The following is a 186,197-nucleotide window of genomic DNA, read 5'->3' as shown; positions in this document are numbered from 1 at the left end:
AGAGTATATTGAGTATTACAATACTCAAAGAATTAAGGTAAAACTAAAAGGCCTGACACCGATAGAGTATCGATATCAGGCCTTACAAGCAGCTTAACAAAGCGTCCAACTTTATGGGGTCACTTCAAAGCTCGCTTTTTTTATGATCAAATTAATTACACTACAGCAATCAATTCAACATCAAATACCAACACAGAGTGAGGCTTGATCATAGCGCCAGCGCCTTGAGCACCGTAAGCTAATTCAGCTGGGATAGTAAGACGGTATTTAGAACCTTCTTTCATCAACTGAAGCGCTTCAGTCCAACCAGCAATTACGCCAGTTACTGGGAATTCAATTGGCTCGCCACGTGCGATAGAGCTATCGAAAACCTGACCGTCAACTAGACGACCTTCATAATGAACACGTACAGTAGACTCAGTTGTAGGAGTCGCGCCTGTACCTTCTTCAACAACATGGTACTGAAGACCGCTTTCAGTGATTTGAACGCCTTCTTTCGCTTTGTTTTCTTCTAGGAAAGCAGCGCCTGCAGCAATCGTTTCTTCAGAAGCAGCTAATGTTTTAGCTTCCATTTCTTCTTGTAGGCTAGCAAAAGCAGCTTCTAGATCTTCACCAGAAACGCGCATTTCTGCACCTTTTAGGGAATCTTCAATTGCAGCAAAAAGGTGAGGTAGAGAAATATCACCTAGATCACTTCCACCTAATTGATCACCGATTTGACGACCAATACCATAGCCAATTTTAGCTTCTTTTGAGTCGAACGATAGTTCAGACATAATTTCTCACTCTCTTCATTAAATAAATAAAGCGGGCATCATATCACAGTCATTTAATAGAACCGAAGCGCAAAAACATGCAAGTTTGTTAAAAAAATATTGAATGATATTGATTATCATTTATAATTTATTTATTCAATTAGGACGATCAAAATGAAACTCTCTGACTTTAATCAAATTTCAAATCATCCACAAAAAATTAAGCCTAGCAGCCCAGCTTGGGATATTGCTTTTGTCTGTGCAATTTTTATCATAGCAAGCAGCAGCTTCTTCTATGATAGCTACCAAGAAGCGAATCCAAACCCATCTTTAAAGAGTGCTCAATTAAATCTCAAATAAGACCTGCTTATGATGTAAGTCAGCACTTTTAACTCCCCTAGGCATACACTATAACCAAGATAGTCAAACGGAGTTAAGCCATGTTACCTCAAGTTAAAACCATTCTATTTGCCTGTGATTTAGAAGATAAAACACAAGAATCTTTATCCCTTGTGATGTCGATAGCAGCCAGCCAAAAAGCCAAAATCATTTTCATGCATGCCATAGAACCTATGAACCACCAGGCTCAAAGCATGATAAATAACTACTTGCCAATTGAAGAGTTACAATCACTTAGACGAGAGGCACTCAATAGCGTTAAAGATGCAATGGAGACTCAAATCACCATCTTTTATGAAAACCATGCTAATAATAACGAGCTTCCAGAAAAGCCTGAATATTTAATTATTCAAGAAGATGCAAGCAGCGCTATTAAACATGCCGTTGAAGATCATAAAGTGGATCTTGTTGTTATGAACAGCCGAACCCACAGTAAAATTGGCCAAATGATCATTGGCTCAACTGCAAACAAAGTCATTCATCAAAGCCAAGTGCCTGTTATGGTTATCCCACTAAGATAATTACTGGCCTTTAAATTACTTCTTAGATAGACTGCTACTGTATAAAAACACAGTAGCAGTCTTACATGATTCTCTATATTGCCGAAAAACCCAGTCTAGCCCGTGCTATCGCCTCAGCCTTTCCTAAGCCGCAAAAGAAAGAAGATGGCTGTATCTGGCTCCCTAATGGCGATTGTGTGAGCTGGTGTATTGGCCACCTTCTAGAACAAGCCGAGCCTGATGCATACAACCCTGTCTATAAAAGTTGGCAATTGGATCATTTACCCATTGTGCCAGAGACTTGGCAATGGCAAGAAAAAAGCAAAACTCGAAAGCAGCTTAATGTACTTAAAAAGCTCATCAAGAAATCTAGCCAATTAGTCCATGCAGGAGATCCTGACCGAGAAGGACAGCTTCTAGTTGATGAAGTTATACACTATCTAAAAGTATCAAAAGCAAAACAAGATAATATCCAGCGCCTACTCATTAGTGACCTTACCCCTTCTGCTGTAAAAAAATCACTGGGTCAATTACGACCAAATAAAGAGTTTTCAGCGCTTTCAAGATCTGCCTTAGCCAGAGCCAGAGCAGATTGGTTACACGGTATTAATTTAACCCGTGCTTATACCATTAAAGGTAAACAAGGTGGTTATCAAGGCGTACTATCAATAGGGAGAGTACAAACTCCTATTTTAGGTTTAGTCGTAAAACGAGACGCAGAAAGAGAAAACTTTACCCCTAAAGACTTCTTCCAAGTCTTAGCCAATATAGAAACACCTAAAAATGAAGCCTTTAAAGCGAAGTGGATTCCGAGTGAAGCTTGCGCGCCTCATATGGACAGTGAAGGTAGAGTGTTAAATAAAGCGTTAGCTGAAAATGTGATAAAGCGCATTCAAGGACAAGACGCTAAAGTGCATCAAGCGCAATATAAGAATAAGCGTCAAGCACCTCCTTTACCCTATAGCCTTTCCAGTTTACAGATAGATGCTGCTAAAGCCTTTTCTATGTCAGCTCAACAAGTACTAGATACCTGTCAGGCTCTCTATGAAAGACATCAACTGATTACTTACCCAAGATCCGACAGTCGTTATTTACCGAACGAACAATTTAAAGATGCACCAGGTGTTATTAAAAGCTTGAGAAATAACTTGCCACAATGGCAAGATAAGTTAAATAAAGCCAATACCAGCCAACGCTCTAAGGCTTGGAACGATAAAGAAGTACAAGCACACCACGCGATTATCCCAACAGCTAAACAAGCGAATATTGACGGCTTATCGCAATCAGAGAAAAAACTGTATGAGCTGATCGCTCGACAATACTTGATGCAGTTTTATCCTCACTATGAGTACCTAGATTCAATTATTGAACTTATTATTGCGGGAGGTCTATTTCGCAGTAAAGGCCATACTAGCCTTTCGCAAGGATGGAAAGCACTGTTACCAGAGAAAAAGAAAGATGAGGAAGAAGGCAATATCTTGCCTAAAGTTGCCATAGGTGATGTCTTGTTTTGTCATAAAGGAGAGCTTATTTCTAAGGTGACAACACCGCCACCGGCCTTTACTGATGCGAGCTTACTTGCTGCCATGACAGGTATTAGCCGCTATGTAAAGCAAGCAGACATTAAAGCTATTTTAAAAGAAACCGATGGCCTGGGAACAGAAGCAACACGAGCAGGGATTATTGAATTACTCTTTCGTCGAAACTTCCTAAAACGACAGGGCAAAAACATTATTTCCACTGAAACAGGTAGAGCCCTTATTCATAGTTTACCAGAGAGCTTAATCACACCCGATATGACAGCGAAATGGGAAGCGGGCCTAAATGATATTTGCCAAGGCAGTGGCTCCTACTTAAATTTCATGGATGAGCTACAAACAAATTTACTTCAGCTCATTGAGCAAGCTAAAACAACTAATGTTGAAGTGTTTGCCACACTGCCTAGCCCAAGTAAAAAACCTTATAAAAAGAAATCCACTTACCGTAAAAAAGCAGGGGCAAAGTACACAAAAAAGCCTAAAACAAGTTAACTGTCTTAGGCTTTTAATTTCGTGTGTTTACGATATTTATGAGTCAGCGTTATGCCTAGCTACCAAGGCCTAGCCAAGCTCCTACTCCTACCATCAAGCTACCAGAAAAACGATTCATAGCCCTTACATTGCTAGATTGAAGTAGCAAGGTTCGTAATGTTCTGCCGCCACTTGCATAGATCATGAGGCAAATAAACTCTAAGGTTAGAATCACACTAATCAGTGTAATCAACTGAGATGTGAGTGCTTGCTCTGGATTTAAAAATGGTGGTAACAGCGCAACAAAGAATGCCCAACCTTTAGGGTTGGCAATGGCTGTAACAAAACCTTGTAGAGCAAGCTCCCTTCGACTCGCTTGCTCTTTTTCTTGTTCAAGTTGTATTGCCATCTTGCCTTTTGAGCGCCACATTTGCACACCAATATAAGCAAGATAAAGTCCACCAAGAATTTTGAAAGCCAAGAAGAAATTAGGATAATTTAATAATAGCGCTGCTACACCAACCGCAGCTAATGCCGCCACTAATCCCACACCAATAAGCTCGCCAAGCATCATCCATAAAGCACGCTTAACACCAATAGTCATGCCCATTGTCATGGCAAGTGTCATACACATACCAGGTGTTAGAGAAACAAAAAAAAAGGTGGGAATAAAGACTGTTAGTAGTGCAATTTCCATATTAGCCTCATAGGTAAATTAACAAGGCTAAGGTCTCATGCAAGTCCTGAAAAATCAATACTAGTTAGTTAGGGAAACTAAATAATTTTAGGCTGTTGTACTTAAAGAAACATACAGAGTTAGAAGGTTTTTTTCTTAGTAAACTCCCCCTCTTCGATGAACTTGTTCCACTCATCATCAAGGCCGTCTTCTTCCTCTTGATCTTCAGCCGCAGCTTCAGCTTCTTGTTGCTGTAACTTAAGATCACTTTCTATTTCATCCGCCGCTGAATTGTATTTATTCATGGCCTCTTTTGCTTCTGGTGTTTCTTCAATTTCTTCTAACTCACCTGCGGCAGTACGATACATATCAACGGCTTCTTGTAACTTACCCGTTAAAAAAAATTGGCGAGCTTGGTAGGCCTTGTGATCTGCATTCAACTTATAACGATAAAAACCAATAAGTTGTCCATATTTATGGAAGGAATCTGGATCGAGTTTTTTATCTTCTTTAGATTGCTGAATAAAGGTAAAGAAAGAGTCCAACAAACGACGAATATTAATAATCAATAACTCATCATTGATGGGCTTTGCCTTGCGCCTTTGCTTGCTAGTTTGAAACTTTTCCATTTCTTCAACCACATGCCCTCTACGTTTAGCAAGTTTCTCATCTGGAGCGAGTTTCATTAACTCATCATGGATGCCCACTAAACGAGAGTAGAGCCAAAGTCGCATATCTTTTGGTTGATACTGAGGAGGTAAGTCATCAAGATAATGACGCACTTGTCGTGTTTGATTATTCAGCATAGCGACTTTTCTTAACTTCTCTAACCTAGCTTGCTCCTTCATCTGCAAGGTTACGACAAAGCCTATAAAGCCAATACCAACAACTAATAATCCAATGATAATAAATGAAGACATTAGAAGCCTCTGACGATTGACAGTAACAATAGCATAATCTTAAATCTCACCATTTTTGTTATCAGTTCCTAAGTTAAGCCTTTAGTTTGACCTAGTCGCTGTATGTTCTTGTTTTTGAGCTTTCATCATAGTATGCAATTTTTGATCCAATCGACTTATTTTATATTGCAACTTTTCAATTTCCTCTTTTGAACTTTCAACTGATACAAATTTTTCTAAACCAGCCAAAGCACTCAAATACCTCTCCCTAGCTTGGCTTAACCTATCTGCATCCAAATCCTGCTGAGCAATGTGAGATAAAAAATCAGTTGTCGCTAACTGCCTCATAAAGCGGATTTGTTCAACTTGTTTAAGGGCAATCCCTTTATCAAGCTGTCCTTGCGTCGTTAAACCTTTTAAAAAAGTGGGTAGCACGGTCAAGCCTTCATTGACCTTATCTAGATGAGCCTTAGAAGACACTCTTTCTAGGTTAAGCGTATATTTCCCTGCTTTCATTAAACTGGCTACGTGAGTCATTTCATTCAGCGTCGCTTCATGGCTCTCTTTTTTGTTCATCTTCTGTAAGTGAGTCAAACCACTTATCAGAAACTCTGTCAGAATCATCTTAGTTTGAATCGGCATATAACGATCAGAAATTAAATGTAAAATGCCAGCAATACGATCACAGCGTTTCTGCAATAAATTATCCGCTAATAATTGCGCTCTTCTGCGTGCACCGATAATACGAGCTAATTGTGAACCAATAATTAGAATTGACACAAAGAGTACAAAGGTGACTATGATTAGCAGATTATCCATAAATGACTTAACTCAAAATCGTAAAAACAAGAAAACTGAGTGTAACTTTGTTTACACTACCCTTCAGTTTATATCATTCCGCTAAACTTAGTTACAAAAAAGGCCAGCATAAGCTGGCCTTTCAATGACTACTTGGAAAAATTAACCATTAATATGGTTAAAACCAACAAGCATGTAGAACAATATAGCTGCTAGACAGCCTGATGCAGGAACAGTGATAACCCATGCTGCTGCGATTTTAAATAGAGCAGAACGTTTAACTAGTTCTTGTTTAGTTGCTTTCTTCAGACCTTTACGCTCTTTCTTAGAGATAGGTGAATCATCTCTAAGTTGCTTAAGTTCACGTAAGATTGCACGTTTACCTTCCACATCAGCCGCTTCAAAGCGCGTAACAAAGCTATTCGTTTCATCTTTGTCATGACCAGCATCTTCTGAGTGTTCAATGATTTCAGCCAGTTTTTTCTCATATGACTTTTTAAGGTATTCACGTAGGAAGCCCACACCAAAGATACCACCAACCGCAATATGAGTAGAACTCACAGGTAAGCCAAGCTGAGAAGCAATGATTACAGTGATAGCAGCAGCCATCGCGATACAGAAAGCACGAGTTTTATCTAGTTCAGTAATTTCCGAGCCAACAGTACGAATCAGTTTAGGGCCATAAAGCGCTAGACCAAACGCAATACCAATACCACCCACTAACATGATCCATAATGGAATCGTTGCCTTACTAGAAATACCACCAGACATTAGTGCATCGTTAATCGCAGCCAGCGGCCCAATTGCGTTAGCAACATCGTTAGCACCGTGTGCAAAACTTAGTAGTGCAGCAGAAATAATCAGAGGAATAGTAAATAAACTGTTAACACTGTCTTTATGATTCTTCAGGCTGGCAGACGCTTTCGCTACGATCGGACGAACAAATAAATAAGCACCTGTTGCAATCGCAAAACCAAGCATTGCAGCAGTAACAATATCTGTTTTCCAAATTTTCTTAAGGCCTTTCATGATTAGGTAAGTAGAGAAAGCCCAAACCATCAAAGCAACCAATAGAGGCACGACCTTGCGAGCAGCAGCAATCATGTCGTTTTGATATGTAACAGATCGTTTTATATAAATAAGGAATGAAGCTGCAATAAGTCCGCCTAATACAGGTGAAATAACCCAACTAGCAGCAATCATAGACATTTGCCCCCAGTTAGCAATTCCCCAACCACCAGCAGCAATACCAGCACCTAACACACCACCCACAATAGAGTGAGTCGTAGAAACAGGTGCTCCTAGATAAGTTGCTAGGTTAAGCCAAGTTGCGCCAGCTAATAAAGCGGCCATCATTACCCAAATAAAGGTTGCACTATCAGCAATGGCATTCGGGTTAATAATTCCTTTTTTGATGGTACTAACAACACTACCACCAGCAATCAAAGCACCAGATGCTTCAAATATAGCGGCGATCAAAATAGCGCCTGTCATGCTTAGAGCTTGTGAGCCTACCGCTGGGCCAACATTGTTCGCTACATCATTAGCACCAATGTTCAGTGCCATATAGGCACCAATTGCAGCAGCAATTGCTAGAATAGAAACGTTTGAGATACTCTCGCCATTCATTGAGGCATAGAAACCTGTTGCTACCACAAAGGCAACAGCAATAATTAGACGAACAAGATCACTTCCAAGAAGTGACGAGTTAGTTGTTACAGAATTTGATTTTGCACGATCCATTCTGGGTCTTCTCTATTTAAATTAAATGGTACCAAAGTCATTATTCTCAATATCAGTTTCGACCTTGGCTTATTAAGGTCGCAATCCATGCAATCGATATTGAATCTTTGGCATTTATATTGGGCTGAAACAAATTCGTCATGAAATTGTAACGGCGGCAATTCTACACTGAGCAAAAACAGATAAAAAGCGTTAGAACCTTTGTTTACTACATGTTTATGACATAAAAAAAGAGGCCAATTTAGGCCTCTTTTGAAGTCTGATCATAAAATTTACATTATAATCAATCACATAATATTAGACGCAATTTTAAATGCTTCAAAAGTGTGACTAATATATGAATCTTTTGTTACAGTTTAATGACAAGTCCGAATTCTTGGCTTGAATCTTCAATCCAACGCCACACATAGTCAGAAAAACTACGACGAACCACTAACATAAAACACTTCTCATCAAGTCGATTCATCACCACACTAGCTTTAGCAAAATGTGTCGTTACTGTTTTACCCACTGGTAATTCAGCTTCAACATCATAACCACAGCTCTTTTTCATCAAGGTGATCACATCATCGCCTGAAAGCTCAAACACAGTTTGACCTCCAGAAACATCCACGACAGAGAAGTGGCCTGTTAACTTAGCGCGTAAGTTAGCTTCTAATTCAGCTTCATCACCTTTAGCACTGATAATTAGCCACTCATTTGGACTGATCCAATGAATAGAAACATCCGCATTGCTCGCTGAACTTAGCGCTTTCACTGGCAGGCTTAAGCCTAAAATCTCTTCGACAGATGAAACAAAACCAGCATCACCACTATTACCACGTAGCGTTAGGTGGCCATAAAACCCACGCTCTTGAAAAGTAACACCACCTTGCTTTGCAGACGGAAAACTAATATGAGCCAGTGGTGTATCAGGCCTAACTTTAACATTGACATTAGACATGCTGTTTCTCCCCTTTGGCATCATAGAAAACATAGTCAGTAATTTCAGCTTCAATGGTGCGACCATCTGCTAACGGGAAGTAAACAGACTCGCCTTTACGGTTATGACCATCTTTAATTACAGCCAACGCAAAACTATGGCCTAATACCGCACTGTAATAACTTGAAGTCACATGCCCTACCATTGTCATAGGGATACTCTCATTCGGATTACGAACAGCTTGAGCACCTTCTGGCAAAATAACGTTAGCATCTTTCGGCTTAAGGCCAACAAATTGCTTACGATCTGTACGTGACGTATCAGGTCGAGTAAAGGAGCGCTTACCAATAAAGCTGAACTCTTTATTCTTACCAATACACCAGCTCATATCCATATCTTGTGGCGTAACAGACCCATCTGTGTCTTGACCGACAATGATAAAGCCTTTTTCAGCACGTAATACGTGCATTGTCTCAGTACCGTAAGGGGTAATATCAAACTCTTTACCCGCTTCCATGATAGCTTCCCAAACGTGCAAACCATGATTTGCTTGAACGTTAATCTCGTAAGAAAGCTCACCAGTGAAACTGATACGGAAGACACGAGATTTAACACCCGCCACGGTACCGCTACGCCAATCCATGAACTTAAAGCTATCTTTATCAAGATCAATATCATCACATACTTTCGCTAATACTTTGCGAGAGTTAGGACCAGAAATAGTCATGGTTGACCAGTGGTCTGTCACTGATGTCATATAAACTTCTAGTTCAGGCCACTCTGTTTGATGCCAGAGTTCTAGCCACTCAAGTACATTAGCCGCACCACCCGTTGTGGTGGTTAGAATGAAATGATCATCGGCAATACAAGAGGTCACACCGTCATCCATGATCATGCCATCTTCTTTCAGCATAAGACCATAACGACATTTACCGACTGCTAACTTGCTCCAAGCATTGGTATAAACACGGTTTAAGAATTCACGCGCATCTTTACCTTGGATATCAATCTTACCAAGTGTAGAGGCATCTAATATGCCCACACTGTTACGCGTTGCTAAACATTCACGATCCAATGTTTGTTGCATGGTTTCACCAGGCTTAGGGAAATACCAAGGACGTTTCCATTGGCCCACATCCTCAAACAAGGCGCCGTTAGCTTCATGCCAAGACTGCATTGCTGTATAACGAATAGGATCAAACAAACTGTCTGTATCACGTCCAGCAATCGCACCAAAAGTTGTTGGTGTATAAGATGGACGAAAAATCGTTGTCCCTGTTTCTGCGATGGTCTTATTCAAAGACTGAGCAGCAACAGCCATACCATTAATGTTACCCAACTTACCTTGGTCAGTACCAAAGCCTAACGCTGTATAACGTTTAACATGTTCAATCGACTCAAAGCCTTCACGTGTCGCCAGCTCAATACCCGCCGCAGTTACATCGTTTTGCATATCAACAAACTGCTTAGGTGCGCGACTCACTGACTTAGAGTGCGGTACTAAGAATAGCGCCTGAGCTTGTCCTGTTTTAACAAGATCAACACTCGGTACTTTAATTGAGTTAGAACCATCACCAAAACCGGCTTCACATGCCGCTTGTGCACCGGTTGCTAGGCCTTGCTCAAAAGTGTCGTGTAGTTGATGTTGTCCCATTAGGGAGCCTACACAATGTTGCTTCTGTACCGTTTTACCAGGTAAGAATCCGATAATGTCATCGTTCCATACTGGGCGAGCTCCTGTGTGGCAACTCAGATGTACAACAGGGCTCCAACCACCAGACGTTGCAATAATATCGCAATCATAATTCTGGCTAGCGCCGGTTACTTGTGTACCTTCCGCATTAATTGGTGCCACAGTCGCAGCATAAACACGACGGCTACCTTTTGCTTCAATAACAGCATGTGAGAACCAGATCTTAAGACCTAACTTTTTAGCTTCTTCAACCAGTTCGCCATTTGATTCAGCGCGGCTATCAGCAATACCGATTACTTTACGGCCGGCTTTATGCCAATCAATTGCAGCTTGATAGCCGGAGTCGTTTGCTGTCGATACTACTAAAGCATTACCAGGAGCGACTGCATAACGATTTAGGTAAACACTAATAGACGAAGCTAGCATCACCCCAGGAATATCATTGTTAGCAAAGATCAAAGGTCGCTCTTGTGCGCCTGGTGCCAAGATAACTTGTTTCGCACGGACACGATGCATACGCTGACGAGCCCCTCTTGGAGAAATCTCACCAAGATGGTCTGTACGACGCTCAATCACAACCAAGAAGTTATGATCGTAATATCCCATAACCGTACTGCGAGGCAGTACAATCACATTTGAATAGTCTTCTAGTGTTTCAATTGTATCTTGCAGCCATTGGCTTGCAGGAGCACCATCAATTGTTTGGGTCGTGCTAAGTAGGCTACCACCCATTTCGTTTTGTTCATCAGCAATGATAACTCGCGCGCCTGTTTTTGCAGCAGCAAGTGCCGCAGAAAGGCCAGCCGGACCTGCACCAACAATCATCACATCACAATGATGATTAATTTTGTCGTAAGTATCTGGATCTGGTGCTGTCGGGGCTTTACCTAAACCTGCCGCTTTACGAATAAAGTGCTCGTATGTCATCCACAATTTTTGCGGGTACATAAAGGTTTTGTAGTAAAAACCAGGAGGCATCATGGCACCTGCTTTTCCAAGCGTAGCCATCAAATCAAAGTTAACACTTGGCCAACCTGCAACTGGGTTTGCGACAAGGCCTGCATACAACTCCTGTTGAGTTGCTCTAACATTGGGAATGGTAGATGCGCCAGTGCCTAACTGAATAACCCCATTTGGCTCTTCGCTACCATGCCCTGTGATACCACGAGGACGAGAATATTTAAAACTACGGGCAATAATATCGACACCGTTAGCTAACAAGGCTGAAGCAAGTGTATCCCCTTCAAAACCCTTATATGATTTTCCGTCAAAACTAAAGTTAATGACTTTTTTACGATCAATACGACCGCCACTGGCTAAGCGTTTGTTCTGACTCATGTTACGTCGCCCTCACTTTTCACTGCAGGCTCTTCACCTATTTTATAACTTTCATGAATTTTGTAAGTTACCGTGTCACGGGTAACATTAAAAAATTGACGACATCCGGTGGTGTGATACCAAAGTTCGTGATGAATGCCCTTCGGGTTCTTTCTAAAAAATAAGTAACTTCCCCACTCTTCATCCGTTAACGCTTCTGGATCTTTAGGACGCACAATATGCGCCTGTCCACGGTAATGAAATTCATCTTCCTCACGATATTCCTGACAATGAGGACAAAAGATATGCAACATAAGAATACCTCCTAGTGGGCAACGCCGGCAGCGCCGTGTTCGTCAATTAAGAAACCAGAATTAAAGCGATCAATAGAGAAAGCTTTTGCCAGTGGATGTGGGTCATCATGCGCAATCGTGTGCGCAAAAACGTTACCTGAGCCAGGTGTCGCTTTGAAGCCACCTGTGCCCCAGCCACAGTTAAAATACAAACCAGGTACAGATGTTTTACTAATGATTGGGCAAGCATCAGGTGTCGTATCAACGATACCACCCCAAGCGCGGTTCATACGTACACGTCGAACATCAGGGAAAAGCTCACAAATGGCAGCTAAAGTATGCTCAATACCTTGGAATGATCCACGTTGACCATAACCATTATAAGAGTCGATACCAGCACCAATAACCAAATCACCTTTGTCTGATTGACTCATGTAGCCATGTACCGCATTCGACATTACAACCGTATCAATAATCGGTTTAATCGGTTCAGATACACAGGCTTGTAGAGGGTGACTTTCTAGAGGAAGCTCTAAACCAACCATACGAGCAAGTTCAGAAGAGTTACCAGAAGCAACACAGGCCACTTTTTTCGCAGCGATAAAACCATTGTTGGTTTCAACACCACAAACTGCGCCTTCATGGCGGCGAATACCCGTCACTTCTGTCTGTTGAATTAGATCAACACCTAGCGCATCAGCAGCACGAGCAAAACCCCAAGCAACGGCATCATGACGAGCAACACCAGCTCTTGGCTGCCAAGATGCCCCTAACACTGGGTAACGCGCATTGTCTGAACAGTCCAGTAACGGACAAATTTCTTTTACTTGGGCAGCATTAAGAACACTACCATCGATACCATTTAAGCGGTTAGCATTAACACGTCGCTCGATATCACGCATATCTTGTAGGTTATGCCCAAGATTTAATACGCCGCGTTGCGAGAACATAACGTTGTAGTTAAGGTCTTGGCTAAGACCTTCCCACAACTTCATTGCATGTTCATACAAGTTTGCAGCTTCATCCCATAAGTAGTTAGAGCGAACAATGGTGGTATTACGCGCGGTATTACCGCCACCTAGGTAGCCCTTCTCAATTACAGCAACATTGGTAATACCATGTTCTTTTGCTAGGTAATAAGCAGTTGCCAAACCATGACCACCACCACCAACAATGACAACATCATAAACCTGTTTTGGTTTAGGATTACGCCAAACTCTTTGCCAATTTTCATGATGACTTAGAGCATGCTTAAAAAGACTAAACACTGAATAACGTTTCATATCACCACCCTAGAAATTGCTGCCATATTGTTCACTGCCATCAACTGCTAAATAACTACTTTATTAGGAATAAAGGGTAACGCCCGTCAACATTCAATAACGTTAACAGCCAATCCCCCTCGCGAAGTTTCTTTATATTTATCATTCATATCACGCCCTGTATCTCGCATGGTTTTTATTACCTTATCCAGAGATACATAGTGTGTTCCATCACCACGAAGTGCCATTGACGCCGAGTTAATCGCTTTAACCGAAGCCATTGCATTACGTTCGATACAAGGAACCTGCACCAGACCACCAATGGGGTCACATGTCAGTCCCAAGTTATGTTCCATACCAATTTCCGCCGCATTTTCAATTTGCTCAGGTGAACCACCTGTTGCTGCGGCTAAACCTGCTGCTGCCATAGCGCACGCTGAACCTACTTCCCCTTGGCAACCCACTTCAGCGCCAGAGATAGAAGCATTCTCTTTGAATAGCAGGCCAATTGCGGCAGCCGTTAAAAAGAAATCAATAATGCCTTCTTCATTTGAACGAGGGCAGAAATCCCAGTAATAATGAAGTACAGCTGGAATAATGCCAGCAGCACCATTTGTCGGCGCAGTCACAATACGACCACCACCTGCGTTTTCTTCATTTACCGCTAGGGCATACAAGTTAACCCAATCCATTGCCCCTAAAGATGGTGTAATCATATCCATCTTATTTTTCTTCGTGAGGTCTTGGTAAAGGCTTGCTGCACGACGTTTAACTTTTAAGCCGCCAGGCAAAATACCTTCGGTTTGAATCCCCTTATCTATGCAAGATTTCATCACCTGCCAGATAGAAAGAATATTAGCTTTTACTTCTTCTTCACTGCGCCATGCTTTCTCATTTTCTAGCATGATTTGAGCAATGCTAAGATCGTGCTCTTTACACAACTTTAAAAGCTCTTCGCTGCTATGAAATTCATAAGCTAGCTGAGTATCATCTTCAACTAACTCAACTTCACCTTGATCATTTTGATTAACAATGAAACCACCACCAATCGAGTAGTAGGTTTTTTCACAAATCAAAGTTTGTGTTTCATCATAGGCACGTAATGTCATACCGTTAGCATGAAAATCAAGACGATCTATTCTGTGATAAATCAAATCTGTAGCGGGTTCAAAAGCGACGCTATGCTTAGCATTCAAACTAATTTGTTTAGTTGATTCAATTGCTTCTACTCTAGGATCAACCGTATCTGGGTCAATAGAATCAGGAAGCTCACCTTCTAAGCCCATTAGTACCGCTTTACCTGTACCATGGCCTTTACCTGTTGCCCCAAGGGATCCATAAAGTTCACACATAACGCGTGTCACTTTAGGTGTGAGTTTCTCATCGTCAAGAAAGTGGACAAATTGATTAGCCGCAACCATAGGACCCACAGTGTGTGAACTAGATGGACCGATACCAACTTTAAATAAATCAAATAAGCTAATAGCCATAACAACGCCTCATGTGATTATGCCTGCCAGTTAATTAAAATTAACCGGCATGCGAAAAGGATTAATCTTTCCCCTATTAGAACACAAAGTTTCCAATAGGAAACATGGTTTTTGATTAAACCTCGATTTCGACGTCTGTTTTTGGCTTAGAACAGCATGAAAGTATGTAGCCATCAGCCACATCATCATCTGTAATACCGCCGTTATGCTCCATTTCAACTTCTCCGGAGACTTTAAGAACACGACAGGTACCACAAATACCCATACCACATGCTTTAGGAATGCGAATACCTAGCTGGGTAGCAGCCGAATGAACAGTTTCTTCTGCTTTAACCTTGATACCTTTACCAATATTAGTGAAAGAAACCATGGCACCTTCAGATCTATCTTCCAGAGCTTCTTCTTCAGCTTCTGTCAGAATATCTAGATCTTCATCAGCAGGTGGCTCGCCGAAGCTTTCTTCAAAGTAATTTTCCATTGGAAAATCAGCATCTTGAAGCATACGCTTAACTGCAGCCATATAAGGTGCTGGACCACAACAAAAAACCGTTCTTTCTTTAAAGTCAGGTGCCATGAGCTGCAGTTTAAATAAATCTAAATAGCCTCTATAACCTGACCAAGTTTCACCTATGCCATGGGTTTCACAGATAAAGTTAACTTGTAAATTAGGCACACGTGAATCCATCAACTCTAATTCACGTCTAAAAATAATGTCTGATGGTGATCTGGCACTATGGCAGAAAACCATATCAACACCTGTATTGGTATCATAGAACCAACGTGCCATAGACATAGTTGGTGTAATACCACTACCACCAGAAAGAAGAAGTACTTTTTCAGCTGGGTAATCAATACAGTTAAAGATCCCCATTGGTCCATGAACGGCTAATTCATCACCTTCAGACAAGTTGTCATGTAACCAGTTTGAAACAAGACCACCAGGTACACGCTTTACGGTAATAGAAAAGCTATAAGGAACAGAAGGTGACGATGCAATAGTATAACTACGCATGATCTGTTCACCTTCAATCATTAATTCAAGCGTGACAAACTGACCAGGTTTGAAGAAGAACATGATTGGCTGCTCTGCCATAAAGCAGAAAGTTGTCACATCAGGTGTTTCCCAAATGCGGTTTACACATCTGACTTGGTGACGGCCATTAGCCCATGTTTGCGTATTTACTGTGCTTAAAAAAGTATCATTCATCGACTTTACTCTTCTTATCTTCTTCTTATGCTTTTCTTATTAATGTAGCCATAAATAATAGGCTGAGTCTGAATAAAACGGAGTATGTGATTAGCGGCCTTCACTCGTTTATTCAAAAACGACATTTTTATACTCTAACCATCCAAATTTAAAAAAACCCTCTTAGATAAAACATAGGAATTGCTTTTTAGACCTGCTTACAAGCCCTAATAGGAATGATTATCAAGCTAATAAGCAGGTAACTGGCGAGTTCTCCCCCCTTTTTAGCGATAAACCAAAGGCGGCAAGCATGTCGCACAAAGAATAAAGATAGAAAAGCAATTGATCTTAGACACGTAAAAGCGTCAATTTTTTGCTAAAAATAGACCTAACTTATTAAAAATTAAGCCTTTTGAAAAATTAACCATGTCCTAAACTCACTTTCCTCGGCTTTTAAGCCCCAAAAAAATTAATAAAAACATAGGTTATGACGCTTTTAAATGAGATATTGTCGTTATTAGAACACCCTTACCCCTAACCGACATGGCACAGTACGAATCGGGGACTAAAATAAAAATATGGCCGCTATTAAAGCCTTAAATCAGCATGACAGAAGAAAAATTCAACAAAGATTAATCTTAATCATAAAGTTGACCTGCCACCCCTGATCAAAAACTTTAAATAAGCACCCACTCAACATTCAGAGGTAGTCGTAATGACAACAACCGCACCAACCAAAAAGTATCGTTATGGTTTTGTTCTGGTAGAGGACTTTTCCATGCTGCCTATGACATCAGCGATAGAAGTTATGCGTATGGCAAACTATTTGTTGGGCCATGATGTGTATGAGTGGTTTACCATTACTCAAGATGGACAACCGGCCAAAGCCAGTGACAATATTATGATTGCCGCTGACCTCGACTTTAGACAGGATCTATCTAATTTTGACGGTATCATTGTTTGCTCAGGTGTTAATGTAGAAAAACACTGTGACCCTCAACTATTACATTGGTTAAGAGAGCAAGAAAAGAAAGGGACTGCAATGGGAGCCATTTGCACCGGTGCCTTTATTCTTGCCGCTGCAGGCTTGATGGACGGCTACCGCTGTACGGTTCATTGGGAATACATGACGACTTTCTGCGAGCGCTTTCCAAATGCTTATACAGATTTAAAACTCTTTTCATTCGATAGAGACCGCTTCACTTGTGCCGGCGGTACAGCACCATTGGATATGTTTTTAAACCTAGTACGTAAGCACTTTAGTCATGAACTCAGCGCAGCCATAGGTGAAGAGTTTATGTCTGAGCGCATTCGAACAGAAAGTGACTTACAACGAATCCCATTACGAACCTATTTAGGCCCTAGCCATTCTAAATTAATGGAAGTTGTGTCTCTGATGGAAGCTAACTTAGAAGAGCCGATTTCTTTAGATGAGTTGGCCAGCTTTGTGAGCATGTCTAGAAGACAACTAGAGCGACAGTTCCAAAAGCATTTAAACTGCACACCATCACGCTATTACTTAAAACTTCGCCTCGTTAGAGCCAGAAAACTTCTAACTCAAACAAATATGTCTATTACCGACATAGGTATAGCCTGTGGTTTTGTTTCGACCCCTCATTTTAGTAAGTGTTATCGTGAATATTTTGGTATTCCTCCTCGTAATGAGCGCATTACACCTCACACTCAAGTTCCTTTCATGGGTATTCAAGGTGCCGCTTTTAGCGCTTAATAAACCCAGTCTAAAAGCGACAATTCATAATAAAAAAGAGTCTTTATAGGCTCTTTTTTTATCGCTTTCTCAATTACCTCTATAAATATTTAACCCAGGCATAAAAATTATCTTTCGCTTTTAAAAAAGATGGATACAATAGCCGCACTCAAATTTCAGCAAGCAGAATACTTGCTAAGAGGTCCCATAAATTAAAGGTAAACTTACCTGAGTTTGTTTGATTAAAGCACCGTTTTAATCACATTTCAGGGCGAACTAGTATTAAGAGGATTGTCCTATGTTCTTTGAAGGTTCAGAGAAAAAAGTTGAGCTTGTCATGTCTCATGATGCGGTCTCATTAAGAAGCCTAGGCATAGATTTTTGGGCCAGCATAGTGGCTCAATGTGAAGCAGAGATTCTTTCAAGCATTTCTAATGAGCATTGTGATGCTTACCTCTTATCTGAATCTAGTTTGTTTGTGTGGGATCATCATTTTTTGATGCTAACATGCGGCACCACAACCTTAGTCAATTCACTTCAAGCCTTTCTTGATCATCTAGAGAGTCAATTTGAAGGTCAACTTGAATTAATTCAGTCTGTTATTTTTCAGCGTAAAAATGAGTACCAGTCTCACCTGCAAAAGACCTCATTTGAACAAGATATTGCTCAGCTACAAAAAAGACTCAAAGGTGTCGCATTTCAACTAGGTAACCTTGATAGTCACCACAATTACATTTACCACCTAGATAAACCCTATTCACCAAACGAGTCTGATAAAACCTTTGAACTCTTGATGTATCATATTGAGGGCAAAGCGGCTGATTATTTAAGGCAAGAGGGACAAGATACCAAGACAATTCGCACACTACTTAGCCTTGAAACACTACTACCTGACTTTAAGATTGATGAGTATGTTTTTGAACCCTTTGGCTATTCTATGAATGCGATATTGGGAGATAAATATGCGACCATGCATATCACCCCACAAGAAAAAAGCTCCTATGTTAGCTTTGAAACAAACCTTGATATCAAGCATCACAGCGTCAATATTTTTAATCAGTTAATTCATCTACTTCAGCCAAGCTGTTTTGACATTATTAGCTTTAACGATGAAGCTGAAATTCACACAGAACACACCTTAATGAATCAAGTTGAGCAAAGCCTAAGCTGTGGTTATACCATGCGATTTAAAGAATATATGAAGCAGCAAAAAATCAGTGCAGCAAGCTTAATTGAGATTTAAGAAGCATAGATCCTAATAAAAAAGCCCCAAGATAAAACACGCTATCTTGGGGCTTCCTATTGTTGAAAGAAAAGATTATTGTTTTTTGAAAACAATATTCGCCTCTTCTAAATCTGCCAAAATGGCATCTCCGGAAACAAAATTCCCCGCTAACAATTCATTCGCTAATGGGTTTTCGAGCCAATTTTGAATCGCTCTTTTAAGTGGTCTTGCCCCGTACACTGGGTCATACCCCACTTCAGCAAGACGATCCAACGCCTTCTCAGATAAAGTGAGTGTCATCCCCATTTCTTGTAGTCTGGCATTTAAGTGGGTCATTTGAATACGCGCAATACCATGGATTTGACTCTGCATAAGCGGATGGAAAACCACAGTTTCATCAATTCGGTTAATAAATTCTGGTCTAAAGTGATTACCTACAACACCAAGTACTTCTTGTTTGATTTCTTCGTACTGCTCATTAGTACGATAGTTTTGAATCAGGTCAGATCCTAAATTTGAGGTCATCACTATCACAGTATTTCTAAAGTCAACCGTGCGTCCTTGTCCGTCAGTTAAACGGCCATCATCAAGTACCTGCAGCAAAATGTTAAACACATCAGGATGTGCTTTTTCAATTTCATCTAGCAAAAGTACAGAATAAGGTCGACGTCTAACAGCTTCTGTTAAGTAGCCACCTTCTTCATAACCCACATAACCTGGAGGAGAGCCTATCAAACGAGCAACTGAGTGTTTTTCCATAAACTCAGACATATCCACTCTGACCATAGACGCTTCAGTATCAAACAAAAAGGTCGCTAAAGATTTACACAGCTCAGTTTTACCAACACCAGTTGGCCCTAAAAATAGGAAAGACCCATTAGGTCGATTTGGATCAGCTAAGCCAGAACGAGAACGTCTTACAGCATTAGCAACCGCAGTCACAGCTTCTTCTTGACCTATAACTGAATTGTGTAACTCATTTTCCATGGTCAATAGCTTTTCACGTTCTCCTTGTAGCATTTTATCCACAGGAATTCCGGTCCAACGAGAAACAACTGTCGCCACTTCTTCTTCTGAGACGCGATTTCTAAGTAGTTGGGCTTGATCAAGTTCTTCAGCCATACTGGCTTTTTCTATTTCAGCTTCTAGCATAGGGATCACCCCATACTGTAGCTCAGACATCTTAGCTAGGTTGCCATCACGTCTGGCTTCTTCCATTTCTTGACGTACAGATTCAAGCTCTTCTTTTAGCTTTTGTGCCCCTTGTAACTGAGCTTTCTCTGCATTCCAAATTTCTTCAAGGTCACTAAACTGCTTTTCAGCAATGGCTATATCTGATTCGAGTTTTGAAAGCCTCTGTTTAGAAGCTCTGTCTTTCTCTTTCTTCAGAGCTTCTTTCTCAATTTTTAATTGAATAAGGCGACGCTCAAGCCTATCCATGTCTTCAGGCTTAGAGTCCATTTCCATGCGAATACGGCTTCCTGCTTCATCAATTAGATCAATCGCCTTATCAGGTAGCTGTCTATCGGTAATATAGCGTTGTGATAGCTTGGCCGCTGCAATGATTGCAGAATCCGTAATATCCACGCCATGGTGAATCTCATAACGCTCTTTTAGACCACGTAAAATTGCTATGGTATCGGCCACACTCGGCTCTTCAACTAGCACCTTTTGGAAACGACGCTCTAGAGCAGCATCCTTCTCAATAAACTGGCGATACTCATCTAGCGTTGTCGCCCCCACGCAATGAAGTTCACCACGAGACAGAGCAGGTTTTAACATATTACCCGCATCCATTGAGCCTTCAGATTTACCCGCACCAACCATGGTGTGTATTTCATCAATGAAAAGAATCACCTGACCTTCCTGTTTAGCAAGCTCAGTTAATAAGGATTTCAGCCTTTCTTCGAATTCTCCACGGTATTTTGCACCCGCAATCAGAGCCGCCATATCGAGAGATAAAACGCGTTTATTCTTTAACCCTTCAGGCACTTCACCATTTACAATCCTCTGAGCTAATCCTTCTGCGATAGCCGTTTTACCGACCCCAGGCTCACCAATTAAAACAGGATTATTTTTACGACGGCGCTGTAACACTTGAATAGTACGACGAATTTCGTCATCCCTGCCTATTACAGGGTCTAGCTGGCCTTCCGCTGCACGTGCAGTCAAATCTACCGTAAACTTATCTAACGCTTGACGGCTTTCTTCTGCGTTCGGGTCATTCACCCCTTCCCCACCACGCACCTGATCAATAACAGCAACAATATCTGCTTTGCTTACACCGGTTTTTTTAAGCGCTTTGGCAAGTTCATCTTTACCGTCAAACATGGCTAATAAAATTAGCTCAGAGGAGATATATTGATCTTTACGTTTCTGTGCTTCTTTATCTGCTAAATTTAGTAGGCGACCCAACTCTGGCGACATTTGAATGTTACCATCGTGATCCTGCATTTCAGGCAAGCCATCCAGAATATGATTTAAGGTTTCGCGAAATTTCGCCACCTGAATACCAGCTTGCTGAAGAATAGGTCGAATGCCGCTGCCTTGCTGGTCAAATAAAGCAACTAATAAATGGACGGCATCTATGTAGGCGTGATCTCTGCCTAAAGCAACAGACTGAGCATCAGAAAGTGCGATTTGTAATTTACTGGTTAATCGGTCGATTCTCATATTAAAGTCCTAATTATCCGAAAAATACCTTAGATACCTTTCTAGATAGGTCCCACTTTTTAAAATTCAATTGTTGAGTGTCATTTTTTTGACACCTATAAAAAAAGAGCCTCTCGGCTCTTCTTTCAACTTTCTGCGTCAATCCAGATTACGCTGGCTAATCGACCTGTTTGTTTATCTCGTCGATAAGAAAAAAATTGAGACTCATCTTCATAAGTACAATAATCACCACCATAAATTTGATTTACACCCAAGGCCTTCAGCCTTTGCTTAGCTAATAGGTAAATATCTGCAAGCCATTTACCATCATTTCTTGATGCCTTAAAAGCGCTTTCTGCTTGTTTATCTTGCAGCACAAACGCCTCTTTAACCTCACCACCCACTTCAAAAGCACTGACCCCAATGGCAGGCCCAAGCCAAACCATCAGATCGCTAGCATCCTCAAACTTTGCAATGCTTGACTCGATTACGCCGTCACATAATCCACGCCAGCCAGCATGACATGCGGCAACTTGAGTTCCCTTGTTATTACAAATCAACAAAGGTAAGCAATCAGCTGTCATTACAGCACACACCTGACCTTTAGTTTGTGTAAAAGAGGCATCGGCTTCTAAATCACCCAAGGCTTTTGAAGGCAAGGTGACCGTTTTAGTACCATGAACCTGATTAAGCCAACGTAAACTTGTTGGCATATTAATATGATCTGCAAAACGTTGTCGGTTCTCAGTCACGTCTGTAATCTGATCACCAACATGAGCACCTAGATTTAACGAACCATAAGGCATTTCACTCACACCGCCTTGGCGAGTTGATGAAAAAGCCTTTATCTGTTTAGGCGCTGGCCATTGAGGACAGATGTATGAATCATTTGAATGTGTTGAGGTCACTTTTTCTCCAAATAAACCAAGAAAAATAAAAGCTTAGAAGTCACCTTCTACACTATCTGTTTCTGCTAGGTCTTCGTTAAGAAGCTCAATCAGCTGCTTCATATCGTCAGGTAGATCGACTTCCCATTCCATAAACTCACCGCTAATAGGGTGTGATAGTTCTAATCTTTTTGCATGTAGGGCTTGTCGTCTAAAGTTTTGCAGCTCTTCTCTCAATTCAGGAATGCAAGCTTTAGGCATTTTCATCCGTCCAGCATATTGAGGGTCGCCTAATAACGGGAATTGAATATGAGACATATGCACACGAATTTGGTGTGTACGCCCAGTTTCCAGTTTAAGTCGGATATGTGTGTGGTTTTTAAAACGTTGCAATAAACGGTAATGCGTCACAGCATCTTTACCATTTAAAGGCTCTACCGCCATTTTTTGACGGTTCTGAGGATGACGACCAATTGGCTCATTTACTGTACCACCGCCAGTCATTATGCCTATAGTCACAGCTTCATATTCACGCCCCATACTTCTATCTTGCAGCTGAGCAACCAACTCAGTTTGTGCTGCTAATGTTTTAGCAACAACCATCAAGCCAGTTGTTTCTTTATCAAGACGGTGAACAATACCTGCCCTTGGGATATGGGCCGATTCAGGACAATGGAATAAAATAGCATTCATCAAGGTACCTGTGCGGTGCCCTACCGCAGGGTGAACAACCAAGCCTGCTGGCTTGTTGATCACAATAATATCGTCGTCTTCAAAAACGATATCTAAAGGGATATCTTCGGGTTGATGATCATCAATATCTTCAACTAAGGTTTCTAGACTTATTACTTCACCTACAAAGAGTTTTTCTTTCGCTTTTGACTTCTTGCCATCAACTAATAAAACCCCTTCTTTAATCCAAGTCTGGATACGTGACCTTGAATAATCACTAAAGAGTTCTGTTGCGACTAAATCAAACCTTTGCCCATTTAATTCAAATGGAACTTGGGCTTCTTTTACTATGCGCTCTGCCATACAATGTACTTAAATTCGAGTTGATCTTAATTTGCGTAATTTTTACGTATTATCGATCAAGTTACAAAGAAAAAAGGTGTATCTAACTGCCATTGGAAACTTTATGACTATTTTAGAGTCAATCAAGGCAGGATTACATTTAACTATTCAAGGTTTGATTATACATGGGATTACGCAAGTCTTTGCTGCAATTATCTGGTTTCGTTGGAATTTCTTTATTACTAGGAGCCTGCTCCAATACACCGGTTCAAGAACCAGACCTACCTGAGCGAGAATATTACCAGAATGCTCAAGAAGCATTTGATCAAGGCCGACCACTTGTCGCTGTTAAAAACCTGAAGGACCTTGATAGTCGCTACCCTTTTGGTGAGTTTAGCCAAAGAGCAGAACTTGAGTTAATTTATGCCTATTTTTTAGCAAGTGACTATATTTCAGCACACGCTAATGCTGAGCGCTTTATTAAAAAATACCCAGACTTTGAAACCATAGATTATGTCTTTTACTATCGTGCCCTTTCCACATTTAAAGGCGGCCAAACCCTTAGTGCTCGCTTCTTAAATCAAGATCCAAGCCAAAGAGATACGAGTGAGTTTGTTAAAGCATTCCGCGAGTTTGCAGATCTCCTTAAACGTTACCCTGAAAGTGAATATGCCAATGATGCGAAAGCTCGCATGATTTATTTACGCAACACTATTGCAAAACACGAGCTACAAGTTGCTAAGTATTACTTTAAACGTAACGCTCCTTTAGCGGCTCTCCACAGAAGCCAAACAGTTCTCAACCAATATCCTAGTTCTGACTCAATAGAAGAGGCACTCGCCATTAGTGTCCAAGCTTATATTGAATTAGAACAAGAAGAGTTGGCAGACAGAAACCTAGCTATCTTAGTAGAAAACTATCCTAGCTCAGTGCATCTTGATGAAAATGGACAACTGATTATTCCTGCAAGACCAAAAGATGCCGATCCTGATTTTTGGTATTGGGTAACGCTAGGTTGGATGGACTAATATCCACTAAGCCTTAAAACTAAAAAAGCCGACATTATGTCGGCTTTTTTAGTTTTAAGGGAAATACCTAGGCTCATCACCCTCTTGCCAAGGCGGAAGCTTAATCATGACTTTCTCAAAAGCTTCGTCTTCAATAATTTGTTTCAGCCAAGATCTGACATTTAGATATTGAGACTGGTCAAACCATGCATTATCGACACCACGGAATTGGCGTATAAAAGGAAAAACAAGCACATCAGCCATGCTCATCTCGTCGCCCAGTAAAAACGCTTGTTTGCTTAGTTTGCTTTCTAGCCTGCGTAAAAACCTTTCAGCTTGAGAACGATAATATGCTTGAGAATAAGCTGGATGACGATCTGCATATTTATACTTATCTAGCCAAACCTTAAACCTGTAGTCAGTCTGAAATAACCAAGCAGCGATCTCATTTTCTTGTTGCTCAGAATAGATGTTAGCATTTTGCTTCTTGCTCATCGCCCAACGAATAATATCCATACTTTCTGGATAGCGAGTACCTTGTTCGCAAATCATCTGAGGGACACTTGAACGGCCACCTAATGCAAGTAATGCTTCTGGCTTGTTTCTTAAAACCACTTCTCTAATTTCAACTTTAATATTAAGAAGTGACAAGGTGTAGCGGGCTCTAATTGCGTAAGGACAGCGCCTAAAAGAATATAAAATAGGAAACACAGAACATCTCTAGATAAAAACTGATTAAGACGTGATTAAAGCAAAAAAGCAGGCATAAAAAAACCGCTCTTAATTAAGAGCGGTTTTTTAAAAGATCAAACAGATTAAACGACTGAAACGTTTTCTGCTTGTGGACCTTTTTGACCTTGAGTAACTTCAAAAGTTACTTTTTGGCCTTCTTGTAGTGTACGACGACCAGTACCATTGATAGCACGGAAGTGAACAAAAACATCTGGACCGCCTTCGCGCTCGATGAAACCAAATCCTTTTTCGTCGTTAAACCATTTAACGATACCGGAAACTAATTGACCTGACATACAAACCTCATCTTTTCTATCTACTGCATATATACAGTTTAGTTTTATCATTGAAAGCATTAGAACTTTCAACATTATCCATAATGGTCAAGTTATTTATCAGAAGGTGGTCCAAATCAAAATACTTAACTATATCGATAATATGACGATCAAAAAAAAATAGGAAGGCGCAAAAAATAAACTTAGTTAAATTATGTAAAACAAATTAAATTAAATGTAACTTTATGAAACAGACTTCATAAATTATAAACAAGTTCAAGATAACATTAGCAATTCTTATTTTTACTAATAAACATTTAATAAAAAACTATTATTTTTCAAAATATAAAGTTTAGGCGTTTTAATAACTTAGGATTATCTTAATAAGCACAAGATTAAATAGGCAGAAAAAATTATAAATTTTAACTTAAGTGTAATAAAGGTTAAGTATTGAGCTTGATTCAAATTGAGCTAAATGTTTTTTATTTTTTTTGCGCTTTTCTCTTTCCGTATTGTGAATAATTTGGCTTTTATTCTTACTCAACCTGGCTTAACCATAAAAAGTGAGCCTCTTAGGCTCATTGTGCTAGTATCATTGCTAACTCATTTTACAGTCGATCTCTTCCATTTTACCCATGCACTTTATTCTTCTTACTCACTCTCGCGAATTAAGCAAGCAAACAGCAACAGGCCCTCTCGTTAAGCAAGCACTTGAAAATCAGTGTGATATCATTGAATGGTCACGCACGATTCCAGATAGCCGTTTAACAACAGAATTAGATACTTCAAAAACACTACTAATATACCCAGATACCCATTCCCCTGAACTTGTCATAAAAGACACTAAAGCACTGATTGAATTTGATACATTTATCATTTTGGATGGCACTTGGCAGGAGGCAAAAAAGATGTATAACCGCAGCCCTTATTTACACTCTTTAGCTCACTATCAATTAGAAGTTAGTTACCTTTCTAGCTATCAGCTTAGGCGAAATCAAAAAAGCATTGGGTTATGTACGGCTGAAGTCGCAATTGAGCTACTTAAGCAAAAGTCAGAATTAGCTCAGGCAAGCAAATTAGAAGACTTATATAATAAGTTTAATTCGGGAATAAAAGTAGAAGAAAAAACTAACTAGTATTTTTCGCTCACTCTATAGAAGATTTGGTAATAATATTTTAAGTTATTATTACCAAATACTAAAAATGACCAATTTTACATAAAAGAATAGCGTATCTTTCTATATTTAAGTTATCTACTTGAAAGTCATGTGTTCTAAACCAGACGCCTTCATTTAACAGATTATTGTTATAACTTAAATCACCCTCAAGCATCAGAAACTCTATAGAATTGGTTTCTTTACTATTCTCATATAAGCGTAATAAATCAGATATTTGCGTCAACTTAATCCAATAAACACTTTCTTCTTCATGTTCATGTAAAAGATGAAAACCAGCGTCTTCATTTACAAATACGCTGGTATCAATAAATACCTGCTCTGTGTCATTCACTTTAAACTGATGTAATTTAACGAAGAGTTCACAGCCGTTTTTACTATGGGGCGCATGAGATGTCCCAGGAGGGTTTCTAAAATAGGCACCGGCATGATAATCCCCAGATTCATCCGAAAAGGTTCCTTTGATTACAAAAATTTCCTCTCCACCTGGATGGGGGTGTGTACGGAAAAAAGAGCCCGCTTCATATTTAACGATACTGGTTGCATGCCCCCTTTCAGCCTCTTCTCTTGCTAATGGTTTACGCCAAACTCCAGCCATTGGACTTGCTTGCCAATCTAACGCTTTACTATCGATAAGAACTTCTTTTAGAAAGTCCATATTTAACATGACAAGGCCTCCAAAACCGCTTCAGCTCCCCTTTCTAATTCGTTCAAATAAGCAAGGGATAAGCCATACAATCGTTATAATTTAATTCTTATTCTTGGCTTTATGACTTAAATCAACAAAGCGATTAAATGCAAACAACTCATCAAGAAGATAAGGTAGAGTTATACCTACTCTAAAAACCATCAGCTAATAAGGTCGATTAATCTAGTTAAATTATCGAATATCAAACCGAATCAGCGCCCAACTTAAACCATTGACTAGTTTTCGACGAGTGAAGAATGACGCTACTTCCCCCTTCTCAAATTCCTTTAAAGCAAACCTTTGCAGTACTCTTTGTGGTTATCAGCACCATGTCTTGCATTATGGGTTACCTAATTATTAGAGAAGGTAATATTAGTGAAGAGCAAAGAACAAAATTAGTTGATCAATTCATCACCCAGCAAGAGCAAAAAATACATTCTGATGGTTTAAAAATTGTTGAAAATTTAAACAACTTCAGTTTGCAAACAATACCCTATCTTAAGGCAGAATCAAAACTTCAAGTAGATACTGCACATGCCATCGCAAACTCTCTTCATCAAAACCTTAAGCCTTTATTAGCCGAGAATGAAATTAAACTTGCCATTAGAGAAGCACTAAGAGACATTCGCTTCTTTTCAGGTAGAGGTTACCTTTTTATCGATGAGATGGATGGCTCCTCTATTTTGCTGCCAACCTTTCCTTCTCTAGAAGGAAAGTCTCTTTATAATCTAGTTGATGATAAGGGCGTGATTCACATAAAAAACATTGTCAAAGCAGTCCAAAACGAAAGTAAGCAGGGCTACTATCAATATCGTTGGTACGCTCCCAACAACAAGCAAGAGATGCAGGATAAAATCAGCTTTATGCGCCAGTTTGAGCCTTACAACTGGATAATAGGCACAGGTGATTACATCCAACAAGTTGAGAAAGACTTCCAGCAAAAAGCAATCAATCAACTCTCTTCATTAGAAATTCAGAAAAACAGCTTTTTTATTATTTTCGACAAAGATGGGAAGTTTATTTACCAAGCTCAAGGCATTTCAGAAAAGTTTGCCGAGAAGTTACAAGAAACGAGCTCTGCAAAACGCTTTATTACTCAAATAGAAAACAGAGCAAAAGCCAATTCAGCAAACGATGAGTTGAAGATAACTAAGGGCAACAATACCTTCTCCTTTACTAGCAATATCAATAAGTGGGGCTGGACGATAGTCGGCGGCTACAACAACGAAAATATTCTCTTTGCTGCTGAATCCCAGCTAGATATGCTAAAAGAAAGCCAGCAAGAGAGTATGCAAAGTCTCTTATTTGAATTTTCACTGCTCACGAGTCTCTCTCTGATAATTGCTTTGGGAGTTGCCTTTTGGCTGAGAAATGCTTTCGTAAACTACCATAACCATAGCCAAAAGCAGCATGAACTCTTATTAAAAAACAAGTCTGAATTAGAGCTTGCTGCACGGGTGTTTGACAGCACTTCTGAAGGCATAATGATTACGAATGAGTTTAATCAAATCATTACCTGTAACTCATCTTTTTGTCGCATAACAGGCTATGAAAAAGAAGAAATTATAGGGCTCACACCAAATACTTTTGCCTCAGGACTCACTGACCCTGAAATTTACAGCGATATGTGGCACTCAATCACTACGAAAGGTTTATGGCAAGGCGAAGTCATTAATCAGCATAAAAAAGGTCACCTGTTTCCTGAATGGCTTTCTATCAATGTTTATAAAGACCAATCAGGAAAAACCATTAATTATATAGGTAGCATAGTGGATATCAGCAAGCGCAAGCAGGCAGAGAATACACTACAACACCTTGCAGATTATGACTTTTTAACAGACCTACCTAATAGGCGCTTCTTCAAAGAGCAAATTGACCACATCATTGATGTTGATAAAAAAAGAAAGCCAACTGAGCCGATTAATAAGTTTGCTCTACTCTTTTTGGATCTTGATTACTTTAAGTTTATCAATGATAGCCTTGGTCACAGTGCAGGAGATAAAGTACTTAAAATCATCGCGGAAAGGTTACTTGAGCATAAGGATGAAAATACAATCGTCAGTCGGTTGGGTGGAGATGAGTTTGTCATAGTATTGCAAGATATCTCTTCAGAACAAGCCGTGAGACACTTCTGCAAAGAGTTAATGTTAAGCATTGAAAAGCCTATGGATGTACTGGGTCGTTCTCTTATTGTGACCCCTAGTATTGGTGCGACGCTTTACCCCAAAGATGGAAACCGTACCAATATTTTACTTAAAAATGCCGATGCAGCCCTCTATCGCGCAAAAGAGCAAGGCCGTAATAATGTGCAATTCTTTACGACAAACTTAAATAGAGATGCACTTAAAAGACTATCGTTAGAAAATGATTTACGCCGTGCTTTAAAGAAAAAGCAATTTGAGATTTACTACCAACCACAAGTCGATTTAAACAATAAACAGGTAATTGGCTGTGAAGCTCTAATCCGCTGGCATCACCCGACTAAAGGCTTTGTATCTCCTATTGATTTCATCCCATTGGCGGAAGAAACCGGCATGATCAATGAAATAGGTGAATGGGTACTTTTTGAAGCCTGTAAACAAGCGGCTAGATGGAGCGAGGAATATAATCGTCCTATCGATATGGCGATCAACTTATCGGCTAGGCAGTTTAACGATAAGCTAGTTGCAACTGTTGTAAAGGCATTAAAACAAAGCCAGCTACCTAGCCACAGCTTAACCCTAGAGATAACTGAAAGCATATTAGTTCAAGATCCTGAGCAAGTCATAGGTACTCTGTCTCAATTACGCCAGCTAGGCATCAAGATTGCGCTTGATGACTTTGGCACAGGTTTCTCGAGCCTATCTTATTTAAAACGCTTCCCTCTAGATAAGCTTAAAATTGACCGAGCATTTGTTAAAGATCTACCGAATGATAGTGACGATAGCGCAATCATTGCGTCAGTCTTAGCTGTTGCTGAGCACTTTAACCTGACAACCATTGCAGAAGGGATTGAAAATACAGACCAAGAAAGCCTACTGGAAGAACTTAACTGCTCACAAGGACAAGGTTTTTATTATGATAAGCCTCTTACCGCTCACGCCATGGCACAAAGATTCAAGCATGGACAACACGGTAAGCCAGCTCTTATTAACGGCTATGAGATGGTTTGAATACAGATATAAGCACTTTAAGCATCGCCACAAGCCTAAAGAGAAATAATCCAACTTCCTAGGAAGTTGGATTAACACACTCTCATGATACCCTGCATCAAACAATAAATTGCTCGTAAAAAATGAAAAATCGTCCTTTAAAATACAACTAAATATAAATAAAAACGTAATTTAGTTTGGTATTTGCTCGCACGAGAAAGTAAGTTACGTAAGCAATCTCGTATTTGTTTTAGAATAAAAAAAGCGCCTAAACCTGACGGCTTAGACGCAAATGTTCCAATCGATCTAAAAGACAAAATGGAACCTTGAATGATAGGGACTTTGGCTGGTTAGCTAAAGTTATGCTTGGACTCTCGCAAGCAAGAGCCCAATGATAACGTCAGATAATCAATTTTATCAGGCTATCAAGTTACACTTAGAAAGCGTAAACAGCACCTAGTGCAGTGAAAGAATCTTCTGCAGTACCTTGTTGACCAGCTTCAACATAAACATAAACGTCACCGTCGTAGTCTAGGTTGTAAGTTACACCAACTGCGTATTCGTCATAGTCGGAACCTGTTTCAAGATCAACAGTTTGAACTGAACCATAAAGAAGACCGTCAGCATGATCAGCATTGAAACCAAGACCGATGTTTGTACCTTCATCAGAATTGTCTTCATATTTAGCCATAACATTTGCAACACCTAGGTCATAAGCAACAGCTAAACCAATAGTGTCATCTTTATTGATAGCATTTTCTAGAGAGTCATAACCTACAGCTAGCTCTAAATCACCAGCAGAATATTTAACAACTGCAGTTAAAGCAGTGCCATCTTCTACAGTATTGTTACCAACTTCAGTTTCAGCATCGCCTTTAACTTGAGCTGAAACTTGTACTTCAAAACCATTCATTTCTGGTGAGAAGTAAGCAATTGTATCGCCTTCAGTTGTCGTTGAAGAACCAGTTAGACCAGCATACTCATAAGAATCGATACCGTCTTGGATTGCATTGTTATAGATGCTATCGAAAGTACCAACTTGTACTTTACCGAAATCACCTTTCAAACCAACATAAGCTTGGTCTAGGTTAACGTCAACATCAGATGTTTTTTCGTCAGCGTCAGCTTCTAGTTCATACTTGAAGAAACCTGTCAGACCATGCTTAAGTTCTTTCTCGCCTTTAAAGCCAAAAGTAGAACCGTTATCAGTTAGTTCAGCTGTATCTTCACCATCAGCATAAACTAATTGGATGTTACCGTAAGTGTCGATATCAGCAGCTTGTGCAGTAACAGCCGTAAAGGCAGCAGTAGTAACAGCAACTGCAACTAGTGTTTTTTTCATTTCAAGATCCCCGTTTTATTTATTTCAATCATTATTCAGTTTCACTGTTTGTTAGTAGAAACAGAAAACAACAACAATTTAACCTCAGGGAGAATTAACTCAATAAGCAGGGTATTGGTTTCTTCCTTCTTCACAGTTAGTTGCTAACTAATTGAAATTTCACAGGAAATAAGGATTAATAAAAAATGACTGCGTTGTATTTTTTTATCTTTTAAAACAATAAGATAACTTTAAGAAGAGAATTAATCCCATTGAAAACAAGTACTTATTTCTTGCTAATTTCAAGCCAACTTAAACTCTGCCATTTATCAATTTTTGAACCAATTAAAGTTAAGCCTAGAAAAAAGCAAAAAAAAATGGCCATTAAAAATGGCCGTTTTTAGTAGATTTAAACGCTTACCACATCAAATCATCAGGAATTTTAAAATCAGCATAAGGATCATCTTCATCAACAACCTCTTCTGACCTGTCGTTACACACTAGAATGAATGACTCATCTCTTTGCGCAATTTTAGCAGCTACCTGTTCGGGGATAATCTCATACCCTTCATCAAGTTTAACTATTGCTAATCGACCTACAGAAAGGTCCTTATGTATACCTTCATTAACATAGATTTTCTTAACTTTTTTCTCGTCTTTGAAGTTATAAGCAACTTCGCCATCTTTATGGGTTAGCCTATTAAGTTCGATCATTTGGCGAATTTGAGCTTGCACAGCTTTTAACTGCATCGCTTCTTCTTTGGCTTTATTTAACGCCTTGTCTCGCTCAATTTTTTTATCACGTTGTTTCTTTAGTTCAGCTTGTTTCGCTGAGTCATCTTCTGCGACAGCTTTTCCTGTTTTAATCTTCTGCTTTTTTTGCAGTTTTTCAGCTTTTAATTTATTTGCTTTCTTTTTATCTACTAAGCCAGCTTTTAGTAATTGATCTTGTAGAGATTTTGCGGCCATAAATGCTCCTTTATGTTATTGTCACGCCCACCAATAAAATACTATTTCAGCATCAGTTTTGAGACCGATAAAATACGGTTTCAATTCACCACCTCTTATATAAAGGATTAGCTTTAATGGACATTAGCTTTTTTACAATCAGCCTATTAATCGGTACAGGCTTTATAGCAGGCATTATAAACACTTTAGCTGGCGGTGGCTCGAATTTAACGCTACCAGCGCTTATGGTAATGGGAATGCCTGCAGATATTGCTAATGCAACCAACCGTGTTGGCGTCATCATGCAATCTATTGTTGGGGTTGCAGGCTTTAAAAAAGCAAAAAAGCTTGATACGAATGACATTACACCCGTTTTAATACCGACCTTAGTTGGTGGGCTAGTCGGTAGCTTGCTAGCTTCCTATGTTGACCCTCAATATCTAAAACCTTTACTACTGATTGCTATGGTGAGTATGACCTTAATCATGCTAATAAAGCCTAGTGTTATTTCACCACCAGAAGGGACCATACCTCATAAAATAAGGGAGAAGCCAAGCGCTTGGTTAGCACTTTTTGCGGCGGGTATTTATGGCGGTTTTGTTCAAGCAGGTGTTGGCTTTATTTTGATAGCAGCCCTAGCCGGTACATTGAGATATGATTTAATTCGAACCAACGCATTAAAAATGCTGTGTACTATTGCTTTTACAGTTATTTCGTTAGCTGTTTTTATCTGGAATGATCAGATTATGTGGATACCAGGCTTAATCTTAGCTGTTGGTACCATGTTTGGTTCGCACTTAGCTGTCAAATTTGCATTAAAAGCGAACCCAAAAACGCTAAAGTGGTTCCTCTTCATCATGACTGTATGCGGAAGTATTGCCGCACTTTTAACCTAAATAAAGCAAGTTAATAACTGTTTTAAGGCAGCTAAGGCTGTCTTAAAAGCAAAGTTTTGAATCATTCAAGTTAGACACTCTGTGCTTTTAAGCATCTCGCCAGCAGATAAAATTTCTGATTTCACTAAATTATAAGCATAAAAAAAGACGACATATGTCGTCTTTTTTAAAAGTCTACACTCGAGATTTTCTCGAACGTTACTTCCTTTATCTCAAAAAAGAGATCTTATAAAGGAGTTACGTTTTGTGCTTCAGGACCTTTTTTGCCGTCTGCTACTTGAAACTCAACCTTTTGGCCTTCAGCAAGAGTTTTGAAACCGCTAGAGTTGATTGCAGAGAAATGAACAAAAACGTCTGGACCTTTGTCCTGAGTGATGAAACCGAAACCTTTAGTTTCGTTAAAGAATTTTACTGTACCTGTTACTACTTCAGACATAACGTTATCCTGTATTAAATAAATTAACTCATCCACATATCCAAAATAGATTATGCGTAAATAAGAGATTGCTGAAAAACTCGGAATTACTTATGACGAACAGGACGCGAAATTACTTGTAGGTAACATCGTAACTCTGGACATAAATACATTGCCAACTCTTTTCTAACGCGGACATTGTATCCCCCTAAAAATCATGGGTCAATGAAATGTCACGCTTATTTTTTATAAACGATTGGTCAAAGTCTAATCTAAAATGCTAGAAAAGCGTCTAATCAGACTAGGAATACAAATATCATAACGTTTTATTTATCTGATGAGCCTGATAGTCATAAATAATAAAACTTATTGAAATAATTTCTTCTTATAATTCAATCTTATTCGTACTTAATTTTCTGAATATTTATCACAAAAATTACGCTATAACTGACTTTTATTCATTACCTAAAATACGCTTGCTAATATAATTCTGTGCTTCACTATTGAACCAGAATAGATAACTCAGGAAGAGGTTTTTATGAAAGTTGCTGTTTTCTCTTGTAAACCATATGACCAACGAACATTAGACGAAGCCAACAAAAATACGAATATTCAACTTCACTATTTTGAAAGCAGATTAAGCGAAGAAACCGTCAGCCTAGCCCAAGGTTTTGATGCCGTCTCATGCTTTGTCAACGATCAGCTTAATAAGCAAGTCATTTCTAAACTCGCCGCTTATCAAATTAAGTGTATCGCTCTAAGGTGTGCAGGCTTTAATAATGTAGATCTAGAAGCAGCAAGTGCTCTTGGTGTACAGGTATTTCATGTGCCTGACTATAGTCCAACCTCTGTTGCAGAACATGCCGTTGCACTCATACTAAGCTTGAATAGAAAAACTCATAAGGCTTATCAGAGAGTAAAAGAAGGTAACTTTGCACTAGAAGGTTTAATGGGCTTCAACCTATCAGGAAAAACCCTTGCGTGTATTGGGACAGGTCGTATTGGACGTGCCTTTGTTAGAATAATGCAAGGCTTTGGCTGCCATGTTATCTGTCATGATCCTTATCCTAATGAGAGTTTATTGAAACAAGGAGTGGAATATTCATCATTAGATAAAATCTACCAAGAAGCAGACATTATTAGCCTACACTGCCCATTAAACGCCCACACGCAACATATGATAAATAAAAATAGTCTGGCAAAAATGAAAGATGGTGTAATGATAATTAATACAAGTAGAGGTGGTTTAGTTAATGTGCAAGATGCACTTGATGGACTCTACCAAAAGAAAATAGGTTACCTTGGACTAGATGTTTATGAGCAAGAGGGCTCTCTCTTTTTTGAGGATATGTCTGATACCATCATTCAAGACAGTGTATTTCAGTTGCTTTTAACCTTTCCAAACGTGATGGTTACAGGACATCAAGGCTACTTTACAGACATAGCGTTAGAGCATATCGCTCAAACCAGCATTGAAAACTTAACCAGTTTTCAATTAGGCAAAACAAATAATCGGCAACTTACTTCTCAAAGCGTGTAGAATTCATCTCTTATAGTCAGTCTAGCTTAAGGGCATCATGAAGATAACACTACGCCAATTACAAATTTTCGAAGCGGTTGTACATACAGGGTCAGTGACTGCAGCCGCCGATTTAGTTGCTATCAGCCAACCTGCTGCTAGCCAAGCACTTAGAGAACTTGAAGCGCTGTTAGGCCGCCCTCTATTTAGACGCCATGGAAAAAGGCTACAAATAACACCTCAAGCTAGAAACTTGCTACCACAAGCAAGGGCTGTTCTATCCCAGATAGATCAAATTGAAAGTATGGGATCATCTGACGAGTTGAGTGGCTCGCTTCACTTGGCAACCAGCGTCAGTATTGGCAACTATTTATTACCAAAGCAAATGGCAAGCTTTAGCCAACAGCACCCTCAAATACGCTTTAATTTAGATATAGGCAACACCCAAAGCGTTATTCAACAATTGTTAACAGGTAAAGCTGAAGTAGGTTTTATCGAAGGCTATTGTCAGCATGCAGAGTTAACAGTCGAGCCCTGGTTACAAGATGAGCTAGTCGTTTTTGGGTCAGCGAAAGAAGAAAGAAGCAGCGAACTCAGTTGGGAAGAACTTGCTGAATCTAACTGGGTAATGCGAGAAGGTGGATCAGGTACAAGAACGATTCTCGAACAAGCTATTTCTGAACAGCTGACTCAATTAAAGGTCTCCCTCTCATTAACCCATATGGAAGCAGTAAAACAGGCTGTTATTCACCAAATGGGGCTAGGTTGCCTTTCTCGAATGGCGGTGTCTCAAGAATTAGAAGCAGGCCATATTCGCCTATATAAAACCCCTTTAAAACTTAATCGTAACCTTCTTATTGTGACACCTAAGGGCTCTGCACTGACTCAAAACGCTCAATGTTTTGTCGACCAATGTCGAAGTTTAAGCAGTGAAGAAATAAGCAACAACAAACATATTAATAGCTAGCAGCATGCTGAGGAAGATCATCTAGAATAGGCTCCCAGGCAGCTTTAGAGTCCACATAAATATGACACTGAGGAGTAATACTAGGCTCAGTGTCTAAGATAGCTAACGGAATATCCAAATGATTTGGGCAGTCTTTATTGTAGAAGTAGATATTAGTCCCACAGTCTTTACAGAAACCTCGCCTAACTCTCTCTGAAGAAGCAAACTTTCTGACTCTTTTTTTTCCTGAAATCCATTCGACATCAGATTTAAGAGCTACGCCATAAGCGGCATTTGCAGCACCATGAGATTTTTGGCATTGCTGACAATGGCAAATACTCGAACTAATAAATGCTGTTTTAATTTCTAGTTTGACCTGCCCACACAAACAAGATGCCTTCATATTAAGCCTCTGCTAACGTCGATTTTGTCGACTAAATGCATGCACTAAATTAAGCGCTTAAGTTAAGACGGCATTATGCCAGAGCTTCTGCTTCGCTCCAAGTTGTACAACAATACCTCCACATTGCTTTCAAACTCTAATCAAGCAGACTCTTTCTATAGTAACCAACATTTAGTTAAGCCATTTCTGTAAAAATATGATCTACTTAATAAAATATTTTAACTAAGCTTGAACAGTCGTTTACAATAGAACGACTTTTTATCTATAAACTCAAATAGCAAAGTAGTATTACTGGCTATTCGACTCATCACTCTTTTGGAAGTTAACTGCATAACGATAATGAATATAAATAAAATTGACCTGAATCTGCTTATTTATCTCGACGTGCTACTACGTGAATGCAATGTTACTCGTTCGGCTAACAAGCTAAACATCACTCAACCTGCCATGAGTAACGGCCTTAAAAGATTGAGAGACTTACTTGGTGACCCTTTACTAGTACGAACTAGTGAAGGAATGAAACCAACAGAAAAAGCGCTTAGACTTCAACCAATCGTTCGTAAAGTATTATTAGAGCTTGAAGAAGCATTACAGCCTGAAGCCGACTTTAATGAAAAAACAAGTAAGCGCGTATTTCGTATCATGGCCAGTGATTACGCTGCGTCTACTGTGATTCCTGGCTTATTAAACCGTTTAAGAGAAAATGCACCAGGCATTACTCTCGATATCATGACCCCAAGTGATGTTACCTTTCATGATGTCGAAGCGGGTAAGATTGATATGGCCATCAACAGATTTGAAGAGTTACCTCAGTCATTCCATGAGAAAAGTGTTTGGCATGATACTTTTGTCTGCATGATGAGCTCGGACAACCCTCTAAAAAATAATTTCAACCTTGATGCTTATTTAGAAGCTCAGCACATATGGGTAAGTAAGACGGGGTTTGGTGTTGGCGTTGGTATGGACCCAAATGACGTGCAAAAGTTAGGCTGGGTTGATGAAGCACTTCAAACAATAGGCAGAAAACGTAGTATACGCGTATTTACTCGAAGCTATCACACAGCAATGCATTTGGCTCATGAGCAAGATCTGATCGCAACGCTACCTCGTAAGGTTGCTATGGTGAATAAAAACAATCCAGATGTTGTCATTCTTGAGCCGCCTTTTACCATCCCTCCTATCGAATTAAAGATGATTTGGAGCCCACTATTACATCATGATGCCAGTCATAATTGGTTCCGTAAGCAAGTCATTGCCTTAGCTAACGAGCTTCAAGCTCAAGCAAAGCGCTAAAAATCATTAACAATAAACACAAAAAAGCCGACATTAATGTCGGCTTTTTTAATGCTTGAGCAAGGACTAATTATAGGCCTTCGCTGCTCTCAGCTAGGTAAGAAGCAACACCCTCTGGTGTATTTACCATGCCTTTGTCACCTTTGTTCCAACCAGCAGGACAAACTTGACCATTTTCTTCGAAGAACTGAAGAGCGTCAACAATACGTACAAGCTCGTCCATGTTACGACCGATAGGCTCGTCATTTACGATTTGTGAACGTACGAAACCTTTTTGGTCAATAACAAAAGAAGCACGCATAGCAACACCAGCTGGGTAGTAAGAATCGCCACCTTCAGATTCAATGCCGTATGCTTGAGCAATTGCGTGGTCCATATCAGCAGCAAGTGTATATTCAACTTGACCAATACCACCTTCGTTTACTGGAGTGTTTCTCCAAGCATTGTGAGTGAAGTGAGAATCAATAGAGATACCTACAACTTCAACACCCATTTTACGGAATTCTTCCATGCGGTTAGACATAGCAATGATTTCAGAAGGGCATACGAAAGTGAAGTCCAAAGGATAGAAGAATACAACAGCGTATTTACCCTTGATTGTTTCTGCTAGGTTGAAAGAATCAACAATAGAGCCATCAGCAAGTACTGCTGGAGTAGTGAAATCAGGTGCTTTTTTACCAACTAAGATAGACATCTTAATAGTTCTCCATTTATGTAGTTAAAGTAATTAACGTAAAAATTTGGCTTAGGTTTTAACAACTCAATATGATTTAACATTATACCGATTTATTTATGACAGACTGATTGAAACAATTTATTAACCTGATAAATAAAGGCTATAACCATTTTAACAAATCAGTTTTTGCTAAATATAAGTTGGTAAAATTTACTCAGCAGACTCGTCAGATTCACCTGCAGCAGCTTTAACAATAGGTGTTAACTCACCGTTGTTAGCCATTTCTACCACTATGTCACAACCACCAATTAGCTCACCGTTAACCCAAAGTTGTGGGAAAGTTGGCCAGTTAGCATATTTAGGTAGCTCTGCACGAATCTCAGGGTTTTCTAAAATATTAACAAAAGCGAAACGTTCACCGCATGACATCAAGGCCTGAACAGTTTGCGCAGAAAAACCACACTGAGGCATACGAGGTGTACCTTTCATGTATAACAGTACCGAGTTATTCTCGATTTGCTCTTTAATCGTATCTAAAGTACTCACAATAAAACCTCATTTAAGTATCTAATTAACCGGATTAGCCTTGACTCATATTGTATATTTTCTATACCAACAAAAATTTCAGGCGATTGATAGCAGATTATGGGGTGCCTTTTTACGATTACAAGGTTAATTTTTCATAACTATAAACAAAACCTGCTTTACTAGCGGTTTTGACTGTATTACATTCGCCGATTCACTTTTAAAAACTCAAGGAGACTATCGTGTCGCCAAGACATTTTCTTACGCTTACAGACCTTACTTCTGACGAGCTAAAGCAGCTACTTTCACGCGCAATTGAACTAAAAAAACTGCACCGTGACGGTACCCAATACCAGCCGCTTAAGAATCGCGTTATGGCAATGATTTTTGAAAAGTCATCAACACGAACACGAGTCTCTTTTGAAGCTGGTATGGCCCAATTTGGAGGTCACGCACTTTTCCTATCTCCCCGTGATTCACAACTAGGTCGTGGCGAACCTATCGAAGACAGCGCTCGCGTGATTTCAAGTATGGTAGATGTTGTGATGATACGAACCTTTGAGCATGAAAAAGTTGCGAGATTCGCAGAGTATTCATCTGTTCCTGTTATTAACGCCCTGACTGATGATTTTCATCCTTGCCAACTACTAGCAGACATGCAAACTTATCTCGAACATAGAGGTTCAATAGAAGGTAAGAAAGTCGTCTGGGTTGGCGATGGTAATAATATGTGTCACTCCTATATGAATGCGGCCCACCTTTTAGACTTCCAACTTGTTGTTGCTTGCCCTAAAGGCTATGAACCGAATGCAGAGTTAACTGCTAAATACGCCGATCGAATTACCATTACTCAAGATGTACAAGCAGCTGCAACGGATGCAGATCTCATAGTGACCGACGTGTTTGCATCTATGGGCCAAGAAGATGAACAAGATGCTCGTATGAAAGATTTTGACGGTTTCCAAGTCAACAAAGCGCTCATGTCTCTAGCCAATGATGATGCTTTATTCATGCATTGTTTACCGGCACACAGAGGTGAAGAAGTAACTGCTGAAGTTATTGATGCTGACGACTCTGTGGTTTGGGATGAAGCCGAAAATAGACTACATGCACAAAAAGCGCTGCTTGAGTTCTTATTATGTAGCTAACCTATGATAAGGGCTGTAACATTAGCTCAGCCCTTACCATCACCTTTTGAGCCAGATCCAGTTCAAACATGAGTATCATTGAAGTTCGTCACCTTAAAACCCTCACCGCATTACGCGAAACAGGTAGTTTAGTTGAAGCTGCAGAGCGCGTTCACCTAACTCAATCAGCACTTTCTCATCAATTAAAAGACCTAGAAGAAAAGTTAGGCTGTCCTTTATTTATCCGGAAAACTAAACCTGTACGTTTCACTAGTTCAGGCTTACGTTTATTACAGCTTGCAGATGATGTGTTGCTCTCTTTTCGTACAGCACAAAGAGATATACAACGCTTTGCAGAAGGGGAAAGTGGCCGACTTCATATCGCTATAGAGTGCCATTCTTGTTATGAGTGGTTGATGCCAACCATAGATCATTTCCGCGAGCATTGGCCAGATGTAGAATTAGACTTATCCAATGCTTTCAGCTTTATGCCCTTGCCGGCTCTGGCACGCGGTGATTTAGACCTTGTTGTTACGTCAGATCCGACTGACTTACCTAATATAGATTATATCCCTTTATTTCAATATGAATCCCAGGTTGCGTTATCACGTCATCATCCTTTAGCAAAAAAAGATTTTTTTGAACCGAGTGATTTTGCTGAAGAAACGCTAATTAGTTACCCAGTTGAATCAGAACGATTAGATTTGTTTAAACACTTCTTAGAACCTGCAGGAGTTTCTCCTAAAAAAGTTCGACACAGTGAATTAACTCTTATGATGATGCAGCTAGTTGCTAGTGGAAGAGGTGTATGCTGTTTACCTAACTGGGCATTAACTGAGTATACCAACCGCCAATATGTGATTACCAAGTCACTAGGTGAAGAAGGCGTTTGGTGTAAACTTTACCTTGCGGTAAGAAAAGATCAAAGGCATAACGCCTACATGGAAGACTTAATCAATACAGCGAAAAACACCTGCTTTAAAAACCTAAAGGGCATTTTAGCTGCAGACCTTTGATTGAAAACCTAGATTAACCATAAAAAAACCGCCCTCTGGCGGTTTTTTTATGACTAGTAACACTATGACAGTGTGTTCTTATGCTGATTACGAGACCAGATAAAACTAAACTTAGCCCCTCCAAGCTCTGATTCATCCACCAGCACAGCGCCTCCATGCCAAAAAGCTATACGCTGTACGATAGCAAGACCTAAGCCATATCCACCAGATGCTCGTGTGCGACTATTATCTAAACGTTGAAATGGGATAAATACTTTATCTCTATCTTCTAGTGGGATGCCTGAGCCATCATCTTCGATATCAACTTGCCAACGCTCTGCATCTTGATGAAAAACAACACTCACCTTGGTGTTAGCATATTTAGCAGCATTCAGAATTAAGTTTTGCAATGCCCTGTGCATGTGGTGTGCATCTGCTAAGACACCGGACTCATCTTCACTAAAGGCAACCTCAACTTTAAGGTGAGAAAGAAGTAATGAATTATGCTGTAACACACCATCAACAAGCTGACGTATGTTCGTATCTTCAAAATGAAGATTTAAAGACCCCTGCTCTAACTTACCATAAGTAAGCACCTCATCAACCAGAGTATTAAGCTCTTCAACATCACCTTCTAATGCTTCTATTGTCATCAGGTTATCTTGATCTACTTCGTCCTTTATTACTTCTAAACCAAAGCGTAATCTGGCGATAGGTGTTCTAAGTTCATGAGAAATAGCGTTTATCATTTCCCTCTGAACTTTAAGCAGCCTTTGTATATGGGATGACATAGAATCAAAAGAATAGGCTAACTCCTTTAAAGCACCACTACCATCTGGAATCTCATCTGGGATTCGACCATTACCTTGCGCAATTTTTCGGGTAAAGTTCTCAAAACTCTTACGGCGATTTTCGAGCGAAGAAAACTCTTTCCAAACAAAAACCAGCATAATCAACATAGCAATTGACACTATCGTAATAATAATCGCAGTTTGGTAATAGCGCTTATATACAATAGAGACTTGGAAGACACGTTTATCAGCTAATTGCCACAAATAAGCAAAACCCTCACCTTGAATAAAAACGTGAGCAAAATTACTCGCTAGTGGCGGCTTGGCCTGTTCAAAAGGGCTAATTTGCACACATTCCATCCAATCAATCATACTCAGTTTTTTAGCTTCACTAATATGAGGCGTTTGTAAGAACTGAGAGAACAAACGAGTAATTGGAAGAATATTATCATCTCTGGTGCTTTTTATTTCAGCTGTCTGCGCAAGATCAGGTAAGACTAGACTCGAAATACCAAGGGAAGAGGTAATGATTTTTTTGTTTTGAATAATTTCTTTAATATCTTCATCTGAGAATGTTTTATCACTCAAAGAACTGAGATCAAATTGAGAGTCATTAGGAGTTTGTAAAGGAATGCCATGTAACCCCATGGCCAAGCTAATTTCAGCATCAGCACATACATTACTTTGAGCTAACAATGTATTACGCTGAACACTCGAAAAAAGCAAAAAAAGTATACTAGTAAGAATTACCAGTATACTTCCAAAGATTAAATGGCGGTATAAGCGCCAGAACTCAGGACGCATAAGCCTCTAGACTTCTTTAACAAATAAGTAGCCCTTGCTACGAATTGTTTTAATCCTTCTAGGATGAACAGGGTCATCACCAATTTTAGATCGAATACGTGAGATTCTCACATCAACAGAACGATCTTGTCCGTCGTATTCAATACCACGTAATTCGCCAAAAATTTCTTCACGGCTTAAAATACGTCCAGCATTGCTTGCCAACAACCATAACAGGTCGAACTCAGCACTGGTTAGTTCAATTTCTTCACCGTGCACCCAAGCTTCACGACGTGTGTTGTCTATGACAAGTGGCCCAAAGGTTAGATTCTGCTCACCTTGGCTTCCACCTGTTTGCTTGCCGACATCCATTACACTGCGACGTAGTAATGATTGAACCCTAGCAAGCAGTACTCTCGGTTTTACCGGTTTAGACACGTAATCATCAGCACCAATTTCTAAACCTAGAATTTGGTCCACATCGTCACTACGCGCTGTCAGCATAAGAATAGGTGATTTATAACCTTCTCTTACACTACGACATACAGTAAAACCATCAGCTCCAGGAAGCATTAAATCTAAGATCACTAAGGATGGCTGGGTTTCAATAATTCGAGTGATTGCTCGACTTCCGTCAGCTTCCACATCGACTTGATAACCATTCTTTTGTAAATATTCCTTGGTGAGTAACGCTAATCTCTCATCATCTTCTACGATTAGAATTGATTGACTTTCTTCGGCGCTCATTGCCAGCCCTCATCCACAATATTTTAATGACTCAAACCTAAGTTAAGTCCATGTTTAACATACCAAATTACTTTACAAGAGCCGCGCTGATTTGTCTAACTCGGTTTCGATTAACATCGAAATCAGAAAAACCAACACGAGATGCAGATCTAATATGAATAATATTTTCGTCTTTAGGTAAATAAAACTCAATATCATCAATAAAACCAATTAAATCACTTTCCACTTCCGTATGCAGGTAACCTAATTCACTTTTTACAATACGATACTTAGAAGTTGAAAGTAGGTACTTTTCTAGCGCTAGCTGCATTTTCGGACGGCTCATTTGATAGCTAATCGCTTCAATAAAATGTTGCTCGTCACTTATATCAGACAAACTAGATACGCAGTTGGGGGACTCGGGACAAACTTTTAATTGTCCATTAGTCACACCTAGTTCTTCAGGAGTACCATTATTCATATTGATATAAACAATAGCTGCAACCACTAAACTAATTAATAATATAACCAACCAACGCATCATAAAATTCCTATTCCATTATCTAAAAGTACGCTTACCTGATTTTTTAGGTTTAAATTCAGGCTTATCTGAAGACTGCCAATCAAAGCCTTTAGGCTTACGAGCTCCCATAGACTTACCTTTAAGGCGCTTCGCATCAGACTTTTGCTGCTGAGTTTTAGGCTTCACAGCACCATGAGACAAACCAACAAGATCACAAAGGCCGTTTACTTCTGCCTCATCCATCTCAACACTGCGGCCCATTTTGGCTTTTGATGGCAAGAAAACAGGCCCAAAACGAACACGCTTCAATCGGTTTACCTTAACCCCTTGTGATTCCCATAAGCGTCTTACCTCACGGTTACGGCCTTCCATAACACAGACGTAGAACCAACGGTTAATACCTTCACCACCACCATCAACAATATCAGTAAATTTCGCCATGCCATCATCAAGCAAAACCCCTTTCTTCAAGGTTTCAATATGATCATCATTGATTTCACCCATAACGCGCACTAGGTATTCACGATCAATTTCTGTTGATGGATGCATCAATTTGTTTGCTAATTCACCATCTGTCGTAAATAACAACAATCCAGACGTATTAATATCAAGACGACCAACAGCAATCCAACGTTCACCTTTCAATTTAGGCAACTTATCAAATACTGTCGGGCGCCCCTCTGGGTCTTTACGAGTACAGACTTCACCTTCTGGCTTGTTATAGATAATAACTCTACGACTAGCACCGGCTTCAGTGACTTTTACTTCATAACCATCAAGCTTGATGTTATCAGTCACCTTTACTCTGTCGCCTAAAGTGGCAACTTCACCATTAACTAGAACACGACCTTCTCGAATACGCGTTTCCATTTCACGGCGTGAGCCTTGTCCAGCACGTGCTAATACTTTTTGTAACTTCTCGTCCATTACGACCTCTTTTTGGAATGCTTCTCAGCAACCTTCTTACTAAAATTCAAATTCTGTGTGTCATGCAAAACCAATGCAATTGGGCGCATTATAAGCGGCAAGCCCTTTAATACCAAGTGATCAAATGTAATTAAATAAAAGCGCTTGCATCTCCTGCCCCTTGGCGCAGCACTGCCATATCATCAACATCCATTTTAATCACGGTTGTTGGCTCCATTCCACAGTATCCGCCATCAATTACTAGATCTAATTGATGCTGTAAAGTATCGCGAATGTCATAAGGATCCATCATTGGCATGGTTTCATTAGGCAGGATAAGAGACGAGCTCATAATAGGCTCACCTAATTCATCTAATAAAGCCTGTACAATTTTGTTTTCAGGGATTCGGATACCTATTGTCTTACGCTTAGGATGCAATAGACGTCTTGGTACTTCAGAAGTCGCCCCAAAGATAAAGGTATAAGGCCCTGGCGTGTGATGCTTTAATAAACGATAAAGCCTATTGTCGAAACGTGCATAGGTTGAAATTTCAGATAAGTCTTTACAAACAAGCGTAAAATTGTGCTTATCATCTAAACGCCTAATTTGACGAATTCGATCCAAAGCGGCTTTGTCACCTATATGGCAACCCAAGGAATAACCACAATCAGTAGGATAAACAATGACCCCGCCATTACGAATAATGTCCGTCGCTTGACGAATCAATCTCGCTTGCGGGTTATCAGGGTGGATCTGAAAAAATTGACTCATGATTTAATCTCTCCCGCCTCATTCCTTGAGAAAATATTTAGACATCAATTAGATACTAGCCTAATAATGAAGCAAAATCCGATTTAAATCATCAGACTAATATTTAAAGCCATTTATGCCAAAGAGGATTTAGGCTAGCTTCTTGAATTGAAGTGAACTTTCCAACCTCACACCAAGGCCCATATGGTCCATGAAAGTCGCTACCAACCGAGACAGACAAGCCTAGGTCTCGACTAATGGTCTCTAGGAGACGCACACTTTGTGGGTTTTCATTACCAGAAGACACTTCCATTGCATTCCCTCCAAGTTCAGAAAAGAGAGTCATTAAGCGTCTTAGCTTAGTTAATGTAAGAGGGTAGCGTTTAGGATGAGCCATCACCAGATCACAGGATGTTTTAGCTAAATCAGGAACGACTTCTTCAAGGGCTGGCCAAACATCGCGTAATTTACCTAAACGCTTGTTACCTAAATATTGATCAAAGGCTTTATTCTCATCTTTCACCAGCCCCTCTCTGACCATCACCCTAGCAAAATGAGGCCTGCCGATTTGACTGGGACCAGCTTCTAGCACAGCCTTTTCATATAAATCTGGTAAGCCTTGTTTAACCAATAATTGAGCAATACGTTTCGCTCTTTCTAATCGCGTTTCTTGGTTTTTCTCAACAATAGAGGTTAAAACATCATTTTCTTTATCAAATCCAAGAACCACCATATGCAACGGAATCCCTGACCACTGGACAGAGAGTTCTACACCTGGAACAAGTTTAATCCCAAGCTTATCCGCGGCGGTTTGCGCCTCTTGTAGCCCAGTTAAAGTGTCATGATCGGTTAATGAGAAGACTTCTATATTCTGTTCTTTCGCTTTAGTTAAAAGCTCAGTAGGTGTTAACATTCCATCCGAACAGGTTGAATGGGTATGTAAATCGATTCGACGATGTAATAAAGACTCTTGCATGTCTCTCTTGTTCTTTGGGTCTATAGATAGGTATTATGCTTCCAGCATACATAATTTGGTTTTTATATGAAAATTTTATTCGACTTTTTACCCATCATTATCTTCTTCGCTGTGTACAAGTACACAGGAGATTTAATCATGGCGACAGCCGTTCTTATTCCTGCGACAATTATTCAAGTTGGTTACAACTGGGTTAAACATAAAACTGTTGAAAAAATGCACCTGGTGTCACTTGTTCTCGTGATTTTATTAGGTGGCGCGACAATTTTGTTTGGTGACGGCGACTTTATCAAATGGAAACCAACCATAGTTAATTGGTTATTCGCTGTTGTATTTTTTGGTAGCCAATTTGTTGGCCAGAAAAACATTATGCAACGTATGATGGGAGAAAAGATCCAACTTCCTTTTAAAGTTTGGCGTACCCTAAACCTTGCTTGGGTTGGCTTCTTTCTTGTGTCTGGCACATTAAACTTATATGTCGCCTTCCAATTCAGCGAAGAAATTTGGGTTAACTTCAAACTATTTGGTCTACTAGGTTTAACCTTTGTTTTTGTTATTATTCAAGGTATTTACCTGTCCTCACACATTCAAAATAAGGATTAAACATGCTTTACGCTGTTATTAGCCAAGACGTTGAAAATAGCCTAGCAGGAAGGCAAGCAGCAAGACCTGCCCACCTTGAACGCTTACAAACGCTTCGTAATGAAGGCCGCTTAGTTCTTGCTGGACCTCATCCTGCAATTGATAGTAACGATCCTGGCGATGCTGGCTTTAGTGGCAGTTTAGTGGTTGCTGAATTTGACAGCCTTGCAAGTGCACAAAACTGGGCAGATGCAGACCCCTACCTAGAAGCAGGCGTTTATCAATCTGTCGCAGTAAAACCCTTTAAACAGGTTTTCTAAAAGCTTCTAACTAAATAAAAAAGCCTAACTAAAGCCTAACTATTGTTGGGCTTTTTTATGTTTGTCTAGATGACCAAGATCCCTTTCTGGGTCAATTAAATCCCTTAACCTCTGCTTCAATGCTTTTGCATCAGGAAACCCATCTTCTTGCTTGCGGCACCAGATTTCTTCACCATTGGCTCTAACTTTGAATATCCCACCTTGAACAGGAATCAGCTTCACACTTTTTATGTCCTCATCAAAAGTCGACAACAATTCTTGTGATAACCATGCTGCACGTAACATCCAACGACACAAGGTACAGTACTCAATTTCTACTTCGACATTTCGCATGCATCACCATTTACATCAAAATTCATCATTAATTCTTTTAAATTCAACTTAAGCTATTGGCTCAAGAGAGCCGAATCACTAGTATAAAGCAAATTTTATAAGGAAGATTCTATCTATGAAACAGCTTATTTGCTTCTTGTTCATCACTCTATCAAGCTTGTCTGCCTTTGCAACACAAGTAAATATCTCGACTAATTTAGGCAACATTGAAGTAGAGTTGTACGACAATGAGTCCCCTATTACAGTGCAAAACTTCCTAGCCTATGTTGATGAAGGTTATTACTCAGGCACTATTTTTCATCGTGTTATGTCAGGCTTTATGATTCAAGGCGGTGGCTTCACTAAAGATTTAGCACAAAAGAAAAGTAAAAAGCCGATTCCATACGAAGGTCAAAACGGTCTATTTAATGATAGAGGCACTCTTGCAATGGCAAGAACATCAAATCCAAACAGTGCAACCTCTCAATTCTTCATTAACCATGTATCCAACCCTTTTCTTAACCATGGGGTAAATGGCTATGGTTATACCGTATTTGGCAAGGTACTTAATGGCATGGATGTTGTTGATAAAATTGCAGCCCAGCGAACTGGAAATGTTGGGCCATATCAGAATGTGCCGCAAACCCCAGTCATTATTGAAAGCATTACTCGTAACTAACAGATAAAAGGTTAACTCGGCTTGAAAAGCTATAAAATTGAAGCACCTCAACTTTCTTGGGGTGCTGATGGTGTTCCCCGCTCAAACCAATTTGACGATATCTATTTTGACCAAAAATCAGGTCTAGATGAAACTAATTATGTTTTTCTACAACACAATCAGCTAAAAGAAAGGTGGCTGGAGCTCGCTCTATCACCAAATCCAAACAGCTTTACAATTGCGGAAACTGGTTTTGGTACAGGCTTGAACTTCCTGTGCGCTTGGTTACTCTGGCAAGAGCTTTACCAGCAAGACAAAATCGGCTTTGAGCATAAACGCCTACATTTTATTTCAGTCGAAAAGTACCCTCTGACAAAAGAAATGCTAACAAATGCTTTAAGCATTTGGCCAACATTAAGCCACTTATCAGAAGAGCTAATCACCAAATATCCAACCTTGTGCAAAGGTCTACACAGAATAGAACTTGATCAAGGTCGAGTGCAATTAAGCTTATATTTTGGTGAAGCCGCCGATGGCTTTGCCAGCATGAATGCTGATGTTGATGCTTGGTTTTTAGATGGCTTTGCACCTAGCAAGAATCCCGAAATGTGGAATGAAGCCCTTTTCCAGCAAATAAAGCGGCTCAGTAAAACAGGCTCTACTTTTTCTACCTTTACCGCTGCAGGCATAGTCCGTCGAGGACTTAAGTCTATTGGTTTTGAGGTTAACAAAGTAAAAGGCTTTGGTCACAAACGAGAGATGGCAATCGGAAAACTAGACCAGCAGACACTGAACTATGCTCAACGCCAAACTGAAGGGCTTGCTTGGTTTAGCAACAGACCTGTCAAAGCTCCCTCTGAAAAAATACTCATTATTGGAGCGGGGCTTGCTGGCTGCCATACAGCAAGAGCACTGGCAAATAAGGGATTGCATGTGGAGGTGTGGGATTCACACAAAAATGTTGCAGAAGAAGCCTCAGGCAATGCTCAAGGCATGCTATACCCCAAACTAGCCAGTCAAGATACTGGCATCAATCGTTTTTACCTCAGCTCTTACTTATATGCTAATAGAGAACTTAACCAGCTTGGAACAGATAACAAAGGTATTTGGCAACAAACAGGCCTAGAACAAAGACCGACCAATGATAATGAAGCAGCTAAATTCGATAAGCTTATTCATCAAGGTCTATACCCTAAAAGTATCGTCGAACCGGCGAAAAACAGAGCAATTTACTTACCTCTTTCTGGCTGGGTATGCCCTAAAAAATGGTGCCAACAACTGATTCAACATGAAAACATTCAATTCCGTGGTAATCATGAATTAACAGATCTAAAACAAACTAATGGTGGTTGGGAAGTCAGAGCTAAGCTCTCTCAAGAGGGTGGCACCAAAACACAAAGAGCAAATACTCTAATTTTATGCACAGCAAACCATAAAGAAATAGTTGATCGCTTTATCTCTCTGCCCACAAAAGCAATAAGAGGCCAAGTATCTGCACTTTCTCTAACGGAGCCTTTAAACCTAGAAAAAGTGCTTTGTCAGACAGGTTATGTCTCTCCTGCAATAAATAATGTGCTCAATTTTGGTTCTTCTTACGGGTTGAGCGATACCAGCACAGACGTCACTTTAGCTGACCATCAAAGCAACCTTAAAAAGCTCTCTGAGCTTTTACCTGAGCATGATTGGCTAGCAAGAGACACTGATTGCAGCGGAAGAGTATCCTTTCGTTGTACGGTTGCTGATTATGCACCAATCGTTGGCCCTATTCCTGACCAAGAAGCATTTAAACAAGCATATAAAGCACTATCAAAAAATGCTAAATGGAAAACAGATCAGATTGTTGAAAACCTGTCAGGCTTATACATTAATATGGGCCACGGATCTCGCGGGCTCATCTCAACCCCTCTATCGGGAGAGTATTTAGCTAATTTAATTCTTGGTGAAACTTCGGTATATGAGAGGCAAATTGAAAATGTCATTCATCCCGCTAGATTCCTTACAAGAAGCTTAAAAAAAGGCCAATAATAAAAAAAGCGCTTATGTTAATAACATAAGCGCTTTTATATGATCAGCTGACTATCTTTTAATTAACTTTGCTTTCAAATAGCTCACAAGCTAAAGGAATCAACCTTTCTAAATTATTTAAAGTTTCTGTTCTAAACACAACAGTATCTAGTTTAGGCAAAAGTTTTCTCAGTTTAACACTTAGATTCAGTACAACTGGGTTAATTACTTCATATGGATACTCATGATCCTGCATGCTTAGTTTATGCAATTCATCAAGTTCATCTTGCAACATGCATTTCATTGCAAAAAACATATCCTTATTATTGATTTCATTCATTTCCCAATAAGCATTAGAAAACTCACTGTTTAATTCGTAAAACACATGCAAAGCATCTGCAACAGTCTTAATAGTCATATTCTCTCCAACTTAGGTGAAGCAGCAATCATTGCACTCCCCCTTGTTTTGTTACATTCTACCCATATTAAGCTTCATTCTAGCTTCAAATTCAAATAGGTAGACAGATCTTGAGCCATTCAACAACATCCTCTGTGACATCAAGCAATTTATGGTCATCTTTAAAAGATGAGGCCAAACAATTAGCACAGGGTGAACCGATTCTAGCCAGTTTATTTAACACTACCATACTAAGGCATGATTCTTTAAGCTGTGCTTTGAGTTTTTTACTCGCCAGCAAATTGGATAGTATCTCAGTACCAGCTCTGGTGTTAAGGGAAGTTATTCAAGAAGCCTTCTCAGATCCAGAGTCGGGCATAGTCAAAGATATTGAAAATGACATTTTAGCCATACCGGATCGAGATGCGGCGTGCGAGTCATTGACGACACCTTTACTCTTTTTCAAAGGCTTTCATGCACTTCAAACTTACCGTGTTGCCCATTGGCTGTGGAATAATGGCAGAGAAAGTTTAGCACTGTATTTACAAGGCCAGATGTCGATTGCGTTTGGAGTTGATATCCATCCAGCAGCAAAAATTGGTTCAGGTATCATGCTTGATCATGCCACAGGCTTAGTGGTCGGTGAAACCTGTGTGATAGAAAATAATGTTTCTATCCTTCAGTCTGTCACCTTAGGTGGAACAGGTAAACAACATGGTGATCGCCATCCAAAAATTAGACGAGGTGTACTCATTGGCGCTGGCGCTAAAATTTTGGGTAATATTGAAGTTGGCGAAGGCGCGAAAGTCGGAGCAGGTAGCGTTGTTCTTGAAGCAGTAAGAGCACACACAACGGTTGCAGGCGTTCCAGCGAAAGAAGTTGGCCGTAATACAGAAGCGGAGCCAGCATTAGGAATGGACCACAATATTAACCATTGTGTTCGTACACCTTCAGGTGAATGTAAATAGTTTATCTAGATAAGTTGATTTAACTACTTTGTATTCAAAAAATTATTTGAATCATATGACGGAAGTAAATACTTACTTCCGTCATAACAGCTAATCCATATCATATTGTGACATCTGATCACGACTCACAAGCTTAATCGTTTCACTCTCTGTATCAAAGACTAAAAAGGCTTGCTGGTTTTTGAGCATCAAATGAGCTTGCTGGCATTTTTGCTCTAATGACACATCGTAATTACCATAGTCAGTACCATCTCGTGTCACCACTTCAACCAGAATATTGTTAAGTGTTTCAGTTTCTAATGAATCAAAAGGAATGAGAGTATCCATTAAGCTACCCCATGCTCTTCAAGCAAAGCCAACATACCAGCTTCATCAAGAATTTGTATCCCTAGGTCTTGAGCTTTCGTTAACTTAGAACCCGCTTTTTCACCAGCAATCAAGCAATGTGTTTTAGCTGAAACAGACCCACTTACCTTAGCGCCTAATGAAATAAGTTTATCTTTAACTTCATCTCTTTTCAGTGCTGTGAGAGTACCCGTAACGACATAAGTAAGACCTGCTAAAGGTTGTGAACCTGTATCAGATGACACTTCCTTCTCTTGCCAATAAACGCCAACATCAAGTAAGGAATTAACCATCTCTCGATTAGATTCTTTATAAAAGAAGCGCCTTAAATGCTGAGCAACAATTGGGCCTACATCATCTACTTTTACTAGACTGTCTGTATTTGCTTCGATAATTTTATCTAACGTTTTAAAGTGGTTAGTTAATGTTCTCGCCGTCGCCTCACCGACTTCTCGAATACCTAATGCATAGATAAAGCGATGAAATTCTGTTTGTTTTGATGTTTCAATAGAGGTTAATAGCTTTTCAACAGACTTCTCCCCCATGCGCTCAAGTGCTAACAATTGCTCTTTTTTCTCTGATAATGTGTAAATATCAACAGGGGTTTTAATAAACGCTAAATCAACTAACTGCTCAATTAGTTTGTCTCCTAAGCCATCAATATCCATCGCTTTACGGGATACAAAATGCTTTAACGCTTCCTTTCGCTGAGCCGCACATACAAGGCCACCGGTACAACGAATAACCGCTTCGCCTGTCACTTGCTCTAGTTCAGATTGACAAATAGGACACACTTCAGGAAACACAACATCAAGAGTATGCTCATCTCGCTTCTCATGAATGACTTTCACTACTTGAGGTATAACATCTCCTGCACGTCGGATACTGACGAAGTCTTTCACCTTAACACCAAGACGATTAATTTCGTCCTTATTATGCAAGGTTGCATTGGATACTGTTACACCACCGACAAACACTGGATCCAAACGCGCAACAGGTGTAATGGCGCCAGTTCTGCCAACTTGAAAATCAACCTCTAAAATTTGAGTAATTGCCTCTTCCGCTGGAAACTTTCTGGCAATTGCCCAGCGAGGGGCCCTAGCAATAAAACCTAACTCTTGCTGTAGGCTTAGAGAATCTACTTTATAAACAATACCATCAATATCGTAAGTAAGATCTGGACGTAACACGGAAAGACGTTGATAGTATTCCATGCAGCCCTTAATGCTGCTCACCTTCTCCATTAAAGGGTTGGTTTTAAACCCCCACTCAGACATCAAGGTCAAAGAATCATAGTGACTATCAGGCTGGGTCCAGCCTTCGGTATGGCCAATTGAGTAAGCACATAAAACCAAAGGTCGTTTAGCTGTAATACTTGGGTCAAGCTGCCTCAAGCTACCTGCTGCTGCGTTTCTTGGGTTAACAAAGGCTTTCTCACCCTTTTCTTCTGCTTGCTTATTCAGGGCTTCGAAACCAGCCTTAGGCATATATATTTCACCACGAACTTCTAATACGGGCGGTGGTGTTTGAGTTCTAAGTTTAAGTGGTATAGAGCCTATGGTCTTAATGTTTGAGGTTATATCTTCACCTGAAACACCATCACCTCGTGTTAAGCCTCTTACCAGAACACCCTCTTCATATCTAAGGCTTATCGCCAATCCGTCAAGCTTAGGCTCACAACAATAACTGATTGTTTGAGTACCTATTAGTTTAAATAATCTTTGCTCAAACTCATCAAGCTGCTCATCACTAAAGGCGTTATCAAGAGAAAGCATTGGAACGGTATGAGCAACTGTTTGAAAGCCACTGTCAGGCTTTTCACCCACTCTTTGTGTAGGTGAGTCAGCTTGTATCAACTCAGGAGATTGCTTTTCTAGGGCGACTAAAGCTTGATAATCAAGATCATACTCAGCATCAGATACTTTAGGCTCATCTTTAACATGATAAGCATAGCTGTAGTCATTTAAACGGGTTACAAGCTCGCTAATTTGAACGGCAATAGGATCTGACATTATGGGTAACTCTTTTTAGAAGTGAGATAAGGGTAAAGCTGAAAGGTTATTATGGCCCTTATCACAAGATAAGGGCCATAAAAGAGGCTAATTACTTTTTACACGCATTAAGCGGCGACGTTCAAAATCACGAATACGCTGACGGCAATGCTCGATACTTTGCTCGCTCATGATAGTGCGTCTTTCATCACGCAACTCACCATCAAGGTTACGTACCAAGGTTTGCGCAGTTTCTAGCATAAAGTCAAACGCTCTCATGCTATTTTTAGGGCCAGGCAGCCCCATAAAGAAGCTTACACCTGGGGATGTATTATCACCCATGGTATCCAAATTAAAGGTTCCAGGCTCAACAGCATTAGCCATACTGAACTGAACCTTTCCTTGATCAAAACCATCTTCATGACGGTGGAAAATGTCCATATCGCCGTAACGCATGCCGCAATTAAGTACCAGCTGTAATAGCTCCATGCCAATGAATGGTTTATCCTCTGCAGCAAAAACATTAATGACAATCACTTCTTCAATTTCAGCATCGAATTCGTCATCTTCAAGCGCATCAGCTGTGCCATGTGGCGTTACTTGGCTAACATCAACATTTGAATATTGACGCTCGAAACTGTCTTCAGAATAATCACTTTCTTGAGCGAAAGATTCAGCTTCATCAGGTATGTCTGAGTAGTCTTTTTGACTATCAGCTTCGGAGTTCATTCTTTCTGGAACCAAAGAAGCTAACTCATCAAACTGTAAATCATCCGCTTTATCTATTTCAGGCCCAGCGTCAACCTTGTGGGGTAGATCCGTTAAAGGAGCATTCACTGTTTGTTTGGCATTTTGAAAAGCATTTTTAACAGGATCAGAAGAAGCACGAGCACCACCATTAGGCAGCTCCCGTCTTAACATAGCTTCTTTCAGAAGCATGTCCTGATCAACATAATCTTCGTCATCTGCTTCATCAAATTTTTGCGATTTTTTATATCTTCGAAATCCATCAACTAAGATCACTACAATAATGATCACACCGATTAAGATTAGCCATTCGCGTAAGCTAAATTCCATTATTTATTCCGACTTACATCAATAAAGTTAATGATATTATCAAGCTAAGTCCCATCAGTTGCAATTACAACTCGATAGAGATATGAAAAACTTTGTTCTGATTTACTAAAACATCCTTTAATTTAGCAATTTCTAAGCCTTTAGTCAGATCTTGATCACTAGAACTCGCTAATTTTACAACTAAATCAACCTTTTGAGCTTCGGCCAGTGTCATACCTGGCATAAGGTTATCTAGATTAGTCAGCTCAACTTGTGATAACAAAGCGTCTTGCCTCAAGCGTTTTATTGCTATTGGCATAGGTCTCAAAGGCAACTTAGCATATACAAGAAAAACAGCATCTGCGGTTAATTTCTCAGGATTTTCTATGCTAAAACTTAGTTTAATCTTATGACTAATCAAGCTAGGTACTTGCTCTTGTGTAATACCACCGATTTCTCGCGCTTGCTGTATCCCTTGAAGAAGACCTTCTCTCTCGGCAATGCTAGCACCAAATTTTATTGCTTGCTGCCAGACCAATACCGCTTCTCTATAAGCTCCACGATCAAACTCAATAATCCCCTGTAGACCTAGAGCAGTAGAATTATTCGCATCAATTGCGAGTATCTGAGCAATCACAGACTCAAGTTTAGGGTCGACCTTTCTTTGATTAGCAAAGAAAATACTCTGAGCATATTCAGTTAGAATCACCATCACATCATTTGGGTCTTCTGGCGGGTTCTTTAGAGCTTGCTCAAAAGCAAATTGAGCCCCTAAATAATCCTGCTGACTTACCTTGTCTTGAGCAACAAAAAACCAGTCTTGAGGTCTTTGATTCTTTTCTGCACGATAAAGTAAAAAATCACTCATCCCCTCTTGGGTAATGCTACCCTGCTGCATTCTTTCAGTAAAAATCACTTCTTTTGAAAAACCTAGATACTGATATAGAGCAACCGATCCAAGTGTTGCCGTAACAAGTATGAGAGCAAACATTTGGCTAGGTAATCGCCCTGAATCTTGGGTGAATTTTCTACCTAGATTATTAGCAGGTTCAGAAGCTAGACTTATTTCTGTTGCTAAATCCGCTTTTAATACACTGGCTTCCGCATCACTAATTCGACCTGACTGACACTCTTCATCTATCTCAGCAGCCCTTACTTTGGAGAAGTTAACCAAGTCAGATTCTGCATCTTCAGACATGGTTTGTTTAACATAATAGGCAACATAAGTAAGTGACAATACTAAAATTGCCCCCATCAAAATCCAACTAAGCATTAGCCTTTCGTCCTCTGTTTTCTTCGTTTAGCATTTCTACGAATGACCAAAATAAACCCAATTAAACCAACCCCTAAAATAATAAAGGGTCCATACCAGAGAATAAAATTAACACCTTTTTTTTGCGGGCTGTATAAAACAAACTCACCATACCTTGCCACCATATAAGCTAGGATTTCAGTGTCGCTGGTACCATCGTTAACCATGTCATAAACATGGGTACGTAAATCAATAGCAATTTGTGCATTAGAGTCTGCTAAGTTCTGATTTTGGCATTTAGGACAGCGTAGTTCACTGATCAGATCATGGTATCGAACTTGATCAACTTCAGATTTAAAATTCAATACTTTTTCAGCTTCAGCACTTACAGAAAAGCTAAATAAAGCCAATAGAACAATGCTTAAAAAACGTAAACTTATCATTTCAAATAGCCCTTCATTTCTTGCCACACTTGCTCATTAACAATACCTTGATGACGATATGTCACTATGCCCTCGGCATTAACCACAAAAGTTTCAGGTGCTCCTGTCACTCCCATATCAATGCCAAAATTTCCTAATTCATCAAGCAAAACGACAGAATAGGGATCTCCCTTTTCATCCAGCCACTTTATTGCAGCAGTGGTTTCATCTTTATAGTCAATACCGACGATATCTATGCCTTCGGAAGCAAGCTTCATCAGATAATCATGCTCAAAACTACAAGCAGGGCACCAAGTCCCCCAAAAGTTAATTAAAAAACCTTGCTCACCAAGGTCCTTCTTATTCATTACCTCGTTCGTTTCAAGACTCACTAATGAGAAATCGGGCAAGGTTTTACCAATTAATGCAGAAGGCATATATTGAGTGTCTTTACCTAGCTGAGAAAAGAAAACACCAGCTAATAAAGCAAAAACTAAAAAAGGTAAAAATAACGCTACTTTTTTCATTTTACTGTTTTTACCCTCACTCATATTGTCGCTCCTGCTACTTTTCTATAACGCTTATCCATTGCTGATAGGAAACCACCTATCATCATTAAGATACCACCTAACCAAATCCAACGAACAAAAGGTTTTACATGAACCCTTAAACCCCAAGTATCACCCTCTAATTGCTCACCTAAAGAAAGGTAAAGGTCACGAAATAAGCCCGCATCAATTGAAGCTTCTGTCATCATTTGAGTTCGCGCTTGATAAACACGCTTTTCGGGTGCTAATGAAGCAACTTGCTGACCATCTTTAAAGATTGAAATATTAGCCCTATCTGCAACATAGTTAGGACCTTGTACCTGAGAAACACCATTAAAAACAAACTCATAACCAGATAGGGTCACACTGTCATTTGGCGCCATACGAACCATTTCTTCTTGGCTTTGTACACTCACAAATAAAATACCAATTAAACTTACTGCCATCCCTAAATGCGCAATCAACATTCCATAATAGTTACGAGGTAATTTTTTCGCTCTTTGCCACCAACTTGAGCCTACATTGCCAAGCTTTGACGCCCAATCAATCAGGGTTAATAAAAGCACCCAATAAGCAACAAACAAACTAACCAGTGTAATCCATTCAAATTTCTGCCAGATTAAGGTAATACCAGTAAGCACACATGCCAAAATACAAGGGAATATAAGTTGCTTAATTAAGATATCCAACTTAGTACGATTCCATTTCAGCAAAGGTCCAATTGCCATAACCAGCATTAAAACTAGAGCGATAGGAGAAAACACACTGTTAAAGTAAGGCGCGCCAACCGATACCTTCCCCATATCAAGAGCATCAAACAATAGAGGGAATAAAGTACCTAGCAATACAGTTAAAGTTAAAGTTACCAATACTATGTTGTTGATTAAAAGCCCAGCTTCTCTTCCTGTAATACCAAAGGATACATCCGATTTAACATCTGCAGCGCGCATTGCATATAAAAGCAGACTTCCACCGACAAATAAGAAAAGCAAGACAAGAATAAATACACCACGAGTAGGGTCTGCAGCAAATGCGTGCACTGATGTTAAAACACCAGATCGTACTAAGAATGTTCCTAATAAACTTAAGCTAAAGGTAAAGATAGCAAGTAGCACAGTCCAGCTTTTAAATACACCCCGTTTCTCTGTCACGGCAAGAGAGTGAATCAATGCAGTACCCGCAAGCCAAGGCATGAAAGACGCATTTTCAACAGGGTCCCAGAACCACCAGCCGCCCCAGCCAAGCTCATAATAAGCCCACCAGCTACCCAGACCTATACCTAGAGTTAAAAACGCCCAAGATACTGAAGTCCAAGGTCTTGCCCACCTAGCCCAAGAAGAGTTTAAGTTACCAGAGATAAGCGCTGCGATAGCAAAAGCAAAAGCGACAGAGAAACCCACATACCCCATGTACAACATAGGTGGATGAATGATCAAGCCGACATCTTGTAAAAGAGGGTTTAAGTCGGCACCTTCTGCCGGCATATCAGGTAAAAGGCGTACAAAAGGAGATGAAGTAAACAATAGAAAAGCAAGGAAGCCTGTGGTTACTATACCTAGTGTCGCTAAAACTAAGGCTCTAATATCTTCAGGTAACGTTTTACCTTTATAAGCAACAGCAGATGACCAGCCACAAAGAATCAAAACCCATAAGAGTAAAGACCCCTCATGTCCCCCCCAAACCGCACTTAGTTTAAAAACGAAAGGGAGCAAGCTGTTCGAATGCTGACTAACATAAAGAACAGAGAAATCATCAACAGCAAAGCTATATGAAAGAATAATAAAGCTGAACAACACCAACAAACTCGTCACGTGAGTCAAGGGTGTCGAATAAGCCATTAAAACCTTATGCTTTTTGATATATCCCAATATAGGAACAAAAGATAAAGCTAATGCAAAGAATAGCGAAAGAATTAACGCAAAGTGACCAATTTCAGGCAACATGAAAGATACAACTCACTATAAATTAAAATTCATTAGGTTAGATTGAACAAGGGTCAATCTTCTTTTTTCTTGGCATTCTCAAGCGCTTCTGTAATTTCTGGAGGCATATACTTTTCATCATGCTTTGCCAATACTTCTTGAGCGATCAATACCTTATCTTGGTTCAATTTACCTTGTGCGACTATCCCCTGACCTTCTCTAAATAAGTCAGGTAAAATGCCTTTGTATTCTATTGTCACTTTATGGGCAAAGTCGGTCACTTGAAATTGAACTGCTAGACTTTTTGGATCACGTTTTACACTACCGTCAACAACCATGCCTCCAACTCGTAGCATCACATTATTAGGAGCTTCACCTTCAGCCACCTGACTTGGGGAATAAAATAAGTTGATATTCTGCTGTAGTGCATAAAGCATCAATCCGACAGCAGCACCAATAATCACTAAGATAGCGCTTATCGTGACTAAGCGTTTTTTTCTAACTGGATGCATTAACTTTTCTGCTCCCTTAAGTACCTTTGTTTAAGCCTTTTTATCTGATTTTTTTTCGCTTTTACGCTGGCGAAATAACTTCCTAAAAGTAAAATCAGAGAAATGCCATATACTGACCACACGTATGGTCCATGAGTTCCCATAGAAATGAACTCATTTATTGATTCAAATGCCATTATCTAAAATTTCCTTTTTTACCCAATTGGATCTGTGCTCACGAACAAGCACTTCTGTTTGCATCCGCCACATAGCAATTGCAGCAATAAAACCATACATGCCTAGGGTTGATAACAATAACGGCAGCCACATCTCCATAGGCATTGCAGGTTTAGCAGTAATGGTAAAAGTCGCAGGTTGATGAAGTGTATTCCACCACTCAACAGAATATTTTATGATAGGTAAATTAATGAGGCCTACTACACTGATAACAGCAACCGCTTTGTCTGCTAACTGCATATCATCCAAGCTATTTTGAATAGCAATTACACCCATATAAAGTAAAAAGAGAATAAGCACGGATGTTAATCTTGCATCCCAAACCCACCAAGCGCCCCAGGTTGGTTTGCCCCAAATAGCACCTGAGATTAGTGCAATCACAGCCATAACAGCACCTAAAGGCGCTACAGCTTTAATAAAGACTGGCGCCATTTTCATTCGCCAAACCAATGAGACTAGTCCAGCAACACCTAATCCTAGGTAGCAAGATTGAGCTAAAATTGCACTTGGAACATGTATGTAAATAATACGAAAACTATTCCCTTGCTGATAATCTGCAGGAGCAAAACCCAACCCCCAAGCGATACCAACAACAAGCATCACAAGACCGATGACAAACGCGAACTTACTCCACTTATTCGCCCATTGAAAAAACCACTTGGGTGATCCCAGTTTATGAAACCATATCCAATTCATTAATTTACACTCGCTTTTATAGAGACCGCAGCCATAATGGGCGACAAGGTCAAAGTCATTAAAGAAATAGCTCCTAGGATAGCCAATTGACCATTATATGGCTGACCTACCTGCGCCGCAGCTATTGCTCCGGTTGAGAAAATAATTACCGGTAAATAAAAAGGTAAAATGATAAGCAACATTAATACTGCACCTCGTCTTAGGGAAACAGTTAAAGCTGCACCTATTGTACCAATCAAAAACAGTGCTGGGCTGCCTAAAATCAGAGTTAAAATTAAAACCCACAATATTTCCCAATTTATGAACAACATCTGAGACAAAATGGGGGTTAAAACCAGTAAGGGAAGCATTATTGCAAACCAATGCACTGCAAGTTTTAATAAGACTAAAACAGGTAAATACAAACCGCTGACGACAAGCTGTTCAAGTGAACCGTCGTTATAATCTTCTTTAAACATGCCTTCAACAGACATGAGTACCGCTAAAGCAACAGCACACCAAATAATGCCACCGGCGGCTGGCTGCAAAAATTCTTTTGACGGGCTCACTCCAAGCGGAAATAGCGTTATAACCAATAAAAAAAACACAAGCGCGTTAACCGCATCCTGCTTACGTCGAAAAATGGCTAGAATTTCAGAGTAGAAAAAGGATGAATAAGTCATTAAACCAACTTTATTTCTTTAACTGACAAGGAGTCATCTAGAGCTTGGTGAGTAGTCAGTATCACTAAACCGCCAGCATCTGTATGTTGTTTTATTTTGGCTTCTAAAACAGCTACTCCTTTTACATCTAGAGCAGTAAAAGGCTCGTCTAGCAACCAAACTTTCTTGTCAGTTAACCATAAACGAGCCAAGGCAATACGTCTTTGCTGACCCGCAGATAACTGATGCGCTGGCGTATCCGAGTACCCAGCTAAGCCAACAACGTCTAATGCTAATTCGATCGCATCAGAAGTTTGATTAGGACAATACCAGTTCAAGTTTTCTGCAACACTAAATACAGCTTTGATTCCTGCATGGTGACCAAGATACAAAAGCTCTCTATGAAGCATATCTCTGTGATAACTAATATCTTCTCCAGAGAAAAAAATTTGCCCTTCAAGTGGCTGAAGTATTCCTGCAATTACTTTTAATAATGTGCTCTTACCTGCACCGTTTTCTCCCATAATTCGTGCCACCTCCCCAGCTTTCACCACACAAGAGAAGTTGTCACACAGGATTCTTTCTGATCGCTCTATCACTAAACCAGAAATGGATAAATCAAGATTTGAGTGCAAAGGTTTACCTAAATCAGCCGATATCATGAGAGTAAGACGCTAAACTGTCTTACATACCTACACTTGATTTAGCTTAAATTGCTAGAAACAGACATATTGCTAAATCAAAAAGCGACTTATTATAAAAGAAAGCTATCTAAATAACGACTTTATTGGAACTCGTGAATGGCCAACCTCATTAACTCAATGACAAATGACAAGCTTAGCCAATTAAATGGCAGTTCAGTTTCGACAAAAGAGCTTGGAAAACTAACGAAATTAGTCAATGAAATTAAGTTAATTGAGGGCTTCCAGCCCATTAAATTAACAGGTAACAGGCAAATTTTTATTGATAATAAACCTGCTCAGTTATTAGAGGCGAGAACATTAGATAACAAAAGCTTTTCCATGATTAGCGAGCAATTACAACCAACTATTGATAAGTTAAAGCAGGTTGGTTTAACGGTAGATAGCAAAAACAAACAGTTTACTTTGAGCTTTAATGATGGAACAGATCTAAGAGAAGCGAAATTTAACAAAAAACCAACTCAAGGAATAGAAGGTATAATTTATAAAAACAATAACTTAGAAGCATCCTCTCAAGCAAGAAGCGTTAATAAACACTATCAAAATCAAGCCACTGTAGCATCTGCCCCTAGGCCTAATGTAGAACAAAGCAAACAATATCAGAGTAAGGAAATACCTGTTCGCTTAGCCTCTAAAGTCGAGTTTATTAATGTCATAGCAAAACTCCCATCACAAGACCCCCCTAGAACAACTCCTCCTAATCAGAACAGCTCTCAAATAGGAGCTCAATTAGGGGCTCAATCTCAAGTGCAAAAAACAGACATTTCAGTAAATAGTTATTCCCAAATCACACCGAAAACAAGTCCCCAAGCACTAACTCAAAGAGAGTCTACAGCCTCTATTAATAGCAACAATACGCCAATACAATCATTAGTGGCAGACACTAAAACACCACAATCCGAAACCGAAATTCAGCAAAGGCAATCTACTCAAAGCCAAAACATCACAACTCAACAGGATAAAAGCCAAGCATACATAAGTAAGCCTCATCTGACAGATTTTATCCCTAAACAAGTAACAAAACCTATTTCATCAACACAAACGGGAATACCGCAGGAACAGAGCCAGCTTAATGCAAAGCCAATACAAACGCTTTCAAGCAATCAAGTAAAAAGCAGTCAAGGCACAAGCTCCCAATTAACAGGCGCACCTAATCTTAATTTCAAACCCAGCTATGCTTTAATCGGCAATCATCAAGAAAAGCCCGAAAACCGCATAACTCAAGAGCAAGTATTAAGAACTGAACTAACAAACAAATCTAATCAGTATAAAGTCAGTCAGTCATCTCAAAACTTCATAATTGAATCGCTTAAACCCTTAAGTGTAGGGGATACGATCCCTGTTATAAGAGATGAAAATGGTAAGCTTCAACTATTGCCAATTACACAAGAAATGACGAGTAAAACTCTAGACTCAGGTTTAGCTAAAAGCCTCCCTCAACAACTAACAAAAGGCGAACTAAGTCAGCTTATTCAGACTTTCAATCAACTTCAGAACAACCCAGAAACAAGTAAGGATACTCAGAGATTAATACAGCAAATTTTAACAAGCATCCCTCAAAGCCAGAATATTGAGTCTCCTAAAGAGTTAAAACAGGCCTTATCAAATAGCGGTCTATTTCTTGAGAATAAACTACTTAAAAGTTCTGATAATTTAAATCATGACTTCAAGGCTAATTTATTAAAACTGCAAACCAACATAGCTCAATCTGAATCAACAAGTACCCAAACCTACATAAAGGACAATCTCGATCAGAGGACAGGTCAAACTATTTCCCAGGCCATAGAACGTATCACCTCTTCACAAATTAGAAATTTGTTAGAAACTAATAAAGTTGAAGGTCTGAACTTACCTTTAACAATAGAGTTTCCTATTCAAGATAAGGGTGCCACCTCTATATTTCAGCTTCAAGTTGATAGAGACAGTGATAGCGACACAACCTCTACCAATAAACGTCGCTGGTTAGCCAAGCTATTATTCGACTTTCCAGAGACAGGGAAATTTGAGGCTAGACTCAATGTTGAAGGTAATAAATTAGCTGTCATCTTTGTTGCTGAAGAAAAAGAAACAGCAAACAAGATTCATCAATATACTCAAAATTTGACAAAACAATTAACCAACAAAGGGCTAGAGGTTACTCAAGTAGATAGTTTCTGCAAACCTGTTGAAGACAAAGTTCAAACCAAAGTTAAGCGTAACCTAATTGATGTGAGGACCTAATGAATAAAAAAGCTGTTGCACTTCATTATGATTATCATGGGGCCCCTAAAGTTAGTGCAAAAGGTAGTGGGCTAATTGCGGAAAGAATAATGCAGGTTGCCGAAGAGAATGACATTGTCATTCATAAGAGTCCTGAATTAGTTGAAGTACTCAGTAGCCTTGAGCTTGGAGATGAAATACCTGAAGCTCTGTATCTTGCCGTTGCAGAGATAATTGCCTTTGCCCACTCTCTCAAGTAATTCCATATTAGCAATAAACTCATCAGACAATAAAAAAGGCCCTTAGGCCTTTATTCATATTTATGATTAGCACTTCGCTTAGATTCTTTAAAAAGTAAATCTATTAACTCTGCTTCGGCACGAATCAAACCACATTTTGCAACAAGGTCATCAACAGTTGCGCCCATCTCTAATAGTTCCATGGCTCTATTATATGAAACACCACCTTCCTTGGAGAGAATTTCTGTTTGCCTTTCAACCGCAATATTAAGTTTCTTCTCTATTGCTACTAAGCGTCTACCCATGCCAATCGAACCTGAGGCCAATACTTGCACTTGTTTCTTTTGATTACTTTCACTTTCAGCTTGAAAAAGTAATGCTTTTTTCAATTTTTTAGAAATCACCAATATCCAAATTGATAAAGCAACAACCAAAATAAAAGACAAGACTAACAGCAGATTAAATAGCCATTGTGATTCCATTTAACACTCATACTCAACTTACATGGAAGAAATATCAGACCATTCATCTTCAGATAGCAATCGATCTAAATCAACTAAAATCAATAAGGTTTCGCTTTTATTACAAACACCTTGGATGAACTTCGACGATTCATCATTACCAACATTTGGTGATGGTTCAATTTCAGACTGACGAAGATAAACCACTTCTGAAACAGCATCAACTAAAATACCAATAACATGACCATCCACTTCTAAAATCATTATTCGTGTAGAGTCTGAGATCTCACCTGTTTGAATACCAAACCTTTGGCAAGTATCGATCACTGTCACAACACTGCCACGCAGGTTAATAATGCCAAGAACAAAAGACGGTGCGCCAGGTACTGGAGCAATCTCTGAGTAACGTAATACTTCCTTCACTTGCATTACATTAACACCATAAATTTCATCATCTAATCGAAAGGTCACCCATTGTAATACTGGATCATCTACTTCCTGTACCGCTCTACCTGTCGTCATATTATTTCTCCAAATGTGGAAAGTCTGCGTTTACCTGCATTGTTATTTAAGATGAGCCTTAAATCCATTTTTAGGGTCATCAAGTAGCTCTATAAAACCTTGTACATCTAAAATAGCACACATATGATCAATTACAGTGCCTGCTAACCAAGGCCTTTTACTTCTATCTGATCGCCACTTTACTTCAGAAGGCTCTAACGAAATTGCTTCTGCAACATCTTCGCATGCTAGCCCCCAATTGGAGCGATCTAATTGAATTATAAACTTAAATGAGTCATGCAACTCACCCTTATAATGATTTGGCATTACCCATTGAGCAGTATCTACCGTTCGAATCCTTAGATCATTTACACTGGATACCCCAATAAACCAATTTGGCTGACCAAAGATCTTAGTAACTTTTTCATAATCAGCTTTTTGGATGCCACCTAATTCAACTAAAGGGACGGCCATTTTCAAACCACCAACATTAAACAAAAGACATTCAAAGCGACTTTCGGCCCAAGGTAAAGGCTTGGTTTTATCTGATACAACTTCAGGCTCTAAATCTGCAGCATCTTCTTGCGTTGGTTCTACAGCGATTGTCTCTTGAGTACCTTTATCTAATTTAGCCTCTGATTCGGTTTCTTGCTCGACAGTTTCAACAAGCGCAGGGGGCTCAACACCTTTTTCATCAGTTTCTGCTTGTATAATCTCACTTTCTACAACTGGCTCATTGTTTACAACTACCTCAGGCTCAGAAGCCAGTTCACTCTCAACGGCTTCAGTTTCATTCTCTAGGGCTGCAACAGCAAACTCAAAAGCGGCAAAGGCATCTTCTTCATTTTCTATTTCGTGTAAAACAAATTCATCTTGCTGATCATGCTTAATTTCAGCATCCGTTTTATCGTGTGTTGTTAACTCTTCAGCTTGTTTTTCATCAGCTAGCTCTTCACTAACTGAGTCGTCCTCAACGTCAGGTACAGCTTCAACATTCACAGTTGCATCTTGGAGTAACTCATCCAAATAGCGTTGAACTGCAAGTTGAGGCGCAATTAACACCTCTGTTGATGGTTTTTCATCTTTCATTTAACTCATTGGCTCCAATAACGTCGTCACCAAACTAGTATAAGCCTTAACGCCTCTCGCGTTATTGTCTAAAGCAGATGGAGCAATACCTGCCGTACTTGCATCTCTTAACTTAGTATCTATAGGAATAACAGAGTGCCAGACAGCTTCATCATAGGCTTCTTTTAAGCTTCTCAAGCTTTTATTTGAAGCTTGAGTTCTTCTATCAAATAAAGTCGGCACGATTAAATAAGGAACAGGTCTTTTTCTAGCTCTATTTATCATGGTTAACGTTCTAACCATTCTTTCCAAGCCTTTGATTGCTAAAAACTCAGTTTGAACCGGTATAATAAGCTGCTGACAAGCTGCAAGCGCATTAATCATTAATACCCCCAAGACAGGTGGACTATCAATCAAAACATAGTCGTAGTCATCCCATAAAATGGCCAATGTCTTAGAAATGACAAGCCCCATACCACCTTGCGCTTGAGCATGTCGCTCTAACGTTGCTAAGGCAGTAGAAGATGGTAGTAAGGATAAATTTGGATGCCCAGTTTCTAAAATAAGCTCTTTCGGTAAGCTTTCTTGTATTTTTCCATTACCTAAGAACAAATCATAAGCACTATGCTCAATTGAATCAGGATCAAAACGAAAATAGCTAGTTAAAGAACCATGAGGATCAAGGTCAACCATCAAGACACGATGACCTGCATCTGCGAGCAACCCTGACAGGGTTACCACACTAGTTGTTTTACCTACTCCACCTTTTTGGTTAGCTACCGCCCAAATGTGCACCTTTTATCCCCTAATAATGCCTATACTATTATTTTACTTACAGTTTCTATGATTATCTTATTGAAGTATATAACTATTCAAACAAGTAGTCGTATAGGTTTTCTGCTTCAATCTTACCAATTTTCAATGTCACTCGTCTGTTTCTTGCCCGTGAAAAGTCGCTGTTGTTTCTGACTTTAGGTTTCTCACTGCTCAACCCCATCACAGCAATGAGCTTAGGATTAACGCCTCCGCTAATTAACTCATCTACAACAGACGATGCCCTAGCACTTGATAGCTGCCAATTTGAGGTATAAAAGTTGTTAACTGGCAAATCATCTGTATGCCCTTCTACAACAACAGGGTAACTATATCGATTCAGAACCTGACTAATCGAAATAAGCACAGCGACAGCTTCATTAGTCAACTCAAACTCTCCTGACGAAAAAAGCAAACCTGCTTTTAACTCAATCTCGATCCAAAGCTCACTCTCATTTATTGATATCAAACCATTCTGTTGATACTCCCCCATATGGGTCAGAATCATTTGATTTAACTCTTGAACCACCTTGAGTTCTTTTTTTACGATCGTTTCTTGATTCTGTTTTGGACTAGGAATTGGGTTACTATCTCTATCTGGTGTTAACTCTTGGAAAACATCATCCTCAGCTTCACCTGTAGTTACTTGACCGATATTAATAGGCTTTACTGACAATTGAACAGCGTCCAAAACCCCCTCAAGAGTCTCTGTTAGTAACTTAGAATCGCCCTGATTTTTCAAAGAGATAGAGTATAGCGCGACGAAGAAAGCAAAAAGCAATGTTATAAAATCAGCATAAGATAAAATCCAACGATCTTTATTCTGATTAGTGTCATTACGAACACCTAAGTGCCGACGACGTTTAGCACGATATCTTGAACCAAGCTTATCATTGCTCATAACCACTCAACTCAATATCAAGACGGTGAGGGTTTTTACCTGTCGCTATACCATAAATACCATCAACTATAAGCTGATAATAAAGAGCTTCTTTATCAACATAGTTTGTTAGCTTTTTTGTAATTGGAAAGATAATTAAGTTAGCAAAACCTTGCCCATACAAGGTGGAAACAAAAGCAACTGCGATACCATGCCCTAATGCTTCAGGGCTATCTAGGTTTGCCATTGCTTGAATTAGGCCAAGTACTGACCCCATAATTCCTAATGTTGGCGCATATCCACCAATCGACTCAAGAAAGTCGACACTAGCCATTCTTTTATCCCTAAACCTAAGCACTTCATCATGCAATAGCTCAGAGAAGCTATCAGGATCAGCACCATCGATCGCCATCTGTAACGCTCTTTCAGAAAACCCATCATTTAATGAATTTAATTCTGACTCTAAACTCACAACAGATTGACGTCTGGCTTGATTTGCTAATTTATAAATCAGCTCTCGAGCATTATTAAATTCAAAAACAGGAGGGAATAACGACCATTTTAATAGAGATAGGGATCTAGTAGCTTCTAAAATATTACTCTGGACAAGCGCTGCCCCAAGACTACCAAAAATAACAATAATTGCTGAAGGGAGGTTAATCAGTAGTACCATCTCCCCTCCACCAAGAAGGTTAGATAGCACTACTGAAGAAAAGGCAATAACAAGGCCGGCTAAGGTCAATAGATCCATTAACCAACCTCTTTAACAATACGCTCGCCTATTTGTTCTAGATGAATTACGTCATCAGATAAATTAGCTTTTTCTACTGCCATTGGCATACCGTAGATAACACAAGTTTCTTCACTTTGTGACCAAACTCGAGAACCCGTATCTTTTAGCATCCTAGCACCTTCTCGTCCATCAACACCCATTCCAGTCATAACAACTGAAAGCACCCTTCCTGGGTAGCATTTAGATGCAGAGCCGAAAGTTACATCAACGGAAGGCTTATAGTTTAAGCGCTCATCACCATCTAGAATTCTGACACATCCACCATTTCTTGGATCAACCATCATCTGCTTGCCACCAGGCGCTAACAAAGCAACACCAGCTTCAAGTTTATCTCCGTCTTTGGCTTCTTTAACGGTGATTTCACAAATCTGATTTAAACGCTCAGCAAAAGCACCTGTAAAAGCTGCAGGCATATGCTGAATCAAAACAAGCGGTGCAGATAAATTTTTAGGCAATTTAGTTAACACTGTCTGCAATGCCATAGGGCCACCTGTTGATGTTCCTATTGCAATTAAACTGACATTCTTGCGCCTACGAGGAATAATCACCCCTTGCTCTAACACAATAGGCGCAGGAGCTGCTTTCTTCTCAGCAGGAGCAGCAATTTTTGTTTGCCCCATAAAACGAGTTCGTGCTACAGCTAAAACACGCTCAATTAAGGTTTTCTTTACCACTGCAGAATCACGCGAAATATCTTCAAAGTTTTTTGGCATGAAATCAACTGCACCAGCTTCTAGCGCATCAAGTGTAACCCTAGCACCTTCATGAGTTAATGAAGAGAACATTAAAACAGGTGTTGGGCGTGATTTCATAATGCTAGCAACTGCCGCAATGCCATCTAAAACAGGCATTTCGTAGTCCATAGTCACTACATCAGGTTTTAGGGACTGCACCTTATCAACGGCTTCTTGTCCGTTAGAAGCAGTACCTATAACCTTTAAGCGTGGATCAGCATCAAAAATTTCAACCAGACGTCTTCGAAAAAAACCAGAATCGTCTACCACCAGTACATTTACTGGCATAAAGCGTCTCCTAAAAATCCAATTAACCTATCGCGATGCATAACTCTTAAGCATGCTAGGAACATCTAAAATTAATGCAATTCGTCCGTCTCCGGTAATAGTTGCACCAGCCATACCGGATGTACCTTGCAACATTTTACCAAGAGGCTTAATCACAACCTCTTCTTGACCGACCAACTGATCAACAACAAAGCCAACTTCATTCATCCCAACCTGAACAACAACAACATGAGCTTCTTCAGGGTTAAGATCAGCAGCTTGACCTTTAACTAACCAGTGTTTCAAATGGAAGATAGGTAGTGTTTTACCACGAATTACCACCACTTGTTGACCATCCACTATGTTTGTCTTTTTAAGATTCAAATGGAAGATTTCATTTACACTCACTAGAGGGAATGCAAATGCTTGATCTTCTAGCATCACCATCAGCGTAGGCATAATAGCTAAGGTTAAAGGCACCTTAATAGAGAATCGTGACCCCTTACCTAAAACAGATTTGATGTCTAATGTTCCGTTAAGTTGCGAAATTTTCGTCTTAACTACGTCCATACCTACACCGCGGCCGGACACATCAGTAATTTCAACCTTAGTAGAAAAACCTGGAGCAAAGATCAAATTAAAGGCTTCATCATCAGATAAGCGCTCTGCAGCATCAGTATCCATTAAGCCTTTTTCAACTGCTTTTTGACGCAACTTATCTGCATCCATACCAGCACCATCGTCTTCGATGGATAGAAGTATATGATCACCTTCTTGCTCAGCTGACAGTATTACCTTACCACCACGAGGCTTACCATTTGCCTCACGAACATCTGGTGCTTCAACACCATGGTCTACAGAGTTTCTCACTAAGTGAACAAGAGGATCTGCAAGCGCTTCAACCAAGTTTTTATCTAAATCGGTTTCTTCACCTCTAAGCTCTAAATTAACTTCTTTCTTAAGGTTTCTAGCTAAGTCACGAACAACTCGAGGAAAACGTCCAAATACTTTCTTAATTGGCTGCATTCGAGTTTTCATAACAGCATTCTGAAGATCGCCAGTAACAACATCAAGGTTAGCTACAGCTTTCCCCATTGACTCATCTTCACTTTGTAAACCCAGACGAACTAGACGGTTTCGAACTAAAACTAGCTCTCCCACCATATTCATAATATCGTCTAAACGCTTTGTATCTACCCTTACTGTCGTTTCCTGAACAACTGGCGCATTCGGCTTATCATCTTTAGATTTCGCAGGTTCTTTCGCTACAACCTCAGCTTTTTTCGGTTTGGGCTTAGCCTCTGCTTTTGGCTTGGGTTTAGCTTTCGCCTCTGCTTTAGGTTTAGCTTTCGCCTCTGCCTTTGATTTATTTTCAGACGTTGATGCTTGAGGAGCTTGTTGCTTCTCAGCATGCAAGGTATCTAATAAAGATTCAAACTCATCTTCTGTAATTAAATCAGAATCTTGACCAGCAGCATTTGCCACTTTATCGTCTTTCTTATCTGTTACCTTTTCTGCTTCTGGTTGCTCACTTTCTTTAGCTGAATCCTGTCCAGGAGCACCTTCACCGTGAAGTTGATTTAATAATTTCTCAAACTCATCTTCAGTAATTTCATCAGAAGCTGTGTCAGCTGCTTGAGTTTCTGTTGCTGGTTCAGCTTGCTCTGGAGCCGCATCATTTGTTGCACCAGGCACTCCTTCACCGTGCAGTTGATCTAGAAGTGCATCAAACTCACTCTCAGTAATATCATCGCTATTAGCCGGAGCGGCATTGTCAGGCCGAGAAGTCTCTGCTTGTACTGCAGCTGGGGTACTTTCATTATCACCCAAAGCATTTAAAAGCGATTCAAACTCATCATCTGAGATATCAACATTCTCGTCTTGAGCAGCAGAATCTACTTCTTCAACCTGAGCCTCCTCTACTTCTTCTACTGTCTCTTCAACTTCTGCTTCAGACTCATCTTCTCCCTCTTCATCTTCAGAGGCAGGACAAGCGTACTTACTTAAAGCTTCAATTATTTCAGGGTCAGCAGGCTCTGGCTCCCCGCCAGAACGAACCACCTCAAACATCTCATTAACGGCATCAAGAGCTTGTAAAACGACATCCATAAGCTCTGCGGTAACGTTTCTTTGACCGTTACGCAAAATATCAAATACGTTTTCAGCATAATGGCAACAGTTAACCAATGCATTTAACTGTAAAAATCCGGCGCCGCCTTTAACTGTATGGAAACCTCTAAAGATTGCATTCAGTAAGGCAATATCGTTTGGGTTTTGTTCTAAATCAACCAGTTGTTCAGATAGCTGTTCAAGGATTTCACCTGCTTCAACTAAAAAATCCTGTAGGATCTCTTCATCAACTTCGAAACTCATCCTCAGCTCCTCTAGAAACCAAGACTGGATAGCAAGTCATCAACTTCGTCTTGGCTATTCAATACTTCAGGGTTGTTATCACTATTGATGGCTGGACCATGACCTTTTGTGTCATCAACTTCATTTTCTATGTCTTCATGTTCCATACCAGAAATGCTATCAACACGCCCAGCAACAGCAACAAGGTGAACAAGTTTTTCTTCAACATCACGAATTAGTTCTGTTACGCGTGTAATAACTTGTCCAGTTAAATCTTGATAACCTTGTTCCAAAAGAATGGCATTCAGATTTGAATGCAGAGTTGTTGCACTTTCATCTGCTGTTTGCAGAAATACATCAATTCGTTTGTAAAGCTCACGAAATTCAGCTGGAGTTAAATCACGCTGAATAAGTCGGCCCCAATCTTTTCTTAGGTCTCTTGCTTGATCTTGTAGTTGGCTAGCAACTGGAACGCTACTATCGACCATATCCATAGTAGTGTTTGCAGCGCTGTTGGTCATATCAATGACATAGTTCAAGCGGTCAGTCGCATCGGTAATTTTTGATGCACCATCAACTTGATCAACAATTTGATCAACAGAATCAACTTTGAAATCTCGGATAGCATCGTGAAGGCTGCGAGTCAGATAGCCAACTTCGTTATAGAAGTTGTTATGACGCGCTTCACTAAGATCTTGAATAATTTTAATCGCACCAGCGAAGTCGCCAGTTTCAATACGATTAATTAAATCTACTGCACCATCTTTCACCTGAGTCTCAAATTCACCAAGCCGCAACTTAGAATTATCAGACATTCTCAGCCCCTATTTTCCGGCATCAATTCGTTCAAAAATCTTCTCGATTTTTTCTTTTAACGCCACTGCAGTAAATGGTTTTACAACATAACCATTAACCCCTGCTTGTGCAGCGGAAATAATTTGGTCTCGCTTAGCCTCAGCAGTAACCATCAAAACTGGAATTGTTTTGAGTTTTTCATCCGCCCTCACAGAGCGAAGCAACTCAATTCCAGTCATACCTGGCATATTCCAGTCAGTTACCAAGAAATCTATGGTTCCTGTCTGCAATATAGGTAATGCAGTTGTCCCATCATCAGCTTCAACTGTATTGGTAAATCCCAAATCCCTTAGTAAATTTTTGATGATACGCCTCATTGTTGAGAAATCATCAACGATTAGGATCTTCATGTTTTTATCCAATGCAACCTCCACAACCCAAAGGTAGTCTATCAAAGCTCATATTTAATCTCGCCAATCACTTAATCTAGCTTTAAGACGCATAGCTGCTTGACTATGTATCTGACTCACTCGCGATTCACTCACACCTAACACAGAACCGATTTCTTTAAGGTTAAGTTCATCATTGTAATACAAGGATAGAACTAACTTTTCTCGTTCTGGTAAAGAATCTATTTCTTGCGCCAATTGTTTTTGAAAACCTAAGTCTTCAACAAAAGAGTATGGCGCACTATCCTCTTCATTATCTGTCTCAATATTTAACCCTTCAGAGTCAAGCAACTCTTCAAAACTAAATAACTGAGTAGACATACTTGATTGCAACATCTCATGATATTCATTTAGCCCAATATCCATTGCTTGAGATATTTCAAAATCACTAGCTTCACGACCAAGCTTAGCTTCTAATTCTTTAATCGCACTAGCTATTGCTCGCCCATTTCGACGTACTGACCTAGGAGCCCAGTCACTTTTACGGACCTCATCCATGATAGAGCCACGAATACGGATTCCGGCATAAGTTTCAAAACTAGCACCTTTTGTTGACTCAAAGCGTTTAAACGCCTCAATCAATCCCATCATCCCCGCTTGAATTAAATCATCCAGCTCAACACTGCTTGGTAACCTCGCAAGCAGATGATAGGCAATTTTTTTAACCAAGAAACCGTATTCATCAATAATTTGATTAACTGATGGTGCCGGTTTTTGATTATAGGCATTTAGACCTGTTCTGGACTGCATAATCAAAGATGAACGTAACCTTATATTTGTTAAACCAATACTCTTGAAATAACTGTACTATATTGTTCTATAACTTACTGGTTGAAATAACATAAAGTTACTAACTACCGTATTTCAATGAGCTGTATATATGACTATATTGCTCCGCAGTATAAACTGCTCGGCTTATTATATTGTGTGCTCTTGCAGGTTGAATATCATCTGGAATGCGCTGCCCATCTGCGATGTAGACGACTGGCAACCTCTCTTCAATAACAACACTAACCGCCTCACCTAGTGAAGCAGATTCATCTAGCTTACTTAACACACAACCATCTAATTGCACCTGAGCATACACATCAACAACAGTTTTTAATACTTGTCTTTGACTTGTACAGGGTAATACTAGCAATTTTTTTAAATCTGAATGAGCCCTTTTCATCATAAGCAATTGACGTTCTAGGTTTCTATCCCTTGGATTCATACCTGCAGTATCAACTAAAACGAGTGAAAAGTTAGAATATTTATCAAGTACTTCATTCAAATCTGAATATTCATTAACAACAACAACAGGAACATTCAATATACGACCAAATGTACGAAGTTGTTCATGCGCTGCAATTCTATATGTATCAGTTGTCACTAAAACAACACTGTCTGAGCCATGCTTTAAAACATGTTGCGCAGCAATCTTGCCAATTGTTGTTGTTTTACCAACGCCTGTTGGCCCCATAAACGCATAACAACCATGCATTTCAGAACCTTGTTTCTTAACTGGTATATGTTCAGCCAAATGAGATAACACTCGATTCCAATCGTCTTCACGTCCCAGTAACTCGACATCATCCAGAATACCAGAGACAATACTTGACGATAATCCGAGGGAGGTCAATCTCTCTTTTACTTTTGCTTGTGCAGGGTCAAGGTCATTTTTCTTGGTATCACCCAGCTTACGCTGCTGCTCAAGCAACTCCTTTACCTTTTGCAGTTCAGCTTCCATCTCTTTTAATTGAGCACTTTCCTCTTGCTGCTTAATAGATAAAGACTCTTCGATAACAGGATCTTCATCTACCATGGAAACATATTTATTAGCAGGTACCGACGACATTTTCTGAGCAAGATCAGCTTGATGATTTACTTGTGAAATTTCAGGCTGCTTAGCTTGTTCAATTCGCTCTTGATAGCTTTGTTGAGGCGCTGTTTTAGCAGTAACAGGAGGAGGCTCAGGTTTAGGCTGACTTGAGTAGTTTGAAGGCATGCTACCGTCATAATCTAGAGCGGCAACTATTTCGATCTCTCCGCTTGCAAGGCGTTGATTAGACAGAATTACGGCATCAGGGCCTACAGCGTCGCGTACTTTGCGAATCGCTTGGCGCATATCTGCTGCTCGAAACCGCCTTATCTGCATTAAAGACCTATCCTTTAAAGTTAATTTCTCTTACAAATCCATAGCTTACCCGAAAGAATTTGATAAATATAGAAAGATATCAGGGCAAGTACAGCAATTTTACTGACCAATAACGCCTACGACTGTAATTCGCTTATGATCTGGAACCTCTTGGTACGACAAAACAGCCATATTTATACCACCATAACGCATAAATCTTGCCAACATAGGCCTAATAGGTGCAGATACAATCAATATAGGTGTATTACCATTACTTTCTTGCTGTTCAGAAGACTGCCTTAATGAAGTTTGTAGCTGCTCAGCCATTGAAGGTTCTAAGATCAAAGCCTCTTCATTCTTAACACCCGCTTGTTGACTTTGCTGGACCGTTTGCATCAGCATTTTTTCTAGCTCAGGGTCTAAGGTTAATACAGGAATCTCATCAACCCCTTCAGCTAGAGTTTGTACGATTAAACGTGACAAAGAGGTCCTCACTGCAGCAGTAAGCACCATAGGGTCTTGAGACTTAGGAACAACTCCCATAATAGCTTCTGCAATTGTTCTCATATCGCGTAAAGGCACTCCTTCAACTAAAAGATTTTGCAGTATTTTCAACAACACACTTACAGGCACAGTGTTAGGTACCAATTCTTCTGCCAACTTAGGGTTATGCTGTTTTAATAACTCTAGCAGTTGCTGCACTTCATCATGACCAATCAACTCATGAGCATGCTTATGCATAATCTGATTAATATGTGTTGCAACAACGGTACTTACATCAACAACGGTATAGCCATAAGTTTGTGCTTGATCTCTTTTTTTAGGATCAATCCATACAGCATCTAGGCCAAAAGAAGGGTCTTTATCAGGTATTCCATCTAATTTTCCAAATACTTGTCCAGGGTCGATTGCCAGCTCTTTGTCCGAATGAACCTCGGCATCCGCTAAACTAACACCCATGAGCGTCACTCTATAGGCATTAGGCAGAAGGTCTAAGTTATCCCTAATATGAACACTGGGCACTAAAAAACCCAAATCTTGAGATAATTTACGCCTTACACCCTTAATCCTTGCTAACAATTCACCACCTTGAGACTTATCAACAAGAGGAATAAGTCGGTAGCCCACTTCTAGACCTAAGATATCAACAGGAGCAACATCATCCCAGCTTAAGTCTTTTGACTCTGGTGTCTGAGGAGCATCTGAACCATCAGCTGATGTGGCACGTGTTTTTGTCTTCGCTTGGCTTTTCTGTTTTTCTCTATATTCAAAGAAGTAAGCTAAACCAGCCATCAAAGCAGCAAGTGACAAGAAGGATAAGTGTGGCATACCTGGCACTATCCCCATGATCCCCATCACAGCCGCCGCCACATAAAGCGCTTTAGAGCTGGAGAACATCTGTCTGACAACCTGACTCCCCATATCACCTGACTCATTTACTCGGGTAACCATAATGGCAGCAGATGTAGACAACATTAGAGAAGGTATTTGTGCAACTAAACCATCACCGATTGTAAGCAATGAATATTTAGTAATAGCATCGTTAAAAGTCAATCCATGCTGCGCCATACCGATAGCAAAGCCACCTATGATGTTGATACCCAAAATCATTAAACCGGCAACAGCATCACCCTTAACAAACTTACTCGCACCATCCATGGAGCCATAAAACTCAGCTTCAGAGGCAATTTCTGCTCGTCGTATTTTTGCTTCATCAGGGTTTATCATGCCCGCATTCAAATCAGCATCGATTGCCATTTGCTTACCAGGCATAGCGTCAAGCGTAAAGCGAGCACTTACTTCAGATATTCGTCCAGCACCCTTTGTGATTACAGCAAAGTTAATTATCATTAAGATGGCGAAGACAACAAAACCAACAACATAATTACCACCGACTACCACTTCGCCAAAAGCCTCAATAACCTTACCGGCAGCATCTCCTCCTTCGTGGCCATACAAAAGTACAACCCTAGTGGAAGCAACATTTAGCGCTAATCGTAATAAGGTGGCAACTAAGAGAACAGTGGGGAATACAGCAAAATCTAGAGGTCGTAAAGAATAAATAGAAACAAGCAATACAACGATGGCGAGCGCAATATTAAAGGTAAAAAGTACATCCAATAGAAATGCTGGAATTGGCAATATCATCATAGCCAAAAGAGACAAAAGCAGGAATGGCACTCCTAAGTTACCATTTGCTAGCCCCTTGGCTTGGCCAAGTACTTGTTGACGATCAAACTTCAATATTAAATCCTAAAACTACACTATGTCTTTTAACAAAAAATAACAGTCAATTTAATATTCACCGTCCCAATGAAACTCCTGAGGCACATCCACATTTGGAACCCCATCGGGTGCTTTGGCACCAAACATGCGAGATTGCTTTAACTGATAAACGTAAGCCAAAATTTGCGCGACCGACTGAAATAAACCTGTCGGTATTTCTTCACCAATGTCAGTATGATGGTAAATAGAACGCGCTAAAACAGGGGATTGTATCACAGGGATATTATGGAAAGCCCCTATCTCTCTAATTTTAAGGGCGACAAAATCGTTACCTTTTGCAAGTAGCTTTGGCGCTCCCTTAGCACCAGCCTCATACTTTAATGCAACAGAGAAGTGTGTTGGGTTGGTAATAATAACATCGGCATTAGGAACATCCTCCATCATACGCCGCATAGATGCTTGACGCTGAGTTTGCCTTATCCTTGCTTTAATTTGAGGGTCACCTTCAGCATTTTTATATTCATCCTTTGTCTCTTGCTTGGTCATCTTTAGTTTATCTTTATGCGTCCAGGCTTGATAGGGGACATCTACAGCAGCAATGAGCAACACAGCAAGAGAAACATAAACAAACGCCCAAATTACGACATCGATAGCGTGCTCTAAAGCTAGCTCTATAGATTGGAAAGGAACTAGAAGCATCTCTGGCAAATATATTTTGAGAACAAAAAAAGCCACAATCAAGACAAGCGACACTTTTGCAATCGATTTCAATAACTCAACTAATGAGTTCAATGAAAACATGCGCTTAAGACCGGAGATAGGGTTCATTTTACTTAACTTAGGAATAACTGGTTCCCAAGAGAAATTAAAGCCACCAAGCGCAACACTCCCGACTATGCCAGCTATTGCAAGCACTATCATCATAACGATTAGGGAGTCCATCATAGCAATAGAGGAGTCTGACAAATGGATTACCATTTTCGAGACATCAAACATATCCGCACGAGTTAATACGAAATTAAACTCAAAAACATTAGACATATCTTGAGCCAACAAAGTGCCTGTTGCGTAAAGGCTTGCAGCGGCGATTAGGAGAAGTAACGCTGAACTAAGGTCTTTCGATCTAGGTAAATTACCTTTATTTCGGGCCTCGTCCAGCTTTTTACTACTGGCGTCCTCCGTTTTTTCTGCGCCATCTTCGTTTTCAGCCATCTAGCCTCAACCCCCACTTATCTTTCATCCAAGTTGTTAACTCACTAAAGAAAAGACGATAAATTTCTAAAAAGTCTTCTAACATAATCCAAAAGAAGAACAAGGAGAAAAGCATTATCACCGGAAACCCTAATGCAAAAATATTTAATTGAGGCGAGGCTTTAGCCACTACACCAAAAGATAAATTCATTACCAACACAGCAATAGATAAAGGCAAAACCATAAGTAATGCTTTCTCAAACATCCAACCACCAAGAAGCACTATGTCATAATAAAACTCAGAATTAAATCCTTGCCCTATTGGCCAGTACTCAAAACTCTCCACTAGATACTCAAGCATCACATGGTGGCCATCTGTCATAAGAAAAGCCAAACCAACCATAGTTAAATAGTACTGACCTAAGGTTGCAACAGAAATACCGTTTGCAGGGTCATTCGACATAGCAAAACCAAGGCCTGCCTTCATAGCAGCAAGCTGCCCAGCCAAAGAGAAGACTTGAAAAAGAATACTGACAATGAAACCAAGCACTACGCCAATAATCATTTGCTCAACAATTAAAACAACAAAATAAGGAGAAACGGGATCATAGGCAGGTACAGCAACAACAGGCGTAACAATAATGGCTATAACAAAGGCAAAAGCTATTCGAATACGAGTACTAACAAGCTGAGTACCGAATAGTGGTAAGGCCATCAGAAAAGCCCCTATTCGAAAAAAAGGTAGTAAGAAACTTACCGTAAGCCCCAAGAGCTCATCCGGATAAATCTGTAACATCAGCCAATAATCAGTGGAATATCAATAAAGAGCTGAGAGGTGAAGTCGACTAACTTCTGCAAGAGCCAAGGCCCTAAGTAGATGATTACGAGAATAGTAACAATAAGACGAGGTAAAAATGTTAAGGTCTGTTCGTTAATTTGGGTCGCCGCCTGAAACACACTCACAATTAGACCTACAATTAAGCTTGGCACCATCACAGCTCCTACCATAATAACGATAAGAAGAAATGCCTGCCCATATAAATCTAATACTACCTGTGGATCCACGTCAGACTCCAAAGCTAGCGGCTAAAGTACCCATTATCATCGCCCAGCCATCAACCATTACAAACAACATAATTTTAAAAGGCAAAGAAATAATAATCGGCGATAGCATCATCATACCCATCGCCATTAATACACTTGCCACCACCATATCTAATACTAGAAAAGGAATAAAAATCATAAAGCCAATCTGAAACGCTGTTTTAAGTTCACTTGCAACAAAAGCAGGCATCAAAATAGTAAAAGGTAAGGTTTCTAAAGACTCTATTTGCCCTTCTTTGCCTGCTAATTTAACAAACAAAGCAATATCACTCTCTCGGGTCTGGGCCAACATGAAATCACGAATAGGCACAGAAGCCGCTTCAACAGCTTGAATAGAAGTCATTTCCTCCTTTAAATAAGGCTGTAAAGCAACAGCATTAATTTTATCCAAGGTGGGAGTCATTATGAAAAGCGTTAGAAAAAGTGCCATGCCTACCATAATTTGATTGGAAGGCGTTTGTTGCAACCCTATCGCTTGTCGCAATATAGCCAGCACTACCACAATTCGAGTAAATGCGGTCATCATGGTGAGCGCTGCAGGCAAAAGTGTCAGCGCAGTCATTATGAATAAAATTTGCAAAGACACACTATAGTCTTGCGTGCCATCATCATTCGTCGTCACAGTTAACGCAGGTAAACCGACTTCAGCGATCGCATTAGTAGAAAATAGAAGAGATATCAGAGGAATTAAAATAAAGGAAAAGCGAGTCATTCAGCCTCGTCCTTACTCTCAGATGCGGACTGAACATTATTAGGAATATAATCAGAAAAAGCGATGTTTTTTTCCGATAAGGTTTTAATTAAAGAAATGGATTGCCCAGTTACACCTAGCAATAATTTCTGTTGATCAACCTCAATCACCACAAGCTTTTCTTTTGCCCCCAGAGCCTGAACGTTCAGAATCTGAATTGGCGTATTGCCAAACTTCCCCTGTACCTTCTGAATTTTTTTCATTGCCCAAATAGACAGGGGAATAAGCGCAATTACAAACGCCAAAGACAGCAACATCTTCCAAATAGAAGATGCTGACATCAAATCATTAATACCTGAGGCAAAAAGATAACCCGGAAGCATTAAGACTAAAAAACTAACACTAAGAGTAAAGTACTTCACTTAATACGCTTAATTCGTTCGCTCGGACTCACTACATCAGTCAAGCGAATCCCATATTTATCATTTACTACAACAACTTCACCATGAGCAATCAAGGTGCCATTTACCAACACATCCAAAGGCTCGCCTGCATAGCGATCTAACTCTACAACAGAGCCCTGTGTTAATTGCAATAAGTTTCGAATTGCTATGGATGTACTCCCCAACTCCATCGATAAAGTAACAGGAATATCCATGATAAGATCCATACCAGCTGGCGTTTCTTGCCCACCAACCGCTGGCGTTAGCTCTTCAAGTTCAACTGGTTGAGCATCTTGTTCGGACATGGCCGCAGCCCATTCATCCTCGACACCATCCCCACCAGTTTCACCAGCCTCGGCCATAGCTTCAGCCCACTCATCGGCTAAACCTTCATCCATTCCTGCTTGATCTGGGGATTCTTCAGACATCTATCTAATCTCGTTACTTTGGTAGTTTATAATTTTCAACAACTTGAACCGAATACTTCTCATTACTCACTCCTAACTTACCTTTTATTGTTGGTAAGCCATTTGCTTTGACAGTAATAAATTCGGGAATTTCAACAGGAATAATATCACCTGCTTTAAACTTCAACACATCTTGCAGAGGAACATCAACATGAGCAACTGCTGCAGACAACTCAACTTTTAAATCTTTGACATCTTGCTGTAAAGATTTCCCCCACCTATCATCTTTCTCGTCCACATCACTCTGCACACCTGCATCTAACAGCTCACGTACAGGTTCTATCATAGAGTATGGCAAGGTGATATGAAGCTCTCCACCACCTCCATCAAGCTCAATATGGAAGGTTGAAACAACTACAACTTCACTAGGACTCACTATGTTTGCCATAGCTGGGTTCACTTCTGAACTAATGTAATCTAGCTCTACTGTTAATACAGGCGCCCAAGCTTCTGTCAAATCGACAAAAACTTGCTCCAACATTAGCTGAACAATACGTATTTCAGTAGGAGTAAATTCTCGACCCTCAATTTTAGCATGTCGACCATCACCACCAAAAAAGTTGTCAACTAATTTAAAGACTAATTTAGCATCTAAAATAAAAAGAGCGGTACTTCTTAAAGGTCTAAATTTAACCAAGTTCAAACTTGTTGGGACGTACAGAGTATGTACATACTCACCAAACTTCATGATTTGCAAACCGCCCGAAGAAACATCAGCGGTTCTTCGAAGCAAATTAAACAAACTAATACGAGTATAACGGGCAAAACGCTCATTAATCATTTCAAGCGTTGGCATTCTGCCACGAACGATTCTTTCCTGACTTGTTATATCGTAGGAGGCAACACCTCCTTCATCCGAATTATCATCCTCTTCGGGTTTTTCATCTGCACCATGTAAGAGAGCATCAATCTCATCTTGGGATAATAGATCTTGAGCAGACATAAATTCTTACTGCATCACAAAGTTAGTAAATAAAACATCTTCAACACCTGCGGCACCCGTTTCCTGCTGCAAAATTGTATTGATAGACTCTACCGAAGCAGCCTTAAGCGCTAGCTTACCTTCTGTTGATTGCAGCTCACTAAAGACCTGGCTAGAAAACAATAGGACAAGGCTATTTCGAATTAATGGCATGTGTATCTTTATCGCATCAATTTGTGCTTGATCACGAGATTTAACTGTTAGGTTTAGCTGTAAATATCTTTGCTTTCCATCCACAATAAAATCCACGACAAATGCGGGGTCAAGTTTTAAATAAATCGCAGGACCAGTTGCCGCTGCGCCAACATCTTGACTCGTCTCAGCACTGTCAGCCGCTGCAGCATCGTCTTCACTACTATCACTTAATAAAAAGAAAGCTGCACCACCACCTATAGCCAATACAAGAACAGCAGCTACGATAATGATAATTAACTTACCCTTACCACCTTTAGCACCTTCTTCAGCAGTTACATCTAAATCTTCATCAGCCATGTAATACCCTTAATCTCTCATTAAAAAGTGTTGTATTATCATATTGATACAATACAAACATTACTATCTGTCATTCTACTAGGTTTTGATGCTAGTACCATAGCTTTTAGGTAATCTTGCTATATCATGCATAAAAATCGACTTTTGAACGAGACACATTCGCTTCATTCATCATCAAACTTGAATCAACCTCTTCTGAATCTGTATCTAAATCATGCTGAGCAAACTGGTTATCAGCATCCTCTCCTGATTGTTGTGAGCCAGATCCTTGCTGAGAAACATTAACGTCTACTTCGGCTAACTCCACACCTTGCTGCGCCATCATTTCACGCAGCCTTTGAACCTGACCTTCAAGCAAATCTTTAACTTGAGTTGATGCTGCAACAAAACTTACAGTAGCAACATCAGAATCAACAGACACTTTAACTGTTAAGCTTCCTAACTCTGGAGGATCCAAATGAATTTCAGCTTGCTGTATGCCTTGCCTATTCATCCACATCATCTTTTCTCCCATCTCTGAAGACCAGTTAGGATGATTTGGAGGAACTTGCATTGTCATATTTGCAGGATTACTTGTGTTAGTCACTGCTGTCGCCAGACCAAGCTTTGTCTCAACAGCTGCAGTTGGGGCCGTACTGATTGTATTTGTTCCCAAACTACTATCCCCTAGCCCAGAGCGAGTCGAGCTAGACGTATCTAGTTGTCGACCTAACTCTGGCTCAATTTTATTGGCATTATTATTTTTAAACTCAGTTTCAATTAACATTTCAGATTCAGGACCTGCCTCTAACAAGCCTGACTCACCAGCAGCCAAGCCTAAGGACAAAGGTGCAGCTACTTTTGTCATTTGATCTGTATTTTGTGCCAAAGCGGGACTTACTGGAGCAGTTGATTTAATCAACTCAGCCCCCATTCCCAACTCCGCTGTTACTTGTTGCTCCCTTGGCATTTGCTGCATTATCCAATCAAGGTCAGCATTTTCGGCTAATTCTGATGACACAAGACCAGAGCTAGGCGTAATCGATTTAGCGCTTTCAGCTACTACTTGCGACTTAGTATCACGCGATAACGCACCTACACCTAACAAAGCTAAACCAGCAGATACATCAAGCGAATCACTTTCTGGAACAAGACTTTGAGTTGCTTTATTAGCATCACTCTTAGCAAGATTTTCAAGCTGTTCATTGAGTAATCCGGATACCTCACTATCAGAAGTGGTTGCTTTAGAACTTGATGCAAGATTCGTAGTCGCAGCACTAGCTGCCAACCCAGTAGCTAGGCTAGTAGAAGCATTCGCGACTTTTGAATTTGCCTCTACATGCCCCTCAACAGAGCTGGTTAAATCATGAGTAGGATTTGTATCACTTTTAGCTAAACCTGCAGTTGCAGCCAAAGATCCTGAAACAAGTGTATTAGTGGTTAATTCTGCATTTTGATTATTTACCAACTTATTTTCTTCAACAGAGTTAAGCTGAATCTCTCCTTGATTGGCAACTTTTACCCCCTGACTTTGCAAAGAGTTGCCACCTAAGTTTGATTTTTCCCCTTGACCAGCTAATACACTTGAGGGGGGCTGAGTATTTTCAATGAGACCGTCTTTACCCAATTCATGTTCAACAGAAACATTGTGCGCTGAATTAATCGAATTAAAAGTCCCTGATGCAACCCCTTCGTTAGAAACTAGGCTGGCATCAAGACTTTTAGGGTCCAAGCTATCAGGCATATCATTGTCAGATAAACTCCCTCTTCCCTCTAAAGCAAGGTCAGTCTGAGCTGAAACTAGCTCTGTATTTACTATGTCTTCCTGAGAGATATTTGTCGAAGCACCTTGAATAGAAGAACCCTGAACAGAAGAACCCTCAGCAGTTAAATTAGATATATTATCTTGCTCAATTGCGACCAAACCAGCACCAACACTAGCCTCAACGGGAGTTGAGTCAGAGACTAGCTCTTTACTCTCATCCAAATTAGCTTCATCACCAACAAGTACATCAGTCTCAACGCTATCCTCTTTTATAGAGTTACCCGAAGGAGGAACTGTTTGAGAGGGTGAATCAGTAGATAATTCACCACTAACTTGCTGAAAGACGCTATCAAATGAATCGGTTGAAGTGGAAGGCTCGCTTCCAGCACTTGAAGAATTGACGTTAGATTTTGGGGTAATTACAGATAAATTTGAATTTGCTAACATAGAGCCCTCCGATTCACAGATAACCTATGCAAATCAAGGGCCAATTAAAATTTACTTATTTATCCCACTGATACTGAACACCTACCTGATTGCCTTTATCAGAGAAGGTGATGGATTGGCAAAGCTGACCAAGCAAAGGTAAACCTCGATTATAAAGCTCATCAGAGTCTTCTAGTTTCAAGCCAACTTTTGAGGTATCAAAACCATCGCCACTATCTTCAAGCTCAATACTCAATAAACCGCCAACTTCATTAGAAGAAATAGAGACTTTAATTCTAATAAAACCAGTTTCAAGTGTACTTAAGCGCGTTTCACGCTCCATATAATAAAGTACGAAACCATCGTTAGTTGCCTTAAGCTCTGAATTTAATTGCAACACTCCATGCTCTAAAGCATTTGAATAAAGCTCAGACAACATCATAAACACCTGTCCCGAATAACGCTTAAGCCCAGACACTGTCATAATAATTTGCAAGATATAAGGCAAAGGGTCTGTGTTTTTTAAAGAGTCTGCATTTAAGGTATATTCGAAAGAAAAGTCAGATGGCATGTCAAGCTCAGCGGCTTTATCTTGACTCGATTCTTGCTCAACCCCAATAGCATCATGCAACTCTATTTTTAAGCAAGATATATCATCGTGAGAAGAGTCTAGTACACCTTCGGTTTCAAGCTTACGCCTTAACCATGGCATAATATCACCGACCTCAACTCTCCCCTCAATCAAAGAGTTAAGCTGATACTCAGAAAACATCAACCCCTTAGAATCAATAGCTTCATAAATACCATCAGACCAGGCTAAAAACGAATCACCATTTTCAAAACTTACTATCTCTGTTGAATAAGTAAACTCTGACTCCGCAACTATTCCTAACGGCAAGTTATGGGAAACTAAAGGTTGAGGTTTCTTTTGCCTCTGAGAAAAGAAAAGCGCATCAGGTAAACCGCCATTCCAAACCTCTAGTGTTTTATCAGTAATGTTGATGTCAACAAATAAGGCACTACAAAACATATCAGCAGGTAAAATTGCTTTTAACCTACGATTAATTTCTGGCACTATCTGCCTCATTAAGAAGCCTTTACGGGTCCACTCAAAGAAAATATCAGCTAAAGGTAATGCACCAATTGCCGCTGAAAGGCCATGACCAGTAAAATCTCCGATAAGAAGGTGCATTCCGCCATTTGGCTTATAGGCAGCGAGTATCACATCACCATTAAACAAATGATGACCATAATAAAAGGTATTTAAACAAGGGTCAGACAGGCAATTGGAATGGGTAATATTTTCATAGACAACTTTTGCCACTTCTTGCTCATGAATAAGCTGCTCATTATAAGATGAAAGCTTGTCCCTTTGAGACTCTAATGTTTTCTGCAAAGAAAGAATGCGAATAATGGCATCCAATTTAGCAGCGATTAACACTAGATTAAAAGGTTTAGAAATAAAATCACTACCGCCAACCTTGAGACAGTTTACTAAAGAAGATGTATCAGAAAGGCCAGACAAAAAAACAATTGGAATAAAACGTCCACGACTCATCTCTTGTATTTTAATAGCTGCCTCTAGCCCATCACACTCAGGCATAACAACATCAAGACAAACCAATTGCGTTGAATCTGGATCAAACTTTTCTATTGCCTCTAACCCATCCTCTGCAACTTCTACGTTATGCCCAAGACCACTAAGCATAGCTTTTAGTAACAACCTATCAGATGGGTTATCGTCAGCAATTAATATATTAAGAGAAACTAAAGACATGGATTAATGCAGTGAAAACAACCTATCAAAGTTAGCAATACGAAGGATTTTTTCTACTGCGTCATTACAGTGACTCAAGACTATTTCGCCCTGATCTCCACCAGCATAATCCCTAAGAAGCAAAAGCATACCTAAAGCTGAGCTATCAACATAAGTGACTTTCGTCATATCTAACTCAAACTTACAATTACTTTCTACAGAGCTGTAAGCATCTTTAAACGCCTTATGACAACTAAAATCAAACCGTCCTTCAATTTGAATTACTAAGGCATGTTTTTTTTCATCGTATTGTGTCTGCATGATCATACAACTAAATCCTATAAAGTCTTCATGAAGTAATGACAACTTCATCTTTAATAATTTGCCTTCCTTGACACTTAAAGCAAATTGGAAAATAAGAGAATTGAATAACAAATTTTATCTTGTTACCAGATAAAGTTTCTCGCCATTACATTTAAGTACATTAACAAACTAAGGCTTACTCTTTTCTATTAAACGTTCCAATACATCGTCCAAACTGAAAACATCCTTCATCATATTTTCAGAGTGCGAAGTTAATTCATCTTCCTGATTGTTCAAGCTAAACTCCTGTATTGCATTTTTTGCTTTAACCGATCTCTCCTGACAAGACTCTATGTCACTTTCTAATATAGCTAAACTTTCTTTCTCTTGCGCTAATGAATCTTGTAACATTTGTGAAACCGTGTCTATGTCATGACTTAAATCGACAGCAATACTTTGCAAAGCGTCCAATTCAATATCACTTTCATCTTTATTAACTATGGCATTCAACACAGCCACTTTAACCTCAGACATACAATCAGAACTATCTTGCAAGGCATTAACACTCGCCTCAACACCTTTATGAACAATCGTTAGGCTTTGATTCAAGTTCTCATAACCAAGTAACAAATTAGATTCCAACCCCTGCAATGAGTCAGTATTCTTTTTACCTAATTGGGAGGCAAAGAATATGCTATTTTCAACTTTTTGTCTCAGCTCTAAAACAGCACCTTTTAATGGCTCAAAGTCCAACTCATCCTGTGATTCAAATTCACTTTCAGACTCGTCTTCAATAAACGTCACTTCTTGTTTTGTTAATTTATCATTTGCATCAGTTAAAGACTCAGAGAGCATAATAACCAACTCACCAACTTCTTTTAAAGATGTTACTTTCTGCTTTTCTTCTGCAACAGTCATCCCATCAAATAAGTTAATTAGACTTGTTACTGATAGACGTATTTTCTCTAATTGGACAGCTAAAGCAGCAACCTTTGACTCCTCTCTCATCACTCTAACTGGCGCATTCCAAACATCATTAGACATTAATGAAACAAGCTTAGTGACAGCTTCGTACTCTAGCTCATCAAACACTGGAGTAAAGGTTAATAGATAACCAATCAAACGTCCTTCTTCAAAGATTTCTTCTTCATTAAAAGTATAGGCCAAACCGTTAAAACGGAATAATGACGGCAAATTATCATTATTTTTAGTTTCAGCAATTTTAATATCAACCAACTCAAGCGAAGGCTCATCTAAATCACACAAGCTTGATTCAATTTCAACCTGATATTCAGACCATATCAACTCAAACAACTGATTACAGAACACATAGCGCCTGTCACTATTCAAGGCTAAACAAGGCTCCTGAATATTTTGAAAATAATGCTCTAATAAGCTTTTATCCCGCTCAATCACATGCGCATTAACTAGATTAGATTCCTTAAGTTGTTGCAAGTGAAAGAAGATATCCCTAAATTCATCATTATGATGCCAATCTGGTGAATAAGAATATTGTTTATGATGGAATTTTTTTACTAAATTCAGAACACTTTCCAAACCAACTAAAAGCCTCTTTCGCATCAAAGCATAAGTAAAAAGTAAGCCCAGCAAAGTTACTAGAGCGAAGCCAATCACCAAATTTTGAAAAAGCTGAAAGCTGATAAGGTATTCTTGTTTCTTTAATAACTTAAATTCATGTAAAACAGATCTCGCTAAAATAAGGCTTTCCTGAAACCTTTCAATTATCAGCATCTTTTGCTCTACATCTTGAACTTCTAATAGCCTTTCTAAATCTAGCTCTATCACCGGAAAATTATCGATTTCACGATAAATTCGAATCATTTCTTCAAGTTCTGCCGCTACCCTAGCTTGTAAAACTTGCTCTTTATTTGATAATTCTTCAACGCTAGCTGGATCATGTGGAATAATATTCGTCGAATAGATAAATAACTCTAAAGCTTCTAACTGAAGCTCATTCAATTGCTCAAGCATCAAATCAACCCGCTGCTCAGCCACCATGGATTTATTATTTTCTTCAGTGATAAAGAAAAATAGCCCAGACATAACAAGGCAAACCCATAGCATTAAGACGAGCACAGAGCGCGTTAAAAATGTCACTACATTATTACGTCGAGCATTTAAGTTAATTTCTGTCATCTAACGTCCTGAAGCCAAGGTTTAAACATAAAATCTAATCATATAAAAAATACTTATTAAAGAAAAACTATCCAAAGCTATTAGAATCAATTACATATAATAAGTTAGCATCATAATTTGATGAAAGCAGGCTAAACTCTCTTAAATCCAGCCGATCTATACCTTCAATGCTTTGCAACTTATTACTCATATCTGCTTCGTAATAAATTGCCTCCACAGGAAGGCATATATATTTATCCTGAGACGTCAATAAAACTAAAGATATAGCCAGTTCCTTTTCAATATCTAAGTAGGGGTAACACCCCCCCTCAAGCTTAGCTAAAGGAAGGCTTATCCCAGGTAAATTCACCACATTTTCAAGAGTGACAGGTAAATGTTTTTCAACTATATCTGCACCTATAAAACAAGGAATACCTGCAACCTTAGCGAGCCAACCACTCTTATCTACTCTGATATCATCTTGTTTCACTATTAGGTTTATACTAGTTTCTTCATAGGCACATGGATTTATCTCTGGCACCACATTTTCACCACCTAAGCACCAAAGCATATTTACTTTAGCATTCACCCCTTTTGAAGCAACTTTATAGGCGCGCCTTTGAAGCCGCATATCTGTCACCAATATGCCATAGGTTCGCCCAATTTCCTCAATCAATACAACTCTAGTATCTCCTTCTAGCTGGCTTTGCTCATGAGGCGCAACAAAAACATCAATGGCACCTATGGAGTCAAATGTCATCTGAATGATGGAAAAGTTATCACATGATTCAAAATCTCTAACTTCAAATATTTGTATTGAATGTATTTTGTGATCTGGAACACAAATAACTTCATTAGCAAAGTTCATCTGCCACACAGAATGTTCGAGCACATCTAAATCAACAGAGACAGATAAACTGAGCTTATTAAGCTCAACATCAATTTGATTAGGCCCTCCTATTAAGCCTACTTCTGATTCACTCTGTAGTCCTAATTCATTCACCTCTTCAAGAGACAGATATGAGCAACCTGCACAATCCTTCAAAGACAAATAATACTGAAAGCTATGGTCACAAGAGTTTAAGTTAATCGCCTTAGCAAGGCTCTGCTTCAACTTATCAAAAGCATCAAGATCTACATACAGCGAACTCTGATATGCCATCACCTCTATATCTAATTTCAAAGTGGATGAAAGTTGCTGAGCGGCCTGTTTTAGGGTTAGAGATTGAGAAGCAAGATAAACACTTTCAAGCTCTTTATAGTAATTCGAATATTTAAATCGTTTCTTCTCTCGCCAACCTAACAATTCATTTGCATGCCTGAAACCTTTAAATAAAGATGCTAGATTCAGTGGTGATACCAGCTTAGAGTCTTGCCTTTTATTCCATCTAAATTTATTAAAATTATGCTTCATCCAAGCTAGAGATTGTGAGGTTTTTACACCTAAAACCAAAGAGGATGAAGTGTTATTCAAAATCAGCTTTACGTCCTCATTCATTAGCCCTTCAGGCTTGAAGTTGAGTCCGCCCTCAAAGTAGTAAGCACCAACGCGAGAAAACCTTTCAATGAAGTCTATTAGATCATTCAGCCAATAATCATTATCTTGATTAACGTCTGACTCATAAACATTCACTGCTAAATTAGAGCCAGTTGTTAGCTCATTACCAAGTAAGTCAATTTTGTTTGAAATTAAAGTTATTTGATGTGATTTAGTTGCTAGATTAGGTTCAAAAGATAAATAGAAATCTTGCTCTAAAATAAGCTGTCGCGCCAAGTCAATAAACTCAAGCAACAGGTCTCGAAACTTAAAATTAAAAGGTGAAAGTTCGTGCTGCAAACCTGCAACCAAACGTAAGAATGAATCCAACAATTCATTTAATGACATTAACTCAAACTGTTGAGCCGCATTTGCACTCAGCCAATCTAAGCCTTCTCTAATATCTATTAAACTTTCAACGGGAGAAAAGTCATAGGAAAGACTATAGCTTTCTAATTCATAAAGGCGATAACTGAGTTTACTCAATAGCACTTCCATGATGGCAAATTAACATACCAAACTTAATAACCAGATTTCATAAACCTGAGCATAGCAAATTCATCTGTTTGCCTTTGCTCCAGCTTATCTTCTAATTTTTGCTCTTGCTGAGCATGTTTATCTCTTACAATATCCATGCTCTTAGTTTTAGCCCTGGCAGCCAACCATTGTTGCTGAGCCTGATCAGCCTGGTGTTCTGACTGAGAAATAGCACCTTTTTGCTGCTGCACGGCCTGCTCTAATCGCGTAACAAAGTGCTGATAGTTAGTGACTAAATAAGGGCTCATACCTAATAAATTTCGCTCAGACTCATATTGAGAAGCGTACTCTTGCAATTGCTCTAGCTTCTGTTTTTCTTGCTCTACTTTCGCTTTTTGTCGAGCAAGCAAGCGGGCAACTGTATCTTCTTTTTTCTGAGATAGTTCAACGAGCTTTTGAATACGCTGGGACCGCTTCATCACATCTTCCAATAGACAGGTTAATAAGCATAATGCCCATTATAGCTCAAAAGGTCTAGGTCATTGCTTTAACTAGGGCTTCCAAGCTTGCATCAATATTAAATTGCTCACCCAGACCCTGCTGTAGAAAAGCTTTTATCTCTGGCATAAGAGCTATTGCTTGGTCTGTATCTGGATCTGCACCTTTCGTATAAGCACCAACAGATATCAAATCTTGATTTTGCTGATATTTAGAATATAGCTGCTTAACCCTTAACGCTCCTTTTAGGTGAGCATCACTAACAATATGAGGCATAGCTCGAGAAATGGAGGCTTCAATATCAATTGCAGGATAATGACCTTCCTCAGCCAACCGACGCGACAATACGAAATGACCATCCAATATTGCTCTAGAAGCATCAGCAATTGGGTCTTGCTGATCATCACCTTCAGTAAGCACAGTATAAAAAGCCGTAATAGATCCACCACCAGCAGCACCATTTCCAGCTCTTTCAACTAACTGAGGGATTTTAGAAAATACAGAAGGCGGATAACCCTTAGTGGCAGGAGGCTCCCCAACCGATAATGCAATCTCCCTTTGAGCTTGGGCATAACGGGTTAGTGAATCCATTAGAAGTAAAACATTCTTCCCCTGATCACGGTAGTACTCTGCAATACGGGTGGTCAAAGTAGCCGCCCTTAATCTCATCAACGCAGAGTCATCAGCAGGAGAAGCAATAACAACAGAGCGAGCAAGCCCTTCAGGCCCAAGAATCTGCTCAATAAATTCTTTAACCTCTCGTCCCCGCTCACCAATTAAACCGACTATCGTAATGTCTGCCTCAGTAAAGCGAGTCATCATGCCGAGCAACATACTTTTACCCACACCACTACCAGCAAACAAACCTAGTCGTTGCCCTTTTCCTACCGTTAGGAGGCTATTAATAGACTTAATACCAACATCCAGAGGCTCGGTGATAGGTTTACGTTGCAATGGGTTAATAATATCGCCTTGCATTCCTATTCTGTGCTGAGCTTTAATCGGCCCTTTGCCATCTAATGGATAACCCAAACCATTAACAACTCGGCCAAGTAACTCAGGGCCAACCATCATCATTCCTTCACCGGATAATGGCTTCACACGAGCACCTGGAGCAATACCATTGATAGCTTCAGTTGGCATTAAATAAGTTAAGTTGCCAGTAAATCCAACAACTTCAGATTCAACCCATCTATCTTCTCTAACCTGAACAGAGCACCTATCCCCTAAAGCGACTTTACAGCCAACCGCCTCCATAGTTAGACCAACCATACGGGTGACTTTCCCCTCTAGCACTGGATGAAGGTGATCTGAAGAAAATTGCTTTAATTTATTGAGCCGGGAAACTAGATCAGATTCCATCAGAATCTGGCTCTGGATGAGGATGCAGCTTAACGAGGTCAGCTAGGATTAATTCTATTTTATGCTCAATCGAAGCATCAACAAAAGCACCTTTTGAGTCTAGTACAAAGCCACCAGGCAATAAGCTTTCATCTTGCTCGACTTTGATATCAACCCGATCAAACACAGAAAAAGTTTGTATTAAATCAGCACTTTCAGGGTGCAAACGAATTCTCAAAGGTTGCTCCAACTCCTCAAGTTCACGCGTTAAAAATGCGACCTGAGATGATAAAAGGTTTTCAGATACTTCTGTTAATTGTGATTGAGTAATACTCTGGACCATATTCGCTACAGATAGATAAAGAATCGATTCAACCTGATCTTTACAAGCTTTAATAGGGCGACTCAAATCATCACTAAGTTGCCTTAATAACGTCTCAACTTCAGCTAGCTTAGCAGTTGCATCTTCAACAGATTGAGCAAAGCCCTTTTCATAACCTTCCTCATAACCTTTTTCTAGGCCTGCAGCATGCCCTTCTTCATGACCTTGAGTTTCACCTTTTTCAAATCCAGTTTGATGACCTTCCTCAAGTCCTTCAACATAACCTTCATCATAAGCGGCAAGGCGAATTTCTTCTAATTGAGAAGCGGTTAACGGCTCATAGACTAAAGAGTCCTCATCGATTTCTTCGACAACGACAGCTTCGTTTTTGCGGATCAATAAAGAGGTACCCGTGTCTTCTTTCGGAGCGACATCCTCCAAATGAGGCAGCTCCCAACGCTCATAAGCGGTTAACTTACGCTCATTTCCTTTTGCACTTTCAGACATAGGTTAAACCATTTGTTCACCACCACCGCCCAACATAATCTCACCGGCGTCGGCAAGTCGTCTAGCAATGGCAAGTATTTCTTTTTGTGCAACTTCAACTTCACTAACTCGAACAGGCCCTTTGGCCTCCAAGTCATCTTTAAGCATATCTGCAGCACGAGAAGACATGTTTTTATATATCTTCTCTTGCATATCTGGGTCAGCTCCTTTCAAAGCCAAAATAAGGGTTTCAGACTCAACCTCACGTAAGATTGCTTGAATACCTCTATCATCTACATCAATCAAGTTATCAAAGACAAACATCATATCTTGAATAGTGTTTGCTAGATCCTCATCAACATCACGGATAGATTCCATGAGATCAGCTTCTACAGAACTATCAATAAAGTTCATGATATTTGCAGCGGTTCTCACACCACCGATAGAAGTAGATTGCGAACCTTGACTACCAGAGAACTGTCGCTCAAGAATCGAGTTAAGCTCTTGTAGGGCAGCAGGTTGAACGGTTTCAAGTGATGCTACACGCAAAACGATATCTAACCTTACTCGTTCATCAAAGTTGGAGAGAATGTCCGCCGCCTGATCTGAGTCTAAGTAAGAAATAACAATGGCTTGAATCTGAGGGTGTTCATAACGAATCACATCGGCAACAGCCCTTGGTTCCATCCATTTTAAGGTATCCAAACCTGTGGTATTGCCACCTAAAAGAATTCGGTCGATGAGACTACCCGCTTTTTCTTCACCTAAAGCTTCTTTAAGCATGTTTCGGATATAACCATCAGCGCCTAGCCCTAGACCTGTCTGATCACCAACCAAAACTAAAAAATCATCTAACACCTTTTCAACTTGGTGTCTTTGCACATTGGCAAGTTGCGCCATGGACTGACCGATTCGCTGAACTTCTTTCGGGCCCATATGCTTTAGAATCTGGGCCGCATCCGACTCACCTAAAGACATCAATAGCACAGCCGCTTTTTGTAAAGATGATAAGTCGTCACCACCTTGTTCCGTATCACTCATTTAACCGTCCATCACCCATTGTTTAACCACTTGTGCAACCCGCTCAGGCTCTTCTGCTATTAGGCCACGAATTGCATTAAGTTGCCTTTCAATTTTCTCAGGTGAACCTGGCACCATAATATCTTCTGCACTAACAAGTGATACTTGATCATCTGAAATTTCATCTGTTTCATCAGCAAATATTGACGCCTCTGCATCTTCTGCGACAGCAATCTTATTTTGCTCACCCAAGGCTTTAAGTATGGGCCTGACGACAACCATAAGAAGAATAAGTACAAAGAACCCAACTAAAGTAGGTTGAATTAAACTAATAAACCAAGGCTGTTGATAAAAAGGTACTTCTTCTGGCTCAGGTAATGGTTCAGGCACAGCAAAAGGTGAATTGATAACACTCACACTGTCCCCACGTCCTGAGTCATAACCCACAGCATCACGGACTAAAAGCGTTAAACGACTTAACTCATCATCACTCCATGGGGTTCTAACTAATTCAGACGTTTCTGGATCAATACTAACAAGATCATCAACAACAACAGCCACAGACAAACGTCTAATCGTCCCTTGTTGTCTACGGGTATAACTAATACTTCTATCTAACTCAAAGTTACGAGTCGTTTCTTGACGTGACTCACCATTACTTCCTGTTGTTGCTCCTGCACTATTAGCAACTTCTGGCGCGGTAATCGCGCCAGGAGGCTGGTTCGTTAAAGAACCAGGAATACCAGAGTTAGTCGTTCCATTTCGGCTTTCATTAAGCGTTTGCTCACTCCGCAAAGCTAACAAATCAGGGTTATACTGTTCGTCGGTTTGCTCGACCGAAGTAAAATCTACATCTGTAGAAACTTCAGCCTTGAACCTATCAGCACCCACAACAGGCTCTAGAATGTTGTTGACCCTACTAAGCAGTACATCTTCTACTTTTCGAGTATATTCAAATTGTTTCCCTGCGACAGAAAGTTCAGAGCTGGTCTCTTTTTCACTAAGCAAGGTTCCTCTTTGATCAACAACGGTGACACTTTTTGCATTTAGTTGAGAAATACTAGATGAAACAAGATTTACAATCGCCTCTACTTGGCTTCTATCAAGACGACGACCAGGATACATTTCTAAGAAGACTGACGCGGAAGGTTTACGTGTATCTCTGACAAATACAGACTCTTTAGGAATAGCAAGGTGTACTCGCGCGGATTTAATACTTTGCAGGCTAGAAATGGTTCGACTTAATTCGCCTTCAAGACCTCGACGATAACGAGTTCCCTCAACAAATTGAGATGTTCCAAGACCTTGCTCTTGGTCCATTATCTCCATGCCTACCACGGTATCATTAACAATACCTGAACCGGCAAGTTTTAGCCTAGCCTGATGATAATAGTCAGATTCAACTAATAAAGCCCCAGTATTCTCATCGAGTTTAAAGGGAATATTGTTAATGCTTAACACTTCAACTATTTGATCAGCGTTGTAATCAGTAATGCTACTAAGTACAGGCTTATACTCAGGCCCATCTGTCCACAGAATAGCAGCCAAGCCAATAGCTATAGACGCAGCTAAACCGACCATCAAAGCTAACTGTCTAATAACAGTAAGTTTATTGAAGCCGGTTAATAACTCTACATAGAGTTTTTGATCTGACTGTTGTACTGGAACATTATCCATTTAGGATCGCCAAAATTTTATACATCACACCTAAATTGGCATATTCATAATTTTTTCATATGCATCTACAAGTTTATTTCTTACTTGAGTCATAGCCTCAAAAGATACGCTCGACTTTTGTAAACCTATCATAACTTGAGGTAGGTCTACGTTTTCATCGCCTCTCTCGTAAGCCTGTGCCATCGACTTGGCATCCTGCTGCAAATCATTAACGTTATCAACGGCATCTTTCAACATTTGCGCAAAATCAGCCCGTTCAATTGTTCCATCTCCTTCAACTTTCTGGGTTTCAGAAAGGGGAGTAGGTCCAACACCAGGCTGCTGCACTTGTGTTTTCATTTCTCTCATTTGAGACAAAACTTGATTTATATCTGGTCTATTGCTGACCATTTTAATCACCTACGAATTCGTTATCCAATCTAGCTTAGCATAATGCAACCAAAAACAAGATAGATAAATCAATCAACTTCTAAGCCACACTCACGCATTTTAGCTATTTTATAGCGTAAAGTTCGCGGACTAATGCCTAATTTCTCAGCAACATCTTTGCGCTTTCCATTTGCATCAATCAAAGCTTGAGCAATAATTCTAAACTCATGCTGCTGAACACCCTGACCTAAAATAGAAGCAGCGTTATCATTTTCTTCCTCATCTTCTTCTGGCTCAGCCATAGCTGACATCATATCAAACGCAATATGAGAGTCCTGAATTACACCATTAGGGCTAAGTATTAACGCTCTTTGAATGACATTTTCTAGTTCGCGTATATTTCCAGGCCAAGGGTGAGATTCCAATTGGCTTTGAGCAGAAGGTGTTAAAGAACTGCTACTAAGCCTCATTTTTTCTGTGTACTTAGCCAATAAGCTTTGCGCAATAGGAATTATATCGCCCTTACGCTCACGTATAGGTAACCACCTCAATGGGAAAACATTAAGTCGATAGTATAAGTCTTCTCTGAAACCACCATTACGAACATAATCAGCCAAATCTCTGTTGGTTGTCGCTATAATTCGAACATTAAGAGGGATCGGCTTTTTACCACCTAATCTTTCAACTTCCTGTTCTTGCAGTACTCGTAAAAGTTTGGCCTGTAAGCCAACATCCATTTCAGAAATTTCGTCTAGTAAAAGCGTGCCGCCATTTGCTTGCTCAAATTTACCTGCCTGAGATGAAATAGCGCCTGTATATGCACCTTTTTCATAACCAAACAAAATGGCTTCCAACATATTTTCGGGAATGGCTGCACAGTTAATGGCAACAAATGGCCCTTGATGACGATCTGAGTGCTGATGAATATAGTTTGCAAGCACCTCTTTACCTGTACCGCTTTCACCACTAATTAGAACGGTTGAATCAGTTGCTGCAACACGCTTCGCTAATTCAAGTAACTCAAGACTTGCTTTATCTTTAACGACAGGACCAGCATCTTCTACCTGTGAATGGTGTCTAGCATGCTTAGCAATAGTGCTTAAAAGCTCATCAGCTTGAAACGGCTTCAATAAGTAATCTACCGCACCTTCTCGCATTGCATCAACAGCATGTGCAATATCACCAAATGCTGTCATCAACATAATAGGAAGATCAGGGTACTTTTCAATCACATGAGAAAGTAAACCATAGCCATCCATACCTGGTAAGTTGACATCCGAAACCACCATATCAAATGCTTGATTACGCAATGCCAACACAGCATCTTCTGCGCTATAAGCTAAAACACAATGATAGTTTGCCAACATCAGGGTATCTTCAAGCGCTTCTGCAAGCTCTTTATCATCTTCAACTATCAATAAATTCACTTCAGACATACTAACCCTTAATTATTGGTATAAGCACTTGTGCTCGAGTACCATGATTCTTCACACTGCGTAATTCTAATAATCCATGATGAGCTCTAGCAACTGCTTTTACTACCATTAAACCTAAGCCTGTACCATGTTGTTTTGTTGTAATAAAGCCTTCATGCACCTTGTCTAATTCATCATTAGTCATTCCTGGCCCAAAATCAATATAGGTGATGCTCAAATGGTCATTTTGTAAGTCCATTTCTAGCTTTATTTTAGGGTTCGTTTCCTGCGCATCAATTCCGTTATTCAATAAATTCAATAAAGCACCCGTTAAAGTATCTTTATTACATTGGATAACGGCAGTACCCGTAATTAAATTCTCAAACTCTAACCTTGCTTTTTTCTGCTCACATATATCCTGAGATAACCCAACCAATTCTTCGAAGAAATCATCGGAACTTAGCTTTTGATCAAGCCTGATATCACTTTTTGAAAATATCAGCATATCTCGGATTTGACGCTCAATATTCTCTAAACGCCCCATCAGTTTAGAGGAGAACTTATCCCGCATTGGCAAAGAGAGTTCCGGATTTTGTAAGTGACCAGCATATAAGGTAGCGCTTGCTAAAGGCGTTCTGATTTGATGCGCAAGTGCTGCTACCATTTTTCCCATATTTGAAAGTCTTTCATGATGAGAAAGCTGTTGCTGCAATTTAAATGTCTCAGTCAGGTCAATCAAAATAATCAGTTGCCCTGGCACATTCCCTAAAGAGGAGGTTTCCACCCTAACTCGACGCCCTGACACCATAGTCACTTCATGACCATCATCTTTTTGCGGAGCAAAACTTTTAGGTACAATCGCTCCCCAAGGGTTGCCAACCAACTCAACGTCAAAGAGATTAATCGCAACTTTATTTGCCATTATCACTAGACCATTTGAATTAAGCATTAACACGCCAACAGGCATAGATTGAAACAACTGTTGAAACTGAGCTAACAGCATTTCATTCTTGCGCACTTCATCTTGCTTTTCTTGTTCAGATTGAGCGAGTTTTTGCGCAAGCTCAGCAACTTGATTTTGTAGCTCGTTATAGGAGTTAGCTAAAATTTGGGAGGTTTGCGTAAATTCTTCGAATGCAGCCTTTAGCGCCCTAATTTCCTCATCCTTCGTCACTAGAACTCCGATTTATCAATTTTATAACGACGCATTTTTTCAATCAGCGTGGTTCTCTGAATTTGTAAGCTCGCAGCAGCCTTAGAGACAACGCCCCTCGAAGAAACGAGCGCCTGTCGAATTAATAAAGACTCTAGGTGCCTAACATGTAAATTAAGATCGAGTGCATGGCGCCTTGGTAATTTTCGTGACGCATCAATCTCTTTTAAAACCTTCTGCATCGTCTCTTGCCGCCAAGGCAGAGGACTATACCAATAAAGACCAGAGGTATATAGCTTAAACTCTTGATTTAACGAAATAATTGGCACCTCAACAGGATGGTTAATCAAACCAGCCTGAGACCCAACAACGATAAAAACAGGCGCTTTTGTAGCTAAATCGGGATCATCAACATCTATCCCTATATAGTTAAGAATCGCTTCAACCTGCCATCTTTCTTCAAGACTTAAACCGTACAACCAGCAATTCAAATTAACTCCTTCGCGCTAATTATTGATTTTGTATCACATCGAAAAAATCATCCGCTGGCAAAGGCTTATAAAAGTAATAGCCCTGAATAAAGTCAACGTTTGATTGATTAACCAACTTCACCTGTTCTTCATCTTCAACACCTTCGACCACAACCTCTAAGTTTAGATCGTGAGCAAGGCTAACTACATGTTTAAATACACTACGAGACCTTTCGTCCTGCACAAGATTATCAACAAACATCTTATCTATCTTGAGTTGATCCAAGGGTAATTCAAGTAAATACGATAAAGAAGAAAAGCCAGTCCCAAAATCATCTAAAGAAATCTTTAAACCTGTACTCTGTATTGCATTTAATACAGTGCGTGTACCTGATTCATCTTCGACCAATGCAGACTCAGTTAATTCAACTTTTAACATAGAGGTCGCTAAGTTATGTTGCTCTAACAGGCCAGCAATATAATCTACCAGCTCTGGTTGAGCCACATGCTGAGCTGATACATTTACACTGATAGGAAACGACCAAGTACCGTCATAGCTTGCACGCCAATCTTCAATTTGCTTCGTCGCCTTACGTATCACACTCTTACCTAACTCGACTATCATGCCACTTTCTTCTGCGATTGGAATAAAGTGGAATGGCGATATCATTCCCTTTTCAGGATGCTGCCAGCGAACCAAAGCCTCTGCGGCACAGACCTTACCTGATTTCGCATGCACTTGAGGTTGGTAGTGTAAGGTAAGCTCATCATTCAATATAGCTTTACGTAAATCCGCTTCTAACTTCAGCTTATCCACAACAGATGAACTCATCGCATCATCGTAAAATGATAAAGGCATGAACTGATTCGTTTGTAAGCGGGCTACATTCGCCTTGTGCAAAACTTTTTCTAGCCCTTGCTCTAAATTTGATTCTACACTTACCCCAATCTTTGCCTCTTCAGCAACACTAACACCCTTCATATCTATGTTTGATTGCAGTAAATGAAGCAGTTCTTGTAGTCGCGAGATCAAGCCATCGACAGACTCTAACTGAAAGACTGCAAACACAAAGCGCCCAGGCGAAATCGCATAGAAAGCACCAAAGTCTTCAAACTCTGACTGCATGCGAGCAATTTGGATTTTGAGATACTCATCTGCACTTACCTTACCCAAACTTGATGCTAACACTTCGTATTTTTCAAAAAATATTTCAACAAAAGCCATATCACCCAGCTCACTTTGTTGCTCAAAGTCAGTCAAGGTGGATGATTTAAGTAAATAGGCTTCGTTTAGCAAGCCGGTTTGAGTATCTGTGAATGTAAGTTCATTTATCTGAGCAAGAGAACGAGAACGTTTTTCTAATGCAGATTTGACCCTAGCTTTCAAAATAATGGGATTAAAAGGTTTAGGTAGATAATCTTCAGCACCTAAAGATATACCCTTAGCAATTTTTTCCAAATCATCTGCCGCCGAAATCATAATCACGGGCAAATGACTATATTCAGCTTTAAGACGCATTTTCTCTAACACTTCAAAGCCATCCATGATAGGCATCATAAGATCCAACAGCACTAAGTCGTACTGTTTTTGAGCAAGCATCTCTAAAGCAATTTGACCATTTTCAGCTTCATCGCATTCTTTATAGCCATCTCTCTTTAAACGTCGTTTCAAGGTATATCGATTATCTTCATAATCATCAACAATAAGAATTTTTACAGACATAATCGCACCTATATAAAACTTTCTATTTTTAGTATTAGACGCTTAAGGTCCACAGGCTTTGTATCAAAATCATTCGCCCCAGCGGCTGTTGATTCGTTCATATAAGAATCCATCGCATGGGCTGACAACACAATAATAGGAAGACTCGTATTTGTCAGCCGTATCTGTTCAATTGCCTCAAAACCACTAATACCAGGTAAGGTTAAATCCATTAAAATAAGATCCAACTCTAACTCTTTAACCTTTTGCACACCTTCCTCGCCAGTGTAGGCGATATGCATTTGATAACCTTTACGCTCTAATCTTCTCTTGAGCATATAAATATTATCTTCATTATCTTCTACATAAAGTATCTGTTTTGCCGCCATGATTAACTACCTAACAATCTCTTAATTTGATTAATCACTACATCCTTTGATATTTCATCTTCCAACATCACTTTATCCACCCTTTGATCAAGTAGGTGCTTTTCTTCTTCATCAAGATCATTCGATGTTATGGCTAAAATAAAAGTATCAGACCAATTTGGGTCTTGCTCTATTTGCCCCAATAAAGAAAAAGCATCTGTTTTGGGTATCATCAAATCAACAACAACTAAATCTGGCGGTGTTGACGACATGCTCTCAAGCGCTTCATTTCCATTTTCCACCTGATTAATCTGCCAGCCTTCGCCTTCAAATACCTTAACTAAACCAGACACGTCATTTTCATGGGTATTAATCAACAAAATATTGTCAGGTTCACCATTAAATTTAGATTTAAACCTATCAGCCACCTGTATAATTGCACTTTCATTAATCGGTTTAACTAAATAATCATTGGCACCAAGCGCTATACCTTTTTTCCTTTCATCATCCACTGAAACCATCACAACAGGAATATGAGACAAATCCACATGCGCCTTAAGCTCTGCTAATGTTTCCCAACCATCCATTCCTGGCATTTGAATATCTAAAGTAATTAAATCTGGCTTAAGCTCTAGGGCCATTTCCAATGCCTCTTTGCCGTCTTTGGTAAAGAAAAGCTCAAACCTATCATCCGATAGATACCTTGCCATTAAGGTATGCATATCTGGATCATCATCAACCACTAATACAGAGGTAACACCTTCATCTTGATCAGGATTTAATTCGCCATTTCGCACCTGCTCATCTTCACTTAATTCTAGTGCAACCTCATCTTGCGCAAGTGGAATAGTTAACGTAAACACTGAGCCTTTACCAACTTCACTGGTCACTAAAATATCGCCCCCCATCATACGAGCGAATTTACGACTGATTGCCAAGCCTAAACCCGTTCCCTGATGCTTTCTTACGCTGGAGGAGTCAACCTGAACAAAGTCTTGGAATAAATTGTCACATTGCTCCTGATTCATCCCTATACCAGAATCAGAAACAGCGATATGAAGATTAGTTTCATCAGCAAAGGCAGATAATTTCACAGAACCTTCGTCAGTAAATTTCACCGCATTACTCATGAGGTTTAGCAAGATTTGCTTCAGGCGCGTCTGATCATTAAAGTGATCACCTAGCCCCTCAAATTCACCAACCAAAGGAATCGATTTCTTATCTGACAAAGGTTTAATTGAAGCTAAAACATCTTCTAACGCCATTTCTAAGTCAAATGCTTCTCGGTGAAGCTCCATCTTCCCAGCTTCAATTTTTGAAATATCCAAAATATCATTAATAAGGTTCAATAGATGCTTAGCAGCTCTTAGAACTCTGTCCAATGGCTCAACATAATCTTCATCATCAAATTCCAATGCATCCTCATGCATCATCTCTGACAAACCAATAATGGCATTTAGAGGCGTTCTTAATTCATGACTCATTTTCGCTAAAAATTCTGATTTAACCTCATTTGCCTTAACAGCTTCGGCTCGTGCATTTTCAGCCTCTCTCCTCTCTTGCTCAGCATCATCCCGACTTACTTCCGCTTCTTGGCGATGAAGCTCAGCTTCATCACGGCTTTGTTCTGCCTGTAATTTAAGCTCCTCAGCTTCAAGTTTCTTCTGTTCAGCTTCCTGCCTATGCTTCTCAGCCTTATCATTTGCCAACAAAAGCTTGCTTTCACTTTGATTAATTTGGCTTTCAATACGCCCTAATAACACGTAAAAAAAGCCACATAATAGAAGCACTATGACACTAACCAGCGCCCCCGTTAACACTAAAGTAAACTTCAGATCTTGTTTTACCTTTGTCGTATCCTGAGCAATTAATAAATGAGCGAAAAGATCACCAGAAACATTCGAAATAGGGATGATACCAACATCAAAAATACGTTTATCAACAGCAACATCTGTTGCGTAGTAGATCTCATTACCTCTATTGTCGTCATAATAATCACTTAGAAGACTAGAGAAAGCACTTTGATTAAGGAGGCTATTATTGTTGTTAACAGATAAAAATTGACCAAATTGATTAAATGATAAATCCCTACTGTAAATACGATAACGTCTCTTTACAGACTCAATATCCAACCCTTCTTTATTAACCAACATAGATAAGTAAATGTTTTGGCCTATTGCTAAATTTTTTACCAACCTATCAAGCGGTTTATCCATTACTAAATAGCCATTAAGGCGATCTTCCATAATCACAGGCATTACAGCCCGCAACAGAAGCTCGCCATTATCCAACAGGACGAGATCAACGACTGGCTTCCGCTCTTCTACGGCCATGGTTACAGCCGAGCTCTCAACTTGAGAAATCGCTTGTTCATCCCACACCTCTCCTAATATTTTTAATTTCGGAGAAACATACATAATGCGACTAATATCAATTGAATCCCTAGAAGCTCGAAAGAGTTCCTGCAAGTGCTCATCAATTAAACGGCTATCTGTCTCTCTCATGCTTGTGAAGCGATCGGTTATCCAACGCAAGTTATGTAGCATCAACTTACCTTGCTGCTGTGACACTTGATAAGTTTGCTCATCAAAACGTGTTACGGCACTGATTAAGTTATCTTCTTGATGATCATCAGATAAATTTGATACAACTAGATAAAAAGCAGTACATAAAACACTTAGAGCAATTGCGAGGGGAACTAAGACAGGAACTTTAACACGCGATAAATTCTTACTTTCTGGAGCAACCTTTACCGTCATAACTTAACCTTTTCATTGGACAATTAAATGACTACTGGCACCTAACATCTATCTATACAAGTTTCATAAATTTTTTCATCGCTAAAAATATGACAGGTAATTGCATCTTGGCGAGATAGCAAAATGTCATAGGAGAAAAATAGGCACTGTCTCTACATAAGTTAAGACCAAATAGTCATTAAAGTCACTTAATTTAGAGTTGGGACAAGATGTTATCAAACTCTAAAAATGAGTCTTCAACATTTTGGTATTGAGTTAACTTAGCAAGTAAAGGTGCAGTAATTATGGAGTTTATAGCAGCAACATTCTCTTCATAATAGGGCATAGAGTCTCCCATATTTGCAACCCACCCAACTAAATTCAACCCATCTCTTTGAATCGCCTCTGCCGACAAAGTGGCATGATTTATACAGCCTAGCTTCATATTAACGACAAGAATAACAGGGAAATTTAACGACTTTGCAAGATCCGATAACATCTCACGAGAATTAAGCGGCACCCGCCACCCACCAGCACCTTCTACAAGAGCAAAGTCATGCGGTGTTAATAGCGCCCCTTTAATCACACCTTCAAGCCTTGCAACTGACATACTAACACCTGCATTCTCAGCAGCAATGTGAGGCGCTATCGCTTCTTTGAGTAACACTGGATTAATTTGTTCATAAGTTAGCTTAACACTGGTTTGCGCCATTAATGCTAAAGCATCATCATTACGCAAGACGCCATCAACTAATTCAGCACCAGCAGCAACAGGTTTCAGCCCCATAGTAGCAAGACCTGCACGCTTTGCCGCAGCCAAAATACCTGCAGCCACAAAAGTTTTACCTGCATCAGTGTCTGTTGCCGTTATAAAAAAACGTTTTTTAGCTGCCATTTAATTCTCTCTTTGTTCTTTTTTAAGATGTAGATAAACAAGCTGATAAGTTAAAGGAATACCTTTTTCGGTACGAAGCTTCTCATACTCACTAAGAAAGGCTCGCCAAGATGCTGGCGTTACAACTTGCCTTTCATCTTCTTCCACCAACACGCTCGCCCCTACTTTTTTAAGGGAATCAATTGCTTCTTTGGGGGAGTCGAACCACATAGTCATTGGCTCGCATACAAGCTGCTTAACCACAAGCCCAGTGGAGCTTATTTGGGCAACCAAGTCATCATAACTTGGGTAGTGATTTATATGTGTATGGCCGTCAACCTGACGCCAACAATGAGCAATCTCTGGCATTGAGCCTTGCGCTAAAGTAGAAACCAGAAAATCACCATTAGGCAGCAAAACCCTTGAGACCTCACTTCCAATCAATTTTAAATTTTCACACCACTGTATTGATAAGCTTGAGAAAATAAAATCAAAGCAATTATCTTGAAAAGGCAATGCCTCTGCATCACCACACACAGCAAAGCTACCAGGTGATTTTTGCTGGTTTTTTTGCAGCATATTGACAGATAAGTCAAAGCTAACAAGATAGTCTGAGTTGGAATCTAAAAAGCTAGCAGCATTCCCAGTGCCACAACCTAAATCCAAACTTAGTTTAAATCTATCCTGTGGACACATACCTTTTAAATGCATCAACACATTAGCTTGAAATTGAGAGAAATCATCGTAAGTCGAAGCCGCTTTATTAAAAGATTTTGCGACTTCTTGCTTATAACAGGGAATAATGTTTTTAGTGGGCATTCAAAAAGTTTTCTATATGTGGGTATAACAAGTTCAAGTCTTCTAAAAATGGCTGATGAGCGCATCCTTCAAGTATTTTATATTCGATAGGTACGCACTCATTTTTGATCATTCTTGGCCAACTAGTGTCCACTAAAGCATCATGTTCACCCAAAATATGCAAACTTGGCATATCCAGAATTTCCAGTTCTCGTCTCACGTCCAAATCCTTTAAAAGGCGTAAGCCTCCTTCTAAAGCCAAAGACATATAAACGCCAGGTTCAACCCAACTAGCCAATTGCTTACGTACACGAGACGCCTCTAAGCCACCTTTGGTTTGTAATGCAATAAAGCGTTTTAAACCCATTGCAGCATCCTTGGCAATGAGCTGCTCAAAAGCTTCAAAATCTTGTAAAGGCATAGCGAGCTGCCAATCATGGGTTTGAACGAAAGCGGGGCTCGTTGCAATAGTGATCAAGCCCTTTACACAGCTAGCCCTATGAGCCGCAACGTAACTTGAAATCATGCCCCCTAAAGACCAGCCAATCCACCATGCATCTTTAGGCGCAGCAGCAACTAACTGCTCAGTTAAGGCATCAATGTCATAATTAGGCCCAATAACGGCATCTTGAATCAAGTCAGCATCTCTTGAAATGCCAGGCAAATTCACTAAAACAACATAATGATTAGCACTTAACTTTTGAGCCAACTCATGTAAACACTCTTTTGGCATAGCCCAACCAGGCAAAATAAAAATCGCTTGATTCTCAGGGTTACCAAAATATTCTTGTTCTAATCGATAACGCATATACCTTTAATTCCTTGTCGCCAATGCTAACGTCAAGCTATTAACCAAGTGTGAGATTTGATCAAAACTATGTTGTGAAGAGAGAGTGATACGCAATCTTGCACTCCCCTGAGGTACAGTTGGAGGGCGAATGGCAGTACACCAAATACCACTTTTCTTCAAAGATTCACTCAAACTTAATGCCAGCTCACTATCACCAACCAAAATAGGCTGAATCGCAGTTTCCGATTCACATAAGGTTATAGGTAGTTGCTCAACAGCTTGTCTAAAAAAAGCTATATTAGCAGCCAATTTTTGCCTAAGCATTAGACCTTCATCACTTTTTATTATGCTTAAACTTGCCCTTGTCGCTCCAACAATAGCAGGAGACATAGCTGTCGTATAAATATATGGACGAGAAAACTGAGTAAGATAGTCTGCAAAGTCATGAGAACAAGCCACAAAAGCCCCAGCAGTACCAAACGCTTTACCAAATGTTCCCACTAATAGCGGAACGTCATCTGGCGTAACACCTTCAAGCTCCATGGAGCCACGCCCAGTTTCCCCACAACAAGCTAAGCCATGTGCATCATCCACCATTAAAAGCGCATTTTCTTGTTCACACAAAGAGGCAAGCCCAGCTAATGGAGCCCTGTCACCATCCATACTAAAAATACCATCTGTTGCTAAAATGGTGGATTTTGTTTGATCTTGGGTAAAGCGAGATAGCGTTTTTTGAGCAGATACCAGGTCTGAATGAAGATAGCGCCTCATTTTAGCCCCAGCTAACTGAGCACCATCAATAAGGGATGCATGATTAAGTTTATCTTGTACTACGCCATTATCTTTACCAGCGAACGCCGCAATCACACCTAAGTTAGCCATATAACCTGTGCTAAAAAGCATCACCCTGTCATAACCTAACCAATCAGCTAACTCTTCTTCAAGGCTTTGGTGTTCGCGATTATGGCCATTAACTAAGTGTGATGCCCCACTTCCAACACCATAGCGCTGTGCGGATTCATACATGGCTTTCACCATGTTAGGATGATTAGATAAACCTAGGTAATCATTAGAACAAAATGCCAGATAGGCATTTTTATTAATTTCTATGGAAGGCACTTGAGCACCTTCCATAATAACAGTATGACGAAATAAGGCCTGTTTTCTTCGCTCTTCTAATGCTGCAAGCACCCAATCAGGACTAGTCGACATAAGCTCACTCTACTTTGCAGCATCATAGAATACTTTTGATTCTTGATGTGCTTGCACATCCGCTAGAATCGCTTCCGTCTGCTCTTCATCAGAGTGCTCTTCGCGAGTCTCCGCGTTGATACCCAGCTTATTAAATAGCTGCATATCTTTATGGGCTTCTGGGTTAGGTGTTGTTAATAACTTCTCACCATAAAAGATAGAGTTTGCGCCAGCCATGAAACACAAAGCTTGCATCTGCTCATTCATACCTTCACGACCCGCAGATAAACGCACATGTGATTTTGGCATCATGATGCGTGCAATCGCTATCGTTCGAATAAACTCAAAGTTATCTAAATCTTCTACATTTTCCATAGGTGTACCTTCTACTTTAACAAGCATATTAATCGGTACACTCTCTGGGTGTGGCTTCATTTCAGATAGTTGGCGCAATAGGCTAATACGATCATTTTGTTCTTCGCCCATTCCCATAATACCGCCACAACATAGTTTGATTCCCGAATCGCGAACACGATCCAAAGTGTCTAAACGGTCTTGATACGAGCGTGTTGTAATAATGCTGTTGTAATACTCAGCTGAGGTGTCTAAGTTATGGTTATAATAATCAAGGCCGACTTCAGATAACATAGCCGCTTGTTTATCGTTCAACGTTCCTAACGTTACGCAAGATTCAAGGCCTAACTTTTTAACACCTTTAATCATTTCCAATACATATGGAAAATCTTTTTCAGAAGGGTGCTTCCACGCAGCCCCCATACAAAAACGTGTTGCGCCTTTTTCTTTAGCCAGGTTTGCTTCTTGCAATACCTTTTCCACTTCCATTAGCTTTTCTTTTTCAAGCTCAGTATTGTAGTGACCACTTTGAGGGCAATATTTACAATCTTCAGGGCACGCACCTGTTTTAATAGATAGCAAGGTACTAACTTGTACCTCATTATGTTTGAAGTTCTGCCTATGAACAGTTTGCGCTTGAAATAATAGATCCATAAAAGGAAGATCAAATAAGGCTTGCACCTCAGCATGAGTCCAATTATGTTTCGCTTCGAAAAGGTTTGTGGCAGACATGGTTTCCCCAAATAAATGATTGCAAGGATAGCAATACTAATGGACTGGTCTTTTCTGTCAACCCAAAAAATATCACAAGTTTACTACCGACATTTTTTAGATCGCTGTTTCTTCTGCCAAATTAAATCAACTCAACTCATTTGCAAAAATTGTTTGAATGGTTTTTTCTTCAACGAGCAACACTGTCAAACTTGTAAACTGCCAACATCTAAGCCCATAAACTTATGTGGAGAATGCCAGAAAAAGCCACCTCAATATAACCAGCTGCTTAGCCCGCTCGTTTATCAAGGACACACAAAAACCCTGATAACTGGACTCAAGTTTTCAAGTAAATATCAAAACACTCAGGTTTTATGCCACTTCTTAGCTCAAACACTACAAGACCATTATCAAGCAAACAGCAAACCATGGCCTCAAGCACTTATCCCAGTTCCTAGCCATATAAACAGAGTGCGCCAAAGAGGCTTCTGTCATATGACACTACTAAGTCGCAACCTATTAGCTCAGCTCGCCATAGACCTTCCTTTATCAAACAAACTGCTAGAAAAAACGCTGGACACCGCACCTCAACACGATCTAAACAAGTCGCAAAGGCACAAACTCAAACCTAAAAGCTTTCACTGCCCAAGTGAAGTTCCTTCCCATGTAGCTTTATTTGATGATGTCATCACCACAGGCTCAACCATAGATGCGTGCATCACAAAATTAAAAGAGGCAGGCGCAACAAAAGTCGATGTATGGAGCCTAGCGAGAACACCTGCAAAGGGAGACGAAAGCAACTAATAGATTTTTGTGACTAGCTCAGTCAAAAGAGTTTCGCTAAGATTGCCCAGATAAAATCAGCATGAGAAGGCGCACACTAATGACAGCTCCCATCCAAACAGCAAACAAAGATCAGCACTCAGAGCTAGTCGAACTTGATAAACAGCTGCTATGGCACCCCTACACCTCAATGAGCACACCCATTGCCCATTACCTAGTTGAAAAAGCCCAAGGCATGCAAATTCAACTAGCAGATGGTCGATACTTAATTGACGGCACGGCATCATGGTGGAGTGTTATTCACGGTTATAACCACCCTAGAATAAGCCAAGCAATGAAAACTCAAATCGACAACTTCTCTCATGTCATGTTTGGCGGTTTAACTCATCAACCCGCCATCGAGCTTGGTCAAAAGTTAATACATCTAAGCCCAGAAGGACTGGAGCGGGTATTCTTTAGCGACTCAGGTTCAGTCTCTGTCGAAGTTGCTTTGAAAATGGCAATTCAGTATTGGCACACTCAAGGCAAACCGAATAAACAAAAATTCGCTACCCCAAGAAGCGGCTACCATGGAGACACTTTTGCCGCCATGTCTGTGTGTGATCCCGTCAATGGTATGCACGGCCTATTTAATCAAGCCCTCACACCACAACACTTCGTGAGCCCACCACCTGCAGGTTTAGAGAAAGAAGTTGACCCTACTTACCTAAATGAGATACGCACTCTCTTTAAAGAATCAGGTGAAAAAATTGCAGGTTTCATTCTTGAACCCGTTGTACAAAACGCAGGAGGAATGCGTTTTTACAACCCTGCATACCTCACCGAAATACAAGCCCTTTGTGAAGAGTTTGAGATTCTTTTTATTCTGGATGAAATAGCAACTGGCTTTGGTCGCACAGGTAAGATGTTCGCTTGCGACCACGCCAATGTTAGCCCAGATATCATGTGTGTCGGCAAAGCACTAACGGGTGGTAACTGCTCGCTGGCAGCCACTCTAACCAACGACAAGGTTGCTCTTGGCATAAGCGATAATGATGGTGTTTTCATGCATGGCCCAACCTTTATGGGTAACGCCCTTGCATGCAGTGCAGCCAATGCAAGCCTTGAGCTTTTGATGGAGTACGACCTTGAAGCCTTAATTGGCAATGTAGAAAGCAACTTACATTCTGCCCTAGAAGCTTGCAGAGAGCTTGATAATGTCGCTGACGTTCGTTGCCTTGGTGCCATTGGCGTGGTTGAACTAAAAGAAGCCGTCAATCAAAAAATCATCCAACCTATGTTGGTTGACGAAGGGGTTTGGGTAAGACCTTTTGGAAAGCTCGTTTACCTAATGCCTCCTTTTGTTGCCCAAAAAGCAGATCTAGACAAACTAGGATCAGCAATCTTCAATGTACTAGCAAAACTCAATAAATAATTCCCTCTCGATAATTTTCGAGTAATTCATTTAATCAAAAAAGCCCTGAGCCAAAAATTAGCTCAGGGCTTTTTTATCAATCTTATGACAGGTTAAATTAGCCTTTAAAACGCTCAGCTAGGTTCACTTGCTCATAAACTTCTTCTTCAATAGCTGTAATAGCAGCAACCGAGTTTTCAGCTCGTCCGATACTCTTACTGTTTAATTCAGTTACTTCACCCATTTGTAGATTCAAGCTTTCTGCCACTTGCTCCTGCTGATGAGCAGCTACATTAATTTGAGAAGTCATATCAACTATTTTCATAATAGCTTCTTCAATTGATGTCATATTCAAGGCCACTTGCTCAATACGATCAACACCTTGCTTAGCAACCTCTGTCCCTTGATCAATTGTCTTTAACACAGCTTCTGTATTTCGCTTAAGCTCTTCAGTCATTTGATTGATATTCTGAGTCGCTTGCTGAGTTCGAGTTGCCAATGCTCGCACCTCATCAGCGACGACAGCAAAACCACGACCCGCTTCACCTGCACGTGCCGCTTCAATTGCAGCATTCAAAGCAAGTAAGTTGGTTTGTTCTGCAATATCACTGATAGAGTTCACCACCTCATTAATGGTATCACTCTCTTTCGCCAAAACATCGACTACTTTTTTAGCGTCATTAATTTCACTATAAACCTGACGTATTGTACTACCAGTCTCTTCTGCCAATGTCTGACTACTTCGTGTTTCTGCACATACTGACTCTGTTGCTTCAGCTGCAGCATTAACATTTTGTGCTACCTCTTGAATACTGGATAGCATTTGTGCGCCACCAGCAGCAACCGCATCGAATTTACTATTTTGCAGAGCAAACCCTTTAAGGTTCACTGACACACCATTTTTAACTGTACTAGCACGCACAGTAAGGTTTTTCGAACTTTCTAACAATCTATGGCGGAAGGTATTTCTTGCAGCTTCCTGGTGTAGCTGAGCAAAACTTAAAGCCGCTTTCGCACCTACCCTTTTACAATATAAATACTGCCCAACCACATTATGAGACTCTACTGGAATTGCCTTTAAACTTTCATCCAAACCTGTGCGCTGTTGAAGTACAGCAAATAAACCAATTGCACCAGCAATCACACCAGCAACCTGCGCCCAAACAACACCAGTCCCAAGACTGATCAAAATGAGGACAAGCAAAGATAAAATTGAAGGAATAAAACTTGATTGGAAAAAAGAGGCTAATTTAACAGAGTTAGGAACAATAGGTTTCCCTTTATTTACTCTGTCGTAAAGACCTTGAGCATGCAGGGCTTCTGCTGCTGTCGCTTTACGACGCACAGATTCATAACCAATAACACTACCATTATCAATCAAAGGGCTTACATGAGCACTCACCCAATAATGGTCACCGTTTTTTGAACGGTTCTTAACAATACCAAGCCAGCAGTTTCCTTTCTTTAGATTAGCCCACATATCGGCAAAAACAGCCGGAGGCACATCAGGATGACGAATCAAGTTATGTGGCTGATCCATCAACTCTTCTCTAGAGTAACCTGCTATTTCACAGAATTCGTCATTTACGAAGGTGATTTTTCCCTTAATATCTGTACTAGAAACAAGCACATAATCAGCAGGGAAAGCCGTTTCTTTGTTTGTCGCTGACATCTTACGCATAAGTTTTCTCGATATTATTTTATTATGATCACCCATATTTAAAAGGGCGTTATTCTCTTCACATTAAAATAATTCTAAACCATTAACTAAGCTAGATAAATCAATATCGCTTTACTAAAAAAAACGTATATTGCCAATCTTTTTCCTTATTCATCATCAAAATCTTGATATGCATCGGGAGATAGATCTTCGAAACGGGTGAACTTACCAACAAATGACAAACGACATGTACCAATCGGACCGTTACGCTGTTTACCAATAATGATTTCAGCAACCCCTTTATAAGGCGTGTCTTCGTTATAAACCTCATCACGATATACAAATGAAATAATGTCCGCATCCTGCTCGATCGCTCCAGACTCACGCAAGTCCGAGTTAACTGGGCGCTTATTTGGTCTATTCTCCAAGCTTCGGTTAAGCTGAGAAAGCGCTATCACAGGGCACTCCATTTCTTTCGCAATGGCTTTTAAGGAACGAGAAATCTCAGAGATCTCATTGGTACGCCCTTCGCTATAGCCAGGAATCTGCATCAATTGAAGGTAATCGATCATGATCAGGGCCACCTTACCATCACCATGTTCACGTGCGATTCGCCTAACCCGAGAACGCATCTCCGTCGGACTAATGCCGGCGGTATCATCAATAAATAACTTTCTGTCTTTTAACATTTTTACTGCAGACATAAGCTTATCCCAATCTTCTTGCAACAACTGACCAGAACGCATGCGCGTTTGATCAATTCGCCCCAAAGAAGAAAGCATACGCATCATCAGCTGTTCGGAGGGCATCTCCAAACTAAATACAATAACAGGCATATCAGTAATCATGGCGGCATTTTCAACCAAATTCATCGCAAAGGTTGTTTTACCCATGGAAGGACGACCCGCCACGATAACCAAATCCGACTTTTGTAGCCCTGACGTCATATCATCGAGATCGGTAAAACCAGTACTCAATCCCGTAATTGCACCCTCTTGATGGTAAAGCTCATCAATCTTATCCACGGTAGCACTTAAGATATCTGACGCAATTCGCGGCCCACCCTTCTTATCACCACCCTCAGCAATTTGGAAGATTTTACGCTCAGCTTCATCTAACACTTCTGCAGCAGTTAAACCTTCAGGATGAAAGGCTCGGGTAGAAATCTCATTCGTTGTGGTAATCAAACGTCTTAATACTGAGCGCTCACGTACAATATCCGCGTAGCTTGCAATGTTAGCCGAACTAGGTGTCGCCTCAGCCATCTCGATGAGATAAGTCATCCCACCGACATCTTCAAGCTCACCACGCTTATCTAGCTTTTCGCCTATGGTAACAACATCAATAGGCTCAGATTCATCAGCAAGCTTTGCGATAACGGCAAAAATTTGTTTATGCTCTGGACGATAAAAGTCATCAGATACAACCAATTCAGATACTTTATCCCATGCATTTGGGTCAAGCATTAAGCCACCCACAACAGAACGCTCAGCCTCAACCGAATAAGGCGGCAACTTTATTGCACTCACATCTGAATTTTCCAAATCTACACCATTAAGTAATAATCAGCTTAATCACAAAACAACTCACCTTATATTAAAAGTAAATTGCTCTTCATATAAAAACACCATAAAAAAGGGCAACTGACGAAACGTCAGCTGCCCTATTTTGCAGTCTGTTATTCAGAATCTCAACGATTACTGAGCAACAACTTCCAAAGTAACAGTTGCAACTACTTCAGAGTGTAGTTGAACGTCAACTTCAAAAGAACCAGTGTGGCGAATAGCGCCTTCTGGTAGACGTACTTCTGACTTAGATACTTCTGCAGTAGCAGAGATCACGTCAGCGATATCGCGAGTACCGATAGAACCGAATAGTTTACCTTCATCACCAGCATTTGCTTCGATTGTGAAAGTTTTACCATTCAATTGTTCAGCACGTGCTTGCGCAGCAGCAGTACGTTCTGCAGCTTGAGCTTCTAGCTCAGCACGACGCTCTTCAAAAGTTGCAATGTTAGCTTTCGTTGCCATTACAGCTTTTTTGTTCGGAATCAAAAAGTTACGAGCATAGCCTGGTTTTACGACAACTTGGTCACCGATACCACCTAGCTTAGTTACTTTGTCGAGTAGAATCACATTCATCTCGATCACCTCTAAATAATCATTAGCTTTAGTCAGAAGTGGGCGCTGCACCAGAAATACGACTGCGAATATCAACAAAACTATCAACAATAACCAATACAATCAGTATATTGACGATATAAGCGTTTAATATAAACAATCCTACTAGGTAAAAAGCAATCAACCCAACTTTCCCAATATTCTTTTTCGCAAACACACCATGTACTAACGCTAGCCCTACAAGGACAAAAATAGGAATAACTATGTGAGCAAGAAACTGAAATGATTCACCCAAGCTTTCGCCTAAAAGAACCATCACTGCAAATGTTAATGTTAATGGCAAAGCCAACCTTAACTGCAAAAATTCTTTTGCCAAACCACCTGGGTTATATAACTTTGACTGCCAACTCCTAGCAAGGAAAACAGCCGCAATTGATATACACATTTGTGCCACAGACATAGAAACGACAAGTTCTTGATACAAGCTCTCATCACTTACACCTGTCACCTTCATCTGGGAAAACAACTCTTTCATCATCTCAAGAAGAAGATCGAGCACACCAGACATGAGCAAAGGGAGCGCAAAAACGTTAACAACAGCAATTACCACTGCTATTACAAACAAAGCCCCCCAGGACACGGTAGTTCTTAACACATAACTAAATAAGGCAGCTTGAACCAATATTAAAATGGTCGTCGCATCACCTTGAAAGACCCACAGCAATAAGGCTGTTAGACCTCCCCACGCAAATACAGATATGCCTTCTGCAACACCTTTTCTAAGTACCACCAAGCCTTGAATTGCACCGGCTATAAAAACAAGTAAAGGAATGGCACTAAACGCCGCGACGCCAATAATGGCATTCATTCGGCGATTCATTACCCATTGCGCTAATTTACTCATTAGGTACTTAAAACCACATTCTTAGTTGAAGTGGCTATCAGTGTATGGCAATAGTGCGATGTAGCGAGCGCGTTTGATAGCGGTCGCTAGCTGACGCTGGTAACGTGCCTTAGTGCCAGTAATACGGCTAGGTACAATTTTACCAGTTTCAGTAACATAACCTTTAAGTGTGTCTAGATCTTTGTAATCGATCTCAACGGTACCTTCTGCTGTAAAACGGCAGAACTTACGACGACGGAAAAAACGAGCCATGAGGATCTCCTAAATTAATAAATTACTCTGCAGATTTTTCTTCAGCAGGTGTTTCAACAGCTTCTGTACGTTCTTGACGCTCTTCGCGTGGTGCGCGACGGTCTTCACGGCTTTCAGCAGCTTTAATTGGAGAAACTTCAGTTACCGCACCTTTACGACGGATCACCAAGTTACGGATGATTGCATCGTTGTAGCGGAAAGTGTCGTTTAATTCAGACATAACAGCTTCAGAAGCTTCGATGTTCATAAGAACATAGTGAGCTTTGTGAATTTTGTTAATTGGGTAAGCTAATTGGCGGCGACCCCAATCTTCTAGACGGTGTACTTGACCACCATCTTCAGTGATTAGGTTAGTGTAACGCTCAACCATCGCTGGAACTTGTTCGCTTTGATCTGGATGAACCAGAAAGACGATTTCATAATGACGCATTGAAGCTCCTTATGGGTTCTTAGTCTCCGAAGCTCCCCCGTTAAAAGCTGTGAGACAAGGAGTGTATGATTTACGGGGTGGCGCATTATATAACACAGATCTTAAAAAACCTAGCCAGAATCTTGGGTAATGCCTGCTTATTATGAAATCTGTGAGATTTGATTGAAAGATTGCTTATTTTTTGACAGTTTAAGCCTATATTAATGAGCGATTTTCTGGGACTATGCTCAAAATTTTTAAAACAGCCTAAACATACTGAAGAAAAGGATCTTTTCATGAGATATCTACCCAAGCTTGCCTTAATCAGTCTAGTTGCGTCATCTTCAGCTATGGCACAGACAATTCCCCCTTGGACTCTTGGCGCAATTGCAACGACTAGCTCATCAGTTCACCTTGATACTGATGAAGAAACACAAGTTTGGCCATTAGTTGTGTATCAAGGAGAGCACGTTTATTTTCAAGGGATAGAATTGGGATATCGACTTCTCCCTTTACAATCATTCCAAAATATTAGTTTTGGCCTAAGTCTTGAGAATGAAAATTATGACCCTGATGACTCAGACAATGCCGATGTACAAAAACTAGATGATAGAGATTTAACCCTTATGACAGTTGCCGCATACAGAATTGGCCCAGTCACATTTAAAGCAGGGCAAGATGTATTAGGTGAACATGATGGTTTTTTTGGGGAAGTCACAGCAAAACTAAGATTAAAAGTAAATGAAATTGGTGTTTCTCCCGCTATTTCATACCGTTACTTAGACAAAAAGCTCAGCAACCATATCTATGGCATAAGCCAAGCAGAATCTGATAGAACAGGCGGAAATATCGCTGCATATAATTCAGGCAGCACTCAAAAAGTTAGCTTTTCTCTAGCGATGAACTTCCCAATGACAAAAACAGCCTTCTTAAACCTTAAACTAACGCACAACCGCTACAATGACATTACCGACAGCCCTATCGTCGAAGATGACACTAGCAACGCAATCAGTTTAGGGGCTTTTGCTCGTTTTTAACTGATTTTTACAACCATTTAGCCAACTCAACGTTTTGAACTTATGCCTGTACAAAATAACAACCAAAAGGCCGTAATATACGGCCTTATTTCTGTCTTCTTTTGGTCAACCGTTGCAACGGCCTTTAGCATTTCTTTAAAACATTTAGAGCCAGCTCAGCTTCTTTTAATTGCGAGCATCACCTCGTTCATTTTTTTACTGACATTGGTTCTAATCAAAAAACAAGCTCATCTATTAATTCATGAAGCTCAAAAAAGCTACAAGAGCTCACTTTTTTTTGGCGCGATTAATCCATTTATTTACTATCTAATCTTACTGGCCGCTTATGATTTACTGCCGGCTCAAGAAGCTCAAGCAATTAATTACACTTGGGCAATCATGCTTAGCCTTCTGGCCGTCCCCATAATGAAACAAAGGCTAACGTCAAACGACATAGTTGCTGCCCTTTGTTGCTATTTTGGCGTTCTTGTTATTGCAACTCAAGGACACCCTCTAAGCTTAAACTTTGGTAACTTAACTGGCGTTTTACTAGCCTTACTGAGCACCATTATCTGGGCTCTGTACTGGCTATTTAACACCAAGGATACTCGACCTAGTTTAATCGGGCTTACGCTAAACTTTGCCTTCGCCATTCCTATGATTTTCATTTATTGCTGGGCAAACGGAAACCTCACAAACTGGCCTATAGAGGGGATTTTAGGCGCTTTTTATATAGGTTTATTTGAAATGGGGATTACTTTTGTCCTTTGGAACCAAGCGCTTAAACTGACAGATAAAGCCAGTCGTATTGCCAACTTTATTTTCCTGTCCCCCATACTTTCTATTTTCTGGTTGTCACAATTTGCGGGCGAAACCATTCAAAGCTCAACAATAATAGGGTTAGTTTGTATTCTTCTCGGACTTAGTGCTCAAAACCTTCGCAGAGCAAAATCTCAAACATAGTAATGAACGAACACTAAACTTAACGACTTGATAAATAAGTCGTCAAAAGGACGCTCGAAAAAATCAACAACATGCCTGAAATAGCAAACAGATCAGGCACATGCCCCCAAATTAACATTCCCCATAAACCGCTAAACACCACTCCAATATAGCTTACTGGCGACACTATACTGGCAGGTGCAAACCCATAAGCCAGAGTGTAAAGATACATAGCAAAATACAAGGTTAGGCCAACTATCATGACATGCGGAATGAGATGAAGCGGCAAAGTTAAACTTACACCATCATACAGAGACAAAAGCAAAGATAGGCAAGCCGAAATCAGGAAGTATATTGTCATGGTTTCTTTTGGCCTAACATTTTTAGACAACATACGAGTTGTTACCATGGAAAGCGCTAAACCAATAGCAGAAAGAAAACCAACAAGTTGCCAAGGGTCAAACTGATTAGGTGTCGGCTTTATAATCAAAGCCACCCCTATAAAGCCCAATAATAAAGGCAGCCAGCGAGAACTAGGCACTCTTATTTTATGAATTAATAAGACAACAATAGGAACACATAAGGGAGCACATGCCCTCAGCATAGAAGCTTCGACTAGAGGAATGTGATTTATCGCAAGATAAAAAAAGTAAAAACCTAAAAAGCCAGAAATACTCCGAAAGAAGTGTGTCTTCCATATATTGATCGGATGTCGCTTCCAATATCCTTTTTGTTGAGGCAACAATAGCAGAACACAAATTACACTTTGCCAGAAAACCAATACAGAAACTGCCACCTCTTCTTGTACCAGCTTAGCTACCAAGCTGGTAACAGACATAATAAAGGCATAAGCCAAGGTAGCCAGTACCCCTTTAGCTAAAAGGCTCTGTTTCAAAAGTTAACTCCAAACTAGGATAAAAGGCTCATATAAAATATCAATAATTTAAATAACGCATTAACACAGGCTGCTCATCAAGTTGCTCCAATACCTCTACTCCTTGATGCAGTACCACCTTACCCTTTTCTATCAGTAAAAGTCGCCCTCCCACTAATTTAGCCTCTTCAGGCAGGTGAGAAACAATTATGCTCGTTAAGCCTAATTGCTCAGTAAGTTCTGCAACTAAAGCTAACATTTGGCTACGCAAGCTTGGGTCAAGTGCACTAAAAGGTTCGTCCAGTAACAGGATAGATTTTTTTCTTTCCTCTTGAGCAACAACAGCACGAGCAACCGCCCTTGCAATAGCCACTCTCTGAGCTTGACCACCTGATAGCGCCTCAGGTAGTTTTGATTGCATCTGCGTTAGCTGAGTACGCTCAAGAGCCCAGATCACTGCTTCTTTTTGAATCAAATTAAGCTTTAAATTAGTCGCTAACCCAATCGCAACATTTTGCCAAACACTTAACTGCGGAAATAGATTATCACTCTGAAAAAGCGTAGTTATTGGCCTTTTCTCAGGCGATAAATCAACTAAGCTCTGACCTTGATAGTCAATACTTCCGTCCCCTTCAAGAAAGCCACCAATCAGATGTAATAAGGTACTTTTACCTTCTCCGCTTCTACCAAGTAGAGTTGTAACACCAGTATTCAGGCAAGCTTTATAATCTGCGTTAAAGCCCTCTCCATTTTGATTAAGCCACTGATATTGAACATCGAACTCAAGCATGAGATTTTCCGCCTATTAATCTGGTAGATATTGAAAAAAGAGCAAAACATAACAACACCAGAATCACAGCAATACATGCGCCCTGCTCAATACGGTAGGAACCTATTAACTGAAAAAGATAAAGCGGTAAAGAAAGCAACCCTTGGGAGCCAAACAGAGCAATAACACTCATATCCCCTAAACTTAACAACAAAGCATAAGCTGTCGCTTGAGCAACAGAATTTCGAACCATGGGCCACTCTATCTTAAGCCTCGCCCAGCCTCTTATACCTAGGCTCTGATACAGCTTGCGGTAACGCTTTTCTTGCTGATAAAAAGTAGGTAGTACAACCCTTAAGACAAAAGGCAAAGCCATTACGGCATTAACCCAAACGACCACCCAGTACGCTTGATCAAATGCTGCTATGCCAAGGTTACGCAATAATAAAAACAAACCTGTAGCCATCACCAGACTGGGCAATATTAAAATCATACCACCTAGATACTCAAGCTTATTTGGAAGCCATGACCAACCTGGTCGATCCATAGATGCCCTAGCCAAAGAAACGAAACCTACCGCTAATAACAAGCTCAAAGCAGCACTTGGAAAAGCTATCTTGATTGAAACCCACACAGCCTGCCAAGTTGCTTCCTGCCATAGCATATCTATAAACAACGGTGTAAAGATAGGTGACAAGATAGCAATAAAAGGAGGCAATAGAATCAACAAGGCCAAGGCTAAAACCCCCCAATCAAAACATTTAGCTTGAAGGCTATCCTTCACCGGAAAACTATCTAATTGCTTTAAACTAAAATCCTGTTGGTAAGCACTAGCAAACCGATAAACTAGAACAGCAATTAAGGTACAAACAAATACTTGAAGCAAAGATAAAACACTCGCCTTAGCTATATCAAATTCAAATTTAAGCGCTTGATAAATTGCCACCTCTAGAGTGCTAGATTTAGGCCCTCCCCCCAAACTTAAAACAACAGCAAAGCTTGTAAAACAAAGCATAAATATAAGTAGAAAAGCACCGGGTAAAGCTTTACGTAAATAGGGCCATTCCACCCATCTAAATAAGTTCCATCGAGAGAAACCAAGCTGATAAGATAAACGCCACTGACCTGAAGGGATCAAACTATGGGATTGAATAAGAATACGTACAGCCAAAGGCATATTAAAAAAGACATGGGCTAGCAAGATACCAAACAAACCATACAAGGGTAATTCAATGTCAGTTACAGATGTTATCCAGCCACTACGGCCATAAACCACAACTATCCCTAAGATAGCAACTATGGTTGGAACCACTAAAGAAATAGAGAAAAGTTGTAGCAAAAAATCTCGCCCCATAAAGCGCCTATGCATAAGAGCACTTGTTACAGGGATAGCAATAACAAGGCTCAATAGACTACTTAATAAAGCCTGCCAAATAGAAAATTCAAGTAATCGCCAGATATAGCGACTTGAAAGAGTTTGATGCCAATTTGAAAGGTCTTGAAAAGCAAGTAAAGCAATAAAGCTTGCAACACCAATAACGCAGAAAAAACCAATGATTAAGATAGCAGGAAGCAAACTTATAGTAAGCTTGCTTCCAAATGAACCCAATCTCATTGAGTAACTGAATCTAGCCACTCATTAATCCATTGCTTACGCTTAGCGGCAACTTGCTCGGCTGGCAAAGTCAGCACTTTAGCTGGCTGCTCAAGATCAGTAAAAGCTTTCGGTAAAGCATCACCTAGCTCAATCACAGGAAACATCCAGTTACCCGTTGCAACTTCACCTTGGAAGCCTTGAGTCAAAATAAACTGCATAAACTTATCCGCTAAGGCTTTATTCGGTGCATTTTTTAACTGAGCTGCGACCTCAACCTGAGGATAGAAACCTTCAGATGCAGGTACTGCTTTATATTTAGACTCACTCTCTACCACCATATGATAGGCTGGTGATGTGGTATAGCTTAAAACAAGATCCGCTTCACCTTTTAGGAACATGCTGTAGCCGTCGTACCAACCCTTGGTGACTGTCTTGGTATGACTTGCTAGCGTTTGCCAAGCTTTTCCAGCATCGTCACCGTAAACAGACTTCATCCATAACATTAAACCTAAGCCTGGCGTACTGGTTCTTGGGTCTTGATAAATAACAGATAAATCTTGATTTTCGACCACTTCTTTTAATGATTTAGGCACCTCGTTCAAGGTCTCGGTATTGTAGATAAAAGCGAAATACCCTTGATCAAAAGGCACAAAGTAAGAATCACTCCATCCGCCTGGTGTTGTTACCTTACTAGTATCCACATTATGCTCCGACACTAACCCGCTCGCTTTTGCCGCTTGCATTAGGTTTAAATCTAAACCTAAAAGCACATCTGCTTTTGAAGAACTCCCTTCAAGCTGCACTCTAGATAGGATTCCAACAGAAGAGTCCAAGGTGACATAATTTAAGGTACAAGCGCATTCTTTTTCAAAATTGGCCTTAATTTTAGGGCCTGGCCCCCAGTCTGATGCAAATGAATCATAGGTATAAACATTCAACGTCTTAGCTTCGTCAGCCTGTACAACTGTAGCCGATAAAGACAAACTGGCTAGGGTAGCTAGCGCTATAGAAGTAATATAAGGTGTTCGCATTGTGTCGCTCCTAAAAACAAGCCGTATCTGGCATTGTGAGCGGCGAGGCTTGAAGGCTCTCTATTTTTTGGCTTATAAAATTAAGCGCTAAAAAATATTATAAATAGAGGATCTCAATCCCTACGCCAGCATAATCTGGATCAGGTTCATTGGGTTAGCCTTTGCTTCTCAGCCCTGCATCAAAAAATAGCAGTGCACCCCATGAGATAAAAAATCGAAGCGGATTGTAACGATATTTTGAACTTAAGGCCAGTTTAGACCTCTTAATTAAGACAAGGCCATTGCCATGAAAGGCAGAATAAAAATTAAAGGAAACGATTTGATACACTCAACCCCCTCACCCAAAATCCCCAAAACATACCTAGCTTATTTATTTGACCTAGACGGCACTTTGGTAAATTCAGAGCCACTTAAAGGAAAAGCACTCGCGCTAGCTTGCCAAGACCATGGCAGCACTACGGATTACACGATTTATCAGGATGTAATGGGTCAAGATTGGCCAACTGTCACGCAACATTTCTTTGCTGCTGCGAATATAAAACCAGATTTAAATGAGTTTAATCAGCATTTCAGATTACATTACCAAACCCTTTTAAAAGAGCAACTTAGCCTTAGTAAAAACCTTTTGCCTTACCTCGAGCATTTAGCAAAATTGAATTGTAAAATTGCAGTAGTAAGTAGTGCCGCAAATTGGATGATTGAGCAAGTTTTAACTCAACTGAAACTTGAACACTTTTTTGATCTCGTCATAAGCCAAGAAGACGTTAGCCAGCATAAACCTCATCCAGAAGCGTATCTGACCGCTCTAAAAAAGCTCAATATAAAAGCAAAAGACGCCTTGGTATTTGAAGATTCATTTGCTGGAATTAGCGCAGCTCAAAAAGCAGGCTGTGATGTTATTGCCATTAAGCATGAATTTAATATTAAGAATGATATGAGCGCAGCAAAAACCTGCTTATCAGACTTTAAAGAGTTACTAGATTAGAAAATAAGAAAGAAAACCAGTAAGAGAGGCAAATTAAAGCCTCTCTTCATAACCGATAAAAGCACACTAGGGAAATACGATTAGATTAAGAGTCAGTTGCATCCAACACTCTTTCAACCGCTCCTTGATTATTCAATGCATACTCATAAGCTGCTATACCCGTTTCTGCAACTAAAGCTTTATCTTTCGCAAAAGCGAGTAATAGGCTTCCGACTAACTCACTATTCTTGCAACGCAAACCACCACCAGACAAGACTAAACTTTCAGTAATGTCTTTAAAGTTAAAAGTGTGATCTCCCACCAATACAGGCTTAAACAAAAGAGCGGGCTCTATAGGGTTATGCCCCCCTCTCTCAATCAGGCTACCTCCAACAAAAGCAAGGTCGGACGCCTGGAAGTAATGCATCATCTCCCCCATGCTATCTCCCACAAGCACATCAAGGTTATGCCATTCTTCAAATGGGGTTTCAGAGCGTAACCCGACATTTTCAAATTTAGCACAAGCTTGCTGGAAAACCTGTTCAAACCTTTGAGGGTGTCTTGGTACAATAATAAGCACTGCACTTGGATGCTGAGCCTTTAAAATTTGATGCTCTTCAAGCAAAGGCACATCTTCACCTTCATGAGTACTAGCAGCAATCCATACAAATTCGTTATTAGCAAAGTACTGCTGCCAATTATCCTTTATAACTTGAGGATTAACCTTTAGATCAAACTTGATATTGCCTGTTACTAGCACTTGCGATGCACCTAGTGCCTTAAAGCGTTTTGCATCAGCGTCTGCATGCGCACAAAAACTATCAGGCAAAGCCATCAACTTTCGTGAAAAATCTGAAAACTTAGCATACTTTTTAAAGGACCTTTCACTTAGTCTCGCATTAACAATGTGGAGCGACATTCCCTTTTTTTTCACCTGAGAAAGCAAATTAGGCCACAACTCAGTTTCTATAATAAGCAGCTTTGGGCAATCGACCATTTTTAAAAATCGTTTTACCGAGCTGCACCAGTCAACGGGAATATATCTATGAACAACAGATTCACCAAAGCTTTTAGTAACTTGTTCGGCACCGGTTGGCGTCATAGTTGTAATAAGTATTTTTTTATCAGGGTTTCTGTTTTGCCATGATTGAATTAAAGGCCTTGCCGCTAACACCTCACCCACAGAGGCACAGTGAATCCAAACATCAGCCTTTACAGCCTCTCTGTTAAAGCCTAATACCTTTCTAATAGAATAATCAGGGTAACCCTTCCCTAATTTAAAAAGTTTCATCAGAATAAAAGGGCTAATCAACCCCATTAAAATTCGATACACCAACATTAGTGGCTTTCTTCCTCATTAAACTGCTGACCATGAAGCTTGGCATAAGCGCCACCTTTTGCTAACAGTTCATCATGACTTCCCTGCTCTATAATTTGCCCTTGATCAATTACAGCAATAATATCTGCCTTCTCTATCGTTGATAATCGATGAGCAATCGCTATTGTCGTTCTATTTTTCATCAATGAGTTTAATGCTTGCTGAATTGCTCGTTCAGATTCTGAATCTAACGCTGAGGTTGCTTCATCCAAAATTAAGATGGAGGCATCTTTTAAAATAGCTCGTGCAATTGCAATTCGCTGCCGTTGACCACCAGAGAAAAGTGTACCGTCTTCCCCGACCTGGGTATCTAAACCATGCTCTAATTTTTCAATAAAGTCCCAAGCATTAGCCGCTTTGGCAGCGGCGATAATATCTTCATCAGAAGCATCAGCCAGGTGACCATAAGCAATATTTTCACGAACACTTGCATTGAAAAGTACTATTTTTTGATTAACTAAAGCCACATTTCGGCGCAAGTCGTTTAGGGCGTACTCTTTAACATTAATACCGTCAACTAACAGCTCACCATCATTAATGTCATAAAATCTAGGGACCAAGTTAGCCACAGTAGACTTACCACCGCCAGAGCGACCAACTAAGGCTAAGGTTTTACCGGCAGGCAAAGTTAAATCAATTTTATTTAATATCTTTTTATCTGTATTAGGGTAAACAAAGCTAACCTGCTTAAGTTCAAGTTTACCTTTTAGCGTGTCGACTTTGGTTTTCCCCGTATCTTTTTCACTTTCTTCATCTAAGAATTCAAAAATACTTTGCGCTGCTGCTAAACCTTTTTGCAAAATAGAATTAATTTCGGTCAGCTGGCGAAGGGGTTTACTCAACATTCCTGCCGCACCAATAAAGGCAACAAAGTGGCCTGCGGTCATGTTTTCACTGATTTCAGGAGCAAGTGCCAACCAGATAATCATAGCCAGAGCTGTAGCCACAATGAACTGAACAATAGGCACGTTTAAAGACTTGGTTAGCTCCATTTTGAGCTGAGAGCGCTTGTTATGGTAGGCCGCATGATAAAATCGTTCTTTTTCATACTCTTTACCACCAAATATCTTAACAACCTCCTGACCTTTAATCGCTTCCGAGGCTACATCAGTAATTCCCCCCATCGCATTTTGAATACGCTTACTCAGCTTACGAAAACGCTTAGAAGCATAACTCACAATAACCGCAATAAAGGGGATAATCAGAATAAAAAAGAGAGACAAACGCCAGTTGGTATATAACATAAAACCAAACAAGCCAATAACAGTTAAACCCTCTCTTAAGATCACCCTCAATGCCTGAGTCACAGAACCAATTACCTGCTCTGTATTAAAGGTGAGTTTTGATAAAATTCGACCACTTGATTCACCATGAAAATAGCTTGATGGCAAGTCACTTAGCTTATTAAACATATCAACTCTAAGATCAAAAACGAGCTTGGTCCCGATAACAGCCATAAAGTAGCTACCAAAGAAGGTTCCTGTTCCTCGAATAATGAAAATCCCCAGAATAAATAAAGGAAGAAATAGCCTATCGTCAGCTAAATTCGTTCTAGCGCCTTCTGCTTCTGGATTACCTAAGGTATCAACAATTAACTGTAGTAAATAAGCTAACGTAGGCTCCATCGCACCATATAACAGATACCCAAAAAAACTTAATACAAAATAAGGCCACGAGCTTTTCGTATAATTAAGCAAACGTAAGTAAATACTCACATCCGATACGGGTTTACTAACTTTAGTTTCCAATTAAATTCTTCCGTTATATGTTGCGAGAGAGCTTCAGCTGACTTTTATTAAAGTCTCTATAAATTCGCTTTTTCAATGATTGATGTAGTTGAATATCCGTCAACAAAGGTTAATACCTTTACTTCGCCACCTTGGCTAAGGACATGCTCAGCACCTACTATGGTTTCAATACTATAGTCACCGCCTTTTACCAAAACATCAGGCGATAAAGCTTCAATAATTTCCTTTGGCGTATCTTCATCAAAGCTGGTCACCCAATCAATCGCACCTATTCCTTCTAATACAGCCATTCTATGCTCTAAAGAATTAATAGGACGTTTATCACCTTTTAGGCGTTTAACAGAAGCATCCGTATTCACTGCAACAATAAGCCTGTCGCCCAAAGCTTTAGCTTGTTTCATATAGGTCACATGACCTGGATGTAGAATATCGAAACAGCCATTAGTGAAAACAATTTTTTCTCCGTTCATTTGAGCAAGCTGAATTTGTTCTAATAACTCTGAAGGAGCGAGTACACCAAAATTTGTGGTTCTTGTTCTGGCAAACATAATGGCATCAAGTTGTTTTGATGTAATAGAAGCTGTGCCTAACTTACTGATAACATAAGCCGCCGCTTGGTTTGCATACTCAACTGCATCAGTTAAACGCTTACTAGTTACAAAAACCGCAGTTAAAACAGAGACAACAGTATCGCCAGCGCCGGTCACATCAAATACTTCTTTTGCTGCAGTCGCTAAGGAGAAAGCCGGCTGCCCTTCTTCAAATAGCACCAACCCATCCTCACCACGAGTAACCAATAAAGCTTTCCAACCATATTTCAGCCTTAAAGCTTCACCACGCTCTAATACCTCATCATTTGATTCACATGCCCCAACAATGATTTCAAACTCTAATAAGTTAGGTTTTACCAAGGTTGCACCTTGGTAAATTGAAAAATCTTTGCCTTTAGGGTCAACAAAAGAAGGAACACTCGCTTGATTAGCGATACGAATAAGCTCTGGTACACCCGCTAATGTGCCTTTAGCATAATCAGAAAAAATAACCGCATCTTTATTTAATATTTGCTCTTTTACTACACTAGCTAAAGCTTGCTGCAACTCTTCAGCAGCAAAGCTTTCTTCAAAGTCCATACGAATTAATTGTTGATGACGACTCATTAGACGTAGTTTAGTTATGGTGGGAGCACTTGCAGTACGGACGAAATGGCAATTCACTCCCGCATTATTTAAACAAGCCTCCAATGCATCTGCATTTTCATCATCTCCGACGATACCAATTAGGGTTACTGTCATACCTAATTGAGCAAGGCCTAGCGCAACATTAGCAGCGCCTCCTGGCCTATCTTCATTTTGAGATACCTTAACAACCTGAACAGGTGCCTCAGGTGAAATTCGAGAAGTGCCACCATGCCAGTATCTATCTAGCATGACATCACCAACAACTAGAATATGTTTATCTTGAAAATTTAAATATGAAGAGTCCATGGCGTAATAATAATCGATTTTTTGGGACGCCCATCTTATCATATGAAACACCCAAGTTGGATATCGTCACAAAGATAAGGTTTTATTCCACAATGACAGTCACAATTCCAGAATGTAAGCGAGATTTCCTTACACCTTGCCACTCATATTTATATGAAAATCTACTTACGAAGTGGTCACTAAAAGGCATCAATAAAGCCAACGGCATGAGTGCAGAGTGCCTCGATCAAAACTGGCAATTAAAACCGATGGGCCGTGTTCGACTGCTTAGTCAATGCAGACAACTCTACACATTCTCACACGCCTATTTAGAAACAAAAGACCCTGAGTGGCTTACTCTTATTAAGCCTTTATATAAGTTTATCGTTAACAACTATTTATTTAATGAAAATGGAATTGAACGCTGGCGATTTTCTCTAAACGACAAGCTTATCCCTCTTGATAATACAAGCGATGCCTACGCATTAGCCTTTGTATTACTCTCTTTTAGTTTTTATTTTAATGCGACAAAAGATAAATCAGCGTTAGAACTCATGAAGAAAACCGACGACTTTCTCATTCAACATATGAGTGCAGAGAGTGGTGGTTTTTATGAGAGCTACCCTATTGATAAAACACAACAAAGACGTCAAAACCCTCATATGCATTTATTAGAGGGTTATATTGCTGCGTTTAATGCAACACAAGAAGCTTGCTATAGAACACAAATTATCTCTCTGTTAGAGTTGGCTGAAGCGCATTTCTATGATGAAAAAAGCAGAAGTTTGCTAGAATTTTTTGAGTTAGATTGGCAAGCAGACAAAAACGATGGCCAGATTACTGAACCTGGCCATCATTTTGAGTGGGTTTGGTTATTACATCAAGCCTATAAGATACACCCTAAAAAATCTTATCTCACCATGGCAACTAATCTATGGGAGAAGGCCTGTCAATATGGCTTTGATCCTAAAGGTGGCATTTATAATCAAATAGATGCAAAAACAGGTAAGCCATTAGACACATCAAAACGCATTTGGCCTATCACTGAGTTTTTAAAAGCGGCCTGCGTGCAAGTTGAGTCAAATCAAGATCAAGCACAAACAATTCATACTGGGCTGAACTTCACCTTCAACCATTATCTAAAAGTGGACGGTCGTTGGAATGAATACCTAGATGGTGAAAATAATCCAATAGACGCTAATTTATCAGGAACAACCAGTTATCACATTTTTCTAGGGCTTACCGAAGTGATAAACTGGATGCAAAGAAACCCATAGAGGGAATAGGATAAAGAATATGTATATAGTAACAGGCGGCGCCGGTTTTATCGGCAGCAACATTATTAAAGCCCTAAATGATCGCGGTATTAGCGATATTTTACTGGTAGATGACCTTACAGACGGCAAGAAATGTATTAACTTAGCAGATCTAAATATTGCTGATTACATGGATATGTATGACTTCTTAGATGCCTTAAAAAACAAAACGCTATCTATAAAAGTCGATGCTATTTTCCATGAAGGTGCTTGCTCTGCAACAACAGAGTGGAATGGCAAATACGTCATGGATGTTAACTATCAATATTCAAAAGCAGTTCTTGATTACTGCCTTGAGCATAAAGTCCCATTCTCTTACGCCTCTTCTGCATCAGTTTATGGCGCCGGTCCTATTTTCAAAGAAGAAAGAAGCCATGAAAAACCATTAAATATGTATGCTTTTTCTAAGTTTCAGTTCGATCAATATATTCGCAATATTTTACCTAATGCAGAATCTCAAATTGTAGGCTTTAGATACTTTAATGTTTACGGCCCAAGAGAACAGCACAAAGGCAGTATGGCAAGTGTTGCATTCCACTTACGTAATCAAGTGCTTTCAGGCGAAAACCCGAAACTTTTTGGTGCTTACGATGGTTATGAAGCTGGCGGACAAAGCCGCGATTTCATCTATGTTGAAGACTTGGTAAAAACGAAACTATGGTTCCTAGATAATCCTCAAGCTTCAGGCATTTACAACTTAGGTACTGGCCAAGCAGAGCCTTTTAAAACCATAGCGACAACTGTTATTTCTCACTATGAAAAAGGTGAAATTGAGTATATAAATTTCCCAGATCACCTAAAAGGTGCTTATCAAAGCTTCACTCAAGCAGATATTAGCAAACTAAGAGAAGCGGGTTATCAAGGTGATTTTAGGGATCTGGCAACAGGTGTAAAAGATTATATGACATGGCTAGATGCTAATGGCTAAATTTTTAATAGTCGGCCCTTCTTGGGTCGGCGATATGGTTATGGCGAATAGTCTTTTTCGCCAAATCAAACAAAACCATCCTGATGCCATTATTGATGTGATAGGTCCAGCGTGGTCTGCCCCCATCTTGGCACGTATGCCAGATGTAAGAAACGCTATCACTTTACCCACTAGCCATGGTGAATGGGGAATTAGTACACGAAAAAAACTAGGGAGCTCTTTACGTAGTGAAAAGTACGATCAAGCCATCGTTCTTCCTAGATCTTGGAAATCTGCTTTAGTTCCTTTTTTTGCTAACATTCCAAAACGAGTTGGCTTTCATGGAGAGCAAAGATACTTCCTTCTAAATGAAAGAAGAAAGCTTGATAAAGCTAGCTTAGACCAAACAGTCAAACGCTTTACTTCTCTTGGGCTGGAAAAACTTGAAGCTTACCCCCCTACTCCTAAAAACATACCCAACCCAGAGCTTAAAGTTGACGAGAAAAACCAAGAAAAGCTATTTCAAGATCTTAAGTTGCATCCGAAAAGGCCTGCTATCTGCCTTATGGCTGGTGCAGAGTTTGGCCCGTCAAAGCAATGGCCTATCCCCCATTTTAATGAAACTGCAAAGCACTTTATAAAAGAGGGCTATCAAATTTGGGTTCTTGGTGGACCTAAGGATAAGGAAGATGGCAATGACATTATTGATGGATTAGGCGAATATGCTTTCAACTTGTGTGGTGAGACTAAGCTTGTTGATGCAATCGACCTATTAGCCAAAGCTGAGTTTGCAATCAGTAACGATTCCGGTTTAATGCATGTAGCCGCTGCCGTTGGCACTTATGTCCATGGTATTTATGGTTCTACCAGTGAACTTTATACACCACCACTCACAGATAAAAAGACCATTCATAACCTGCATTTAGACTGCTCACCTTGCTTTAAGCGCCAATGCCCTTTAGGGCATACAAACTGTCAAAACAATTTAAAACCAAAGCAAGTTATATCTAATATTAATTTATAAAAATACCTAGTAATCGGAGAAATCGATGGATCAGAACAAAAGGTTTGAAGGTATAAATATTATTTACCATACCGTCAAACACGCAGGCGGAATGGAACGTTATGTACTAGACCTGATTAATGGTTTTTCTGCAAAAGGAATGAAGGTTAGAGTTATTACTCGAAAGCTAGATAATTCTTTAGTTTTTAATAGAAATGTTGAAGTCATTCAAATTAAAGATCTATCTCCTATATCAAAACTTAATAAGCTTTTATTTGACTATAGATCAACGAATAAAACTATAACGTCTTGGCCAACCATAAGCTGCACAAGAACACCAACTACAGTAGATATTGCAATAGTCGGCGGCACACACATAGGTCATAATTTAGCAATCAAAAAAAACAAATTAAGCATTTTTGATAAACTAACAAACAAGAGAGAGCAAACCTTTTTTGAGAATGCTAAAGTTATTGTCGCTCATTCCAAACTTGTTGGACAAGAAGTCAGCAATCATTACGACATTAATGACAATAAACTAAAAGTTATTTATCCACCTATTGATTTTGAAAACTTCTCATTAGAAGCTAAAAATCAAAGAGAAAGAATAAGAAAGGAATTAGGCGTCAATGAGAAACAAGTTTTACTTGTTTTTCCTTCCAACAATCATCATAGAAAAGGTTTAGACATTATACTTGAAGCATTGAATCAGTCTGACCCCAGATTTATTTTAGCGATAGCAAGTAAAAAGCCAGTTGACCACCCTAAAGTTATAAACCTAGGCTTTAGAAAAGATATGGACTCGCTGTATGCTGCCAGCGATGCAGCTATTTTAGCGTCTTTATACGAGCCCTTTGGTTTAGTAGGCCCAGAATCAATTTTATGCGGAACACCTGTTATTCTTTCTGATGCAGTTGGTGCAACTGAAGTCATTGAATCAAATGCATGTTTAAAGTTTAAACTAAATGCATTAAGTTTGGCTGAGACATTGGATAGGTTTCTAACCCTGCATGATAATAAAGAAATCATATTAAACGACCCAAGTAAGCTTATGCCAAAAGTTAAAAATGTTAGCAAACATTGCGATGACTTAATTGAAGTTATAAACAAATAGTTCAATTATTAAAAGAGTATTCAAGCTAAAACCTAGTTTCTAGTTTGAATACTTATCTAAACCATCGTCACACCTTACTAAATTTTTTGTGATTGTCTCAGTTAATAACAAATCGTTTTTAGCTAGGCTTGCTCGTTCATTTTCTTGATGATGAAGGTGATACCCAACAGCAGCAAATTTTAAATATTTTCTGTTTAAGTTGGCGTTTAACATTCTAATTACAAGTTCGCTATCTTCTCGCCCCCACCCCTCAAAGCCCTCATTAAAGCCATTCACCTTAAATAAGTCAGACTTCCAGGCAGCAAAATTACAGGTCCTTGTAGATTTATCTGAGTTCCATGTACGTGTAAAAAGTTTAGATAAAAATGTACTTTCGATAGTGTTTTTTCTATTTTTTACGCCGTTAGAAAATAGATTTGGTAGCTTAAAGTTTTTAAACTGTTCAACCGTATTAGCTTTAGTTAAGCTAACCCTCCCACCTTGCACAAAGTAGCCTTCTTGTGCAGCAGCTATATGGTTTCTAATGAAATTTGGATGCAATACAATATCACCATCTATCATGACGATATAATCTGAACTAGACTTGAAAATTGCTTTATTTCTGCTTTTAGCGGCTCTAAAACCTTTATCTTCTTGCCAACTATGCAAAAGTTTAGTTGGATAATTTCGGGAAAATTCAGCAACTAATTTTTTAGTATCATCACGAGAACCATCATCAGCGACAATAACTTCATCAGGCATAGCTGTTTGGCTTTTTACACTAGTTAAAACTAGCTCGAGTGCTTCTTTCCAATTATAAGTCGTAATTATTAAAGTAACTTTCATTTATCCTTCTTAGAGTTTTCTCTCAACCAAAGATCTATATATTTAACAAAAGTTGAATGCATGCCTAACCAAGCAAGAATGAACCCATGTCTTCCATCTAAAAAGCCTAACTTTATAAAATACATACGAATAAAACACCCCCAAGCATGAACTAAGGCAGTCGTTAAACCAGACTTCTTTCTCCCTTCTCGCTGATCAGACCAAGCTTTGATATAACCCGTGGTTTTAGCTATATAGTGATGAAGATTATCATAAGTATCATGAAGCAGCTTTCCTTTTGAAATCTTAGCTATACGAACACCAGCATCCATAACTACCTTTTCGTGTACCAACGCATCATTATAACCAGCAACATTTCTTGGATAAAAACGCACAATCCAATCAGGACTCCATCCTGAAAACCGAATATATTTACCAAAAGCTTTGCTATATCGGTTTATTTGGTAGCATATATTTTGATCGCGGTTACTAGCTGCCTGCAAAAGAGATAATTTTAGTTCTTCTGTTACTATCTCATCCGCATCAAGCACTAATACCCAATCAGTACTTAGATAAGACTGTGCAACTTGTCTTTGCTTTCCAAATCCTTCCCAATCCAGTTTTTCATAAACTTTATCCGTATAAACTTTCGCTATATTTAAGGTATGATCTGTGCTGCCAGAATCTAAGATCACAATTTGATCAACCCAGCCACTTATTGACTCTAATGATGCTTTTAAGTGCTTTTCTTCATTTTTGACTATCATCATGACGCCAATCGTGAACTTACCTTCAGACATATCTTTACTTACCACTTAGTTTGTTAACCTAATAATTGTCCAGACAATTTGAAATATTTTTCAGCTACTAGCAAGGCAATAACTTTCTCTCTTTCATCATCTAGAAACTGACTTACGAATTCATTCGCATTTTTAATAATTTCCAAAGCAGCCTCTGGATTAGCTTCATAAAACATAATCTTTTCAGCTAGATCACTAAAGTCATCATTTAATTCAACATAATGAAAACCAGCCTGGAGGCGCCCTTCCATAAACCAAGTTTCATACCGAGGTTTTGGCATAAAACAAAGAGAGTTTGACGACATAATCCATTTTAGGTTAGTAGCAACATCATAACCTTCAACACTGATAATGTATTTATAATCAAGTTGCTCTTCAACTGACATAAAGCCTTTATACGCAGGGACATCTAAGCGCTTAGTATCACAATGACCAACATCTATGTATGGATGCTCTGCGAACTCTCGAACCAAAAGTTCCCTTTGTTCTTGGTAAATATACCCGCGCCAAACAGCCATACTCTTTTTATTAAAAAATAAAACCTTATCATTCAAAAACTGATAATGTCTTATCGCATTAAGCTTAAGAAGAATCGAGTTTTGATTAATATCGGATATAGGACGACTTTTTAAAAAGCTAGGAAATTCTGGGACATGAATAATGTCACCAAACAAATAATCAAATTTAAAACTTTTTGAAAAATAGCGAACAACTTTTTTAGTGTCTGCATAGTATGCAAAACTCTTAGTTTTTTTAAATTTTGCTACTTGAGTAGCTTCATTAGAAATTAAATATACATTTTGATCTTTGCAATAATAGTTAACTCTTTCAAGTATATAACTATCCTTCCTAAATTTTAAAAAGTCAGACGAATTAACCTTTTTTACAGGTAAATTTATTATTATCGTTTCACTTAAATAATAATAAATTTTTTTAATCCTTTGCTTAAGATAAGCTAATTTTTTCATACTCTCTCTTAATACTAACTATCTATACCAAATAGGTCCCGAGTATAAACTTTGCTATCCACATCAGAGATATCATCTGTTACACGGTTTGCCACAATAACATCACTCAGCTCCTTAAATGCATTCAAGTCATTTATAACCTTTGAATTGTAAAAGCTAATTTCTGTGAGAGCAGGTTCATAAATCACTACCTCAATTCCTTTTGCCTTAATTCGTTTCATAACTCCTTGAATAGCAGACGCCCTAAAATTATCTGAATCCACCTTCATCACAAGTCGATAAATACCAACAACTTTAGGTTGACGCTTTAAAATAGCATCAGCAACAAAATCTTTTCTTGTACTGTTGGCATCTACAATCGCACTTATAATGTTATTAGGCACTTGCTTGTAATTCGCAAGTAGCTGCTTCGTATCTTTCGGCAAACAATATCCACCATAACCAAAAGATGGATTATTATAATGTGTGCCAATCCTTGGATCTAAACCTACGCCATCAATAATTTGTTTTGAGTCCAAGTCATGTGTTTCTGCATAGCTGTCAAGTTCATTAAAAAAAGCAACTCGCATAGCAAGATACGTATTGGCAAATAATTTAATCGCTTCTGCTTCTGTCGAGTCCGTAGTTAATATATCGATATTTTCTTTAACTGCACCTTTAGCTAAAAGACTTGCAAATATTTCAGCCCTACCTGACTTTTCCCCAACAATAATACGAGATGGATAAAGGTTATCATGCAGTGCCTTGCCTTCTCTTAAGAACTCTGGAGAGAAGATAATATTGTTTGTTTTAAATTTTTCCTTCATTGAAGCTGTAAAACCAACTGGTACGGTAGATTTAATCACCATACAAGTATCAGGATTAATGGTAAGAACATCTTGGATTACAGACTCAACATGAGAGGTATTAAAATAGTTAGTCTCAGGGTCATAGTCTGTCGGGGTTGCAATAATAACGAAATCAGCCTCTTCATATGCTAACTCTTTATCAAGTGTTGCTTTAAAATTAAGTTGCTCTTCCTGTAAAAATCGCTCTATATCCTGATCAGAGATAGGCGATAACTTGTTATTTAGCATCTCAACTTTTGCAGGAATAATGTCTAACGCCACCACTTCATTATGCTGGGCAAGTAAAAGTGCGTTTGAAATACCAACATACCCTGTGCCCGCTACCGCTATTTTCATTTAACCTTCCTTCACGTACTTAAATGCACTGCACCTAATAGCTAAAATTATTTTATTAATAAACAAATTATAAGCATTCTAAGCGCTTCATTCTATCTAATTCTCAACCTCCTGAACCTTTGATCTAAATAAATAAAAATAAACATACTTGCAAAAAAACACGAGCCAAATTGTTAACTTAGGAGTAGTCTTTAATTAAGTCTACACAGGAGATCCTATATGAAATTTGAACTTGTTGATCGTCAAGGCTACATTCCAGATTTAAACTACGGAGACCAAGGAAGAGAGCTGTCTTGCTTTGTTCCAACTGACTACAAATGGGAGCAAGTATCGTTTGATAATGGAGAGGGAGAAGTCTGCATTGAAGGCCATATCTGGCACTTCTTCTTTACTCAAGAAGGTATTGGTATTCAGTTAGTAGACGGCATAGTCACCGCCAAAGAAGCTGATTTATTCCTTCATTTGGTAAAAGAGCATATTTTTGGAGAAAAAACTCAAGAAGTCCAAATATTTATTGCTGGCGTTACACCCAAATAGATACAGAGACAAAAGCACCTAGGGAATTATTAGGTGCTTTCCTATTCTTTTTTCCTGTCCAACTAACCTTGTTGTTCAGTCATTAATCTCAACATTCTCTTTGACCATTGGCTCCATGACCCAATAAATACGCGCTTATTATCACCAGCAGCGGACAAATTAGCCAATACATTATGACAAGCAGTCACTCCAGAACCACAGTAATGTACAATTTCCAAATCCGTCTCAATTTGCTTAAAATCTTGAGCCAAAGATTCAGATGATAAAAAAGTACCTTGGCTATCTAAATTAGTCGGAAAAGGACGATTTAAAGCTCCAGGGATATGGCCAGCCAATGGATCCATTGTTTCATTTTGACCTTCAAATCTATCACTTGCTCTAGCATCAAGCAGCTGGAAACTTTCTGTTTCCATATTTTCCAACACATCTTCTTCACTCACAGCCCAAGGGAAAGATATATTCAACGACTGATCAGTGATTCTTAGAGTAGGTGCCACAGTTTCTAACTCACCTTCTATAGCCAACCAAGCATTAATACCGCCATCAAGAACTCTCACATCTATATTGTTTTGAGCTAACATCCACCAAGCTCTAGCAGCAATAGCACCTGACATATCATCATAAACAACAACTTTAGAGTTAAGCTTAATTCCCTTTTTCTGAAGATAAAGACTAAAATCATCTGGTGCTGGCAGAGGGTGTCTGCCACTAAACTCATTCTCAGGAGAGGCTAAATCATGATGAAGGTCTACAAATAGCGCACCTGGAATATGCCCTTTATTGTACTCAAGCAGGCCTTTATCTAAATCTGTTAGATAGAACCTTGAGTCCAAAATAATCAAATCTGGATTAGCTAATTCACTTTTTAACGCTTGTGCTGATATCAATGTACGCATCTTACTTCCTCAACTGCAGCATCATTCAATAATTAATTTAGTAGTTCATCTAAGCCTGAAATTTCAACAAAAATACTATCTAGATGGCATTCCATCGTTTCATGATTTAATCCGACATTATTAGCAACATCGTATGGAAAACTCGCCATTATGGTATCAAAATCACTACTCTTCAATTTTTCTCGCGCTAGATACTGAGCTAGATTTAATAAAGAAGCCAAAGCATTGTCCTTCGCTAAAAGCAAAGGCTTTTGATAAGCAAAAATAGCATCTCCTAAAATATGAGGGAAACGCCATTTTTCTATCAAATTAGAAGCTAAATTCCCACTTGAGAAACCCAACACTTCAAGCTCTGCTTCATATCCACCCATTCCAGCGTCTTGCTTATCTTTAATTACAATTGACTGAGAGGGGACACCCATCACTATCAATAAGTTACCAATCGTTGATAACAAACCTGCCGTAAAAGCAGCATCTGGGTCTGACTCATCAGCAAGGATAGCCAACTCTTTAGCGATACCAGCAATATAAATCGACTCTTGCCAAAACTTCTTCATATCCATCCCAACAACATGATGAACACTTGAAGTTAAGCCAGATGCAACAACAATATTTTTCAGTTTAGCCATACCTAACATAACAACAGCTTCATCAATGGATGAAATCTTTCGACTCAAACCAAAATGCGCTGAGTTAACAATTTTTAATACCTTTAGAGAGATAACCTGATCTTTTGCAACATCTGCCGCTACTGAATTTAAATCAATATCAGGGTCATTTAACTGCATAATCAAGGTGCGCACTACTTCAGGCACCATAGGTAACTGTTCTATTTGATCAAACAACTCTGAAATTTGCATAACATACCCTATTTTCATCCATAAACTTGCTATATTTTATGCCTTGCTGAATAAGTTTGTAAGCCTATAGTTGCTATTACTTATTTGCTAAAATAGCCCCTTATTTCATAATCACTAAGCCTAGAAAATGATACGTATAGACCAGCTACTTACGCAAAAAAACCTTTGTAAATCCCGCGCTCAAGCACAAACCTACATTTCTGAGAATAAAGTTACCATTTTCATCAAGGGCCAGTGGCAAAAAGTACAAAAACCAAGTCTTAAAGTAGAACAAGATGTCGAGATAAAGCTATTACTTGATGATACAGATAAATATGTATCGCGAGGCGCACTCAAATTAGCTGGGGCACTTGAATACACAAAACTCAATATTAGTGGTTTTACCGTTTTGGATGTTGGTCAATCAACAGGTGGCTTTAGTGATTGCGCTATCCAAGAGGGAGCCAAAAAAGTAATAGGTATAGAAGTAGGTCATGATCAACTGGATCAAAACTTAAGACAAAACCCTAATATCATTTGTCTTGAGGGGATTAACGCACGTAATCTAAGCAAACAAGATATCAGTGATCACTTCCCACCTGAAGGTTTTGACCTAATCGTAATGGATGTGTCATTTATATCTCAAACAAAAATCCTACCAAACTTCCCACACCTACTAAAACCTAATGGACACCTTATCACATTAGTCAAACCTCAATTTGAAGTGGGTAAACAAGCAATCGGAAAAGGAGGCATAGTTAAAGATAAGACAGCTGTCGCTCGGCTAGAAACTGAAATGACAAAACTCATTGAGAACTTAGGGTTTAATGTTCATTGCTATATTAAAAGCAAAATCAAAGGCGGTGATGGTAATCAGGAGTATCTCATTTGGGCAAGCTTAAGTACCAACACAGAGAAAGCTCAGTAAGTTCTTTTTTAGTTCGTTTTGACTTCTAGCTCAGCGATATAGCGCCTTGCTAGTGTGAAAGCAATACAGCCAAAAATAATAGAACCAAGCGCCTGACCAATAAAAATTCCTTTTGCATCAAAGAACCAGCCAAAAAACACGATCAAAGGCCAAGTACCCAAGGTAGCCCTACCAAAGTTTAACCAAGCAGATGTTTTAGGACTTCCTAAATTATTAAAAGTCGCGATACCAATAAAAAGTAAACTCTGAAAAAAGAAACTAAAAGAAATATATGTCGCGAAGAATGAAATTAAAGCGGCAGTCTCTTTGCCAGCACTAAATACATCAATGAGCCAAAATTGTAACTCGTACAAACTTAGACAAAGCAATACGCAGTAGCTCAAACTATAAATAACAGCACTTGTCAGAGTTTGCTGCATTCGTAAAAAGTTGCCCGCCCCATAGTTCTGCCCCAATATCGGACCTACCGCACCAGATAAGGCAAAAAGACCACCAAAAACAACAGGTATTACACGCCCAATAATGGAGTAAGCCGCAACAGCATCATCGCCAAAGGTAGCCATGTGCTCAGTAACTATGGCATTCGCAAGTGGCGACGACATGTTGGTTAACATGGCGGGAAAAGCGATAAAGGAAATTTGTTTAAAATCTTGGGCAAAATACAGCCAATCAAAGCGTGATAAAATTTGATGTACGTTTACCAAGCCGTAATACGCAATTGCCAGCATAGAGCAGCGAGCAATTAGGGATGCTATTGCAGCACCATCTAGGCCTAACCCTAGTCCAAAAATTAACAATGGATCTAGTACAGCATTAACTAAACCACTAATTAAAGTAGCGTACATAGCGCGCTTGGCATCGCCCAGAGCACGCATTATACCAGAGCCAATCATACCCACCATAATAGCCGGCATACCTAAAATAGAGATCTGTAAATAACTCGTCGCTAAATCCAGAGTAATTCCATTCGCCCCTAAGAAATAGAGTAAATGAGGGATTCTTGGCATTAAAAAATAAATAATAAGAAATGAAAACAAAACACCAAACACAAGGACATTAGTCGCTCGTCGTTTTGCTTGCACTCTATCCCCCTGTCCTACAGCCTTAGATACTAAAGCCGTAGCAGATATAGACACGGCTATGCTCAAGGAGATAGTAAAAAACATGATGGAACTTGCAAAACCAACAGCCGCTACGACCTCTTTTTGGTCAAGCATGGAGAGAAATAAAATATCAATCAAATCAACCATAAACATGGACATAAGTCCAAAAGCACCGGTTGCTGACATAACAACAACATGACGCAAGGTTGATCCAGAAGTAAAGGTTGCCTTTAACGGCATTCAACATGCTCCATCGAATTGATACATTTGAAAGTGAAGGTTTTAGAAATAAGTATTCGAGATTAAGCTAAATTAATCTCGTCAAAACACGATAAAAGGCACTACCAAAATGATAGTGCCTCTCTGAAACAAGATTTTCTCATGAAATGGCATCAAGAAGAAGCCAAGGGAAAAATTTAAGTGTCGAATTAATGAACTGAGCCTTTTGCTTTAACAAAAACAACCTTCTCAACATCTGAGAAGCGTTGGGCAAAATGTACTGTCATGCCGCTTTTTATTGAATCAGGCAACTCATCAAAATCACGTCTATTAGGCTCAGGCAAAATAACCTCAAAGATCTTACTGCGTTTCGCTGCAATAATCTTTTCTTTAACGCCACCTATAGCGAGGACCTGCCCAGTTAAGGTTAGCTCCCCTGTCATAGCCAGACCTTTTTTTATTGGCTCATTTCTCGCTAAAGACATAAGCGCAGTAGCCATAGTCACACCAGCACTTGGCCCATCTTTGGGAGTCGCACCTTCTGGGACATGAAGATGTATCGTACTTTTATCAAAGTAATCTGGTTGCAAATTAAAGGTTTTAGAATGTGAAGCGACATAAGAGTGCGCAATTTCAGCAGACTCCTTCATAACATCCCCAAGTTTACCCGTTAATTTCAAGCCACGGCTCAACTCATGCACTCGATTTGCTTCAACAGGTAAGGTTGCACCTCCCATAGAAGTCCAAGCTAGGCCAGTTACAACACCAACCCCTCTAATTGAAGAGTCAGCTTTAAAATAAGGAGCACCTAACAAAGCCTCAATATCTTTAATACCGACATTGATACTTTCAGCACTTTCAGTCATCAATTGCACAACACATTTTCGTAGTACTTTCTGCAATAGTTTATCTAAACCACGCACTCCAGCTTCACGGGCATAATTCTCAATGAGATGCTTCAACGCTGCGTCAGTAATGTTTAATTGCTTTTTAAGCAGCTTATTTTTTTTCAGTAACTTGGGCCATAAATGCTGCTTAGCAATTGCTAACTTCTCTTCAGCAATATAGCCAGATAGACGAATCACATCCATACGGTCTAACAGTGCACTAGGAATCGTATCTAGTTGGTTAGCAGTACAAACAAATAATGCCTTAGATAAATCCACTCTCATATCTAAGTAATGATCGAGGAATTCAGCGTTCTGCTCAGGATCTAATGCCTCTAATAAAGCAGAAGCAGGATCGCCTTGATGAGAAGCCCCTATTTTATCTATTTCATCTAACATGATGACAGGATTTTCGACCTTCACATCTTTTAAAGCTTGTACGAATTTACCGGGTAAAGCACCAATATAGGTACGTCTATGCCCCTTAATTTCTGCTTCATCTCGCATACCACCCAAGCTAAAACGGTAAAATTCACGATCTAAAGATGCTGCAATAGATTTGCCAATTGATGTTTTACCAACACCTGGAGGTCCAACTAAAAGCATGATAGATCCTCCCATCTCACCACGATGCGCACCCAAAGCAAGAAACTCAATAATACGGTCTTTCACATCATCCAAACTAGTATGGTGATCTTCTAACACTTGGCGCGCCTTGATTATGTCCATATTATCCTGTGAGCAAACGCCCCAAGGTAAGGCTGTAGCCCATTCAAGATAGTTGCGAGTCACACCATACTCAGGCGAACCAGACTCAAGAATGCCCAACTTCTCTAGCTCTTCATCTATTTTTTCTTGCTGTTTTTCCGTTAGTTGCTTGCCTTCAAGCCGTTGTCTAAATTTATCAATATCTGAGGTTTTATCGTCTTTTGATAAGCCAAGTTCTTTTTGAATAACCTTAAGCTGCTCCTTTAAAAAGAACTCTCTTTGATGAGTGCTAATTTTATCATTCACCTCAGCACTGATTTCATTTTGCAAACGGGCTATTTCTAACTCTCGTTTTAGCAATAAAAGAGATAAGTGCATGCGTTTATGAACAGGTCTTGTTTCTAATACATGATACAGTTCATCCGCCTCTGCTGATGTAATCGAGGCGGCAAAGTCAGCTAACAAGCCAGGTTGATTAAATGAAAAGCGCGCTAAATACTGCCTTAAATCTTCACTGAATAAAGGATTAACACGAATTAGCTCCTTAATAGAATCCAAAATAGAGATGGAATACGCTTTAGATTCATCATCATTTACTTTTGTGTCCGTTAAGTACTTAACACGCGCGCGATATGGAGCTTCTTCATCTAGCCATTCAACCACTTCAAAACGCTTTAAGCCTTGAGCTAAGAAAGTCATCTTGCCTGATTCTGGTGTTGCTTTGTGTACCTTTACCACACAACCAATTTGCTTAAACTCATTTACAGAAGGCGCACCATCTGTCGCACTTTCGCTGAAAAGCAAACCAACACTTGATTGTGAGTCCAAAGAGATTCTTTCGAGAGTTTCTTCCCAAGGGTCAAGGTCTACTGCGACAGGCTGAACTTGAGCGGGAAAGAAAGGCCTACTCGATAGAGGTAAAATATAAATAACATCAGGCAGAACGTCTTCAGGCAAAGCTAAAGCTTTTGGATCACTTAGAACAACGTCATCCCCTTCTAGCTCATCAATCACAACATCTTGTTTCGTTAATGTGTCTGTATCATCTGAAAAATTGTCTTCGTTGCTCATTCTCTTCTCAATTTGTCTATTATTGAGATGCTACAGGTAAGCTGCCTGAATACACTACCAAGCAAATGAAGTTCTAAACCTACCTATTTTTCTCATTCTGTTTATGTTCGATAGTTCTTTATGTAATGTCGAATCATATAAATACAAGCGAGAATGAAGAATCAAGCCGTATAACTGATATCAAAACAAATTGAATAAAACAGATTTAAGCCTCTCCAATTGGCCTAGATCTATCTATTAGGTCAGGATTAATTCATAATCCAGCCCCAGAGTAGACGCAGTTTTATCAAAGCCTAAATAAGCTTAAACACTTAATTTTGAGTCTAAAAAGAATAAGGACCCAGTTATGACAACTAATAACATTCTCGAGACTTACTCAGACATTCATCTAATTGACCACCCATTTGTTCAACATAAACTCACCAGTTTAAGAGATGTAAATACAGGTACACGTGAATTCAGAATGCTAGTGGAAGAGCTAGGTACTCTAATTGGTTATGAAGCAACAAGAGACCTTGAGACAGAAGAGGTTGAAGTAGAAACACCACTTGAAAAAGCCATGAGCCCAGTATTAAAGGGTAAAAAGCTTTGTATAGTTACTATTATGCGTGCAGGTAACGGTTTAGCAGAAGGCGTTTTAAAACTTTCGCCCTCTGCACGTGTTGGTCATATTGGCATGTATCGTGACCCTGAGACTAAGCACCCTGTTGATTACTACTTAAAAATGCCTCATTCCTTAGATCAAAGAACCATAATAGTTGTCGACCCAATGCTAGCAACAGGTAATTCAGCCGCTGCTGCTATTCAAAAAATGAAAGACTTAGGCGCTAAAAACATTCGTTTTATTTGCTTGTTTGCAGCCCCTGAAGGCATCAAAGCATTTAAAGAAGAACACCCAGATGTGCCTATGTATATTGGTGTTATTGATCGCTGCCTAGATGAGAATGCCTACATTCGCCCAGGAGTAGGTGATGCTGGCGACCGTATCTACGGCACTCGTTAATAGCTTTTACTTAGCTAAAGAAACAAACTAAAAAAGCCGCTAAAAAATAATGTTTTAGCGGCTTTTTACTATCTTAAAACCTAACTGTTAAAGCTAGCCTTTCAAACCTACATATAAACCTGCTGTTGCCATAATTGACCCAGCAGTACGATTAACAAGCTTTAAAGATTTAGGAGAATTTAAATGCTTTCTTGCCTGTGCTGCCATTAGCGCAATTAATGTAAGACCTGACATCAAAGCAACAAAAGTCAGTAAACTCGCAATGACAATGTCTTGTGTACCTAACTGAGTTACATCCATAAAGGTCGGTAAAAATGCAATATAAAATAAAATCACTTTAGGGTTAGAGGCAGAAATCATAAAGCCCTGAATAAATGATGACAACTTATCCTGCTGCTTAACTTTTAAGTCTGGATTAGATAACTCCTGCGCTAGTGCAGGAACAGAAGTCCACATTTTCCAACCTAAATATACGAGATAGGCACCACCCAAGACCCTAATAATTAAAAACACCTCTTCCCAAGCATACGCGAGGCTTGCTAAGCCAAAACATGCCATTACCAAATAACAGATATCACTGATAACCATGCCTACACTTAGCCAAGTACATGACTTAGCACCTTGCGTCATACTCTTTGCCAATATGGCAAAAATACCAGGTCCGGGTGTGATGCCAAAAATAAATATCGCAATGAAAAATGTGATGCCACTTTCAAGTGTCATAATTTTCTACCTTTAAAGTCCGCTGATTCTTAGTCAGAAATACCACAACTACTTAAGATCATGTTGGTGACAAATTCTTTTGCCTGCTCATAATCATCTTCTTCTAATTCCGTCTTATTCAGCACAATTTTAATTTGCGCATCAAAATCAGCGTAGGTCTGAGTTAAAGCCCATAAACTAATAAACAAATGCTCAGCAGAAATCGATTTCATTTTACCTTGATCAATCCATGCCTGAATCGTTTGTTTCTCTCTAGCTAATTCACTGACAAAATGCTTATTTAGATACTCTAAAACGAATGGCTCTTCTCCAATTAAAGCCATCGCAAAAACTTTCGAAGCATTAGTATTAATTCGAGACTGATCAATTTTTTCGCTTATATAACGAGTTAAACAGGCTTTTGGCCCATCTTCTAATACAAAGCAACTAACAGACTCTAACCAAAGTTGAAGAATGTTACCCAGCACAGCCTCTAACAAATCCTTTTTAGAGCGATAATAATAGTGAATATTCGCCTTAGGTAACCCTGCTTCATTCGCTATCATCTGAGTTGTTGTTTTAGCCAGACCTTGACGAGCAAAAACTCTCTCTGCAGTTGATAAAATTAACGCTTGGTTTTGAGCTCGTATATGAGCTTTTAGCTGATCTTTTGCACGTTTTTCTTCCACAGGGAGTTGTCCTCAGTCAGATATTACAGGCAATCATTTAAATGAGTCTAATTAAAGCAAGTTTTACAATAACACGTTTTATTAGGAGCAAGAATACACAAGCAAAAGATAGACTTAGAAAGATATAGCATGGTTCAGTCTCAACCATTTTACAGGCATAAAAAAAGGGGAAGCTTGGCTGCCCCCCCCTTTTACCCCTACAACAAAATCAAGCAATAACTATAGGCATTCGTTATTGAATATTTTGTTGCACCACGTTGGCTCTTATAGTTTTACACGGCTTAATCACAGCATAAAATATTCTGTTCGGTCACTCAGATTTGACCCAGTCTCAGACGTTTCTAAAACTGCTAAAATTCTTTAATCATTACTTAGTTTCAAAAAATAAAACTTAGAAACGTTTTTTTCAATTTTGGGATTATATGCTTAAGATTTACACAGATCAAGAAAAATGAACCACATGGTCAAGTTTTATTTTCCATATTATGAAATAGGACTGGATAAAAAAAGGAAGCTTGACCCTTAAAGAATTACTCTATGATCACGCAATTACGGCCTTTTTTCTTAGCTTTGTATAAAAGCTGATCCGCATGTTTAATCACATCTTGTGCATGCCGCTCAGAATTTGATAAAGCTGCGCCTATACTTATAGTGACAGACACACCTTTATAGACATCTTTTTTACTATCATAGATATCGACCATTTGTGAGGCGATAGACTCTCTTACCCCTTCTAATGCAGATAATATGTCCTCTTTCTTTTTATGGGCAAAAACGATAGCAAATTCTTCTCCACCGTATCTAAAGGCTTTACCTCCAGACGTGACTTTATCCATATTATTCGCCACACTTTTTAACACGAGATCTCCCATGTCATGACCATAGGTATCATTAAACTTCTTAAAGTGATCAACATCTAACATAGCGATAACATAGTGTTTTGATAAACCTAATAATTTTTCATTCAATGCTCTTCGACCAGGTAACTGAGTTAACTCGTCAACATAAGCCATTTTGTGGCTATCAATTAATAAATAAATACACCAGATAACAAATACCCCCGTATGCATTAGGGCTGCTTGCTTACTATTAAGTGATAAAAAATGCATCAAAGCGATAAGGAGTAAGGACACTAAAATAGCGCCACTGAAGGTATCTGATTTAAGCCACCATTTACTTGCTAAAAAAGCCAGACTAATCAAAAAAGTCAAAGTAAAAAAGGCTAATGCAAAACTAAAACTTTCTATATTAATTAGGTAGAGCGAGATTCCAGGGATTTTTATCCATGCTTCTGCCAATGCCATACACCACAATAGTTGCATAGCAACAAAGATAATGCGGTTTACAGCAAAACGGTTAAAAAAACCTCTCTCTTGTAATTGGCTAACAAGAGCTAAATTTAAACTCGTCAAGAGGAGATAGACTGATACATTATTTTTATTGCCTAAATTATCAATAGGCAATAGAGGCAACATAAGGATCAAGCACACTATAAGGACTAAACCCTTATTAAAATGCCATGCCAGTAATATAACAAGACTAGAAAAAATATAAGGAAGCCATTCCAACAAGGCTAACCAAACCGCGGGGATCTTATCCACATAAACGCTCAGGTACAAACTCAATAGAGCAATCACTGAAGGGATAAATAGACTTGTAAATCGTGATGTCATAGATACTCTTATAACCTACTTTTACCCTTTAAAGGCTAAAACAAGTTTCGAACGTCAAGCTTAAAATAAATTGAATTTAACCACACCCACTCTTGATAAGCACTCTAGAGACCCCCATTGTGCGATTAAAATCGGTTAAAAATTGTGAAGCTTAGGTTTTATCTTCATGCTTTGAAGCAAATTTCCAGAAAATTACAATAAATAAAGCATTACATAAGGATGCTTTGAAGCTTTTTTATATTGATTAAGAAACCTACGGATAAGCCCCCTACCTTAGCGGGTGAATAGCAGACTCTAGATGTATAGCGAAGGGCGCTACTTAAAAGCGACGCTAATGATAAGATCTTCAACTTAAAGGTAGGACTTTTATACCACGTATTTCGGGCCCTAGAAGAACACCTATACGGCATTTCAGCACTCATCCACTACATACATTCCCCTACTCAAAAGGGGTCTAAATTACGTCAAATTGACACCTTGCTTGATACATTTTTATCGCAAACCTGACAAGAACAAACTAAGAAAAAGAAACTTAACCGCAGGCACCTAATGTGGACTTTTTAATCTTGGCACCAACAAGGTCTATAAAATGTCATGAATTTTGGCGATAATATGTACTCAGGTTCAGCATGATTGATCTTTCGATCAATATATTTGTTTACTCTTGCTCAAAATAGGTTTGTTATCTTTATGGACAGAAAAATTCTTTGGCTAATTTCTATTGCTGTCGTACTAGTTCTTTGGTTCAAGTTGGGCGATAAGCCCGCCCCTGACGAACAAGAAGTCACTCAGTCCCAAGAGGCTGAACCATTACTTGAGAACCAACTTGTGATTAACAAGGCAACACCTTTTCAGCCGATGCCTGTGAAACCTGATTTTGCAAAGATTCAAGATATTAAACAAAGAAAAGAAACCTTCTTTCAATTTTTAGTGCCCTTTGCCGCAGAAAAGAATGCTTTATTGATTCGAGATAGAAATGAATTAACACGCATCATTCACAATGCGGAACCCCCAACACGAGAAGAAAAAAGATGGCTTGCGGCACTAAGAAAAATATTCAAGCTAAAAAAAGTCGGTGTTTATACGCCAGAAAACCTAGCTGAGTTATATCCTCACCTAGATGTCATTCCTGAATCCCTTGTTTTAGCTCAAGCGGCAAATGAGTCAGCTTGGGGTACTTCACGTTTCGCACTAAAAGGTAATAATTATTTTGGGCAATGGTGCTTTAAAATAGGCTGTGGCTTAGTACCTGAATCTCGTGATGAAGATGCGGACCATGAAGTCCAAAAGTTTAAAAGTGCCAGAGAATCGGTTTATGCTTATATCGATAACTTAAATTCAAATGCAGCCTACAGAGCACTGAGAAAAGAACGCGCTAAACTTAGAGAAGAAAACAAAAACATTACTGGAGTAGACTTGGTATCAGGTTTATTACCTTATTCACAACGCGGCCACGCTTATGTTGAGGAAATAAAATCTCTCATTAGCTATAACAAATTAGCGCGCTTTGATCAGGAAATTGAAAAGGTAAGCACAACCAAATAACCTCAAAACATATCAAGCAAAAAGATAAATGCAGGTGAATTATAAACCATTAAATTCATTAACTTATTTTTGAATTCAAGGTGGCTAAGCATTATCGGCTTTATTACAATGACACCACTTTAATTCATATTTGAATCGAGGAAATTGAATTGGCACGTTTACCTGTTATTGTTGGATTTGGCGGAATTAACCCGGCTGGTCGCACATCTTCACACCAAGCATACCGCCGTATTGTTTTTGACTTATTACCTAAATCAATCCAGCAAGAGGTATTATTAGATCTAGCTACGCTTACTAATACTGCTCATTTCCATCATGGTCATTGGTATAAAGGTGATGTTCAAACGAATACGCCTGAAGAACTATTAGATATCATCAGTGATGAGGTTTTAACAAAAACCTTAATAAGAAGAATTCATCCTTCTTTATTTGATGTCGACAAAGTCAATATTCATAAAAGCACTTCTTTATTACCTAACACAGAAGGTGAAAGCATTAGCTTCACTATTAAAACTCGCTCTATCCCTGATGACCTTCCTTCACAATGGCAGGTTAAAGCACTGTCAGATAATCTTAGTGAAGTCGTTATAAATGGTAATTTGGAAGCCTTTGTTAAGGACAGTAAATCATTAAGTGTCAAAGCAGCAGGTCAGTTGCCAACAGGCTTTGATCCGGCCAAGCTATATCAATCTCGTAACCATCCACGTGGCTTGCAAATGACGGTTTACGGCGCTTCAGATGCCTTGTCTAGTAGCGGTATTCCATGGCAAACAATTAGAGATACTGTTGCGCCTGACCAGGTCGCTGTTTATGCAGCTAACTCTATTGGTCAAATGGATGATTTAGGCTTTGGTGGTATGCTGAAATCTGCCCTTATAGGTAAGCGCACTACCTCTAAGCATTTACCATTAGGTTATGCGCAAATGCCTGCAGATTTCGTAAACGCTTATGTATTAGGCAGTGTGGGTTCAATAGGAACCTCTATTGGAGCCTGTGCTACTTATTTTTTCAACTTAGAAAAAGCGGTTGAAGGCATCAAGTCAGGTAAAACACGCGTTGCTATTGTCGGTGGCAGTGACGCACCTATCACGCCAGAAGTCATTGAAGGCTTTAGGACTATGGGAGCATTAGCTGAAGACAGTGCTCTCCTAGCGCTTGATGCAATCAAAGATCAGAAAGAACCAGATCATACTCGCAGCTGTCGTCCTTTTGGTAATAATGTTGGCTTCACTATCGGTGAATCTAGCCAGTGGACACTTCTAATGGATGATGCCCTAGCAATAGAGCTTGGAGCACAAATATTTGGTTCAGTGCCAGCCGTTTACGCTTATGCAGATGGCCATAAAAAGTCCATCTCAGCACCAGGTATTGGTAACTATCTGACCATGGGCAAAGCCATGGCGTATTTACAAAAAATCATTGGCGAAGATGGTTTGAAAAACCATACTTTCATTCAAGCTCATGGTACAAGTACACCTCAAAACAGAATCACCGAATCCCATGTCTTAAGCCAAGTAGCAACAAGCTTTAACGCAGAGAATATACCAGTAACCGCAATGAAAGCTTTTATTGGGCATTCTCAAGGGACAGCAGGTGGTGACCAACTTCATTTATCATTAGGTGTTTGGGAACATGGTATTTTACCAGGCTTCACAACCACTCAAAGTATCGCAGATGATGTTTATACTGATGGGCTGAAGTTCCAGCTTAAACATGAAGTTTATGGCAAAGACCACTTCCAAGGTGCATTATTAAACTCAAAAGGCTTTGGTGGTAATAATGGCACTGCCGTACTTCTATCACCGAAGAAAACCATGGAAATGCTTGAGAAACGCTATGACAAGGCAAGCCTAGAGAGTTATCAATCAAAGCTTGTTAAAACTAAAGAAGCGGCCCAAGATTATCATCAAGCAGCAATTCACGGAGAAAGCCAACCCATTTATCATTTTGGTAAAGATGTGCTCTCTGGATATGACCTGAAAATGAGCGCTGACGCAATTAAGATGCCTGGGTATCTCAACCCAGTTGATTTAGATGTCGATAATGAATTTTCAGATCTGGTTTAGCTTCTTACTAAACTTTAAACATAAAAAAACCAGCTTTTAGCTGGTTTTTTTATGTTTGCCCTCAGGATCAACCTTTAAAAATTGACCGAGATGAACGCGAAAAGGGAAGTATAATAGCATTCAACAAAGTCGCAATAGCACTAAAAGCTAGAGTATAAATTTGCACATCTAATGTTAAATCAAACAACAAATGAGTAATTACAACATTGGGAAATACGCAAAAAAGCCATAATGAAATAGCAATAGCTCCCATCTCCCAACGAGAGCTTGAACGTAACCTACTGATTAACCAAGCATAAAAATAAACAAATGACACAACACAAGCTAAAGCAGTTAATGCTAGGCTAATATCAGGTTGAATCGAAATAAGTGGAGTAGGTGCAGCAGTTAACCAGAAAAAACCAAATGCCATCTGGGTTAATATACTAATAAATATCATTTTATGATTTATTTTATACACCTTTAACGCCCCGTTATTCGTTCTTAATGGTTCAGTTTCAGTCTGCCAGAACTAATTCATTTGATAAAGATCTTTCACTAAGTTCCTTAAGCTTGCTCGCCAAGGTCGCTGCTTTACCCCAAAATGGTTAAAAATTTTACGACAAGAAAGAGATTGCTTTCTTAATAGCGTTAAATCTGTGACTTCAGCTTCACTAGAATTCGTTGCTTGTAAGCTTGCTTGAAATTGAATATTAAATTGAGATGCATTAGTTAATACTGCTTCCCCAAAACCAAACCAACTAATGTCTTCAGCACAAGCATAGTGGTAAACGCCTGAGTTTTTAGCTCCAAAATGCCTTTGCTTAATCAAAGAGAATGCAACCCTCACTAAATCTGAGATAGGAGTTGGATTACCAAGCAAATCATCCTCAAGTAAGACAGGTTCGCCAAGTTTTAATTTAGCTAATGTACTGGCAACAAAGTCTTGCTGTTTACAACCAAACAGCCAACCACTCCTAAGCACAATATTATTACTATCACTTAAAACCAGTTGTTCAATTTCAGCAAGCTGCTGTCCTTTAGTAGATTTTGCGTCGGGTTCCTCATTCTCGTCATACGCTGTCCCCTTATCGCCAGAAAAGACTTCAACACTACTTAGCATAAACATGCTAACGTCAGCATCTTGCAGCATATCGTTACAGGCTTTTATTTGAGCGAAGTCGTCTGTATTTGCACCTATACTTAACGCATCAAGTACAACATCATACTTATTAAAACTATCAACTGAGAATTGAGTCTGATAGAAGCTTTCTTGAGTTAAAGAAGTCAAAGAAAACTCAGCAAGTTCTTCGGAAAAGCTTATAAGCTCTTCACCAATATTAGTATCGCTACCTAGCAATAAGATCTTAATTGGGGCATTGATGTCTTTTTCGTTAGGCAAGTCTACTTTCCTCTAATTCCAGTTTTTAAACAATTTCATAATATTAACAGATGTATAATCTGCTATCTCACTCACTTCTTGTTCTCTCAGTTCAGCAATAACATGAGCAACTTTAGTAATATTGACAGGTTCATTTCGCAAGCCTTGCAAACCAGACAGTGGCATATCCGGAGAGTCAGTTTCTAAAACAAATTGCTGATCCGATAGACCCTTTAACATACGTCTAGTCTTTTGAGCTCTTGGGTAAGTTACACTACCACCAATACCTAATAACAAACCTTGCTCTATAAAACGTTTCGCTTGCACTTCACTGCCAGTAAAAGCATGAAGAATGCCACCAACTAATGAGTAGTTTTTCAATATAAGTAATAATTCATCATAGCTTTTTCTCGCATGAAGAATCACAGGCAAATGTAAATTTTGCGCGATGTCTAACTGCCTCAGTAAAAAGCGCTTTTGGATCTCATGATTGACACTTCCAGGCCAATAATCAAGTCCTATCTCACCAATCGCAATGGCACCATTTTCAGCTGCAAACGCTTCTAAAAAATCTAAGTTTGCAAACTTTTCCTGAGCCAAAAAATAAGGGTGAATACCATATGCAGCTCGGATAGAAGAACGAGCAGTCTTTAACTCACAGACTCTCTGCCAACTTTGGTAACTTGTTGATGGCACAACAAAGGCTTGTACATTTTCGGCATAAGCTCGCGCAATGACAAGATCAAGGTCTGGTTCAAAATCAATAAAGTCTAAATGGCAATGGCTATCAATAAACATCAATCTAGACTAACTCAAGCAGGTGACGACCACTAGACCATTTAGCGCGATTAATAACGAAAAAAGCCGCAAAAGCGGCTTTTTTCGTTAATCATTGAACTGATTAAGCATAAAACGTCATTAACGAGTCGGTCCAGCAGCAAGAATGCTGTCAGAAATGCCTTCAAACTTAGTAAAGTTATCAACAAACTGGCCAATCAAATCTTGTGCTTGTGCGTCATAGGCAGCTTTATCTTCCCAAGTGTTTCTCGGGTTTAATAATACAGAGTCAACGCCTTCAACCTGCTTAGGGACAGCAAGATTCAACTTATCAAGTTGCTCTAATTCAGCATTTTCTAGAGCGCCAGTTTGAATCGCGGAGATAACAGCACGTGTCGTTGGAATGCTAAAACGCTTACCACCTTTACCATGAGCACCACCGGTCCAACCTGTATTTACTAGGTAAACTTTACTGCCGAACTCTTCAATACGCTTAATTAATAGCTCAGCATATACGTGAGCAGCACGAGGGAAGAAAGGTGCACCAAAACAAGTAGAGAAAGTCGATTTAATGCCGCTACCTGCACCCATTTCTGTTGAACCAACTAAAGCTGTATAACCGCTAAGGAAATGATATGCCGCAGCTTCTTTTGTCAAAACAGATACTGGAGGTAATACACCTGTCAAATCACATGTTAAAAAGATAATCGCATTTGGCTCACCGGCACGGTTACCAGCAGCACGTTTATCAATATGTTCACGAGGGTATCCAGCACGGCTATTTTGGGTAAGAGAAGTATCAGCGTAATCTGCCACACGAGACTCTTTATCTAATACAACATTCTCTACTATGGTGCCAAACTTAATTGCTTTCCAAATAAGAGGTTCATTTTTCTCAGAAAGGTCAATACATTTTGCGTAGCAACCGCCTTCAATATTGAAAACAGTATCTTTACCCCAACCATGCTCATCATCACCTATCAAAAAGCGCTCAGGATCAGCTGATAAGGTTGTTTTACCTGTGCCAGATAAACCAAAAAATAGAGTAACATCGTCATCAGCACCTACGTTAGCAGCACAATGCATAGGTAATACATCTTTTGCTGGTAACAAATAGTTTTGCACAGAGAACATCGCTTTTTTCATTTCACCGGCATAACGCATACCAGCTATCAAAACTTTTTTTGCTGCAAAGTTCAGGATAACGCAACCATCAGAGTTAGTACCATCACGCTCAGGCTCACATACAAAACCTGGTGCATTAATAATTTGCCACTCACCTTTAGACGCTGGGTTATAAGTCTCCGGACGAATAAATAGATTACGTCCAAACAAATGATGCCATGCAGTTTCGGTACGCATAATTACGGGTAAATAATGCTCATCACCAGCACCAACATGAATATTGGATTCATAAGAGTTTTTAGCATTTAAATAAGTTTCTACACGTTCCCACAATGGAGCAAACTTTGCTTCAGGGAAAGGGCGGTTTACAGGTCCCCAATGTATGGAATCTTTACTAGACGCTTCTTCAACAATAAAACGATCCATCGGAGAACGACCAGTACGAGCACCAGTTTCAACGACTACAGCGCCATTATCTGCTAGTTGCCCTTCTCCATTTGCCAATGCTTGCTCAACAAGCGCCGGCGTATTTAGGTTTTTTTGAATCTTTGGAAGCTCAGTTGCCGAACTCATTTTTAGTTTTCCTCTATGAACTTAACGAATCTTAGTTCGTCTTTTTAATGTGCTGATGCCTATTGATTTTTATAGTAACAAATCAATATAAAAAAAAATATTGTTAGATCAATTTGTTATTTTATTTCAGCACCTACAAGAAAAATGTAATTCAAATATAACTATATGATTTATATAGATTTATAATATCAATATAAGAATTTAGCAATTATCTAAAGATCAATATATTTATCAAAAATATTTTTTATAACTTATATTCTTTACGTTTTTGTTGTTTTATTACTTTTGTGGCTTGGTTTATATGATTTTTATACTTTTGATGTTTTATTACCTTTTTTCTGACCAAAAAGTCAGCATTTAGTTACTAAAATCGCTTAAATTCTTAAAATTTAACTTAAATTAAGTTTTTTTCATTTCATGCCCTGATATATGACGTATATCACCACATCTTCGTGGTAAAATTTGCACCTGAATCCCCCTCCCCCCACACAAAGTAGATCAAAATTTATGGTTAATATGATTCAGGACTGCAATATAGGATTTATTGGATTAGGTGTTATGGGCAAAAATCTTGCCCTCAATTTAGCCGATCATGGCTATCGTGTTGCAGGCTTCGATCTAGACACTAAGAAAGTAGAGGATGTACTTTCAAGTGAAATTGCTGAACGTCCAGCAGATGTAGAAAAAGCAAGAATCATTGGCTGTGATTCTCTTAAAGAAATGCTTGGTCATCTAGTCACACCAAGAGTGATAGTTCTTTTGGTTCCAGCAGGCCAACCTGTTGATGATGTTTGTCAAAACTTAATTCAAGCAGGACTAGAACCAAATGATATCGTTGTTGACTGTGGCAATAGTCAGTGGACGGATACCATTCGTCGTGAAGCAGAATATAAACATCAGCTAAAGTTTTTCGGAACAGCAGTATCAGGTGGTGAAGTTGGAGCACGTTTCGGCCCATCTTTAATGCCAGGTGGTGACGCGGAATCTTGGCAATACTTAAAGCCTATGTGGGAAGCTGTATCCGCTAAGGTGGATGAAGACGGTAAACCAATCGAAACCAGAACACCTGGCAAGCCGATTTTTGATGGGGAGCCTTGTACCGCATACCTTGGGCCGAATGGTGCGGGACACTATGTAAAAATGGTTCATAATGGTATCGAGTATGCCGATATGCAGCTTATATGTGAAGCCTACCATCTTCTACGCTCCATCTTAGGCTATAGCCCGAAACAAATAGGCAAACTATTTGAAAAGTGGAACCAAGGGGTTTTAAACAGTTACCTAGTAGAGATTACGGCAGATATCTTGCAACAGGATGATATCAAAACAGGAGAACCTCTGGTTGACCTGATATTAGATAGCGCTGGTCAAAAAGGAACAGGGCGTTGGACAGCCATTAGTGCAACTCAAATGGGTGTACCAGCGGGCATTATCAGTGAAGCCGTTTACTCAAGAGCTTTGAGTACATTAACAAGCCAGAGATACCAAGCAGCAAGTACTCTTGTAGGTATAACAGACCTTGCGGACGTTAATACTGAACATGTTGAAGCCAGTATTCATGATGCACTCTACAGTGCAAAAATTTGCGCTTACGCTCAAGGTTTTCAAATTATGCGCGCAGCTCAAGCTGAGTATGATTGGAAGCTCAATTTTGTCGATATTGCAAAGATTTGGCGTGGCGGCTGTATTATTCGCGCTTCTTTCTTGCAGAAAATTGCAGACGCTTTTACTGAAGAGCCTGAACTGGATAACCTGTTACTGTCTGATTACTTCGCAGATCAATTAGAAGAAAGACAAGTAGGTTTAAGAAACTCAGTTGTATTAGCTGCACAGTCGGGGATTCCAGCACCAACTTTCTTTTCTGCGCTTGCTTATTTTGATGGTTATCGCTCTGAAGTATTGCCAGCAAATCTCTTACAGGCACAAAGAGATTACTTCGGCGCTCATACCTATGAAAGAGCAGACTCGTCAAGAGGTGAAAAGTTTCACACTCATTGGCAACAAGAAGGTCGCCCTGAAACGAAAGTAAAATAAGTACTCATTCTTTGTAAATGATTAAAAAAGGCGCTTTGAGCGCCTTTTTTAATCATTAATTTAGAGTGCAAAGTTTATTCTTCATCACGCACTTAGTTTTTCTTTTCGTCTAGTTTATCTACTGAAGTTAATACACCTCTTAACATACCCACCTCTTGTTGATCCAACTGAGCACGCTGAAATAGACGCCTAAAACGCGTCATAACTTGTCGCGGTGCTTTAGGATCTAAAAATTCGGTTTTAGATAATACGGATTCCAAATGAGTTAACATATGATCAAGTTGCTCACTTGTTGCTGCTGGTACATCCCATTTAGAAGCAACAATAGGTGCATCCTTCTGTGCAAGAAGGCGCATTCGAAGTTCGTAAGCAATCACTTGTACCGCAGCCCCTAAATTTAAAGAACTAAAACTTTCTACAGAAGGGATATGAACATGATAATGACAGCGTTGTAACTCCTCATTTGTTAGCCCCCTGTCCTCACGACCAAATACAAATGCGGACTCTAAACTTTCTTCATGAACCATATCTGCTGCTTGTCTAGGATCAACTAAAGGCCAAGGGATATGCCTTTCTCTAGCACTTGTACCGACTACTAACTGGCAGTCTGCAATAGCTTCTTCCAATGTATCTACAACAACAGCATTTTCTAAAATGTCAGTCGCACCTGACGCTCGACTATTAGCTTCATCACTTGGAAAAACTTTCGGTGCAACAAGATACAGTCTAGCTAGCCCCATATTTTTCATTGCTCTAGCTGCTGCGCCAATATTACCTGGATGGGAAGTGTTAACTAATACAATACGTACCTTATTCATTTAGAAATATGCTCTTTTCACTGGATGACTTTCAATCAATTAAATTTGATGACATTTTGCAGGGAAGCTTAGATTAAGTCACCTCTTCTCAGTCTTCTCAGAAAAAGTGTCGAACAAGGCGTCACTTTGACGTAATGTAGGCCCCTTCCAAGAAGGGACAACACAGGAAGACATTTTTTCTGAAAGACCCGAAGGACGTGCCCTAAAAGCCTTATCTAGTAAGTTGAGAGCCTTATCAATATAGTAACTATTAAGTTGTAACTCTCGCCTTAAATCTCAGGCGTTTTATCCACACGCTGAGACGGGAGGATTTATTCTCAGCTTCCCTAGGCATAATAGCAGATCATCTTACTTGAGTAAGCAATGACTAAATGAAATTAAACCTCGTATTGTTTAATTTTTAAACAAAACACCCTAGTCATAGACGCCATAATCGGATAAAATCCGCGCCATCTTTCTGCCTTTCACTTTGAGCTTATTTAACTCACAAAATTCGGCTGAAACGCTCTTTAACACTTTTCCGATAGCTTATTGACTTCAGGTCTTCTGACGTCTCTTTTAAATGTAATGGTATTGTATGCAACCTCGAATTAATGTCGCTCTAAAAGCAGCTCGCGCTGCAGTTGATTTTATCCTCCACGTACAAGAAAAAATCTTGTTTGATAAAGAACAGGGACAAAACCCTGAACAAGCATACAAAGATATTTGTATTGGCGCTGAAAAAACAATCGTTCACACTTTAGCAAAAGCATACCCAACAGAGACCATTACAACTCGTTTGCAAGGTGAAGTGCAAACAGGCGAAAAAGGTGAGTGGATTATTGATGCCATTCAAGGTCAACACCTATTTTCTCGCAACCTTTCAGGCCACGCACTAACAATAAGCTATGTTGAAAATGGAAAAGTTGAGCATGCACTTCTGATCAATTCATCAACCCGTGATGAGTTTTACGCCAGTAAAGGTCGTGGTGCTTATTTAAACAACTCACGTATTCGCACATCATCAATTGGTTCTATTGAGAACAGTACACTTGGTAGCCAATTCCCAGGTACTGATAAACTTTCTAGCCAAATTACTAGCCAGTTCAATGCACTAAAAGAAGTTGCTGAAAAAGGCGCACGCGTTATGATGCAAGACTGCCCAGCGCTTATGCTTGCTAACGTTGCGGCTGGTAAACTTGATGCAGTATGGGCGATGAAATTATATGATTGGGAAACACAAGCGCCACTATTCATCGCGAAAGAAGCTGGCTGCCTATTTTCTGATTTCCAAGGCTCACCAAGTGTGAATGATACTGTTTTATGCGCAAACCCACGTTTATTCAAGAGCCTATTACCTGTTCTTAATAAACACTTCTAATGGGTTACAAGCCTTATTAGAAAGCAAAAAAACCAGCTAAATGCTGGTTTTTTTTATTCTAAACTTATTTGCGCTTATAGAGGTTTTCATAACAATAGTTAGTGGCTTCAACAAAGCCATCCACACTACCGCAATCAAAACGTCGACCTTTAAATTTATAAGCCATCACACAGCCTTCTTTGGCCTGCTGCATAAGTGCATCTGTAATTTGCACTTCACCATTACGCCCTGGTGGTGTCGTTTTTAGCTTTTCAAAAATATCTGGCGTTAAGATATATCGCCCAATAATAGCCAGATTAGAAGGAGCTTCATCAATTGCAGGCTTTTCAACCATATCAGTGACTCGGTATAAACCGTCACCCATACTCTCTCCGGCGATCACACCATATTTATTAACTTCGTCAGCAGGTACTTCTTCAATTGCCACAATCGAACAGCGAAATTGATTATAGAGCTTAACCATCTGCTCTAAAACACCCTCTTGACTCTCTTCATCCATAATACAAAGGTCATCAGCAAGCACAACACCAAAGGCTTCCTCACCAATAAGAGGTTCTCCCGTTAAAATTGCGTGGCCTAAACCTAGCATTTGGTTCTGACGAATATATGAGAAATTTACATTATTAATCAGATGACGAATATCCACTAGATATTCTTCTTTACTAGTTCCAGCTATCTGATGCTCTAATTCATAACTCGTATCAAAGTGGTCAGCAATAGCTCGTTTACCACGCCCCGTGACAAAGGTCACATTATTAAGTCCTGCTTGAGCAGCTTCCTCAACACCATATTGCACCAAAGGCTTATTAACAATTGGTAGCATTTCTTTGGGCATAGATTTAGTTGCTGGTAAAAAACGAGTGCCATAACCCGCAACAGGAAATAAGCATTTACGAATCATATTGAATCCTTTTGTTTGATTGCAGGAAGTCTAACAAAATTCACTTTAAAATAAATACGAAAAATTTGCTTTCATGAGACTAACCTAGAATAAAGCGCATTAAATTAGAGACATACCTGCTTGCTTAACAACGGTATCTGTTAATTCATTTATAATATCTGAATCAAGTCCACACCAATGCCAATAAAGTGGCACTTTTAACACCTTATTAGGAAACAGCTCAACTAAGCTCTTATCTTTCAATTCCTGCTTAACCTGTATTCTTGGCACTAAAGCACATACAGAATGGCTTAGTAGCATATGCACAAACCCTTGAGTAGAAGGTAGCCAATGACTTGGACCGGCATGCTCCTTCAGGCCTAGTACTTCATGTTGATAGCTTGACCAAAGCTGATCACTTTCATCAAAAATGAGTGCGGGAACATGATGTATATCCTTAGGACTATATTTTTCCCCCAAATATTGATGAACAAATTCAGGGCTAGCCGCCAAAATATACTCCATAGTCCCAAGATAAAGAGATTGCCCACCAGCAACACAAGAGCCGACATCACTCAATGCTGCTACAACTTCCCCTTTTTTTAACAGATCTCGCGTTTGGCTTTGATCAGCAACCTTCGTTTGTAGGCGTCGGCTCTTCTCTTTAGAAAAGTCACTAATTACTTCAATAAACCAAGTTGCCAAACTGTCATTATTAATCGCTATTGGCAGGCATTGCAGACTTTTATCACCATAGGATTCTTGAATAAGTGCCTGCTCCATTAACTGCACTTTAATAAAATGCATATTTAGCTTCTTACCTAGATCAGTCAACCTAAGTGGCTTTTCCCTGATTAATAAAACACTATTATAAGATTGTTCTAAACGTTTAATTTTTTGTGATACAGCTGACTGAGTTAAACCTAAAGCCTCACCAGCTTTCTCAAATCCTTGTGACTCAACAACCTGCCTTAAACACTCAATTGCCTTGTAATCCATAAGCTCCCAACATTATTTTTATTACTTAATCATTATTTATATTAATTACATTTATATATCGCCTATTGTTATTCTTCCAGCGGTTTTTAGCCTTATGGCATTTGACATTAGCTAATGGAGCAAACAAATGAGCGCAGCTTTTCTCAGTGGTTTTATTACAGGTGGAGGCTTAATTATTGCAGTTGGAGCCCAGAACGCATTCTTATTAGAGCAGGCTTTAAAGCGACATTGGGCTCTAAGTATTGCTATCCTTTTTATGATAAGTGATACCCTATCTATCTCTCTGGGTGCTTTGGGAATTGGTGCACTAATCAAGTCTTATCCTATTTTACTCGAGGTAACTCGAATTGCAGGTGTTCTCTTTTTAACCTATTTTGGTCTCTCAAGAATTAAAGCATCTTTTGCAAACGAAGCACTCTTGCTGAGTAAAGCAAAAGCTAAGCTACCTTTAGGGTTATTATTAACAACAGCAATGGCTGTGACTTGGCTAAACCCTCACTTTTACCTAGATACTTTAATCTTAATGGGCAGCTTAGCGAATCAATGGCAGGACAACACTTACCAATTTATTATGGGTGGAGTGAGTGCATCAGTATTATGGTTTTTAACTCTAACTTTAATTGGTAGATTATTAGCACCATATTTAGAGAAAGCCAGCTTCTGGCGCTGGTTAAATAGATTTAACGGCACACTCGTTATCTTCATAGCCATCCAAATAACTTTAATGTCCTTTCCTGAATAGGGCCATTTAACCTCTTCAATTAAATTTCCCCATAAAAAAAGCATAAACCTTGTCGTAAAGTTTATGCTTTTTCAGAATCATTAAAATGACCTAATGGAAATTAACTATCATTAGATGAAAAGTGCTTACCTAATAGCGCATGGTAAAAATCGTGATCTCCAAGTACACCGACTACAAAACCTTCCTTTTGCAATAAAAGAGGTTGTTGTGTTTGGTATCTCACTTCTACCGCATCACGCATATTAATATCTGACGGCGCTAGCACGACACTTCCTAAAGCAAGTTTATTAATCTCTAGTCCTTGAGCCCAATCAACAACAAGATGAGAGCCTTCAGTGCTATCAACAGATTCGAGCTTTCCTTCTGCTGACAACGCAAAGTTAAGCCCTTTTTCCGCTTGATAAGTACCACTTTCATTTTGAAGTTTCTCAATCGGTGTCATCAAAGAGTCACCTTTAAGTACATTCAGCGGGTTTGTATGTGCGACAAACTTTTCAACATAAGGAGTCGCCGGGTTCAGCACTATCTGCTCTGGAATATCTTCTTGAATGATATTGGCAGATTCCATAATCGCGATTTTCGTGCCAATTTTTAGCGCTTCATCCAAGTCATGACTTACAAAAACAATGGTTTTATTTAGCGTTTTTTGCAGTTCGATCAACTCATCTTGTAACTGTGTACGAATGAGAGGATCAAGTGCTGAAAAAGGCTCATCCATTAAAAGTACATCTGTATCCATAGCAAAAGCACGAGCAAGGCCAACACGTTGGCGCATGCCGCCCGATAGTTCATCAGGTTTTTTATCTGCCCATTGATCCAAACTCACCATTTTTAGCTGTTGCATGGCTTTTTCTAAACGTTCAGCCTTTGCCATGCCTTGCATTTCTAGACCAAAGGCAACATTTTCAAGTACCGTTAACCATGGCATCAAAGCAAAGCTTTGAAATACCATAGATACCCTATGAGTACGCATATGTCGCATGGTTGCTTCATTACAAGTCGCCATATCGACCATCTCATCACCATCACGAACAAGACACTTACCACGAGCCACTTTATTTAAGCCGTTTAATGTTCTCAGCAAGGTTGATTTACCTGATCCAGATAACCCCATGAGGACACAAATTTCACCCTCATTTACCTCAATCGTTGCATTCTGAACACCAACAACATCGCCGGTTTCACCTAAAATCTGCTCTCGATTTTTACCTTGATCCATTAAGCTTAAAGTAGCAGCTTGATTATCACCAAAGACAACATCTAAGTTTTGAATACTGATAACAGCCATGCTTATTCCTCTTTACCACGAGATGGAGATTTACAAATTCGATCAAGCATAATTGCTACTAATACGATCGCAATACCCGCTTCAAAACCTTGTGAAATATTTACTGTATTCAAGGCACGAATAACTGGTTTACCAAGCCCATCAGCACCAACAAGAGCAGCGATTACCACCATAGAGAGCGACAACATAATGCACTGAGTAATGCCTGCCATTATGTTAGGCATAGCGGCTGGCAACTCGACTTTATAAAGTAGCTTAGATTTAGTACAACCAAAGGCTAAACCTGCTTCAATTAACTCACTTGGAACCTTACTAATCCCTAAATATGTCAAACGAATAGGCGCTGCGACAGCAAAAATAATGGTTGAAATCAGGCCAGGAACATAACCTAAACCAAATAAAATTAGCGTTGGAATCAAATACACAAAAGTCGGGATAGTTTGCATCAAGTCAAGGATCGGTCTCATTATGGTATATAACCAAGGTCTATGAGCTGCTGCAATTCCTAAAGGCACACCAATTAATACACTAATAAAGGTTGCTGATACCACAAGCACCAAGGTTTGAATTGTTTCGACCCAATAGCCTAAGTTCAAAATCAGTAACAAAGCCAAACTAATAAAAACTAATAAGCCAATACTCCTATGCAGGAACCAAGCTCCAACAAGAACAACGGCAATGACGGCAAGTGGGTGCATCCATTCAATTGCACCTACCAAGGTTAAAATTAGGGTTTCTAGTACCTCTGATAAAAAGTCAAAAAATACCCCTGCCACATCGATCAACCAATCGACAAAGGATTCCATCCAGCTTCCGAGTGGTATTTTATTATCCGTAAGCCAGTTCATAATCTTACCTCTGCCAAATTCATTCTCTTACCCTCTGTAAAACTTGGCCCAACCTAAAGTCACTAAGTTGGGCCATTTTTATATTATTATTCTAATGCTTAATTAAAGACCTAAATGGCTTTTAACAGCACTGATGCCGTTACCACCAGATTGGGTTTTAACCCCATCTAACCATGCATCTAAAGCACCTGGGTTTTTCGCCAACCACTCTTTAGCTGCTAGGCTTGGTTTCTTACCATCATCAAGAATCGCACCCATGATTTCATTCTCCATTGCTAGAGAGAACTCAAGGTTAGTTAGCAACTTGCCTACATTTGGACATTCTGTGGTATAAGACTTACGAACATTAGTATGTACATCTGCGCCACCATAGTTAGGGCCAAAGTAATCATCTCCACCCGCTAAATATTCCATTTCGAAATTGGCATTCATTGGGTGCGGAGCCCAACCTAGGAAAGCGATCCACTTATTACGACGTGTATTACGCGAAACTTGAGAAAGCATGCCAGCTTCACTTGACTCGACTAACTGAAAGTCACTCAATTCGAACGCATTTGAGTTAATCATGTCTTGGATTATGCGGTTACCGTCATTACCTGGTTCGATACCATAGATACGGCCATTGAATTTTTTCTTGAACTTAGCAAGATCGGCAAAGGTTTTAACGCCAGCATCGTAAGCATTTTTACTTACTGCAAGTGTATATTTTGCGCCTTTTAAGTTAGCTCTTAAATCTTCAACTGTGCCCGCTTTTAAATAAGGCGCAATATCCGCTTCCATAGTTGGCATCCAGTTACCTAGAAAGACATCAATATCACCATTGGCTAAAGATGTATAAGTAACAGGAACAGACAAGAGTTGAGTTTTGGTTTTATAACCTAGGCCCTGAAGAACTTCAGAGGCAACAGCAGTGGTTGCTGTGATATCTGTCCAACCTACGTCTGAGAAACGAACTGTTGAACATTCAGCCGCGATACCTGCACTTGATACAGCTACGGCTGAGGTTATAAATAGAGACTTACTAACTTTAGATAACATAATTTCCCCTCTTTATTTATGCCCATTGGGCTTAGATAGTATTTCAATCGAGATAAGTCTCGCTTAAAAAATACAACCGAATTTATTGAGTAGTATTTATATGTACTTCTAACGTGTTAACGCTTTTACTAACTAATCCTTCATTTAAAAACAGTTTCTAAATACTCTTCAATCAAACTTTCCGAAGAGTGCTTTTCATCACCAGCTAAACAGCTTCTTAACCACATGCCATCTATTAAAGCAGCCAAAGTAGCAGCAATATGACGCGCTTCTTCAATTGCAAAATGCTGTCTTAAAGTGACAACCAAGATGCTATTAAGGCGGCGCGCATAAACTTTTTGTAACCGGGCCAAGTTTTGCGTATGCATGGCAGAAGCCCAAAAGCCTATCCAAGCCTTCATTGCTTGCGCGCTGGTTTGCGATTGGCTAAAGCAAGTATTCGCTATTGCTATTACTTGTTCTTTACATGAAAAAGATTTTTTCGCTTCTAATTGATCATTTAAAATATCAAAAAACTCACGAATTAAACTTTTCATCGTTTCTTCTAAAAGGCCATTCTTACCGCCAAAGTAATGATTGATAATAGCAGGAGATACACCTGCTTTTTTACCAATCACACTCACGGTCGCTCCGGCAAAGCCTAATTCATCAATCGCTTCTATCGCAGCCTTGATTAATTGAGGCTTTCTAATCTCTGGCATTCCTACTTTAGGCATCAAATTACCTTTTTATTAAATGCGCGTTCAATAACCGCATACTAGGACGTAATGATTAAAAGGGTCAAGCTAATGACTCTTTGATGAAAAATAGATAAATAAAATATCTATTTGTTTTTATTAATTATTTTTATAATAACACATTTTTTATGAAGGGATTTTTTGTATTGGTCCATGTCGGTTTAGGATAAGTTGCTTAAATGTTCAACAAACTTCTTTTTTAGTGTGTGGTTCATTTACAACAAGGCATCACCTTTATTTCAAGGTTAAATGAATTTATAACACTTGCTCAGAAACAAACAAGCCAGTAAATTGAATGACACTCTTCGCCATAAAACGAGGACCTATTATCCACACATTGTGGCGAGAGAAGTTATTCACTGCTTCCTCAAAAATAAATTAACAAATCAAACTTTAACATGCACCTAGGAAACTAATCTTTAACGATTGAACGCATCAACTTTCCGCGTACTAAATTTGTAAGGAAACCATCAATGTCAGACTTCCACTTGCAGGAAAATACCCTGATTAAAGCCAAAGATAGACACAATACCCATAGTATCAAGTGGGATAAATTCCCCGATGATGTTATTCCTATGTGGGTAGCGGATATGGACTTTGCTTCACCAGAACCTATTATCAAAGCCATTCAAGACCGAGTCAGCGATGGCGTCTTCGGCTATACAAGAGCGGACGCAGAGCTTGACCAAGCAATTATTGATAATGCAAAAAATAACTATCACTGGGATATTAAGGCGAATCAAATTGATTATCTACCAGGTCTAGTGTGCGCTCTACATGTGGCGGTTCGTGCTTTCACTCAAGAAGATGAAGGCGTTATTATTCCTGGTCCCGTTTATTTTCACTTAACTAAAGCTGCTGAGTTAGCTAATAGAAAAATACATTCTATTCCCATGCAGCTGCTAAATGATCGTTGGCTTCCTGATATGCAGGCGTTTGCTGACGCTTGTGCTGACTCTAATTCCAAACTTATATTGCTCTGTAACCCACATAACCCAGGCGGCACAGTATTTAGCCGTGATGAATTACTACAAATTCACGCCTTAGCAGAACAATATGACCTTACTGTTGTATCTGATGAAATTCATTGTGATTTGATTTTAGACGAAGGCCTTACCCACATTCCTTTTGCTAGCCTCAATCAAGATGCCGCTAGCAGAACCGTTACACTTATGGCTCCAAGCAAAACATACAATGTGGCAGGCCTTGGGCTTGCGTATTCCGTGACACAAAATTTAACGTTAAAAAATAAATTTAATCTCGCCCGTTCAGGGATAATGCCTGATCCAAATTTATTAGCTTTTAATGCAACTAAAGCAGCCTATACTCAGTGCCAAAATTGGCATCAGGACCTAATAAAATACCTAAGAAAAAACAGAGCCTTAATCCAACAAAGGCTAGCACCTACTCAATGTAAAATGGGCAAAATTGAAGCCACCTATTTAGCTTGGATAGATGTGTCACACCTTAGTTTAGATAATGCTGAGGCATACTTTTTGAAGGCTGGAGTAGCTATTTCTGATGGTAAACAGTTTGGCAATCCGAACTTTATTCGCCTAAACTTTGGATGTTCCTATCAACAACTCGACCAAGCACTAACTAGGCTGCTGAAGGTAATGTAGATTCATAACATTACTTCTCTCTATCACATAATTTTGAGCTAGGCCCTTAATTTAAAAGGCTTAGCGCCTATTATTTGAGGCCTTTAGCTGTGTTATGTCGATAGAGAGGTTAGTATGCAAGCGCTCACATCCAGTTTAATGCTACAGGACTATCTCGAAAAACTGCCCATTCATGTAAAGGATGACTTTGAAGAAATCGTCTCATTGATGAGCTTAATCGCTCCTGATGCAACATTAAGTTTAAAATCAGGCATGCCTTTATTTGAAATTGACCACGAAGGGCTATTCGGATTAGCAGCAAGATCAGGTTATTTAAGCCTATACATCCCAGATTCAGAATTATTGAGTCACTTTGAAGAAAGGTTACAGCCCGCTCAAATGGGTAGCGACTGTTTCCATTTTGAAAACCTTGATAAGATGAATCTTAATGTAATTGCGGAACTTTTAAGTAGAGTAAAAAGTGATTTAGTTCATAAGATCCAGCATAAAAAAATTGATCTACATTAAATAATTACAAGAATTAGATAGTAATTATTTCAATTTCTTAATTTAAGAAGCCGACTTAAGGTTTGATGTAAACACCATGACAGATTACGACTTTCGAGTACTGATTTTCCTATTGTGCTTTGCAAGTTTTTTATCCTGGCAAAGCATCAAACCTAAAGTCAAACTAGAGCAAATTGGGCGTCGCTGGCGTCATAATTTGTCTCTTTTTTTTATCGATATTTTTGTCGTAAGGTTAGCACAACCTATCCTTCTAGCGACTCTTGCCTTGTCCATAAATGACACTTCCTTTTTACGACTAGAGTTTTTTGCTGACAAGCCTATTGCCAGCCTTATTCTAGCCATATTACTTCTCGACCTAGCCATATATTGGCAGCATAGAGCCAGCCATACATTTCCATTACTCTGGCGAATTCATCAAGTACATCATACCGATCCACAAATAGATTTAACGACAGCCGTTCGCTTTCACCCAGCAGAAATTTTACTATCACTTGCTTATAAAGCTGCCATTATTTTTGTTTTCTCTATCCCTTTCGAAGCCGTCATTATTTTTGACGTTTTACTTAACTCTAGCGCTTTGTTCAACCACGCCAATGGCTATCTACCGAAAAAACTCGATAAAGTCATCAGGTTTATTCTTGTTACGCCGGATATGCACCGTATTCATCACTCTCAATTGGCTAAAGAAGCAAACTCCAATTACAGTTTCTTCTTAAGTTTTTGGGACCGTCTCTTTAATTCCTATACGTCAGGTGATGAAAATACAGACCTCAACCTAAAAACGGGACACCCGCAATACGCTAGAAATTTCGAAAAGAACCCAGAAAAACTCACCTTATTGTTCTTAATAAAAATGCCTTTTTCATTAAAAAACAATAAAATAGAGAGACAAGAAACCAATTCATAAGGATGAAGTATGAGTATCGTTATGCTGGATGATATGCAAAGTAGAATTCTTGGTAGCCTAATGGAAAAACAGGTTACTACTCCTGATCAATATCCTTTATCTTTAAATGCCCTGACCAATGCTTGTAATCAAAAGTCTAATCGTGACCCTGTTGTAAGCTACTCACAAGGTGAAGTTCAAACAGCTATAGACGCTTTAATAGAAGAAGCCTTAGTTGTCGATACGTCAGACTTCAATAGTCGAACAGCTAAGTTTCAACACAGGTTCTGTAATACTGAGTTCTCGGATAGACAATTTAGCGAACAAGAGTTTGCCATCATTTGTTTATTATTATTACGAGGTCCTCAGACACCTGGAGAGTTAAAATCACGAAGTGGACGTCTTTGCCAATTTTCTAACTCAGCAGAAGTTGAAAGCTGTTTACATACTTTATCAGATAAAAATGGTGTGACTTATGTTCAACAGTTAGCAAGAGAGCCAGGCAAACGTGAATCACGTTTCATCCATTGTTTTAGTGAATATAAGCAAAGCACTAATACAGCTTATGTAAATGAAGCAAGTTCACAAGCACAAACAATGGATGCAGAAAAGCAAACCGGACTTGAAGAAAAAGTTCGCTACCTTGAAGACAAGGTTCTAGATTTAGAAAGTCGACTCGAGATACTTGAACAAGCCTTAAATTAATTCGAACAGCAGTAACAAATCGCATCACTCTTTATAAAGGTGTGTTGCGATATCGCATTAGGAGAAACTTATGAAAAATTTCCGTTGGGGCATTTTAGGTACTGGTAAAATCGCTCACCACTTTGCTAGGGATTTCTCCTTCACTAAATCAGGAGAACTAAGAGCAGTGGCTTCTCGCAATAAGGATACTGCTGATGCGTTTGCGACAGAGTTTGATATCGAATTAGCCTTGCAAGATTACTATTCTTTAATTAATAGTGACGAAGTCGATGTTATCTATATTGCTGTGCCCCATGTTCATCATTACGAACTAACTAAGGCCTGTATTCTTGCCGGTAAAGCTGTACTGTGTGAAAAGCCTTTTGCTATGAATGATTACCAAGCTCAAGAGCTATATGCCCTAGCCCAGAAGCACAAAGTGTTTGTAATGGAGGCTATGTGGACTCGCTTTAACCCTGTTATTGAACAAGTAATTGACTGGGTTGCTGATGAAGAGATTGGTCAGTTAAACAGCATTCAAGCAAGCCTATGCTTTGTTGCTCCAACAGACCCAGAACATAGGGTTAATAACCTAAAACTCGGTGGTGGTGCCTTACTCGATGTGGGAATTTACCCAGTCTTTTTAGCTCAACTATTCTGGGGTAAACCAGATTTTGTTCAAAACCAAGCCATCTTAAATGAAACCGATGTAGACGTGCTTAACCAAATGCTACTAGGTTGGGATAATGGTGCACTCGCCTCTCTAGAGTCTTCTATTATTTCCCACTCTCCGAATAGAGCGGTTCTATCAGGTAGTAAAGGCTATATTGAAATCGATACAGAGTGGCATAAAGCCAAGTCCTGCCGTTTGATTTCAAAAGACAATAATGAAAGAGCGGTGGCTTTTGATTTCCCAGGTATGGGCTATCAATTTGAAGTTGATGAAGTCAATCGCTGTTTAGAAGAAGAGCTCATTCAAAGCCCTAATTTCACTTGGCAGCATAGTCTAGACTTGGTTCAAACCTTGGATGAAATACGACAAGATATGGGAGTAAGGTACGAACAAGACCCTGAAATCCATGATGAAAATATTGAGGAACATCATCACGAACACCACCACCATAAACATTAATAGTGCAAACTTTTAATCTAGATACGATTTAAGCCCAGTTTTCCTGGGCTTTTTTATTTACAATAAATTAACGATCTAAGTTGAGTCGATATTGGGTACAAGCAAGATAACGCCTGTTAAAGCAATAATGATTCTGTATGGTTTCTTGCTCAATAAACCCTTGCTTTTCCAGCACTCTAGCTGAAGCTGGATTATTACTCATTACCCAAGCGGTTAAGCTTTTAAGCCCTAACTGAGTCTTAGCAAGTTCAATCAAACTGGCTAGCGCAAAACTGGCAACACCTTTACCTATTGCAGACTCGGCCACACGATAGCCAACTTCTGCTGTCGAAACCTCATCATCAATGTCTTTGATATTCGCCCTAGCAATCACCTCATCATCTTGAACTACTAAACACGATAATTTTTCTCCTGCATCATAGTCAGATAGTAGGTCTCTAATATGAGCAAGCACCACAGGCCGTCGATAAAAATCATTGCCTCGCGAGGCAATCATACTTTCAAAATAAAGACGATTCTCAAGCTCAAAATCCATCAAGGCTGTCAGGTGCTTCTCATTTAGCAACTCTAACTTCATTCTACCGCTCCTGCATAAATACCTTGATAGTGTTCAACCACAGGAAAAGGGTCATAAAAGTGATGTAATAGTGACTTCCATTCTTGATACTCGGGAGACTCACGAAAACCTACTTGGTGATCTTCAAGGGTCTGCCAATTAACTAATAAAAGGTATCGATTAGGGTTTTCAATACATCGCTGTAATTGGTGAGAAAGATAACCAGGCATGCCAATAATAATGGTCTGAGCTTTAGCAAAAGCCAGTTCAAAACTTTCACTTTGATCCGGTTTCACATCTAATATAGCCACTTCTAAAACTGGATTTTCTGACATTTTAGGCCCTCCTTGAGCAATAAGTAGAAATTTTATTCCCCAACAAACTTGAGATCACACTATGATTAAATGAGTGACTCAGCTTGCTCTTTAGCTAATACCAATTTTTGATTCTGCTTAATCTCGGCCCACGTCTTACCTGATTCTAAGCCAGAAATGCGCTCTTCATATTTATGGCAGGCTCGTGCCAATACTGAATCAATGCTAATACCTCTTTCTTGTTCGATCGCCTGTAAAACATTCAGATAATCCCATAGCACATCAGCTAATTCATCTTCCAAATAACAGTCTCGCTGCTTAGGCATTTCTTCAATAACTTCATCGACTTCTTTTTTAATTTCTTCTAAATAGGTCGAAGAGCCATTTGACCAAGTATTCCCCTGATCTAAAGCACTCTTTCGTTTTACTATTTTTATTAGTTTTTCAAAATCTTGCATTGTGTCCTCATTAAGTCATAAGGCGAAATACTGCCTAGTATTCGCTTATCCATTCAGACAAAGAGTGAATACAGTTAACGGCAGACTTACTCACCCCAGAGAGTTGGAAGAAACCATGAATAACACCGGGATAGGTTTCACTTTTTACTTCCACACCCGAGACTTTTAAACGTTCAGATAAAAGCAAACCTTCATCCAATAAAGGGTCATATTCTGCAGTCACAATATAAGTAGGAGGCAAGCCTTCAAACTTAGCACTCATTAAAACATTTAATTCAGAGTCTTGTTCATCATAATCAGCATCCCCCAAATAAAGCTCAAAACCAGAAAGCAACATTTTGCTCGTAATTATGTAATCAGAGCCATTTGCAGAATAACTAGGAGATAATCCTTTTGGGTCTAGCATAGGATAAATTAACGCTAATTTATTCGGTAACCAATCGGTTTTATTTTTCAAACGAAGCGCTGTAATAAGAGCAAGATGACCACCAGCACTATCACCCATAAAACTAATTTCATTTGCGTTTCCACCAATTCTTCGAGCATGCTCTTTAATCGCTAGAGAACCGAAATAAGCATCATCATGGGCTGCTGGATAGATATGTTCCGGAGCTAAGCGATACTCAATGCAAACAAAAATACAGCCAGACTGATGCGCTAACTCCCTTAATTGCGGGTCGTGCGTTAAAAAACCACCGCTAACAAAACAGCCGCCATGAAAATAGATGCAAAGCGGTAGATCCGTCCCATCTAGTGGCTGATAGATCTTCATATTGATCCCATTTAGCCTTATTTCATATTCAGCAAATAGCTGTGGCGCGGTATCAGCAAGAGAAGTACTCGCTATATACCCAGTTCGCCTGTCTTCAATACTAAGCTCACTGGAGCAAGGCTTACCAGCACTAATAAAATCTTCAACCAAAGGGCGTATACCCTCTTCTAACCTATCTAACACATCCCTTCCTTTAATTCTTACAAGTTTAACCTTTTCATTTTTTATTCGATAAGCTTGCTCACTGGCTAGGGTTTAAAATCAGGGCGAATTCTTGCCATTATCAAGAGGCTGGATAACCTACCATCTTTAAAAATACTAAAACGCTTTTCACCTTCTATTTCAAAGCCAAGCTTTTGATAAAGCGCAATGGCTACAGCATTATCTGCATGTACTTCTAACTCAATTCGCACTAGGTTAAGCCAGTTATCCGCTTGATTGAGTATCTCAACCAACATGGCTTTACCAATCCCTTTACCATGAGCATCAGGGTGCACCGCTATCATCAAAACACCAGAATGCTTCATGCGCATTTTATGTGACGTCATAATTGACACATGGCCTAGTATTTTTGCTGTAACTTCATCAGAGCCCAGTTCTGCAACTAGGTTGTAGCAATTCGGGCGCTCAAATAAACCATCAATTGTTTCAGAATTCAAATAAGGTAGTTGGGAGGTATTTTCCGTCACGCTGGTATGGCGATAGATGTCTCTTAATGCGGGTGCATCGACTTTTTCTAAATGTCGTATTTTGATATCCAAGTGATTTCCTTATGCTTAAAGTTAGTTCTCATATCCTTAACTAAGAATTCTACAGGCTTTTCTCTTCACCTCAATCATTAGCAAGGTGTCACATTCATTAGGCTAGGCTTCTTTAAATTCAGGTTGTGTAAAAGTGATCCCTTTGCGCTCGACACTCGTATAAAGATTAAAACCTATTAAAGTGTCAAATTACTTATGCTAACACCACAGTTAACCAACTCTTCTGTACCAATTACAGATATGCCGATTTTTCCTTTGCATGTCTTCCTATTACCAAAAGGAAGACAAAAGTTAAGAATCTTCGAGGCTAAGTACCTCACCATGGTAATGGCTTCGTTAGAAAGTCGTGGCTTTGTGATTGCGTTTCCTAACCCTGTAAAAAATGACACAGAAGCACAAGAATCAAATACCCCAGTTTCTCATTGGGGGACCTTGGTAAAAATAGTGGACTTTGATCAAGGAGATGATGGCGTTCTCTTGATTGATGTTGAAGGAGAGTTTTTAGTGAGCTTACAAAGCTTTCACTATCAAGATGATGGACTACTTTTAAGCGATTGCTTACCAAGACCACATTGGCCTACAAGCTCAATTTCAGAACCTGTGCCGCCGAAGCCGATATTAGTCGCCACACTGAAGGAGCTGTTTTATCAATATCAGGATTTAAACCTACTTTACCCAATTCCACACTTTGAAAGTGCTCACTGGGTTAATGCAAGACTGCTTGAAGTTTTACCTGTACCACATAAGGTGAAGGCACATTTTATACAACCAGACAGCTTGTCATCATTGACTACTTTTTTGACAACCTATATTCAAGGAAATAATTCATAAGAAAGTGAACCTTATTTTCATTGATTACGTATTAGACTATAAATGATCACTATGGCTGATTTAATATGCACACTAGCATAAAGACTTTTGGGAAATATAAGGATGATAGCATCGCTACCCCACCCCAATTATCAACAGAACTTTGTTGCTGGCTAAACTCAGTTGCAAAGCAAAGGGATAAAAAAGCCTTCACTGAGCTATTTAATTTCTTTGCGCCAAAAATAAAGCGATTTGGCATCAGTAAACTAAATAATGAAGCAATGGCGAATGAACTCGTTCAAGACACCATGTCATTAGTTTGGAAGAAAGCCCACCTTTTTGAAGCAAGTAAGGGCGCAGCCACTACATGGGTTTATACCCTAATGCGTAACACTTGCTTTGACACTCTCAGAAAAATGAAACACAAGGATAATATTTCCCTTTCAGATGATATATGGCCATCTGACTTAACAGAAGAGCTATCCGATGACTCTGAATTTAAAGATCATCTGCTTAATGAAAAAGTCTTGAGATGTATTGACTCTTTACCTCTTGCTCAACAGTCCATCATTAAAGGGGTTTATTACCAAGAACTCACCCAAGAACAACTAGCCAAACAATTAGGTATTCCTTTAGGCACGGTAAAATCACGCCTGCGACTTGCACTTTCAAAATTAAAACAGCAAATGGGAGATAGAGACCATGATTAAACAACACCCGACTCAAGCTGTTTTACGCGCCTTTATCCAAGGGGATCTTGACCCATCTGTTGCCATCATAGTGTCTAGCCACATTGAAATGTGTGAACAGTGCCAAAAAGAGGTTAATCAACTAACAGAAATAGCCGCTGAAAAAGCCTTTGAGCAAGACATAATGGACAGTTTTGATCCATGCACTCATCAAGCATTCGACTCTAGCTTATCTAAAAATATGATTGATGAAATAATGTCGCTACCTCTCGATGAGAGCATGATTGAAGAAAGCGTCCCGAACCAAGAAATGTATGAAGATATAGAGCCAGCTCATTCCGAACAAAATCAAAAGATCATTAGCCACAAAGACGGTCATTTACCTCTTCCCAGAGCGCTAAGTTCTTTAGATGCAGCACCGTGGCAGGGGGTTGGTAAAGTTTCACGAGCTCGCTTTCAATTCAATGATGATGAAAGGCGTTTAAGTCTTCTCAAAATAGATAAAGGCGGGCAAATTCCCCAGCATACTCATACTGGTATAGAAATCACTCTCTTATTAGAAGGTAGTTTTGAAGACGATATGGGCACATATCAAAAGGGAGATTTCATCTGGTTAGATAAAGCGCATACCCATTCACCTATTACGCAAGATGGCTGCATATGTTTAACCCTAGTCAGTGATGCTCTTCACTTTACTCAGGGCTTTTCTAAATTGCTTAACCCCCTAGGGAAACTCATTTACTAGCTTTTCATGCATTTCTAATAAAATTAACTAACCTTAATTAAAACAAGGTATTAAAAGCAAAATAAACAAAAGAGAAGAATGAAAGCTTCTCTTTTTTTATGCCTGAGTATCAGCTTTCTTCGATATTAATCAGGCTTTCTCATCACCAATACTAAAAACTAATTTTAAACAATTGTGATCTAAAACCCATTCACTAGCGTATTGGTAATTAATGAGTTTATAAGCGTAAACATTAAAAGGCATAAATCATGGCAAACACCTTATGGTTAGATAACTTTATTACAACCTACAGCAAGTTAGGTGTAGATAATTTACATCTACTTAAAGAGATCTATCACCAAGATGTTCAATTTGTTGACCCTATGCACAAGCTAAAAGGTCTAGACACTTTGCTTAATTATTTTGATGAACTCTATACCCAAGTGAGCCATTGTCAGTTTGTTGTCGAAGAAGTATTAGAGGCTGACAGTGAAGCGGCTATTTATTGGACCATGACCTTTTGTCATAAAAAATTAAATAAACAGCAGCCAATTAAAGTGCAAGGACATTCCCACATAAAAAGCCAAGATGACAAGGTTATCTTCCATCGTGACTATCTAGATCTTGGTGCCATGCTTTATGAACAAATTCCGCTTTTAGGTGCACTTATTAAAAGTATTAAGTCTAGAGCGAGCCAAGCATGAAAATCATGATAACAGGCGCCACTTCAGGTATTGGATACCAATTGGCTATGGCCTATGCAGAAAAAGGGCACCAAGTGATTGCTTGCGGTCGCAATCAAGCCAGATTAGAAGAGTTAGTATCGCAAAGTGTCAATATCACCAGTCTTTGTTTTGACCTAACTCAGTATCAGGATTACCCAGATTTAAAAGAGTCATTAGATATGCTTATTTTTAATGCGGGTGATTGTGAATACATAGACGACAGCCTAAATTTTGATGCAAAAATGTTTGAGAGAGTCATTAAAATCAATCTAATTTCTGTCGCATACGGCTTAGAGAAATGGCTTAAACATATCAATAAAAAAGGACGATTGGTCCTCGTTAGTTCAAGTGCCGCACTTTTACCTCTACCAAGAGCAGAAGCCTATGGCACATCTAAAGCAGGGTTAACCTATTTAGGTAAAACACTGGCTATATCTTTAAAAGAGCATGAGATTAATGTCACCACAGTACACCCAGGTTTTGTAGATACTCCTCTGACTCAAAAAAATAATTTCCCCATGCCAATGCTTATTAATAGTAAAGATGCTGCGAGCAAAATCATACGAGGAATTGATAAAGAGAAATCAGAAATCAACTTCCCTACTGTCTTCGTACTCTTAATGAAGTGCTTTAGCTTTCTACCTCTTTCAATTTGGCAACGGCTCGCCTCAAGGATGGTTTAAAAATGAAGAATATTGCCATTATAGGTTCAGGTATATCAGGACTAACTTGTGCTCACTTACTCGACCCAGAGCACAATGTCACAGTGTATGAAAAAAACCATTATGTAGGTGGTCACACGGCAACAATAGACATAGAACATAAGGGTGAAAAGCTAGCGATTGATACAGGTTTTATTGTGTTCAATAACAGAACCTACCCCAATTTCATAAGGTTGCTCGACAAACTGGGCGTTAATAAAAAAGAAACTGAAATGAGCTTTAGCGTTCATAACCCGAAATCAGGTTTTGAATACAATGGACACACTATTAATACCCTGTTCGCTCAAAGAAGAAACCTATTAAAACCTAGATTTTGGAAACTCATTTTTGAAATTGTTAAATTCAATAGGCTTTGTAAAAAAGCCTTTCATGAAAATGATTTTAGCCAAGCCAAGACTTTAGGCGATTTCCTAGCTAAACAAGGTTTCTCTAGCTTCTTTGCTGAACATTACATTTTACCCATGGGAGCTGCAATCTGGTCCACAAGCTTACAAGAGATGGAGGCGTTCGAGCTTAAATTCTTTATTCAGTTTTTCTTCCATCATGGATTACTCAATATTGTCGATCGTCCCCAATGGTATGTTGTTGAAGGTGGGTCACGGAGTTATGTAAGTAAAATCACAGATAAGCTTACCCAAGCAATTCAGCTAAACACGGACATTAGACAAGTCACACGTCAAGCTGATGGCGTACATCTATTATTTGCTAATGGTGATGAAAAAATCTTTGATGAGGTCATTTTTTCCTGCCATTCAGACCAAGCCTTACAATTACTCGGCGATGCAAGCCTCGATGAAAAGGCAATTTTAGCGGGTATTCCTTATAGCCCCAACCAAGTCACACTACATACAGACACTAAACTTCTACCTAAACGGAAACTTGCTTGGGCAAGTTGGAATTACAGATTAGATAAAGCATCGGATCACCCAGCTTGTGTGACTTATATTATGAACATTTTGCAAGGTATCAAAAATGATTCAACCTTTTGTGTAACCCTCAATCAAGATGCGGCAATAGACCCAGATAAGATTATTCAGTCCTTTACTTATCATCATCCAGTTTTAAATACCCAAAGCGTGAGTGCACAAAACAAAAGGCATCTTATTTGCGGTAAAAACAACACTCACTTTGTTGGCGCCTATTGGTACAACGGCTTTCATGAGGATGGTGTAAAAAGCGCTCTTGACGTAACAAAACGATTTGGAGCAGGGTTATGACAGGTTTAAGTGCTCCGCAATCCCCGATTTCACTCAAGAGTGGCATCTACTCTGGCAGCGTTAGGCACAGACGTTACGCCAAGGTGTTTCACCAATTTAGCTATCGTATTTATATGATGGGCCTAGATTTAGATGAGCTAGAGCACACGAATAAATTAAGTAAACTCTTTGGCAGTCGTTGGTTTAATCCGATTCGCTTTCAACAAGCTGATTATATCAAATCTGAAAGCGGAGACTTAAAGCAAAGAGTCCAAAGTAAAATCATCAAACTTGGTGGTCATTGGAAGCACACTAACCGTGTCATGATGCTAGCCCAATGTCGCTGTCTTGGGCTCTATTTCAGTCCAATTAACTTCTACTTTTGCTATAACGAAGACGGTGAATGCCAATACATGTTAGCCGAGGTTAGCAATACCCCATGGCGAGAAAGACACTATTACCTCATCCCCATAGGACAAGAAGTAAAAGTTAAAAAAGACTTTCATGTGTCTCCCTTTATGGAAATGGATATGGATTACCATTGGCAAATTACCCCACCTGAACACAAAGCCATAGTACATATAGAGAACCATCAAGCTAGCAAGGTTTTTGATGCGACTCTTACCTTAAAAAAACAAACGTTGGATGCAAAACAACTAAGAGCAACCTTAGTGTCATTACCTTCTATGACACTCAAAATTCTGCTCGGCATTTATTGGCAGGCCCTAAAACTCTTAGTTAAACGTGTGCCTTTTGTCTCTCACCCAGACTCCAGCTCTAACACCTAATTTATTGATTATGATGAGAGGTTTTCCATGGAAAATATTGTGAAACAAAGACAGCAGTTTAAGCAAAATAACATCAATTCGACTGACGTTGGCGGTAAAGTTTCTCAAAGTCGTCGCATTATTTTTGCTCTACTCAGCCAACTTAAAGATGCTCAACTTGAGCTGATTGAAGCGCATGAGAGTTATTTTTTTGGTGATGAAAGTACGGATCTCAAAGGGCAAATAGTCATTCATGATTTAAGCTTTTATATAGATGTTTTAGCAAATGGCAGCATAGGTGCAGCGGAGGCTTTTCTTGACTCTAAATGGACCAGCCCAGATCTGACTAAAGTCATACAAGTCATGGCAAGAAACTCTATAGAGCTAGATAAGATCGAAAGAAATATGAGATGGTTATCTAAGTTAAAAAACCTCTTTTTAAGACGTAAAAACATCAACTCAGAGCAAGGCTCTAAACGTAATATTCTTGCCCACTACGATATTGGTAATGATTTATACCAAGGCTTTCTAGATACTTCTATGCAGTATTCTTCTGCTATCTATAATGATAAAGCGCAAAGCCTAAGCCAAGCTCAAATAAACAAAATGAAAACAATTTGCGAGCGGCTTAGCTTGACCGCGAATGACCATGTTATAGAAGTTGGTACTGGCTGGGGCGGTTTAGCGATTTATATGGCTCAAAATTATGGCTGCAAGGTCACAACCACGACTATTTCAGATGCTCAGTTTGACTATGCGCAAAAACAAGTTAATGAACTTGACCTAGAAGATAAAATCACCCTTCTCAAACAAGATTATAGAAAGCTTTCGGGCCAGTATGACAAGTTAGTATCTATAGAGATGATTGAAGCCGTAGGACATGAGTTTCTTCCTACTTTCTTTTCTACCTGCTCAAACCTACTTAAGCCAAGCGGCAAAATGCTCATTCAGTCCATCACCATTGCCGATACTCGATATGAACAATACCGCAAGGGTGTGGACTTTATTCAAAAGTATATTTTCCCTGGTGGTTGCTTACCTTCCATTGCAGAAATGTCCCGTCATTTTGAAAAAAGTACCGATATGGTGATACATCAAATTAATGATATTGGCTTGCACTATGCTCGTACCTTGGACGACTGGAAACAGGCTTTCGAGAAGGAATGGGAGCAACTTAAACAGTTAGGTTATAACGAAGAGTTTAAACGCCTTTGGTTATTTTACTTTAGCTATTGTGAAGGCGCTTTTTTAGAACGTGTTATCAGCACGCACCATATAGTTGCAAGAAAGCCAAGATATCAAGGTGCAGAAGATGAAGTGGTTTTGGCTTATTAATTTAGGGCTCTTTCAAGCAAGTTGGCTAGTGGCAGCTTTTTTTACTCAATATGCTGCCCCTATTATCTTCGCTTTTATTTGTTTGAATTTTTACTTATCACCGAGTACCAAAGCCGATTTTAAACTGCTTGCTCTCATTGGCGTTGGGATTTGTATTGATAGCTTGCACTTTTATCTTGGCACCTTTAAAGCCGATACTCGCTTTTTTCCTATTTGGTTAATCATGCTATGGGCCATGTTCAGTATCAGCTTTAACCACAGTTTCAATTGGTTTACTAAGCAAACTTATTGGCTTCTAGCCTTAGTTGGTGCAGTTGGAGGCACTTTAAGTTATTGGGGAGGCATAAAGGCTGGAGCATTAAGCAATAGCGATTTATCAACCAGCACAAGTTTAATCTATTTAGCTTTAAGTTGGGCCATCGTCTTTCCTCTGCTAGTTAAAGTGTATAGGCAGCTTGTCCCCTCTGATTTCTATCAAGTTAGGTGATATATGAAATACTGGTTAATGATTTTTTTCGTCAGTTCACAGGCATGTGCCACCCCCATAGAGCACCTAACAAAATTAGGTGAAGGAGAGATGAGTTACTTATTTTGGACCTTGTATCAAGCAGAGCTCTATGGCACGAACCAGCAAGTGGACTTAAACAATCAAGATGAGCTCGCCCTGAAAATTATCTATCAAAAGACAATTTCAAGTAAGGCGTTAGTCGATGCCACCAAGGATCAATGGCAGAAGCTTAACTACACCAATGAAGAGATAGACAAATGGCTAAAGCATTTAACAAGTTTTTTTCCAGACGTACAGAAAAAAGACAGTTTACTGCTTAAGCTAGATTCACAAGGACAAAGTCAGTTTTATTTTAACCTTGAGCCACTTGGAGTGATTCAAGACCCAACATTTGGTCCTGCCTTTTTGGCTATTTGGTTATCAGAAAACACCTCAGAACCCAAATTAAGAAAACAGCTATTAGGGCTCTCACAATGACTTCTCATTCGATAAATGCTTAAAAAGGCGAATAACTAACCCATGACAAAATTAATCAAAATAATCACGCTTTTTTTTATCAGCCTATCCATCATGGCTTGTAGTTCACCTAGTTTAGATAAGCATTTAGGAAGTACACCTGAACTCAAACTAGAAACATTTTTTCAAGGTGAGCTTGTTGCCTATGGCATGGTATTAGATCGCTCAGGCAACTTGCTAAGGCGTTTCAACGTAAAAATGATGGCTGATTGGCAAGGCAATAAAGGAGAAATTAAAGAATGGTTTGAATTCGATGATGGAGAGAAGTCCATTAGAATATGGCAACTAGAAAAAGTAGGAAACAATAACTACATAGGACAAGCTGCAGATGTTATTGGTATAGCAAAAGGCCGAACTCAAGGCTCTGCATTATATTGGCAGTATGATCTTGAGATTGAGGTAGAAGGCGAAAACTATACTGTCACACTTGATGATTGGATGTTTTTACTGGATCAAGATCGACTCTTTAATAAGACAGACATGACTAAATTTGGTTTCAAGGTGGGAGAAATCATTATCTACATTGAAAAGCTTTAGTTGTGAAAGTGAATGACTCTGAAGCTTACTCACCTAATCTAGCACAAAGATAAAAGCCCGCCTTCTGAGTTAGGCCTTTATTATCTCGCATTATTTTTTGAAATGACTAAGCAAAAAATCCTCGCGCTAAATGTTTCAAACCACTTTTTTGTATGAGGTAACATATTTCTAACCTTATTAAATAAGACAGTTTTAGCAGAGTAGAAATATGATGACCAAAGTAACAACAGATAATACCCCAATAGATTTTCAAAAAGTCAGTAATGCATTAGATAAAGCCAAAATTCCCTCTCTTGCTAAAGCATCTATTCGAGAACTCGTTGCATTAGTTAATACAATTGAGTCAGATACAGGTGAAAAGTACATTCGTATGGAAATGGGAGTACCAGGATTACCAGCACCTAGCATAGGGATTGAAGGAGAGATTAAAGCACTGGAATCTGGTGTGGCCTCAAAATACCCCATGCTTGAAGGCATACCTCAACTCAAGCAGGAAATCAGTCGCTTCTGTGAGTTGTTTATGAATATCAAAGTAAGCTCTATTGGTTGCTTTCCCACTGTTGGTGCAGCACAAGGCGCACTAGCCTCTTTCCTAGTAGGTAATCGAACTAAAGAAAAAGGCGCGACCCTCTTTATTGATCCAGGATTTCCTAATCAAAAGCGTCAACTAGAAATGATAGGACAAACATGGGGGAGCTTCGATGTTTACAACCACAGAGGAGATGCACTTGGAACAGAACTAGAAAGGCACTTAGCCAGTGGCCAATACACAACACTTCTTTACTCTAATCCTAATAACCCTGCTTGGATTTGCTTTAACGAAGAAGAGCTAAAGACGATAGCAACTTTAGCTAAAAAGTATGATGTGATTGTAATAGAAGATCTTGCTTATTTTGGTATGGACTACAGAGAAGATTATAGCATTCCAGGTGAGGGGCCTTATCAGCCAAGTATTGCTCATTATACGGATGAATACATCTTACTGATTTCAAGTTCAAAGGTATTTAGCTATGCCGGACAAAGAATCGCTAACCTTGTTATTTCTGATGCGCTGTTTGAACGCCAGTATCCAGCACTCAATACAAACTTCACCCATGATCAATTTGGTAAAGCCATAATTTTTGGAGCCTTAGCGGGCTTATCTGCAGGTGTAACGCACTCAACACAATATGGCTTAAGTGCTATGTTAAAAGCATCAAACGATGGCCAGCTACCTTTTTTAAACCTAACTAAGGTATATCAAGATAGAGCAGCGAAAATGAAAGCCTTATTCATTAAATATGGTTTTGAAATTGTCTACGCTGAAGACAATGGGACACCACTCAGTGATGGTTTCTACTTCACCTTCTTTCATCCAAATCTAGATGGTGACGCCCTATTAACTAACCTGCTTTATCATGGTATCAGTGCTATCTCTTTGAATAACACAGGTTCAGAACAGATAAAGGGTGCAAGAGCTTGTGTCTCACAAGTACAGGATGAACAGCTAGAGGACCTTGAGGCACGCCTAAAAGCTTTCCATACTAGATTTAAATAGCTCATCAAGCTGCTCAAAGATACAGATTAAGATGAGTCTCTTAATCTGTATCTCTCAAGATTAGAAGCGGTATCCAAGTGAAAGAGAGGTATTAATTACCTCGTGATCCGCAGTTAAATTGGAAGGTTCAATCCCCATTTTGATATAAGAAAGATCCAGCCCTAAGCTAACCTTATCATCTAGAATATATTCAAGACCTAAACCATAATAAGGGTCCATACCATCATCATCAAAAGTCCAGATATTAGTTGAAGAAGTAAAAGCTTCTACTGTGTCAAACTCCCAAAAAGAAATACCACCTCTTGCTGATAGCTTTAACTTCTCATTGATAGGAAGAAGACCTTGTATACCAATACTCTTAACAGAAGATTTTGTCCTAACTGATACAGATGATGTTTTATAACTGGCACTTCCGTAATTAACATAAGATACATCTAATGAAAAGTTATCATTCATAAAATAAGAGAATCTAATGCCTTTTGAGGTACTATCTCCTTCTTTAGTATCTTCACCTACTACATTTATAGCTTGGTTAGCACGACCAAGAAGAGCTTCTATACTAAAGTTTTCTGACGCATAAGTAGGAAAAACATAGGCATTGGCTAATAAAATTACACTTACTAATTTCTTTTTCATCTTCTAGCTCATTTACGAATAAACTGAAGATACTAACCAAGTCACTCAGATAGAAAAACTAGCATAAATGAAAAACAAAGTTTCATTTATGCAAACAAATTCAAAGCGATAAATCCTCCATTTACGTTTCAAAATAGGAAGCGGGATGGAATCATTAACAACCCAGTGGTTATCAAGAAACGCTAACCACGAGATCTACTCTAGTATTAAAATGTCGTTTAGAGGGGCACCTTAGTTCTAACGCCAGCAGAGCTGACGAGTATACATTCCCACGGAGGAGAAGCTGTGAAAGAATTAACGTCAATGACTTTTTATGAATCAAAAAGCTTTTCTGTAGTTTAAGAACCCTTTATGAAGATTACAGAGAGCATCTTTTTTTAAAGGCTTTGAGGCTCCTCTGAGGAGGTTAAAGAATACTTTTTCTACTGGCAGTAAGCTTTAAAACCCTTCATACCAATAATATTTAGCACACGGGTAAAATTGTAGGCTAGATTCATTAATGACCACTCTCCTTTGACCTTTTTAAACCCTCTAACAAGGA

At 39.4% G+C, this 186,197-nt stretch carries 183 protein-coding genes and 1 riboswitch; of the genes, 56 read left to right on the top strand and 127 right to left on the bottom strand.

Going from position 1 to position 186,197, the window contains the following annotated elements; all coding sequences use genetic code 11:
* Positions 1-97, top strand: a 97-nt coding sequence (locus OA91_RS24090) for an IS3 family transposase (protein ID WP_157203854.1), incomplete at its 5' end; no start/stop codon positions are given.
* 58 nt (positions 98-155) lie between these two features.
* Here the strand turns inward: OA91_RS24090 and OA91_RS17965 are convergent.
* On the bottom strand, positions 156-776 hold the full coding sequence (locus OA91_RS17965; protein ID WP_046019230.1) for an FKBP-type peptidyl-prolyl cis-trans isomerase: 621 nt from the start codon (positions 774-776) through the stop codon (positions 156-158).
* Between the two features lie 153 nt (positions 777-929).
* Between OA91_RS17965 and OA91_RS17960 the strand changes: the two genes are divergently transcribed.
* From OA91_RS17960 to OA91_RS17950, 3 genes are all read left to right on the top strand, one after another.
* Positions 930-1,115, top strand: coding sequence for a hypothetical protein (locus OA91_RS17960; RefSeq protein ID WP_063339350.1), 186 nt, complete (start codon positions 930-932; stop codon positions 1,113-1,115).
* Positions 1,116-1,195: 80 nt separating this feature from the next.
* The gene (locus OA91_RS17955) at positions 1,196-1,675 is read left to right on the top strand and encodes a universal stress protein (RefSeq protein WP_063339349.1); all 480 of its coding nucleotides are present in this window, start codon (positions 1,196-1,198) and stop codon (positions 1,673-1,675) included.
* Positions 1,676-1,740: 65 nt separating this feature from the next.
* Positions 1,741-3,684 carry a DNA topoisomerase III gene (locus OA91_RS17950; RefSeq protein WP_063339348.1) on the top strand — a complete coding sequence of 648 codons (1,944 nt, stop codon included), beginning with the start codon at positions 1,741-1,743 and terminating at the stop codon, positions 3,682-3,684.
* A gap of 55 nt (positions 3,685-3,739) precedes the next feature.
* Here OA91_RS17950 and OA91_RS17945 read toward each other — a convergent pair whose 3' ends face one another.
* The 10 genes from OA91_RS17945 to OA91_RS17900 form a co-directional block, all read right to left on the bottom strand.
* On the bottom strand, positions 3,740-4,360 hold the full coding sequence (locus tag OA91_RS17945) for a LysE family translocator (protein ID WP_046019226.1): 621 nt from the start codon (positions 4,358-4,360) through the stop codon (positions 3,740-3,742).
* Positions 4,361-4,479: 119 nt separating this feature from the next.
* Complete coding sequence (locus OA91_RS17940) at positions 4,480-5,259, bottom strand: hypothetical protein (protein ID WP_063339347.1); 780 nt, start codon at positions 5,257-5,259, stop codon at positions 4,480-4,482.
* An 81-nt stretch (positions 5,260-5,340) separates the two neighbouring features.
* On the bottom strand, positions 5,341-6,057 hold the full coding sequence (locus tag OA91_RS17935) for a hypothetical protein (RefSeq protein ID WP_063339346.1): 717 nt from the start codon (positions 6,055-6,057) through the stop codon (positions 5,341-5,343).
* 141 nt (positions 6,058-6,198) lie between these two features.
* Positions 6,199-7,779 (bottom strand): inorganic phosphate transporter, encoded by a 1,581-nt coding sequence (locus tag OA91_RS17930; RefSeq protein ID WP_046019223.1) that lies wholly within the window; start codon positions 7,777-7,779, stop codon positions 6,199-6,201.
* Positions 7,780-8,128: 349 nt separating this feature from the next.
* Positions 8,129-8,722, bottom strand: coding sequence for a sarcosine oxidase subunit gamma (locus OA91_RS17925; protein WP_063339345.1), 594 nt, complete (start codon positions 8,720-8,722; stop codon positions 8,129-8,131).
* The gene (locus OA91_RS17920; RefSeq protein ID WP_063339344.1) at positions 8,715-11,732 is read right to left on the bottom strand and encodes a sarcosine oxidase subunit alpha; all 3,018 of its coding nucleotides are present in this window, start codon (positions 11,730-11,732) and stop codon (positions 8,715-8,717) included. Before OA91_RS17920 ends, OA91_RS17925 begins: the two co-directional genes overlap by 8 nt.
* The gene (locus tag OA91_RS17915; RefSeq protein ID WP_046019220.1) at positions 11,729-12,025 is read right to left on the bottom strand and encodes a sarcosine oxidase subunit delta; all 297 of its coding nucleotides are present in this window, start codon (positions 12,023-12,025) and stop codon (positions 11,729-11,731) included. Before OA91_RS17915 ends, OA91_RS17920 begins: the two co-directional genes overlap by 4 nt.
* An 11-nt stretch (positions 12,026-12,036) precedes the next feature.
* Entirely contained in the window at positions 12,037-13,287 is a 1,251-nt protein-coding gene (locus OA91_RS17910; protein WP_046019219.1) for a sarcosine oxidase subunit beta family protein, read from the bottom strand.
* 86 nt (positions 13,288-13,373) lie between these two features.
* Positions 13,374-14,756 carry an L-serine ammonia-lyase gene (locus tag OA91_RS17905; protein ID WP_063339343.1) on the bottom strand — a complete coding sequence of 461 codons (1,383 nt, stop codon included), beginning with the start codon at positions 14,754-14,756 and terminating at the stop codon, positions 13,374-13,376.
* Between the two features lie 115 nt (positions 14,757-14,871).
* Positions 14,872-15,963: a hybrid-cluster NAD(P)-dependent oxidoreductase gene (locus OA91_RS17900; RefSeq protein WP_063339342.1), complete on the bottom strand. Its 1,092-nt coding sequence runs from the start codon at positions 15,961-15,963 to the stop codon at positions 14,872-14,874.
* Between the two features lie 694 nt (positions 15,964-16,657).
* Between OA91_RS17900 and OA91_RS17895 the strand changes: the two genes are divergently transcribed.
* Together OA91_RS17895 and OA91_RS17890 are read left to right on the top strand one after the other, a co-directional pair.
* The gene (locus OA91_RS17895) at positions 16,658-17,671 is read left to right on the top strand and encodes a GlxA family transcriptional regulator (protein WP_046019216.1); all 1,014 of its coding nucleotides are present in this window, start codon (positions 16,658-16,660) and stop codon (positions 17,669-17,671) included.
* A gap of 277 nt (positions 17,672-17,948) precedes the next feature.
* Positions 17,949-18,893 carry an adenosylmethionine decarboxylase gene (locus OA91_RS17890; protein ID WP_063339341.1) on the top strand — a complete coding sequence of 315 codons (945 nt, stop codon included), beginning with the start codon at positions 17,949-17,951 and terminating at the stop codon, positions 18,891-18,893.
* A gap of 75 nt (positions 18,894-18,968) precedes the next feature.
* Here the strand turns inward: OA91_RS17890 and clpB are convergent, their stop codons facing one another.
* The 3 genes from clpB to rluD all read right to left on the bottom strand — a co-directional run bounded on the left by clpB (position 18,969) and on the right by rluD (position 23,449).
* Positions 18,969-21,548 carry an ATP-dependent chaperone ClpB gene (gene clpB / locus OA91_RS17885; protein ID WP_063339340.1) on the bottom strand — a complete coding sequence of 860 codons (2,580 nt, stop codon included), beginning with the start codon at positions 21,546-21,548 and terminating at the stop codon, positions 18,969-18,971.
* A gap of 125 nt (positions 21,549-21,673) precedes the next feature.
* A complete protein-coding gene (pgeF, locus tag OA91_RS17880; RefSeq protein WP_063339339.1) occupies positions 21,674-22,435 on the bottom strand; it encodes a peptidoglycan editing factor PgeF in 762 nt (253 codons plus the stop codon).
* A gap of 33 nt (positions 22,436-22,468) precedes the next feature.
* The gene (gene rluD, locus OA91_RS17875) at positions 22,469-23,449 is read right to left on the bottom strand and encodes a 23S rRNA pseudouridine(1911/1915/1917) synthase RluD (RefSeq protein WP_063339338.1); all 981 of its coding nucleotides are present in this window, start codon (positions 23,447-23,449) and stop codon (positions 22,469-22,471) included.
* A 164-nt stretch (positions 23,450-23,613) separates the two neighbouring features.
* On the opposite strand from rluD, the gene OA91_RS17870 reads away from it, so the two are divergent.
* On the top strand, positions 23,614-24,456 hold the full coding sequence (locus OA91_RS17870) for an outer membrane protein assembly factor BamD (RefSeq protein WP_063339337.1): 843 nt from the start codon (positions 23,614-23,616) through the stop codon (positions 24,454-24,456).
* A 54-nt stretch (positions 24,457-24,510) separates the two neighbouring features.
* Here OA91_RS17870 and OA91_RS17865 read toward each other — a convergent pair whose 3' ends face one another.
* Entirely contained in the window at positions 24,511-25,146 is a 636-nt protein-coding gene (locus OA91_RS17865; RefSeq protein ID WP_063339336.1) for a glutathione S-transferase, read from the bottom strand.
* 104 nt (positions 25,147-25,250) lie between these two features.
* Positions 25,251-25,463, bottom strand: coding sequence for a cold-shock protein (locus OA91_RS17860; RefSeq protein ID WP_046015243.1), 213 nt, complete (start codon positions 25,461-25,463; stop codon positions 25,251-25,253).
* 614 nt (positions 25,464-26,077) lie between these two features.
* Between OA91_RS17860 and OA91_RS17855 the strand changes: the two genes are divergently transcribed.
* Positions 26,078-26,578: a DTW domain-containing protein gene (locus tag OA91_RS17855; RefSeq protein WP_063339335.1), complete on the top strand. Its 501-nt coding sequence runs from the start codon at positions 26,078-26,080 to the stop codon at positions 26,576-26,578.
* A gap of 61 nt (positions 26,579-26,639) precedes the next feature.
* On the opposite strand, the gene OA91_RS17850 is transcribed toward OA91_RS17855, so the two are convergent.
* Positions 26,640-27,284 (bottom strand): cupin domain-containing protein, encoded by a 645-nt coding sequence (locus OA91_RS17850; RefSeq protein ID WP_063339334.1) that lies wholly within the window; start codon positions 27,282-27,284, stop codon positions 26,640-26,642.
* A gap of 278 nt (positions 27,285-27,562) precedes the next feature.
* Here OA91_RS17850 and OA91_RS17845 point away from each other — a divergent pair, with 278 nt between their 5' ends.
* On the top strand, positions 27,563-30,457 hold the full coding sequence (locus OA91_RS17845) for a bifunctional diguanylate cyclase/phosphodiesterase (RefSeq protein WP_063339333.1): 2,895 nt from the start codon (positions 27,563-27,565) through the stop codon (positions 30,455-30,457).
* A 415-nt stretch (positions 30,458-30,872) separates the two neighbouring features.
* Here the strand turns inward: OA91_RS17845 and OA91_RS17840 are convergent, their stop codons facing one another.
* Entirely contained in the window at positions 30,873-31,778 is a 906-nt protein-coding gene (locus OA91_RS17840) for a porin (RefSeq protein ID WP_063339332.1), read from the bottom strand.
* Positions 31,779-32,174: 396 nt separating this feature from the next.
* Entirely contained in the window at positions 32,175-32,726 is a 552-nt protein-coding gene (locus OA91_RS17835; protein WP_063339331.1) for a DUF2058 domain-containing protein, read from the bottom strand.
* Between the two features lie 116 nt (positions 32,727-32,842).
* Here OA91_RS17835 and OA91_RS17830 point away from each other — a divergent pair, with 116 nt between their 5' ends.
* Positions 32,843-33,601: a sulfite exporter TauE/SafE family protein gene (locus OA91_RS17830; protein WP_046015215.1), complete on the top strand. Its 759-nt coding sequence runs from the start codon at positions 32,843-32,845 to the stop codon at positions 33,599-33,601.
* Between the two features lie 226 nt (positions 33,602-33,827).
* Here the strand turns inward: OA91_RS17830 and OA91_RS17825 are convergent, their stop codons facing one another.
* Positions 33,828-34,037, bottom strand: a complete 210-nt coding sequence (locus OA91_RS17825; protein ID WP_009835384.1) for a cold-shock protein — start codon at positions 34,035-34,037, stop codon at positions 33,828-33,830.
* A 517-nt stretch (positions 34,038-34,554) separates the two neighbouring features.
* Here OA91_RS17825 and OA91_RS17820 point away from each other — a divergent pair.
* Together OA91_RS17820 and OA91_RS17815 are read left to right on the top strand one after the other, a co-directional pair.
* Complete coding sequence (locus OA91_RS17820; protein WP_063339330.1) at positions 34,555-35,556, top strand: 2-hydroxyacid dehydrogenase; 1,002 nt, start codon at positions 34,555-34,557, stop codon at positions 35,554-35,556.
* A gap of 37 nt (positions 35,557-35,593) precedes the next feature.
* Positions 35,594-36,502, top strand: a complete 909-nt coding sequence (locus OA91_RS17815; RefSeq protein WP_063339329.1) for a LysR substrate-binding domain-containing protein — start codon at positions 35,594-35,596, stop codon at positions 36,500-36,502.
* Here OA91_RS17815 and OA91_RS17810 read toward each other — a convergent pair.
* Positions 36,492-36,884, bottom strand: coding sequence for a GFA family protein (locus OA91_RS17810; RefSeq protein WP_046015212.1), 393 nt, complete (start codon positions 36,882-36,884; stop codon positions 36,492-36,494). The two genes, OA91_RS17815 and OA91_RS17810, sit on opposite strands and share 11 nt — an antisense overlap.
* Positions 36,885-37,223: 339 nt before the next feature.
* Here OA91_RS17810 and OA91_RS17805 point away from each other — a divergent pair, with 339 nt between their 5' ends.
* Entirely contained in the window at positions 37,224-38,177 is a 954-nt protein-coding gene (locus OA91_RS17805) for a LysR family transcriptional regulator (RefSeq protein WP_063339328.1), read from the top strand.
* A gap of 70 nt (positions 38,178-38,247) precedes the next feature.
* Here OA91_RS17805 and OA91_RS17800 read toward each other — a convergent pair whose 3' ends face one another.
* Entirely contained in the window at positions 38,248-38,871 is a 624-nt protein-coding gene (locus OA91_RS17800) for a peroxiredoxin (RefSeq protein WP_046015210.1), read from the bottom strand.
* A 192-nt stretch (positions 38,872-39,063) separates the two neighbouring features.
* Positions 39,064-39,399 (bottom strand): Grx4 family monothiol glutaredoxin, encoded by a 336-nt coding sequence (gene grxD, locus OA91_RS17795; RefSeq protein WP_442919130.1) that lies wholly within the window; start codon positions 39,397-39,399, stop codon positions 39,064-39,066.
* A gap of 221 nt (positions 39,400-39,620) precedes the next feature.
* On the opposite strand from grxD, the gene argF reads away from it, so the two are divergent.
* Together argF and OA91_RS17785 are read left to right on the top strand one after the other, a co-directional pair.
* The gene (argF, locus tag OA91_RS17790; protein ID WP_046015208.1) at positions 39,621-40,526 is read left to right on the top strand and encodes an ornithine carbamoyltransferase; all 906 of its coding nucleotides are present in this window, start codon (positions 39,621-39,623) and stop codon (positions 40,524-40,526) included.
* A gap of 68 nt (positions 40,527-40,594) precedes the next feature.
* Positions 40,595-41,521 carry a LysR family transcriptional regulator gene (locus tag OA91_RS17785; protein ID WP_269447920.1) on the top strand — a complete coding sequence of 309 codons (927 nt, stop codon included), beginning with the start codon at positions 40,595-40,597 and terminating at the stop codon, positions 41,519-41,521.
* A 62-nt stretch (positions 41,522-41,583) separates the two neighbouring features.
* Here OA91_RS17785 and OA91_RS17780 read toward each other — a convergent pair whose 3' ends face one another.
* The 6 genes from OA91_RS17780 to OA91_RS17755 form a co-directional block, all read right to left on the bottom strand.
* Positions 41,584-42,987 carry an ATP-binding protein gene (locus OA91_RS17780; RefSeq protein WP_231870401.1) on the bottom strand — a complete coding sequence of 468 codons (1,404 nt, stop codon included), beginning with the start codon at positions 42,985-42,987 and terminating at the stop codon, positions 41,584-41,586.
* A gap of 114 nt (positions 42,988-43,101) precedes the next feature.
* Positions 43,102-43,821 (bottom strand): response regulator transcription factor, encoded by a 720-nt coding sequence (locus tag OA91_RS17775; protein ID WP_046015206.1) that lies wholly within the window; start codon positions 43,819-43,821, stop codon positions 43,102-43,104.
* Positions 43,822-43,888: 67 nt separating this feature from the next.
* On the bottom strand, positions 43,889-44,344 hold the full coding sequence (locus OA91_RS17770) for a DUF1499 domain-containing protein (protein WP_063339326.1): 456 nt from the start codon (positions 44,342-44,344) through the stop codon (positions 43,889-43,891).
* A gap of 15 nt (positions 44,345-44,359) precedes the next feature.
* Entirely contained in the window at positions 44,360-45,250 is an 891-nt protein-coding gene (rluB, locus tag OA91_RS17765) for a 23S rRNA pseudouridine(2605) synthase RluB (RefSeq protein ID WP_046015204.1), read from the bottom strand.
* A gap of 130 nt (positions 45,251-45,380) precedes the next feature.
* Positions 45,381-46,001, bottom strand: a complete 621-nt coding sequence (locus OA91_RS17760; RefSeq protein ID WP_046015203.1) for an L-threonylcarbamoyladenylate synthase — start codon at positions 45,999-46,001, stop codon at positions 45,381-45,383.
* 103 nt (positions 46,002-46,104) lie between these two features.
* Positions 46,105-46,956, bottom strand: coding sequence for a PHP domain-containing protein (locus tag OA91_RS17755; RefSeq protein WP_063339325.1), 852 nt, complete (start codon positions 46,954-46,956; stop codon positions 46,105-46,107).
* Positions 46,957-47,022: 66 nt separating this feature from the next.
* On the opposite strand from OA91_RS17755, the gene OA91_RS17750 reads away from it, so the two are divergent.
* A complete protein-coding gene (locus OA91_RS17750; RefSeq protein ID WP_046015201.1) occupies positions 47,023-47,559 on the top strand; it encodes a septation protein A in 537 nt (178 codons plus the stop codon).
* Positions 47,560-47,561: 2 nt separating this feature from the next.
* Complete coding sequence (locus tag OA91_RS17745) at positions 47,562-47,858, top strand: YciI family protein (RefSeq protein ID WP_063339324.1); 297 nt, start codon at positions 47,562-47,564, stop codon at positions 47,856-47,858.
* Positions 47,859-47,897: 39 nt separating this feature from the next.
* Here the strand turns inward: OA91_RS17745 and OA91_RS17740 are convergent, their stop codons facing one another.
* Entirely contained in the window at positions 47,898-48,191 is a 294-nt protein-coding gene (locus OA91_RS17740) for a SelT/SelW/SelH family protein (protein ID WP_063339323.1), read from the bottom strand.
* A gap of 115 nt (positions 48,192-48,306) precedes the next feature.
* Here OA91_RS17740 and OA91_RS17735 point away from each other — a divergent pair, with 115 nt between their 5' ends.
* Together OA91_RS17735 and mnmC are read left to right on the top strand one after the other, a co-directional pair.
* The gene (locus tag OA91_RS17735; RefSeq protein WP_063339322.1) at positions 48,307-48,849 is read left to right on the top strand and encodes a peptidylprolyl isomerase; all 543 of its coding nucleotides are present in this window, start codon (positions 48,307-48,309) and stop codon (positions 48,847-48,849) included.
* Positions 48,850-48,870: 21 nt separating this feature from the next.
* Complete coding sequence (gene mnmC, locus OA91_RS17730) at positions 48,871-50,853, top strand: bifunctional tRNA (5-methylaminomethyl-2-thiouridine)(34)-methyltransferase MnmD/FAD-dependent 5-carboxymethylaminomethyl-2-thiouridine(34) oxidoreductase MnmC (protein ID WP_082827997.1); 1,983 nt, start codon at positions 48,871-48,873, stop codon at positions 50,851-50,853.
* Positions 50,854-50,911: 58 nt separating this feature from the next.
* Here mnmC and OA91_RS17725 read toward each other — a convergent pair whose 3' ends face one another.
* Positions 50,912-51,250, bottom strand: coding sequence for a hypothetical protein (locus tag OA91_RS17725; RefSeq protein ID WP_046015197.1), 339 nt, complete (start codon positions 51,248-51,250; stop codon positions 50,912-50,914).
* 110 nt (positions 51,251-51,360) lie between these two features.
* On the opposite strand from OA91_RS17725, the gene cysE reads away from it, so the two are divergent.
* Positions 51,361-52,197, top strand: a complete 837-nt coding sequence (cysE, locus tag OA91_RS17720; protein ID WP_238326150.1) for a serine O-acetyltransferase — start codon at positions 51,361-51,363, stop codon at positions 52,195-52,197.
* Between the two features lie 90 nt (positions 52,198-52,287).
* On the opposite strand, the gene OA91_RS17715 is transcribed toward cysE, so the two are convergent.
* The 12 genes from OA91_RS17715 to ccmA all read right to left on the bottom strand — a co-directional run bounded on the left by OA91_RS17715 (position 52,288) and on the right by ccmA (position 62,433).
* On the bottom strand, positions 52,288-52,524 hold the full coding sequence (locus OA91_RS17715) for a YheU family protein (RefSeq protein WP_046015196.1): 237 nt from the start codon (positions 52,522-52,524) through the stop codon (positions 52,288-52,290).
* Complete coding sequence (gene ligA, locus OA91_RS17710; RefSeq protein ID WP_063339321.1) at positions 52,524-54,554, bottom strand: NAD-dependent DNA ligase LigA; 2,031 nt, start codon at positions 54,552-54,554, stop codon at positions 52,524-52,526. The genes OA91_RS17715 and ligA overlap by 1 nt, the downstream gene beginning before the upstream one ends.
* 87 nt (positions 54,555-54,641) lie before the next feature.
* Complete coding sequence (gene zipA / locus OA91_RS17705; RefSeq protein ID WP_063339320.1) at positions 54,642-55,610, bottom strand: cell division protein ZipA; 969 nt, start codon at positions 55,608-55,610, stop codon at positions 54,642-54,644.
* Positions 55,611-55,674: 64 nt separating this feature from the next.
* The gene (locus OA91_RS17700; protein WP_063339319.1) at positions 55,675-56,862 is read right to left on the bottom strand and encodes a c-type cytochrome biogenesis protein CcmI/CycH; all 1,188 of its coding nucleotides are present in this window, start codon (positions 56,860-56,862) and stop codon (positions 55,675-55,677) included.
* Positions 56,862-57,284: a cytochrome c-type biogenesis protein gene (locus OA91_RS17695; protein ID WP_046015192.1), complete on the bottom strand. Its 423-nt coding sequence runs from the start codon at positions 57,282-57,284 to the stop codon at positions 56,862-56,864. The genes OA91_RS17700 and OA91_RS17695 overlap by 1 nt, the downstream gene beginning before the upstream one ends.
* Positions 57,281-57,814, bottom strand: a complete 534-nt coding sequence (locus OA91_RS17690; RefSeq protein ID WP_231870400.1) for a DsbE family thiol:disulfide interchange protein — start codon at positions 57,812-57,814, stop codon at positions 57,281-57,283. Before OA91_RS17690 ends, OA91_RS17695 begins: the two co-directional genes overlap by 4 nt.
* The gene (locus OA91_RS17685; RefSeq protein WP_063339318.1) at positions 57,811-59,754 is read right to left on the bottom strand and encodes a heme lyase CcmF/NrfE family subunit; all 1,944 of its coding nucleotides are present in this window, start codon (positions 59,752-59,754) and stop codon (positions 57,811-57,813) included. The genes OA91_RS17690 and OA91_RS17685 overlap by 4 nt, the downstream gene beginning before the upstream one ends.
* A 53-nt stretch (positions 59,755-59,807) precedes the next feature.
* Positions 59,808-60,245 (bottom strand): cytochrome c maturation protein CcmE, encoded by a 438-nt coding sequence (gene ccmE, locus OA91_RS17680; protein WP_063339317.1) that lies wholly within the window; start codon positions 60,243-60,245, stop codon positions 59,808-59,810.
* The gene (ccmD, locus tag OA91_RS17675; protein ID WP_231870404.1) at positions 60,245-60,388 is read right to left on the bottom strand and encodes a heme exporter protein CcmD; all 144 of its coding nucleotides are present in this window, start codon (positions 60,386-60,388) and stop codon (positions 60,245-60,247) included. Before ccmD ends, ccmE begins: the two co-directional genes overlap by 1 nt.
* Positions 60,389-60,410: 22 nt before the next feature.
* Positions 60,411-61,157: a heme ABC transporter permease gene (locus OA91_RS17670; RefSeq protein WP_063339315.1), complete on the bottom strand. Its 747-nt coding sequence runs from the start codon at positions 61,155-61,157 to the stop codon at positions 60,411-60,413.
* Complete coding sequence (gene ccmB, locus OA91_RS17665) at positions 61,157-61,819, bottom strand: heme exporter protein CcmB (RefSeq protein WP_046015188.1); 663 nt, start codon at positions 61,817-61,819, stop codon at positions 61,157-61,159. Before ccmB ends, OA91_RS17670 begins: the two co-directional genes overlap by 1 nt.
* Positions 61,819-62,433: a cytochrome c biogenesis heme-transporting ATPase CcmA gene (ccmA, locus tag OA91_RS17660; protein WP_197477837.1), complete on the bottom strand. Its 615-nt coding sequence runs from the start codon at positions 62,431-62,433 to the stop codon at positions 61,819-61,821. Before ccmA ends, ccmB begins: the two co-directional genes overlap by 1 nt.
* 165 nt (positions 62,434-62,598) lie before the next feature.
* On the opposite strand from ccmA, the gene fliK reads away from it, so the two are divergent.
* Both fliK and OA91_RS17650 read left to right on the top strand, forming a co-directional pair.
* On the top strand, positions 62,599-64,719 hold the full coding sequence (gene fliK / locus OA91_RS17655) for a flagellar hook-length control protein FliK (protein WP_063339313.1): 2,121 nt from the start codon (positions 62,599-62,601) through the stop codon (positions 64,717-64,719).
* Complete coding sequence (locus tag OA91_RS17650) at positions 64,719-64,958, top strand: EscU/YscU/HrcU family type III secretion system export apparatus switch protein (protein ID WP_046015185.1); 240 nt, start codon at positions 64,719-64,721, stop codon at positions 64,956-64,958. The genes fliK and OA91_RS17650 overlap by 1 nt, the downstream gene beginning before the upstream one ends.
* 50 nt (positions 64,959-65,008) lie before the next feature.
* Here the strand turns inward: OA91_RS17650 and OA91_RS17645 are convergent, their stop codons facing one another.
* The 43 genes from OA91_RS17645 to bioB all read right to left on the bottom strand — a co-directional run bounded on the left by OA91_RS17645 (position 65,009) and on the right by bioB (position 110,439).
* Positions 65,009-65,419, bottom strand: coding sequence for a DUF2802 domain-containing protein (locus tag OA91_RS17645; RefSeq protein ID WP_046015184.1), 411 nt, complete (start codon positions 65,417-65,419; stop codon positions 65,009-65,011).
* Positions 65,420-65,437: 18 nt separating this feature from the next.
* Positions 65,438-65,920, bottom strand: coding sequence for a chemotaxis protein CheW (locus OA91_RS17640; RefSeq protein ID WP_046015183.1), 483 nt, complete (start codon positions 65,918-65,920; stop codon positions 65,438-65,440).
* 42 nt (positions 65,921-65,962) lie between these two features.
* Positions 65,963-66,988, bottom strand: coding sequence for a chemotaxis protein CheW (locus OA91_RS17635; protein ID WP_063339312.1), 1,026 nt, complete (start codon positions 66,986-66,988; stop codon positions 65,963-65,965).
* Positions 66,989-67,762, bottom strand: a complete 774-nt coding sequence (locus OA91_RS17630) for a ParA family protein (RefSeq protein WP_046015181.1) — start codon at positions 67,760-67,762, stop codon at positions 66,989-66,991.
* A 73-nt stretch (positions 67,763-67,835) separates the two neighbouring features.
* Complete coding sequence (locus OA91_RS17625; RefSeq protein WP_046015180.1) at positions 67,836-68,681, bottom strand: OmpA family protein; 846 nt, start codon at positions 68,679-68,681, stop codon at positions 67,836-67,838.
* A complete protein-coding gene (locus OA91_RS17620; RefSeq protein WP_046015179.1) occupies positions 68,671-69,411 on the bottom strand; it encodes a flagellar motor protein in 741 nt (246 codons plus the stop codon). Before OA91_RS17620 ends, OA91_RS17625 begins: the two co-directional genes overlap by 11 nt.
* Positions 69,411-70,475 carry a protein-glutamate methylesterase/protein-glutamine glutaminase gene (locus OA91_RS17615; RefSeq protein ID WP_063340100.1) on the bottom strand — a complete coding sequence of 355 codons (1,065 nt, stop codon included), beginning with the start codon at positions 70,473-70,475 and terminating at the stop codon, positions 69,411-69,413. Before OA91_RS17615 ends, OA91_RS17620 begins: the two co-directional genes overlap by 1 nt.
* 27 nt (positions 70,476-70,502) lie before the next feature.
* Positions 70,503-72,827, bottom strand: coding sequence for a chemotaxis protein CheA (locus OA91_RS17610; RefSeq protein WP_063339310.1), 2,325 nt, complete (start codon positions 72,825-72,827; stop codon positions 70,503-70,505).
* A gap of 11 nt (positions 72,828-72,838) precedes the next feature.
* Positions 72,839-73,621, bottom strand: coding sequence for a protein phosphatase CheZ (locus tag OA91_RS17605; protein ID WP_063339309.1), 783 nt, complete (start codon positions 73,619-73,621; stop codon positions 72,839-72,841).
* A gap of 9 nt (positions 73,622-73,630) precedes the next feature.
* Positions 73,631-74,011 carry a chemotaxis response regulator CheY gene (locus tag OA91_RS17600; RefSeq protein ID WP_438467626.1) on the bottom strand — a complete coding sequence of 127 codons (381 nt, stop codon included), beginning with the start codon at positions 74,009-74,011 and terminating at the stop codon, positions 73,631-73,633.
* A gap of 54 nt (positions 74,012-74,065) precedes the next feature.
* Complete coding sequence (locus tag OA91_RS17595; protein ID WP_046015174.1) at positions 74,066-74,800, bottom strand: RNA polymerase sigma factor FliA; 735 nt, start codon at positions 74,798-74,800, stop codon at positions 74,066-74,068.
* A gap of 100 nt (positions 74,801-74,900) precedes the next feature.
* Positions 74,901-76,187, bottom strand: a complete 1,287-nt coding sequence (flhF, locus tag OA91_RS17590) for a flagellar biosynthesis protein FlhF (protein ID WP_063339307.1) — start codon at positions 76,185-76,187, stop codon at positions 74,901-74,903.
* Between the two features lie 99 nt (positions 76,188-76,286).
* A complete protein-coding gene (gene flhA / locus OA91_RS17585; protein ID WP_046015172.1) occupies positions 76,287-78,410 on the bottom strand; it encodes a flagellar biosynthesis protein FlhA in 2,124 nt (707 codons plus the stop codon).
* Between the two features lie 51 nt (positions 78,411-78,461).
* The gene (gene flhB, locus OA91_RS17580; protein ID WP_046015171.1) at positions 78,462-79,604 is read right to left on the bottom strand and encodes a flagellar biosynthesis protein FlhB; all 1,143 of its coding nucleotides are present in this window, start codon (positions 79,602-79,604) and stop codon (positions 78,462-78,464) included.
* Positions 79,597-80,379: a flagellar biosynthetic protein FliR gene (gene fliR / locus OA91_RS17575; RefSeq protein ID WP_046015170.1), complete on the bottom strand. Its 783-nt coding sequence runs from the start codon at positions 80,377-80,379 to the stop codon at positions 79,597-79,599. The genes flhB and fliR overlap by 8 nt, the downstream gene beginning before the upstream one ends.
* Positions 80,379-80,648, bottom strand: a complete 270-nt coding sequence (gene fliQ, locus OA91_RS17570) for a flagellar biosynthesis protein FliQ (RefSeq protein ID WP_046015169.1) — start codon at positions 80,646-80,648, stop codon at positions 80,379-80,381. The genes fliR and fliQ overlap by 1 nt, the downstream gene beginning before the upstream one ends.
* A gap of 1 nt (position 80,649) precedes the next feature.
* Positions 80,650-81,399 carry a flagellar type III secretion system pore protein FliP gene (gene fliP / locus OA91_RS17565; protein ID WP_046015168.1) on the bottom strand — a complete coding sequence of 250 codons (750 nt, stop codon included), beginning with the start codon at positions 81,397-81,399 and terminating at the stop codon, positions 80,650-80,652.
* On the bottom strand, positions 81,396-81,800 hold the full coding sequence (fliO, locus tag OA91_RS17560; protein WP_082827995.1) for a flagellar biosynthetic protein FliO: 405 nt from the start codon (positions 81,798-81,800) through the stop codon (positions 81,396-81,398). The genes fliP and fliO overlap by 4 nt, the downstream gene beginning before the upstream one ends.
* Complete coding sequence (gene fliN, locus OA91_RS17555; RefSeq protein WP_046015167.1) at positions 81,797-82,249, bottom strand: flagellar motor switch protein FliN; 453 nt, start codon at positions 82,247-82,249, stop codon at positions 81,797-81,799. Before fliN ends, fliO begins: the two co-directional genes overlap by 4 nt.
* A gap of 13 nt (positions 82,250-82,262) precedes the next feature.
* Positions 82,263-83,231 carry a flagellar motor switch protein FliM gene (gene fliM, locus OA91_RS17550; RefSeq protein ID WP_046015166.1) on the bottom strand — a complete coding sequence of 323 codons (969 nt, stop codon included), beginning with the start codon at positions 83,229-83,231 and terminating at the stop codon, positions 82,263-82,265.
* A gap of 6 nt (positions 83,232-83,237) precedes the next feature.
* Positions 83,238-83,762 carry a flagellar basal body-associated FliL family protein gene (locus tag OA91_RS17545; RefSeq protein ID WP_046015165.1) on the bottom strand — a complete coding sequence of 175 codons (525 nt, stop codon included), beginning with the start codon at positions 83,760-83,762 and terminating at the stop codon, positions 83,238-83,240.
* A 124-nt stretch (positions 83,763-83,886) separates the two neighbouring features.
* Positions 83,887-85,953, bottom strand: coding sequence for a flagellar hook-length control protein FliK (locus OA91_RS17540; protein WP_063339305.1), 2,067 nt, complete (start codon positions 85,951-85,953; stop codon positions 83,887-83,889).
* Positions 85,954-86,008: 55 nt separating this feature from the next.
* A complete protein-coding gene (locus OA91_RS17535) occupies positions 86,009-87,709 on the bottom strand; it encodes a fused response regulator/phosphatase (protein WP_046015163.1) in 1,701 nt (566 codons plus the stop codon).
* 3 nt (positions 87,710-87,712) lie between these two features.
* Positions 87,713-88,015, bottom strand: coding sequence for an STAS domain-containing protein (locus OA91_RS17530; RefSeq protein ID WP_046015162.1), 303 nt, complete (start codon positions 88,013-88,015; stop codon positions 87,713-87,715).
* A gap of 165 nt (positions 88,016-88,180) precedes the next feature.
* Positions 88,181-90,148 (bottom strand): hypothetical protein, encoded by a 1,968-nt coding sequence (locus tag OA91_RS17525; protein WP_063339304.1) that lies wholly within the window; start codon positions 90,146-90,148, stop codon positions 88,181-88,183.
* A 67-nt stretch (positions 90,149-90,215) separates the two neighbouring features.
* Positions 90,216-92,150: a hypothetical protein gene (locus tag OA91_RS17520; RefSeq protein WP_157203864.1), complete on the bottom strand. Its 1,935-nt coding sequence runs from the start codon at positions 92,148-92,150 to the stop codon at positions 90,216-90,218.
* A gap of 35 nt (positions 92,151-92,185) precedes the next feature.
* Complete coding sequence (gene fliJ, locus OA91_RS17515) at positions 92,186-92,620, bottom strand: flagellar export protein FliJ (protein ID WP_063339302.1); 435 nt, start codon at positions 92,618-92,620, stop codon at positions 92,186-92,188.
* A 55-nt stretch (positions 92,621-92,675) separates the two neighbouring features.
* The gene (fliI, locus tag OA91_RS17510; protein WP_063339301.1) at positions 92,676-94,001 is read right to left on the bottom strand and encodes a flagellar protein export ATPase FliI; all 1,326 of its coding nucleotides are present in this window, start codon (positions 93,999-94,001) and stop codon (positions 92,676-92,678) included.
* Entirely contained in the window at positions 93,991-94,809 is an 819-nt protein-coding gene (locus tag OA91_RS17505; protein WP_063339300.1) for a FliH/SctL family protein, read from the bottom strand. The genes fliI and OA91_RS17505 overlap by 11 nt, the downstream gene beginning before the upstream one ends.
* 3 nt (positions 94,810-94,812) lie before the next feature.
* On the bottom strand, positions 94,813-95,829 hold the full coding sequence (fliG, locus tag OA91_RS17500) for a flagellar motor switch protein FliG (protein WP_046015156.1): 1,017 nt from the start codon (positions 95,827-95,829) through the stop codon (positions 94,813-94,815).
* Positions 95,830-97,485 (bottom strand): flagellar basal-body MS-ring/collar protein FliF, encoded by a 1,656-nt coding sequence (gene fliF / locus OA91_RS17495; RefSeq protein WP_063339299.1) that lies wholly within the window; start codon positions 97,483-97,485, stop codon positions 95,830-95,832.
* Between the two features lie 30 nt (positions 97,486-97,515).
* The gene (gene fliE, locus OA91_RS17490) at positions 97,516-97,875 is read right to left on the bottom strand and encodes a flagellar hook-basal body complex protein FliE (protein WP_046015154.1); all 360 of its coding nucleotides are present in this window, start codon (positions 97,873-97,875) and stop codon (positions 97,516-97,518) included.
* 68 nt (positions 97,876-97,943) lie between these two features.
* Positions 97,944-99,290 (bottom strand): sigma-54-dependent transcriptional regulator, encoded by a 1,347-nt coding sequence (locus OA91_RS17485; protein WP_046015153.1) that lies wholly within the window; start codon positions 99,288-99,290, stop codon positions 97,944-97,946.
* Between the two features lies 1 nt (position 99,291).
* On the bottom strand, positions 99,292-100,443 hold the full coding sequence (locus tag OA91_RS17480) for a sensor histidine kinase (protein WP_063339298.1): 1,152 nt from the start codon (positions 100,441-100,443) through the stop codon (positions 99,292-99,294).
* Entirely contained in the window at positions 100,443-100,913 is a 471-nt protein-coding gene (locus OA91_RS24600) for a helix-turn-helix domain-containing protein (RefSeq protein ID WP_063339297.1), read from the bottom strand. Before OA91_RS24600 ends, OA91_RS17480 begins: the two co-directional genes overlap by 1 nt.
* Positions 100,914-100,932: 19 nt before the next feature.
* The gene (locus tag OA91_RS17470; RefSeq protein ID WP_063339296.1) at positions 100,933-102,615 is read right to left on the bottom strand and encodes an EAL domain-containing response regulator; all 1,683 of its coding nucleotides are present in this window, start codon (positions 102,613-102,615) and stop codon (positions 100,933-100,935) included.
* An 8-nt stretch (positions 102,616-102,623) separates the two neighbouring features.
* Positions 102,624-102,983, bottom strand: coding sequence for a response regulator (locus OA91_RS17465; RefSeq protein WP_063339295.1), 360 nt, complete (start codon positions 102,981-102,983; stop codon positions 102,624-102,626).
* 2 nt (positions 102,984-102,985) lie between these two features.
* On the bottom strand, positions 102,986-105,721 hold the full coding sequence (locus tag OA91_RS17460; RefSeq protein ID WP_063339294.1) for a response regulator: 2,736 nt from the start codon (positions 105,719-105,721) through the stop codon (positions 102,986-102,988).
* Between the two features lie 193 nt (positions 105,722-105,914).
* Positions 105,915-106,595, bottom strand: a complete 681-nt coding sequence (bioD, locus tag OA91_RS17455; protein ID WP_063339293.1) for a dethiobiotin synthase — start codon at positions 106,593-106,595, stop codon at positions 105,915-105,917.
* The gene (locus OA91_RS17450) at positions 106,596-107,393 is read right to left on the bottom strand and encodes a methyltransferase domain-containing protein (RefSeq protein WP_063339292.1); all 798 of its coding nucleotides are present in this window, start codon (positions 107,391-107,393) and stop codon (positions 106,596-106,598) included.
* The gene (locus OA91_RS17445; protein ID WP_063339291.1) at positions 107,383-108,180 is read right to left on the bottom strand and encodes an alpha/beta fold hydrolase; all 798 of its coding nucleotides are present in this window, start codon (positions 108,178-108,180) and stop codon (positions 107,383-107,385) included. Before OA91_RS17445 ends, OA91_RS17450 begins: the two co-directional genes overlap by 11 nt.
* Before the next feature lie 6 nt (positions 108,181-108,186).
* Entirely contained in the window at positions 108,187-109,374 is a 1,188-nt protein-coding gene (bioF, locus tag OA91_RS17440) for an 8-amino-7-oxononanoate synthase (protein WP_063339290.1), read from the bottom strand.
* 9 nt (positions 109,375-109,383) lie between these two features.
* Entirely contained in the window at positions 109,384-110,439 is a 1,056-nt protein-coding gene (gene bioB / locus OA91_RS17435) for a biotin synthase BioB (protein WP_046015144.1), read from the bottom strand.
* A 474-nt stretch (positions 110,440-110,913) separates the two neighbouring features.
* On the opposite strand from bioB, the gene OA91_RS24330 reads away from it, so the two are divergent.
* Both OA91_RS24330 and bioA read left to right on the top strand, forming a co-directional pair.
* Positions 110,914-111,222, top strand: coding sequence for a ComF family protein (locus OA91_RS24330; RefSeq protein ID WP_157203863.1), 309 nt, complete (start codon positions 110,914-110,916; stop codon positions 111,220-111,222).
* Between the two features lie 79 nt (positions 111,223-111,301).
* Entirely contained in the window at positions 111,302-112,615 is a 1,314-nt protein-coding gene (bioA, locus tag OA91_RS17425; RefSeq protein ID WP_197477836.1) for an adenosylmethionine--8-amino-7-oxononanoate transaminase, read from the top strand.
* 97 nt (positions 112,616-112,712) lie between these two features.
* On the opposite strand, the gene OA91_RS17420 is transcribed toward bioA, so the two are convergent.
* The 6 genes from OA91_RS17420 to rpsF form a co-directional block, all read right to left on the bottom strand.
* Entirely contained in the window at positions 112,713-114,275 is a 1,563-nt protein-coding gene (locus OA91_RS17420; protein WP_063339357.1) for a methyl-accepting chemotaxis protein, read from the bottom strand.
* 146 nt (positions 114,276-114,421) lie between these two features.
* Positions 114,422-115,798 carry a replicative DNA helicase gene (gene dnaB / locus OA91_RS17415; RefSeq protein ID WP_063339287.1) on the bottom strand — a complete coding sequence of 459 codons (1,377 nt, stop codon included), beginning with the start codon at positions 115,796-115,798 and terminating at the stop codon, positions 114,422-114,424.
* A gap of 153 nt (positions 115,799-115,951) precedes the next feature.
* Positions 115,952-116,395 carry a 50S ribosomal protein L9 gene (gene rplI, locus OA91_RS17410; protein ID WP_046015140.1) on the bottom strand — a complete coding sequence of 148 codons (444 nt, stop codon included), beginning with the start codon at positions 116,393-116,395 and terminating at the stop codon, positions 115,952-115,954.
* Between the two features lie 28 nt (positions 116,396-116,423).
* Positions 116,424-117,278 (bottom strand): hypothetical protein, encoded by an 855-nt coding sequence (locus tag OA91_RS17405; protein ID WP_063339286.1) that lies wholly within the window; start codon positions 117,276-117,278, stop codon positions 116,424-116,426.
* A gap of 21 nt (positions 117,279-117,299) precedes the next feature.
* Positions 117,300-117,530 carry a 30S ribosomal protein S18 gene (rpsR, locus tag OA91_RS17400; RefSeq protein ID WP_009835471.1) on the bottom strand — a complete coding sequence of 77 codons (231 nt, stop codon included), beginning with the start codon at positions 117,528-117,530 and terminating at the stop codon, positions 117,300-117,302.
* Positions 117,531-117,552: 22 nt separating this feature from the next.
* Complete coding sequence (gene rpsF, locus OA91_RS17395; protein WP_046015138.1) at positions 117,553-117,960, bottom strand: 30S ribosomal protein S6; 408 nt, start codon at positions 117,958-117,960, stop codon at positions 117,553-117,555.
* Positions 117,961-118,235: 275 nt separating this feature from the next.
* Here rpsF and OA91_RS17390 point away from each other — a divergent pair, with 275 nt between their 5' ends.
* A complete protein-coding gene (locus OA91_RS17390; protein ID WP_063339285.1) occupies positions 118,236-118,976 on the top strand; it encodes a MipA/OmpV family protein in 741 nt (246 codons plus the stop codon).
* Positions 118,977-119,018: 42 nt separating this feature from the next.
* The gene (locus OA91_RS17385) at positions 119,019-119,918 is read left to right on the top strand and encodes a DMT family transporter (protein ID WP_063339284.1); all 900 of its coding nucleotides are present in this window, start codon (positions 119,019-119,021) and stop codon (positions 119,916-119,918) included.
* A 19-nt stretch (positions 119,919-119,937) separates the two neighbouring features.
* On the opposite strand, the gene OA91_RS17380 is transcribed toward OA91_RS17385, so the two are convergent.
* From OA91_RS17380 to thiB, 4 genes are read right to left on the bottom strand one after another with little or no spacing between them, the layout of a single operon-like run.
* Complete coding sequence (locus tag OA91_RS17380; RefSeq protein ID WP_063339283.1) at positions 119,938-120,792, bottom strand: DMT family transporter; 855 nt, start codon at positions 120,790-120,792, stop codon at positions 119,938-119,940.
* A 40-nt stretch (positions 120,793-120,832) separates the two neighbouring features.
* Positions 120,833-121,561 carry an ATP-binding cassette domain-containing protein gene (locus OA91_RS17375; RefSeq protein ID WP_063339282.1) on the bottom strand — a complete coding sequence of 243 codons (729 nt, stop codon included), beginning with the start codon at positions 121,559-121,561 and terminating at the stop codon, positions 120,833-120,835.
* Positions 121,554-123,176 carry a thiamine/thiamine pyrophosphate ABC transporter permease gene (gene thiP / locus OA91_RS17370; RefSeq protein ID WP_231870398.1) on the bottom strand — a complete coding sequence of 541 codons (1,623 nt, stop codon included), beginning with the start codon at positions 123,174-123,176 and terminating at the stop codon, positions 121,554-121,556. The genes OA91_RS17375 and thiP overlap by 8 nt, the downstream gene beginning before the upstream one ends.
* The gene (gene thiB, locus OA91_RS17365; protein ID WP_063339280.1) at positions 123,152-124,168 is read right to left on the bottom strand and encodes a thiamine ABC transporter substrate binding subunit; all 1,017 of its coding nucleotides are present in this window, start codon (positions 124,166-124,168) and stop codon (positions 123,152-123,154) included. Before thiB ends, thiP begins: the two co-directional genes overlap by 25 nt.
* Before the next feature lie 99 nt (positions 124,169-124,267).
* A riboswitch (TPP riboswitch) is annotated at positions 124,268-124,380 on the bottom strand.
* Positions 124,381-124,487: 107 nt separating this feature from the next.
* Here thiB and OA91_RS17360 point away from each other — a divergent pair.
* The gene (locus tag OA91_RS17360) at positions 124,488-125,153 is read left to right on the top strand and encodes an HAD family hydrolase (RefSeq protein WP_231870397.1); all 666 of its coding nucleotides are present in this window, start codon (positions 124,488-124,490) and stop codon (positions 125,151-125,153) included.
* A gap of 85 nt (positions 125,154-125,238) precedes the next feature.
* On the opposite strand, the gene OA91_RS17355 is transcribed toward OA91_RS17360, so the two are convergent.
* Genes OA91_RS17355 through hldE form a run of 3 tightly spaced genes read right to left on the bottom strand, consistent with a single transcriptional unit; the run spans position 125,239 to position 129,742 of the window.
* Entirely contained in the window at positions 125,239-126,471 is a 1,233-nt protein-coding gene (locus tag OA91_RS17355) for a 3-deoxy-D-manno-octulosonic acid transferase (RefSeq protein ID WP_063339278.1), read from the bottom strand.
* Positions 126,471-128,258, bottom strand: coding sequence for a lipid A export permease/ATP-binding protein MsbA (gene msbA / locus OA91_RS17350; RefSeq protein ID WP_231870396.1), 1,788 nt, complete (start codon positions 128,256-128,258; stop codon positions 126,471-126,473). The genes OA91_RS17355 and msbA overlap by 1 nt, the downstream gene beginning before the upstream one ends.
* Before the next feature lie 56 nt (positions 128,259-128,314).
* Positions 128,315-129,742, bottom strand: a complete 1,428-nt coding sequence (gene hldE / locus OA91_RS17345) for a bifunctional D-glycero-beta-D-manno-heptose-7-phosphate kinase/D-glycero-beta-D-manno-heptose 1-phosphate adenylyltransferase HldE (protein WP_063339277.1) — start codon at positions 129,740-129,742, stop codon at positions 128,315-128,317.
* A gap of 92 nt (positions 129,743-129,834) precedes the next feature.
* Here hldE and OA91_RS17340 point away from each other — a divergent pair, with 92 nt between their 5' ends.
* From OA91_RS17340 to OA91_RS17325, 4 genes are read left to right on the top strand one after another with little or no spacing between them, the layout of a single operon-like run.
* Positions 129,835-130,998, top strand: coding sequence for an AGE family epimerase/isomerase (locus OA91_RS17340; RefSeq protein WP_063339276.1), 1,164 nt, complete (start codon positions 129,835-129,837; stop codon positions 130,996-130,998).
* A 19-nt stretch (positions 130,999-131,017) separates the two neighbouring features.
* Positions 131,018-131,965 (top strand): ADP-glyceromanno-heptose 6-epimerase, encoded by a 948-nt coding sequence (gene rfaD / locus OA91_RS17335; protein WP_063339275.1) that lies wholly within the window; start codon positions 131,018-131,020, stop codon positions 131,963-131,965.
* On the top strand, positions 131,958-132,968 hold the full coding sequence (waaF, locus tag OA91_RS17330; RefSeq protein WP_063339274.1) for a lipopolysaccharide heptosyltransferase II: 1,011 nt from the start codon (positions 131,958-131,960) through the stop codon (positions 132,966-132,968). The genes rfaD and waaF overlap by 8 nt, the downstream gene beginning before the upstream one ends.
* A 25-nt stretch (positions 132,969-132,993) precedes the next feature.
* The gene (locus tag OA91_RS17325; RefSeq protein ID WP_082827993.1) at positions 132,994-134,061 is read left to right on the top strand and encodes a glycosyltransferase family 4 protein; all 1,068 of its coding nucleotides are present in this window, start codon (positions 132,994-132,996) and stop codon (positions 134,059-134,061) included.
* 39 nt (positions 134,062-134,100) lie between these two features.
* Here OA91_RS17325 and OA91_RS17320 read toward each other — a convergent pair whose 3' ends face one another.
* From OA91_RS17320 to OA91_RS17305, 4 genes are read right to left on the bottom strand one after another with little or no spacing between them, the layout of a single operon-like run.
* Complete coding sequence (locus tag OA91_RS17320) at positions 134,101-134,886, bottom strand: glycosyltransferase family 2 protein (RefSeq protein WP_046015125.1); 786 nt, start codon at positions 134,884-134,886, stop codon at positions 134,101-134,103.
* Entirely contained in the window at positions 134,883-135,665 is a 783-nt protein-coding gene (locus OA91_RS17315) for a glycosyltransferase family 2 protein (protein ID WP_063339354.1), read from the bottom strand. Before OA91_RS17315 ends, OA91_RS17320 begins: the two co-directional genes overlap by 4 nt.
* A 23-nt stretch (positions 135,666-135,688) precedes the next feature.
* Positions 135,689-136,633, bottom strand: a complete 945-nt coding sequence (locus tag OA91_RS17310) for a glycosyl transferase family 90 (RefSeq protein WP_063339273.1) — start codon at positions 136,631-136,633, stop codon at positions 135,689-135,691.
* Positions 136,634-136,647: 14 nt separating this feature from the next.
* Entirely contained in the window at positions 136,648-137,817 is a 1,170-nt protein-coding gene (locus OA91_RS17305) for a nucleotide sugar dehydrogenase (RefSeq protein ID WP_063339272.1), read from the bottom strand.
* Positions 137,818-138,036: 219 nt separating this feature from the next.
* On the opposite strand from OA91_RS17305, the gene OA91_RS17300 reads away from it, so the two are divergent.
* Positions 138,037-138,354: a hypothetical protein gene (locus OA91_RS17300; protein ID WP_063339271.1), complete on the top strand. Its 318-nt coding sequence runs from the start codon at positions 138,037-138,039 to the stop codon at positions 138,352-138,354.
* 62 nt (positions 138,355-138,416) lie between these two features.
* Here OA91_RS17300 and OA91_RS17295 read toward each other — a convergent pair whose 3' ends face one another.
* A complete protein-coding gene (locus OA91_RS17295; RefSeq protein WP_063339270.1) occupies positions 138,417-139,250 on the bottom strand; it encodes a sulfurtransferase in 834 nt (277 codons plus the stop codon).
* Positions 139,251-139,282: 32 nt separating this feature from the next.
* On the bottom strand, positions 139,283-140,110 hold the full coding sequence (locus OA91_RS17290) for an HDOD domain-containing protein (protein WP_063339269.1): 828 nt from the start codon (positions 140,108-140,110) through the stop codon (positions 139,283-139,285).
* A 127-nt stretch (positions 140,111-140,237) separates the two neighbouring features.
* Here OA91_RS17290 and OA91_RS17285 point away from each other — a divergent pair, with 127 nt between their 5' ends.
* Complete coding sequence (locus OA91_RS17285; RefSeq protein WP_082827991.1) at positions 140,238-141,017, top strand: TlyA family RNA methyltransferase; 780 nt, start codon at positions 140,238-140,240, stop codon at positions 141,015-141,017.
* 8 nt (positions 141,018-141,025) lie between these two features.
* Here the strand turns inward: OA91_RS17285 and OA91_RS17280 are convergent, their stop codons facing one another.
* Positions 141,026-142,360, bottom strand: a complete 1,335-nt coding sequence (locus OA91_RS17280; RefSeq protein ID WP_063339268.1) for an MATE family efflux transporter — start codon at positions 142,358-142,360, stop codon at positions 141,026-141,028.
* A gap of 188 nt (positions 142,361-142,548) precedes the next feature.
* Positions 142,549-145,005, bottom strand: coding sequence for an endopeptidase La (lon, locus tag OA91_RS17275; RefSeq protein ID WP_063339267.1), 2,457 nt, complete (start codon positions 145,003-145,005; stop codon positions 142,549-142,551).
* A gap of 346 nt (positions 145,006-145,351) precedes the next feature.
* Between lon and upp the strand changes: the two genes are divergently transcribed.
* Positions 145,352-146,008 carry a uracil phosphoribosyltransferase gene (upp, locus tag OA91_RS17270; protein WP_046015116.1) on the top strand — a complete coding sequence of 219 codons (657 nt, stop codon included), beginning with the start codon at positions 145,352-145,354 and terminating at the stop codon, positions 146,006-146,008.
* A gap of 93 nt (positions 146,009-146,101) precedes the next feature.
* Here the strand turns inward: upp and OA91_RS17265 are convergent, their stop codons facing one another.
* The 3 genes from OA91_RS17265 to OA91_RS17255 all read right to left on the bottom strand — a co-directional run bounded on the left by OA91_RS17265 (position 146,102) and on the right by OA91_RS17255 (position 149,072).
* Positions 146,102-146,731 (bottom strand): LysE family translocator, encoded by a 630-nt coding sequence (locus OA91_RS17265; protein WP_063339266.1) that lies wholly within the window; start codon positions 146,729-146,731, stop codon positions 146,102-146,104.
* A gap of 29 nt (positions 146,732-146,760) precedes the next feature.
* Entirely contained in the window at positions 146,761-147,399 is a 639-nt protein-coding gene (locus OA91_RS17260; RefSeq protein WP_063339265.1) for a TetR/AcrR family transcriptional regulator, read from the bottom strand.
* Positions 147,400-147,929: 530 nt separating this feature from the next.
* Positions 147,930-149,072, bottom strand: coding sequence for a GGDEF domain-containing protein (locus OA91_RS17255; RefSeq protein WP_063339264.1), 1,143 nt, complete (start codon positions 149,070-149,072; stop codon positions 147,930-147,932).
* Between the two features lie 690 nt (positions 149,073-149,762).
* On the opposite strand from OA91_RS17255, the gene OA91_RS17250 reads away from it, so the two are divergent.
* Both OA91_RS17250 and OA91_RS17245 read left to right on the top strand, forming a co-directional pair.
* A complete protein-coding gene (locus tag OA91_RS17250) occupies positions 149,763-150,617 on the top strand; it encodes a glucosaminidase domain-containing protein (protein WP_063339263.1) in 855 nt (284 codons plus the stop codon).
* Between the two features lie 149 nt (positions 150,618-150,766).
* Positions 150,767-152,683, top strand: a complete 1,917-nt coding sequence (locus tag OA91_RS17245) for a beta-ketoacyl synthase (RefSeq protein ID WP_063339262.1) — start codon at positions 150,767-150,769, stop codon at positions 152,681-152,683.
* 67 nt (positions 152,684-152,750) lie between these two features.
* Here OA91_RS17245 and OA91_RS17240 read toward each other — a convergent pair whose 3' ends face one another.
* The 4 genes from OA91_RS17240 to OA91_RS17225 all read right to left on the bottom strand — a co-directional run bounded on the left by OA91_RS17240 (position 152,751) and on the right by OA91_RS17225 (position 156,518).
* Positions 152,751-153,143 (bottom strand): hypothetical protein, encoded by a 393-nt coding sequence (locus tag OA91_RS17240; RefSeq protein WP_157203862.1) that lies wholly within the window; start codon positions 153,141-153,143, stop codon positions 152,751-152,753.
* A 51-nt stretch (positions 153,144-153,194) separates the two neighbouring features.
* A complete protein-coding gene (locus tag OA91_RS17235; protein ID WP_063339260.1) occupies positions 153,195-154,064 on the bottom strand; it encodes a sugar nucleotide-binding protein in 870 nt (289 codons plus the stop codon).
* 12 nt (positions 154,065-154,076) lie between these two features.
* A complete protein-coding gene (locus OA91_RS17230) occupies positions 154,077-154,841 on the bottom strand; it encodes a TatD family hydrolase (protein WP_082827990.1) in 765 nt (254 codons plus the stop codon).
* Between the two features lie 120 nt (positions 154,842-154,961).
* Entirely contained in the window at positions 154,962-156,518 is a 1,557-nt protein-coding gene (locus OA91_RS17225) for a phosphoenolpyruvate carboxykinase (protein ID WP_063339258.1), read from the bottom strand.
* 507 nt (positions 156,519-157,025) lie between these two features.
* Between OA91_RS17225 and gndA the strand changes: the two genes are divergently transcribed.
* Positions 157,026-158,552, top strand: a complete 1,527-nt coding sequence (gene gndA / locus OA91_RS17220) for an NADP-dependent phosphogluconate dehydrogenase (protein ID WP_063339257.1) — start codon at positions 157,026-157,028, stop codon at positions 158,550-158,552.
* Positions 158,553-158,644: 92 nt separating this feature from the next.
* Here gndA and OA91_RS17215 read toward each other — a convergent pair whose 3' ends face one another.
* Entirely contained in the window at positions 158,645-159,370 is a 726-nt protein-coding gene (locus OA91_RS17215) for an RNA methyltransferase (protein ID WP_063339256.1), read from the bottom strand.
* Between the two features lie 577 nt (positions 159,371-159,947).
* Here OA91_RS17215 and OA91_RS17210 point away from each other — a divergent pair.
* Positions 159,948-160,730, top strand: a complete 783-nt coding sequence (locus OA91_RS17210; protein ID WP_063339255.1) for an inositol monophosphatase family protein — start codon at positions 159,948-159,950, stop codon at positions 160,728-160,730.
* A 64-nt stretch (positions 160,731-160,794) separates the two neighbouring features.
* Here OA91_RS17210 and galU read toward each other — a convergent pair whose 3' ends face one another.
* Both galU and OA91_RS17200 read right to left on the bottom strand, forming a co-directional pair.
* Positions 160,795-161,631 carry a UTP--glucose-1-phosphate uridylyltransferase GalU gene (gene galU, locus OA91_RS17205; protein ID WP_063339254.1) on the bottom strand — a complete coding sequence of 279 codons (837 nt, stop codon included), beginning with the start codon at positions 161,629-161,631 and terminating at the stop codon, positions 160,795-160,797.
* A 99-nt stretch (positions 161,632-161,730) separates the two neighbouring features.
* Positions 161,731-162,609: an ArgP/LysG family DNA-binding transcriptional regulator gene (locus OA91_RS17200; RefSeq protein ID WP_063339253.1), complete on the bottom strand. Its 879-nt coding sequence runs from the start codon at positions 162,607-162,609 to the stop codon at positions 161,731-161,733.
* 127 nt (positions 162,610-162,736) lie between these two features.
* Between OA91_RS17200 and OA91_RS17195 the strand changes: the two genes are divergently transcribed.
* Entirely contained in the window at positions 162,737-163,351 is a 615-nt protein-coding gene (locus OA91_RS17195) for a LysE/ArgO family amino acid transporter (RefSeq protein ID WP_063339252.1), read from the top strand.
* A gap of 100 nt (positions 163,352-163,451) precedes the next feature.
* Here the strand turns inward: OA91_RS17195 and choV are convergent, their stop codons facing one another.
* From choV to betI, 4 genes are all read right to left on the bottom strand, one after another.
* The gene (gene choV, locus OA91_RS17190; RefSeq protein ID WP_063339251.1) at positions 163,452-164,639 is read right to left on the bottom strand and encodes a choline ABC transporter ATP-binding protein; all 1,188 of its coding nucleotides are present in this window, start codon (positions 164,637-164,639) and stop codon (positions 163,452-163,454) included.
* A gap of 2 nt (positions 164,640-164,641) precedes the next feature.
* Positions 164,642-165,487 (bottom strand): choline ABC transporter permease subunit, encoded by an 846-nt coding sequence (choW, locus tag OA91_RS17185; protein ID WP_063339250.1) that lies wholly within the window; start codon positions 165,485-165,487, stop codon positions 164,642-164,644.
* 102 nt (positions 165,488-165,589) lie between these two features.
* A complete protein-coding gene (locus tag OA91_RS17180) occupies positions 165,590-166,525 on the bottom strand; it encodes a choline ABC transporter substrate-binding protein (protein ID WP_063339249.1) in 936 nt (311 codons plus the stop codon).
* A 140-nt stretch (positions 166,526-166,665) separates the two neighbouring features.
* Positions 166,666-167,241, bottom strand: a complete 576-nt coding sequence (gene betI, locus OA91_RS17175) for a transcriptional regulator BetI (protein ID WP_063339248.1) — start codon at positions 167,239-167,241, stop codon at positions 166,666-166,668.
* Positions 167,242-167,735: 494 nt separating this feature from the next.
* Between betI and OA91_RS17170 the strand changes: the two genes are divergently transcribed.
* The 5 genes from OA91_RS17170 (at position 167,736) to OA91_RS17150 (ending at position 172,093) form a co-directional block, all read left to right on the top strand.
* Positions 167,736-168,884, top strand: coding sequence for a MalY/PatB family protein (locus tag OA91_RS17170; protein WP_063339247.1), 1,149 nt, complete (start codon positions 167,736-167,738; stop codon positions 168,882-168,884).
* Between the two features lie 114 nt (positions 168,885-168,998).
* The gene (locus tag OA91_RS17165; RefSeq protein WP_046015096.1) at positions 168,999-169,391 is read left to right on the top strand and encodes a DUF1801 domain-containing protein; all 393 of its coding nucleotides are present in this window, start codon (positions 168,999-169,001) and stop codon (positions 169,389-169,391) included.
* A gap of 76 nt (positions 169,392-169,467) precedes the next feature.
* A complete protein-coding gene (locus tag OA91_RS17160) occupies positions 169,468-170,298 on the top strand; it encodes a sterol desaturase family protein (RefSeq protein WP_063339246.1) in 831 nt (276 codons plus the stop codon).
* A gap of 9 nt (positions 170,299-170,307) precedes the next feature.
* Positions 170,308-170,982, top strand: a complete 675-nt coding sequence (locus tag OA91_RS17155; protein WP_063339245.1) for a YceH family protein — start codon at positions 170,308-170,310, stop codon at positions 170,980-170,982.
* Between the two features lie 70 nt (positions 170,983-171,052).
* Entirely contained in the window at positions 171,053-172,093 is a 1,041-nt protein-coding gene (locus OA91_RS17150) for a Gfo/Idh/MocA family protein (protein ID WP_063339244.1), read from the top strand.
* A 67-nt stretch (positions 172,094-172,160) separates the two neighbouring features.
* On the opposite strand, the gene OA91_RS17145 is transcribed toward OA91_RS17150, so the two are convergent.
* From OA91_RS17145 to OA91_RS17125, 5 genes are all read right to left on the bottom strand, one after another.
* Positions 172,161-172,670: a GNAT family N-acetyltransferase gene (locus OA91_RS17145; RefSeq protein WP_063339243.1), complete on the bottom strand. Its 510-nt coding sequence runs from the start codon at positions 172,668-172,670 to the stop codon at positions 172,161-172,163.
* Positions 172,667-172,984 carry an antibiotic biosynthesis monooxygenase family protein gene (locus OA91_RS17140; protein WP_063339242.1) on the bottom strand — a complete coding sequence of 106 codons (318 nt, stop codon included), beginning with the start codon at positions 172,982-172,984 and terminating at the stop codon, positions 172,667-172,669. Before OA91_RS17140 ends, OA91_RS17145 begins: the two co-directional genes overlap by 4 nt.
* Before the next feature lie 65 nt (positions 172,985-173,049).
* Positions 173,050-173,421, bottom strand: coding sequence for a MazG nucleotide pyrophosphohydrolase domain-containing protein (locus tag OA91_RS17135; protein ID WP_063339241.1), 372 nt, complete (start codon positions 173,419-173,421; stop codon positions 173,050-173,052).
* 34 nt (positions 173,422-173,455) lie between these two features.
* Positions 173,456-174,376, bottom strand: a complete 921-nt coding sequence (locus tag OA91_RS17130; protein ID WP_063339240.1) for an alpha/beta hydrolase — start codon at positions 174,374-174,376, stop codon at positions 173,456-173,458.
* 65 nt (positions 174,377-174,441) lie between these two features.
* Positions 174,442-174,954, bottom strand: a complete 513-nt coding sequence (locus tag OA91_RS17125) for a GNAT family N-acetyltransferase (protein WP_063339239.1) — start codon at positions 174,952-174,954, stop codon at positions 174,442-174,444.
* Positions 174,955-175,149: 195 nt separating this feature from the next.
* On the opposite strand from OA91_RS17125, the gene OA91_RS17120 reads away from it, so the two are divergent.
* From OA91_RS17120 to OA91_RS17065, 12 genes are all read left to right on the top strand, one after another.
* Positions 175,150-175,785 carry an LON peptidase substrate-binding domain-containing protein gene (locus OA91_RS17120; protein ID WP_063339238.1) on the top strand — a complete coding sequence of 212 codons (636 nt, stop codon included), beginning with the start codon at positions 175,150-175,152 and terminating at the stop codon, positions 175,783-175,785.
* Between the two features lie 65 nt (positions 175,786-175,850).
* The gene (locus OA91_RS17115) at positions 175,851-176,474 is read left to right on the top strand and encodes a sigma-70 family RNA polymerase sigma factor (RefSeq protein ID WP_063339237.1); all 624 of its coding nucleotides are present in this window, start codon (positions 175,851-175,853) and stop codon (positions 176,472-176,474) included.
* Positions 176,467-177,198 carry a ChrR family anti-sigma-E factor gene (locus OA91_RS17110; protein ID WP_063339236.1) on the top strand — a complete coding sequence of 244 codons (732 nt, stop codon included), beginning with the start codon at positions 176,467-176,469 and terminating at the stop codon, positions 177,196-177,198. Before OA91_RS17115 ends, OA91_RS17110 begins: the two co-directional genes overlap by 8 nt.
* 248 nt (positions 177,199-177,446) lie before the next feature.
* Positions 177,447-177,881: a nuclear transport factor 2 family protein gene (locus OA91_RS17105; RefSeq protein WP_046015085.1), complete on the top strand. Its 435-nt coding sequence runs from the start codon at positions 177,447-177,449 to the stop codon at positions 177,879-177,881.
* A complete protein-coding gene (locus tag OA91_RS17100; protein ID WP_063339235.1) occupies positions 177,878-178,585 on the top strand; it encodes an SDR family NAD(P)-dependent oxidoreductase in 708 nt (235 codons plus the stop codon). Before OA91_RS17105 ends, OA91_RS17100 begins: the two co-directional genes overlap by 4 nt.
* Before the next feature lie 2 nt (positions 178,586-178,587).
* On the top strand, positions 178,588-179,841 hold the full coding sequence (locus OA91_RS17095) for an NAD(P)/FAD-dependent oxidoreductase (protein WP_063339234.1): 1,254 nt from the start codon (positions 178,588-178,590) through the stop codon (positions 179,839-179,841).
* A complete protein-coding gene (locus tag OA91_RS17090) occupies positions 179,838-180,608 on the top strand; it encodes a DUF1365 domain-containing protein (protein WP_197477835.1) in 771 nt (256 codons plus the stop codon). The genes OA91_RS17095 and OA91_RS17090 overlap by 4 nt, the downstream gene beginning before the upstream one ends.
* 27 nt (positions 180,609-180,635) lie before the next feature.
* Positions 180,636-181,922 carry an SAM-dependent methyltransferase gene (locus tag OA91_RS17085; protein ID WP_063339233.1) on the top strand — a complete coding sequence of 429 codons (1,287 nt, stop codon included), beginning with the start codon at positions 180,636-180,638 and terminating at the stop codon, positions 181,920-181,922.
* The gene (locus OA91_RS17080) at positions 181,900-182,409 is read left to right on the top strand and encodes a DUF2878 domain-containing protein (RefSeq protein ID WP_063339232.1); all 510 of its coding nucleotides are present in this window, start codon (positions 181,900-181,902) and stop codon (positions 182,407-182,409) included. Before OA91_RS17085 ends, OA91_RS17080 begins: the two co-directional genes overlap by 23 nt.
* Before the next feature lie 90 nt (positions 182,410-182,499).
* On the top strand, positions 182,500-182,907 hold the full coding sequence (locus OA91_RS17075) for a chalcone isomerase family protein (protein WP_231870395.1): 408 nt from the start codon (positions 182,500-182,502) through the stop codon (positions 182,905-182,907).
* A 42-nt stretch (positions 182,908-182,949) separates the two neighbouring features.
* A complete protein-coding gene (locus tag OA91_RS17070; protein ID WP_082827989.1) occupies positions 182,950-183,483 on the top strand; it encodes a DUF3833 domain-containing protein in 534 nt (177 codons plus the stop codon).
* Positions 183,484-183,691: 208 nt separating this feature from the next.
* Positions 183,692-185,020, top strand: coding sequence for a pyridoxal phosphate-dependent aminotransferase (locus tag OA91_RS17065; protein ID WP_231870394.1), 1,329 nt, complete (start codon positions 183,692-183,694; stop codon positions 185,018-185,020).
* Positions 185,021-185,080: 60 nt separating this feature from the next.
* Here the strand turns inward: OA91_RS17065 and OA91_RS17060 are convergent, their stop codons facing one another.
* On the bottom strand, positions 185,081-185,656 hold the full coding sequence (locus tag OA91_RS17060; protein ID WP_063339229.1) for an outer membrane beta-barrel protein: 576 nt from the start codon (positions 185,654-185,656) through the stop codon (positions 185,081-185,083).
* Positions 185,657-186,197: the final 541 nt, after the last annotated feature.

Origin of the sequence: Marinomonas sp. SBI8L (assembly GCF_001624705.1) — a bacterium.
Lineage (GTDB): Bacteria > Pseudomonadota > Gammaproteobacteria > Pseudomonadales > Marinomonadaceae > Marinomonas.
This window is presented reverse-complemented; position numbering and strand designations above follow the sequence as displayed.

What these genes read in the sequence shown, in the direction of transcription:
- OA91_RS17445 (WP_063339291.1), bottom strand. Translation starts at nt 108,180, where the DNA reads ATGCGTTATCGATTAGAACAAGAATATTTTGGTAACCCTGAGAATCAA.
- fliP (WP_046015168.1), bottom strand. Translation starts at nt 81,399, where the DNA reads ATGACTCGCTTTTCCTTTATTTTAATTCCTCTGATATCTCTTCTATTT.
- clpB (WP_063339340.1), bottom strand. Translation starts at nt 21,548, where the DNA reads ATGAGAATCGACCGATTAACCAGTAAATTACAAATCGCACTTTCTGAT.
- OA91_RS17250 (WP_063339263.1), top strand. Translation starts at nt 149,763, where the DNA reads ATGGACAGAAAAATTCTTTGGCTAATTTCTATTGCTGTCGTACTAGTT.
- bioA (WP_197477836.1), top strand. Translation starts at nt 111,302, where the DNA reads ATGACAGCTCCCATCCAAACAGCAAACAAAGATCAGCACTCAGAGCTA.
- OA91_RS17355 (WP_063339278.1), bottom strand. Translation starts at nt 126,471, where the DNA reads ATGTTGGTGTATCGAATTTTAATGGGGTTGATTAGCCCTTTTATTCTG.
- OA91_RS17215 (WP_063339256.1), bottom strand. Translation starts at nt 159,370, where the DNA reads ATGAATAAGGTACGTATTGTATTAGTTAACACTTCCCATCCAGGTAAT.
- OA91_RS17595 (WP_046015174.1), bottom strand. Translation starts at nt 74,800, where the DNA reads ATGCAGTCCAGAACAGGTCTAAATGCCTATAATCAAAAACCGGCACCA.
- OA91_RS17950 (WP_063339348.1), top strand. Translation starts at nt 1,741, where the DNA reads ATGATTCTCTATATTGCCGAAAAACCCAGTCTAGCCCGTGCTATCGCC.
- thiB (WP_063339280.1), bottom strand. Translation starts at nt 124,168, where the DNA reads ATGCGAACACCTTATATTACTTCTATAGCGCTAGCTACCCTAGCCAGT.
- OA91_RS17735 (WP_063339322.1), top strand. Translation starts at nt 48,307, where the DNA reads ATGAAACAGCTTATTTGCTTCTTGTTCATCACTCTATCAAGCTTGTCT.
- fliG (WP_046015156.1), bottom strand. Translation starts at nt 95,829, where the DNA reads ATGAGTGATACGGAACAAGGTGGTGACGACTTATCATCTTTACAAAAA.
- OA91_RS17945 (WP_046019226.1), bottom strand. Translation starts at nt 4,360, where the DNA reads ATGGAAATTGCACTACTAACAGTCTTTATTCCCACCTTTTTTTTTGTT.
- OA91_RS17390 (WP_063339285.1), top strand. Translation starts at nt 118,236, where the DNA reads ATGAGATATCTACCCAAGCTTGCCTTAATCAGTCTAGTTGCGTCATCT.
- OA91_RS17385 (WP_063339284.1), top strand. Translation starts at nt 119,019, where the DNA reads ATGCCTGTACAAAATAACAACCAAAAGGCCGTAATATACGGCCTTATT.
- OA91_RS17965 (WP_046019230.1), bottom strand. Translation starts at nt 776, where the DNA reads ATGTCTGAACTATCGTTCGACTCAAAAGAAGCTAAAATTGGCTATGGT.
- rpsR (WP_009835471.1), bottom strand. Translation starts at nt 117,530, where the DNA reads ATGGCTCGTTTTTTCCGTCGTCGTAAGTTCTGCCGTTTTACAGCAGAA.
- OA91_RS17935 (WP_063339346.1), bottom strand. Translation starts at nt 6,057, where the DNA reads ATGGATAATCTGCTAATCATAGTCACCTTTGTACTCTTTGTGTCAATT.
- OA91_RS17180 (WP_063339249.1), bottom strand. Translation starts at nt 166,525, where the DNA reads ATGTTATCTAAAGTTAGTAAGTCTCTATTTATAACCTCAGCCGTAGCT.
- OA91_RS17740 (WP_063339323.1), bottom strand. Translation starts at nt 48,191, where the DNA reads ATGCGAAATGTCGAAGTAGAAATTGAGTACTGTACCTTGTGTCGTTGG.
- OA91_RS17075 (WP_231870395.1), top strand. Translation starts at nt 182,500, where the DNA reads ATGAGTTACTTATTTTGGACCTTGTATCAAGCAGAGCTCTATGGCACG.
- flhF (WP_063339307.1), bottom strand. Translation starts at nt 76,187, where the DNA reads ATGCAGATAAGGCGGTTTCGAGCAGCAGATATGCGCCAAGCGATTCGC.
- OA91_RS17825 (WP_009835384.1), bottom strand. Translation starts at nt 34,037, where the DNA reads ATGTCTGAAGTAGTAACAGGTACAGTAAAATTCTTTAACGAAACTAAA.
- OA91_RS17340 (WP_063339276.1), top strand. Translation starts at nt 129,835, where the DNA reads ATGACAGTCACAATTCCAGAATGTAAGCGAGATTTCCTTACACCTTGC.
- choW (WP_063339250.1), bottom strand. Translation starts at nt 165,487, where the DNA reads ATGAACTGGCTTACGGATAATAAAATACCACTCGGAAGCTGGATGGAA.
- OA91_RS17290 (WP_063339269.1), bottom strand. Translation starts at nt 140,110, where the DNA reads ATGCAAATTTCAGAGTTGTTTGATCAAATAGAACAGTTACCTATGGTG.
- choV (WP_063339251.1), bottom strand. Translation starts at nt 164,639, where the DNA reads ATGGCTGTTATCAGTATTCAAAACTTAGATGTTGTCTTTGGTGATAAT.
- OA91_RS17145 (WP_063339243.1), bottom strand. Translation starts at nt 172,670, where the DNA reads ATGAAGTTAGAGTTGCTAAATGAGAAGCACCTGACAGCCTTGATGGAT.
- OA91_RS17960 (WP_063339350.1), top strand. Translation starts at nt 930, where the DNA reads ATGAAACTCTCTGACTTTAATCAAATTTCAAATCATCCACAAAAAATT.
- bioF (WP_063339290.1), bottom strand. Translation starts at nt 109,374, where the DNA reads ATGTCGACTAGTCCTGATTGGGTGCTTGCAGCATTAGAAGAGCGAAGA.
- OA91_RS17230 (WP_082827990.1), bottom strand. Translation starts at nt 154,841, where the DNA reads ATGTTTATTGATAGCCATTGCCATTTAGACTTTATTGATTTTGAACCA.
- fliE (WP_046015154.1), bottom strand. Translation starts at nt 97,875, where the DNA reads ATGGTCAGCAATAGACCAGATATAAATCAAGTTTTGTCTCAAATGAGA.
- OA91_RS17690 (WP_231870400.1), bottom strand. Translation starts at nt 57,814, where the DNA reads ATGAGTGAGGGTAAAAACAGTAAAATGAAAAAAGTAGCGTTATTTTTA.
- OA91_RS17860 (WP_046015243.1), bottom strand. Translation starts at nt 25,463, where the DNA reads ATGTCAGGTCAATTAGTTTCCGGTATCGTTAAATGGTTTAACGACGAA.
- OA91_RS17725 (WP_046015197.1), bottom strand. Translation starts at nt 51,250, where the DNA reads ATGACTATTAAGACTGTTGCAGATGCTTTGCATGTGTTTTACGAATTA.
- OA91_RS17785 (WP_269447920.1), top strand. Translation starts at nt 40,595, where the DNA reads ATGAGTATCATTGAAGTTCGTCACCTTAAAACCCTCACCGCATTACGC.
- ccmD (WP_231870404.1), bottom strand. Translation starts at nt 60,388, where the DNA reads ATGGGAACTCATGGACCATACGTGTGGTCAGTATATGGCATTTCTCTG.
- rpsF (WP_046015138.1), bottom strand. Translation starts at nt 117,960, where the DNA reads ATGCGTCATTATGAAATCGTCTTTCTGGTTCATCCAGATCAAAGCGAA.
- OA91_RS17135 (WP_063339241.1), bottom strand. Translation starts at nt 173,421, where the DNA reads ATGCAAGATTTTGAAAAACTAATAAAAATAGTAAAACGAAAGAGTGCT.
- OA91_RS17645 (WP_046015184.1), bottom strand. Translation starts at nt 65,419, where the DNA reads ATGGAATCACAATGGCTATTTAATCTGCTGTTAGTCTTGTCTTTTATT.
- OA91_RS17820 (WP_063339330.1), top strand. Translation starts at nt 34,555, where the DNA reads ATGAAAGTTGCTGTTTTCTCTTGTAAACCATATGACCAACGAACATTA.
- ligA (WP_063339321.1), bottom strand. Translation starts at nt 54,554, where the DNA reads ATGTCAGATCCTATTGCCGTTCAAATTAGCGAGCTTGTAACCCGTTTA.
- OA91_RS17320 (WP_046015125.1), bottom strand. Translation starts at nt 134,886, where the DNA reads ATGAAAGTTACTTTAATAATTACGACTTATAATTGGAAAGAAGCACTC.
- rluD (WP_063339338.1), bottom strand. Translation starts at nt 23,449, where the DNA reads ATGGCAGAGCGCATAGTAAAAGAAGCCCAAGTTCCATTTGAATTAAAT.
- galU (WP_063339254.1), bottom strand. Translation starts at nt 161,631, where the DNA reads ATGATTCGTAAATGCTTATTTCCTGTTGCGGGTTATGGCACTCGTTTT.
- OA91_RS17285 (WP_082827991.1), top strand. Translation starts at nt 140,238, where the DNA reads ATGATACGTATAGACCAGCTACTTACGCAAAAAAACCTTTGTAAATCC.
- OA91_RS17310 (WP_063339273.1), bottom strand. Translation starts at nt 136,633, where the DNA reads ATGAAAAAATTAGCTTATCTTAAGCAAAGGATTAAAAAAATTTATTAT.
- OA91_RS17955 (WP_063339349.1), top strand. Translation starts at nt 1,196, where the DNA reads ATGTTACCTCAAGTTAAAACCATTCTATTTGCCTGTGATTTAGAAGAT.
- OA91_RS17920 (WP_063339344.1), bottom strand. Translation starts at nt 11,732, where the DNA reads ATGAGTCAGAACAAACGCTTAGCCAGTGGCGGTCGTATTGATCGTAAA.
- OA91_RS17110 (WP_063339236.1), top strand. Translation starts at nt 176,467, where the DNA reads ATGATTAAACAACACCCGACTCAAGCTGTTTTACGCGCCTTTATCCAA.
- OA91_RS17850 (WP_063339334.1), bottom strand. Translation starts at nt 27,284, where the DNA reads ATGTTAAATATGGACTTTCTAAAAGAAGTTCTTATCGATAGTAAAGCG.
- OA91_RS17940 (WP_063339347.1), bottom strand. Translation starts at nt 5,259, where the DNA reads ATGTCTTCATTTATTATCATTGGATTATTAGTTGTTGGTATTGGCTTT.
- OA91_RS17105 (WP_046015085.1), top strand. Translation starts at nt 177,447, where the DNA reads ATGGCAAACACCTTATGGTTAGATAACTTTATTACAACCTACAGCAAG.
- OA91_RS17635 (WP_063339312.1), bottom strand. Translation starts at nt 66,988, where the DNA reads ATGAAAGATGAAAAACCATCAACAGAGGTGTTAATTGCGCCTCAACTT.
- OA91_RS17225 (WP_063339258.1), bottom strand. Translation starts at nt 156,518, where the DNA reads ATGAGTTCGGCAACTGAGCTTCCAAAGATTCAAAAAAACCTAAATACG.
- waaF (WP_063339274.1), top strand. Translation starts at nt 131,958, where the DNA reads ATGGCTAAATTTTTAATAGTCGGCCCTTCTTGGGTCGGCGATATGGTT.
- OA91_RS17855 (WP_063339335.1), top strand. Translation starts at nt 26,078, where the DNA reads ATGCACTTTATTCTTCTTACTCACTCTCGCGAATTAAGCAAGCAAACA.
- rluB (WP_046015204.1), bottom strand. Translation starts at nt 45,250, where the DNA reads ATGGACGAGAAGTTACAAAAAGTATTAGCACGTGCTGGACAAGGCTCA.
- OA91_RS17810 (WP_046015212.1), bottom strand. Translation starts at nt 36,884, where the DNA reads ATGAAGGCATCTTGTTTGTGTGGGCAGGTCAAACTAGAAATTAAAACA.
- OA91_RS17545 (WP_046015165.1), bottom strand. Translation starts at nt 83,762, where the DNA reads ATGGCTGATGAAGATTTAGATGTAACTGCTGAAGAAGGTGCTAAAGGT.
- OA91_RS17140 (WP_063339242.1), bottom strand. Translation starts at nt 172,984, where the DNA reads ATGTCAGAAAATCCAGTTTTAGAAGTGGCTATATTAGATGTGAAACCG.
- OA91_RS17090 (WP_197477835.1), top strand. Translation starts at nt 179,838, where the DNA reads ATGACAGGTTTAAGTGCTCCGCAATCCCCGATTTCACTCAAGAGTGGC.
- upp (WP_046015116.1), top strand. Translation starts at nt 145,352, where the DNA reads ATGACAACTAATAACATTCTCGAGACTTACTCAGACATTCATCTAATT.
- OA91_RS17640 (WP_046015183.1), bottom strand. Translation starts at nt 65,920, where the DNA reads ATGACGACAGGTAGAGCGGTACAGGAAGTAGATGATCCAGTATTACAA.
- OA91_RS17870 (WP_063339337.1), top strand. Translation starts at nt 23,614, where the DNA reads ATGGGATTACGCAAGTCTTTGCTGCAATTATCTGGTTTCGTTGGAATT.
- OA91_RS17060 (WP_063339229.1), bottom strand. Translation starts at nt 185,656, where the DNA reads ATGAAAAAGAAATTAGTAAGTGTAATTTTATTAGCCAATGCCTATGTT.
- OA91_RS17095 (WP_063339234.1), top strand. Translation starts at nt 178,588, where the DNA reads ATGAAGAATATTGCCATTATAGGTTCAGGTATATCAGGACTAACTTGT.
- OA91_RS17670 (WP_063339315.1), bottom strand. Translation starts at nt 61,157, where the DNA reads ATGAATTGGATATGGTTTCATAAACTGGGATCACCCAAGTGGTTTTTT.
- OA91_RS17700 (WP_063339319.1), bottom strand. Translation starts at nt 56,862, where the DNA reads ATGCTTAGTTGGATTTTGATGGGGGCAATTTTAGTATTGTCACTTACT.
- OA91_RS17620 (WP_046015179.1), bottom strand. Translation starts at nt 69,411, where the DNA reads ATGGATCTATTGACCTTAGCCGGCCTTGTTATTGCCTTTTCTTCAGTA.
- OA91_RS17450 (WP_063339292.1), bottom strand. Translation starts at nt 107,393, where the DNA reads ATGCCCACTAAAAACATTATTCCCTGTTATAAGCAAGAAGTCGCAAAA.
- OA91_RS17155 (WP_063339245.1), top strand. Translation starts at nt 170,308, where the DNA reads ATGAGTATCGTTATGCTGGATGATATGCAAAGTAGAATTCTTGGTAGC.
- OA91_RS17900 (WP_063339342.1), bottom strand. Translation starts at nt 15,963, where the DNA reads ATGAATGATACTTTTTTAAGCACAGTAAATACGCAAACATGGGCTAAT.
- OA91_RS17210 (WP_063339255.1), top strand. Translation starts at nt 159,948, where the DNA reads ATGCAACCTCGAATTAATGTCGCTCTAAAAGCAGCTCGCGCTGCAGTT.
- OA91_RS17650 (WP_046015185.1), top strand. Translation starts at nt 64,719, where the DNA reads ATGAATAAAAAAGCTGTTGCACTTCATTATGATTATCATGGGGCCCCT.
- OA91_RS17760 (WP_046015203.1), bottom strand. Translation starts at nt 46,001, where the DNA reads ATGAGTCAATTTTTTCAGATCCACCCTGATAACCCGCAAGCGAGATTG.
- fliJ (WP_063339302.1), bottom strand. Translation starts at nt 92,620, where the DNA reads ATGAAGCGGTCCCAGCGTATTCAAAAGCTCGTTGAACTATCTCAGAAA.
- OA91_RS17120 (WP_063339238.1), top strand. Translation starts at nt 175,150, where the DNA reads ATGCTAACACCACAGTTAACCAACTCTTCTGTACCAATTACAGATATG.
- fliK (WP_063339313.1), top strand. Translation starts at nt 62,599, where the DNA reads ATGGCCAACCTCATTAACTCAATGACAAATGACAAGCTTAGCCAATTA.
- OA91_RS17165 (WP_046015096.1), top strand. Translation starts at nt 168,999, where the DNA reads ATGCAAGCGCTCACATCCAGTTTAATGCTACAGGACTATCTCGAAAAA.
- zipA (WP_063339320.1), bottom strand. Translation starts at nt 55,610, where the DNA reads ATGGAATTTAGCTTACGCGAATGGCTAATCTTAATCGGTGTGATCATT.
- gndA (WP_063339257.1), top strand. Translation starts at nt 157,026, where the DNA reads ATGGTTAATATGATTCAGGACTGCAATATAGGATTTATTGGATTAGGT.
- ccmE (WP_063339317.1), bottom strand. Translation starts at nt 60,245, where the DNA reads ATGCATCCAGTTAGAAAAAAACGCTTAGTCACGATAAGCGCTATCTTA.
- OA91_RS17890 (WP_063339341.1), top strand. Translation starts at nt 17,949, where the DNA reads ATGTTCTTTGAAGGTTCAGAGAAAAAAGTTGAGCTTGTCATGTCTCAT.
- OA91_RS17915 (WP_046019220.1), bottom strand. Translation starts at nt 12,025, where the DNA reads ATGTTGCATATCTTTTGTCCTCATTGTCAGGAATATCGTGAGGAAGAT.
- OA91_RS17535 (WP_046015163.1), bottom strand. Translation starts at nt 87,709, where the DNA reads ATGTCTTTAGTTTCTCTTAATATATTAATTGCTGACGATAACCCATCT.
- OA91_RS17505 (WP_063339300.1), bottom strand. Translation starts at nt 94,809, where the DNA reads ATGTCTGAAAGTGCAAAAGGAAATGAGCGTAAGTTAACCGCTTATGAG.
- OA91_RS17170 (WP_063339247.1), top strand. Translation starts at nt 167,736, where the DNA reads ATGTCAGACTTCCACTTGCAGGAAAATACCCTGATTAAAGCCAAAGAT.
- OA91_RS17085 (WP_063339233.1), top strand. Translation starts at nt 180,636, where the DNA reads ATGGAAAATATTGTGAAACAAAGACAGCAGTTTAAGCAAAATAACATC.
- OA91_RS17280 (WP_063339268.1), bottom strand. Translation starts at nt 142,360, where the DNA reads ATGCCGTTAAAGGCAACCTTTACTTCTGGATCAACCTTGCGTCATGTT.
- OA91_RS17305 (WP_063339272.1), bottom strand. Translation starts at nt 137,817, where the DNA reads ATGAAAATAGCGGTAGCGGGCACAGGGTATGTTGGTATTTCAAACGCA.
- betI (WP_063339248.1), bottom strand. Translation starts at nt 167,241, where the DNA reads ATGCCTAAAGTAGGAATGCCAGAGATTAGAAAGCCTCAATTAATCAAG.
- OA91_RS17460 (WP_063339294.1), bottom strand. Translation starts at nt 105,721, where the DNA reads ATGACGGTAAAGGTTGCTCCAGAAAGTAAGAATTTATCGCGTGTTAAA.
- OA91_RS17315 (WP_063339354.1), bottom strand. Translation starts at nt 135,665, where the DNA reads ATGTCTGAAGGTAAGTTCACGATTGGCGTCATGATGATAGTCAAAAAT.
- OA91_RS17775 (WP_046015206.1), bottom strand. Translation starts at nt 43,821, where the DNA reads ATGAGCGCCGAAGAAAGTCAATCAATTCTAATCGTAGAAGATGATGAG.
- OA91_RS17080 (WP_063339232.1), top strand. Translation starts at nt 181,900, where the DNA reads ATGAAGTGGTTTTGGCTTATTAATTTAGGGCTCTTTCAAGCAAGTTGG.
- OA91_RS17325 (WP_082827993.1), top strand. Translation starts at nt 132,994, where the DNA reads ATGGATCAGAACAAAAGGTTTGAAGGTATAAATATTATTTACCATACC.
- bioD (WP_063339293.1), bottom strand. Translation starts at nt 106,595, where the DNA reads ATGGCAGCTAAAAAACGTTTTTTTATAACGGCAACAGACACTGATGCA.
- fliF (WP_063339299.1), bottom strand. Translation starts at nt 97,485, where the DNA reads ATGGATAATGTTCCAGTACAACAGTCAGATCAAAAACTCTATGTAGAG.
- ccmB (WP_046015188.1), bottom strand. Translation starts at nt 61,819, where the DNA reads ATGACTTATTCATCCTTTTTCTACTCTGAAATTCTAGCCATTTTTCGA.
- OA91_RS17910 (WP_046019219.1), bottom strand. Translation starts at nt 13,287, where the DNA reads ATGAAACGTTATTCAGTGTTTAGTCTTTTTAAGCATGCTCTAAGTCAT.
- OA91_RS17750 (WP_046015201.1), top strand. Translation starts at nt 47,023, where the DNA reads ATGAAAATTTTATTCGACTTTTTACCCATCATTATCTTCTTCGCTGTG.
- OA91_RS17600 (WP_438467626.1), bottom strand. Translation starts at nt 74,011, where the DNA reads ATGAAGATCCTAATCGTTGATGATTTCTCAACAATGAGGCGTATCATC.
- OA91_RS17150 (WP_063339244.1), top strand. Translation starts at nt 171,053, where the DNA reads ATGAAAAATTTCCGTTGGGGCATTTTAGGTACTGGTAAAATCGCTCAC.
- OA91_RS17200 (WP_063339253.1), bottom strand. Translation starts at nt 162,609, where the DNA reads ATGGATTACAAGGCAATTGAGTGTTTAAGGCAGGTTGTTGAGTCACAA.
- OA91_RS17805 (WP_063339328.1), top strand. Translation starts at nt 37,224, where the DNA reads ATGAATATAAATAAAATTGACCTGAATCTGCTTATTTATCTCGACGTG.
- OA91_RS17625 (WP_046015180.1), bottom strand. Translation starts at nt 68,681, where the DNA reads ATGAGCAATGATAAGCTTGGTTCAAGATATCGTGCTAAACGTCGTCGG.
- OA91_RS17255 (WP_063339264.1), bottom strand. Translation starts at nt 149,072, where the DNA reads ATGACATCACGATTTACAAGTCTATTTATCCCTTCAGTGATTGCTCTA.
- flhB (WP_046015171.1), bottom strand. Translation starts at nt 79,604, where the DNA reads ATGGCTGAAAACGAAGATGGCGCAGAAAAAACGGAGGACGCCAGTAGT.
- OA91_RS17300 (WP_063339271.1), top strand. Translation starts at nt 138,037, where the DNA reads ATGAAATTTGAACTTGTTGATCGTCAAGGCTACATTCCAGATTTAAAC.
- fliM (WP_046015166.1), bottom strand. Translation starts at nt 83,231, where the DNA reads ATGTCTGCTCAAGATCTATTATCCCAAGATGAGATTGATGCTCTCTTA.
- OA91_RS17905 (WP_063339343.1), bottom strand. Translation starts at nt 14,756, where the DNA reads ATGGCTATTAGCTTATTTGATTTATTTAAAGTTGGTATCGGTCCATCT.
- OA91_RS17830 (WP_046015215.1), top strand. Translation starts at nt 32,843, where the DNA reads ATGGACATTAGCTTTTTTACAATCAGCCTATTAATCGGTACAGGCTTT.
- OA91_RS17840 (WP_063339332.1), bottom strand. Translation starts at nt 31,778, where the DNA reads ATGAAAAAAACACTAGTTGCAGTTGCTGTTACTACTGCTGCCTTTACG.
- OA91_RS17100 (WP_063339235.1), top strand. Translation starts at nt 177,878, where the DNA reads ATGAAAATCATGATAACAGGCGCCACTTCAGGTATTGGATACCAATTG.
- hldE (WP_063339277.1), bottom strand. Translation starts at nt 129,742, where the DNA reads ATGGACTCTTCATATTTAAATTTTCAAGATAAACATATTCTAGTTGTT.
- OA91_RS17160 (WP_063339246.1), top strand. Translation starts at nt 169,468, where the DNA reads ATGACAGATTACGACTTTCGAGTACTGATTTTCCTATTGTGCTTTGCA.
- OA91_RS17845 (WP_063339333.1), top strand. Translation starts at nt 27,563, where the DNA reads ATGACGCTACTTCCCCCTTCTCAAATTCCTTTAAAGCAAACCTTTGCA.
- OA91_RS17615 (WP_063340100.1), bottom strand. Translation starts at nt 70,475, where the DNA reads ATGCCAGTAAATGTACTGGTGGTAGACGATTCTGGTTTTTTTCGAAGA.
- OA91_RS17265 (WP_063339266.1), bottom strand. Translation starts at nt 146,731, where the DNA reads ATGACACTTGAAAGTGGCATCACATTTTTCATTGCGATATTTATTTTT.
- OA91_RS17070 (WP_082827989.1), top strand. Translation starts at nt 182,950, where the DNA reads ATGACAAAATTAATCAAAATAATCACGCTTTTTTTTATCAGCCTATCC.
- OA91_RS17770 (WP_063339326.1), bottom strand. Translation starts at nt 44,344, where the DNA reads ATGATGCGTTGGTTGGTTATATTATTAATTAGTTTAGTGGTTGCAGCT.
- OA91_RS17755 (WP_063339325.1), bottom strand. Translation starts at nt 46,956, where the DNA reads ATGCAAGAGTCTTTATTACATCGTCGAATCGATTTACATACCCATTCA.
- OA91_RS17895 (WP_046019216.1), top strand. Translation starts at nt 16,658, where the DNA reads ATGACAACAACCGCACCAACCAAAAAGTATCGTTATGGTTTTGTTCTG.
- OA91_RS17485 (WP_046015153.1), bottom strand. Translation starts at nt 99,290, where the DNA reads ATGTCTGAAGTGAATTTATTGATAGTTGAAGATGATAAAGAGCTTGCA.
- OA91_RS17115 (WP_063339237.1), top strand. Translation starts at nt 175,851, where the DNA reads ATGCACACTAGCATAAAGACTTTTGGGAAATATAAGGATGATAGCATC.
- OA91_RS17525 (WP_063339304.1), bottom strand. Translation starts at nt 90,148, where the DNA reads ATGACAGAAATTAACTTAAATGCTCGACGTAATAATGTAGTGACATTT.
- OA91_RS17470 (WP_063339296.1), bottom strand. Translation starts at nt 102,615, where the DNA reads ATGTCTGTAAAAATTCTTATTGTTGATGATTATGAAGATAATCGATAT.
- bioB (WP_046015144.1), bottom strand. Translation starts at nt 110,439, where the DNA reads ATGTCTGCCACAAACCTTTTCGAAGCGAAACATAATTGGACTCATGCT.
- OA91_RS17815 (WP_063339329.1), top strand. Translation starts at nt 35,594, where the DNA reads ATGAAGATAACACTACGCCAATTACAAATTTTCGAAGCGGTTGTACAT.
- OA91_RS17530 (WP_046015162.1), bottom strand. Translation starts at nt 88,015, where the DNA reads ATGATCATGCAGACACAATACGATGAAAAAAAACATGCCTTAGTAATT.
- fliR (WP_046015170.1), bottom strand. Translation starts at nt 80,379, where the DNA reads ATGTTACAGATTTATCCGGATGAGCTCTTGGGGCTTACGGTAAGTTTC.
- OA91_RS17405 (WP_063339286.1), bottom strand. Translation starts at nt 117,278, where the DNA reads ATGAGTAAATTAGCGCAATGGGTAATGAATCGCCGAATGAATGCCATT.
- OA91_RS17695 (WP_046015192.1), bottom strand. Translation starts at nt 57,284, where the DNA reads ATGATAAGTTTACGTTTTTTAAGCATTGTTCTATTGGCTTTATTTAGC.
- OA91_RS17835 (WP_063339331.1), bottom strand. Translation starts at nt 32,726, where the DNA reads ATGGCCGCAAAATCTCTACAAGATCAATTACTAAAAGCTGGCTTAGTA.
- OA91_RS17715 (WP_046015196.1), bottom strand. Translation starts at nt 52,524, where the DNA reads ATGGATACTCTCATTCCTTTTGATTCATTAGAAACTGAAACACTTAAC.
- OA91_RS17930 (WP_046019223.1), bottom strand. Translation starts at nt 7,779, where the DNA reads ATGGATCGTGCAAAATCAAATTCTGTAACAACTAACTCGTCACTTCTT.
- rfaD (WP_063339275.1), top strand. Translation starts at nt 131,018, where the DNA reads ATGTATATAGTAACAGGCGGCGCCGGTTTTATCGGCAGCAACATTATT.
- OA91_RS17540 (WP_063339305.1), bottom strand. Translation starts at nt 85,953, where the DNA reads ATGTTAGCAAATTCAAATTTATCTGTAATTACCCCAAAATCTAACGTC.
- OA91_RS17375 (WP_063339282.1), bottom strand. Translation starts at nt 121,561, where the DNA reads ATGCTTGAGTTCGATGTTCAATATCAGTGGCTTAATCAAAATGGAGAG.
- lon (WP_063339267.1), bottom strand. Translation starts at nt 145,005, where the DNA reads ATGAGCAACGAAGACAATTTTTCAGATGATACAGACACATTAACGAAA.
- rplI (WP_046015140.1), bottom strand. Translation starts at nt 116,395, where the DNA reads ATGAATGTGATTCTACTCGACAAAGTAACTAAGCTAGGTGGTATCGGT.
- OA91_RS24330 (WP_157203863.1), top strand. Translation starts at nt 110,914, where the DNA reads ATGACACTACTAAGTCGCAACCTATTAGCTCAGCTCGCCATAGACCTT.
- fliN (WP_046015167.1), bottom strand. Translation starts at nt 82,249, where the DNA reads ATGTCTGAAGAATCCCCAGATCAAGCAGGAATGGATGAAGGTTTAGCC.
- OA91_RS17420 (WP_063339357.1), bottom strand. Translation starts at nt 114,275, where the DNA reads ATGCGTAAGATGTCAGCGACAAACAAAGAAACGGCTTTCCCTGCTGAT.
- OA91_RS17605 (WP_063339309.1), bottom strand. Translation starts at nt 73,621, where the DNA reads ATGTCTGATAATTCTAAGTTGCGGCTTGGTGAATTTGAGACTCAGGTG.
- OA91_RS17295 (WP_063339270.1), bottom strand. Translation starts at nt 139,250, where the DNA reads ATGCGTACATTGATATCAGCACAAGCGTTAAAAAGTGAATTAGCTAAT.
- OA91_RS17195 (WP_063339252.1), top strand. Translation starts at nt 162,737, where the DNA reads ATGAGCGCAGCTTTTCTCAGTGGTTTTATTACAGGTGGAGGCTTAATT.
- OA91_RS17800 (WP_046015210.1), bottom strand. Translation starts at nt 38,871, where the DNA reads ATGTCTATCTTAGTTGGTAAAAAAGCACCTGATTTCACTACTCCAGCA.
- fliI (WP_063339301.1), bottom strand. Translation starts at nt 94,001, where the DNA reads ATGGAATCTGATCTAGTTTCCCGGCTCAATAAATTAAAGCAATTTTCT.
- OA91_RS17685 (WP_063339318.1), bottom strand. Translation starts at nt 59,754, where the DNA reads ATGTTGCCTGAAATTGGTCACTTTGCGTTAATTCTTTCGCTATTCTTT.
- OA91_RS17065 (WP_231870394.1), top strand. Translation starts at nt 183,692, where the DNA reads ATGATGACCAAAGTAACAACAGATAATACCCCAATAGATTTTCAAAAA.
- OA91_RS17745 (WP_063339324.1), top strand. Translation starts at nt 47,562, where the DNA reads ATGCTTTACGCTGTTATTAGCCAAGACGTTGAAAATAGCCTAGCAGGA.
- OA91_RS17925 (WP_063339345.1), bottom strand. Translation starts at nt 8,722, where the DNA reads ATGTCTAATGTCAATGTTAAAGTTAGGCCTGATACACCACTGGCTCAT.
- OA91_RS17465 (WP_063339295.1), bottom strand. Translation starts at nt 102,983, where the DNA reads ATGGCGGCAAAACAGATACTTTATGTAGAAGATAATGAAGATAATATT.
- OA91_RS17610 (WP_063339310.1), bottom strand. Translation starts at nt 72,827, where the DNA reads ATGAGTTTCGAAGTTGATGAAGAGATCCTACAGGATTTTTTAGTTGAA.